General features: G+C 71.4%; 195 protein-coding genes, 1 other RNA gene, 4 pseudogenes and 1 riboswitch (1 of these 201 running past the window's edge). Of the genes and pseudogenes, 114 read left to right on the forward strand and 86 right to left on the reverse strand.

The features are described from left to right. The 5 genes from AB0F04_RS09305 to AB0F04_RS09325 all read right to left on the reverse strand — a co-directional run. A protein-coding gene (locus AB0F04_RS09305; RefSeq protein ID WP_362039438.1) for an efflux RND transporter permease subunit crosses the window boundary here: on the reverse strand, positions 1 to 3,005 show its 5' portion. The gene continues 115 nt to the left of window position 1, outside the view; the window shows 3,005 of its 3,120 coding nt (coding positions 1-3,005); it begins with the start codon at positions 3,003 to 3,005; the stop codon falls past the left edge of the window. A 160-nt stretch (positions 3,006 to 3,165) separates the two neighbouring features. After that, positions 3,166 to 3,849 (reverse strand): response regulator transcription factor, encoded by a 684-nt coding sequence (locus AB0F04_RS09310; protein WP_362039440.1) that lies wholly within the window; start codon positions 3,847 to 3,849, stop codon positions 3,166 to 3,168. Continuing rightward, positions 3,846 to 5,066 carry a sensor histidine kinase gene (locus AB0F04_RS09315; RefSeq protein ID WP_362039442.1) on the reverse strand — a complete coding sequence of 407 codons (1,221 nt, stop codon included), beginning with the start codon at positions 5,064 to 5,066 and terminating at the stop codon, positions 3,846 to 3,848. Before AB0F04_RS09315 ends, AB0F04_RS09310 begins: the two co-directional genes overlap by 4 nt. Positions 5,067 to 5,245: 179 nt before the next feature. Beyond that, on the reverse strand, positions 5,246 to 5,524 hold the full coding sequence (locus tag AB0F04_RS09320) for a hypothetical protein (RefSeq protein WP_175432129.1): 279 nt from the start codon (positions 5,522 to 5,524) through the stop codon (positions 5,246 to 5,248). A 23-nt stretch (positions 5,525 to 5,547) separates the two neighbouring features. After that, entirely contained in the window at positions 5,548 to 6,333 is a 786-nt protein-coding gene (locus tag AB0F04_RS09325) for a PspA/IM30 family protein (RefSeq protein ID WP_362039444.1), read from the reverse strand. A gap of 319 nt (positions 6,334 to 6,652) precedes the next feature. Here AB0F04_RS09325 and AB0F04_RS09330 point away from each other — a divergent pair, with 319 nt between their 5' ends. After that, complete coding sequence (locus tag AB0F04_RS09330; protein WP_362039446.1) at positions 6,653 to 7,252, forward strand: DUF3043 domain-containing protein; 600 nt, start codon at positions 6,653 to 6,655, stop codon at positions 7,250 to 7,252. Positions 7,253 to 7,335: 83 nt separating this feature from the next. Further along, a complete protein-coding gene (locus AB0F04_RS09335) occupies positions 7,336 to 8,037 on the forward strand; it encodes a methyltransferase domain-containing protein (RefSeq protein ID WP_362039448.1) in 702 nt (233 codons plus the stop codon). A 46-nt stretch (positions 8,038 to 8,083) separates the two neighbouring features. On the opposite strand, the gene AB0F04_RS09340 is transcribed toward AB0F04_RS09335, so the two are convergent. Continuing rightward, a complete protein-coding gene (locus tag AB0F04_RS09340) occupies positions 8,084 to 8,296 on the reverse strand; it encodes a hypothetical protein (RefSeq protein ID WP_062926420.1) in 213 nt (70 codons plus the stop codon). A gap of 220 nt (positions 8,297 to 8,516) precedes the next feature. On the opposite strand from AB0F04_RS09340, the gene AB0F04_RS09345 reads away from it, so the two are divergent. Continuing rightward, a complete protein-coding gene (locus tag AB0F04_RS09345; RefSeq protein WP_362039450.1) occupies positions 8,517 to 9,716 on the forward strand; it encodes a bifunctional adenosylcobinamide kinase/adenosylcobinamide-phosphate guanylyltransferase in 1,200 nt (399 codons plus the stop codon). Between the two features lie 27 nt (positions 9,717 to 9,743). Here the strand turns inward: AB0F04_RS09345 and AB0F04_RS09350 are convergent, their stop codons facing one another. Beyond that, positions 9,744 to 10,835, reverse strand: coding sequence for a class I SAM-dependent methyltransferase (locus AB0F04_RS09350; RefSeq protein ID WP_362039452.1), 1,092 nt, complete (start codon positions 10,833 to 10,835; stop codon positions 9,744 to 9,746). A 203-nt stretch (positions 10,836 to 11,038) separates the two neighbouring features. On the opposite strand from AB0F04_RS09350, the gene cobT reads away from it, so the two are divergent. Beyond that, positions 11,039 to 12,175, forward strand: a complete 1,137-nt coding sequence (gene cobT / locus AB0F04_RS09355) for a nicotinate-nucleotide--dimethylbenzimidazole phosphoribosyltransferase (RefSeq protein WP_362039454.1) — start codon at positions 11,039 to 11,041, stop codon at positions 12,173 to 12,175. A gap of 135 nt (positions 12,176 to 12,310) precedes the next feature. After that, a complete protein-coding gene (locus AB0F04_RS09360) occupies positions 12,311 to 13,009 on the forward strand; it encodes a hypothetical protein (RefSeq protein ID WP_362039456.1) in 699 nt (232 codons plus the stop codon). Here AB0F04_RS09360 and AB0F04_RS09365 read toward each other — a convergent pair. Then, the gene (locus AB0F04_RS09365; protein ID WP_362039458.1) at positions 12,949 to 13,710 is read right to left on the reverse strand and encodes a hypothetical protein; all 762 of its coding nucleotides are present in this window, start codon (positions 13,708 to 13,710) and stop codon (positions 12,949 to 12,951) included. The genes AB0F04_RS09360 and AB0F04_RS09365 overlap by 61 nt on opposite strands. Before the next feature lie 60 nt (positions 13,711 to 13,770). Between AB0F04_RS09365 and AB0F04_RS09370 the strand changes: the two genes are divergently transcribed. The 8 genes from AB0F04_RS09370 (at position 13,771) to AB0F04_RS09405 (ending at position 25,535) form a co-directional block, all read left to right on the forward strand. Next, positions 13,771 to 14,553, forward strand: coding sequence for an adenosylcobinamide-GDP ribazoletransferase (locus AB0F04_RS09370; protein ID WP_362039460.1), 783 nt, complete (start codon positions 13,771 to 13,773; stop codon positions 14,551 to 14,553). A gap of 452 nt (positions 14,554 to 15,005) precedes the next feature. Further along, a complete protein-coding gene (locus AB0F04_RS09375) occupies positions 15,006 to 16,532 on the forward strand; it encodes a leucyl aminopeptidase (protein WP_362039462.1) in 1,527 nt (508 codons plus the stop codon). A gap of 281 nt (positions 16,533 to 16,813) precedes the next feature. Then, positions 16,814 to 18,202, forward strand: coding sequence for a dihydrolipoyl dehydrogenase (gene lpdA / locus AB0F04_RS09380; RefSeq protein ID WP_362039465.1), 1,389 nt, complete (start codon positions 16,814 to 16,816; stop codon positions 18,200 to 18,202). 63 nt (positions 18,203 to 18,265) lie between these two features. After that, positions 18,266 to 20,062: a 2-oxoglutarate dehydrogenase, E2 component, dihydrolipoamide succinyltransferase gene (gene sucB, locus AB0F04_RS09385; protein WP_362039467.1), complete on the forward strand. Its 1,797-nt coding sequence runs from the start codon at positions 18,266 to 18,268 to the stop codon at positions 20,060 to 20,062. 259 nt (positions 20,063 to 20,321) lie between these two features. Then, on the forward strand, positions 20,322 to 20,945 hold the full coding sequence (locus AB0F04_RS09390) for a GntR family transcriptional regulator (RefSeq protein WP_352101123.1): 624 nt from the start codon (positions 20,322 to 20,324) through the stop codon (positions 20,943 to 20,945). Positions 20,946 to 21,214: 269 nt separating this feature from the next. Then, entirely contained in the window at positions 21,215 to 23,917 is a 2,703-nt protein-coding gene (gene aceE, locus AB0F04_RS09395; protein ID WP_362039469.1) for a pyruvate dehydrogenase (acetyl-transferring), homodimeric type, read from the forward strand. Between the two features lie 59 nt (positions 23,918 to 23,976). Continuing rightward, positions 23,977 to 24,960, forward strand: a complete 984-nt coding sequence (locus AB0F04_RS09400) for a WYL domain-containing protein (protein WP_362039471.1) — start codon at positions 23,977 to 23,979, stop codon at positions 24,958 to 24,960. Positions 24,961 to 25,016: 56 nt separating this feature from the next. Beyond that, the gene (locus AB0F04_RS09405) at positions 25,017 to 25,535 is read left to right on the forward strand and encodes a DUF4240 domain-containing protein (RefSeq protein ID WP_053671989.1); all 519 of its coding nucleotides are present in this window, start codon (positions 25,017 to 25,019) and stop codon (positions 25,533 to 25,535) included. On the opposite strand, the gene AB0F04_RS09410 is transcribed toward AB0F04_RS09405, so the two are convergent. Continuing rightward, entirely contained in the window at positions 25,536 to 25,763 is a 228-nt protein-coding gene (locus AB0F04_RS09410; RefSeq protein ID WP_362039472.1) for a hypothetical protein, read from the reverse strand. A gap of 53 nt (positions 25,764 to 25,816) precedes the next feature. After that, positions 25,817 to 26,593, reverse strand: coding sequence for a peptidoglycan recognition protein (locus AB0F04_RS09415; protein WP_362039798.1), 777 nt, complete (start codon positions 26,591 to 26,593; stop codon positions 25,817 to 25,819). 277 nt (positions 26,594 to 26,870) lie between these two features. Between AB0F04_RS09415 and AB0F04_RS09420 the strand changes: the two genes are divergently transcribed. Then, on the forward strand, positions 26,871 to 28,055 hold the full coding sequence (locus AB0F04_RS09420; protein WP_362039474.1) for a MarP family serine protease: 1,185 nt from the start codon (positions 26,871 to 26,873) through the stop codon (positions 28,053 to 28,055). Positions 28,056 to 28,080: 25 nt separating this feature from the next. On the opposite strand, the gene AB0F04_RS09425 is transcribed toward AB0F04_RS09420, so the two are convergent. After that, positions 28,081 to 28,578 carry a GNAT family N-acetyltransferase gene (locus AB0F04_RS09425; RefSeq protein ID WP_362039476.1) on the reverse strand — a complete coding sequence of 166 codons (498 nt, stop codon included), beginning with the start codon at positions 28,576 to 28,578 and terminating at the stop codon, positions 28,081 to 28,083. Positions 28,579 to 28,649: 71 nt separating this feature from the next. Between AB0F04_RS09425 and AB0F04_RS09430 the strand changes: the two genes are divergently transcribed. After that, positions 28,650 to 29,552: a TIGR01777 family oxidoreductase gene (locus AB0F04_RS09430; protein ID WP_362039478.1), complete on the forward strand. Its 903-nt coding sequence runs from the start codon at positions 28,650 to 28,652 to the stop codon at positions 29,550 to 29,552. Between the two features lie 719 nt (positions 29,553 to 30,271). Then, positions 30,272 to 31,678: an NAD(P)/FAD-dependent oxidoreductase gene (locus tag AB0F04_RS09435; protein WP_362039480.1), complete on the forward strand. Its 1,407-nt coding sequence runs from the start codon at positions 30,272 to 30,274 to the stop codon at positions 31,676 to 31,678. Between the two features lie 62 nt (positions 31,679 to 31,740). Here the strand turns inward: AB0F04_RS09435 and AB0F04_RS09440 are convergent, their stop codons facing one another. Next, positions 31,741 to 33,219 carry a regulator gene (locus AB0F04_RS09440; RefSeq protein ID WP_362039482.1) on the reverse strand — a complete coding sequence of 493 codons (1,479 nt, stop codon included), beginning with the start codon at positions 33,217 to 33,219 and terminating at the stop codon, positions 31,741 to 31,743. A gap of 238 nt (positions 33,220 to 33,457) precedes the next feature. Here AB0F04_RS09440 and lipB point away from each other — a divergent pair, with 238 nt between their 5' ends. The 4 genes from lipB to AB0F04_RS09460 all read left to right on the forward strand — a co-directional run bounded on the left by lipB (position 33,458) and on the right by AB0F04_RS09460 (position 36,602). Then, positions 33,458 to 34,258: a lipoyl(octanoyl) transferase LipB gene (gene lipB, locus AB0F04_RS09445; protein WP_362039485.1), complete on the forward strand. Its 801-nt coding sequence runs from the start codon at positions 33,458 to 33,460 to the stop codon at positions 34,256 to 34,258. 102 nt (positions 34,259 to 34,360) lie between these two features. Next, positions 34,361 to 35,350, forward strand: a complete 990-nt coding sequence (gene lipA, locus AB0F04_RS09450) for a lipoyl synthase (RefSeq protein ID WP_362039487.1) — start codon at positions 34,361 to 34,363, stop codon at positions 35,348 to 35,350. A gap of 262 nt (positions 35,351 to 35,612) precedes the next feature. Further along, positions 35,613 to 35,825 carry a hypothetical protein gene (locus tag AB0F04_RS09455; RefSeq protein WP_053671998.1) on the forward strand — a complete coding sequence of 71 codons (213 nt, stop codon included), beginning with the start codon at positions 35,613 to 35,615 and terminating at the stop codon, positions 35,823 to 35,825. Positions 35,826 to 35,900: 75 nt separating this feature from the next. Next, the gene (locus AB0F04_RS09460; RefSeq protein WP_053671999.1) at positions 35,901 to 36,602 is read left to right on the forward strand and encodes a DUF4191 domain-containing protein; all 702 of its coding nucleotides are present in this window, start codon (positions 35,901 to 35,903) and stop codon (positions 36,600 to 36,602) included. 113 nt (positions 36,603 to 36,715) lie between these two features. Here the strand turns inward: AB0F04_RS09460 and AB0F04_RS09465 are convergent, their stop codons facing one another. Next, positions 36,716 to 37,183, reverse strand: coding sequence for an RDD family protein (locus AB0F04_RS09465; protein ID WP_362039489.1), 468 nt, complete (start codon positions 37,181 to 37,183; stop codon positions 36,716 to 36,718). A 210-nt stretch (positions 37,184 to 37,393) separates the two neighbouring features. Here AB0F04_RS09465 and glnA (AB0F04_RS09470) point away from each other — a divergent pair, with 210 nt between their 5' ends. Then, on the forward strand, positions 37,394 to 38,803 hold the full coding sequence (gene glnA, locus AB0F04_RS09470) for a type I glutamate--ammonia ligase (RefSeq protein ID WP_362039490.1): 1,410 nt from the start codon (positions 37,394 to 37,396) through the stop codon (positions 38,801 to 38,803). A 162-nt stretch (positions 38,804 to 38,965) separates the two neighbouring features. Here the strand turns inward: glnA (AB0F04_RS09470) and AB0F04_RS09475 are convergent, their stop codons facing one another. Continuing rightward, entirely contained in the window at positions 38,966 to 39,421 is a 456-nt protein-coding gene (locus tag AB0F04_RS09475; RefSeq protein WP_362039492.1) for a hypothetical protein, read from the reverse strand. Positions 39,422 to 39,795: 374 nt separating this feature from the next. Between AB0F04_RS09475 and AB0F04_RS09480 the strand changes: the two genes are divergently transcribed. From AB0F04_RS09480 to AB0F04_RS09510, 7 genes are all read left to right on the forward strand, one after another. Then, entirely contained in the window at positions 39,796 to 40,062 is a 267-nt protein-coding gene (locus tag AB0F04_RS09480) for a hypothetical protein (protein WP_362039494.1), read from the forward strand. A gap of 81 nt (positions 40,063 to 40,143) precedes the next feature. Continuing rightward, the gene (locus tag AB0F04_RS09485; RefSeq protein WP_362039495.1) at positions 40,144 to 41,466 is read left to right on the forward strand and encodes a hypothetical protein; all 1,323 of its coding nucleotides are present in this window, start codon (positions 40,144 to 40,146) and stop codon (positions 41,464 to 41,466) included. Further along, positions 41,459 to 41,830 (forward strand): signal peptidase I, encoded by a 372-nt coding sequence (locus tag AB0F04_RS09490; protein ID WP_362039497.1) that lies wholly within the window; start codon positions 41,459 to 41,461, stop codon positions 41,828 to 41,830. The genes AB0F04_RS09485 and AB0F04_RS09490 overlap by 8 nt, the downstream gene beginning before the upstream one ends. A gap of 96 nt (positions 41,831 to 41,926) precedes the next feature. After that, the gene (gene htpX, locus AB0F04_RS09495; RefSeq protein ID WP_362039499.1) at positions 41,927 to 42,844 is read left to right on the forward strand and encodes a zinc metalloprotease HtpX; all 918 of its coding nucleotides are present in this window, start codon (positions 41,927 to 41,929) and stop codon (positions 42,842 to 42,844) included. A 7-nt stretch (positions 42,845 to 42,851) separates the two neighbouring features. Further along, on the forward strand, positions 42,852 to 43,436 hold the full coding sequence (locus AB0F04_RS09500; RefSeq protein WP_362039502.1) for a hypothetical protein: 585 nt from the start codon (positions 42,852 to 42,854) through the stop codon (positions 43,434 to 43,436). 40 nt (positions 43,437 to 43,476) lie between these two features. After that, entirely contained in the window at positions 43,477 to 45,099 is a 1,623-nt protein-coding gene (locus AB0F04_RS09505) for an alpha/beta fold hydrolase (protein WP_362039504.1), read from the forward strand. Positions 45,100 to 45,175: 76 nt separating this feature from the next. Then, a complete protein-coding gene (locus AB0F04_RS09510) occupies positions 45,176 to 46,360 on the forward strand; it encodes a winged helix DNA-binding domain-containing protein (RefSeq protein ID WP_362039506.1) in 1,185 nt (394 codons plus the stop codon). Between the two features lie 40 nt (positions 46,361 to 46,400). Here AB0F04_RS09510 and AB0F04_RS09515 read toward each other — a convergent pair whose 3' ends face one another. After that, positions 46,401 to 47,027 carry a TetR/AcrR family transcriptional regulator gene (locus AB0F04_RS09515; protein WP_362039507.1) on the reverse strand — a complete coding sequence of 209 codons (627 nt, stop codon included), beginning with the start codon at positions 47,025 to 47,027 and terminating at the stop codon, positions 46,401 to 46,403. Positions 47,028 to 47,130: 103 nt separating this feature from the next. Here AB0F04_RS09515 and AB0F04_RS09520 point away from each other — a divergent pair, with 103 nt between their 5' ends. After that, positions 47,131 to 48,186 carry an aldo/keto reductase gene (locus AB0F04_RS09520; protein ID WP_362039509.1) on the forward strand — a complete coding sequence of 352 codons (1,056 nt, stop codon included), beginning with the start codon at positions 47,131 to 47,133 and terminating at the stop codon, positions 48,184 to 48,186. 55 nt (positions 48,187 to 48,241) lie between these two features. On the opposite strand, the gene AB0F04_RS09525 is transcribed toward AB0F04_RS09520, so the two are convergent. Next, entirely contained in the window at positions 48,242 to 48,556 is a 315-nt protein-coding gene (locus AB0F04_RS09525; protein ID WP_362039511.1) for a hypothetical protein, read from the reverse strand. A gap of 228 nt (positions 48,557 to 48,784) precedes the next feature. Here AB0F04_RS09525 and AB0F04_RS09530 point away from each other — a divergent pair, with 228 nt between their 5' ends. The 8 genes from AB0F04_RS09530 (at position 48,785) to AB0F04_RS09565 (ending at position 57,341) form a co-directional block, all read left to right on the forward strand. Continuing rightward, on the forward strand, positions 48,785 to 49,144 hold the full coding sequence (locus AB0F04_RS09530; protein WP_362039513.1) for an arsenate reductase family protein: 360 nt from the start codon (positions 48,785 to 48,787) through the stop codon (positions 49,142 to 49,144). 119 nt (positions 49,145 to 49,263) lie between these two features. Next, positions 49,264 to 49,953, forward strand: a complete 690-nt coding sequence (locus AB0F04_RS09535; RefSeq protein ID WP_362039515.1) for a hypothetical protein — start codon at positions 49,264 to 49,266, stop codon at positions 49,951 to 49,953. Between the two features lie 352 nt (positions 49,954 to 50,305). Further along, complete coding sequence (gene glnII / locus AB0F04_RS09540) at positions 50,306 to 51,337, forward strand: glutamine synthetase (protein WP_351647011.1); 1,032 nt, start codon at positions 50,306 to 50,308, stop codon at positions 51,335 to 51,337. Positions 51,338 to 51,888: 551 nt separating this feature from the next. Further along, positions 51,889 to 52,479 (forward strand): winged helix-turn-helix domain-containing protein, encoded by a 591-nt coding sequence (locus AB0F04_RS09545; RefSeq protein WP_362039517.1) that lies wholly within the window; start codon positions 51,889 to 51,891, stop codon positions 52,477 to 52,479. A gap of 84 nt (positions 52,480 to 52,563) precedes the next feature. Then, complete coding sequence (locus AB0F04_RS09550; RefSeq protein ID WP_362039519.1) at positions 52,564 to 53,574, forward strand: SDR family oxidoreductase; 1,011 nt, start codon at positions 52,564 to 52,566, stop codon at positions 53,572 to 53,574. A 96-nt stretch (positions 53,575 to 53,670) separates the two neighbouring features. Then, the gene (locus tag AB0F04_RS09555) at positions 53,671 to 54,930 is read left to right on the forward strand and encodes a sensor histidine kinase (protein WP_362039520.1); all 1,260 of its coding nucleotides are present in this window, start codon (positions 53,671 to 53,673) and stop codon (positions 54,928 to 54,930) included. Then, positions 54,921 to 55,574: a response regulator transcription factor gene (locus AB0F04_RS09560; RefSeq protein ID WP_053672018.1), complete on the forward strand. Its 654-nt coding sequence runs from the start codon at positions 54,921 to 54,923 to the stop codon at positions 55,572 to 55,574. The genes AB0F04_RS09555 and AB0F04_RS09560 overlap by 10 nt, the downstream gene beginning before the upstream one ends. A gap of 204 nt (positions 55,575 to 55,778) precedes the next feature. Continuing rightward, positions 55,779 to 57,341, forward strand: coding sequence for a DUF1996 domain-containing protein (locus tag AB0F04_RS09565; protein WP_362039523.1), 1,563 nt, complete (start codon positions 55,779 to 55,781; stop codon positions 57,339 to 57,341). A 74-nt stretch (positions 57,342 to 57,415) separates the two neighbouring features. Here the strand turns inward: AB0F04_RS09565 and AB0F04_RS09570 are convergent, their stop codons facing one another. Beyond that, entirely contained in the window at positions 57,416 to 57,871 is a 456-nt protein-coding gene (locus AB0F04_RS09570) for a hypothetical protein (protein ID WP_362039525.1), read from the reverse strand. 163 nt (positions 57,872 to 58,034) lie between these two features. Between AB0F04_RS09570 and AB0F04_RS09575 the strand changes: the two genes are divergently transcribed. The 3 genes from AB0F04_RS09575 (at position 58,035) to AB0F04_RS09585 (ending at position 61,317) form a co-directional block, all read left to right on the forward strand. Beyond that, positions 58,035 to 58,562 carry a tetratricopeptide repeat protein gene (locus tag AB0F04_RS09575; RefSeq protein ID WP_362039528.1) on the forward strand — a complete coding sequence of 176 codons (528 nt, stop codon included), beginning with the start codon at positions 58,035 to 58,037 and terminating at the stop codon, positions 58,560 to 58,562. Between the two features lie 47 nt (positions 58,563 to 58,609). Next, on the forward strand, positions 58,610 to 60,532 hold the full coding sequence (locus AB0F04_RS09580; RefSeq protein WP_362039530.1) for a hypothetical protein: 1,923 nt from the start codon (positions 58,610 to 58,612) through the stop codon (positions 60,530 to 60,532). 95 nt (positions 60,533 to 60,627) lie between these two features. Next, positions 60,628 to 61,317, forward strand: a complete 690-nt coding sequence (locus tag AB0F04_RS09585; RefSeq protein WP_362039532.1) for a TetR/AcrR family transcriptional regulator — start codon at positions 60,628 to 60,630, stop codon at positions 61,315 to 61,317. 6 nt (positions 61,318 to 61,323) lie between these two features. Here AB0F04_RS09585 and AB0F04_RS09590 read toward each other — a convergent pair whose 3' ends face one another. From AB0F04_RS09590 to AB0F04_RS09620, 7 genes are all read right to left on the reverse strand, one after another. After that, a complete protein-coding gene (locus tag AB0F04_RS09590; protein WP_362039535.1) occupies positions 61,324 to 61,680 on the reverse strand; it encodes a 5-carboxymethyl-2-hydroxymuconate Delta-isomerase in 357 nt (118 codons plus the stop codon). Positions 61,681 to 61,769: 89 nt separating this feature from the next. After that, on the reverse strand, positions 61,770 to 67,166 hold the full coding sequence (gene pulA, locus AB0F04_RS09595; protein ID WP_362039537.1) for a pullulanase-type alpha-1,6-glucosidase: 5,397 nt from the start codon (positions 67,164 to 67,166) through the stop codon (positions 61,770 to 61,772). Positions 67,167 to 67,281: 115 nt separating this feature from the next. Beyond that, the gene (locus tag AB0F04_RS09600) at positions 67,282 to 68,655 is read right to left on the reverse strand and encodes an alpha-amylase family protein (RefSeq protein ID WP_362039539.1); all 1,374 of its coding nucleotides are present in this window, start codon (positions 68,653 to 68,655) and stop codon (positions 67,282 to 67,284) included. A 119-nt stretch (positions 68,656 to 68,774) separates the two neighbouring features. After that, positions 68,775 to 70,484 (reverse strand): glycoside hydrolase family 13 protein, encoded by a 1,710-nt coding sequence (locus tag AB0F04_RS09605; protein WP_362039801.1) that lies wholly within the window; start codon positions 70,482 to 70,484, stop codon positions 68,775 to 68,777. Positions 70,485 to 70,683: 199 nt separating this feature from the next. After that, a complete protein-coding gene (locus AB0F04_RS09610) occupies positions 70,684 to 71,592 on the reverse strand; it encodes a carbohydrate ABC transporter permease (RefSeq protein ID WP_362039541.1) in 909 nt (302 codons plus the stop codon). A gap of 14 nt (positions 71,593 to 71,606) precedes the next feature. After that, a complete protein-coding gene (locus AB0F04_RS09615) occupies positions 71,607 to 72,611 on the reverse strand; it encodes a sugar ABC transporter permease (protein ID WP_362039543.1) in 1,005 nt (334 codons plus the stop codon). Between the two features lie 116 nt (positions 72,612 to 72,727). Continuing rightward, positions 72,728 to 73,996 carry an extracellular solute-binding protein gene (locus AB0F04_RS09620; RefSeq protein ID WP_362039546.1) on the reverse strand — a complete coding sequence of 423 codons (1,269 nt, stop codon included), beginning with the start codon at positions 73,994 to 73,996 and terminating at the stop codon, positions 72,728 to 72,730. Positions 73,997 to 74,396: 400 nt separating this feature from the next. On the opposite strand from AB0F04_RS09620, the gene AB0F04_RS09625 reads away from it, so the two are divergent. After that, positions 74,397 to 75,431, forward strand: coding sequence for a LacI family DNA-binding transcriptional regulator (locus tag AB0F04_RS09625; protein WP_053672030.1), 1,035 nt, complete (start codon positions 74,397 to 74,399; stop codon positions 75,429 to 75,431). A 118-nt stretch (positions 75,432 to 75,549) separates the two neighbouring features. Further along, the gene (locus tag AB0F04_RS09630; protein WP_362039549.1) at positions 75,550 to 76,440 is read left to right on the forward strand and encodes a phosphatase PAP2 family protein; all 891 of its coding nucleotides are present in this window, start codon (positions 75,550 to 75,552) and stop codon (positions 76,438 to 76,440) included. A gap of 176 nt (positions 76,441 to 76,616) precedes the next feature. On the opposite strand, the gene AB0F04_RS09635 is transcribed toward AB0F04_RS09630, so the two are convergent. Then, positions 76,617 to 79,625 carry a bifunctional [glutamine synthetase] adenylyltransferase/[glutamine synthetase]-adenylyl-L-tyrosine phosphorylase gene (locus tag AB0F04_RS09635; RefSeq protein WP_362039551.1) on the reverse strand — a complete coding sequence of 1,003 codons (3,009 nt, stop codon included), beginning with the start codon at positions 79,623 to 79,625 and terminating at the stop codon, positions 76,617 to 76,619. Positions 79,626 to 80,027: 402 nt separating this feature from the next. Between AB0F04_RS09635 and AB0F04_RS09640 the strand changes: the two genes are divergently transcribed. Then, positions 80,028 to 80,474: a VOC family protein gene (locus AB0F04_RS09640; RefSeq protein ID WP_362039553.1), complete on the forward strand. Its 447-nt coding sequence runs from the start codon at positions 80,028 to 80,030 to the stop codon at positions 80,472 to 80,474. Between the two features lie 66 nt (positions 80,475 to 80,540). After that, positions 80,541 to 81,164, forward strand: a complete 624-nt coding sequence (locus tag AB0F04_RS09645; RefSeq protein ID WP_362039555.1) for a glyoxalase — start codon at positions 80,541 to 80,543, stop codon at positions 81,162 to 81,164. Positions 81,165 to 81,370: 206 nt separating this feature from the next. Here the strand turns inward: AB0F04_RS09645 and glnA (AB0F04_RS09650) are convergent, their stop codons facing one another. Further along, positions 81,371 to 82,732, reverse strand: a complete 1,362-nt coding sequence (glnA, locus tag AB0F04_RS09650) for a type I glutamate--ammonia ligase (RefSeq protein ID WP_033312643.1) — start codon at positions 82,730 to 82,732, stop codon at positions 81,371 to 81,373. Between the two features lie 296 nt (positions 82,733 to 83,028). Between glnA (AB0F04_RS09650) and AB0F04_RS09655 the strand changes: the two genes are divergently transcribed. Further along, positions 83,029 to 84,216, forward strand: coding sequence for a globin domain-containing protein (locus tag AB0F04_RS09655; RefSeq protein ID WP_362039557.1), 1,188 nt, complete (start codon positions 83,029 to 83,031; stop codon positions 84,214 to 84,216). Here the strand turns inward: AB0F04_RS09655 and AB0F04_RS09660 are convergent. Then, positions 84,213 to 84,668 carry an Rrf2 family transcriptional regulator gene (locus AB0F04_RS09660; RefSeq protein ID WP_362039559.1) on the reverse strand — a complete coding sequence of 152 codons (456 nt, stop codon included), beginning with the start codon at positions 84,666 to 84,668 and terminating at the stop codon, positions 84,213 to 84,215. The genes AB0F04_RS09655 and AB0F04_RS09660 overlap by 4 nt on opposite strands. A 217-nt stretch (positions 84,669 to 84,885) precedes the next feature. Here AB0F04_RS09660 and AB0F04_RS09665 point away from each other — a divergent pair, with 217 nt between their 5' ends. The 6 genes from AB0F04_RS09665 (at position 84,886) to AB0F04_RS09690 (ending at position 91,333) form a co-directional block, all read left to right on the forward strand. Then, entirely contained in the window at positions 84,886 to 85,554 is a 669-nt protein-coding gene (locus AB0F04_RS09665) for a DUF3105 domain-containing protein (protein ID WP_362039561.1), read from the forward strand. Next, positions 85,551 to 86,171 (forward strand): DUF305 domain-containing protein, encoded by a 621-nt coding sequence (locus AB0F04_RS09670; RefSeq protein ID WP_362039562.1) that lies wholly within the window; start codon positions 85,551 to 85,553, stop codon positions 86,169 to 86,171. The genes AB0F04_RS09665 and AB0F04_RS09670 overlap by 4 nt, the downstream gene beginning before the upstream one ends. Positions 86,172 to 86,337: 166 nt before the next feature. Then, a complete protein-coding gene (locus AB0F04_RS09675) occupies positions 86,338 to 88,278 on the forward strand; it encodes a S53 family peptidase (RefSeq protein ID WP_362039564.1) in 1,941 nt (646 codons plus the stop codon). Positions 88,279 to 88,376: 98 nt separating this feature from the next. Next, complete coding sequence (locus AB0F04_RS09680) at positions 88,377 to 90,131, forward strand: NAD+ synthase (protein WP_362039565.1); 1,755 nt, start codon at positions 88,377 to 88,379, stop codon at positions 90,129 to 90,131. A gap of 136 nt (positions 90,132 to 90,267) precedes the next feature. Then, the gene (locus tag AB0F04_RS09685) at positions 90,268 to 90,663 is read left to right on the forward strand and encodes a VOC family protein (RefSeq protein ID WP_362039567.1); all 396 of its coding nucleotides are present in this window, start codon (positions 90,268 to 90,270) and stop codon (positions 90,661 to 90,663) included. An 88-nt stretch (positions 90,664 to 90,751) separates the two neighbouring features. Further along, positions 90,752 to 91,333 carry a class I SAM-dependent methyltransferase gene (locus tag AB0F04_RS09690; RefSeq protein ID WP_362039569.1) on the forward strand — a complete coding sequence of 194 codons (582 nt, stop codon included), beginning with the start codon at positions 90,752 to 90,754 and terminating at the stop codon, positions 91,331 to 91,333. A 105-nt stretch (positions 91,334 to 91,438) separates the two neighbouring features. On the opposite strand, the gene AB0F04_RS09695 is transcribed toward AB0F04_RS09690, so the two are convergent. From AB0F04_RS09695 to AB0F04_RS09710, 4 genes are all read right to left on the reverse strand, one after another. Beyond that, positions 91,439 to 92,656: an MFS transporter gene (locus AB0F04_RS09695; protein ID WP_362039570.1), complete on the reverse strand. Its 1,218-nt coding sequence runs from the start codon at positions 92,654 to 92,656 to the stop codon at positions 91,439 to 91,441. Between the two features lie 136 nt (positions 92,657 to 92,792). After that, entirely contained in the window at positions 92,793 to 93,845 is a 1,053-nt protein-coding gene (locus tag AB0F04_RS09700) for an endonuclease/exonuclease/phosphatase family protein (RefSeq protein ID WP_362039572.1), read from the reverse strand. 178 nt (positions 93,846 to 94,023) lie between these two features. Continuing rightward, a complete protein-coding gene (locus AB0F04_RS09705; RefSeq protein WP_362039574.1) occupies positions 94,024 to 94,674 on the reverse strand; it encodes a TetR/AcrR family transcriptional regulator in 651 nt (216 codons plus the stop codon). 69 nt (positions 94,675 to 94,743) lie between these two features. Then, positions 94,744 to 96,345 carry an MFS transporter gene (locus tag AB0F04_RS09710; protein WP_362039576.1) on the reverse strand — a complete coding sequence of 534 codons (1,602 nt, stop codon included), beginning with the start codon at positions 96,343 to 96,345 and terminating at the stop codon, positions 94,744 to 94,746. Positions 96,346 to 96,548: 203 nt separating this feature from the next. On the opposite strand from AB0F04_RS09710, the gene panB reads away from it, so the two are divergent. The 3 genes from panB (at position 96,549) to AB0F04_RS09725 (ending at position 99,479) form a co-directional block, all read left to right on the forward strand. Continuing rightward, entirely contained in the window at positions 96,549 to 97,424 is an 876-nt protein-coding gene (panB, locus tag AB0F04_RS09715; RefSeq protein ID WP_362039578.1) for a 3-methyl-2-oxobutanoate hydroxymethyltransferase, read from the forward strand. Positions 97,425 to 97,647: 223 nt separating this feature from the next. Then, a complete protein-coding gene (locus tag AB0F04_RS09720) occupies positions 97,648 to 98,667 on the forward strand; it encodes an ATP-binding cassette domain-containing protein (RefSeq protein ID WP_362039580.1) in 1,020 nt (339 codons plus the stop codon). After that, entirely contained in the window at positions 98,664 to 99,479 is an 816-nt protein-coding gene (locus AB0F04_RS09725; RefSeq protein WP_362039582.1) for an ABC transporter permease, read from the forward strand. Before AB0F04_RS09720 ends, AB0F04_RS09725 begins: the two co-directional genes overlap by 4 nt. 20 nt (positions 99,480 to 99,499) lie before the next feature. Here the strand turns inward: AB0F04_RS09725 and AB0F04_RS09730 are convergent, their stop codons facing one another. Together AB0F04_RS09730 and AB0F04_RS09735 are read right to left on the reverse strand one after the other, a co-directional pair. Next, positions 99,500 to 102,787 (reverse strand): BTAD domain-containing putative transcriptional regulator, encoded by a 3,288-nt coding sequence (locus AB0F04_RS09730; RefSeq protein ID WP_362039804.1) that lies wholly within the window; start codon positions 102,785 to 102,787, stop codon positions 99,500 to 99,502. 195 nt (positions 102,788 to 102,982) lie between these two features. Then, positions 102,983 to 103,690, reverse strand: coding sequence for a DUF6578 domain-containing protein (locus tag AB0F04_RS09735; RefSeq protein ID WP_362039583.1), 708 nt, complete (start codon positions 103,688 to 103,690; stop codon positions 102,983 to 102,985). Between the two features lie 104 nt (positions 103,691 to 103,794). Between AB0F04_RS09735 and AB0F04_RS09740 the strand changes: the two genes are divergently transcribed. Next, positions 103,795 to 104,595 (forward strand): site-2 protease family protein, encoded by an 801-nt coding sequence (locus tag AB0F04_RS09740; RefSeq protein WP_362039585.1) that lies wholly within the window; start codon positions 103,795 to 103,797, stop codon positions 104,593 to 104,595. A 9-nt stretch (positions 104,596 to 104,604) separates the two neighbouring features. Here the strand turns inward: AB0F04_RS09740 and AB0F04_RS09745 are convergent, their stop codons facing one another. Continuing rightward, positions 104,605 to 104,784 (reverse strand): hypothetical protein, encoded by a 180-nt coding sequence (locus AB0F04_RS09745; protein ID WP_104783951.1) that lies wholly within the window; start codon positions 104,782 to 104,784, stop codon positions 104,605 to 104,607. A gap of 72 nt (positions 104,785 to 104,856) precedes the next feature. Beyond that, positions 104,857 to 105,576, reverse strand: coding sequence for an NADPH-dependent F420 reductase (npdG, locus tag AB0F04_RS09750; protein ID WP_362039588.1), 720 nt, complete (start codon positions 105,574 to 105,576; stop codon positions 104,857 to 104,859). Positions 105,577 to 105,883: 307 nt separating this feature from the next. Between npdG and AB0F04_RS09755 the strand changes: the two genes are divergently transcribed. Further along, positions 105,884 to 106,486, forward strand: coding sequence for a hypothetical protein (locus tag AB0F04_RS09755; protein ID WP_053672054.1), 603 nt, complete (start codon positions 105,884 to 105,886; stop codon positions 106,484 to 106,486). 81 nt (positions 106,487 to 106,567) lie between these two features. On the opposite strand, the gene AB0F04_RS09760 is transcribed toward AB0F04_RS09755, so the two are convergent. Next, positions 106,568 to 106,801, reverse strand: coding sequence for a hypothetical protein (locus tag AB0F04_RS09760; RefSeq protein ID WP_031105401.1), 234 nt, complete (start codon positions 106,799 to 106,801; stop codon positions 106,568 to 106,570). Positions 106,802 to 106,859: 58 nt separating this feature from the next. Here AB0F04_RS09760 and map point away from each other — a divergent pair, with 58 nt between their 5' ends. After that, entirely contained in the window at positions 106,860 to 107,717 is an 858-nt protein-coding gene (gene map / locus AB0F04_RS09765; RefSeq protein WP_352100545.1) for a type I methionyl aminopeptidase, read from the forward strand. Positions 107,718 to 107,842: 125 nt separating this feature from the next. Further along, positions 107,843 to 108,490 carry a biliverdin-producing heme oxygenase gene (locus tag AB0F04_RS09770; RefSeq protein ID WP_362039590.1) on the forward strand — a complete coding sequence of 216 codons (648 nt, stop codon included), beginning with the start codon at positions 107,843 to 107,845 and terminating at the stop codon, positions 108,488 to 108,490. Positions 108,491 to 108,552: 62 nt separating this feature from the next. On the opposite strand, the gene AB0F04_RS09775 is transcribed toward AB0F04_RS09770, so the two are convergent. Beyond that, positions 108,553 to 109,230 (reverse strand): PhzF family phenazine biosynthesis protein, encoded by a 678-nt coding sequence (locus AB0F04_RS09775; RefSeq protein ID WP_362039592.1) that lies wholly within the window; start codon positions 109,228 to 109,230, stop codon positions 108,553 to 108,555. A 286-nt stretch (positions 109,231 to 109,516) separates the two neighbouring features. On the opposite strand from AB0F04_RS09775, the gene efeO reads away from it, so the two are divergent. The 4 genes from efeO (at position 109,517) to AB0F04_RS09795 (ending at position 114,086) form a co-directional block, all read left to right on the forward strand. Continuing rightward, the gene (gene efeO / locus AB0F04_RS09780; RefSeq protein ID WP_362039594.1) at positions 109,517 to 110,665 is read left to right on the forward strand and encodes an iron uptake system protein EfeO; all 1,149 of its coding nucleotides are present in this window, start codon (positions 109,517 to 109,519) and stop codon (positions 110,663 to 110,665) included. A 2-nt stretch (positions 110,666 to 110,667) separates the two neighbouring features. Then, positions 110,668 to 111,906, forward strand: a complete 1,239-nt coding sequence (efeB, locus tag AB0F04_RS09785; RefSeq protein WP_362039596.1) for an iron uptake transporter deferrochelatase/peroxidase subunit — start codon at positions 110,668 to 110,670, stop codon at positions 111,904 to 111,906. A 4-nt stretch (positions 111,907 to 111,910) separates the two neighbouring features. Beyond that, complete coding sequence (efeU, locus tag AB0F04_RS09790) at positions 111,911 to 112,744, forward strand: iron uptake transporter permease EfeU (RefSeq protein WP_362039599.1); 834 nt, start codon at positions 111,911 to 111,913, stop codon at positions 112,742 to 112,744. A 349-nt stretch (positions 112,745 to 113,093) separates the two neighbouring features. Further along, positions 113,094 to 114,086, forward strand: coding sequence for a hypothetical protein (locus AB0F04_RS09795; RefSeq protein WP_362039601.1), 993 nt, complete (start codon positions 113,094 to 113,096; stop codon positions 114,084 to 114,086). 46 nt (positions 114,087 to 114,132) lie between these two features. Here AB0F04_RS09795 and AB0F04_RS09800 read toward each other — a convergent pair whose 3' ends face one another. Continuing rightward, positions 114,133 to 114,870, reverse strand: a complete 738-nt coding sequence (locus AB0F04_RS09800) for a bifunctional DNA primase/polymerase (RefSeq protein ID WP_362039604.1) — start codon at positions 114,868 to 114,870, stop codon at positions 114,133 to 114,135. A 281-nt stretch (positions 114,871 to 115,151) separates the two neighbouring features. On the opposite strand from AB0F04_RS09800, the gene AB0F04_RS09805 reads away from it, so the two are divergent. After that, positions 115,152 to 116,009 carry a glycerophosphodiester phosphodiesterase gene (locus tag AB0F04_RS09805; RefSeq protein ID WP_362039606.1) on the forward strand — a complete coding sequence of 286 codons (858 nt, stop codon included), beginning with the start codon at positions 115,152 to 115,154 and terminating at the stop codon, positions 116,007 to 116,009. Here AB0F04_RS09805 and AB0F04_RS09810 read toward each other — a convergent pair. Next, positions 115,988 to 116,629 (reverse strand): TetR/AcrR family transcriptional regulator, encoded by a 642-nt coding sequence (locus AB0F04_RS09810; RefSeq protein ID WP_362039608.1) that lies wholly within the window; start codon positions 116,627 to 116,629, stop codon positions 115,988 to 115,990. The two genes, AB0F04_RS09805 and AB0F04_RS09810, sit on opposite strands and share 22 nt — an antisense overlap. A gap of 111 nt (positions 116,630 to 116,740) precedes the next feature. On the opposite strand from AB0F04_RS09810, the gene AB0F04_RS09815 reads away from it, so the two are divergent. Beyond that, positions 116,741 to 116,950 (forward strand): DUF6243 family protein, encoded by a 210-nt coding sequence (locus tag AB0F04_RS09815; RefSeq protein WP_362039610.1) that lies wholly within the window; start codon positions 116,741 to 116,743, stop codon positions 116,948 to 116,950. Positions 116,951 to 117,081: 131 nt separating this feature from the next. Continuing rightward, entirely contained in the window at positions 117,082 to 118,419 is a 1,338-nt protein-coding gene (locus tag AB0F04_RS09820; RefSeq protein ID WP_362039612.1) for a S28 family serine protease, read from the forward strand. Between the two features lie 23 nt (positions 118,420 to 118,442). Here the strand turns inward: AB0F04_RS09820 and AB0F04_RS09825 are convergent, their stop codons facing one another. From AB0F04_RS09825 to AB0F04_RS09835, 3 genes are all read right to left on the reverse strand, one after another. Then, positions 118,443 to 119,426: a small ribosomal subunit Rsm22 family protein gene (locus AB0F04_RS09825; protein ID WP_362039614.1), complete on the reverse strand. Its 984-nt coding sequence runs from the start codon at positions 119,424 to 119,426 to the stop codon at positions 118,443 to 118,445. 631 nt (positions 119,427 to 120,057) lie between these two features. Further along, positions 120,058 to 121,236, reverse strand: a complete 1,179-nt coding sequence (locus tag AB0F04_RS09830) for a serine hydrolase domain-containing protein (protein ID WP_362039616.1) — start codon at positions 121,234 to 121,236, stop codon at positions 120,058 to 120,060. Then, positions 121,179 to 122,486, reverse strand: a complete 1,308-nt coding sequence (locus AB0F04_RS09835) for a multidrug effflux MFS transporter (protein WP_362039618.1) — start codon at positions 122,484 to 122,486, stop codon at positions 121,179 to 121,181. Before AB0F04_RS09835 ends, AB0F04_RS09830 begins: the two co-directional genes overlap by 58 nt. Positions 122,487 to 122,572: 86 nt before the next feature. Here AB0F04_RS09835 and AB0F04_RS09840 point away from each other — a divergent pair, with 86 nt between their 5' ends. Both AB0F04_RS09840 and AB0F04_RS09845 read left to right on the forward strand, forming a co-directional pair. Then, a complete protein-coding gene (locus tag AB0F04_RS09840; RefSeq protein ID WP_362039620.1) occupies positions 122,573 to 123,595 on the forward strand; it encodes a Gfo/Idh/MocA family oxidoreductase in 1,023 nt (340 codons plus the stop codon). A gap of 49 nt (positions 123,596 to 123,644) precedes the next feature. Next, on the forward strand, positions 123,645 to 124,403 hold the full coding sequence (locus tag AB0F04_RS09845) for an SDR family oxidoreductase (protein WP_362039621.1): 759 nt from the start codon (positions 123,645 to 123,647) through the stop codon (positions 124,401 to 124,403). 286 nt (positions 124,404 to 124,689) lie between these two features. On the opposite strand, the gene AB0F04_RS09850 is transcribed toward AB0F04_RS09845, so the two are convergent. The 3 genes and pseudogenes from AB0F04_RS09850 to AB0F04_RS09860 form a co-directional block, all read right to left on the reverse strand. After that, positions 124,690 to 125,820 (reverse strand): D-alanyl-D-alanine carboxypeptidase, encoded by a 1,131-nt coding sequence (locus AB0F04_RS09850; RefSeq protein WP_362039623.1) that lies wholly within the window; start codon positions 125,818 to 125,820, stop codon positions 124,690 to 124,692. Between the two features lie 218 nt (positions 125,821 to 126,038). Next, positions 126,039 to 126,158: pseudogene (locus AB0F04_RS09855) on the reverse strand (aldo/keto reductase); the annotation flags it as partial. Then, complete coding sequence (locus tag AB0F04_RS09860; protein WP_362039625.1) at positions 126,155 to 126,481, reverse strand: nuclear transport factor 2 family protein; 327 nt, start codon at positions 126,479 to 126,481, stop codon at positions 126,155 to 126,157. The pseudogene AB0F04_RS09855 and the gene AB0F04_RS09860, both read right to left, overlap by 4 nt. 194 nt (positions 126,482 to 126,675) lie before the next feature. Between AB0F04_RS09860 and AB0F04_RS09865 the strand changes: the two genes are divergently transcribed. Both AB0F04_RS09865 and AB0F04_RS09870 read left to right on the forward strand, forming a co-directional pair. Then, positions 126,676 to 127,233 carry a DoxX family protein gene (locus AB0F04_RS09865; protein WP_362039626.1) on the forward strand — a complete coding sequence of 186 codons (558 nt, stop codon included), beginning with the start codon at positions 126,676 to 126,678 and terminating at the stop codon, positions 127,231 to 127,233. 55 nt (positions 127,234 to 127,288) lie between these two features. Further along, positions 127,289 to 127,654, forward strand: coding sequence for a MazG-like family protein (locus tag AB0F04_RS09870; RefSeq protein ID WP_362039628.1), 366 nt, complete (start codon positions 127,289 to 127,291; stop codon positions 127,652 to 127,654). Positions 127,655 to 127,686: 32 nt separating this feature from the next. Here the strand turns inward: AB0F04_RS09870 and AB0F04_RS09875 are convergent, their stop codons facing one another. From AB0F04_RS09875 to AB0F04_RS09935, 13 genes are all read right to left on the reverse strand, one after another. Then, entirely contained in the window at positions 127,687 to 128,469 is a 783-nt protein-coding gene (locus AB0F04_RS09875) for a hypothetical protein (protein WP_362039630.1), read from the reverse strand. A gap of 48 nt (positions 128,470 to 128,517) precedes the next feature. Next, positions 128,518 to 128,982 carry a hypothetical protein gene (locus AB0F04_RS09880; RefSeq protein ID WP_362039632.1) on the reverse strand — a complete coding sequence of 155 codons (465 nt, stop codon included), beginning with the start codon at positions 128,980 to 128,982 and terminating at the stop codon, positions 128,518 to 128,520. Positions 128,983 to 129,002: 20 nt separating this feature from the next. Further along, entirely contained in the window at positions 129,003 to 130,280 is a 1,278-nt protein-coding gene (locus tag AB0F04_RS09885; RefSeq protein WP_362039635.1) for an MlaD family protein, read from the reverse strand. After that, positions 130,277 to 131,581, reverse strand: a complete 1,305-nt coding sequence (locus AB0F04_RS09890; RefSeq protein ID WP_362039637.1) for an MCE family protein — start codon at positions 131,579 to 131,581, stop codon at positions 130,277 to 130,279. The genes AB0F04_RS09885 and AB0F04_RS09890 overlap by 4 nt, the downstream gene beginning before the upstream one ends. Further along, on the reverse strand, positions 131,578 to 132,693 hold the full coding sequence (locus AB0F04_RS09895; protein ID WP_362039639.1) for an MCE family protein: 1,116 nt from the start codon (positions 132,691 to 132,693) through the stop codon (positions 131,578 to 131,580). The genes AB0F04_RS09890 and AB0F04_RS09895 overlap by 4 nt, the downstream gene beginning before the upstream one ends. After that, on the reverse strand, positions 132,690 to 133,850 hold the full coding sequence (locus AB0F04_RS09900) for an MCE family protein (protein ID WP_362039641.1): 1,161 nt from the start codon (positions 133,848 to 133,850) through the stop codon (positions 132,690 to 132,692). The genes AB0F04_RS09895 and AB0F04_RS09900 overlap by 4 nt, the downstream gene beginning before the upstream one ends. Next, positions 133,847 to 134,884 (reverse strand): MlaD family protein, encoded by a 1,038-nt coding sequence (locus AB0F04_RS09905; protein ID WP_362039642.1) that lies wholly within the window; start codon positions 134,882 to 134,884, stop codon positions 133,847 to 133,849. Before AB0F04_RS09905 ends, AB0F04_RS09900 begins: the two co-directional genes overlap by 4 nt. Beyond that, the gene (locus AB0F04_RS09910) at positions 134,881 to 136,122 is read right to left on the reverse strand and encodes an MCE family protein (protein ID WP_362039644.1); all 1,242 of its coding nucleotides are present in this window, start codon (positions 136,120 to 136,122) and stop codon (positions 134,881 to 134,883) included. The genes AB0F04_RS09905 and AB0F04_RS09910 overlap by 4 nt, the downstream gene beginning before the upstream one ends. Positions 136,123 to 136,130: 8 nt before the next feature. After that, positions 136,131 to 136,934: an ABC transporter permease gene (locus AB0F04_RS09915; RefSeq protein WP_362039646.1), complete on the reverse strand. Its 804-nt coding sequence runs from the start codon at positions 136,932 to 136,934 to the stop codon at positions 136,131 to 136,133. Between the two features lie 3 nt (positions 136,935 to 136,937). Continuing rightward, positions 136,938 to 137,708: an ABC transporter permease gene (locus tag AB0F04_RS09920; RefSeq protein WP_033306010.1), complete on the reverse strand. Its 771-nt coding sequence runs from the start codon at positions 137,706 to 137,708 to the stop codon at positions 136,938 to 136,940. Continuing rightward, the gene (locus AB0F04_RS09925; RefSeq protein ID WP_362039648.1) at positions 137,705 to 138,634 is read right to left on the reverse strand and encodes an ABC transporter ATP-binding protein; all 930 of its coding nucleotides are present in this window, start codon (positions 138,632 to 138,634) and stop codon (positions 137,705 to 137,707) included. Before AB0F04_RS09925 ends, AB0F04_RS09920 begins: the two co-directional genes overlap by 4 nt. Before the next feature lie 694 nt (positions 138,635 to 139,328). Continuing rightward, positions 139,329 to 140,441, reverse strand: coding sequence for a sigma-70 family RNA polymerase sigma factor (locus AB0F04_RS09930; RefSeq protein ID WP_362039649.1), 1,113 nt, complete (start codon positions 140,439 to 140,441; stop codon positions 139,329 to 139,331). A gap of 54 nt (positions 140,442 to 140,495) precedes the next feature. Then, positions 140,496 to 141,533: a lytic murein transglycosylase gene (locus AB0F04_RS09935; protein WP_362039807.1), complete on the reverse strand. Its 1,038-nt coding sequence runs from the start codon at positions 141,531 to 141,533 to the stop codon at positions 140,496 to 140,498. Between the two features lie 405 nt (positions 141,534 to 141,938). Between AB0F04_RS09935 and AB0F04_RS09940 the strand changes: the two genes are divergently transcribed. The 11 genes from AB0F04_RS09940 to AB0F04_RS09990 all read left to right on the forward strand — a co-directional run bounded on the left by AB0F04_RS09940 (position 141,939) and on the right by AB0F04_RS09990 (position 166,916). Next, positions 141,939 to 142,361 carry a hypothetical protein gene (locus tag AB0F04_RS09940; protein ID WP_362039652.1) on the forward strand — a complete coding sequence of 141 codons (423 nt, stop codon included), beginning with the start codon at positions 141,939 to 141,941 and terminating at the stop codon, positions 142,359 to 142,361. Continuing rightward, positions 142,358 to 143,746 carry a hypothetical protein gene (locus tag AB0F04_RS09945; RefSeq protein ID WP_362039654.1) on the forward strand — a complete coding sequence of 463 codons (1,389 nt, stop codon included), beginning with the start codon at positions 142,358 to 142,360 and terminating at the stop codon, positions 143,744 to 143,746. The genes AB0F04_RS09940 and AB0F04_RS09945 overlap by 4 nt, the downstream gene beginning before the upstream one ends. After that, positions 143,746 to 144,057 carry a hypothetical protein gene (locus AB0F04_RS09950; protein ID WP_362039656.1) on the forward strand — a complete coding sequence of 104 codons (312 nt, stop codon included), beginning with the start codon at positions 143,746 to 143,748 and terminating at the stop codon, positions 144,055 to 144,057. The genes AB0F04_RS09945 and AB0F04_RS09950 overlap by 1 nt, the downstream gene beginning before the upstream one ends. A 508-nt stretch (positions 144,058 to 144,565) precedes the next feature. Then, positions 144,566 to 150,865, forward strand: coding sequence for a protein kinase (locus AB0F04_RS09955; protein WP_362039659.1), 6,300 nt, complete (start codon positions 144,566 to 144,568; stop codon positions 150,863 to 150,865). 35 nt (positions 150,866 to 150,900) lie between these two features. Beyond that, entirely contained in the window at positions 150,901 to 153,849 is a 2,949-nt protein-coding gene (locus AB0F04_RS09960) for a helicase-related protein (RefSeq protein ID WP_362039661.1), read from the forward strand. Then, positions 153,849 to 157,868 (forward strand): DNA methyltransferase, encoded by a 4,020-nt coding sequence (locus AB0F04_RS09965; protein ID WP_362039663.1) that lies wholly within the window; start codon positions 153,849 to 153,851, stop codon positions 157,866 to 157,868. Before AB0F04_RS09960 ends, AB0F04_RS09965 begins: the two co-directional genes overlap by 1 nt. After that, a complete protein-coding gene (locus AB0F04_RS09970; protein WP_362039665.1) occupies positions 157,865 to 159,553 on the forward strand; it encodes a hypothetical protein in 1,689 nt (562 codons plus the stop codon). The genes AB0F04_RS09965 and AB0F04_RS09970 overlap by 4 nt, the downstream gene beginning before the upstream one ends. Positions 159,554 to 159,558: 5 nt before the next feature. Beyond that, complete coding sequence (locus tag AB0F04_RS09975; RefSeq protein ID WP_362039667.1) at positions 159,559 to 160,161, forward strand: hypothetical protein; 603 nt, start codon at positions 159,559 to 159,561, stop codon at positions 160,159 to 160,161. Further along, positions 160,158 to 162,275 (forward strand): Hsp70 family protein, encoded by a 2,118-nt coding sequence (locus AB0F04_RS09980; RefSeq protein WP_362039669.1) that lies wholly within the window; start codon positions 160,158 to 160,160, stop codon positions 162,273 to 162,275. Before AB0F04_RS09975 ends, AB0F04_RS09980 begins: the two co-directional genes overlap by 4 nt. A 191-nt stretch (positions 162,276 to 162,466) precedes the next feature. Beyond that, positions 162,467 to 165,229 carry a GTPase gene (locus AB0F04_RS09985; protein ID WP_362039671.1) on the forward strand — a complete coding sequence of 921 codons (2,763 nt, stop codon included), beginning with the start codon at positions 162,467 to 162,469 and terminating at the stop codon, positions 165,227 to 165,229. Continuing rightward, on the forward strand, positions 165,222 to 166,916 hold the full coding sequence (locus AB0F04_RS09990) for a GTPase (RefSeq protein WP_362039673.1): 1,695 nt from the start codon (positions 165,222 to 165,224) through the stop codon (positions 166,914 to 166,916). The genes AB0F04_RS09985 and AB0F04_RS09990 overlap by 8 nt, the downstream gene beginning before the upstream one ends. A 62-nt stretch (positions 166,917 to 166,978) precedes the next feature. Here the strand turns inward: AB0F04_RS09990 and AB0F04_RS09995 are convergent, their stop codons facing one another. Further along, complete coding sequence (locus AB0F04_RS09995; RefSeq protein WP_362039675.1) at positions 166,979 to 167,164, reverse strand: DUF397 domain-containing protein; 186 nt, start codon at positions 167,162 to 167,164, stop codon at positions 166,979 to 166,981. Then, positions 167,161 to 168,048: a helix-turn-helix transcriptional regulator gene (locus tag AB0F04_RS10000; RefSeq protein ID WP_362039677.1), complete on the reverse strand. Its 888-nt coding sequence runs from the start codon at positions 168,046 to 168,048 to the stop codon at positions 167,161 to 167,163. The genes AB0F04_RS09995 and AB0F04_RS10000 overlap by 4 nt, the downstream gene beginning before the upstream one ends. 175 nt (positions 168,049 to 168,223) lie before the next feature. Between AB0F04_RS10000 and AB0F04_RS10005 the strand changes: the two genes are divergently transcribed. The 4 genes and pseudogenes from AB0F04_RS10005 to AB0F04_RS10020 all read left to right on the forward strand — a co-directional run bounded on the left by AB0F04_RS10005 (position 168,224) and on the right by AB0F04_RS10020 (position 171,414). Beyond that, on the forward strand, positions 168,224 to 168,682 hold the full coding sequence (locus AB0F04_RS10005) for an ATP-binding protein (RefSeq protein WP_362039679.1): 459 nt from the start codon (positions 168,224 to 168,226) through the stop codon (positions 168,680 to 168,682). Positions 168,683 to 168,876: 194 nt separating this feature from the next. Continuing rightward, positions 168,877 to 169,529, forward strand: a pseudogene (locus AB0F04_RS10010) (class I SAM-dependent methyltransferase). A 264-nt stretch (positions 169,530 to 169,793) separates the two neighbouring features. Next, positions 169,794 to 171,086, forward strand: a complete 1,293-nt coding sequence (locus AB0F04_RS10015; protein ID WP_362039680.1) for a PIN-like domain-containing protein — start codon at positions 169,794 to 169,796, stop codon at positions 171,084 to 171,086. Positions 171,087 to 171,150: 64 nt separating this feature from the next. Continuing rightward, positions 171,151 to 171,414, forward strand: coding sequence for a hypothetical protein (locus tag AB0F04_RS10020; RefSeq protein ID WP_362039681.1), 264 nt, complete (start codon positions 171,151 to 171,153; stop codon positions 171,412 to 171,414). Positions 171,415 to 171,444: 30 nt separating this feature from the next. Here AB0F04_RS10020 and AB0F04_RS10025 read toward each other — a convergent pair whose 3' ends face one another. From AB0F04_RS10025 to AB0F04_RS10035, 3 genes are all read right to left on the reverse strand, one after another. After that, the gene (locus tag AB0F04_RS10025; protein WP_362039683.1) at positions 171,445 to 171,672 is read right to left on the reverse strand and encodes a hypothetical protein; all 228 of its coding nucleotides are present in this window, start codon (positions 171,670 to 171,672) and stop codon (positions 171,445 to 171,447) included. Between the two features lie 167 nt (positions 171,673 to 171,839). Further along, positions 171,840 to 172,385, reverse strand: a complete 546-nt coding sequence (locus tag AB0F04_RS10030; RefSeq protein ID WP_362039684.1) for a hypothetical protein — start codon at positions 172,383 to 172,385, stop codon at positions 171,840 to 171,842. Beyond that, on the reverse strand, positions 172,382 to 173,563 hold the full coding sequence (locus tag AB0F04_RS10035) for an XRE family transcriptional regulator (protein ID WP_362039685.1): 1,182 nt from the start codon (positions 173,561 to 173,563) through the stop codon (positions 172,382 to 172,384). The genes AB0F04_RS10030 and AB0F04_RS10035 overlap by 4 nt, the downstream gene beginning before the upstream one ends. A 211-nt stretch (positions 173,564 to 173,774) precedes the next feature. On the opposite strand from AB0F04_RS10035, the gene AB0F04_RS10040 reads away from it, so the two are divergent. From AB0F04_RS10040 to AB0F04_RS10060, 5 genes are all read left to right on the forward strand, one after another. Next, positions 173,775 to 176,192, forward strand: a complete 2,418-nt coding sequence (locus AB0F04_RS10040) for an AAA family ATPase (RefSeq protein WP_362039688.1) — start codon at positions 173,775 to 173,777, stop codon at positions 176,190 to 176,192. Beyond that, on the forward strand, positions 176,189 to 176,566 hold the full coding sequence (locus AB0F04_RS10045) for a hypothetical protein (protein ID WP_362039690.1): 378 nt from the start codon (positions 176,189 to 176,191) through the stop codon (positions 176,564 to 176,566). The genes AB0F04_RS10040 and AB0F04_RS10045 overlap by 4 nt, the downstream gene beginning before the upstream one ends. Positions 176,567 to 176,654: 88 nt before the next feature. Beyond that, positions 176,655 to 178,472: a DUF4357 domain-containing protein gene (locus AB0F04_RS10050; RefSeq protein WP_362039692.1), complete on the forward strand. Its 1,818-nt coding sequence runs from the start codon at positions 176,655 to 176,657 to the stop codon at positions 178,470 to 178,472. Further along, the gene (locus AB0F04_RS10055; RefSeq protein WP_362039695.1) at positions 178,469 to 179,680 is read left to right on the forward strand and encodes a restriction endonuclease; all 1,212 of its coding nucleotides are present in this window, start codon (positions 178,469 to 178,471) and stop codon (positions 179,678 to 179,680) included. The genes AB0F04_RS10050 and AB0F04_RS10055 overlap by 4 nt, the downstream gene beginning before the upstream one ends. A gap of 40 nt (positions 179,681 to 179,720) precedes the next feature. Next, positions 179,721 to 181,856 carry a UvrD-helicase domain-containing protein gene (locus AB0F04_RS10060; protein ID WP_362039697.1) on the forward strand — a complete coding sequence of 712 codons (2,136 nt, stop codon included), beginning with the start codon at positions 179,721 to 179,723 and terminating at the stop codon, positions 181,854 to 181,856. Between the two features lie 31 nt (positions 181,857 to 181,887). On the opposite strand, the gene AB0F04_RS10065 is transcribed toward AB0F04_RS10060, so the two are convergent. The 5 genes and pseudogenes from AB0F04_RS10065 to AB0F04_RS10085 all read right to left on the reverse strand — a co-directional run bounded on the left by AB0F04_RS10065 (position 181,888) and on the right by AB0F04_RS10085 (position 186,510). Continuing rightward, positions 181,888 to 183,549 carry an N-6 DNA methylase gene (locus tag AB0F04_RS10065; RefSeq protein ID WP_362039699.1) on the reverse strand — a complete coding sequence of 554 codons (1,662 nt, stop codon included), beginning with the start codon at positions 183,547 to 183,549 and terminating at the stop codon, positions 181,888 to 181,890. Positions 183,550 to 183,735: 186 nt separating this feature from the next. Beyond that, positions 183,736 to 184,140: RNase P RNA component class A (gene rnpB, locus AB0F04_RS10070), an RNA gene on the reverse strand. Between the two features lie 115 nt (positions 184,141 to 184,255). After that, positions 184,256 to 185,035 (reverse strand): annotated as a pseudogene (locus AB0F04_RS10075) (EamA family transporter); the annotation flags it as partial. A 19-nt stretch (positions 185,036 to 185,054) separates the two neighbouring features. Continuing rightward, positions 185,055 to 185,903: an AraC family transcriptional regulator gene (locus tag AB0F04_RS10080; protein WP_362039808.1), complete on the reverse strand. Its 849-nt coding sequence runs from the start codon at positions 185,901 to 185,903 to the stop codon at positions 185,055 to 185,057. A gap of 43 nt (positions 185,904 to 185,946) precedes the next feature. Beyond that, on the reverse strand, positions 185,947 to 186,510 hold the full coding sequence (locus AB0F04_RS10085; RefSeq protein ID WP_362039701.1) for a Uma2 family endonuclease: 564 nt from the start codon (positions 186,508 to 186,510) through the stop codon (positions 185,947 to 185,949). A gap of 134 nt (positions 186,511 to 186,644) precedes the next feature. Between AB0F04_RS10085 and AB0F04_RS10090 the strand changes: the two genes are divergently transcribed. The 4 genes from AB0F04_RS10090 (at position 186,645) to eda (ending at position 189,543) form a co-directional block, all read left to right on the forward strand. Further along, positions 186,645 to 187,427 (forward strand): MerR family transcriptional regulator, encoded by a 783-nt coding sequence (locus AB0F04_RS10090; protein ID WP_362039703.1) that lies wholly within the window; start codon positions 186,645 to 186,647, stop codon positions 187,425 to 187,427. After that, positions 187,424 to 188,002: a hypothetical protein gene (locus AB0F04_RS10095; RefSeq protein ID WP_362039705.1), complete on the forward strand. Its 579-nt coding sequence runs from the start codon at positions 187,424 to 187,426 to the stop codon at positions 188,000 to 188,002. The genes AB0F04_RS10090 and AB0F04_RS10095 overlap by 4 nt, the downstream gene beginning before the upstream one ends. A 45-nt stretch (positions 188,003 to 188,047) precedes the next feature. After that, a complete protein-coding gene (yaaA, locus tag AB0F04_RS10100) occupies positions 188,048 to 188,830 on the forward strand; it encodes a peroxide stress protein YaaA (RefSeq protein ID WP_362039706.1) in 783 nt (260 codons plus the stop codon). A 62-nt stretch (positions 188,831 to 188,892) separates the two neighbouring features. Then, entirely contained in the window at positions 188,893 to 189,543 is a 651-nt protein-coding gene (gene eda, locus AB0F04_RS10105) for a bifunctional 4-hydroxy-2-oxoglutarate aldolase/2-dehydro-3-deoxy-phosphogluconate aldolase (RefSeq protein WP_362039707.1), read from the forward strand. Here eda and AB0F04_RS10110 read toward each other — a convergent pair. The 3 genes from AB0F04_RS10110 to AB0F04_RS10120 are packed head-to-tail and all read right to left on the reverse strand — an operon-like array spanning position 189,518 to position 192,545. Continuing rightward, positions 189,518 to 190,930 (reverse strand): bifunctional RNase H/acid phosphatase, encoded by a 1,413-nt coding sequence (locus tag AB0F04_RS10110; protein WP_362039709.1) that lies wholly within the window; start codon positions 190,928 to 190,930, stop codon positions 189,518 to 189,520. The two genes, eda and AB0F04_RS10110, sit on opposite strands and share 26 nt — an antisense overlap. 20 nt (positions 190,931 to 190,950) lie before the next feature. Beyond that, on the reverse strand, positions 190,951 to 191,694 hold the full coding sequence (locus AB0F04_RS10115) for a C4-type zinc ribbon domain-containing protein (RefSeq protein WP_362039810.1): 744 nt from the start codon (positions 191,692 to 191,694) through the stop codon (positions 190,951 to 190,953). Beyond that, a complete protein-coding gene (locus tag AB0F04_RS10120; RefSeq protein ID WP_362039711.1) occupies positions 191,691 to 192,545 on the reverse strand; it encodes a Nif3-like dinuclear metal center hexameric protein in 855 nt (284 codons plus the stop codon). The genes AB0F04_RS10115 and AB0F04_RS10120 overlap by 4 nt, the downstream gene beginning before the upstream one ends. A gap of 197 nt (positions 192,546 to 192,742) precedes the next feature. Between AB0F04_RS10120 and AB0F04_RS10125 the strand changes: the two genes are divergently transcribed. Continuing rightward, positions 192,743 to 194,089: a hypothetical protein gene (locus AB0F04_RS10125; RefSeq protein ID WP_362039712.1), complete on the forward strand. Its 1,347-nt coding sequence runs from the start codon at positions 192,743 to 192,745 to the stop codon at positions 194,087 to 194,089. Between the two features lie 49 nt (positions 194,090 to 194,138). After that, a complete protein-coding gene (locus tag AB0F04_RS10130; RefSeq protein WP_362039715.1) occupies positions 194,139 to 194,306 on the forward strand; it encodes a hypothetical protein in 168 nt (55 codons plus the stop codon). Positions 194,307 to 194,386: 80 nt separating this feature from the next. Here the strand turns inward: AB0F04_RS10130 and AB0F04_RS10135 are convergent, their stop codons facing one another. The 3 genes from AB0F04_RS10135 to AB0F04_RS10145 are packed head-to-tail and all read right to left on the reverse strand — an operon-like array spanning position 194,387 to position 197,305. Continuing rightward, on the reverse strand, positions 194,387 to 195,328 hold the full coding sequence (locus tag AB0F04_RS10135; RefSeq protein WP_362039717.1) for a 3-oxoacyl-ACP reductase: 942 nt from the start codon (positions 195,326 to 195,328) through the stop codon (positions 194,387 to 194,389). Positions 195,329 to 195,339: 11 nt separating this feature from the next. After that, positions 195,340 to 196,416 carry a Zn-dependent alcohol dehydrogenase gene (locus AB0F04_RS10140; protein WP_362039719.1) on the reverse strand — a complete coding sequence of 359 codons (1,077 nt, stop codon included), beginning with the start codon at positions 196,414 to 196,416 and terminating at the stop codon, positions 195,340 to 195,342. A gap of 31 nt (positions 196,417 to 196,447) precedes the next feature. Next, positions 196,448 to 197,305: a MaoC/PaaZ C-terminal domain-containing protein gene (locus AB0F04_RS10145; RefSeq protein ID WP_362039721.1), complete on the reverse strand. Its 858-nt coding sequence runs from the start codon at positions 197,303 to 197,305 to the stop codon at positions 196,448 to 196,450. A gap of 342 nt (positions 197,306 to 197,647) precedes the next feature. Between AB0F04_RS10145 and AB0F04_RS10150 the strand changes: the two genes are divergently transcribed. After that, positions 197,648 to 198,862, forward strand: coding sequence for a hypothetical protein (locus tag AB0F04_RS10150; RefSeq protein ID WP_362039724.1), 1,215 nt, complete (start codon positions 197,648 to 197,650; stop codon positions 198,860 to 198,862). 94 nt (positions 198,863 to 198,956) lie between these two features. On the opposite strand, the gene AB0F04_RS10155 is transcribed toward AB0F04_RS10150, so the two are convergent. Further along, complete coding sequence (locus tag AB0F04_RS10155; protein ID WP_362039726.1) at positions 198,957 to 200,417, reverse strand: MFS transporter; 1,461 nt, start codon at positions 200,415 to 200,417, stop codon at positions 198,957 to 198,959. 229 nt (positions 200,418 to 200,646) lie between these two features. Between AB0F04_RS10155 and AB0F04_RS10160 the strand changes: the two genes are divergently transcribed. The 7 genes from AB0F04_RS10160 (at position 200,647) to AB0F04_RS10190 (ending at position 207,018) form a co-directional block, all read left to right on the forward strand. Further along, positions 200,647 to 202,386 carry an MFS transporter gene (locus AB0F04_RS10160; RefSeq protein ID WP_362039728.1) on the forward strand — a complete coding sequence of 580 codons (1,740 nt, stop codon included), beginning with the start codon at positions 200,647 to 200,649 and terminating at the stop codon, positions 202,384 to 202,386. A 102-nt stretch (positions 202,387 to 202,488) separates the two neighbouring features. Beyond that, on the forward strand, positions 202,489 to 203,139 hold the full coding sequence (locus AB0F04_RS10165; protein ID WP_362039729.1) for a class I SAM-dependent methyltransferase: 651 nt from the start codon (positions 202,489 to 202,491) through the stop codon (positions 203,137 to 203,139). Between the two features lie 117 nt (positions 203,140 to 203,256). Further along, positions 203,257 to 203,544, forward strand: coding sequence for a hypothetical protein (locus AB0F04_RS10170; protein ID WP_362039730.1), 288 nt, complete (start codon positions 203,257 to 203,259; stop codon positions 203,542 to 203,544). Positions 203,545 to 203,637: 93 nt separating this feature from the next. Beyond that, the gene (locus AB0F04_RS10175; protein WP_362039732.1) at positions 203,638 to 204,588 is read left to right on the forward strand and encodes an N-acetylmuramoyl-L-alanine amidase; all 951 of its coding nucleotides are present in this window, start codon (positions 203,638 to 203,640) and stop codon (positions 204,586 to 204,588) included. Between the two features lie 158 nt (positions 204,589 to 204,746). After that, positions 204,747 to 205,571 carry a hypothetical protein gene (locus AB0F04_RS10180; protein ID WP_362039734.1) on the forward strand — a complete coding sequence of 275 codons (825 nt, stop codon included), beginning with the start codon at positions 204,747 to 204,749 and terminating at the stop codon, positions 205,569 to 205,571. Between the two features lie 99 nt (positions 205,572 to 205,670). Further along, a complete protein-coding gene (locus AB0F04_RS10185; protein ID WP_362039735.1) occupies positions 205,671 to 206,681 on the forward strand; it encodes an LLM class F420-dependent oxidoreductase in 1,011 nt (336 codons plus the stop codon). A gap of 46 nt (positions 206,682 to 206,727) precedes the next feature. Further along, positions 206,728 to 207,018, forward strand: a complete 291-nt coding sequence (locus AB0F04_RS10190; protein WP_362039737.1) for a hypothetical protein — start codon at positions 206,728 to 206,730, stop codon at positions 207,016 to 207,018. Positions 207,019 to 207,114: 96 nt separating this feature from the next. Here AB0F04_RS10190 and AB0F04_RS10195 read toward each other — a convergent pair whose 3' ends face one another. The 3 genes from AB0F04_RS10195 to AB0F04_RS10205 are packed head-to-tail and all read right to left on the reverse strand — an operon-like array spanning position 207,115 to position 210,367. Next, positions 207,115 to 208,182, reverse strand: coding sequence for a prenyltransferase/squalene oxidase repeat-containing protein (locus tag AB0F04_RS10195; protein ID WP_362039739.1), 1,068 nt, complete (start codon positions 208,180 to 208,182; stop codon positions 207,115 to 207,117). Continuing rightward, entirely contained in the window at positions 208,179 to 208,928 is a 750-nt protein-coding gene (locus AB0F04_RS10200; protein WP_362039740.1) for a class I SAM-dependent methyltransferase, read from the reverse strand. The genes AB0F04_RS10195 and AB0F04_RS10200 overlap by 4 nt, the downstream gene beginning before the upstream one ends. Further along, positions 208,922 to 210,367: a glycosyltransferase family 4 protein gene (locus AB0F04_RS10205; RefSeq protein WP_362039742.1), complete on the reverse strand. Its 1,446-nt coding sequence runs from the start codon at positions 210,365 to 210,367 to the stop codon at positions 208,922 to 208,924. The genes AB0F04_RS10200 and AB0F04_RS10205 overlap by 7 nt, the downstream gene beginning before the upstream one ends. A gap of 211 nt (positions 210,368 to 210,578) precedes the next feature. Between AB0F04_RS10205 and AB0F04_RS10210 the strand changes: the two genes are divergently transcribed. Beyond that, on the forward strand, positions 210,579 to 211,238 hold the full coding sequence (locus AB0F04_RS10210; RefSeq protein ID WP_362039744.1) for a TetR family transcriptional regulator: 660 nt from the start codon (positions 210,579 to 210,581) through the stop codon (positions 211,236 to 211,238). Between the two features lie 287 nt (positions 211,239 to 211,525). On the opposite strand, the gene AB0F04_RS10215 is transcribed toward AB0F04_RS10210, so the two are convergent. Together AB0F04_RS10215 and AB0F04_RS10220 are read right to left on the reverse strand one after the other, a co-directional pair. Further along, a complete protein-coding gene (locus AB0F04_RS10215) occupies positions 211,526 to 211,759 on the reverse strand; it encodes a ferredoxin (RefSeq protein ID WP_362039745.1) in 234 nt (77 codons plus the stop codon). 2 nt (positions 211,760 to 211,761) lie between these two features. Continuing rightward, positions 211,762 to 213,213 (reverse strand): aldehyde dehydrogenase, encoded by a 1,452-nt coding sequence (locus AB0F04_RS10220; protein WP_362039747.1) that lies wholly within the window; start codon positions 213,211 to 213,213, stop codon positions 211,762 to 211,764. Between the two features lie 159 nt (positions 213,214 to 213,372). On the opposite strand from AB0F04_RS10220, the gene AB0F04_RS10225 reads away from it, so the two are divergent. The 3 genes and pseudogenes from AB0F04_RS10225 (at position 213,373) to AB0F04_RS10235 (ending at position 215,622) form a co-directional block, all read left to right on the forward strand. Next, positions 213,373 to 214,398: an MBL fold metallo-hydrolase gene (locus AB0F04_RS10225; RefSeq protein WP_362039748.1), complete on the forward strand. Its 1,026-nt coding sequence runs from the start codon at positions 213,373 to 213,375 to the stop codon at positions 214,396 to 214,398. A gap of 29 nt (positions 214,399 to 214,427) precedes the next feature. Beyond that, positions 214,428 to 214,658: pseudogene (locus AB0F04_RS10230) on the forward strand (nuclear transport factor 2 family protein); the annotation flags it as partial. Between the two features lie 58 nt (positions 214,659 to 214,716). After that, positions 214,717 to 215,622: a helix-turn-helix transcriptional regulator gene (locus AB0F04_RS10235; protein WP_362039750.1), complete on the forward strand. Its 906-nt coding sequence runs from the start codon at positions 214,717 to 214,719 to the stop codon at positions 215,620 to 215,622. Positions 215,623 to 215,626: 4 nt separating this feature from the next. Here AB0F04_RS10235 and AB0F04_RS10240 read toward each other — a convergent pair whose 3' ends face one another. Together AB0F04_RS10240 and AB0F04_RS10245 are read right to left on the reverse strand one after the other, a co-directional pair. Next, entirely contained in the window at positions 215,627 to 216,442 is an 816-nt protein-coding gene (locus AB0F04_RS10240) for an SAM-dependent methyltransferase (RefSeq protein WP_362039752.1), read from the reverse strand. A gap of 35 nt (positions 216,443 to 216,477) precedes the next feature. Further along, positions 216,478 to 217,158, reverse strand: coding sequence for a phosphotransferase (locus AB0F04_RS10245; protein ID WP_362039754.1), 681 nt, complete (start codon positions 217,156 to 217,158; stop codon positions 216,478 to 216,480). Between the two features lie 45 nt (positions 217,159 to 217,203). Beyond that, a riboswitch (cobalamin riboswitch) is annotated at positions 217,204 to 217,338 on the forward strand. A 112-nt stretch (positions 217,339 to 217,450) separates the two neighbouring features. On the opposite strand from AB0F04_RS10245, the gene AB0F04_RS10250 reads away from it, so the two are divergent. From AB0F04_RS10250 to AB0F04_RS10270, 5 genes are read left to right on the forward strand one after another with little or no spacing between them, the layout of a single operon-like run. Further along, positions 217,451 to 218,662: a prenyltransferase/squalene oxidase repeat-containing protein gene (locus AB0F04_RS10250; protein ID WP_362039756.1), complete on the forward strand. Its 1,212-nt coding sequence runs from the start codon at positions 217,451 to 217,453 to the stop codon at positions 218,660 to 218,662. Continuing rightward, entirely contained in the window at positions 218,659 to 219,294 is a 636-nt protein-coding gene (locus tag AB0F04_RS10255) for an SCO2322 family protein (RefSeq protein WP_362039758.1), read from the forward strand. Before AB0F04_RS10250 ends, AB0F04_RS10255 begins: the two co-directional genes overlap by 4 nt. Further along, positions 219,287 to 220,378, forward strand: a complete 1,092-nt coding sequence (locus tag AB0F04_RS10260; RefSeq protein ID WP_362039760.1) for an energy-coupling factor transporter transmembrane component T — start codon at positions 219,287 to 219,289, stop codon at positions 220,376 to 220,378. Before AB0F04_RS10255 ends, AB0F04_RS10260 begins: the two co-directional genes overlap by 8 nt. Beyond that, positions 220,375 to 222,033, forward strand: a complete 1,659-nt coding sequence (locus AB0F04_RS10265; protein WP_362039763.1) for an ATP-binding cassette domain-containing protein — start codon at positions 220,375 to 220,377, stop codon at positions 222,031 to 222,033. Before AB0F04_RS10260 ends, AB0F04_RS10265 begins: the two co-directional genes overlap by 4 nt. After that, positions 222,030 to 222,896 (forward strand): ECF transporter S component, encoded by an 867-nt coding sequence (locus AB0F04_RS10270; RefSeq protein WP_362039764.1) that lies wholly within the window; start codon positions 222,030 to 222,032, stop codon positions 222,894 to 222,896. Before AB0F04_RS10265 ends, AB0F04_RS10270 begins: the two co-directional genes overlap by 4 nt. 162 nt (positions 222,897 to 223,058) lie before the next feature. Here the strand turns inward: AB0F04_RS10270 and AB0F04_RS10275 are convergent, their stop codons facing one another. Then, positions 223,059 to 223,979: a chlorophyllase gene (locus tag AB0F04_RS10275; RefSeq protein WP_362039766.1), complete on the reverse strand. Its 921-nt coding sequence runs from the start codon at positions 223,977 to 223,979 to the stop codon at positions 223,059 to 223,061. A 124-nt stretch (positions 223,980 to 224,103) separates the two neighbouring features. Between AB0F04_RS10275 and AB0F04_RS10280 the strand changes: the two genes are divergently transcribed. Then, positions 224,104 to 224,694 (forward strand): TetR/AcrR family transcriptional regulator, encoded by a 591-nt coding sequence (locus tag AB0F04_RS10280; protein ID WP_362039769.1) that lies wholly within the window; start codon positions 224,104 to 224,106, stop codon positions 224,692 to 224,694. 3 nt (positions 224,695 to 224,697) lie between these two features. On the opposite strand, the gene AB0F04_RS10285 is transcribed toward AB0F04_RS10280, so the two are convergent. Continuing rightward, the gene (locus tag AB0F04_RS10285; protein WP_362039771.1) at positions 224,698 to 225,933 is read right to left on the reverse strand and encodes a cytochrome P450; all 1,236 of its coding nucleotides are present in this window, start codon (positions 225,931 to 225,933) and stop codon (positions 224,698 to 224,700) included. 218 nt (positions 225,934 to 226,151) lie between these two features. Here AB0F04_RS10285 and AB0F04_RS10290 point away from each other — a divergent pair, with 218 nt between their 5' ends. Beyond that, positions 226,152 to 227,321: a steroid 3-ketoacyl-CoA thiolase gene (locus AB0F04_RS10290; RefSeq protein WP_362039773.1), complete on the forward strand. Its 1,170-nt coding sequence runs from the start codon at positions 226,152 to 226,154 to the stop codon at positions 227,319 to 227,321. On the opposite strand, the gene AB0F04_RS10295 is transcribed toward AB0F04_RS10290, so the two are convergent. Both AB0F04_RS10295 and AB0F04_RS10300 read right to left on the reverse strand, forming a co-directional pair. Beyond that, the gene (locus AB0F04_RS10295) at positions 227,305 to 227,490 is read right to left on the reverse strand and encodes a DUF397 domain-containing protein (RefSeq protein WP_362039775.1); all 186 of its coding nucleotides are present in this window, start codon (positions 227,488 to 227,490) and stop codon (positions 227,305 to 227,307) included. The two genes, AB0F04_RS10290 and AB0F04_RS10295, sit on opposite strands and share 17 nt — an antisense overlap. After that, a partial coding sequence (locus AB0F04_RS10300) for a Scr1 family TA system antitoxin-like transcriptional regulator (protein ID WP_362039776.1) occupies positions 227,471 to 227,765 on the reverse strand: 295 nt, incomplete at its 5' end. The genes AB0F04_RS10295 and AB0F04_RS10300, both read right to left, overlap by 20 nt.

Genomic DNA, 227,765 nt, shown 5'->3' on the forward strand with positions numbered 1-227,765 from the left:
GTCGGGACCAGCAGCAGCGTCAGCAGCGTCGACGTCACCAGACCGCCGATCACGACCACGGCCAGCGGCTGGGCGATGAAGCCGCCCTCGCCGGTGATGCCGAAGGCCATGGGCAGCAGGGCGAAGATCGTCGCCAGGGCGGTCATGAGGATCGGGCGCAGCCGGTGCCGGCCGCCCTCGATCACGGCCTCGACGACGCCGTGACCCTGCTTGCGGTACTGGTTGATCAGGTCGATCAGCACGATCGCGTTCGTCACCACGATGCCGATCAGCATCAGCATGCCGATCATCGCCGGGACGCCCATCGGGGTGCCGGTGGCGATCAGCAGGCCGATCGCGCCGGTGGCGGCGAACGGGATGGAGACGAGCAGGATCAGCGGCTGGATCAGGGACTTGAAGGTGCCGACCAGCAGCATGAAGACGATCGCGATGGCCGCCAGCATCGCCAGGCCCAGGTTGGCGAAGGCCTCGTCCTGGTCCTGGGAGACCCCGCCGATCGACGCCGTGGCGCCGTCCGGGAGCTTCAGCGCGTCGATCTTCGACTGGAGCTCGGCGCTGACCGCGCCGGTGTTGTCACCGGTCGGCTTCGCGGTGATGGTGGCCGCGCGCTGACCGTCGATGCGGGTCATGGAGACCGGCCCGTCGACCTGCTTCACCGTGGCGATGTCGCCGAGCCTCATCGTGCCGCCGAGGCGCAGGTCCTGAAGCTGCTTCAGGGTTTTCGCGGGCTTGGCCGAGCGGATGACGACGTCGCGCTCGGTGTCGTCGAGGACGGCCTTGGCCGCGGTGGTGCCGCGGACGGCCTGGGCGACGGCGGCTCCGAGGGTCTGGTCGTTGAACCCGGCCGCGGCCGCCTTGTCGTCGGCCTTGACCGAGATGCGCGGCACGCTGGTCGCGAGGTCGCTGCTGACGTCGGTGACGTCGTCGAGGGAGGCGACCGTCTTGCGGACCTCCTCGGACGCGGTGCGCAGGACGCCGGCGTCGGCGGCCTTCACGACCACGCTGAGGTCCTGGCTGGCGAATCCGTCACCGGCGGCGACGGTGGTCGTGCCGATGCCCTTCAGTCCGGCCAGGCCTTTCTCGATGCGGTTCTGGACGTCCTCGTTGGACGCCGAGTCGTCGAGCATGACCTGATACGAGGCCTGGTTGGTGTCCGTGCCGCCGCCGAAGGCCGCCATGAAGCCGGACGAGCCGACCGTGACCTGGTAGTCCTTCACGCCCTTGGTGCCGGCGAGCAGCCGCTCGACCTTCCTGGCCTGGGCGTCCGTCGCGGAGAGGCTGGTGCCGGGTTTCAGCTCCTGCTTGACGGTGAGGACTTCCTGCTCGCCCTGGTCGAAGAAGTTCGTCTTCAGCAGCGGCGCCATGCCGAACGTGCCGACCAGGACGACGATCGCGAGGGCCACGCTGGTGAGGCGGCGGCGGGTCGCGAAGCGCAGGACGGGGACGTAGAGGCGCTGGAGGCGGCTCCTGGCCTCCTTCTCCTCGGCGATCCGGCGGGCCTCGGCCGCGTCCTCGGGGGTGCCCTTCGGGGGACGCAGGAACCAGTACGACAGGACCGGCACCACCGTCAGGGAGACGAGGAGGGACGCCAGCAGCGCGGCCGTGACGGTGAGGCTGAACGAGCCGAACAGCTCGCCCACCATGCCGCCGACCAGGCCGATCGGCAGGAACACCGCGACCGTGGTGAGCGTCGAGGACGTCACCGCGCCGGCGACCTCGCGGACCGCGTTCAGGATCGCCGAGTGACGCTCCTCGCCGTAGCCGAGGTGGCGTTTGATGTTCTCCAGCACCACGATCGAGTCGTCGACGACCCGGCCGATGGCGATGGTCAGGGCGCCCAGCGTGAGGACGTTCAGCGACAGGTCGCGCGTCCACAGCACGATCAGGGCGAGGACCACGGACAGCGGGATGGACACCGCGGTCACGAGGGTCGAGCGGATCGAGGCCAGGAAGACCAGGATCACCAGGACGGCGAAGAGCAGACCGAGGGCGCCCTCGGTGGTCAGGCCCTTGATGGACTTGGACACGGCCGGGCCCTGGTCGCTGACGACCGTGAGGCTCGCGCCGGAGCCGAGGTCCTTGCGCAGGTCCGGAAGCTTGTCCCGGACGGCGTCGGAGATGGCGACCGCGCTGCCGTCGCGGTCCATCGTCACGGCGACCGAGAGGCTGGGCTTGCCGTCGGTGCGGGTGATGGAGTCGGCCGTGGCCTCCTGCTGCTTCACGGTGGCGACGTCGCCGAGCCGCACCGGCTTGCCCTTGCCGGGCTCGCCCGTGACCATCAGGTCCTTGATCTGCTCGATCGAGGTGAAGCCGCCGCCGACCTGCACGGTGCGGTTGGCGCCGTCCTCGTCGAAGGAGCCGGCCGGGACGGTCGCGCCGCCCGCCTGGAGCGCCTGGGAGAGCGACTGCGCGGTCAGACCGGCCTTCGCCAGCTTGGCGTCGTCGGGCGTGACGGTGACCTGGAGGTCCCGCACACCGTCGACGGTGACCTGGCCGACGCCGTCGATGCTCTTCAGGTCCGGCACCACGGTCTTGTCGAGCTGGTCGGCCAGGGCCTGCTGGTCGCGGCCGGAGGTGACGGCGAGGACGACGGTCGGGATGTCGTCCGTGGAACCGGCGACCACCTGCGGGTCGACGTCGTCCGGGAGGTGGACGCGGGCCCGGTTGACGGCCTGCTGAACGTCGGCGACCAGCTGCTCGGTGCCGTCGCCGTAGTCGAAGGACGCCATGATCACGGCGTTGCCCTCGCCGGCGGTGGAGGTGACGCCGCTGATGCCGTCGACCGCTTCGAGGGCGTCCTCGATGGGTTCGACGACCTGCTTCTCGACCACGTCCGGGGACGCGCCCTGGTACGGCGCCAGCACCGACACCACGGGCAGTTCGATGGTGGGCAGCAGCTGCTGCTTCAGCTGGGGTATCGCGATCGCCCCGAAGACGAGCGCGATGATCGACATCAGCCCTATCAGGGCCCGTTGCGCGAGGCTGAATCTCGACAGCCAGGACATGGGTGAGGGTCTCTCTTCTGTTTAGCGGCAGAAGCGGCAGCGGGCGCGCAGACGAGCGCCCGCCCCTACACCCTGAGCCATGGGGAAGCCGGGTTTTGTCGGCCTCAGGTCCCCATCCTTATGCGGCGCCTACTCCGGCCGCAGTACGGCCGGGCCGGGCTCACTCCACCCTTGGACGGACCAGGCCGGACTCGTACGCGGTGACGACGAGCTGGGCGCGGTCCCGGGCACCCAGCTTGGCCATGGCCCGGTTGACGTGCGTCTTCACGGTCAGCGGGCTGACTTCGAGGCGCTCGGCGATCTCGTCGTTGGAGTGCCCGCCGGCGACCAGGACGAGCACCTCGCGTTCGCGGACGGTGAGCGAGTCGAGCCGTTCGCCGCGGCCCGGGTCGCGGTCGTCGTCGGCCGGGTCCTCGGTGGCGAGGAACCGGGCGATCAGACCCGTGGTGGCCGCCGGGGAGAGCAGGGCCTGCCCGCCGGCGGCGATGCGGATGGCGTTCAGCAGCTCCTCGGGTTCGGCGCCCTTGCCGAGGAAGCCGGAGGCGCCGGCCCGCAGCGACTGCACGACGTAGTCGTCGACCTCGAAGGTCGTCAGGATGACCACCCGGACGTCGGCGAGGTCGGGGTCGGCGCTGATCATGCGGGTGGCGGCGAAACCGTCGGTGCCGGGCATGCGGATGTCCATGAGCACGACGTCGGCCTGCTGCTCCTTCGCCAGCCGGACCGCTTCCGCGCCGTCGGAGGCCTCTGCGACCACCTCCATGTCGGGCTCGGAGTCGACGAGCACACGAAAGGCGCTGCGCAGCAGCGCCTGGTCGTCGGCGAGCAGGACACGGATGGTCATGCGGGGCCCTCCCCGGTCGGTGTGCGGTTCTTCACCGGCAGGATGGCATGGACGCGAAACCCGCCGCCGTAGCGGGGACCGGTGGTGAGGGTGCCGCGCAGGGCGGTGACGCGTTCGCGCATGCCGAGCAGTCCGTGGCCGCCGCCGCTGTCCCGGGGCCCGGGCTCGCCGCCGCCGTCGTCGAGCACGGTGATCTCGATGTGCGGTCCGACGCGGACGACGCTGACCTCCGCCTTGGCCTGGGGCCCGGCGTGCTTCTGCACGTTGGTGAGGGCCTCCTGGATGATCCGGTAGGCGGCCAGGTCGACGGCCGCGGGCAGGGTGGTGCCCTGGTCGGCGCGGGCGACCTCGATGTGCAGGCCGGCGTTGCGGAAGCTGCCGGTGAGTTCGTCGAGGCGGTCCAGGCCCGGGGCGGGTTCGGTGGGGGCCTCGGGGTCGTCGGAGTGCCGGAGCAGGCCGACGGTGGCGCGGAGTTCGTTGAGGGCGGAGCGGCTGGCCTCGCGGACGTGCCCGAGGGCTTCCTTGGCCTGGTCGGGGCGCTTGTCCATGACGTGGGCGGCGACCCCGGCCTGCACGTTGACCAGGGCGATGTGGTGGGCGACGACGTCGTGCAGGTCCCGGGCGATGCGCAGGCGTTCCTCGGCGACGCGGCGGCGGGCCTCCTCCTCGCGGGTGCGCTCGGCCCGTTCGGCGCGCTCCCGGATGGCCTGGACGAAGGCGCGGCGGCTGCGGACGGCGTCGCCCGCGGTGGCGCCGATGCCGGTCCAGGCGAAGATCGCGAGGTTCTCCTGGGCGTACCAGGGCAGGGAGCCGGCCGACATGGCGGCGCCGGTCAGCACGGTCATGGTGAGCAGGCCGACGCGCCAGGTGGTGGGTCGGTCGGTGGTGGAGGCGACGGTGTACAGCGCGACGACGGCGGACATCGCGACGGGGGTGCGGGGGTCGCCGGTGAGGGACTCGATGACGGAGAGGGTGCCGGTGAGGGCGAGGACCGTCATGGGGGCGCGACGGCGGAAGACCAGGGCGGCGGCGCCGAGGGCCATGAGGACGAGGCTGAGGGGGTCGGGGGTGCGCAGGGCCCAGCTGACGCTGTCACGGTGGCGGGGTTCGACGAACGAGCCGGCGACCATGCAGACCAGGACGGCGAGGGCGAGGACGGCGTCCAGGGCCAGGGGGTGCGCCTTGGCCTGGTGTTTGGCCCGCGCGAGGGTGCTCACGGGTGTTTACGGTAGCTGGGGTCGCTGTGGCTGCGTGAGGTGCTCGGCGTCGGGCTGAGGGCGAGTGGGTCCGCAACCCGGCGGAGCGGGGTAGTGCCCGCGCCCACCCGTGCCGCCCCTGGGGGTACCTCCCAGGCCCCTGAAGCACTGGGGGCACGACTGCCCGCGGTCATGGCATATCAGCCCGGGATCAAGCCGTCGTCGCTCAGCAGCTCCCGGACTTCCTCCAACGTCGCGTCGGGAGACGGCAGGATCAGTTCCGACGGCTCCAGGGAGTCGTCCGGGAGGGGGTCGCCGAGGTCGCGGACCCTGGCCAGGAGGGCCTGGAGGGTGCGGCGGAAGCCGGGGCCGTCGCCGTTCTCCATCTCCGCCAGGAGTTCGTCGTCCAGCTTGTTCAGCTCGGCGAGGTGGCCGTCGGCCAGACTCACCTGGCCCTCCCCCATGATCCGTACGATCATGTCGCCCTCCTAGGCGTGGACCCCTACTGCTTGTCGAACCGCGGGGTGTCCTGCGGCTGCGGCTGGGACTGCTGCTGACCCGTGCCACCTTCGAGGGCCTGCTGCCCGCTGCCGGAGCCTCCGGCCAGCTCGGCCTTCATGCGCTGCAGCTCCAGCTCTACATCCGTACCACCGGAGAGCCGGTCCAGCTCGGCCTGGATGTCGTCCTTGTGCATGCCGGAGGGGTCGTCCAGGGCACCGGAGGCGAGCAGCTCGTCGATGGCGCCCGCGCGGGCCTGGAGCTGGGCCGTCTTGTCCTCGGCGCGCTGGATCGCCAGGCCGACGTCGCCCATCTCCTCGGAGATGCCGGAGAAGGCCTCGCCGATCCGGGTCTGGGCCTGCGCCGCCGTGTACGTGGCCTTGATGGTCTCCTTCTTCGTGCGGAAGGCGTCGACCTTGGCCTGCAGCCGCTGGGCCGCCAGGGTGAGCTTCTCCTCCTCGCCCTGGAGCGTGGCGTGCTGGGTCTCCAGGTCGGTCACCTGCTGCTGGAGCGCGGCGCGGCGGGAGAGCGCCTCGCGTGCCAGGTCCTCACGGCCCAGCGCCAGCGCCTTGCGGCCCTGGTCCTCCAGCTTGCCGGACTGCGACTGCAGCTGGTTCAGCTGCAGCTCCAGGCGCTTGCGGGAGGTCGCCACGTCGGCGACGCCGCGGCGGACCTTCTGCAGCAGCTCCAGCTGCTTCTGGTACGAGTAATCGAGGGTCTCGCGCGGGTCCTCGGCCCGGTCAAGGGCCTTGTTCGCCTTCGCGCGGAAGATCATCCCCATACGCTTCATGACACCGCTCATGGGCTTCGCGCGCCCCCTTCTGACCGACTCCGGCAGCTGCTCCTGCGACAGAACCCACAGTACGGGCCCTGCATCCATTACCGCACTGTTCGGGGACGCATGCGCTCATCCCCAAGGACGACTGCGTGCGCTCCCGCTCCGGCGTAGGGAGTAGGTGGGCCCCCGGGGTCCGCCGGAGGCGTACGCCCCCGGGAACGTCCGGAGGCGTACGCAACGTCCCCTCTGTCCCCTTACTGACGACTGGTGTTGCCGGATCGTTCCCCACCGGGCTGGGGTCCATGCCCGGAAGCCCTTACCCTTGGGTTTTGTGTTCCGTAGCCGTGCGAAGGATGAGAAGGCCCAGGACGCCGACAAGGCGCCGGTGAACTTCTCCAAGCAGCCCCGCGACCCGCAGGCCCCCAAGGGCCGCCCCACGCCGAAGCGCAGCCAGGCCCAGAGCCAGCGCCGCAGCGTGGCCAACACGTCGATGACGCGCAAGGAGGCCGCCAAGCGACAGCGCGAGGAGCGCCGTGCCGCGATGGAGCGGCAGCGGCAGGCGCTCGCGAGCGGCGACGAGCGGTACCTGCCCGCGCGTGACAAGGGGCCGGTCCGCCGGTTCGCGCGCGACTTCGTGGACTCCCGGTTCAACATCGCGGAGTTCTTCCTGCCGATGGCCGTGGTCATCCTCGTGCTGAGCATGGTGCGAGTACCGGCGCTACAGAACATCGCGCTGCTGCTGTGGCTCGTGGTGATCGTGCTGATCGTGCTCGACTCGTTCGTGACGTCGTTCCGTCTGAAGAAGCAGCTGAACGAGCGCTTCGCGGGCGAGAACAAGCGCGGCGCCGTCGCCTACGCCCTGATGCGCTCCCTCCAGATGCGCCGGCTCCGGCTGCCGAAGCCGCAGGTCAAGCGTGGAGAGCGGCCCTGACCACGACGCCGTTCTCCGGGGGTGCGGCGGATGCCTGGCTGGACAAGCTGGGCGGGCTGCGCGATGTCGTCCGGCAGGAGCTGGTGGCCCGCCAGCTGGACGAACAGATAGTCGGCCGGTTCCCGGTCGGCAAGCGCCTGCGGGTGCTCGACGTGGGGATGGGCCAGGGCACGCAGGCGCTGCGGCTGGCCCGGGCCGGGCACCAGGTGACCGGTCTGGAGCAGGACGCGACGATGGTCGCCGTGGCCCGGGAGTCCCTCGCCGGGGAACCGGAGGGCATCCGGGAGCGGATGCGGATCATCGAGGGCGACGGCCGGGACACCGGCGTGCACTTCCTGCCGGGCAGTTTCGACGTGGTGCTGTGCCACGGCGTCCTGATGTACGTCGAGGAGCCCGACCCGCTGCTGGCGGGGCTCGCCCGGATGCTCGCGCCCGGCGGGCTGCTGTCCCTGCTGGTGCGCAACGGGGACGCGCTCGCGATCCGGCCGGGCCTGTCCGGTGACTGGTCCGGGGCGCTGACGGCCTTCGACACCGTCTCCTACCGCAATCGGCTGGGGCTCGACGTGCGGGCCGACCGGCTGAAGGACCTGACGTCGACGCTCGCGGGGATCGGGGCGCCGCTGCACGCCTGGTACGGGGTACGGGTGTTCACCGACACGGCGGCGGACGGCGCGGAGGTGCCGGCCGGCATGGAGACGCTGCTCGCCGTGGAGGAGAAGGCCGGGCGGACGGATCCGTACCGCGGGGTGGCCGCGCTGCTGCACCTGTGCGGCGTGCGCGGCTGACACGACGAGGGGGTGGGCGGGGGCCGCAGGCCCCCGCCCACCGGGCTCACGCCTCGGCCGCGTGCAGGCTCATCGGCCCGTAGATCTCCGTGGCGTCCTCGAACAGCCGCACCTGATCGGCACCGCCCTCCTGCAGGGCCTTCCAGTGCTCTCCGATCCAGGACTCGGCGTCCCCCTGGGTGGGGAACTCCTCCGGCGGCACCGCGGGCTGGACCTCCGTCCCGTCGGTCTTCTCGAACCGCCACGTCCATGCCGCCATGTACGCCTCCCATGTGTGTGAGCACACTGCACAGCGAAAGCCGGATCTTGGTCCGGCTCCCGTCCCGAGCCTAAGCGTTCCCGCCGGGTGGGGTGTTATAGGCCTTGCGGGGGTGCGGGTCACCGGTCGGGTGCGGGTCGTGGGCGTTGCGCGGTTCCCCACGCCCCCCTGGGGGCGTCTCCATCACGCGTGACTCATGGCCACGGGTGAGAATCGTTGCGTGGAACTCACTCTGCTCGGCACCGGCGCCCCCGCGGGTCTCCCCCGCCCCGACTGTCCCTGCGCGGCCTGTGCGGCCGCTCTCGGTCCCGACGTGCGGGCGGCCACCTCGCTGCTCGTGGACGGGGCGCTGCTGCTCGATCTGACGCCGGGCGCGGCGTTCGCGGCGGCGCGGGCGGGGCGTTCGCTGACCGGTGTACGGCAGGTTCTGCTGTCGCATCCGCACGACGGGCCGGCGGTCGAGGTGCCCGCGGGGCTGCCGCAGCCCGGACGGGTGCCGGACTGGCGGGAGTTGACGCTGCTGACGGGGCACCGGGTGCGGGCGGTGGCGCTGGACGCGCCGGGCACGGGGTACGCGGTGACCGGGCCGGAGGGGCAGCGGCTGCTGTATCTGCCGCCGGGCGGGGCGCCGGCGGGCCTGGAGGAGCCGGCCGAGTCGTACGACATGGTCCTCGCGGACGTCGTGGGGCGGCCGGACGCGCTGGCCAGGCTGCGCGCGGTGGGGGCGGTCCGCCCGACGACCGACGTGGTCGCCGTTCACCTGGACCACGACCTGCCGCCCGGCCCCGAGCTCGGGCGGCGGCTCGCGGCGGCCGGGGCTCGGGCCGTGCCGGACGGGGTGACGCTGGTGGTGGGTGCGTACGAGGACGTGCCGGACGTGCCGCGGCGGACGCTGGTGCTGGGCGGGGCGCGCTCGGGCAAGTCGGTGGAGGCCGAGCGCAGACTCGAGGCCTTTCCCGACGTGCTGTACGTGGCGACGGGCGGGTCGCGCAACGGGGACACGGAGTGGGCCTCGCGGGTGGCGGCTCACCGGGACCGGCGGCCGGGGTCGTGGCGGACGGTCGAGACCTGCGATCTGGTGCCGTTGCTGGAGGCCGAGGGGCCGCCCTTGCTGATCGACTGTTTGTCTTTGTGGCTGACCGACGCGATGGACTCCGCCGGGGCGTGGGACGACGCGGTGTGGGCGGAGCGCGGGGAGAAGGTGCTGCGGGAACGGGTGCGGGAGCTCACGGAGGCGGTACGGGTCACCCGCCGGACGGTGGTCGCCGTGTCGAACGAGGTGGGGTCGGGGATCGTGCCGTCGACGGCGTCGGGGCGGCGCTACCGGGATGAACTCGGGCGGCTCAACGCGCGGTTCGCGGACGAGTGCGAGCATGTGCTGCTGGTCGTGGCGGGGCAGGCGATGGTGCTGCGGGGCTGACGGGCTCCCCGAGGAGCGGCCGGTCGTTCACCCCGCGGCTCCCTTTCCCTCGGGCTCGGGCTCGGCTCCGGCCCGGGGAGCGGTGCGGGCGATCACCCGGTAGGTGTTCGCGAAGCGCGTGCGGCGGGCCACCGGGGCGATGAAATGGTCCGCCAGTGCCGCCACGGCCACCAGGGGGACACCGGCGCGGAGCAGGGCCGTGCGGGCGTGGCGCTGCACGGGGGGCGGCGGGACGGCCCGCCAGGGGGTGTCCGGGGTGGGCAGCGCGTGGGAGAGGGCCAGTGACGTGGCGCCCGCGAGGTCGTGGGGGACGTGGACCGGGCGGTGGTCGAGCGTCAGGATCGTGCAGCCTGCCGACTCCAGCTCCGCGCGGATGTTCGGCGGGGGCAGCAGGTGGAGGTGGCGCGGCTGGTCGTAGGGGAGCCACCAGCGGCCCAGCAGGGCGGCGAAGACGCTGCGGGGGCTCAGGGTCTCGATGAGCAGGTGGCCGCCCGGGCGCAGCACGGAGAGGGCGGCCCTCAGTTCCGCTCGCGGATCCGGTGTGCCCTCCAGGTGGTGGAGCATGCTGACCACGTCGTAGCGGGCGCGCAGCGGCACGGCGATCCTGGGGTCCGTCAGCCGGCCGACGTGGGCCTCCTCGACGCGGTCGGCCGTGCGGGCGCGGACCACGCGCGGGGTGGGGTCGAGGCCGTCGAAAGCGGTGTAGGGAAAGAACTGACGGGCCGTGGCGGGGAAGCGGGCGTGACCCGTCCCGACGTCCAGCCAGCTCTCCGGCTCGCCGCAGCACAGCATCGCGCGGGCCGCGGAGCGGTGGCGGCGGGGGCTGGAGCGCAGGGCGAGGAGTCCGTCGCTCGCCGGGTCCCGCGGCGCCCCGCGCGCGGTCCGGTGGTAGAGGGCGAGGCCCTCCGCGGTGAGGCGGGGGTTCTGGAAGGTGTGGCCGCAGTCCCGGCACGCGTCGACGGTGAAGCTGCCCGGCTTGTACTGCCGCAGGTCACCGGTGCGCAGCCGGTTCCGCAGCCGGGCGGAGCCGCACCAGGGGCAGTCCTCCCGGCGCGGTTCGTGCACGCGTGCGGTCGACGGGGAGAGGGCGGGTGCGGACGAGACGGGGTGTGCGGGCATGGGCGGCTCCCGGGCGCGACGGCGTACGGCGGGGACGTACGGCGGGGACGTCGCACGGCCGTGAACAACCGCGCACGACCACATGCGACAATCCGCTGCAAAACGGAACGTATGGGATGCCGATCCCGGGTGCAACGACGTCGCCGTGACGGAGTGGTGATGTGGCGCCGTGCCGTTCGATCCGGGCCGGTACTGTTCGGCGAATGAGCTCGCTTAATCTCGACGACTTCACCGATCTGATCGAGCGTCCGGACGGCGGGATCCGCCGTGACGCCGAGGCGCGCCGGGAGCGACAGATCGTGCCGCCCGGGTCGCTGGGCCGACTCGACGAACTGGGCGAGTGGCTGGCGGCGGCGCAGTCCGCCGTGCCGGTCCGGCCGGTCGAACGGCCGCGGGTGGTGCTCTTCGCCGGTGACCACGGCGTCGCCGGGCTGGGCGTCTCGGCCCGGCCCGCGGGCAGCGCCGGGGAGTTGGTGCGCGAGGTGCTGGAGGGCGGCCGGCCCGTGTCGGTGCTGGCACGGCGGCTGGGTGTGCCGGTGCGGATCGTCGACATGGCCCTGGACTGCGACCCCGAGGGTCTGCCGGCGGACGTCGTACGGCACCGGGTGCGGCGCGGCAGCGGACGGATCGACGTCGAGGACGCGCTGACCCCCGAGGAGGCCGAGGCGGCTTTCCTGGCCGGGGTCGCGGTGGCCGACGAGGAGGCCGACTCGGGCACGGACCTGGTGGTGCTCGGTGATGTGAGCGTCGGCGGGACCACGGTGGCGGGCGTGCTGGTCGCGGCGCTGTGCGGGGTCGACGCGTCGGTCGTGACCGGACGCGGCGGGCAGGCGATCGACGACCTGGCGTGGATGCGCAAGTGCGCGGCGATCCGCGACGCGCTGCGCCGGGCCCGTCCGGTGCTCGGGGACCAGTTGCAGCTGCTGGCGGCGGTCGGCGGGGCCGACGTCGCCGCGATGACCGGTTTCCTGCTGCAGAGCGCGGTGCGCAAGCTCCCGGTGGTGCTCGACGGGGTCGTGGCGGCCGCGTGCGCGCTGGTCGGGCAGCGCATCGCGTTCCGGGCGCCGGACTGGTGGCTGGCCGCGCACGACAGCGGTGAGCCCGGGCAGGCGAAGGCGCTGGACCGGATGGCGCTGGAGCCGCTGCTCACCCATGGCGTGACCGTCGGGGAGGGCGCGGGCGGCCTGCTGGCGCTGCCGCTCGTGCAGGCCGCCGCCGCGCTGGCGGCGGAACTGCCCGAGAAACCGAAGGAGTCCGAGGCACCGGAGGGATCCGGGGAGCCGGAGGCGTCCGAGGAGCCGGGCGTGCCGGGCACCTCGGAGGCGCCCGCCGAGCAGTAAGCGGTCCCGAGATCCAGGTCACGCACGCCTGGCTCAACTTCGTCCCGTTCCGGTCGGTCTTGGAACGTGGTGTCGGTTCGACCGAGTCGCGGACACCCTCAGGCCACGCCGTGCACGGACGAGGACGACCGCCGGATGACCACGCTCGCCCGCTGGGCCCGCGCCGAATGGGGTGCGCTGTACACCGCGATGCGCGGGCCGCTCGCCGAGCGGCGGTGGCGGGCCGCGCCGATGGCGGTCACGGCCGTGTGCCTCACGGCCGTGCTGCACGTCGTGCACCACCAGGCATGGGGCTACCGCCTGGTGCGGGACGCCGGTGGCGTGCGGGCCGAGGACCCGTTGTGGCTCGCGCTGCTGCGCACGCCGCTCTCGCTGTTCGTGCCCGCGCTCGATCTGCCGGTGTGGGGCGCGCTCGCGCAGATCCTGCTGGTGTTCGGCATCGCCGAGCTGTGCCTGGGCCGGTGGCGGACACTGGCCCTCGCCTACGTCGCGACGCTCGCGGGCACGCTCTACGCGCGCCTGGCCATCTGGCTGGGCCCCGGCGCGCCGGTCGGCCTGCCCGCCTCGGACGCCCGGGTCGTGGACAGCGGGCCGTCGGCGGCGGTGGTGGGCCTGGCCGTCTTCCTGGGGTGGCGCCACCGCGCGTACGTCACCACCTCGCTGGTGATCGTGGCGATGGTGGTCGAGGTGGCGCTGAAGGAGAACCTCGCGGGCAAGGAGCACCTGGCGGCGATCGGGGCGGTACTGGTGCTGTGCGCGGCCTGCGAGCCGCGTCACCGGCGTTCGAGGGACCGGGCCGGCTCGGGGTCGGGGGCGCCGCCGATCCAGTCCTGAACAGCGCGCATGGGGGTCGCCCAGCGGCGGTCGTGGTGGTAGGAGCGCAGGGCGGATCTGGCCCGGGCGCGGGGCCGGTTGCGGTAGAAGCGTTTGGCCCACGGGGAGGTGGGCCGCGCCAGCCGCACGGCCGCGACCAGGGCGATGAAGGGGATGACCACGCCCACGACCGCTAGGCGGACCTTGCCCTTGAAGAGGGCGATGAGGGCGAACGCGAAGTTCACGAGGATGTTCCCGAGGACGACGGCGCGGTTCTGCTGCTGGTCGTCGCTGAGGTCGTTGACGCCCAGCGGCGAGAAACCGATCAGGAGGAGGCCGACGAGCGAGGCGGTGAGGACGACCATCTCGACGCTCTTGCGGCCGTCGGGGGTCCAGTAGACGTCGGCGAGGTGCAGGACCAGGGCGAATTCGTCGAGGACGAGGCCCGCGCCGATGCCGAAGAACACCGCGGCCAGGCAGGACCCGAAGCCGTGCTGACCGCCGGCCACCGCGCCGAAGCCGCCGACGATCGTCAGGATGACCCCGGGGACCACGTGGTGGACGTGGACGCCACCGCTGCTGACGTTGCCGAAGGGGCCTTTGCCCGCCCGGATGAGCCGGGTGATGAGCCGGGTGATCAGGAAGGTCAGCACGAAGGCGACGAGAGCGAGAAGCAGTGGCAGCTTGCCGGGTTCGATGATGTTCCGCTCCATCCATCCCATAGAGGAACTTTATCCTCGCCTGCCGTTCGCGCTCCCCTGACCGGCCGGTAGCCTGCGCCGATGCCCACGACCTCGCCCCTCGACGGCCTCCGCTTCGCCTTCGGCACCCTCACGGTGATCCCCGTCCGGGTGACCCGGTGGGACCGGGAGGCGGCACGCGGCGGCATGCTGTGCGCTCCGCTCGTGGGGCTGGCGGTCGGTGCCGCCGCCGCCGGGCTCGGGCTGGCGCTGCTGTTCCTGGGTGCGGGCGCCCCGCTCGCCGCCGTGGCGAGTGCCTCGGTGCCGGCCGTCCTCACCCGGGGCCTGCATCTCGACGGGCTCGCGGACACCGCCGACGGGCTGGGCAGCGGGAAGCCCGCCGCGGACGCGCTGCGGATCATGAAACAGTCCGACATCGGACCGTTCGGGGTCATCACCCTCGTCCTCGTCCTGCTCGCGCAGGTCACCGCGCTCGCCCACGCCTACGACGCCTCCTGGGCCCGGGGCGCGTGCGCCGCCGTGGTCTCCGCGGCACTCGCCCGGCTGGCCCTGACCCTGGCGGCCCGGACGGGGGTTCCGGCGGCTCGGCCGGAGGGGCTGGGCGCGGCGGTCGCGGGTGTGGTGCCCGTGCGGGGGGCGGTGACCGCGGCGGTGGTGTTCACCGTGGCCGCGGCGGCCTCCGGTGCTCTCTTCGGACCGTACGGCGTGATCCGTACGGTGTTCGCGGTCGTCCTCGCCCTGGCCGCCGCCGAGGCGCTGCTGCGTCACTGCACGCGCCGGTTCGGCGGAGTCACGGGGGACGTCTTCGGCGGCCTGGCGGAGACGGCGGCGACCACGGCGCTGGTCGTGCTGTCCCTGGGCTGAAACGACCTCCCCCGGGGGCGTGCCTGTCCCTGGCCGGGCGCGCCGTCGGCAAGGCCCTGGTGGGACTGAGGGTCACGCCGGACCCCCCACGCAAGGGTCGGGGCGGCGCGCCGGGCCGCGGTCACCACACCCCCGGTTCGTACTTCCCGAGCAGCGAGCCCTGTCTCAGCCCGCGCGAGCCGACGCGGGAACGGCCGGCGCCGCCCGGGCCGTGTGACCTGGTTCACCGGTGTGAGGGAGCAGGAAATGGCCACTACGCCACCGACAGGTGAACGCCCGCAGCCATGAGCGGACGAGGCCACGCGCGTAGTCTCGACGTCGAGTGTTCGCCGCACCGGGGAAGGCCCCGTGACACCCGCCCTGGAAGGTCGGCATAGGGTCGGCTGTCGGGCCCGGTCGACCCACACCGTTCGACCCCAGCAACTTCACATCGGAAGCGAGATTTCACCACCGTGACTGCTCTCACTCTCAGCACCGCCGCGGCGTCCGGTCTGCGGGCCGACGCGATCGTGATCGGTGTCGCCAAGGGTGCCAAGGGGCCGGTCGTCGCACCGGGCGCCGAGGCCGTGGACAAGGCGTACGACGGCAGGCTCGCCGGCGTTCTGGAGACGCTCGGCGCCTCCGGCGGCGAGGGCGACGTGACGAAGGTGCCGGCACCGTCCGGCTTCAAGGCACCGCTCGTCCTGGCGGTCGGTCTGGGCGCGGTCCCGGAGAAGGACGCCGACTACGGCACCGAGGCCCTGCGCAAGGCCGCCGGCGTCGCCGCCCGCGCCCTGGCCGGGTCCAAGAAGGCCGCCTTCGCGCTGCCGCTCGGCGACGCCGCCGCCGCGGGCGCGATCGGGGAGGGCGCGCTGCTCGGCGCGTACTCCTTCGACGCCTACAAGGACAACGGCAAGGACCCCAAGGCGAAGAACGGCAAGGCTCCCCTCGCCGAGGTCACCCTGCTCGGCGGCAAGCCCCGCGACAAGGCGTACAAGGCCGCGGTCGAGCGCGCCGTCGCCGTGTCCGAGGAGCTCAACCGCTCCCGCGATCTGGTCAACACCCCGCCGAACGACCTGAACCCGGAGTCGTTCGCCGCGATCGCCCAGGCCGCGGCCAAGGAGCACGGCATCAAGGTGCAGGTGCTCGACGAGAAGGCTCTGGTCAAGGGCGGCTACGGCGGCATCCTCGGCGTCGGCTCCGGTTCCGCGGCCACCCCGCGCCTGGTCAAGCTGTCGTACACCTCCTCCAAGGCGAAGAAGCACCTCGCCTTCGTCGGCAAGGGCATCACCTACGACTCGGGCGGCATCTCGCTCAAGCCCGCCGGTCACAACGAGACGATGAAGTGCGACATGGCCGGTGCGGCCTCGGTGTTCGCCGCGGTCGTCGCCGCCGCGCGGCTCGGCCTGGAGGTCAACGTCACCGGCTGGCTCGCCCTGGCGGAGAACATGCCCTCCGGGTCCGCGACCCGTCCGGGTGACGTGCTGCGCATGTACAGCGGCAAGACGGTGGAGGTGCTCAACACCGACGCCGAGGGCCGGCTGGTGCTCGCCGACGCGCTGTGGGCCGCCTCCCAGGAGAAGCCGGACGCGATCGTGGACGTGGCGACGCTGACCGGGGCGATGGTGCTGGCGCTGGGCAACCGGACGTTCGGGATCATGGGCAACGACGACGCGTTCCGCGCCGCGCTGTGCGAGGCCGCCGAGGAGGTCGGGGAACCGGCGTGGCCGATGCCGCTGCCGGAGCACCTGCGCAAGGGCATGGACTCACCCACGGCCGACATCGCGAACATGGGTGAGCGGATGGGCGGCGGCCTGGTCGCCGGTCTGTTCCTGCGCGAGTTCGTGGGCGAGGGCATCACCTGGGCGCACCTGGACATCGCCGGGCCGGCCTTCAACGAGGGCGGCCCGTTCGGGTACACGCCGAAGGGCGGCACGGGGACGGCCGTGCGGACGCTGGTGCGGCTGGCCGAGCTGACGGCTGCGGGGGATCTGGGCTGACCCGCGCCTGAGAGCTCGGTCTCGTCCGTCGTGTGGCGAGTGCGGGGGGCGTGGGGGCTGTTCGCGCAGTTCCCCGCGCCCCTTCGGGCGCTTCACCGCGTGGCTCATCTGAACGTGGGGCGTCTCACACCGCAGCCCGGCGTCTCCTTGTGTGCCGACAAGTGCGAAGATGGGGCTCGGCAGGACAGGGCCCCACCGAAGGGCCGAAGAACGAGCGGCCGGACACCAGCCGCCTGCCGGTCGAAGACCGGCTCACGGCGCACATGCATGGAGGACGTGACGTGGCGAACGACGCCAGCACCGTTTTCGACCTAGTGATCCTCGGCGGTGGCAGCGGTGGTTACGCCGCGGCCCTGCGCGGGGCGCAGCTGGGCCTGGACGTCGCCCTGATCGAGAAGGACAAGGTCGGCGGCACCTGCCTGCACCGGGGATGCATCCCCACCAAGGCCCTGCTGCACGCGGGCGAGATCGCCGACCAGGCCCGCGAGAGCGAGCAGTTCGGTGTGAAGGCCTCCTTCGAGGGCATCGACATCGCCGGGGTCCACAAGTACAAGGACGGCGTGGTCGCCGGTCTGTACAAGGGCCTGCAGGGGCTCGTCGCCTCCCGGAAGGTGACCTACATCGAGGGTGAGGGCCGCCTGTCCTCCCCGACCTCCGTCGACGTGAACGGCCGTCGCGTCGAGGGCCGTCACATCCTGCTCGCGACCGGCTCCGTGCCGAAGTCGCTGCCCGGCCTGGACATCGACGGCAACCGGATCATCTCCTCCGACCACGCTCTCGTCCTGGACCGCGTGCCGAAGTCCGCGATCATCCTGGGCGGCGGCGTCATCGGCGTCGAGTTCGCCTCCGCGTGGAAGTCCTTCGGCACCGAGGTCACGATCGTCGAGGGCCTGAAGCACCTCGTCCCGGTCGAGGACGAGAACTCCTCCAAGCTGCTGGAGCGCGCGTTCCGCAAGCGCGGCATCAAGTTCAACCTGGGCACCTTCTTCCAGAAGGCCGAGTACACCCAGGACGGCGTCAAGGTCACCCTGGCCGACGGCAAGGAGTTCGAGGCCGAGGTCCTGCTGGTGGCGATCGGCCGCGGTCCGGTCTCCCAGGGCCTGGGCTACGAGGAGCAGGGCGTCGCGATGGACCGCGGCTACGTCCTGGTCGACGAGTACATGCGCACGAACGTGCCGACCATCTCCGCCGTCGGTGACCTCGTCCCGACCCTCCAGCTCGCGCACGTCGGCTTCGCCGAGGGCATCCTGGTGGCGGAGCGTCTGGCCGGTCTGAAGACCGTTCCGATCGACTACGACGGTGTCCCGCGGGTGACGTACTGCCACCCGGAGGTCGCCTCCGTCGGCATCACCGAGGCCAAGGCCAAGGAGATCTACGGTGCGGACAAGGTCGTCGCTCTGAAGTACAACCTCGCGGGCAACGGCAGGAGCAAGATCCTGAACACCGCGGGCGAGATCAAGCTCGTCCAGGTCAAGGACGGTGCCGTCGTCGGCGTCCACATGGTCGGCGACCGCATGGGCGAGCAGGTCGGCGAAGCCCAGCTGATCTACAACTGGGAGGCGCTGCCCGCCGAGGTCGCGCAGCTCATCCACGCCCACCCGACGCAGAACGAGGCGCTCGGCGAGGCCCACCTGGCCCTCGCGGGCAAGCCCCTCCACGCGCACGACTGACCCCTCGGTCGACGAACGCGACGACACAGACTTCCGCACTTTCCGTAAGGAGCAACCGAAACCATGGCGGTTTCCGTAACCCTTCCGGCGCTCGGTGAGAGCGTCACCGAGGGCACTGTCACCCGCTGGCTGAAGGCCGAGGGCGAGCGCGTCGAGGCCGACGAGCCGCTGCTCGAGGTGTCGACCGACAAGGTCGACACCGAGATCCCCTCGCCCGCCGCCGGTGTCCTGGCCTCCATCAAGGTCGCCGAGGACGAGACGGTCGAGGTCGGCGCCGAGCTGGCCCTGATCGACGACGGCAGCGGCGCGCCCGCCGCCGAGCAGGCCCCGCAGGCCGAGCAGGTCGCCGAGCCCGCTCCCGAGCCGGCCCCGGCCGCCCCGTCCACCGAGCAGGCCGCCCCGGCGCCCGCTCCCTCCGCCGACGCCGCCGCCGGCGGCGGCTCCGCCGAGGGCACGGACGTCGTCCTGCCCGCGCTCGGCGAGTCCGTCACCGAGGGCACCGTCACCCGCTGGCTGAAGTCGGTCGGCGACACCGTCGAGGCCGACGAGCCGCTGCTCGAGGTCTCCACCGACAAGGTCGACACCGAGATCCCGGCTCCCACCTCGGGCACGCTGCTGGAGATCGTGGTCGGCGAGGACGAGACCGCCGAGGTCGGCGCCAAGCTCGCCGTCATCGGCGAGGCCGGTGCCGCTCCGGCCGCCGCCCCCGCGCAGGAGGCCCCGGCCGCCCCTGCGGAGCCCGAGCCCGCCCCGGCCCCGGCGCCGCAGCAGGCCGCCCCGGCCCAGCAGGCCCCGGCACCGCAGGCTCCGTCGGCTCCGGCCCCGCAGCAGCAGACCACCCCGGCTCCCGAGCCGGCCCCGTCCGCTCCCGCGCCGGCCCCGGCTCCGGCCCAGGCCCCGGCCGCTCCCGCCGCCAAGCCGGCCGACGACGGCGCCTACGTCACCCCGCTGGTGCGCAAGCTCGCCGCCGAGCAGGGCGTCGACCTGGCCACCGTCAAGGGCACCGGCGTCGGCGGGCGTATCCGCAAGCAGGACGTCGTCGCCGCCGCCGAGGCCGCGAAGAGCGCCGCCGCCACCCCGGCCCCCGCCGCTGCCGCCCCGTCGGCCGCGAAGAAGGCCCCGGTGCTGGAGGCGTCCCCGCTGCGCGGCCAGACCGTGAAGATGCCGCGGATCCGCAAGGTCATCGGCGACAACATGGTCAAGGCCCTGACCGAGCAGGCCCAGCTGTCCTCGGTCGTCGAGGTCGACGTCACCCGCCTGATGAAGCTGCGCGCCCGTGCCAAGGACGCGTTCGCGGCCCGTGAGGGCGTCAAGCTCTCCCCGATGCCGTTCTTCGTCAAGGCCGCGGCCCAGGCGCTGAAGGCGCACGCGCCGATCAACGCCAAGATCAACGAGGCCGAGGGGACCATCACCTACTTCGACACCGAGAACATCGGTATCGCGGTGGACTCCGAGAAGGGCCTGATGACCCCGGTCATCAAGAACGCCGGTGACCTCAACCTCGCCGGCATCGCCAAGGCCACGGCCGACCTGGCGGGCAAGGTCCGCGCGAACAAGATCACCCCGGACGAGCTGTCCGGCGCGACCTTCACCATCTCCAACACCGGCTCGCGCGGCGCGCTCTTCGACACGATCATCGTGCCGCCGGGCCAGGTCGCCATCCTCGGCATCGGCGCGACGGTCAAGCGCCCCGCCGTCATCGAGACGGAGGAGGGCACGGTCATCGGCGTCCGCGACATGACGTACCTGACCCTGTCCTACGACCACCGCCTGGTGGACGGCGCCGACGCCGCCCGTTACCTGACGGCGGTCAAGGCCATCCTGGAGGCGGGCGAGTTCGAGGTCGAGCTCGGCCTCTGACCTCCATCGCCGGTACGGCTGTACGGTGCCCCCGCTCGGATCATCTCCGGGCGGGGGCACTTTGCTTGGGGGCGCGGGGACCTGCGCGATCAGCCACAAGCGGTCGTCAGCCGAACGACACGCACAACCCGACGGCGCCCACACAGCACCGCCCCCCGTGTAAGTCTCGTCTCACCTGCACCAAGACGCCCCCACCCGCCCCACCCGCGGAGCGAACCGGCCGTATTGTCTAAGCGTCAATCCCGACTGAGGAGCCCTCATGACCGCGCCCGTCATCCACTCGCTCCGCGAGCAGATCCGCGAGCACATCCTGGAGGGGATCATCAGCGGACGCTGGCAGCCGGGCGAGCGGATCGTCGAGCGCCGGATCGCCACCGAGCTGGAGGTCAGTCAGACCCCGGTCCGCGAGGCCCTGCGCGAGCTGGAGTCGCTGCGGCTGATCGAGTCCGCTCCGAACAAGGGCGTGCGCGTCCGCAACCTCACGGCCGCCGATCTGGAGGAGAGCTACCCGGTCCGGGCCGGCCTGGAGGCGATCGCCGCGGAGCTGGCCGCTCAGGGCCTGGCGGAGGACTGCACGGCGCTGGAGCCCCACGTCACCGCCCTGTACGAGGCCGACCGCGCCGCCGACGGCACCGCCCAGGTCCGCCACACGGTCGGCTTCCACCGCGAAATGGTCCGCGCCGCCGGCAACTCGGTCCTGCTGCACACCTGGGAAGGCCTCGGCATCGAGGTGTTCACGGCTCTGTCCATCCGCTGGCTGGGCACGCAGCAGCAGTCGTACGCCGAGGAGCACGAGGAGCTCGTCGCCGCGTTCAAGCGCCGCGACCCCCGGATCGCCGAACTCGTGAAGGCACACGTCCTGGGCTGCGCGCCCCGGGCGTGACACTCGAGCACCCCCTCGCTCAAACGCCTCCGACCTGCGGAAACCGCGCGCGAACCAGTCACCGCGTGCCATGGCCGGAGGCACCCCGTGCCTACTTTCTCGTGATCAAGAGGTTTTGCCCCTCAACCCTTTGATCGATCATCGATCAGGGAGTTACAGTCGCCGACGGGCTTGCCACCCAAGCCCTCCGCCCTGTCCTGCCAAAGACAAAGGGCACCCCCGATCCCCCGCATGTGAGGGAACCCCCTTCGACTGAGGAAGGCGGCGACATGACCGACCCCAACGCCATCCAGCCGAGCGAGCTCGACCAGCTCCCCGACCGGGACCCCGAGGAGACCGCCGAATGGCAGGCCTCCCTGGACGCGGTCACCAAGGCTGCCGGGCCGCACCGTGCCGCATACCTGATGCGCCGCACGCTGGAGCGCGCCGAGGGCGCCGGCATCGCGCTGCCGAAGCTCCTCGAGACCGACTACGTCAACTCCATCCCCACCTCCGCAGAGCCGGCCGTGCCCGGTGACGAGGCGATGGAGCAGCGGATCACCGCGTGGAACCGCTGGAACGCGGCGGCGATGGTGACCCGCGGCAGCAAGTACGGCGTCGGCGGCCACATCGCCACCTTCGCCTCCGCCGCCTGGCTGTACGAGACGGGCTTCAACCACTTCTTCAAGGGCAAAGAGGCCGACGGCTCCGGCGACCAGCTCTACATCCAGGGCCACGCCTCCCCCGGCATCTACGCCCGCGCGTTCCTCGACGGCCGGCTGAACGAGGAGCAGCTCGACAACTTCCGCCGGGAGGCGGGCGGCAACGGCCTGCCCTCCTACCCGCACCCGCGCCGGCTGCCCTGGCTGTGGGAGTTCCCGACGGTCTCCATGGGCCTCGGCCCGCTGTCGGCGATCTACCAGGCGCGCTTCAACCGCTACCTGACGAACCGCAACATCAAGGACACCTCCGCCTCGCACGTGTGGGCGTTCCTCGGTGACGGCGAGATGGACGAGCCCGAGTCGACGGCGGCCCTGGCGCTCGCGGCCCGTGAGGAGCTCGACAACCTCACGTTCGTCATCAACTGCAACCTGCAGCGCCTCGACGGCCCGGTCCGCGCCAACTTCAAGATCGTGCAGGAGCTGGAGGCCCAGTTCCGCGGGGCCGGCTGGAACGTCGTCAAGACGCTGTGGGGCACGGCCTGGGACGAGCTGTTCCAGCTCGACACCACCGGCGCGCTCGTACGCCGCCTGCGCCAGGTACCCGACGCGCAGATCCAGACGTACCAGACGCGCGACGCGGCCTACATCCGCCAGGACTTCTTCGGCGCCGACCCGGCGCTCGTGGAGATGGCGAAGCTGCTGAGCGACGACAAGATCCTCGAGTGTTTCCACCTCTCGCGCGGTGGTCACGAGGCCCGCAAGGTGTTCGCTGCGTACAAGGCGGCCGTCGAGCACAAGGGCGCGCCGACCGTGATCCTGGCCCAGACGGTCAAGGGCCACACCCTCGGCGAGGGCTTCGCGTCGAAGAACGCCAACCACCAGATGAAGAAGCTGACGGTGGACGAGTTCAAGAACATGCGCGACCTGCTGGAGCTGCCCATCAAGGACAGCGACTTCGTCGACGGCGTGGTCCCCTACGGCCACCCGGGCGCCGACTCCCCCGAGGTCCGCTACCTCCAGGAGCGGCGTGCCGCCCTGGGCGGTCCGGCCCCGGCCCGGCGCGTCCACCCGGTCGCGCCGCTGCCCGCCCCGGCGGACAAGGCGTTCGCGTCCTTCGACAAGGGTTCCGGCTCGCAGAACGTGGCCACCACCATGGCGTTCGTCCGTCTGGTCAAGGACCTGGTCCGCGACAAGGAGACCGGCAAGCGCTGGGTGCCGATCGTCCCCGACGAGGCGCGCACCTTCGGCATGGAGTCGCTGTTCCCGTCCCTCGGCATCTACTCGCCCAAGGGTCAGACGTACGAGCCGGTCGACCGCGACCAGCTCATGTACTACAAGGAAGCCCAGAACGGCCAGATCCTCAACGAGGGGATCACGGAGGCCGGTTCGATGGCCGACTTCATCGCCGCTTCGACGTCGTACGCGACGCACGGCGAGGCGATGATCCCGTTCTACATCTTCTACTCGATGTTCGGCTGGCAGCGCACGGCCGACCAGATGTGGCAGCTCGGCGACCAGCTCGGCCGCGGCTTCCTCGTCGGCGCCACGGCCGGCCGCACCACCCTGACCGGTGAGGGCCTGCAGCACGCCGACGGCCACTCCCCCGTGATCGCGGCGACCAACCCGGCGGCGCTGACGTACGACCCCGCGTTCGCCTACGAGGTCGCGACGATCGTCAAGGACGGTCTGCGCCGGATGTACGGCGAGGCGGCCCCGGGTGAGGACCAGAACGTCTTCTACTACCTGACGGTCTACAACGAGCCGCTCCCGCAGCCCGCCAAGCCGTCCGTCGAGGGCATCGACGAGGGCATCGTCAAGGGCCTCTACCGCTTCAACACGGCGGAGTCGGCGGGCATCACGCCCCCGGCGAACGCCCCGCGGATCCAGCTGCTCGGCTCGGGCACGGCGATCCACTGGGCGCTGAAGGCGCAGCAGCTGCTCGCCGAGGAGTGGGGCGTGGCGGCCGACGTGTGGTCGGCGACGTCCTGGAGCGAGCTGCGCCGGGACGCCCTGGAGGCGGACGAGGCGCTGCTGCGCGGTGAGGAGCGGGTGCCGTTCGTGCGGCAGGCGCTCCAGGGCGCCGATGGCCCGGTGCTGGCGGTCTCCGACTACATGCGCCAGGTCCCGGACCAGATCGCGCAGTGGGTCGAGCAGGACTGGTCTTCGCTGGGTGCCGACGGCTTCGGCCTCTCGGACACCCGTGAGGCGGCCCGCCGCCACTTCGGTGTGGACGCGGAGTCGATCGTCGTCGCGGCCCTGGCCCAGCTCGCCAAGCGCGGCGAGGTGAAGGCGGCGTCCGTGAAGGAAGCGCGCGAGCAGTACGGTCTGTGATCACAGACCGGTGATCGGCAGGCCCCCACCGCGGTGGGGGCCTGCTGCATGATGTGGCCATGCGTGCTGCCCGGCTGATCAAGATGGTGCTGCTGCTCCAGTCCCGGCCCTCCATGACGGCCGCCGAGCTCGCCCGTGAGCTGGAGGTGTCGGAGCGGACGGTGACGCGTGACGCGCAGGCGCTGTCGGAGGCGGGCGTGCCGGTGTACGCGGACCGGGGCCGGGCCGGCGGCTACCGGCTGGTCGGCGGGTACCGGACGCGGCTGACGGGACTGCACCGCGGTGAGGCCGAGGCGCTGTTCCTGTCCGGGGTGCCGGGGGCACTGCGCGAGATGGGCCTGGAGGACGCCGCCTCGGCCGCCCGGCTGAAGGTGTCGGCCGCGCTGCTGCCCTCCCTGCGGGACGCTTCCCGGTCGGCCGCCCAGCGGTTCCACCTGGACGCGCCGAACTGGTTCAAGGAGCCCGAGACGCCCGCGCTGCTGCCGGCCGTCGCCGACGCGGTGTGGGACGACCGGCGGATCGGCGCGCGCTACCGGCGCGGGAAGGACGAGGTCGTCCGGGAGCTGGAGCCGTACGGGCTCGTGCTGAAGGCGGGCGTCTGGTACCTGTGCGCCCGGGTGGCCGGGCCCGGGTCGTTCCGGGTCTACCGGATCGACCGGTTCACTGCGGTGGACACCGGCGGTGAGCGCTTCGAGCGGGAGCCGGACTTCGACCTGCCCGCGTTCTGGGAGGAGCGGGCGGAGCAGTTCGCGCGGTCCCTCCTGCGGGTGCGGGTCGTGGTGCGGCTGTCCCCCGAGGGGGTGCGCGCACTGCCGTACGCCCTCGACTCGGTGTCCCGGGAGGCTCTGGCGGACGCGGACGCCCCCGACGCGGACGGCTGGGTGACGGTGGCCCTGCCGGTGGAGTCCGAGGAGGTGGCCCACACCCAGCTGTCGGCGCTGGGCCCGGAGGTGGAGGTGCTGGCGCCGGAGGGCCTGCGCCAGCGGTTCGCCGGGGACGCGGCGCGGCTGGCCCGGCTCTACCGGTCCGGGGACGGCGCATAACGATCCCGCCCACTCCGGGTGCGCCCCCGTGCCCCAGGCCCGATGCTTGACCCGTGATGGACGAGACGGAGTTCTGGGAGCTGGTGGACGACGCCCGGGAGGCCGCCGAGGGCGACCCGGAGGAGCAGGCCGACCTGCTCGTGGACCGGCTCGCCCAGCTGGATCCGGACTCGGTCCTGGACTTCGCACGGCACTTCGAGTCCCGCTACAACCGCGCCTACCGCTGGGACCTGTGGGGTGCCGCCTGGGTGCTGCTCGACGGGGCGAGCGACGACGCCTTCGACTTCTTCCGGTGCTGGCTGATCGGCCAGGGGCGCGAGGTGTTCGAGGGTGCCGTGCACGACCCGGACGCGCTCGCCGATCTGCTGGACGATTTCGACGAGGAGATCGACGGCGACGGCGAGGAGCTCGGCTACGCGGCGGACGAGGCCTACGAGCAGCTCACCGGCGTGGTCGCCCCCGACCTGGAGATCGCGCCGGCACCGCCGGAACCGGAGGGCACGCCGCTCGACTTCGAGAACGAGGGGCTGCTGGCCGAACGCTACCCGCGCCTGTGGCAGCGCTTCCGGGGCTGATCAGGCGGCCCGGCGGCGGCCGGTGTCGGACGCGATGTACGCATGTGTCCCCTCGGCCCGCACCGCGTGGTGCAGGGGCGCGGCGTTGGCCTGGTCGAGGGCGGACGCGGTGACCGCGGCCGGGCCGAGGACGACCGTCACGACCGCGCAGAGCACCGCCCAGGGGCCGCACGTGCTCCCCGTCCGCACGTCCGTGTTCCCCGGGGCCTTCGTACCACCGTTGTTCATGGTCCCCACCTTCGGTCGGATGTCCGTGGGCACGACCGTAGGGGGCCGGGATCTCAGGACGCCGCGCGTTCGCTGTGGCCTCGCTGTGGACCGTCCGGCCGGCCCTGGAGACGGGCCGCGAGCTGTCTGATCTCGGGAAGGCGGGCGTGCAGGGCGGCGCCCGGGCAGCTGGTCATGTAGCCGTCGTTGTGGCCCGCGAGGGCGGGCAGGCGGGCCGTGGTGCCGGCCGCGTACCGGCTCAGGCCGTTGCTGGAGACCAGGCGGACGTGCGAGCGCGGGTCCGTGCCGCTCAGGCCGAGTTTCCAGGCGGTCAGCGCGGCGATCGCGCGGATCATGGGCTGGGGGACGGGCACGCCCTCGGTGAAGGTGCCAAGCGCGGCGATCCCCGCGGTGCGGTGGTTGAAGCCCTGGGTGTGGGCGCCGGTGACGGCCCGCTCCACGCCGCCCGCGCGGCCCTCGTAGACGGTGCCGCAGCGGTCGACGACGAAGTTGTAGCCGATGTCGTCCCAGTCGCGGGTGCCGGTCTGGCCGGTGTAGAGGTCCCGGATGATGCGGGGCGCGTCGGCGCAGTCGTAGCCGTTGGGCGAGTCGGTGTGGTGGACGAAGACGGCGGCGACCCGGTCGTCGTAGCGGGGGCGTGGCTGTGCGCGGGCGGCGTCGCCCAGCCAGTGCGCTCGCGGTTCGATGGGCGGGCGCGGGGCGGTGTACGACCTGGCCGGGGAGCGGGGCGGGGCGGCGCGGGAGCCGGTGCCGGCGGCGTTCTCCACGCCGTGGGCGCACAGGAACAGCGCCAGTACGGCGGCGGCGCCCGGCAGGCAGCCGAGCAGCACGCGGGCCGTGCGCGGCGGGCCGGCCAGGCCGGGTGCCCCGCCGGCGGAGCGCCCGCGTGCGCCCCGCCGTCTTCGGAAGACACGCATGGTCCCACTGTCGGCCCGATCCGGTCCGTCCGCGATGTGTGATGTGCCACCCGGTGGAACCATCGTCACGGTCCGCGGCGTTTTTCCATGTGCACGCTCGCGACCGATTCCGATCACCCGTGCGCGTGTGACTGATCACCGGGCCCTCCCCCCGCGTATTAAGGGGTCCCGAGAGAGAAAGGCGGCGTGCGTGGACCTGCTCGACATCCTGCTGTTGCTGGTCGTCCTGGCCTACGCGGCGTCCGGGTACCGGCGCGGGCTGGTGGCCGGCTGTGTGTCGCTGGCGGGCTTCGTGGGCGGTGCGGTCGTCGGCGTGTGGATCCTGCCGTGGGTCATGGGCCTGGTGGAGGCCGGCACGACCCGGGCGACGCTGACGGCGGTGGTCACGGTGCTGCTCCCGGCGGTGGTGGGACACGAGCTGGCGGGCCGCCTCGCGCTGCGGCTGCGGCGGGAGCTGGACCGTGGGCCGCTGCGGGCGGCGGACGGGATCGGCGGGGCGGTGGCCAACGCGGTGGCCGTGCTGATCGTGGCGTGGGTGGCCGCGAGTGTCCTGGGCGCGTCCTCGTCACCGCTGGTCACCTCGGCCATCCGGGACTCACGGCTGCTCGGCGCCGTGCAGCGGACGATGCCGGACACCACCCCGGCCTGGTTCTCGGGGGCCACGTCCGCGCTGACGCAGGCGGGCTTCCCGCAGGTCTTCAACCCCTTCGAGAACGAGTCGACGGCCGAGGTCGCCCGACCGACCGGCGACAGCGTCACGGCGGCCGCCACCGACGCGGCCAAGCGGAGCACGGTGAAGGTCGAGGGCGTCGCGGGCACCCAGGGACGCGAGGGCAGCGGGTTCGTCTACGCGCGCGAGCGCGTGATGACCAACGCCCACGTGGTGGCGGGCATCGACGAGCCGACCGTCCAGATCGGCGGCGTCGGGCGGACCTACGAGGCGCGGGTGGTGCTCTTCGACCCGCAGAAGGACGTGGCGGTGCTGTACGTGCCGGGCCTCAGGGCGCCCGTGCTGCGGTTCGACGACGACGCCGAGCGCGGTGACTCGGCGGTCGTCGCCGGCTATCCGCAGGACGGCGATCTGAATCTCCAGGCCGCGACGGTCGCGAACCGGGTGCGGGCCACGGGCCAGAACATCTACAACGACGGGACGGCCACCCGGGAGATCTACTCGATCCGCTCCACGGTCCGCCCGGGCAACTCCGGCGGCCCGCTGCTCACCACGGACGGCCGGGTGTTCGGCGTGGTCTTCGCCCGCTCCACCTCGGACGCCGAGACGGGCTACGTCCTGACGGCGGACGAGGTCGCCTCCGACGCGCGGAGCGCGGCAGGCGCGACGGCACCGGTGGACACGGGCGACCTGGCCGCCTCGTAGTCCCGGCTCACAGTCGGCGCCGGGCTCAGAGGAAGCGGCCCATCGCCACGTCGTCGACGTAGGTCCCGTCGAGCAGGAACTCCTCGGGCAGGATCCCCTCGACCACGAACCCCTCGGCCGCGTAGAGCGCCCGGGCCGGGGTGTTGTGCCCGAGAACGCGCAGGGTGATGCGGCGGGCGCCGCGCCGGCGGGCCTCGTCGACGGCGGCCCGGACCAGTGCCCGCCCGACCCCGCGGCCGCGCGCCTCCCCGGCGACGGCGAGGCCCTGGATCTGGCGCACGTGCCGGTTGGAGTCGACCGGCGTGGGGAAACCGAGGAGGACGTAGCCCACGAGACGGTCGCCGAGCTCGGCGACCAGGCAGTCCCCGGGGGCGTGCCGCTCGCTGAAGAAGGGAGCGTACGGCGGCTGCGGCTCGGGCGTCACCGCGTGCAGGGGCGACCAGGCGAGCCGGTCGAGCAGGGCCAGTTCGTCGCCGTCCTCGGTGCGGGCGGTGCGGATGCGTGGTTCGGGCAGCTCGGGCACGGGCGTCACCCTACGGCGGGCGGATCGAGGCCTTGCAAGGGATTTACGGGGTCACCCGGCAGGATTGGTTCATGGAACATTCAAGATTCGCGGTGGCAGGTGCGTCCGGGCTCATCGGCAGCGCCCTGGTGCGGTCCCTGACCGCCGACGGGCACGAGGTGCGGCGCCTGGTGCGCGGCACGCCCCGCTCGGCCGGGGAGATCCGCTGGGACCCCGAGGGCGGCCGGGTGGACGCGGCCGGGCTCGCCGGGTGCCATGCGGTGGTGAACCTGGCCGGGGCCGGGGTCGGCAACCGGCGCTGGACGGATGCCTACAAGCAGCGGATCCGCGACAGCCGGGTGAACGGCACGGCGGCCCTCGCCGAGGCGGTCGCGTCGCTGGACGCGCAGGACCGCCCACGGGTCTTCGTGAACGGCAGCGCCATCGGCTACTACGGCGAGACCGGACAGCGCGCGGTCGACGAGAGCGCGCCCGCGGGCGAGGGTTTCCTGCCCGAGCTGTGCGTCGAGTGGGAGGAGGCCACAGCGCCCGCCCAGGAGGCCGGTGTGCGCACGGTGTTCACCCGTACCGGGCTGGTCGTCTCCCGCGAGGGCGGCGCCTGGGGGCGGCTGTTCCCACTGTTCCGGGCGGGGGCCGGCGGGCGGATGGGCGACGGGCGGCAGTACTGGTCGTTCGTCGCGCTGCACGACGAGGTCGCCGCGATCCGGCACCTGATCGAGACCGACGGTCTGTCGGGGCCGTTCAACATCACCGCGCCGAACCCCGTGACGAACCGTGAGATCACGGAGGCGATGGGGCGCGTGCTGCACCGCCCGACCCTGTTCCCGGTGCCCGCGGGTGTCCTGCGGACCGTGCTGGGCGAGATGGCCGGGGACGTCCTGGGCAGTGCCCGGGTGCTGCCCGCCCGTCTGCTGGAATCGGGCTTCCGGTTCGCCTTCCCGGAGATCGAGGGAGCGATCAGGGCGGCCCTGTGAGGCCTTGCCACCGGGTGCGGGACGGGCCCGCCGACGACGCCCACCGGACCGCCCGCCCGGGGCCTGGCCGGCACACGCCGAGCGCCTGTCCGGGGGCCCTACCGGCGCGCACCGGGCCGCCGGTCCCGGGGCGCGACCGGAGGCCCACCGGCCGCCCATCCGGGACCCGGCCGACGCACACCGGGGGGCTCGATCGACGCGCACCGGCCGCCTGTCCTGCCCCGGCCGACGCGGCGATCGGAGGCCACCGGCCGCCCATCCGGGACCCGGCCGACGCACACCGGGGGGCTCGATCGACGCGCACCTGCCGCCTGTCCTGACCCGGCCGACGCCGTCTGTCGGGGATCCGAGCCGAACCCGCCGGCCGCCCTCCGGGGACCGACCGGCACACGGGCGAGGGTGTCGTGGACCCGACCGACGGACACCGGCCCCTGATCGACGCACACCGGCCGCCCGTCCTGACACGGCAGGCGCGCACCGGCCGTCTGTCCGGGATCCGACCGGACGTTCCGAGACACCTCCCCGATCCGCACACCAGCCTCCTGCGACCCCTTGATGCCCACCAGGCGTCCGAATGCGACCACTGTGCGACCGTGCCCTGTCGGTGCGCGACTCCCGCTGACCGATCACGGTCCTACCCTCGACCAGAACTCGCGTATCCCTGCGGCCTGTTGAGGGCATGACGTCTCCAGCGCCCGCGCAACCTCGAGGAGGGGCACGTGCTTGAGCCCGCGTACCAGGCGGACGTGGTCGTCGTGGGGGCCGGGGTCGCCGGACTCTCGGCCGCGCACCGACTGACCAGCGCAGGAGTGACGACCATGGTCCTGGAGGCCGCCCACGGGGTCGGCGGCCGCATGGCGACGGAGAAGGTCGACGGCTTCCGGCTCGACAGGATCGGCCAGTTGCTGTCCACGGCGTATCCGGAACTACGACTGACACCCGGTCTCGACGGGCTGGTGCTGCGGCCCTTCGCGCCCGGTGTCCTGCTGCACGGCGACGGACGCCACCACCGTGCCGGCGTCCAGCCGGGCGCAGGGGGCGCAAGGGGCGCACTGCACGCTGTACGCGCGCTGGCGAGTGCGCCCCTGTCACCGTCCGCGCCCAGGCCGCCCCGGAAGCCGGTGGCCGTGCCCGGCCGGCAGGTCTCGGTCCCCCGCAGCCGGCCCGGCGCTCCGCTGGGCACGGCCGTCGACCAGGCCCGGCTCGGCGCCGCCCTGACCCGGCTGGCGGGCACACCGGCCGAACGGCTGCTGGCCCGACCGGAGTTGCCCGCCGGAGAGGCCCTGGCGGCGCGCGGACTGCCCGCCCGTACGATCGACGGCTTCCTGCGACCGCTGCTCGCCGCCCTGCTGTGCGACCCGGCCCTCACGACGTCCAGCCGGTGCGCCGACCTCGCGCTGCGCGCCTTCGCGCGGGGGGGGCTGTGCCTGCCGGAGGGTGGTGCGGAGGCCCTGCCCGAGCAGCTGGCACGGACACTGCCGCAGGGCACGGTGCGCACCGGTGTGCGCGTCACCTCCGTCTCGACGACCTCGGTGACCACCGCGGAGCACGGTGAGATCCGGTGCCGGGCGGTTCTGGTGGCGACGGGCGCACGCGCCGCCGCCGAACTGCTGCCCGGGCTGCGGGTGCCGGGGTTCCACCCGGTGACGGTGGTGCACCACACGACCGACGAGCCACCGGCGACGGGCGCGTCGCTGTTGCTCGACGCCGACCTCGGCGGGCCGGTCGCACACACGGCGGTCATCAGCCAGGTCGACCCGACCCGGGCGCCGGCGGGGCGGTCGCTGGTGTCGTCGACGGTGCTCGGACGGCCCCCCGGGGACGTCGACACGGCCGTGCGCATGCATCTGGCGCGGTTGTACGGGGTGCCGACGGCCCGGTGGGAGACGCTGGCCGTGCACCGGACGGTGGAGGCGGTGCCGGCCATGCGGCCGCCGCACGATCTGCGGCGGCCGGTGCGGTTGATCGCGGGCCTGTACGTGTGTGGGGATCACCGGGACACCAGTACGGTCCAGGGGGCTTTGCACTCCGGGCACCGGGCGTCGGCGGCGATTCTGGCGGACTTGGGCACCGGGCGCTCCCTGCATGTCGCCGACCCGCTGCCGACTGTGCCGCGGGCCGCATAGGTGGATGTTCGGGTGCGGGCGCGTGGGGGTTGTCCGCGCAGTTCCCCGCGCCCCGCGCGCCCCTAAAGAAGGGCCGCTACCTTGTCGCGGTAACTCCGCACCGGAGCCGCGTCCTTGTACGGCTCCAGCCGTCGCTCGAAGTCCCTCACGTACTCCACCGCCCGCACCGAGCGCATCTCGGCCGCCTGGCCCGCCGCCTCCGCGGCGAGCTGGCACGCCTGGTCGAGTTCGCCGAGGCCCAGGCGGGCGGTGGCGAGGACCACACGGCAGAAGAGGCGGCTGCGGGCGTAGGAGGGGGCCCGCAGCTGGAGTGAGCGCTCGGCGTGCTGGGCGGCGGCTCGGAACTGCTGCAGGTCGCGGTGGCAGTGGCCGAACTCGTCGGCGAGCTGGGCCTCGTCGAAGAACCTCGCCCAGTGCGGCACGTCGTCGCCGGGCCGGGCGGTCTCCAGGGCGCGTTCGGCCCGGACCAGGGCTGCGGTGCAGGCCCGGACCTCGCCGAGGACTCCGTGCCCGCGTGCCTCGGAGGCGTGCAGCAGGGACTGGACGACGGGCGGTCCGGAGGTGCCGACGCCCTGCTGGGCCACCCGGGCGAGCTGGACGGCCTCCCGCCCGTGTCCGAGGTAGACGGCCTGGCGGCTCATGGTGACCAGCACGTAGGCCCCGTACGTGCGGTCCCCGGCCGCCTGGGACAGCCGCAGCGCCTGCACGAAGTAGCGCTGGGCGAGTCCGTGCGCGGCGATGTCGTACGAGGTCCAGCCGGCGAGCCGGGTCAGGTCGGCGGCGGCCGCGAAGAGCCGGCGGCCGGTCTGCTCGCCGTAGGTGCCGCGCAGCATGGGCTCGCACTCGTGCTCCAGGTAGCGCACGAGGGCCTGGCGGGCGTGGCCGCCTCCGTAGGCGTCGTCGAGGGTGCGGAACAGTTCGCCGACCGAGCGCAGGGCGGCGATGTCGCCGGCCGTGACCTTCTGACCGGGTCCCCGTTCGGCCTGGCCGCGCCGGCGGGACAGGGACGGGGCGCTCTGCTCGGCGGTGGCCGTGGGGCGGAGGGCGGGGCGGCCCTGCGCCGGGATGCGGGACGCGGGCGCCTCGCCCCGGGCGACCTTCTCGTCGGCCCGCCCGATCAGCCAGTCCCGGCTGGGCACGACGAGCCCGGCCGGGGTGAAGGCGATCTTGCGGAGCTCGGCGTGGCTGCCGGAGTCCTTGCGCCACAGCCCGCTGACGATGTCGACGGCCTCCTCGGGGGTGGCGGCGAACTCCAGCCCCGCGTAGACGGGGGCGCAGGCGTCCAGACCGAGGTCCTGGGCGGTGAGCCGTCGCCCCAGGCGCCGGGTGAAGACCTCGGCGATCAGGGCCGGGGTGGTGCCCCTGGGCTGCTGGCCGCGCAGCCATCGGGTGACGGATGTCTTGTCGTATCTCAGATCAAGCCCGTGTTCGAGACCGAGCTGGTCCACGCGACGGGCGAGTCCCGCGTTGGAGAACCCCGCTTCTGCGATGAGCGCGGCGAGCTGTCGGTTGGGGGTGCGCTGCGCGGGTCGTTCCGTCATCTGCGGTGCGGTCTCCTGCCTTCCGGCCTTCGTGATGTGCGCGGATTGCCTGTGAGCAGGCCTTATGCCTTGCCGAACGGCGCGAATGTAGCGGAGAGTAAGCGCCCCATCACACACTTTCGCGGACATTCATCCGATCGTGTGAGGATTGCCCCCGGGACTGACGCGTCCGGGCCGGACGTACAGTGGCTTGGGCGCGTTATGTGCCTGACACACCCGTCCGAGGGAGGCGCTTGCCGTGAGTGAGTTGCGGTTCGTCCGCATGGGGTTCGGTGACGAGGCCGTCGAGTACCAGGAGGCGTGGGACGAGCAGCGCCGGGTGCACGCGGCGCGCTTCGCGGACGAGATCCCCGACACCGTGCTGCTCCTGGAGCACCCTCCGGTCTACACGGCCGGCCGGCGCACGGCGGACGACGAGCGACCGCTCGACGGCACGCCCGTCATCGACGTGGACCGCGGCGGCAAGATCACCTGGCACGGCCCGGGCCAGCTGGTGGGCTACCCCATCCAGAAGCTCCCGCGGCCGGTGGACGTCGTGGCGCACGTACGCCGCCTGGAAGAGGCCCTGATCCGCGTCTGCGCGGATTTCGGCCTGGAGACGAGCCGCGTCGAGGGCCGCAGCGGCGTGTGGATCCTGGGCGACCCGGTCGAGCAGCGCCCCGCGCCCGGAGGGCTGTCGCTGGACTTCGACCCCCGGCTGCACGACGAGGAGTTCGACCCGCGCATGAACGGCCCGGAGTACGCGCCGTCCAACGCGGGCCAGCGCCGCGAGGACCGCAAGATCGCGGCGATCGGCATCCGGGTGGCCAAGGGCGTGACCATGCACGGCTTCGCGCTCAACGTGAACCCCGACAACAAGTGGTTCGACCGGATCATCCCGTGCGGCATCCGCGACGCGGGCGTGGCCTCGCTGGCCGGAGAGCTCGGCCGGGACGTGACGATCGAGGAGGTCCTGCCGGTGGCGGAGCGTCACCTGCGGGAGGTCCTGGAGAACGCGGAGCTGAAGCCGCGGGAGATCGAGAAGACCCCGGCGGCATAAAACGGCCCGTGGCGGAGCTAGAGGGGTAGCGCCCACACAGGCATTCAAATCAACGGGCGTACCCTTGAGGACGCCGAAGAATCAATCGCTAGGGAGCCGGTCGTGTCCGCAGTCGCACCCGACGGACGCAAGATGCTGCGCCTGGAGGTCCGCAACAGCCAGACCCCCATCGAGCGCAAGCCCGAGTGGATCAAGACCCGGGCGAAAATGGGTCCCGAGTACACCGCGATGCAGAAGCTCGTGAAGAGCGAGGGCCTGCACACGGTCTGCCAGGAAGCCGGCTGCCCCAACATCTACGAATGCTGGGAGGACCGGGAGGCGACCTTCCTCATCGGCGGCGACCAGTGCACCCGGCGCTGCGACTTCTGCCAGATCGACACCGGCAAGCCCGAGGCGCTCGACCGCGACGAGCCCCGCCGCGTCGGCGAGTCCGTGGTCACGATGGACCTGAACTACGCCACCATCACCGGCGTGGCCCGCGACGACCTGGAGGACGGCGGCGCCTGGCTGTACGCCGAGACCGTGCGCCAGATCCACCGGCAGACCGAGGGGCGCGAGGCCGGACGCACGAAGGTCGAGCTGCTGGCCCCCGACTTCAACGCGGTCCCCGAGCAGCTGGCGGAGGTCTTCTCCTCCCGGCCCGAGGTCTTCGCGCACAACGTCGAGACGGTCCCGCGGATCTTCAAGCGCATCCGCCCCGGCTTCCGCTACGAGCGCTCCCTGAAGGTGATCACCGAGGCGCGCGACTACGGCCTGGTCACCAAGTCGAACCTGATCCTCGGCATGGGCGAGACCCGCGAGGAGGTCAGCGACGCGCTGAAGCAGCTGCACGAGGCGGGCTGCGAGCTGGTCACCATCACGCAGTACCTGCGGCCCTCGGTGCGCCACCACCCGGTGGAGCGCTGGGTCAAGCCGCACGAGTTCGTGGAGCTCAAGGAGGAGGCCGAGCAGATCGGCTTCTCCGGCGTGATGTCCGGGCCGCTGGTGCGCTCCTCGTACCGGGCCGGGCGGCTCTACCAGATGGCCATGGAGCAGCGTGACGCGGCCGCTCCGCGGCCGGGGGACGGGCACATCGCGGCGCAGGCCGTCTGACGAACCGTCACCACCCCTGCCCACCGAGGGGTGGTACAAGCGTGTGAATTCGCGCACAAGAGACTACTCGCCGGTAGCGGCCGATTCGACGCGGTCCTGACCGTCCTCGCAGATGAGGGCACATGTCAGGACCGCGTCGGCGTTCCACCGGCCCCCGTCGGCCCTTCATGGGTGTTTGACCGGCCGGTCACGCGCTGGTAACACCAATCAGTAACGCTGGACTCACAGCACGTACACCCGTACCCGAGGGGGGACCTCACCCATGCAGGCCGCGCCGCCCGTCCGCGCCACCGCGATCCCGTCCTTCACGACCGCCCTGCGCGCCGTCGAGTCGCTGCTGATGAGCAGCGGTCAGCGCACGGCCCGCCGCAACGCCTGGACCTCCGTGCTGGAGGACCGCCGTCGCGCCAAGGACCGGGTCGAGACGCAGCGCGTCATCGAGCAGTCCCTGTCCGTCCGCTCCGTCCGCCCCTGACTCCGGGCCCTCCCCCAGGGGCACCCGCGGGCACTGCCGTCGTAGGGGCTTGTGGGGCCACGTAGACTTCGTGGCATGGCGAGGAAGGAACCCGCAGCGGACGCTGCGAATGCCGGGCGACTGAAGCAGATCGCCCTGACCTACAAGATGACCCGCAGGGCCGACAAGAAGATCGGTCTTGTACTCGCGGCAGTCGGAATCGTCACCTTCGGTGTCTTCCTCGCGATCGGTTTCTTGATCGGTCACCCCATCTATCTCGGCATCCTGGGCCTCCTGCTCGCCTTCCTCGCGTCGGCGATCGTGTTCGGGCGCCGGGCCGAGCGGGCCGCCTTCGGGCAGATGGAGGGACAGCCCGGTGCCGCGGCGGCGGTGCTCGACAACATCGGCCGGGGCTGGACGACGACCCCCGCGGTGGCGATGAACCGCAACCAGGACGTGGTGCACCGGGCGGTCGGCAAGGCCGGCATCGTCCTGGTCGCCGAGGGCAACCCGAACCGGGTGAAGACCCTCCTGGCCGCCGAGAAGCGGAAGATGAACCGCATCGTCGCGGACGTCCCGGTGCACGACCTGGTCGTGGGCACGGGCGAGGGCCAGGTTGAGCTGAAGAAGCTGCGGACGACCATGCTGAAGCTCCCGCGCGTGCTGACCGGCCCGCAGGTCACGGCCACCAACGACCGGCTGCGCGCGCTCGGTGACCTGATGAGCAACATGCCGCTGCCGAAGGGCCCGATGCCCAAGGGCATGCGCCTGCCGAAGGGCGGGCCGAAGGCTCGCTGACACCCCGCACACGACATGAGCGAGGGGCGCCCGGATCACACCGGGCGCCCCTCGCTCATGTCGGCCGTGTCGGCTCGTTCTCGTCGGTCCGTGCCGGCCGGTTCGCGCTTGGGTCAGATGCGGACCTCGACCGTGCCGGCCAGCCGGTCGTGCAGTCCGCGGCCGTCGCGGTCCCAGATCAGCGCGGGAATCGCGAGGAAGAGCAGGACCGTGCGCAGGGCGGCGCGCCAGGGGCTGACCCGGCCGGTGTCCAGGGCGAGCACCCGCAGGCCGAGCAGGCGCTTGCCGGGAGTGAAGCCGACCGTGCCGACCGTGAGGACCATCAGCGCGAACATGATGAGCGGCGCCCAGGTCTGCGCCGCCTCGTTGTAGCTGTGCGTGATGAGACCGTATGCGATCAGGAGACACAGGCCCCAGTCGACGGCGAGGGCGCCGAGCCGGCGGCCCGGGCGGGCGATCGAGCCGGGCCCCTCCTCGGGCAGACCGAGCTGCTCGCCCCGATATCCGAAGTCGACACCGGCCTCTTCCGCGGCCGCGCGGGGCCCGGAGAGCCACGATCCGAGTGCTTGCCTGTTGTCCACCCGTCCACGGTACTGCGCCCGGAAATGACCAGGGCACGGCGGGGTGTGTCCGGGCTACGGTGGAGGGTGAGCCGGTTAACTTGTGCGAAACAAATGAGTCACGCCCGAGAAACCACCCGTCCCTAGGGTCGAGGTCAGCGTGTGCCACCCGCACTGGCAGCACGAACGAACTACCACCCCGGCGGGACGGTCGGGAGTAGGAGGAGCTGGATGTTCCAGAACGCCGACGAGGCCAAGAAGTTCATCGCGGACGAGGACGTCAAGTTCATCGACGTCCGCTTCTGCGACCTGCCGGGCGTGATGCAGCACTTCACGATCCCCGCATCGGCCTTCGACCCGGCCGAGGAGCTGGCCTTCGACGGCTCCTCGATCCGCGGCTTCCAGGCCATCCACGAGTCCGACATGGCGCTGCGCGCGGACCTCTCGACCGCCCGGGTCGACCCGTTCCGCCGCGACAAGACGGTCAACATCAACTTCTTCATCCACGACCCGATCACGGGCGAGCAGTACTCCCGTGACCCCCGCAACGTGGCGAAGAAGGCCGAGGCCTACCTCGCGTCGACCGGCATCGCCGACACGGCGTACTTCGGTCCCGAGGCCGAGTTCTACGTCTTCGACTCCGTCCGCTTCGCGACCGGCGCGAACGAGTCCTTCTACCACATCGACTCCGAGGCCGGCGCCTGGAACACCGGCGCCCTCGAGAACAACCGTGGTTACAAGGTCCGCTACAAGGGCGGCTACTTCCCGGTCCCGCCGGTCGACCACTTCGCCGACCTGCGTGCCCAGATCTCCCTGGAGCTCGACCGCGCCGGCCTGCAGGTCGAGCGCCAGCACCACGAGGTGGGCACCGCCGGCCAGGCCGAGATCAACTACAAGTTCAACACCCTGCTCGCCGCGGCCGACGACCTGCAGCTCTTCAAGTACATCGTGAAGAACGTGGCGTGGCAGAACGGCAAGACCGCGACCTTCATGCCGAAGCCGATCTTCGGTGACAACGGCTCGGGCATGCACGTCCACCAGTCGCTGTGGACCGGCGGCCAGCCGCTGTTCTACGACGAGGCCGGTTACGCGGGCCTGTCGGACACCGCCCGCTACTACATCGGCGGCATCCTCAAGCACGCCCCGTCGCTGCTGGCCTTCACCAACCCGACGGTGAACTCGTACCACCGCCTGGTGCCGGGCTTCGAGGCGCCGGTGAACCTGGTGTACTCGCAGCGCAACCGCTCCGCGGCCATGCGTATCCCGATCACGGGCTCGAACCCGAAGGCCAAGCGCGTCGAGTTCCGTGCGCCCGACTCCTCCGGCAACCCGTACCTGGCGTTCTCGGCGCTGCTGCTGGCCGGCCTGGACGGCATCAAGAACAAGATCGAGCCGGCCGAGCCGATCGACAAGGACCTCTACGAGCTGGCCCCCGAGGAGCACGCGGGCGTCCCGCAGGTCCCGACCTCGCTCCCGGCCGTCCTCGACTCCCTCGAGGCCGACCACGAGTTCCTCCTCCAGGGCGACGTGTTCACGCCGGACCTGATCGAGACGTGGATCGACTACAAGCGCACGAACGAGATCGCGCCGCTGCAGCTGCGTCCGCACCCGCACGAGTTCGAGCTGTACTTCGACGTGTGAGCCGGTCGCTCCGGACGGCCCGATAGCGCCTCCGATCGAGAATACGAAAGCCCGTGGGCAGGTCCTCGACCTGTTCGCGGGCTTTTCTCGCGTGCGCGGACCGCAGCGGGACAGCCAGATGCGCGACGCCGGCAGGAGGCCGGCGTCAGACACCCAGCGACCCTAGAAAGCCTTGGTGCGGTTGAAGTCAGTGACATCAAGCTTCACATCTGCACTCTTCAGCGTTGTGGGGAATTCACCTGTCGCCGTTTGGCCAGGCTGCACGTCATTTTCCAGCTGAGTTCCGTTCGCTACTCGAGTGCCGTTCGCATCAACGGCTTCCCAGTCCCAGGAGTAGTTGGACTTCTCGGAACTGTTGTTCTTGATCGTCCAGGTCAACCAGATATTCGTGATTCCAGCCTCAGAACGATCCTCGACCTCGAAGCTGGTGAGATCCTGGCGTTCACCGGCTTCAGGTTCTTCCCGTCCGCCCTGAGGCTCTTCGCCACCCTCGCTGGTCTGCGCCGTCTGGGTCGGAGTCGGTGCGGACCCATCGTCCTCAGCGGTGCAGCCCCCCAGTGCCAGCCCGCTAGCGGCAGCCAACACTACAAACACTGATGCAGAACTGCGGTGTTTCATGGTGTCCCTCTTTATGGTGCTACCCCTACGTCTACACCTGTTCGGCTTCATGCGCACTCCATCGCGACATCATCTTGGGGCGCCGACCTGTCGAAGGGCTGGTGGGCGATAAGGCGTAACTCCCTTGGCTGACTCGGACTGATCCTGGGAGTTTCTCCATGGAGGCAACGAGGCTGCCCGGCTGTCGCTGTGTCGTCGTAGACCATGGTCTGGAATTCCGTGATGGACCGCAGGAGCCCTGTGGCGTACCCCTCGCCTTGAGCTTGGCTCGACGGCCGTCCCACGTGCGCCGACCGCAACGAGTATGCGGCGCCGTCCGAGGACGCGGGCGTTTGTTCTATTCTTGGCTGAGGACCACACGGGGGTGGATGGGAATGCCCGAGCACGAACAGGACGACCAGGAGCGCGAGTTCGACCTGAGATGGGCGGACGGAGCCGAGCACAAGGAGCCCTCCGCCCGGGCCCGCATGCTCGCCGCGCGCTGGAAGCACGACCCGCCCGGGCCGGTGCCGTTCCGTGCCGACCCGGAGCACGTCGGCTCCCGCCGCCGCTCCTCCTGGGTCTCGACCGCCGTGGTGCTGGGCTGCGTCGCGGCGGTGATCGTGCTGCTGGGGTACGTCAACTTCCGGGCGCCGTATTAGACACCCGCAGGTAATGCGAGCGCCGGCCGCTGTCCGGGGACCTTACGATCCCCCGAACGGCCGGTCGCACGGGGGATGGGCATGGACGAGGACATGCGGAGCGGGGAAGCGGCAGCGGCGCGGCTGGCTCGAGGGGCGTCCCTCGACGAGGTGCTCGACGCCTCCGACCCGGCTGCTTGGACGGCTCTCGACGCAGGCGTGCGGCGATGGGCCTGGTACAGGATCGAGGCCCTGCCGGACAAGGCGTGGGTGGAGGGGCTGGACGGGGTGACCGGGTCGGCGGGCCTGATCGGAACCGTGCGTGGGGTGTTCCGATCGCCCGCGTGGCGTCCCGAGCCCGCCCCCTGTATCGAGTCCGGGCTCGCCATGGCGCTCTGCCACCCGGACGGCCGGACCCGCGAGGCGGCCCTTCACCGGGTCGCTGACCGTCCCGCCTTGCTGCCCCTGGTGGTCGTGCGCGCCGCGGACTGGGCCGCGGCGGTGCGTGACAGGGCCCGGGAACTACTGCGGGCCTCCCTCGACGTACGCACCGGCGTCGCCCTCGCACCGCTGATTCTGCGCGTCGGCCGTCGCGACCGGGGCGCGTTCGGCGTGGAGCTGCTCGGCGGGATGCTCCGCCGGGCGCCGCACGGAGCAATTGCGTCCCTGCTCGTCCACCCGGACCGTGGCGTACGGCGGTTCGCGTACCGGCTGGCCGTCGAGGAGTCGCTGCTTCCTCCGGACCGGCTCGCCCGTACCGCCTCCTGGGACGACGACGTCGTCGTTCAGAGTCTGTGCGCCGAGGCCGCCTTGGCCGCCGTGCGGGAGAGCGGCGATGTCGACGGCGTGCTCGAACCACTGCTCGCCGCCCGCAATCCGCGCGTCAGGTCCGCCGGGGTCACGGCCCTGCGGTGGGCGGGGCGGCCCGGGCGGGCCCGGGAGTTCCTGGCCGACCGCTCGGCCCTGGTGCGGGCGTGCGCGCGGTATGTCGTACGGCAGCACGGGAAGGATCCGCTGCCCTGGTACCGGCAGCGGTGCGCCGAGCCCACGGACCCGGCGTTGCCGCCCGGCGCGGTCATCGGGCTGGCGGAGTGCGGGGAGCGTGGCGACGCCGGGTTGCTGCGGCCGCTGCTCGGGCATCCGATGTCGGCGGTACGGGCCCGGGCGGTGGCGGGTCTGCACACACTGGACGTGACGCACGCCGAGGAGCTACGGCCTCTGCTCGACGACCCCGCGCCCGCTGTCGTACGAGAGGCCACGGCCGCGCTGTTGCCGTGTGCCGCTCTGCTGCCGGAGGCGTGGCTGAGGGAACGTCTCGCGGCGGAGCGGCCCCGGCACGTCCGTACCGCCGCGCACCGGCTGGCGGAGGCGAGAGGCTGGGGAGCGGAGCAGAGGCGGACTGCTAGCGTCCAGCAGCGTGAGTGACAGCGTGTACGTGGGCAACGCCGGCCGGGACGCCGCCCTGGACCGGGGCTGGATTCTCGGGCATTTCAAGGACGCCGGGGATCCTCGGCACAGCGAGGACGTGGAGATCAAGTGGGGTGTGCATCCCCCGGGTGACGAGCGGGCGCGGTGGGTGCGGGGTGAGGCGCGTACCGCGCTGCTCGTGCTGATCAGCGGGCGGTTCCGGGTGGAGCTGCCCGGGCGCAGTGTGCTGCTGGAGCGGCAGGGGGACTACGTCGTGTGGGGGCGCGGCGTCGATCACTCGTGGGTCGCCGAGGAGGAGTCGGTCGTGCTGACGGTGCGGTGGCCGTCCGTGCCGGGCTACGCGGTGGCCGCGGGCGCGTGACGCCTTTGCCCGCTCTGGGGACGTGCACGACCCGTTCATGAGCGGGGCCGGTGCACACTGGCGGTGGGACGAGTGCCTGACTGCGGGGTGAGGCAGATGCACAGCCGCTTCCGGAGCGACCGGCGGTTGACCACCCGGATGGGGATCACGCTGTTCCTGCTCGGACTGTTGTACGTGGGGTTCGTCGCCGCGTTGATCGTGCTGCTGAAGTCGTGGGTGCTCGTCGTGGTGATCGCGGCGGCGCTGCTCGGCTCGCAGTACTGGTTCTCCGATCGGATCGCGCTGTACGCCATGCGCGGGCGGGTCGTGGAGCGGGACGAGTACCCCGAGTTGCACGGCGTCCTGGACCGGCTGTGTGCCGTCGCCGACATGCCCAAACCGGTGGTCGCCGTGTCCGGGATGGACATGCCGAACGCGTTCGCGACCGGGCGGAACCCCGATCACGCGGTGGTGTGTGTGACGACCGGGCTGCTGCGGCGGCTGGAGCCGGCCGAGCTGGAGGGCGTCCTCGCCCACGAGCTGTCGCACGTGGCGCACAAGGACGTCGCCGTGATCACGGTCGCGTCGTTCCTCGGGGTGATCGCCGGGCTGCTCGTGCGGTTCGCCTTCTACTCGCAGCTGTTCGGCGGCGGCAGGAGGGACCAGAACACGGCGGCGGTCTTCGCCGCGGTGATGGGCGTGTCGGCCGCCGTGTACGCGCTGAGCTTCCTGTTGATCCGGGCCCTGTCCCGGTACCGGGAGCTGGCGGCGGACCGGTCCGCCGCCCTGCTCACCGGCCGTCCCTCGGCCCTTGCCTCCGCGCTCACCAAGGTCACCGGCGACATCGCCCGTATCCCGACCAAGGACCTGCGCACGGCCCAGGCCTTCAACGCCTTCTACTTCACCCCGGCGCTGGGCCGTGAGCCCGGTGTCGCACGGCTCTTCTCGACCCACCCGAGCCTGGAGCAGCGGCTCGACCAGCTGGGCCGGATCTCGGCCGAGCTGGGCGAGGCGGCGGCACCGGGAGGGGGGTGATCGGCGGATGGGGCTGCTGGACATCCTGCTCGGCCGGACGAGACCGGTCGTGCCGGATCTCGACCGGCTCTTCGCGCTGCCGTCGGCGGCCGTGACCCTGGAGGCGGCGGCGGGCTTCAGGCCGACCGGGCGGGGCGCGGTGTGCTTCGCCTCGGTCGAGGGCGCGGCCTTCGAGCAGTCCCACCGTGAAGTGCAGGCGCTGCTGGACGCCGACGTCGACCGCGAGGGACCGCCGGTGGAGCTGCGGCAGGACGACTACGGCTACTCCTGGCTGGTCTCGCGCCGGGCCCCCGACCGGCTCCCCGCCCTCGTGAACGACCTGCACGCCGTGAACAGCCAGATGGAGGTCAACGGCTTCGGGCCCCAACTGCTGTGCTCGCTGGCCGGGTTCGAGGATTCCTCCGGCCGGCGGCTCGCGCTGGTCTACCTCTACAAGCGCGGTACCTTCTATCCCTTCGTACCCCTGCCGGACGGGACGCAGCGGCGCGACAACGCACTCGAACTGCAGGTGCGGGCGGCGCTCGCCGGCGATCTGCGCATCGAGCAGGACCTGGGCCGCTGGTTCCCGGTGTGGGGGGCACCGGGATTGTGAAAGCCCTCACGGGCCGTGGGTCGCGTGAGTGAATGGCCGGATGAGCGAGCTGATCCCCTTCACCCACGTCGTCGGCGGCGAACGGCTCGAGGGGCTGTCCACCGGCGACGGTGCGCAGGCCCGGGCGGCGGTCGTCCTGCTGCACGGCGCGGGCAACGGCAGCAAGGAGCGACTGGTGCCGTGGCTGGCGGAGTTCGCCGCCCACGGCTGCCATGCCGTCGCCTTCGACTTCTCGGGGCACGGGGAGAGCACCGGCCTGCTGAGTGAGCTGAGCCTGCGCCGCCGTTTCGAGCAGGCCGTCTCCGTCGTCGACGCCCGCGTGCGGGGGGACGCGCCGCTGGTCCTGGTCGGGTTCAGCATGAGCGGCCAGACGGTGGCGGACCTCGTGCGGCACTACGGTGACCGGGTCGCGGCCCTGGGGCTGTGCGCACCGGCCGTGTACGCGGGCGAGGCGTGGGACGTGCCGTTCGGCGCGGGGGACGGACGGTTCAGCGAGATCATCCGCCGCCCCGGGAGCTGGCGCTCCTCCCCCGCCCTCGACGTGCTGCCGGTGTACGAGGGGCGGGCCGTGCTGGTCGTGCCGGGCACGGACGAGGTCATCCCGCCCGCCGTGACGGAGGCCGTCTCCGAGGCGCTGGCCCGTCGCGCGCAGTTCACCCACCGGGAACTCCCGGACGCCGGGCACCGCTTGGGCCCGTGGTTCCGCGATCACCCCGACGACCGGCGCGAGATCGTCACCGCTCTGCTGACCGGGCTCGGTGAGCAGGGCTGGACGGCGACCCGCGGATGGGTGGCCAAGCAGCTTCCCGAAGGCCGTACCGTCGACAAGTTGTCCTTTCTGACCGGTGGCTGGAGCGCCCAGATGCGGAGGCTCACCCTCGACGACGGCAGCGAACTGGCGTTGCGGACCTTCGTGAAGCCCTTCTTCCGGCGGCACGCGCCCGGACTGCTGGCCCGCGAGGCGGAGATGCTCACGCTGCTGGCGGAGCAGGAGGGCGTACCGGCCCCCGCGCTGATCGGCGTCGACGCGACGGCCGAGCACTGCGACCATCCGTCCCTGCTGATGTCCGTCCTGCCCGGCCGGGTCCGGGTCGACGAGCAGGACCTCGACGTCCGGGTGGACCTGCTCGCGGCTCAGCTGGCGCGGATCCACCGGGTCGTGCCCCGGGAGCGTCCGCGGACGTACCAGGCGTGGACCTCGCCGGCGGCGGTCCCACCGGGGTGGGAACGGGCCGTGGACGTCATCGGCGGCGCTCCCCCGCCCTACGACGGCTGCTTCCTGCACCGGGACTTCCACCCCGGGAACGTGCTGTTCACGGGGTCGGGGGCCGGTCTGCGGATCAGCGGGGTCGTCGACTGGGTGGAGACCTCGTGGGGACCGGCCGACCTGGACGTCGCCCACTGTTCCACGGCACTAGCGCTGCTGCACGGGCCGGAGTGGGGCCTCGTCTTCCGGGAGCGCTACGAGGCACGGGGCGGACGGCGCCTGGCCGACGGCCCGGACCATCTGTACTGGCGGCTGCTCGACGCGCTGGCCTACGTACCCGACGCGGCGAAGCTCGCGGGGCCGTGGCGGGAGCTGGGGCGGTCCGATCTGACGCCGGAGGTGCTGCGCGGGAGGCTGGAGGCGTATGTGGCGGGGCTGCTGGGGCGGTACGCCTGAGGTGTTCGGCGGGGTGGTGTCAGTGTCGTCCGCGATGATGCCGTCGGGCGGAAGGACACGACGAGCGGAGGCCGTCATGGGTGCGCAGCGGTACATCGGCGTGGCGGAGCGGCGGGCCCGGCTCGCGCTGCGGCAGCGGCTGGCCGGGCGGGCGCGGGCGCGGACGCCCGAGGAGGTCGCCGGTTCCCTGGTCGCACTGCACGGCACCGACCCGGCGACGGTGTACCTCGCGGTGGGCGCGCGGCTCGCCGGCCCCGTTAGGACGGTGGAGGAGACGGAGCGGGCGCTGTACGAGGACTGTCGTCTGGTGCGGATGCACGGCATGCGGCACACGGTCTTCGTGTTCCCCCGCGAGCTGACCGCCGTCGTGCACGCCTCGACGGGGCTGGCCGTCGCCGCCCGGGAGAGGGCATCGCTGCTCAAGGACATGGCGGCGGCCGGTGCGCCGGACGCGGCCTGGCTGAAGGAGGTCGAGGAGTCGACGCTGGCGGCGCTCGCCCGGCGCGGGCAGGCGACGGCCGCCGAACTCGCCGAGGACGAGCCGCGCCTGCGGGAGCAGTTCGTGTACGCGGCCGGGAAGAGCTACGAGGGGCTGCACACGGTCTCGACGCGGCTGCTGAGGGTGCTGGGCGTGGAGGGGAAGGTCGTGCGTGGCCGGCCGCTCGGTTCTTGGACGTCGAGCCGATTCCGCTGGGCGGTCGCACCCGAGCATCCCGAGCTGGACACGGCCGGGGCGCAGGCCGAGCTGCTGAGGCGGTGGCTCGCCGCGTGCGGCCCGGCGACCGAGACCGACCTGAAGTGGTGGACGGGGTGGCGTGTGACGGAGGTCCGCAGGGCCCTGGCCGCGATCGGGGCGGAGGCGGTGGCGCTGGACGAGGGCACGGGGTACGTGGCCGCGGGCGACGCCGACCCGGTTCCCGCGCCCGGGGAGCCCTGGGCCGCGCTGCTGCCCGGCCTCGACCCGACGGCGATGGGGTGGCAGCAGCGCGACTGGTACCTCGCCCCTGGGCTGCGGCCCCGGCTGTTCGACGGCAGCGGCAACGTCGGGCCGACGGTGTGGTGGAACGGACGGGTGGTCGGCGGCTGGGCGCAGCGGCCGGACGGGGAGATCGTCTGGCGGATCCTCGACGAGGAGGGCGTCGGCCGGGACGCCCGTGCGGCGATCGGCACCGAGGCCCAGCGGCTGGCCGCCTGGCTGGGCACGGCCCGCATCACCCCCCGTTTCCGCACGCCGCTGGAGAGGGAGCTCACCCAGCGCTGACCACCCGAAGGTGCGCGGGCAGGTCGAGCCGGTCCGTCCGTCAGGGCTTCCTGCCCGCGTCCGGTGCGTACACCCCCGCTCGCGCCGCCGCCGCCGCTGCCTCGGCTGCGCGTACGGCCGTGGCCTCCTCGAGCCGTCCGCCGCTGATGAGCAGGTGGTAGTAGAGCGGGGCGGAGACCGCGCGGACCACCTCGTGCGCGTCGGTGCCCTCGGGCACCTCGCCCCGGTCGACGGCCTGCCGGACGCAGGGAGCCCATTCCCTGACGCGGACGTCGTAGAAGCGGTGCAGTGCCGCGGCCGTCCTCGCGTCGCCGGCCGCGGCGGCGATCAGCGCCTTGAACAGCGGCCCCTGCCGTGGGTCCGTCAGCGTGCGCTGCACGAGCCGGGCGTTGGCCGTCAGGTCGCCGAGCAGCGAGCCGGTCTCGGTGCGCGGTGCGGACTGCTCGGCCATGTCCTGGAGGAGGTCGGCGACCAGCCCGGCCACCGTTCCCCAGCGGCGGTAGACGGTCGTCTTGCCCACACCGGCACGGCGAGCGATGTCTGTCAGGTCCAGGCCGGTGAAGCCCTGCTCGGTCAGGGCGTCCTCGGCCGCTCGCAGCACGGCCTCGCGCACCCGCGCCGTGCGCCCGCCGGGCCGTACGGTCCCCGGCTCGCCCCCGTCAGCCATAACGGTACTCCTGTTCCATTAGCGGTCTCACCCTGTTACCTTAGTGACTACTAACGGAACCACAGACCCATTAAGAACAGGTCACCGACGAAAGGGTCCCGACATGGAGTACAGGCGATTGGGCGCGTCCGGGCTCATGGTCCCGGCGCTGAGCTTCGGGGCAGGAACCTTCGGCGGCCGGGGCCCGCTCTTCGGCGCCTGGGGCACGACCGATGCCCAGGAGGCGCGCCGCCTGGTGGACATCTGCCTGGACGCCGGGATCACGATGTTCGACACCGCCGACGTCTACTCCGCCGGCGCCTCCGAGGAAGTGCTCGGAAAAGCCCTCAAGGGCCGGCGTGACCGGGTGATCGTCTCCACCAAGACGAGTCTGCCGACGGGTGACGGGCCGGGCGACGCGGGCTCCTCCCGCTCCCGGCTGATCCGCGCCTGCGAGGACGCCCTGCGCAGGCTCGGCACGGACCACATCGACCTCTTCCAACTGCACGCCTTCGACGCCGGGACGCCGGTCGAAGAGGTACTGGCCACGCTCGACTTACTGGTCCAGGCGGGCAAGGTGCGCTACACCGGCGTCTCCAACTTCTCCGGCTGGCAGGTGATGAAGTCCCTCGCGGCCGCCGAGCGGCAGGGCCGTCCGCGCTATGTGGCGCACCAGGTGTACTACTCCCTGATCGGGCGCGACTACGAGTGGGAACTGATGCCGCTCGCCCTCGACCAAGGGCTCGGCGCCATCATCTGGAGCCCGCTCGGCTGGGGGCGGCTCACCGGCAAGGTCCGCCGCGGCTCACCACTCCCGTCCGGCAGCCGTCTGCACAGCACCGCCGACTACGGCCCGCCCGTCTCCGACGAGCACCTCTACGGCGTGGTCGACGCCCTGGGTGAGATCGGCGAGGAGACCGGCAGGGCGGTGCCGCAGATCGCCCTCAACTGGCTGCTGCGGAGACCGACCGTGTCCTCCGTCCTCATCGGCGCACGAGACGAGCGGCAGTTGCGCCAGAACCTCGGCGCCGTCGGCTGGAGCCTCACCGCCGAGCAGGTGGCCCGGCTCGACGCGGCGAGCCACCGTCCGGCGCCGTATCCCTACTTCCCCTACGAGCGCCAGGAGGGTTTCGCCCGCCTGAACCCGCCGGTGTTCACAGCCCCCGGCCGCCCGGCATGAACGAGCGCCGGGCGCCCCTCCGTTCGGGGTGCCCGGCGCTCGGAACGGGAGTGGGTCAGCGGGTGTACCGCATGAACGCCCGCACCATGTGGCACGTCGTGTCCGACGGCGGGTGGACGCCGATCAGTTCCGCCGTGTCGCGGATCGTCTCGTTGCGGGCCTGGTTCGGCATGTGGACGCCCGAGTCGAGCAGGGCGATGGCCAGGCGCATCGCCTTGAGACGGCGGTTGTGCGTCACGTACCACTGGCGCGGCCGGCCCGGCGGCAGCGGCCGCTTCTCCACGGGTGCGTACGGCAGGTCGAGCAGGACGGGGCGCTTCACGGTGGACTGGGTGGGCAGCGGCTTCGACTTCAGGGCGGCAGCGGGCACAGGCATCCTCCTGTCGCGATCGGGCGGCTCACCGAAGACGTCGGCATCCCCGGCGCCACCCTCGAACACTGCTTACAGTTTACCGCCCGACACTGACAACGGGGAGTCCGCCGAGACCGGTAAATGCGCTGGTGGGAATGGGAATTGGGACTGTGTCACGGCAGGTCCGCGAGGTGCGCGAGAGGCGTCAGAAATTCGAACAAGCCGGTCGGCGCGTACCGTGTGCACATGGAGATCTGGATCAACCCCGCGTGTTCGAAGTGCCGCAGCGCCCTGACGCTGCTCGACGCCGAGGGCGCCGACTACACCGTCCGCCGTTACCTGGAGGACGTGCCGAGCGAGGACGAGATCCGGGGCGTGCTCGAGCGTCTCGGCCTCGAGCCCTGGGACATCACGCGCACCCAGGAGGCCGATGTCAAGGAGCTCGGACTCAAGGAGTGGCCGCGGGACGCCGCCTCGCGCGAGCGCTGGATCACCGCCCTCGCCGAGCACCCGAAGCTGATCCAGCGCCCGATCATCACCGCGGACGACGGAACGGCGGTGGTCGGCCGCACCGACGAGGCCGTCCGGGACGCGCTGTCACGCTGACCAGCCATCATGCCTTGTGTGGCGCAGGTCACTTGAATGACTCCTGTGACCGCTGAGTAACCTCGTTCGGTATCTCGTACATAGCGGCGTACGCTCCCCTACCTCTTCAGGAGGCGCGCATGTCGCGTAGGAGAACTCTCGGTCCGAAGAAGAAGATCGCACTGCTGGTGAGCGCGGCGACGGTGGCGGGAGGCGGGGCCTTCGTCATGGCCAGCACGTCGAACGCGGCGCCGCCGACCCCCAAGTCGGCGTCGGAGTCGACGGTCTGCCTGGGCCTCGCCACCGCCCTCGGCAACAACCAGAAGTTCATCGCGGACCAGCGGGCCAACCCGGACGCGCAGTCCGAGGCGCGGATCGCCAACCGCGAGGCGGTCGTCGCGGAGATCAAGCGGAAGCAGGAGGCGTCGGGGTGCGCCGTCGGGGAGTCGGCTCAGGACTCCCAGACCGCGCAGCCGTCGCAGCCCGCCGACGCGGCCCAGCCGCCCGCGGCCTCGGCCGAGCCGTCGCAGCCCGCCGAGTCCGCCCCCGCGGGCGACGCCGGGGGCGGTGCCGCCGCCTCCGGGCAGCAGGTGTGCAACGGCTCCACGGTCACGCTCTCCGGCGAGGGCGGTGCGCCCGCCGCGTCCAGCAACCAGTTCCCGGCCGGCACGAAGCTGAAGGTCACCAACCTGGACAACGACAAGTCCACGACGGTGGAGGTCACTTCGGTCTCCGGCAGCTGTGCGCTGCTCAACAACGCGGCCTTCGAACAGGTCCGTGAGCCCGGCAAGTTCCTGATCCGCCGGGCCCTGATCGAGAAGGTGGGGTGAGGCTCTACGGCCGAGTGAGTCGATGAGGCGGCGGCCACCCCCTCGGCCGCCCCCTCGTACGTGTCACCGGTCCTGCCGCTCCCGGCCGGGGGCGGCAGGACCGGCGCGTGCGGGCCGTGCGACACCGGTCACCGGCTTGACGGAGGGGAGCCGGTGACCGGCGCCGCACCCGTGAAACACCCTCACGGCGTGAAGTGCGGCACAGCATGCCCAGGTAACACGGGGTTCACATGAGAGCAATGGACGGGAAATCGCCTGTTGTCAGGCTGCCGGGCAGCAGACGCGGCGCACCGGTGCCGCTGCGCCGCACGCACCCGCGATACGCGCCCAGACACACCCGAGGATGTGGCCCGTGACCTTCAAGGCTGAGTACATCTGGATCGACGGCACCGAGCCGACGGCCAAACTGCGTTCCAAGACCAAGATCATCACGGGTTCTCCCGCCGGTCTCGACGCGCTGCCGATCTGGGGCTTCGACGGGTCGTCGACCAACCAGGCCGAGGGCCACTCCTCGGACTGCGTCCTCAAGCCGGTCTTCTCCTGCCCCGACCCGATCCGCGGCGGCGACGACATCCTGGTGCTGTGCGAGGTCCTGAACATCGACCTCACCCCCCACGCCAGCAACACCCGTGCGGCGCTGGCCGAGGTCGCGGAGAAGTTCGCGGCGCAGGAGCCGATCTTCGGCATCGAGCAGGAGTACACGTTCTTCAAGGACGGCTACCCGCTCGGCTTCCCCAAGGGCGGCTTCCCGGCCCCGCAGGGCGGCTACTACTGCGGTGTCGGCGCGGACGAGATCTTCGGCCGTGACGTCGTCGAGGCGCACCTGGACAACTGCCTGAAGGCCGGTCTGGCGATCTCCGGCATCAACGCCGAGGTCATGCCCGGCCAGTGGGAGTTCCAGGTCGGTCCGGTCTCCCCGCTGGAGGTCTCCGACCACCTGTGGGTGGCCCGCTGGCTGCTCTACCGCACCGCCGAGGACTTCGACGTCGCCGCCACCCTCGACCCCAAGCCGGTCAAGGGCGACTGGAACGGCGCCGGTGCGCACACCAACTTCTCCACCAAGGCGATGCGCGAGAGCTACGACGCGATCATCACCGCCGCCGAGTCGCTCGGCGAGGGCTCCAAGCCGCTCGACCACGTCAAGAACTACGGCGCCGGCATCGACGACCGCCTCACCGGCCTGCACGAGACCGCCCCGTGGAACGAGTACTCCTACGGCGTCTCCAACCGCGGCGCCTCGGTTCGTATCCCCTGGCAGGTCGAGAAGGACGGCAAGGGCTACATCGAGGACCGCCGCCCGAACGCCAACGTCGACCCGTACGTGGTGACGCGTCTGCTCGTCGACACCTGCTGCTCGGCGCTGGAGAAGGCCGGCCAGGTCTGACCCGGCCCGTTGTTCCGCGCAGGGGCGCTCACCGTTCGCGGTGGGCGCCCCCGTTCGTCTGCCGCGCCGTCGTGGCTTGTCGCGCAGTTCCCCGCGCCCCTGACGGTGCGCGGTTGTCCCATTCGTCTGCCGCGACTCCGTGGCTCGTCGCGCAGTTCCCCGCGCCCCTGACGGGGCACCCGGTTGTCCCATTCGTCTGCCGCGACTCCGTGGCTCGTCGCGCAGTCCCTCGCGCCCCCTGACGGTGCGCGGGTGTCCAAGCAGTGAGAGAAGGGTCCCGATGCGGGATCAGCTCTGCTTCAATGGGGTCATGGCCAGCTACCGGAAGTGCGTCGCGACGGGTCGTCATGACCTCGAGCCCTTCTGGCCTTCCCGCCAGGACCACGACTTCGACCGGGTGTGTTGCCGCGCGATGAACGCGCCGGCCCTCTAAAGCCGTACACCCCGGCCTTCGGCCAGCGCGCACCGCGTACGTCCCTCGGCGAGCCCGACCACGCATCGCGGCCGTCGACCTCCCCGACGAACTCCTCGCGCGAAAGAGCTGACCTCTCATGGCGACCACTCGTTCCCTGTCCACCGCCGCCCCTCTCACCACCCCCGCGCCGCACGGCCCCCGGCACCGGCTGCGTGCCGTCGACCGGGACGAGGTGGTCACGGTCGCGGACCTGCTGCCGCCCGGTGCCACCTGGCTCCCGGCCCCGCAGCACACCCTGCCCACCCTGCCGGGGCAGCCGCCGATGATCGGCTACCTGGTGCTCGTCCCGGCCGACCAGCAGCCGCCGTTCCCGGTGGCGGTCCCCGACCTGCCGCAGGCCGACGGCCGGCAGCCCGTCGCCGAGCCGGCCGTCGAGCCGGTGATCCGGGTCGACACCGTGCAGCGCACCGCCCGGGTGGCCGGACAGCCGCTCGACCTCACCTACCTGGAGTTCGAGCTGCTGGCACACCTGGTCGCGCACCCGGGCCGGGTGCACACCCGCGACCAGCTGGTCGGCACGGTGTGGGGCTACGGACATGTCGGCGACGGCCGCACGGTCGACGTCCACATCGCCCGCCTGCGCCGCAAGCTGGGCGTGGAGCACCGCGACACGATCCGCACGGTGCGCCGCGTGGGCTACAAGTACGTGCCGCCGACGGGACACTGACACCCGCGGGCGGCCAGGGGCACTCCGTCTGCTGACAGCAGATCCCCGTTCCGGCCCCTCGCCCGACCGGGCAGAGTCAGCGGCATGAGGCTTCTGATGCTGGGCGGTACGGAGTTCGTGGGGCGGGCCGTCGTGGAGGCGGCGCTGGAGCGGGGCTGGGACGTGACCGTCTTCCACCGGGGGCGGCACGAGGCCCCGCCGGGCGCGCGGTCGCTGCTCGGTGACCGCACCGCGCCCGGCGGCCTGGCCGCCCTGGCCGACGACCCGGGCGAGTGGGACGTCGTCGTGGACACCTGGTCGGCGGCGCCCCGCGCGGTGCTGGACACGGCGCGGCTGCTGCGGGGCCGCGCCGGCCGGTACGTGTACGTGTCGAGCTGCTCGGTGTACGCGTGGGTCCGGCCGGCCAGGTTCGACGAGGACGCGCCGTTGGTGGAGGGGGCGTCGGCCGACGCGGAGCAGACCGACTACCCGCGGGACAAGCGGGGCGGTGAACTGGCCGTGCTGGACGCCTTCGGCGTGGACCGGTCGGTGCTCGTGCGGGCCGGGCTGATCCTCGGCCCGTACGAGAACATCGGCCGGTTGCCCTGGTGGCTGGGCCGCACGGCGCGCGGCGGTCCGGTGCTGGCGCCGGGCCCGCGTGAGCTGCCCCTGCAGTACGTGGACGTCCGTGACCTTGCCGAGTGGATCCTGCTCGCGGCCGAGCAGGAGCTGAGCGGACCGTACAACCTGGTCAGTCCGCAGGGGCACACCACCATGGGCGCGCTGCTCGACGCCTGCGTGCGGGTCACCGGCGGCGTGGCCGAACTGCGTTGGACCGAGCCCGCGGTGATCCTGGAGGCGGGCATCGAGCCGTGGACCGAGCTGCCGGTATGGGTGCCGCCGGGCAGCGACCTGTACGAGGCCCTGCACAGCGCGGAGGTCTCCCGGGCGGTCGGGGCCGGGCTGGTCTGCCGGCCGGTCGAGGAGACGGTGGCGGACACCTGGCGGTGGCTCCAAGGCGTCGGGGGCGTGGCACCCCAGCGCCCGGACCGGCCGCGCTCGGGCCTCGACCCGGAGGTGGAGGCGAAGGTCCTCGCGTCCGGAACCCGCGCGTGAACACCGCGTGTTCGCCGCCGGGGTGTACGTAGCACCACCCCCGGGCCGGGTGCCCGGCCCCGTGACCGGGCACGTCCGCCCGGCGAGACTGACGCCATGACAACGGACACGAAGAACGGCACCGGGCGGACGACAGGGCGGGGCATCGGGCTCGCCGCGGTGCGGGGGCTCGCGCTGGCCCTCGTCTCACTGCCGGGGGCGGTGCTGTGCTTCTGCCTGTCCCTGGTGTCGATCGCACTCATCCCGGTCGGGGTCGGGATCGTCACCACGCCGTACGTGCTGGAGGGGGTACGGGCGTTCGCGAACGCGCGGCGGGTGCTCGCGGCGGAGTGGGGCGGGGTGCGCATCCCCCCGGCGTACCGGCCGCTGCCGCAGGACGCCAACCCCTGGGCGCGCACCTTCGGGATGCTGCGCGACCCGGCGACCTGGCGGGACCTGCGGTGGCTGCCGGTCGACATGACCGCCGGGTTCGTCACCGCGCTGCTGCCGGCGGTGCTGCTGCTCTATCCGCTGGAGGGGTTCGCGCTCGCGCTCGGGCTGTGGCGGGTCTTCCCCGACGGCTACTGGTACGGGTTCGTACCGGTCACCGGGCAGGCGTCCGCGTTCGGTGCGGCGGCCCTGGCCCTGGTGCTGCTGTTCCTCGCGCACTTCTGGACCCCCCGTCTGCTGGGCGTCCACTTCCGGCTCACCCGGGCCGTGCTCGGCGGCAGCCAGAGGGAACTGGCCGAGCGGGTGCGGGTGCTGACCGAGACGCGGCGCGACGCCGTCGACACCTCCGCCGCCGAACTGCGGCGCATCGAGCGGGACCTGCACGACGGGGCGCAGGCCAGGCTGGTCGCCGTCGGCATGGACCTGGGCACCATCGAGGCGCTCCTCGACAAGGACCCGGACCAGGCGAAGAAGCTGATCGCGCGGACTCGCGCCTCCTCGGTGGAGGCCCTGGCCGAGCTGCGCGAGCTGGTGCGCGGCATCCATCCGCCGGTCCTCGCCGAACGCGGCCTGGGCGACGCCGTGCGGGCACTGGCGCTGCGGCTGCCGGTGGCCACCGAGGTGAGCGTGGATCTGCCCGGGCGGGCGGAGGCGCCGGTGGAGTCGGCCGCGTACTTCGCCGTGAGCGAGCTGCTCACCAACGCCGTGAAGCACTCGGGCGGCGACCGGATCTGGGTGGACCTGCACCGGGCGGACGGCATGCTGCGGGCGACCGTCACGGACAACGGCAAGGGCGGTGCGGTGACCGGGGCCGGTTCGGGGCTGGCCGGGGTCGAGCGGCGGCTGGGTACATTCGACGGCGTCCTGGCCGTCAGCAGCCCCGCGGGCGGCCCCACCATGGTCACCGTGGAGATCCCTTGCGCGTAGTCCTGGCCGAAGACCTCTTCCTGCTGCGCGACGGACTCGTCCGGCTGCTGCAGGCGCACGGCTTCGAGATCGCGGCGGCCGTCGGGACCGGGCCCGAACTGGCCGCCGCGCTGGCCGAGCTGGACCCGGACGTCGCCGTCGTCGACGTGCGCCTGCCGCCCACCCAGACCGACGAGGGCCTGCAGTGCGCGCTCGACGCCCGCAGGAAGCGGCCCGGCCTGCCGGTGCTGGTGCTCTCCCAGCACGTGGAGCAGCTGTACGCGCGCGAGCTGCTCGCCGACGGCACCGGCGGGGTCGGTTATCTGCTGAAGGACCGGGTGTTCGACGCCGACCAGTTCGTGGACGCGGTACGGCGGGTCGCCGCCGGGGGTACGGCGATGGATCCGCAGGTCATCCAGCAGCTGCTGGCGCGGCGTTCGGGCGAGGACCGGCCGCTGGCGCGGCTGACGCCCCGGGAGCGGGAGGTGCTGGAGCTGATGGCGCAGGGCCGGTCCAACGCGGCGATCGCCGGGAAGCTGGTCGTGACGGAACGGGCGATCGCCAAGCACACCGCCAACATCTTCGCCAAACTGGGGCTGGAGGTCTCGGACGACGACAACCGCCGCGTGCTGGCGGTTCTGGCGTATCTCGACCACGGCCGGTGAAACCGGACCGGCGTCTTCACCCCCGGTGGGGGATCAACAACTGCCGGTGCGCAAGGGGCTGTTGATGACGCGCGGTCCGCACGAATCTCGCATCAATTTCCGGGACCTCTGAACACCCGTGGGACGCCCTGCGTATGGAAGGGAGCCGCTTCACTCCTGTCGGGCGCCTCGAATGCCCCCGAAAAAGGAAGTCAGAGGAGTTCCATGGGACGCAACACAAGAAAACGCCGTACGCCGCTGGCCACCAAGGCCATTGCCGCATCGGCGGCCCTAGCGCTCGGTGGGGGCGGGCTGATCTGGGCAAACTTCTACGCCTCGGCGCACGAGGAGAACTCGGCGAACCAGACGAAGTCCGCGGGCGCACAGATCGCCACGATCCAGTGCCCGGACGTGGGACAGAAGCTGACCGATGTGCCGGACGGCGCTCGCCAGGGGGTGGACAAGGAGCTGGCCAACCTCGACAAGCAGATCAGCGAGGCCTACACCCGTCTCGCCTCCACGCGTCAGGCCCAGGCCGGTGACGCGAGCTTCGTCGACAACGCCATCCTCGGCCCGCTGAAGTCGAAGCGCGTCGCGGTCATCGACCGGATCGGCATCAACATCCGGCGGGTGGGCGGTCAGGCCCCGGGCAACCTCGAGCAGCTGGCCGCGTGCAAGGGCATGGCCGCCGAGGCCAACACCAACGACGGCCAGGCCGGCGGGGGCCAGAACAACGACGGCCAGAACAATGACGGCCAGAACAACGACGGTGGCCAGGACCAGGGCGGTCAGGACCAGGGCGGTCAGGACCAGGGCCAGGACAACGGCGGGCAGGACCAGGGCGGCAACGGCGGGCAGGCCGGCAACGGCCCGGCGGCGAACGACTTCATCAAGATCGAGGACGTCCAGCCCAACTCCCGCAACCTGCCGAACGGCCTCCCCGCGAACGGCGACGGCGGTTCCACGGGCACGTTCACCACGGAGTGCGGCACCAACGAGAACGAGAACCGCAACTCGGACAACGTGATCGTGGCGCCGGGTGTCTCCAACGGTGCGCAGCACCAGCACGACTACGTCGGCAACCAGAGCAACAACGCCTTCGCGAGCGACGAGGACCTGGCGAACGCCCAGACCACCTGCCAGAACCAGGGCGACAAGTCCTCCTACTTCTGGCCGGTCCTGCGGATCCAGGACGGTTCGGACGACATCGACGCCGGTCAGCCCGGCGGTGGCCAGGACGGCAACGTCGGCAAGATCGTCGAGCCGGCCGAGGCCCAGCTGAAGTTCGTCGGCAACCGCACCAGCGACGTCGTCGCGATGCCGAAGGCCCTGCGCATCATCACCGGTGACGCCAAGTCCACCACCAACGGCCTGAACAACGCCAACACCTCCTGGAGCTGCACCGGCTTCGAGGACCGTCAGGTGACGGACAAGTACCCGCTCTGCCCCGAGGGCAGCTCCGTGGTGCGGACGTCCAACTTCCAGAGCTGCTGGGACGGCCAGAACATCGACAGCGCCAACCACCGCACCCACGTCGACTTCGTCGAGGCGGACGGCAGCTGCTCGAACGGCTTCAAGGCCATCCCCCAGCTCCAGGTCCGCCTGGTCTACGACGTACAGGCGCCGCAGATCAACAACGGGCAGGTGCAGAACGCCTTCGCGGTGGACTCTTTCCCGGAGCAGCTGCACAAGGCGATCACCGACCACAACGACTTCATCAACTTCTTCGACGAGAACCTGATGAACAAGATGGTCCAGTGCATCAACGACGGCCAGGACTGCCAGTAGTCCTGAACCGGTAACGCAGAAGGCCGGCGGTGGGAGTTCCCACCGCCGGCCTTCTGCCGCTCCGCCCCGCGGGCTCAGCCGTGATGGCTGCTGCCGCCGCCGCTATGGCCGTTCTTGTTGTGGCTGCCGCCCGGGTTCATGTGCTCGGAACCCTCCTCCATGGTCCCGCCGAGCGTGCCCTGCAGCGCCGTGACCGTCTTCTGCTGGCCGACGGCCACCCACTTGCGGCCGACGAGGTAGTAACCGCCGTAGTCCTTGGCGCTGTTCAGCCACTCGCGCTGGCCGCGGTCCGTGGAGAAGGTCGCCAGGACGTACTTCTCCTTGCCCTTCTTGCACAGCGCCTGGCGGATGGTGTCCGCGTCGGTCTGCATGTTCGGCTTGCAGTCGGCCTCGGCGGCGATGTGCTCCAGGCTGCCGCTCACCTCCTTCGGAACGGCCGCCGCGTCCTTGCCGCCGGATCCGCCGCAGCCGGCCAGCGCCAGTATCGCCACCGCGCCGCTCAGCGCGAGCATCGGTCGGGTCACCCTCATCTGTTCCTCCGGTCCTTGTCGGCACGGTCCCTGTCACGGCACGATCCGGACGCATGCCGCACCGAGCCCCCGGCAAGAGGCTCTCGCCCTCGATACGGCTGCGGAGCCCGCCGTGCTCAAAATCCCGCTGCCACGGTGTGCACGCGTGTGCGAGGGTGTCCGGGTGGATCAGGACTGGGAAGACCGTGTGGCCGCCCTCTGGGACCGTTTCGACGACTACGCCGAGACGGAGGAGGGCGAGGCCCGCTTCCGCGCCGACGTCGACGCCCTCGTCGCCGAGCTGCCCGGGGGCAGTCCGCTCGGCCCGTTCGAGCAGGCCTGCGCCTGGGACTCGACCGGCCGCTCCGACAAGGCGGTCCCGCTGTACGAGGAGGCACTGGCGAACGGGCTGGGAGACGTCAGCCCCTACAAGGCACGCCGGACGAAGATCCAGCTGGCCAGCTCGCTGCGGAACACCGGCCGGGCCGAAGAGGGCGTCGCACTGCTGACGCCCGAGCTTCTCGCCCCGTCCGACGAGCTGGACGACCCCGTACGCGCGACCCTCGCGCTGTGTCTGTCGAGCCTCGGCCGTGACCGGGAGGCACTCGCGCTGGCCCTGGGCGCCCTGGCCCCGCACCTGCCGCGCTACCAGCGGTCCATGGCGAACTACGCCCGGCTGCTCGTGGAACCCGGGGCACACCCGGGGGCGTGACGCCCGCGGCCAGGTGACCAACCAACGATTCGCTCGTTCTGCTGAACGTGCAGTCACAGGATGTCGCCCAGCGCCCCGCACCCTCCTCCCCCGCCGGCCCGGTCGTCGACGTCGAGCAGGCCGAGGCCGCGCTCGTCGAGCACTACCCGCGGCTCGTCCGGCTGGCCTACCTGGTCCTGCCGCCCGGGCTGGGCCGCAGCCGCCGTGTCCTGACCGCACACGCCCTCACCCAGCGGGCCCTGCCCCGCAACCGCACGCCGTCCCCGGTGATCCCGGCGCAGTCCACAGGGCGGGACGGCGACCCCGGCTACGCCCTGGTCCGTCTCCAGGTCCTGCGCACGGCGCTGGAGGCGGGGCTGCCGCTGAAGGCGAAGGCCTGGCCCAAGCGGGCCCAGCTGCCTCCGCTGCTGCCGCACGTGTGGGGCCTGAAGCTGTTCCCGCGCTCCGGCGGCGCCGACGAACTCGCCCTGGACCAGCGGCTGTCCACCCTGTCCGGCCCGGCCCGGGCCGCCTACGCGCTGCGCGGTCTGGAGCGGCTCACGGACGACGGGGTGTGCGAGGTCCTCGCCGCCGCGGGCGCCGCCGACCCGGAGGGCGCGGTGCTGGAGGCCGACGGCGTCCCCGCCCAGTACGGGCTGCTCGACTCCCCCGAGTTCGACCCCTGCTCACTCCAGGCCCGCCCCACCGACCTGATGCGCCGCCGCCAGCACCTGAAGGCCGCGCTGGCCGCCGGTGCCGCCCTGCTGGTGTGCGGGGCCCTGCTCGGCCTGCCCGGTGAGGGCTGGGGCCCCGACGGCGCCGCGGCACCCCCGTATGCGCGGAACCCGGCCGCGCAGGCCGCCCTGGACCCGGCGAAGCTGACCCGGGTCCCGCCCACGGCCTGGCGCAGCTCGGCGCGCACCGACTTCTCGGTATGGCCGGCCCGCGGCGACCGCACCGGCGACAAGGCCCTGCTGCGCCGTGCCCTGGCCGTGTGGGCCCGCCCCGGCGAGACGGTCCAGGTGTCGGCGACCCCCGGCACCCTCTCCGGGGGCCCCGCCGGCCCGCCCCAGCTGCTGTACGCGGGGACGGTCGACGCGGCGCGCGTGGTGATCCTCTACGACGGTCTGCGCATCGTCCGGTACGCCGAGCCGACGGACGGCACGCAGGGCGCCGCCCTCGACCTCGCCCGGGTGGACGGGGCCGGCCGGGCCGAGGCGGGCGCGGTGGTCCTCGGCCGGTCCGACGGCAACGTCCGCTACCTGACGGCCCCCTGGGTGCGGAAGGCCGGCGAGCGGGACCTGATGAAGCCGCGCTCCGGCGCGATGCCCCTTCCGCTCACCGGCGGTGTGGCCGCGCCGCTGGCCAGCCCGGCCCTGCGGTCCGGCCCCTGCACCTCGTGGAACGTGCTGCAGGTGACCGACGGCGGCGGGACCCGGCTGCTGACCGACCTGGGCGAACTGGTCCCGGCCCGGCTCACCACCGGGCGGCCGGGCTCCCCGGCCGAGGTGTCCGGGGCCGCGGCGCTGCACACCTGGAAGCCGTTCGCCTGCTCGCTGGGCACGATGCGCTCGGCAGGGGTGCGGAGCGTCAACGCCTGGGCGTTCAACGAACAGCCGCTGCCCGACGCGAGCGGCTCGGCGGCGTGGGTGTGCACACGGGCCGAGACCTGGCGCGGCGGCGGGGCGCGGGTGCTGGCGCAGTTCCACACTCCGGGCGGGGCGTACGGCGCGGCGGCGGCGCAGGCCGAGAACGTCCCCGCCTGCGGGGCGCGGGACCCGTATGTGCTGGCCGGGGTGCTGTGGAAGTCGAAGGCCGGCGACTGGTACCTGCTGGCCGCCGGCAGCCGGAAGACGGCGTCGGTCCGGGCGACGGGCGCAGTGAACGGGGAAGCTCGGGGCAGCCTGCTGACCGTCCCGGCCGAGCGGGGGGCCAGGGCTCAGCTCAAGGGGACCCTGAAGGACGGGCGTTCGCTGCGCGGACTGCGCTGACCGGGGGCGTGTCGCCGGCCCGTGCGGAGAGGCCGGTGGAACCCGGCGATCGATCCGGCCCGTTCGAGGCCGGAATCGATCGGTAAGGTGTTCGCATGACTACCGGGGTTCGCCGCAGAATGGGAGTCGAGGAGCGACGGCAGCAGTTGATCGGCGTCGCCCTCGAACTGTTCAGCCGCCGCTCGCCCGACGAGGTCTCCATCGACGAGATAGCGTCGGCCGCGGGTATCTCACGCCCGCTGGTCTACCACTACTTCCCCGGCAAACTCAGCCTGTACGAGGCCGCGTTGCAGCGCGCCTCGGACGATCTGGCGGCCCGTTTCGTGGAGCCGCACGAGGGTCCGCTGGGGGCGCGGCTGCTGCGCGTGATGCACCGCTACTTCGACTTCGTGGACGAGCACGGGCCCGGGTTCTCCGCCCTGATGCGCGGCGGTCCGGCCGTCGGCTCCTCGACGACCAACGCGCTCGTCGACTCCGTACGGCAGGCCGCGTATGTCCAGATCCTTTCGCACCTGGGCGTGACCGATCCGCCCGCGCGCCTCGAACTGGTCGTCCGTTCCTGGATCTCGCTCGCCGAGTCGACGGCGCTGATCTGGCTGGACGGCCGGCGCATCCCGCGCGAGGAGCTGGAGCCGCAGCTCGTCAACGACTTCGCCGCGCTCGCCGCCGTCAGCGCCGCCTACGACGAGGAGATGGCGGAGCTGCTGCGCGGCGCACTCGAGGACGAACCGGCCGACGGCCCGTTCGCGTACCTGGTCGGCCGGCTCATCGCGCTGGCGGGATGATCCGGCTCAGCTCTCGTACTTCGCGTACGACGGATCCAGGTCGCGGACCTCGGCGGAGGCGTGCAGGGCGAGAGGGGCGGCGGGCTTCACGTGGTTCCGCACGAGCTCCAGCGCGGCCTCGGTGAGCCGGGCCTTGGTCTCGTCGGTGCGGCCGGCGAGCAGCGCGATATGGACGTGGACGTGGGCGTGCCCCTCGGTCTCCGGACCGACCACGATGTCCTCGGTCGGGCGGAACCTGGTCTTGCAGGCGGGCGGCTTGGCGGCCGCGATCTCGACCGTCGCCTCGTGCAGCGCCTTGGCGAATCCGGGCCGGTCGAAGCCGTCGGCGAGGTCGGCGGAATAGTCGACGGTGATCTGCGGCATCAGCACTCCTGTTCCCGTTCGGTGTGCTCACCCTAGCCGCGGGCGGGGCGGGCCGCCGGTCGCGGTCCGCCCCGCCCGCACCGGGTGGACTACCCCGCGGTCCGGGTGAAGACCGCGACCGTGCGCGCCGGCACGGCGAAGGTGCCGGAGTCCTGCGCGTAGGCGGCGGACTTCACGGTGGCGTCCGCGCCCGCCGCCTGCACCGGGTGCAGCCGGTAGCCGGTCCCGGCGAGTGCGGACACGCGCTGCTCCTGGCGTTCGGGCGTGGCGTTGAAGACGACGACGAGGTCACCGAGGCGCATGGTGATGACGCCGGGCGTCTCGTCCGTGCCGGACAGCGGGAAGGAGAGCCGGGACTGCACCTGCGCCGCGGTGCCGAGGGAGAAGTCCTTCTCGGTGCTCCGGATCCGCAGCAGGTCGCGGTAGGCGGCCGAGGTGCCCTCGATCTGCTCGCAGCCCACCTTGACGGTGCTCAGCAGGGGCTTGGCGTACGGCCACTTGTCGGTGTTGTCGGCCGCCATGGGCAGGCCGCGGCCGAAGCCGTTGCCGTCCTCGCACCTCCAGTGGACGGCGTTGAACCAGTCGCCGCTGTCGTAGGAGTTGCGGTCCAGGGACTTGGAGCGCAGCAGGTCGGTGCCGGCCTGGGAGAGGGCCGGGCCCTGGGAGAGGGTGGCCGTCGCCATGGCGAGGACCTGCATCCGGGCCCGGTCGGACGCGCCGGTCGTGGCGGGCAGCTTGAAGGCGAGCGCGTCGAACAGGGACTCGTTGTCGTGCGCGTCGGCGTAGGCGAGGGCGTCTCCCGGGGCGTCGGCGTATCCGGCGGGGGCGCCGTTGTAGTCGACGTCGGAGCCCTTGACCTCCTTGCCGCCGGTGTCGGTGAACCGGTAGCCCGCGAGGTTGCCGGAGAGGCCGACCTTGATGAGGTCCTGGTAGTGCAGGAGCCTGGCCTTCTGCTCGGCGGGCGTGCCGTTGCTCTTGGAGGAGTTGGGGTCGGTGTACAGGCCGGAGGCGAAGCCCTGGACGCCGGGGTCCTCGTCGAAGGGGCCGCCGCCGCGGACGGCGTCACGGGCCCGGTCGGAGAAGGTGGCGATGCCGGTGCCGGCCATGTTCTTCTGCGTGGCCTGGACGAACCGGGCGTCGTCGGCGACCTCGCCGAAGTTCCAGCCCTCACCGTAGAGGATGATCTTCTTGCCGTCGACGCCGTCCTTCGCGAGGGTCAGCTCGTCCAGGGCCTTGCGCACGGCCAGGATGTTGGCCTTCGGGTGGTGGCCCATGAGGTCGAAGCGGAAGCCGTCGACCTTGTACTCCTTGGCCCAGGTGACGATCGAGTCGACGACCAGTTTGCCCATCATGGCGTTCTCGGTGGCCGTGTTGGCGCAGCAGGTGCTGTTGGCGACGGAGCCGTTGGCGAGGAGCCGCTGGTAGTAGCCGGGCACGATCCGGTCCAGGACGGAGGTGCCGGCCTGGCCGCTGGCGGCGGTGTGGTTGTAGACGACGTCCATGACGACCCGCAGCCCGTCGTCGTTGAGGGCCTTGACCATCCTGCGGAACTCGACCGTGCGGGCGGTGCCGTCCGGGTCGGTGGCGTAGGAGCCCTCGGGGACGGTGTAGTGGTACGGGTCGTAGCCCCAGTTGTAGGCGTCCTTCGCGGCGGTCTTCCCGACGCACTCCTGTTGCCGCTCGGAGTCGGCCGGGAAGGACGCCAGGTCGCAGTCGGGCTTCGCCTGGTCGGTCTTCCTCTCCGGGATGGTGGCGATGTCGAACGCCGGCAGGAGATGGACGTACGAGGTGCCCGCCTTCGCGAGCTCACGCAGGTGCTTGCTGCCGTCGCTCGCCTTGTCGGTGAAGGCGAGGTAGGTGCCGGGGTTCTTCGCCGTGCGGTCCTCGACGGAGAAGTCCCGGATGTGCAGCTCCTGGATCTGGGCGTCCCGCAGCGGCACGGCCCTGGGCTTGGTGTACGACGACCAGCCGGCCGGCTTGAGGGCCTTGTCGTCCAGGTCGACGACGAGGCCGCGCTCGGAGTCGGCGGTGAGGGCGAGGGCGTAGGGGTCGGTGACCTTGTTGGTGACGACCTGGCGGACGCCGGGCGCCCAGACCTTCACGACGTACCGGTAGGGCTTGCCCTTCCAGGACGCCGGGCCGGTGACGGACCAGACGCCGGTGGCGCTGTCGCGGCGCATGGCGACGGCCTTGCCGTCGAGTTCCAGGGCGACGGACTGCGCGGTCGGCGCCCACACGGACAGGGTGGGGCGGCCCTGGGAGAAGGCGGGCCCCAGGTCGGCCTCGGTGGCGCCGGGGTACAGGTCGTCGAGGACTCCGGCGATCTGGACGCCGGTGGCCGCGAGCACCGCGCCGTTGGCAGCTCGCTGCGTGGCGACGATTTGGCCGCGCAGGGCCTCACGGACCCGGTGGCGGTCACGGGGGTCGACGGTCCAGGCGTCGTACGCCTTCAGGTGCGGGAACTTCGCCTTCTGGGCGTCGGTGAGCTCGCTCTTCGCCAGGCGCAGCCACGTGGCGTCGCCGGTCAGGGCGCCGTCCTCGGCCTTGATCGAACCGTCCCGGGAGGACAGCAGCTGGGTGGACGCGGCGGCTTCGGAGCCGTTCCAGGCGAGGGTGTTCCGGTCGATCCAGACCGCCTTGGAGGTGGTCAGGTCGAGGGCGGCGGCACTGCCCGCGGGCTGCGGGAGCAGGTACTTCTCCTGGCCGCTCACCAGCCACACCTCGTGGCCGTTCGCCTTGAGGTCGAGCGACTGGTCGGTGGGCAGGTCCTTCTCGTCGCCCTTGTGGAGGATGTAGCTGAGACTGGTGGCACCCTCGGTGAGCGGCACCTCGAAGACAGCGCCATAGGAGTCAGTCTTCACCGGCTTCAGGGGGTTCGACCAGTCGGTGGGGTTCGCGGCGCCGGTCCACACGTGCAGACCCCAGCCGTCGTAGGCGCCGTCGGCCCGGTGGTAGTGCAGGACGGCCTTGGACGTGTCGGGCGCCGGGTAGTCGGGCCGTTCGGTGGTGACGGTGTCCTTGCCCTGCTCGATCCAGGTCTCGCCGGTCTTGGTGACGTCGATCGAGCGGTCGGTGGAGACGTCCTTGGTGCCGTCCTTGTCGATGACGAGGAAGCCGACGTTCGAGGCGCCGGGCTTGAGCTTGACCCAGGCGAAGGCGCCGTAGGCGTCCCGGCCGGTGAAGGGATGGCTCGCGGGCCACTCGGTGGCCTCGCCCTCGGCGAGGTCGCCCCAGGCGTACAGGCCCCAGTCGGCGTAGTCGCCGTCGGTGCGCTTGTAGTGGACGATCGCGTAGTCGCGGGAGGAGGCGGTGGGCGGCTCGGGGGCGGGCGGGGTGCCGGTGACGGAGGCGGCCAGGGCGCTCGCGGTGCGGCCGGCCGAGTCGACCACGACGGCCTTGTAGCGCAGGGCCGTGCCGGGGGCGACGTTCTTCCCGATGGTGTGGGTGACCTTGTACGGGGCGTGGTCGGCGGAGCCGAGGACCTGCCACGTGCCGCTGCCGGTCTGCGCGGCGAAGACGACCCGGTTGAGCTGCCCGCCCGCCACGTCGGCGCTGAGTTCGACCGTGCCGGTGGCTCCGGCCTCCGGCGCCTTCAGGGTGAGGGTCGGTGCGGTGGCGGGCTCGGTGAGCTTTCCGGATGCCTTGAGGACGATGGCCGAACCGGCCGGGACGGTGACTGTGAGCTTCTTGTCGCCGTCGCTCGTCCGGGCTGCGTCGGTGCCGTACAGGCCTTCGAAGGTCATGCGGGCCGAGCCCGTCGGGAAGGTCGCGGTCTTCTTCTCTCCCGCGTTGTTGAAGGCGACGACGTACTCGGTGCCGGTCTTGGCGTCGGTGCGGGAGAAGGCGTAGACGCCGGGGCCGTCGGCCGCGTACCGCTCCTGCTGGACGCCGTCGGTGAGGGCCGGGTGGGCCTTGCGGAGCCCCGCGAGGGTGCTGATCTGCCGGTAGAGGGGCGCCTTGGTGTCGTAGGCGTCCTCGGCGTGGGTGCGGCCGGTGCCGATGCGGTCGTCGTCGAGGTAGTCGGCGGTGCGTGAGGCGAACATCGTCTGCCGGGCGTCCTTGTCGCCGCCCGGGCCGGTGAAGCCCTGTTCGTCGCCGTAGTAGACGACGGGGTTGCCGCGGCTGAGGAACATCAGCTCGTTGGCGAGCTCGTCCTTGGCGAGGATCTCGGCGTCGGTGGCCTTGGGGTTGTCCTGCTTGAGGAACGACCCGATGCGGCCCATGTCGTGGTTGCCGAGGAAGGTGACCTGCTCGTAGGCGTTGGCCTTGGCGGTCGTGTACTTGTAGTCGTCGCCGAAGACCCTCGCGAGCGTGCGGGCGCTGCCGCCCTGGGAGGCGTACTGGCGGGCCGCCTCCTGGAAGGGGAAGTCGAGGGTGGCGTCGAGCCGGCCCTGGGTGACGTACGGGGCGGTGATGTCGGTGTCGGCCGAGTAGACCTCGCCGAACATGAAGAAGTCGTCCCGGCCCTGCCGCGCGGCGTAGGCGTCGAGGGCGGTGGCCCACTGCGTCCAGAACTCCATGTTCACGTGCTTCACGGTGTCGATCCGGAAGCCGTCGACGTCGAAGTCCCGCACCCAGCGCTGGTAGATCCGCTCCATGCCCCGCACGACCTCGGGCCGCTCGGTCCACAGGTCGTCGAGCCCGGAGAAGTCGCCGTGGGTGGAGCTCTCACCGGCGAAGGTGGAGTCGCCGCGGTTGTGGTACATCGTCGGGTCGTTGAGCCACGACGGCACCTTGTTCTTCCCGGTGACCACCGGGGTGCGCGGGAAGGAGTCCCGGTCGACCGCGGGGAAGCGGCGCCGCCCGTCGGCGTAGTCGGCGTCGTCGAAGGGCACGCCGTCCTTCGTCAGGTACGGGAAGGCGCCCTTGGAGAGGTAGTCGTAGGACTTCTCCTCGTAGTCGACGACATCGGCGGTGTGGTTGGTGATGACGTCGAAGAAGACCTTCATGCCCTTGGCGTGGGCCTTGTCGATGAGGTTCTCGAGGTCCTCGTTGGTGCCGAAGTGCGGGTCGACCTGGGTGAAGTCGGTGATCCAGTAGCCGTGGTAGCCGGCGGAGGCGTTGGCCCCGGTGCCCTGCACGGGCCGGTTCTTGAAGAGGGGGGCCATCCACAGGGCGGTGGTGCCCAGGCCCTTGATGTAGTCGAGCTTCTTGGTCAGGCCCTTGAGGTCGCCGCCCTGGTAGAAGCCCTTGTCGGTGGGGTCGTAGCCGGTGGCGAGGCGCGAGCCGGTCAGGCCGCCCTTGTCGTTGCGCGGGTCGCCGTTGGCGAAACGATCCGGCAGGACGAAGTAGAACTGTTCGCGGGTGGCGTCGTGCCGGGCGGGCTGGGCCGCCAGCCTGGCGTCGGAGGGGGGCGGAGGCGGTGTGCCGGCCCGCGCCGCGAGGGGCTGGACGAGCGCTGCGGCCAGCGCGGTCACGGTGACCGCAGCGACCCGTCCGGCATGGGTGGTTCGGCGCCTCGACGGCGTCGGCCATCTCGGTATCACAGATGGGCTCCTTGCGATTACGGCTCTTCGGGTCCGACCCCGCGCGACCGTATCGCCGCCGCAACACTTACAGCAAGAGGCTTGAAACCATCGGAAAAAACTTTCAGTCGGCCGCTCAGCAGCTCGACTTGCCCGCGTAGACCGCCAGGGCCGTGTTCGCGCCCAGGGTGGCCGTGAGCTGCCCGCCGGAGTTCACCGTCAGGGTCCTGTTGTTCTGCACATCGCAGTACGTCCCCGCAGGCAACGACGTCTGATACGTACGGCTCAGCGAGCCCGACTCGTGGTTGATGGCCACGAAGCCCTTGTTCCCACGGCCGAAGGCGATGGCGTCGCCGCCGTTGTCCCACCAGTCCGTGACGGCCTGGTCCCGGGTGGCGTTGCGGAAGGCCACCATGGACTTGATCTCGGGCCAGTTGTGCTGGCACTTCCAGCCGTCCTGCCAGCAGGCGTTCACCGCACCGCCGTTGGGCGGACCCGCATCCGTGTCGGAGAACTCGTATCCGGAGTTGACGTCGGGGGCGCCGTAGGGCCAGGCCAGCATGAAGACGTTGGCCAGGGTGTAGTTCGCCCCGTCCTTGTAACTGAGGGTCGAGCCGTTGCGCTCGGTGTCGTGGTTGTCGACGAAGACACCGGAGACGCCGCTGTTCATGTAGCCCCAGCCCTCGCCGTAGTTCTTCAGGTAGGCGAGGTTCTCGTTGTTGAAGACCCTCTTGAGGTCGTAGGCGTAGCGGAACTCCTGGACGTCGCCGTTACTCGTGTACTCGGTGGGCTGGACGGCCTCACCGGCGCCGTATATGACCTCCTGCTTCCAGTACACCGAGGGGTTCGACAGCCGCGACTTGACGTTCGCCAGGTCGGCCGCGTCGATGTGCTTGGCCGCGTCGACGCGGAAGCCGTCGACGCCGAGGGAGAGCAGGTCGTTCAGGTACCCGGCGATCGCGCCGCGGACATGGCTCTCGCCCGTGTCGAGGTCGGCGAGACCGACCAGTTCGCAGTGCTGGACGTTCCAGCGGTCCCGGTAGTCGCCGATCCGGCTGGTGCAGTCGTCGAAGTCGAACGACGAGTACAGGCCGGGGTAGGTGTACTTGCTGTACGACGAGCCGCCGGTGCCGGTGCCGCTGCCCGCCGACATGTGGTTGACGACGGCGTCCACGACGACCTTCACACCGGCCGCGTGGCAGGTGTTCACCATGTTCCGGAACGCCGCGCGGTCGCCGAGCCGGCCGGCGATCTTGTAGCTGACCGGCTGGTACGAGGTCCACCACTGCGGGCCCTGTATGTGCTCGGCGGGTGGGGAGACCTGGACGGAGCCGTAACCGGCGGGCCCGAGGGTGGTGGTGCACTCGCGGGCGACCGAGGCGAAGTTCCACTCGAAGAGGACGGCGGTGACGTCCTTGGTGCCAGGTGGGGAGGCCTGCGCATCAGTCGGGTGCATGACAACCGAAGCGGCTGCGAGCGCGACGGCGGAGGCGAGGTATCTGCGTGCCATGTGGGGCTTCCTTCTTCGTTGAAGGTTCTTGCAGCAAGGTTCAGAAACCTTGCGGTGACGCAGATAGTAGAGGCCCGCCGCCCGAAAGGGCAGCGGGCCGTACGGAATTCAAAGGAAAATCAGGCGCGGGCCTCGGCGGTCGCGGTGGTCGCCGTGGTCCACCACACCGTCGTGTCGGCCGGCACCTTCGCCTCGTCGTCGACCTGCACGATCTCGCCACTCGCGACCAGGACCCGGCCGTACGCCGGCATCGCCACCGACTCGCCCGTGGTGTTGGCGACGCACACGAACTCCCCGCGGCGGAAGGCCAGCACGCCCTCGGGTGCCCGCAGCCATTCCACGGACGTACCGGCGCCGAGGTCGGGCCGCTCGCGGCGCACGGCGAGCGCGGCCCGGTACAGCTCCAGGGTCGAACCGGGCTCGCCGGTCTGCGCCTCGACGCTCAGCTCGCCCCAGCCCTCCGGCTGCGGCAGCCAGCTGCCGCCGTCACCGAAGCCGTACGACGAACCCGTCCGGGTCCACGGGATCGGCACCCGGCAGCCGTCGCGGAAGCCGTCCTGGCCCGCGCCCCGGAAGTACGCCGGGTCCTGCCGCACCTCGTCCGGCAGGTCGACGACGTCCGGAAGGCCGAGCTCCTCGCCCTGGTAGACGTACGCCGAGCCGGGCAGCGCCAGCATGAGCAGGCTCGCGGCCCTGGCCCTGCGCAGCCCCAGGGCCCGGTCGCCGGCCAGGCGGATCTGGGTGCCCAGACCGGGCGGGTTGGCGAAGCGGGTGGCGTGCCGGGTCACGTCGTGGTTGGACAGCACCCAGGTGGCGGGGGCGCCGACCGGGCGCATGGCCTCCAGGGTGCGGTCGATGACCTCGCGCATCTCCTCGGCGTCCCAGTGGGTGCTGAGGTACTGGAAATTGAAGGCCTGGTGCAGCTCGTCGGGACGGACGTAGTTCGCGGTGCGCTCGATGGTCGGGGTCCAGGCCTCGGCGACGAAGATGCGTTCGCCCGCATACTCGTCGAGGATCAGCCGCCACTGCCGGTAGATCTCGTGCACGCCGTCCTGGTCGAAGAACGGCATGACATCGTTGCCCAGCAGTTTCACCTGGTCGTGGGATCCAAGGTCGGGCAATCCTTCCGCCTTCACCAGGCCGTGGGCCACGTCGACCCGGAAGCCGTCGACGCCCATGTCCAGCCAGAAGCGCAGGATGGAGCGGAACTCGTCGCCGACCGCCGGGTGCTCCCAGTTGAAGTCGGGCTGCTCCGGGGCGAAGAGGTGCAGGTACCACTCGCCGGGCGTGCCGTCGGGTTCGGTGACCCGGGTCCAGGCCGGGCCGCCGAAGATCGACTCCCAGTCGTTGGGCGGCAGTTCGCCGTTGTCGCCCTTGCCGGGACGGAAGTGGTAGCGGTCCCGCAGGGAGGAGCCCGGCCCCTCGGCGACGGCCCGCTTGAACCACTCGTGCTGGTCGGAGGAGTGGTTCGGGACGAGGTCGACGATGATCCTCAGGCCCAGCCGGTGGGCGTCGCGGATCAGCGCGTCGGCGTCCAGCAGGTTCCCGAACATGGGGTCGACGGCACGGTAGTCGGCCACGTCGTAGCCGGCGTCGGCCTGCGGCGAGGCGTAGAAGGGGCTGAGCCACACGGCGTCCACGCCGAGGTCGCGCAGGTACGGCAGACGGGTGCGGACACCCTCCAGGTCGCCCATGCCGTCACCGTTGCTGTCGGCGAAGCTGCGCGGGTACACCTGGTAGATCACCGCGTCCCGCCACCAGTCGCGGCGCTTGGCCACGGCGACGGCGGACGCGGGGGTGGGGGCAGGTGCGGCTGAGTGCTGGCTCATGTCGTCCTTGATGCGTAACAGGAGGTCGGTCATGGAAGCGTGGGTGGGGAGATGAGGGCGGCCGCGGTACAGCGGGGTCGGATGGGCACCGCAGCCGCCCACCCCGCGCCCCGTCAGGGGCGCGGGACTCTATCGATCTGCGGCTCCGCCGCGTGGCGCGACCAGCCACGACGAACCCGCGGCCGATCACTCGCGACGGTCACCCCTTCGTGCCGCCGGCCGTCAGTCCGGTCACCAGGTTCTTCTGCACCAGGTAGAAGAACAGGGCAGCCGGTATCGCGATCAGCACGGCCGTCGCAGCCATCAGGTTGCGCTGCGCGTCGTGCTCGCTCACGAACGTCTGCAGACCGACGGCGAAGGTGTAGTTGTCGTCGCTCAGCATGAACGTCGAGGCGAACGCGACCTCACCGAAGGCCGTGAGGAAGCTGTAGAACGCCGCGACCGCGAGGCCCGGCTTGGCGAGCGGCAGGATGAGCCGCGCGAACGTGCCGAAGGGGGTCAGCCCGTCGACGCGCCCCGCCTCGTCGATCTCGAACGGGATGGTGTCGAAATAGCCCTTCATCAGCCAGGCGCAGTACGGCACGATCGTGGTGCAGTTGACAAGGATGAGACCAAGGTAGCTGTCGATGAGCTGCAGATCCGAGAGGATCTGGTACATCGGCACGATCAGTACCGCGATGGGGAACATCTGGGTGACCAGCAGCACCCACATCAGCTTCCGGTAGCCGGGGAACCGCATGCGGGAGACCGCGTAGCCGGTGGACGCGGCGACGACGACGCCGATCAGCGTCGTGCCCAGCACCACGACCAGCGTGCTCTTCAGCCAGTCGAAGAAGCCGGTGTCCTGCAGGACGAACGCGTAGTTGTCGAACGTCATCTTGCCCCAGATGCGCCCGGGGTGGAGGTAGTCGTCCTTGTCCGGGCCGAGGGACAGGAAGAGCAGCCAGGCGATCGGGAAGAGCGCGGCCAGGCTGGCGGCGATCAGCACGGCGTGCGAGGCGAGGGAGGCTCCGAGACCGCGCTCGCCTCGACCGCGGACCTTGCCGGGTGCGTTCGCGGGGCGCCGCTCGCCGGCCGGGGCCGGGCTCTCGACGGTGGTCGTACTCATGGGGAACTCCTGCCTCAGATCGCGAGCTGCTGCTCGTTGCGGTTCAGCCAGCGGCGGTAGAAGGAGGTGAAGACGATCAGGATGGACAGGAGCAGGATTCCGTAGGCGGCGGACTGGGCGTAGTCGCGCGGCTGCTGCCCGAAGCCCAGGTAGTAGGACCAGGTGACGAGGATCTGCGCGTCCGGGGCGGTGTTGCCGAACAGCAGGAAGATGATGGCGAACTGGTTGAACGTCCAGATCACGCCGAGCAGGACGACCGTCGTGCTGACGGACCTCAGACCGGGCAGCGTGACGTAGCGGAACCGCTGCCAGGCGTTGGCGCCGTCCATCTCGGAGGCCTCGTACAGGCTCGCGTCGATCGACTGCAGGCCGCCGAGCAGCGAGACCATCATGAACGGCACACCGCACCAGGTGTTGACCATGATCGCGGCGAACCGCTGCCAGAAGGTGTCCTCCAGCCACAGCGGCGTCGGCAGGTGCAGGAACTCCAGGCCGGAGTTGATGATGCCGCCGTCGGCGAGCATGAACCGCCAGCCGAACACGGTGACGAAGGTCGGCACCGCCCAGGGCAGGACGAGGATCATCCGGTAGAGGGTGCGGCCGCGCAGCTTCTGGTTGAGCAGCAGGGCGAGGCCGAGACCGATGCCGTAGTGCAGGGCGACGCAGGCCGCCGTCCAGAAGACCGTCCACAGGAAGTGCGACCAGAACCGGTCGTACGCCGTCGGGCCCCACAGGATGTCGGCGTAGTTGTCCAGGCCGATGAACTTGTACGTGGCGTCGATGTGGTTGACGCCGATCGTGCGGGCGGTGTTGAGGCTGGTGGCGTCGGTGAGGGTGAGGTACAGGCCGTACACCAGCGGGTACACCACGAGGACGCCCAGGACGACCGCCACGGGGGCGATCATCGCGTAGGCGTACCAGTGCTTGTGGAAGCCGTTCTTCAGCCGCTGGGCCGGGCCGGGTCGCGGTTCCCGCTCACCGCGCCGCTTGCCGGTCGCTCGGTCGATGGCGACTGTCATGGTTCGACACCTTCTGGAGGTTCAAGGAGGTCAAGGAGACTGCCGGGCGGCAGGCGCGGGCCGGTGGCCGCGGGTTCCCCTCCCCCGTGGCAGGGGGACCCGCGGCCACCCGGCGGTCACTTGGAGAAGTCCGGCACCAGCTTGGCGATGGCCGTCTCGGCGTTGCCGAGGCCCTTGTCCAGGGACACCTTGCCGCCCGCGATCTTGAGCAGCTCGTCGTCGAGCGGGCCCCACAGGGAGCTGTACTCCGGCAGCGCCGGGCGCGGCTGGGCGGCGGAGAGCACGCTCTGGTAGCCGGCGATGCCCGGGTCGGCCTTGACCTTCGCGGTGTAGGCGTCCTCGCGCGTGGGGAGCGTGTTGTTCTTCAGCGCGATGGTCTCCTGGGCCTTGGCCGAGGTCATGAACTTCACGAACTTCAGCGAGGCCTCCTGGTGGGCCTTGTCGGAGCCCGCGTACACGGAGAGGTTGTGGCCGCCGGTCGGGGCGCCCGCCTTGCCGGTGGAGCCGGCCGGGACGGTGGCGATGCCGAGGTTGTTCTTGACCTTGAAGGCCGAGCCCTTGTAGAAGTTCGTGATCTCCCACGGGCCCTGGACGATCGCGGCGACCTTGCCGCTGACGAACGCCTCCTGGATGTGGGCGTAGGCGTCGGCGGTGGTGTCGGCCTTGTGCAGGCCCTTGCCCTTGAACAGGCCCTGCCAGGTGCCGTAGGCCTTCTTGGCCTCGGGCGAGGTGACGGTGATCTTCTTGGCGTCGGCGTCGACGGTGTCGGTGCCCTCGCCGTAGAGGAAGGACTGGGCGTAGTAGGCCTGGGTGGAGCCCCAGTAGCCGTCGACGCCGGTCTTGCTCTTGATCGTGGCGGCGGCCTTCTTCAGCTCGTCCCAGGTCTTGGGCGCCTCGACGCCGGCCTTCTCGAACAGGGCCTTGTTGTAGACCAGGGCGAGGGTGTCCGTGGTGAAGGGGACGCCGTAGGTCTTGCCCTCGTACGTGGCCTGCTCGATCAGGCTGGGCTGGAACTTGTCCTGCTCGGCGAGGGCCTCGGTGCCGTCCAGCGGCGCGAAGAAGCCCTTCTTGGCGAAGGCGGGGGTCCAGCCGACCTCGGAGCGCAGCACGTCGGGGGCGCCCTTGGAACCGGCGGCGGTGTCGAACTTGTTCTGCGCCTGGTCGAAGGGGACGTTGACGTACTTGACCTTGATGTCCTTGTTGGCGGCCTCGAACTCCTTGACCAGGGCCTGGTACGTCGGCGCCTCGTTGGTGGCGTTGGAGGTGTCCCACCAGGTGATGGTGACCGGGCCGCCGGCCTCGTCGCCGCTGTCGCTTCCGCCGCAGGCCGTCGCCGCCAGGGCGAGGGACGCCACCAGCGCGGTGGCCGCTATGCCACGCCGCATGAGTTCTCCTTGAGGGTGAAGCCCGTTCGTGCTGCCGACTGCGCCGTTGGCGGCCGGGCGTCGGTGAGATTAGCCGCGCTGCAACGACTTGCGAAAGACCTTGCAGCAAAAAGTTGCAAGGGGTGCGGATGGTTATCCCGCCGTGACCTCGCCTCGACCGCCCCGAAGTCTTCATTCCGCCTGCCCGGCGGGCGATGGGGCGGCTGTGCAAGACTCTGCAAGCACTTGCCATCCGTGCCCGCCGGGGGGAATCATCCGTTGCGGATCGGACGGATCGGACGCCGACCAGGAATCTCGAGGGACCGCGATGACCAAGCCACCCGCAGCGGGCCGTGCGACGGCGCGCACCAGGCGTCCCGTCGGTGTGCAAGGGGAACACCGGCCGCTACAGTCCGGTGCTGTGACCACACGGCTCGCCGACATCGCGTTGCAGGCGGGGGTGAGCGAAGCGACCGTCAGCCGCGTCCTCAACGGGAAGCCGGGCGTCGCCGACACCACCCGCCAGTCCGTGCTGGCCGCTCTCGACGTGCTGGGCTACGAACGCCCGGTGCGGCTGCGCCAGCGCAGCGAGGGGCTGGTCGGGCTGATCACCCCGGAGCTGGAGAACCCGATCTTCCCGGCCCTGGCGCAGGTCATCGGCCAGGCGCTGACGCGGCAGGGCTACACGCCGGTGCTGGCCACCCAGACCCCGGGCGGCTCGACCGAGGACGAGCTGACCGAGATGCTCGTGGACCGCGGCGTCGCCGGCATCATCTACGTCTCCGGACTGCACGCCGACACCACCGCCGACATGCAGCGCTACGACCGGCTGCGCGCCCAGGGCGTGCCCTACGTACTGGTCGACGGCTTCTCGCCGAAGGTGCAGGCGCCGTTCATCTCCCCCGACGACCGGGCGGCGATGAGCCTCGCGGTCACGCACCTGGTGTCCCTGGGGCACACCCGGATCGGACTGGCCCTCGGGCCCAAGCGGTTCGTACCGGTGCAGCGCAAGATCGAGGGGTTCGTGCGCACGATGCAGGACCAGTTGGGTCTGCGCGCCGAGACGGTCGAGTCGGAGCTCGTGCAGCACTCCCTGTACACCCTCGAGGGTGGTCAGGCGGCGGCCACGGCGTTGATCGACCGGAACTGCACGGCCGTGGTGTGCGCCAGCGACATGATGGCGCTGGGTGCGATCCGGGCGGCCCGGCAGCTCGGCCTGGACGTGCCGAAGGACGTCTCCGTGGTGGGCTTCGACGACTCCCCGCTGATCGCCTTCACCGACCCGCCCCTCACCACGATCCGCAAGCCGGTCCCGGCCATGGGGCAGGCGGCCGTGCGCACGCTGCTGGAGGAGATCGGCGGGACGCCCGCGCCGCACAGCGAGTTCGTGTTCATGCCGGAACTGGTGGTGCGCGGTTCGACCGCTTCCGCCCCCGGCGAACGCGTCCGTCCCTGAGGGGTCCCTCCACTGCGCCCGCCCGGGTCGCGCGGCCGGATTCCGCGTAGGACATGCGGCCCGGGTGGGGCCGCGGGATGATCGGTGGAGAAGTCCTCTTCTGGCACACTTTGCGCCTATGGGTGAAACGACCGTAACGAAACCGGAGGGCCTGGAAGCGGCCCTCCCGGACCCCGTTGCGGCCGATCCGGGGCGCGGCCCGCTGCGCCGGCTGCGCACCCCGCGCCGGCCACGGTTCTGGTTCGAGATCCTGCTGATCGCGGTGAGTTACTGGACGTACTCACTCGTCCGCAACGCCGTGCCCGAGCAGAAGGCGGAGGCGCTGTACAACGCCGACTGGATCTGGCGGGTCGAGCACCATCTGGGCATCGCCGTCGAGGAGTCGGTCAACCAGGCGGTGAACTCGGTGCATTGGCTCATCGTCGGGATGAACTACTACTACGCGACGCTGCACTTCATCGTCACGCTGGGTGTGCTGGTGTGGCTGTACCGTCGCCACCCCGGACGGTACGCGGCGACCCGTCTGGTGCTGTTCGCGACCACGGCCGTGGCCCTGGTCGGCTACTACCTGTATCCACTGGCGCCCCCGCGGCTGATGAACGGCGGCGACTTCATCGACACGGTCATGGTCCACCAGACCTGGGGTTCGATGGCGTCGGGCGATCTGAAGCACATGTCCAACCAGTACGCCGCGATGCCGTCGATGCACATCGGCTGGTCCGTGTGGTGCGGCCTGACGATCTTCGCCCTGGCGTCGGTCCCCTGGGTGCGGGTGCTGGGCCTGATGTACCCGGCGCTGACGCTGGTGGTCATCGTCGCGACGGCCAACCACTTCTGGCTGGACGCGGTCGGCGGCCTGCTGTGCCTGGCCTTCGGGTTCACGGTCGCGCGGCTCTGGTACGGCAGGCTGCCGTACGCGCTTCCGAGGGTGGCGCACGAGCGCAGGCGCGGTGAGTCCCGGTTCTCGGCCGCAATCCGGCACCCGGGCGCTCGGAGTGGGCGTCCCTAGGCCGGCACCACCTAGTGCCGTGGCAGGCGACGTTCGCCCCGTCGCGACGCCCGGCACGCACTCTCGCCGCACCGGCCGAAAGCCCAAGTACATCCAGTACGAGGGCTCCCGGCCGGCACGCCGAGAGCACGCACCGGACGCCGCTCCCTACCGGGCGAACGTTGCCTGCCGCGGCACTAGCGCTCGGCGGTGCCGTAGAACAGTTCCTCCACGACACCGCGCGCCCGGCGTGCCGTGCGGCGGTAGGCGTCCAGCATGTCGCCCGCGTGGCCCGGGCCGTAGCCGAGGTACCTGCCCACGGCGGCCAGTTCCCGGGGTTCGGTCGGGAACGTGTCGCCGGCCCGGCCGCGGACCAGCATCACCGCGTTGCGGACCCGGGTCGCGAGGACCCAGGCCTCGTCCAGGGTCGCCGCGTCCTCGTCCGTGATGAGCCCGGCGGAGCGGGCGGCGGCCAGGGCCTCGCGGGTGCGGGTGGTGCGCAGACCCGGCTCCGTCGAGCCGTGCCGCAGCTGCATGAGCTGCACGGTCCACTCCACGTCGGACAGGCCGCCCGGCCCGAGCTTGGCGTGCAGCTTGGGGTCGGCGCCGCGCGGCAGGCGCTCGGACTCCATGCGGGCCTTCAGCCGGCGGATCTCGCGCACGGCCTCGTCGGAGAGTCCGTCCGCCGGGTAGCGCAGCGGGTCGATCAGCTCGATGAAGCGGCGGCCCAGCTCCTCGTCGCCGGCGACGGGCTCGGCCCGCAGCAGCGCGTGCGACTCCCAGGTCAGGGCCCACCGGCGGTAGTACGCCTCGTACGAGGTGAGGGTGCGGACCAGCGGGCCGGACTTGCCCTCCGGGCGCAGGTCGGCGTCGATGAGCAGGGGCGGGTCGGCACTGGGGAGCTGCAGCAGGCGGCGCATCTCGGAGACGACCTTGTTCGCCGCCCGGGAGGCCTCCCGCTCGTCGACGCCCTCGCGCGGTTCGTGCACGAACAGCACGTCCGCGTCGGAGCCGTAGCCCAGCTCATGGCCGCCGAACCGGCCCATGCCGATGATCGCGAAGCGGGTGGGCAGCTCGTCGCCCCAGCCGTCGCGCACGACCGCGCGGAGCGTGCCGGCCAGGGTCGCGGCGGTCAGGTCCGACACCGCGGCGCCGACCCGGTCCACCAGGGCACCCTGGTCGGCCTCGGCGGGCTGCTCCTCGGTGCCGTAGGAGCCGACGATGTCGGCGGCGGCCGTGCGGAACAGCTCGCGGCGGCGCACTCCGCGGGCCGCCGTGACGGCCTGTTCGGCGCCGTCGGCCCGGCGCACGGCGGCGAGTATCTCCTGCTCCAGATGGGCGCGTGAGCGGGGTTCCAGGCCGCCGCCGTCCCCGTCGCCGAGCAGGGCGACCGCCTCCGGGGCGCGCATCAGCAGGTCGGGTGCGAGCCGGCCGGCGGACAGCACCCGGGCGAGGTTCTGCGCGGCGGCGCCCTCGTCCCGCAGCAGCCGCAGGTACCAGGGGGTCTTGCCGAGCGCGTCGGAGACCTTGCGGAAACCCAGCAGGCCCGCGTCCGGGTCGGCGGAGTCTGCGAACCAGCCGAGCAGCACGGGAAGCAGGGTGCGCTGGATGGCGGCCTTGCGGGTGACGCCGGAGGCCAGCGCCTCCAGGTGGCGCAGGGCGGAGGCGGGATCGGCGTAGCCGAGGGCGACCATGCGTTCCCGGGCCGCCTCGGTGCTCAGCCGGGCCTCGCCGGTCGCGAGCTGGGCGACCGCGTCGAGCAGCGGCCGGTAGAAGAGCTTCTCGTGCAGGCGGCGTACGACACCCGCGTGCCGCCGCCACTCGCGGTGCAGGTCGGCGACCGGGTCCGCGCGCAGGCCCAGGGAGCGGCCGATGCGGCGCAGCTCGGCCTCGTCCTCGGGGACGAGGTGGGTGCGGCGCATCCGGAACAGCTGGATGCGGTGCTCCATGGAGCGCAGGAAGCGGTAGGCCTCGTCGAGCTGGGCCGCGTCGGACCGGCCGACGTAGCCGCCGGCCGCGAGGGCCTCCAGCGCGTCCAGGGTCGTCCCGCTGCGCAGGGAGGTGTCGGCCCGGCCGTGCACCAGCTGGAGCAGCTGGACGGCGAACTCGACGTCCCTGAGGCCACCCGGGCCCAGTTTGAGCTGGCGGTCGACCTCGCCCGCGGGGATGTTCTCCACGACCCGGCGGCGCATCTTCTGCACGTCGGGCACGAAGTTCTCGCGCTCGGCGGCCTTCCACACCAGGGGCTGGACGGCGGCGACGTACTCCGCGCCGAGGTCGAGGTCGCCGGCCACCGGGCGGGCCTTGAGCAGCGCCTGGAACTCCCAGGTCTTGGCCCAGCGCTGGTAGTAGGCGAGGTGGCTGGAGAGGGTCCGCACGAGGGGGCCGTTGCGGCCCTCGGGGCGGAGATTGGCGTCGACGGGCCAGATGGAGCCCTCGACGGTGGTCTCGGAGCAGATCCGCATCATGTGCGAGGCGAGCCGGGTCGCGGCGCGTACGGCCTTGGTCTCGTCGGCTCCTTCGGTGGCCTCCCCGACGAAGATGACGTCCACGTCGGAGACGTAGTTCAGTTCGTGGCCGCCGCACTTGCCCATGGCGATCACCGCGAGGCGGCACAGCGCCGCGTCCTCGGGCGCGGCCGCCTCGGCGATCCCGAGGGCGGCACGCAGCGTGGCGGTGGCGAGGTCGGCCAGCTCGGCGGCGGACTCGGCGACGCCGGTGGTGCCGCAGACGTCCCGGGCGGCGATGGACAGCAGGCAGCGCCGGTAGGCGACGCGCAGGGAGACCGGGTCGGTGGCCTCCGCGAGGCCGGCCTCGAATTCCTCCACCCCGGGGTGCAGGTCGTACGCCTCGTACATGACGAGCGCCTGCCAGTCGTCCGGGTGCCGGGCGAGGTGGTCGGCGAGGGCGGTGGACGCGCCGAGGACGCCGAGGAGGCGGTCGCGCAGCGGCTTGGAGGAGATCAGCGTGTCGAGCAGTTCCCGGCGGGCGCCGGGGCCGCGCTGGGCCTCCAGCAGCCGGACGAGTCCGAGCAGCGCGAGATCGGGGTCGGCGGTGGCGCCCAGCGCCTCCAGCAGGACCGGATCGTCGCGCAGGGGCGCGAGCTCGGGGCTGTCCAGGAGCCGCTCGGCGGCGGACGCGTCGGTGAAGCCGTGCCGCAGCAGCCGTGTGAAGGTGCTGCTCCTGCGCCCCGGCACCGCCGTCATCCGGGCCTCCCTCGCACTGTTCCTGGGACATGGGTCGGATCAAGGTCGTACGGCTTTGAGCCTAACCGCACGGGCCGGGGGAAGCGCCGGGGAGTTCGGCGGGCGGACGGGGACGTGCGGGCAGCCGGGTCGATGTCCCGCACCTGCGCACGGGCCGGGACGCCACACGCCTGCCCGCCGGGGCACGCGGCTACGCGGACTGGCCGCGTGGGGGACGCCCGGTACGGCCGTTGGCGGCGTTCCGGGGGACGGGAGGGCCATTTCCGCCACGGCGCGGGTCCGGTGGCCGTCCACTCGGTGGCGCCGCCCGGCGTTTTCGGCTTCGGTGAGGGAGAGCCGTTCAGCCGGTTTCAGCCCGATCCGGTGAGCGGTTCTCATGAGGCCGGACGAAGGAGTCACGCCGTGGACATCACCCTCGAAGTCATCCCGCTGCCCGTGTCCGACATCGACCGCGCCCGGGACTTCTACCGGGACAAGGTCGGCTTCCACGTGGACATCGACCAGGAGGTCATGCCCGGGATGCGGATCGTCCAGCTGACCCCTCCGGGTTCCGGCTGTTCGATCGCCCTGGGCGAGTCGATCTGGGAGATGACGCCCGGCCCCACCCCGGCTCCGGGCTCCTACCAGGGCCTGCAGCTGTGCGTCGCCGACATCAAGGCGGCCCACGCGGAGCTGGTCGGCCGAGGGCTCGACGTCTCGGAGCCGGTCCAGTACTCCCCGGACGACGGCGCCACGTTCATGCACTTCCGGGACCCGGACGGCAACGGCTGGGCGGTGCAGGAGTACCGGCGCAGGGCCACGGAGCCGCTGCACCAACTGCTGGCGGACCTGAAGCGGCAGCAGGCCTGAGGCCCCCGCGCAACCCGGTCAGGAATCGAGAAGCACCTCTCGCGGGGCGCGATTAGCGTCGTTGCCATGACCTCCATCGCATCCGTCACCCTCGAGGTGGACGACCCCGCCGCCGCCGACCGCTTCTACTCCGCCGCCTTCGGACTGGGCGGGCGGCTGCGCCTGCGGGCGTCGGAGGCACCGACCTCCGGCTTCCGCGGGTTCACGCTGTCGCTCGTGGTCTCCCAGCCGGCCGATGTGGACGCGCTCTTCGAAGCGGCCGTGCGGGCCGGGGCGACGCCGCTGAAGCCCGCCGCCAAGTCGCTGTGGGGCTACGGGGGCGTCGTACAGGCCCCGGACGGCACGATCTGGCAGCTCGCGTCGTCGTCGAAGAAGAACACCGGCCCGGCGACGGGGCGGGTCGACGAGGTGGTGCTGCTGCTCGGTGTCGAGGACGTGAGGGCCACCAAGCAGTTCTACGTCGACCACGGCCTGGCCGTGGGCAAGAGCTTCGGCTCCAAGTACGTGGAGTTCGCGGCCGGGGGCCCCGTCAAGCTGGCCCTGTACAAGCGCCGCGGCCTCGCCAAGGTCGCCGGCGTCTCCCCCGACGGCACCGGCTCCCACCGCCTCACCATCACCGGCGACACCGAGCCGTTCACCGACCCGGACGGGTTCGCCTGGACCACGGCTTCGGAGAGCGCGGCGGTGTGAGCGGGACCGGGGGTCATCCGGCTGGGCCGGCGAACCTGGCAGGTGAACAGGGCCGGGGAAAGCCGTGGACGGCCCGCACGGGGGCGCCGGCCCGGGGCGCCGGAGGTCCCAGCACGGCCCAGGGCCAGTGAGACGCCATGGGGCCGACGGTCCGCGACCGTCGGCCCCATCCGCTGAATCAGCGGGAGACCCGCTCCAGCCTGCCCTTACAACGCCGGCAGGTTCTTCCGAAGCTCGAACGCCGTGACCTCCGAGCGGTACTCCTCCCACTCCTGCCGCTTGTTGCGCAGGAAGAAGTCGAAGACGTGCTCGCCGAGGGTCTCGGCGACGAGGTCGCTGCGTTCCATCAGGGTCAGGGCCTCGCCGAGGTTCTGCGGGAGCGGCTCGATGCCCATGGCGCGGCGCTCGGCGTCGGAGAGGGCCCAGACGTCGTCCTCGGCGCCCGGCGGGAGTTCGTAGCCCTCCTCGATGCCCTTGAGGCCGGCGGCCAGCAGCAGGGCGTAGGCGAGGTAGGGGTTGGCGCCGGAGTCGAGGGAGCGGACCTCGACCCGGGCCGAGCCCGTCTTGCCGGGCTTGTACATGGGGACGCGGACCAGCGCCGAGCGGTTGTTGTGGCCCCAGCAGATGTACGAGGGGGCCTCGCCGCCCGCGCCCGCCGTGCGCTCCGCGCCGCCCCAGATGCGCTTGTAGGAGTTGACCCACTGGTTGGTGACCGCGGAGATCTCCGCCGCGTGCCGCAGCAGGCCCGCGATGAAGGAGCGGCCCACCTTGGAGAGCTGGTACTCCGAGCCCGACTCGTAGAACGCGTTGCGGTCGCCCTCGAACAGGGAGAGGTGGGTGTGCATGCCGCTGCCCGGGTGCTCCGAGAACGGCTTCGGCATGAACGTGGCGTGCACGCCCTGCTCCAGGGCCACCTGCTTCATGACGAGGCGGAACGTCATGACGTTGTCGGCCGTGGACAGCGCGTCGGCGTAGCGCAGGTCGATCTCCTGCTGGCCCGGCGCGCCCTCGTGGTGGGAGAACTCCACCGAGATGCCCATCGACTCCAGCATGGTGATCGCCTGGCGGCGGAAGTCCATGCCGACGTTGGTCGGGGTGTGGTCGAAGTAGCCGGAGTTGTCGGCCGGGGTGGGCCGGGAGCCGTCCAGCGGGCGGTCCTTCAGCAGGAAGAACTCGATCTCCGGGTGGGTGTAGAAGGTGAAACCCAGGTCGGAGGTGCGGGCGAGGGCGCGCTTGAGCACGTAGCGCGGGTCGGCGAAGGACGGGGAGCCGTCCGGCATGAGGATGTCGCAGAACATCCGGGCCGTGCCCGGGGCCTCCGCGCGCCACGGCAGGATCTGGAAGGTCGACGGGTCCGGCTTGGCGATCATGTCGGACTCGTAGACCCGGGCGAAGCCCTCGATCGCGGAGCCGTCGAAGCCGATGCCCTCGTCGAAGGCCTGCTCCAGTTCGGCCGGGGCCACGGCGACGGACTTGAGGAAGCCCAGCACGTCCGTGAACCACAGGCGTACGAACCGGATGTCGCGCTCCTCCAACGTCCGGAGCACGAACTCCTGCTGCTTGTCCATCTTCCGCTTCCCCATCCTTGCTGGTCAGGCCGCCTTCTCTTCCGTACCACGGGAGGCGGTTCGGGCACCTGAGCATCCCACCACACCACCGTTTCGAACGCGTTGCGGACCATGATCGCCCGGCTGATCCGGGGTCGAACGCGCCACGTACGGCAGGTGAACTGCTCTTCCGCCCATAGTGCCTGCTCGCACCGGCATCCGTAACGGCCGGTTCCTTTCGTCGCTCCACCCGCTTAATTTGCATCTCATATGCAACTTTAAATAGCGTGCGCTCAGCCGAGCCCCGAGGAGCCAACATGCTGTCCGAGCAGTCCGCCGCCACCGTCCGTGCCACGCTCCCCGCCGTCGGGGCCGCCCTCGGCACGATCACCGAGCGCTTCTACGCCGGACTGTTCGCGGCCCACCCCGAGCTGCTGCGGGACCTGTTCAACCGGGGCAACCAGGCCTCCGGCACCCAGCGCCAGGCGCTCGCCGGGTCCATCGCCGCGTTCGCGACCCACCTGCTGGACCACCCCGGGCAGCGGCCGGACGCGATGCTGCAGCGCATCGCCCACAAGCACACCTCGCTCGGTGTCACGCCGGAGCAGTACGGCATCGTCCACGAGCACCTCTTCGCCGCCATCGCCGACGTACTCGGCGACGCCGTCACCCCCGAGGTCGCCGCCGCCTGGGACGAGGTCTACTGGCTGATGGCGAACGCCCTGATCGCCGTGGAACAGCGGCTGCGCGAGGAGCGCGGCGGGCACACCTGGCGGCCCTGGGAGGTCGTCGAACGGGTCACCGAGACCGACGACGTCGCCACGTTCCGGCTGCGGCCCGCCGACGGCGGGCCGGTACGGGACTTCCTCGCGGGCCAGTACGTCTCCGTCCGCGTCCTCCTCGCGGACGGCGCCCGGCAGATACGGCAGTACAGCCTGTCGGGGGCGCCCGGCCCCGGCCTGCGGCAGATCAGCGTGAAGCGCGTACGCGAGGCCGGCGCCCCCGACGGCGAGGTCTCGAACCACCTGCACGCGCGCGTGCGGGTGGGCGACGTCCTGGAGCTGTCCGAGCCGTACGGCGACCTGGTCCTGGACGGCGGCGCCGACACGCCGCTGCTGCTGGCCTCGGCGGGCATCGGCGTGACTCCGATGGCGGCGATGCTGGCGCACCTCGCCGACTCCGGCCACCGCGCCCCGGTCACCGTCGTGCACGCCGACCGCTCCCCCGCCACCCACGCCCTGCGCGCCGAGCACGAGGCCTGGGCGGCCAAGCTGCCCGACGTGGCCGTCCACCTCTGGTACGAGCAGGACGCTCCCGCGGGAACGCATCCCGGACGGGTCGACCTCACCGGTGTCGCGCTCGCCCCGGGCACGCGCGCGTACCTGTGCGGCCCGCTCCCGTTCATGCGGGCGGTGCGGACCCAGCTGATCGCCCAGGGCATGGCCCCGGCCGACATCCACTACGAGGTGTTCGGCCCGGATCTTTGGCTGGCCGGGGAGGCCTAGACGTCACCGGGGTTGGGGCCGGGGGCTTGCGAGATTCCCAGCAGCAGCGCGCCCGTCGGCTCCGCCACGATGTCCTCCACCGTGACCGGGTCCAGGGAGGTGAAGAACGCCTCCTGGGCCCGGCGCAGGGCGCCGCGCAGGCGGCAGGCGGAGTTGAGGGGGCACGGGGTGGGGCCCTCGCAGTCGACGACGTCGCCCCCGCCCTCGAAGGCGCGGACCACGGCACCGACCGAGGCCGTGCGGCCCCGCTCGGTGAGGGTGAGGCCGCCGCCCCGGCCGCGGCGGGCCTGCAGCAGACCCATGTGCCGAAGCTCGGCGACGACCTTCGCCAGGTGGGTGTACGGCACGTCCATGCCGTCCGCGACGTCCCGGGTCGTCGGACTCGACCCGCCCGCGACGGCGAGCCGCATCAGCACCCGCAGGGCGAGGTCGGTGGAGCGCAGCAGCCGCATGCGGGCAGCCTAGGTAATGGGAATCCGCGGCTCAAATTATCGGAGGCTCCGCCGGCCGGTCGTCGGGCGGGACACCGGCGCACGGTCCGGTGAAGCTGTCGGGCGGCTGTCGGTGCCGTATCGATTCGGCCCATTCCCCGGCTGCTCTACGAGGCGCCCCGCCTCCCCCACTACGATCACTCCACCCGACCGTCACTTTTCCCACGAAGGACACCTCATGGGCTCCGCCAACAAGAGCAGCACGGACCGCAGGGCGCGAATAGAGGAGATGCGGCGCGCCGAGCAGGCCCGTGAGCGCCGCAACCGGATCCTCACCATCGCGGCCAGCCTCGTGATCGTGACCGGACTGGTCGTCGGCGGCGTCGTGCTCGTGCGGTCCCAGGACGACGGGGCCAGTGACACCGCGGCGGCGAGCGACTCGTCCGGCAAGGGCAAGTTCGTGACGGGCAAGGACGGCGTGAAGACGTGGGAGGGGAAGCTGGCCCGCAACCACGTCACCAAGACCGTGAAGTACGCCTCCGAACCGCCGGTCGGCGGCGATCACAACCCGGTCTGGATGAACTGCAACGGCGACGTCTACACCGAGCCGGTGAAGAACACCAACGCCGTGCACTCGCTGGAGCACGGCGCGGTGTGGGTGACGTACAACGCCGCCGCGAAGAAGTCCGACGTCGACGCGCTCGCGGCGAAGGTGAAGAAGACGCCGTACACGCTGATGAGCCCGATGGACGACCAGAAGGACCCGATCATGCTGTCGGCGTGGGGTCACCAGCGCACGGTGACGGGCGCGAGCGACCCGAACGTGGACAAGTTCTTCGAGAAGTTCGTCCAGGGCGAGCAGACCCCCGAGCCGGGTGCCGCCTGCACGAACGGGCTGTCCAAGTGAGGCATGCCGGTCTGATCGCCGGGGCCGCGGCGACGGCGCTCGTCGCGGCCGGTGCGATCACCTACGCCGTCGCCGGGGACGACGGCAGCGGCAGGACGCCCTCGGCCGACTCCGCGGACGCCGGGTTCGCGCGGGACATGGCGGTGCACCACCAGCAGGCCGTGGAGATGTCGTACATCGTGCGCGACCGCACCAAGGACGAGGAGGTCCGGCGGCTGGCCTACGACATCGCGCAGACGCAGGCCAACCAGCGCGGCATGCTGCTCGGCTGGCTCGACCTGTGGGGGCTGCCCAAGGTGTCCTCCGAACCGCCTATGACCTGGATGGACATGGGCGGCATGGCCTCCGGCAAGGACGGCGCGCTGATGCCGGGCATGGCGACCAACACCGAGATGAAGAAGCTCGGCGAGCTCAGCGGGAAGCAGGCGGAGGTCTTCTACCTCCAGCTGATGACGGACCATCACAAGGGCGGCGTCCACATGGCCGAGGGCTGTGTGGAGCGGTGCGCGGTCGGTGTGGAGAAGCGGCTCGCCCAGGGCATGGTGGACGCGCAGCAGTCGGAGATCGCGCTGATGGCGGACATGCTCAAGGAGCGGGGCGCGGCTGCGCGGCCGTAGGGACACGGGGGGCATGAGCCTCACATCGCCCCGCACTGCGGCCTCTTGGGCTCTTCTTGGCCTCCGTGGAGCGGTTCTTGGGCTGCGCCATTCCCTGGCATGAACGGTTCATCGCGAGAGTGACGACGCTCGAGTGAGCCACTCACGACGAACCGCAGGGGGTTCCATGAGATCCAATCGCGCCACGTTGCGCGCCGGGGTGAGTCTGGCAGCGACACTGCCGATGCTCGCCGGTGCGCTGGCGCTCGGCATACCCACGGCCCACGCCGCCGACCACCCGCTCCGCCACCTGCTGGCCGGGACCCGGCCCGCGTGGGCCACCGCCAGAGCGGACAAGGGCGCCACCTCCGACGGCGCCCGGGTCTCGGCCCGGGTCTACCTCGCCGGCCGGGACGCCGCGGGCCTCGCCGCCTACGCCAAGGCCGTCTCCGACCCGCACTCGGCCTCGTACGGCAAGTATCTGACGGCCGGGCAGGCGCAGGCCCGCTTCGGTGCGACCCCGGCCCAGGTGGCGGCCGTGAAGTCGTGGCTGACGGCCGCGGGCCTGAAGGTCACCGGCGTCACGCGGCACTACGTCTCCGTCAGCGGTGACGTGGCCGCCGCCGAGAAGGCGTTCGGCACCGAGCTGCACAACTTCGCCAAGGGCTCCAGGACCTACCGCGCCCCGGCGAGCACCGCCTCCGTGCCGCAGGACCTGGCCGATGCCGTCCTGACGGTGACCGGGCTGGACAACGCGCCGCACATGGCCACGCACGACGATCAGCTGCCGCCGCCGGACACCGTGTTCCGCAACGCCGGGCCGTTCTCCTCGTACTACGGCTCGAACACCGCGAGCACCCTCCCGGACGCCTACGGCAAGAAGATCCCCTACGTCGTCAAGGGCTACACGGGCAAGCAGCTGCGGGCCGCCTACGGTGCGGGCACGCGCACCGGCAAGGGTGTCCGGGTCGCGATCACGGACGCGTACGCCTCCCCGACGATCGCCCACGACGCCGGCACCTACGCCCAGCGCAACGGCGACGCGGCGTGGAAGACGGACCAGCTCCAGCAGGTCCTGCCCGAGAAGTACACGGACACCAAGGACTGCTCGGCCTCCGGCTGGTACGGCGAGGAGACCCTGGACGTCGAGGCCGTGCACGCGGTCGCGCCCGCCGCGGACGTCACGTACGTCGGCGCCGCCTCCTGCAACGACGACGATCTGATCGACGCGCTCGGCAAGGTCGTCGACAAGCACCTGGCCGACATCGTCTCCAACTCGTGGGGCGAGGTCGAGGCCGCGCAGACGCCCGACGTCGCGGCCGCCTACGACCAGGTCTTCCAGCTGGGCGCGGTCGAGGGCATCGGCTTCTACTTCTCCTCCGGCGACGACGGCGACGAGGTCGCGAACTCCGGGACGAAGCAGGTCGACTCCCCGGCGAACTCGGCGTGGGTGACCGCCGTCGGCGGCACCTCGCTGGCCGTCGGCAAGGACGACACCTACCTCTGGGAAACCGGCTGGGGCACCGAGAAGGCGACCCTGTCGGCCGACGGCAAGAGCTGGACCGACTTCCCCGGCGCGTTCACCTCCGGCGCGGGCGGCGGCACGAGCAAGACGGTCGCCGAGCCCACCTACCAGCAGGGTGTCGTGCCCGAGGCGCTGGCGAAGGCCAACAGCGCGGCCGGCAACCGGGTCGTCCCGGACATCGCGGCGATCGCCGACCCGAACACCGGCTTCCTGGTGGGCCAGACGCAGACACTCCCCGACGGCAAGACGCAGGCCTACAGCGAGTACCGCATCGGCGGCACCTCGCTCGCCGCGCCGACCATCGTGGCCGTCCAGGCCCTCGCCCAGGAGGCCCGCGGCAAGGCGATCGGCTTCGCCGACCCGGTGATCTACGCGAAGTACGGCTCGAAGGTCTACCACGACGTCACCGACAACCCGACGGGCTCCGGCCTCGCCGTGGCCCGGGTCGACTTCGTGAACGGCTACGACGCCACCGGCGGCCTGACCACGTCCGTGCGCAGCCTCGGCAAGGACAGCTCGCTCGCGGCCGTGAAGGGCTACGACGACGTCACCGGCGTGGGCTCGCCCGCGAACGGCTACGTGGAGTCGTACCGGCGCCGCTGACTTCGCCGGCTTCCGCTGACCTCCGCAAGGGGACATGGGGTGGTGTGGGGTGACTCACACCACCCCATTGTGTCGCACTGACGATTACACTGGGCGGCGTGCCTCAACTACGTCTCGCCCTGAACCAGATCGACGCCGGCGTGGGCGACCTCGCCGGTAACACCGAGTCGATCGTCCGCTGGACCCGGCACTCGGCCGAACAGGGAGCGCATCTGGTCGCGTTCCCGGAGATGGTGCTGACCGGGTATCCCGTCGAGGACCTGGCGCTCAGGTCGTCCTTCGTCGAGGCCTCCCGCGCGGCGCTGCGCGCTCTCGCCGTGCGCCTGGCCGAGGAGGGCTTCGGAGAGCTGCCGGTGATCGTCGGCTATCTCGACCGCAGCGCGACCGCCCAGCCGAAGTACGGCCAGCCGGCCGGTGCGCCGCAGAACGCCGGGGCGGTGCTCCACCGCGGCGAGGTGGTCCTGAACTTCGCCAAGCACCACCTGCCGAACTACGGCGTCTTCGACGAGTTCCGCTACTTCGTGCCCGGCGACAGCATGCCGGTGCTGCGGGTGCACGGCGTGGACGTCGCCCTGGCCATCTGCGAGGACCTCTGGCAGGACGGCGGCCGCGTGCCCGCCGCCCGTTCGGCGCAGGCGGGCCTGCTGGTGTCCATCAACGCCTCCCCCTATGAGCGCAACAAGGACGACACGCGCCTGGAGCTGGTGCGCAAGCGGGCCCAGGAGGCCGGCTGCACCACGGCGTACCTGGCCATGATCGGCGGCCAGGACGAGCTGGTGTTCGACGGCGACTCGATCGTGGTCGACAGGGACGGCGAGGTCGTGGCCCGTGCCCCGCAGTTCGCCGAGGGCTGCGTGGTCCTGGACCTGGACCTGCCGGCGGCGTCGCCGGACGCGCCCACGGGCGTGGTCGACGACGGTCTGCGCATCGACCGCGTGGTGCTCTCCGAGGAGCCGCTGCCCACGTACGAGCCCGAGCTCACGGGCGGTTACGCGGACCGGCTGGACGACGACGAGGAGGTCTACTCGGCGCTGGTCGTGGGCCTGCGGGCGTACGTCGCGAAGAACGGTTTCACCTCGGTCCTGATCGGCCTGTCCGGCGGCATCGACTCGGCGCTGGTCGCGGCGATCGCGTGCGACGCGGTGGGCGCGCAGAACGTGTACGGCGTGTCGATGCCGTCGAAGTACTCCTCGGACCACTCCAAGGACGACGCGGCCGAACTGGCCCGTCGCACGGGCCTGAACTACCGGACCGTGGCCATCGAGCCGATGTTCGACGCGTACATGGGCTCGCTGGGCCTGACCGGCCTGGCCGAGGAGAACCTCCAGTCCCGCCTGCGCGGCACGCTGCTCATGGCGATCTCCAACCAGGAGGGCCACATCGTCCTGGCCCCGGGCAACAAGTCGGAACTGGCCGTCGGCTACTCGACGCTCTACGGCGACTCCGTCGGGGCGTACGGGCCGATCAAGGACGTGTACAAGACGTCGGTCTTCCGCCTCGCCGAGTGGCGCAACCGGGCCGCCCGGGAGCGTGGCCAGACCCCGCCGATCCCGGAGAACTCGATCTCCAAGCCTCCGAGCGCGGAACTGCGCCCGGGCCAGGTCGACACGGACTCGCTGCCCGACTATCCCGTCCTGGACGCGCTCCTGGAGCTGTACGTCGACCGGGACCGGGGCGCGGACGAGATCGTGGCGGCCGGCTTCGACGCGGAGCTGGTCGCGAAGACGCTGCGCATGGTCGACACGGCCGAGTACAAGCGGCGCCAGTACCCGCCGGGCACGAAGATCTCCCCGAAGGGCTTCGGCAAGGACCGCCGGCTGCCGATCACGAACGGGTGGCGGGAGTCGCTCTGACGGGCGAGGGTCGTCAGGGACGGCCACGGCCACCGGCCCGGCATCCCGGACCCGGCGGTCTCCCGCGCCTCACGGTGCGGGAGACCGCCGGGCCCGCCGAGTCCCGCGTTCCACGACCCGACCACGGGAGCCCGCAATGAAGATCCATCTCACCAGCGTCTTCGTCGACGACCAGGCCGAAGCCCTCCGCTTCTACACCGAGGTCCTCGGCTTCGTGAAGAAGTACGACGTCCCGGTGGGCGAGACGGACCGGTGGCTGACCGTCGTCTCCCCCGAGGATCCCGGCGGCACCGAACTGCTCCTGGAACCGGCCGGCCACCCCGCCGTCAAGCCCTACCGCGACGCGCTCGCCGCCGACGGCATCCCCGTCGCCCAGTTCGCCGTGGACGACGTCCGCGCCGAGTACGAGCGTCTGCGCGCCCTCGGAGTCCGCTTCACCCAGGAGCCCGTGGACATGGGCCCCGTCACCACGGCCGTCCTCGACGACACCTGCGGCAACCTGATCCAGATCGCGACGCAGCCTCGGGAGTGAGGCGGCCGCGCGCCCGGCGGCTTCACCCGATCGATCCTCCTGCGTACTGACGGGCGGTCAGGTAGCGTCGGACCCACCGTGGAGGGGGTTGATCGTGAGCGAGCGGGTTGTTCCGGCGCGTGTGCTGGCCGCGGAACGCCTCGCCGTCGAGGCGGGGTTCGCCAAGAGCTGCATCCGGGAGGTCGGCAGGCTGCTGAGGACGGCCGCCGCGGCCAAGCCCGGCGGGGTCGTCGCCGAGAGCGGCACCGGGTCGGGCGTGGGGACCGCCTGGCTGCACAGCGGCCTCGGGGACGGTGCGCGGCTCATCACCGTGGAACGGGACGAGGAGCTGGCCCGTCGCGCGGCCGGGGTGTTCGCCGACGACAGCCGCGTCAGCGTGCTGACCGGTGACTGGCGGCTGCTCGAACGGCACGCCCCGTTCGACGTGTTCTTCTGCGACGGCGGCGGCAAGCGGGACGACCCGCGCAGGGTCGTGGAGCTGCTCGCCCCCGGCGGGATCCTCGTGCTGGACGACTTCACCCCGTCGGACCGGTGGCCGCCCCGGTTCGAGGGCGAGGTGGACGAGCTGCGCCTGTTCTACCTCACCCATCCGGACCTGGACGCGGCCGAAATTCTCACCACTCCCACCAGCTCGGCGGTCGTCGCGGCACGGCGGCAGGCGTCCCGGTAGACGACGGGCGGCGGCAGCCCGTGGGTCCGGTCCCGTGGCCGCCGCCTGACGGACGAAAGCAGCCCGTGGGAGCAGGTCCCACGGGCTGCCGTACGCCGGAAGCCGTCAGTGGTGCACCGGTTCCGCCTCCTGCGGGACGTGGCTCGCCACGATCCGCTCGCGCGAGGTGGCCGGAGCCCGGCGGCGGTCCACCGCGTAGGCGAAGGACGCCACGGCCAGCCCGAGAACGGCCAGGACCACACCGGCCAGGGCCGGGGAGGTGACGCCGAAGCCCGCGGCCAGGGCGAGGCCGCCGATCCAGGCGCCGCCGGCGTTGGCCAGGTTGAAGGCGGCCTGGTTGGCCGAGGAGGCCAGGGACGGGGCCGAGGAGGCCTTCTCCATGACCATGAGCTGGAGCGGGGAGCCGGTGGCGAAGGCGGTCAGACCGAGCAGGATGACGGCGACGGCGGCCGTGACCTCCGTGCGCATCAGCAGCGGGAACAGCGACAGGACCACCACCAGCGAGGCGAGGCAGCCGAACAGCGTGCCGCGCAGGGAGTGGTCGGCCAGGCGGCCGCCCAGCAGGTTGCCCGCGGTCGCGCCGACGCCGAACAGCGCCAGCAGCAGGGTGACACTGGCGTCGGCGTAGCCGGCGGCCTCCGTGAGCATCGGCGTGATGTAGCTGTAGGCCGAGAACAGGGCACCGAAGCCCGCGACGGTCGTGCCGAGCGACAGCCAGACCGGCAGGGAGCTCAGGGCGGCGAGTTCGCCGCGCAGGCCCTGGGCGGTGACGTGCTCGTGGTCCCGCGGGATGAGGAGCGCCAGCGCGGCGATGGCCACCAGGCCGATGGCGCTGACGCCGAGGAAGGTCGCCCTCCAGCCGAGGTGCTGACCCACCAGGGTCGCCACCGGCACGCCCGCGACGTTCGCGATCGTCAGGCCGAGGAACATCAGCGAGACGGAGCGCGCCTTGCGTTCGGGAGCGACCATGTTCGTCGCGACGACGGCGCCGACGCCGAAGAAGGCGCCGTGCGGCAGGCCGCTCAGGAAGCGGGCGGCCAGCAGCCAGCCGTTGTCGGGCGCGAGGGCCGACAGGGCGTTGCCCACGACGAACAGTCCCATCAGGCCGGTCAGAACCGTACGTCGGGACATCTTCGCGGTGACCGCGGCCAGCAGCGGGGCGCCGATGACGACGCCCAGCGCGTACGCCGACACCAGATGGCCGGCGCTGGGTATCGAGATGTTCAGGTCGTCCGCGACGTCGGGCAGCAGCCCCATCATCACGAACTCGGTCGTACCGATGCCGAAGGCGCCCACGGCAAGGGCTAGCAGGGCCAGGGGCATGAGTGAGCCTTTCGAGACTTGCTTGGAGATCCGTACGCGTATGTTCAAGTACGGAACAAAGTCTCGCAGGCGCGCTATTCCACGCCCTGCCGCCTTCGGCGCGGATTTCCGGCGGCAGGGCTGTGACCAGGGAGTTTCAGGAACCGCTTGTGGTGACACTCACACGCGCCGCGACCGGGAGATGGTCGCTGCCCGTCTGCGGGAGGGTCCACGAGCTTTCCGGCTTCAGGCCCCGGACCATGATCTGGTCGATGCGCGCCATCGGGAACGACGCGGGCCAGCTGAAGCCGAAGCCGTTGCCCGCCGCACCCTGCGTGGAACGCATCTGCGAGGTCACGGCGTTGAGCGCGCGGTCGTTCATCGTGCCGTTCAGGTCGCCGAGCAGGACCACGTTCTTCAGCGGTTCGTGGGCGATGGCCTCGCCGAGGTAGTCGGCGCTCCGGTCGCGCTGCCGGGCCGTGAAGCCGGCCTCCATCTTCACGCGCACCGACGGCAGATGGGCGACGTAGACGGCGACCTGCCCGGCCGGGGCGGTCACGGTGGCGCGCATCGCGCGGGTCCAGCCCATGTCGGTGTCGACGGCCCGCACCCCGGTCAGCGGGTACTTGCTCCACACCCCGACCGTGCCCTGCACCGAGTGGTAGCGGTACGCCGACGCCAGCGCCTTCTCGTACGTGGGGACAGCGGCCGGCGTCAGCTCCTCCAGGGCCAGCACGTCCGCTCCGGAGGCGGCCACGTCACGGGCCGTGCCGGCCGGGTCCGGGTTCTCGGCGTTGACGTTGTGCGTGACCACCGTGAGGTCGCCGCCGGCCGCGGTCTTGTCACTGAGCTGACCGCCGAAGAGGTTCAGCCAGACCACGGAGGGCAGCAAGACCGCGATCAGCGCGGTGGCGGACCTGCGGACCAGGGCGAGGACGAGCAGCACCGGGACCAGGAGGCCCAGCCAGGGCAGGAACGTCTCGGTGAGGCTGCCCAGGTTGCCGATCGTGTTCGGGATGCGCGAGTGCAGCCCCATGACCAGGGCCAGCAGCACCGCGGCCGCGGCGACGAACAGTCCGCGCCGCCAGATCCGCGGGTCTCCCCGCCAGGAGCCCGCGAGCCGCTGGAACAGGCGCCGAAGCCGGGTTCCCCGGTGCTCGGGCCCCGAGCCGCCGTTGTCCGTCTCCGTCATGTACGCCTGCTGCGCCATACCGTCGCCTCACTGCCTGCCGTGCACACCATCGCCCCCGTGTCCTTACGACCCTAGGGGATGATCCGTTCCGTTCCCGCCGTCCCTCGACGGCCGTACGGGGGCGATGACGTTCGGCTTCCCGCGACGAGTTCCGATCAGACCCCCTGAAAGCGTCCTCTGTGACGAAACACGCACACTAGGAGCCCTGGGAGGCGGAACTGACTGAGGGTGAGCTGCCGGGCCGCAGCCCTTCGAGCAGGGTGTCGACGACCTGCTCGGCGAGGTCGTCGGGGAGGTCGGCGTCGGTGTGCAGCACGGCGCGCAACAGCATCGGTCCGACGAACAGGTCGTTCAGCAGCTCCAGGTCGAGGTCGGTGCGCAGTTCGCCGTTCCGCTGTCCGCGGCTGAGGACTTCCAGGCCGAGCCGGCGGCGCGGGGCGACGACGGTGGCGTGGTAGGCCGCCCACAGCTTCGGGCTGCTCTTCATCTGGGCGTGGACGCTGTGCAGGATCGCCGAGGAACGGTGGGCCAGGCCGCGCCGGCGCACCTGCTCCAGCAGGACCACGAGGTCGTCGCGCATGGAGGTGCCCGGGAGCGGCGGGTCCGGGAGCTCGGCGGCGCGCACGACGTCGACGAAGAGCTCCTCCTTGCCGCTCCAGCGGCGGTAGATGGTGGCCTTGCCGACACCCGCGGTGCGGGCGATGCGCTCGATGGACAGGTCCGCGAGGGGCACGCCTTCCTCCAGGAGCGTCATCACGCCCTCGATGATGGCGCGCTCGACGGCCTCGCTTCTGGGACGTCCCCTCGCGGGACCGTCGTGCGGGGGGTGCCGTTCGGCGGGGCTCACGTCGCTGCTTCCTTTCCTGACCCGGCGACGGCCGTTCCGTGCCGGCCGGGAGGTGCATTCTCCCCGTGCCTACGAGCTGGTGTGCGACAACTTCTGCTCATCCTGGGTCCCCCGGTCCGCTGGCGGCCTGCCCGGCAGGAACAGCGCCACGACGACCGCGCCGAGGACCGCGACGCCCGCGCCCCACAGGGCGGTGACGTGCATCGCGTGCAGGAAGGCGTCGTGGGCCGGGGCGACCAGCGACTCGCCCCGCGGGCCCAGCTGGTCCGCGATGCCGAGCGTGGCCTCGATGGACTCCCCCGCGGTGTGCCGAAGCGCCGGGGGCAGGGCGGTGAGCTTGTCCTCGATGCCCGTGCGGTACGCCGTGGACAGCACCGAGCCGAGGACGGCGATGCCGAGGGCGCCACCGACCTGCCGGAAGGTGTTGCTGAGCGCGGAGGCGGAGCCGGCTTTCTCCCGGGGCAGGGCCTGCATGATGACGACGCTGACCGGCGTCATGATGTGCGCCATGCCGGTGCCCATCAGGAAGAAGATCACTTCCAGGATCCAGATGGGCGTGTCGGCGTCCAGCGCGGCGAACGCGGCCAGCGTGGCGGCGATGACGAGCAGGCCCGCCGTGGTCGTGGCCCTGTTGCCGATGCGGTCGACGACCAGCCGGGCGCGTGGCGCGAAGATCATCTGGGCGGCGGCCAGCGGCAGCATGAGCAGGCCGGTCTGCAGGGGCGAGTAGCCGCGCACGCTCTGGGTGTAGAAGACGGAGAAGAAGGTCACGCCCATCAGGGCGAAGAAGACCAGCGCGATGGCGGCGATGGCGGCCGAGAAGACCTTGTTCTTGAAGTACGTGACGTCTATCGACGGATGGTCGCTGCGCTTTTCGAACACGACGAACGCGACGAGTACGGCGAGACCGGCGCCCATGGTGGACAGCACCGTGGCGTCGGTGAAGTCGGCGAGCTGGCCGCCCTTGATGATGCCGTAGACGAGCAGGACCAGGCCGACGACGGACAGCACCACGCCGACGGGGTCGACCCGGCCGGGGTTCGGGTCACGCGAGTCGGGCACCAGCCAGAGCATCAGCGCGAGCGCGAGCAGCACGATGGGCACGTTGATGAGGAAGACCGAGCCCCACCAGAAGTGGTCGAGCAGCACGCCGCCGGTGACCGGGCCGATGGCGATGGCGAGTCCGACGCCGCCGGCCCAGATGCCGATGGCCTTCGGCTGCTCCTCGCGCTCGAAGACGTTCATGAGGACGGCGAGGGTGGCGGGCATGACGAACGCGGCGCCCAGACCCATCACGGCGCGGAAGGTGATCAGCTCGCCCGGCGAGCCGGAGAAGGCGGCGAGCGCCGAGCCGATGCCGAACACGGCGAGGCCGCCGAGGAGCACCTTCTTGCGGCCCAGCCGGTCGCCGAGCAGTCCGGCGGTGAACAGCAGGCCGGCGAAGACGAGGGTGTAGGCGTTGATCGCCCATTCCAGCTCGCTCTGCGTGGCGCCCAGGCCGGTGGGGGCCGGGGTGGAGATCGTCTTGATGGCGACGTTCAGGATCGAGTTGTCGAGGACGACGATCAGCAGGCTCAGCATCAGCACGCCGAGGATCGCCCAGCGGCGCCGGTGCACCGCTTCCGGTACGCGCGGGCCGGTGGGGGCGGCCGGATCGGCAGGAGTAGTCATGGGGGCGAGCCTAGAACCCTTTCGATACGAGACCGTCTCGTATCGGAATTCTCTTACCAGGATCTTACGCGGCTTCGCCCGTCCGGGCCCGGGGGCGGAACTCACAGGGGCAGCCCTAGCCGTCGATGGCACGAGGTGCCACCATGGACGTGGTCCGGGGACGCCGTCAGGGCGCCTCGAGATGACGTGTTAGGAGCCGTGCAATGACGCAGCTTCCGGCTGCCCAGACTGCTCAGAAGAAGCCCTCCGACGGCGGCAGGGCGCTGTACGGGGGCAAGGGCACCCGCCGCATCACCGTGCGCGACATCGCCGCCGCCAAGGAACGCGGCGAGAAGTGGCCGATGCTCACCGCGTACGACGCGATGACCGCGTCCGTGTTCGACGAGGCCGGCATCCCGGTGATGCTCGTCGGCGACTCGGCGGGCAACTGCCACCTCGGGTACGAAACGACCGTGCCCGTCACCCTCGACGAGATGACGATGCTGTCGGCGGCGGTCGTACGGGGCACCTCCCGTGCCCTGATCGTCGGCGACCTGCCCTTCGGCTCCTACCAGGAGGGTCCGGTGCAGGCGCTGCGCTCGGCGACCCGCCTGGTGAAGGAGGCGGGCGTGCAGGCCGTGAAGCTGGAGGGGGGCGAGCGGTCGCACGAGCAGATCCGGCTGCTGGTCGAGTCCGGCATCCCGGTCATGGCCCACATCGGGCTGACCCCGCAGTCGGTCAACGCGATGGGCTACCGCGTGCAGGGGCGGGGCGAGGAGGCGGCCCAGCAGCTGCTGCGGGACGCCAAGGCCGTGCAGGACGCCGGTGCGTTCGCCGTGGTGCTGGAGCTGGTTCCCGCGGAGCTGGCCGCCGAGGTGACGCGGGTGCTGCACATCCCGACCGTCGGCATCGGGGCGGGCCCCGAGACCGACGCGCAGGTGCTGGTGTGGACCGACATGCTGGGTCTGACCGGCGGGCGGGTGCCGAAGTTCGTGAAGCAGTACGCCAACCTGCGTGAGGTCATGGGCGACGCGGTGAAGGCGTTCGCCGACGAGGTCGTCGGCGGGACGTTCCCGCAGGAGGAGAACTCCGTCCACTAGGACCACTGCCGCACCACCACGACGGCCCGCCGATCTTCCCCCGTCGGCGGGCCGTCCCCTTTTTGCGCCTAAGCCGGCGCCGCTCTCGCGGGGGTGGTTGCTCGCCGTCGGGGTTGCTCAATTGACGGTTGCCGTGTGCTTCGTCGGACGGTCGCGGGGTACGTCGGCGCGGTGTCGGTGGCTTGTCGGTGGTTTGTCGGTGGGCCCTGAGAGCGTCTGTCCCATGACGCGAATCGACACACAGACCAGCGGCGCCGCTGTCACCGTGCGGGGGCTGGTGAAGCACTACGGGGAGACCAAGGCACTGGACGGGGTCGACCTGGAGGTGCGGGAGGGGACCGTGATGGGGGTGCTCGGGCCGAACGGGGCCGGGAAGACGACCCTCGTGCGGATCCTGTCCACCCTGCTGGCGCCCGACTCCGGGCAGGCCACGGTGGCCGGGTACGACGTCGTACGGCAGCCGCGGCAGCTACGGCGGGCGATAGGGCTCACGGGCCAGTACGCCTCCGTGGACGAGAAGCTCTCGGGCTGGGAGAACCTGTACATGATCGGGCGGCTGCTCGATCTGCCCCGCAAGGAGGCCCGCGCCCGTGCAGACGGGCTGCTGGAGCGCTTCTCCCTGACCGAGGCGGCCAAGCGGCCGGCGGCGACCTACTCCGGGGGCATGCGGCGGCGGCTGGACCTGGCCGCGTCGATGATCGGCCGGCCCGCCGTGCTCTTCCTCGACGAGCCGACCACCGGACTCGACCCCCGCACCCGCAACGAGGTGTGGGACGAGGTGAAGCGCATGGTCGGCGACGGGGTCACCGTGCTGCTCACCACCCAGTACATGGAGGAGGCCGAGCAGCTCGCCTCCGAGCTGACGGTCGTCGACCGCGGCCAGGTCATCGCGGGCGGCGCGATCGAGGCGCTGAAGGCGAAGGTCGGCGGCCGGACGCTTCGGGTCCGCCCCGCCGATCCCACCCGGCTGCGGCCCCTCGCCGGCGCGCTGGACGAACTGGGGATCACCGGGCTCGCCACCACGACCGTCGACACCGACCGGGGTGAGGTCCTCGTGCCGATCCTCAGCGACGAGCAGCTGACGGCCGTGGTCGGCGCGGTCACCGCGCGCGGCATCACGCTCTCCTCCATCACCACCGAACTGCCCAGCCTGGACGAGGTGTTCCTGTCCCTCACCGGCCACCGTGCCAGTGCCCCGCAGGACGCCGTGCCCGCCGAAGACCTTCAGGAGGCCGCCGTATGAGCGCCGTCACCGTCAACGACGCCGCCACGGACGCCCGTATCCCGCTGCGCGGCCATCTGCGCCACACCGGTGCCCTGATCCGCCGCAATCTGCTGTGGATCCGCAAGGACCCGGAGTCGATGGCCGACGCACTGCTGATGCCGGTCATCTTCACCCTGCTGTTCGTGTTCGTCTTCGGCGGCTCGATCGGGCAGGCGCTGGGCGGCGGCCAGGACCGGTACGTGCAGTACGTCATCCCCGGCATGATCGCCATGATGAGCATGACGCTGTCCCAGGGCGTCGGCACCGGCTTCAGCCAGGACTTCAACTCCGGTGTCATGGACCGCTTCCGGTCCCTGCCCATCGGGCGCGGCTCGGTCCTGTTCGCGAAGATCTCCGTGGAGCTGCTGCGGATGCTGTTCGCGACCACCGTGCTGATGATCGTCTCCGTGGCGGTCGGGTTCGAGATCACCAACTGGCCCGGGCTGTTCGCGGCCGTGGCCCTGTCCACCGCGTTCGCCTCGTCGATCATGTGGGTGTTCCTCACCCTGGGCGTGATGCTGAAGAACGCGCAGTCCGTCCAGGCGATGGGCTTCCTGGTGCTGTTCCCGCTGCAGTTCGGCTCGTCGATCTTCGCGCCGACGACATCGATGCCGGGCTGGCTGCAGGCCTTCACCGACTACAACCCGCTGTCCACGCTCGCGGACGCCGCACGCGGGTTGATGGTGGGCGGACCGGTCGCCCACGACCTGTGGGTGACGCTCGGCTGGTCGGTGGCCATCACGGCCGTGATGGCGCCGATCGCGATCCACAAGTTCCGCACGAAGAACTGACCGGACGGCTCGGATCCGCGTCAGAGCAGGGCGGTGGCCTCGTCGAGGGAGAGGCCGCCGCCCTGCGCGTACGCGGTCTCGTACGCCGCGTCGCCCAGCAGCGCCCGGGCCTGCCGCTCCGCCCGCCGTCGGGTCTCGCGCTCCTGCCGATGGGCGCTGTGACCGGGCGGCAGCAGCGCGTCGAAGGCGCCCAGACAGCGGGCCGCGTCCTCGGCGCGCCCTCCGCCGTCGAGGCCGGACAGGGCCCAGGCGCCGACGAGCAGGTAGCCCGAGCGCATGTAGGGCGCGATGGCCGTGGACAGCGGGTCGGCAGCCCGCTCCAGTGCCTTGCGGATCAGGTGCAGACACTCCTCGTACCGGCTCTCGGCGGCGTCCAGCCAGGCCTCCGCGCCGAGGATGAACGCGTCGAAGACGATGAAGTGGGCGATCCGGAAATCCCGGCGCAGCCGCTTCAGCTGCTCGCGTGCCTCCGCGGTGCGGCCCGTCATGCCGAGCAGACCCGCGAGGAACAGCCGGGCGGCGGGCATGGCCTCACTGTGCGTGTCCTCGCCCCGGGCGATCACCTCGCGCAGCAGCCGCTCACCGCGTTCGCCGTCACCCGCCTCCAGCAGCGCGCTGCCCAGCCGGGCGCTGAGCACCGCCGCCTGGGCGCGGGCGCCGAGGTGTTCGGCGTGGGCGATGGCCGCCTCGTAGTCGGCCGCGGCCAGGACGTAGCGACCCTTGCGTTCGAGGGCCTCGGCGCGTGCGGAGAGGGCCTCGGCGGTGCCCCAGGCGTCGCCGAGGCGCCGGTAGATCTCCAGCGACTCGTCGGCGTCCTGGGCGGCGTCGCCGGCCCAGTCCGTGCGGTTGGCGAGGAAGTTGGCCCGCATCTGCAGCCCGGAGGCGAGCTCCCAGTCGAAGCCCGGGGTCTGCCGGCAGGTGCGGATGGACGCTTCGATGATGACGCGCAGCCGGTCCATGTCTCCGGTGAGCATCACGGCGAAGAACCAGAGCAGGCCGGGGAGCCGGCAGTTCTGCGGCAGACCGGGTTCGTACGTCCCGGCGATGGCGCGCAGCTTCCGCTGAGAGTCGGGGTTCTGCCAGGCGTCCAGCTCGGTGTCCATGCAGGCGAGGTGGGCGAGGTGGATGCCACGCCGGGCCTCCCACAGGATCTCGCCGGTCATCGGGGGCGGGGCGTCGGTGCAGCGCTCCCACACCGCGGCGGCGGGGCGTACGGGCTCGGTGAACGGGTCGGGGCCGAGCGCCATGACCTCGCGGCACCAGTTGCGGGCCTCGATGCGCAGGTCCCGCATCTGCCAGTACCAGACGAGGGACAGCGCCAGGCACAGCGCCTCCTGTTCGTCGCGCAGGGCCACGGCGTGGCGCAGGGCGACACGCAGATTCTCGTACTCGCGCTCCAGCCGGCGGATCGCGGCGAGCTGGCCGGAACCGCGCAGCAACGGGTCGGTGGTGCGGGCGAGTTCGCGGAAGTACGTCAGGTGGGCGCGCTCGGCGTCGCCGCGCTGCCCCGATTCGTCCAGCCGTTCGGCGGCGTACTCGGCGACGGTCTCCAGGAGCCGGTAGCGCATCTCCCCCTCGGCGGACTCGCCGGGCGGCGCGGCCACGACCAGGGAGCGGTCGACGAGGGAGCCGAGCGCCTGAAGGGCGGCCGGCCCGCACACGGCCTCGGCGGCGGGCAGGTCGCAGCCGCCGGCGAACACCGACAGTTTCCGCAGGACGTCCCGTTCGTCCTCGTCGAGCAGGTCCCAGGACCAGTCGACGACCGCCCTGAGGGTCTGCTGGCGGGGCAGGACGGTGCGACTGCCGGAGGTGAGGAGACGAAAGCGGTCGTCGAGCCGGTCGGCGATCTGGCGGGGGGTGAGCATCCGCAGGCGGGCGGCGGCGAGTTCGATGGCCAGGGGCAGGCCGTCGAGGCGCCGGCAGATCTCGGCGCACGCCTTCGGGTCGTCCTCGATCCGGAAGCCGGGCCGGGCCGCCGCGCCCCGGTCGGCGAGCAGCCGCAGCGCGACCGGCTCGGGCAGCGGCTCCACCGGGCGCAGCAACTCCCCCGGGACGCCGAGTGGTTCGCGGCTGGTGGCCAGGACGGTGAGGTCGGGGCAGCGGGCCAGCAGCTCCTCGGTGAGGCGGGCGGCGGCGGCGGCGACGTGCTCGCAGTTGTCGAGGATCAGCAGCATGCGGGGCCTGGAGCAGTGCTCGGCGAGCCGCTCGACGGGGTTGTCGAGCCGGTCGCCGACGGCGGCGCGGATGCCCTCGGCGCTCGCGCCGTACAGCACGGTCTCGCGGGCGCCGAGGGCGGTGAGCACGGCCTCGGGGACGGCGTCGGGGTCGTCGACCGGGGCGAGTTCGGCCAGCCACACGCCACCGCGCATGGCCTCGCGCACGGACTCGGCGGCCTCCTGCGACAGACGGGTTTTCCCGGCGCCGCCGGGCCCGAGCAGGGTGACCAGCCGGGCCGCCGCGAGATCCCCGCGGATGGTCTCGATGTCGGTTTCCCGGCCGATGAAGGAGGTGAGGCGGGCCCGGAGGTTCCCGGCGGACCTGCCCGTCCCCCCGGTTGCGGGCAACGGGGCGGGAGCATCGCCGAGGCGGAGCAACTCCGCGTGCAGCACTCGCAGTTCCGGTCCCGGGTCGGCGCCGAGACGGTCGGCGAGGAGGCGCCGCACGTCCTCGTAGGCGTCCAGGGCCTCCGCCGTACGGCCGGCGTCCCGCAGGGCGCGCAGCCGCAAGGCCTGGAGGGGTTCGTCCAGGGGGTGGCCGTCGCACAGGGCGGTCAGTTCGGGCAGGGACTGTTCGGCCTCGCCCAGAGCGAGGGCGGCGGTGTGGCGGGCGCGCAGCACGTCCAGGCGGCGGGCGTCGCGGCGGGTCGCTTCGGCGGTGCGGTCGGGCAGGTCGGCGAGGGCCGGGCCGCGCCACAGGGCGAGGGCGTCGTCGAGGACCGCGGCGGCCTTGGCGGGGTCGCCGTCGGACAGCGCCCGCAGCCCCTCGCCGGCCAGCCGCTCGAAGCGGTGCAGGTCGACGTCGTCGGGCGGGGCGGTGAGCCGGTACCCGCCCTCGACGGAGGCGATCGCGTCCGCGCCGAGCGTCCTGCGCAGCCGTCCGACCAGCGCCTGCAGTGCTCCCGGCGCGTCGGCGGGCGGCTGCCCGCCCCACACCTCGTCGACGAGCAGCCCGGCGGGCACAGTCCGGCCCGCGCGCAGTGCGAGCACGGTCAGCAGCGCACGCAACCGCGCCCCGCCGACCGGAAGAACCGTCCCGTCGTCGCGGAGCGCCTGCGTGGTGCCGAGGATGCGGTAGCGCACGGGGTCCATTGTCTCCGGTGACATGTGAGCGGTCACGACGGCCCGACGGCGCGGCGACGGCCGGTGGGGGTGTGTGACGGGCGTCCGCTGACCGCCCCGCGGGGGCGGGCGGCTTGTGAGGGACGGTCCGGCAGCGCGCCGAGGGGCGCGGGAAACCACAGGTGAGGGCCGACGGTGGCGAAGTGAGGAGGGGCGGCACCGTGTTCACCCATGTCGGCGCCTCGGCCGGTCGCGGTGGTTCGGCGGGGTCGCCGTCGTGCTCAGTTTCTCCAGCAGGACCGCCAGCTCCGCCGCGGGCAGGCCCTCCGTCTCCGTGCCGGGCACGGCGTCCCGGTGGGGGATTCCCCGGGCCTCGCGGAGGGCGTGCGAGAGCAAGGAATCCGTACCCGGCACCTCCAGGGTCACCACCACGCCCGACTCCCGCCACTGCCTCCCCTGTTCCACCCGCTTCTCGCTGAACCACTCCGGGCACCGCTCCACCAGCCGCAGCCGCCGCTCCCCCCGCACCGGCTCCCACGTGCGCGAGCCGGGCGCGGTCTCCGCGTAGGCCTGCGTGAGCACCTGCACGGCCCGCACCCGCCCACCGGCCTCGGGCCACCGCGCACCGTGCCGCTCGACGGACAGCACCCCCACCGACCGGATCCGGTCCCCCGGCTTCGGCCGCCGGTCCTCCTCGTCGTCGGGGCCCCCGCCCAGGGCGGCCGTGAGACCGGTCCCCTCCCGCACGACCCGGACGCCGCCGACATCCTCCACCGGCCCGCACACCGTGCTGCGCTGGTCGTGCCAGCCGCCGCCGAACACGTGGCCGGCGTCCTCCAGGAGCAGCGGCCAGCTCACCTCGTCCCCCACCGAGAACGGCGTGCCGCAGCACTCCATCTGCCAGTCTTCGTAGATCACGTGCCACAGCCCCATTCCCCCACCCTCTCCGGAACCGACCGCCCCGCGCGAGACGTTTTTCCTCTGCGCCCGGTACCGTCGGGCCGTCCCACCCCGTGTCGATGAGTGCAGGGAGCCCCATGACCACCGCCACCACCCGCCACAGCGAGCGGCGGATCAGTCCCGTGTTCGTCGGGATCCTCGCCGTGACGGCGGTCACGGGATGGGTGACCTGGACCGGGTTCGCCGAGCAGCCCGGCGTCGCCGTGTTCCTGTTCGTGACGGCGGCGTGGATCGTCTCGCTGTGCCTGCACGAGTACGCGCACGCGCGCACCGCCCTGCACAGCGGCGACATCTCGGTCGGCGCGAAGGGCTATCTGACCCTGAACCCGCTGAAGTACACGCACGCGCTGCTCAGCATCGTGCTGCCGGTGATCTTCGTGATCATGGGCGGTATCGGGCTGCCCGGCGGTGCCGTGTTCATCGAGCGGGGGCGGATCCAGGGGCGCTGGAAGCACAGCCTGATCTCGGCGGCGGGCCCGCTGACGAACGTGCTGTTCGCGATCGTCTGCACCGCCCCGTTCTGGCTGGGCGCGCTGGACGGCGTACCGAACGACTTCCGGTTCGCCCTCGCCTTCCTCGCGCTGCTCCAGGTGACGGCCGCGCTGCTGAACTTCCTGCCCGTGCCCGGGCTGGACGGCTACGGCGTGATCGAGCCCTGGCTGTCGTACAACATCCGCCGCCAGGTGGAGCCGTTCGCGCCGTTCGGCCTGCTGTTCGTGTTCGCGCTCCTGTGGCTGCCCGCCGTGAACGGCGTCTTCTTCGACGTGATCGACACGATCCTGAAGTCCCTCGGGATCAGTGACGTCGAGACGTACTGCGGTCAGGAGCTGTACCGCTTCTGGCAGGGCTCCAACGAGTTCTGCCAGGCGGCCCCGTGACGCAGGCGGTCAGTGCGTGACCGACTTCTGGGCCCTGGCGCGCTTCAGGTAGTACCAGGCCATGTTGGACGACAGCCCGGCGAGCAGCACCCAGACGATTCCCAGCCAGCTGCCCTCCACGAAGGAGACCACGGCCGCGGCCACGGACAGGACGCAGACGATCAGGGCGTAGAGGGCGAGGCGGGGCATGGGGTCGACTCCTGTCGGGGGACACTGCGGCACTGCTGGTGCCGTCCAGTGTCCCCCATGCTCCTCACCGGCTCACACGTCGGTGACGCGGAGCCCCGCGTGCGCCTTGTAGCGGCGGTTGACGGAGATCAGGTTGGCCACGAGCGACTCCACCTGGTGGGCGTTGCGCAGCCGCCCGGCGAAGACACCGCGCATCCCGGCGATGCGGCCGGCGAGGGCCTGGACGATCTCCACGTCCGCCCGCACCTCGCCGAGCACCATCACATCGGTGTCGATCTCGTCGATCTCCGGGTCCTGGAGCAGTACGGCCGACAGGTGGTGGAAGGCGGCCGTGACCCGGGAGTCCGGCAGCAGGGCGGCTGCCTGCTCGGCGGCGCTGCCCTCCTCCGGCTTGAGGGCGTAGGCGCCCTTCTTGTCGAACCCGAGCGGGTTGACGCAGTCGACGACGAGCTTGCCCGCCAGTTCCTCGCGCAGGGACTCGAGCGTCTTGCCGTGGCCGTCCCACGGCACGGCGACGATCACGACGTCGCTGCGGCGCGCGGTCTCGGCGTTGTCGGCGCCCTCGATGCCGTGGCCGAGTTCCTCGGCGGCGGCCCGGGCACGGTCGGCCGCCCGTGAGCCGATGATCACCTTCTGGCCGGCCTTGGCGAGCCGGTAGGCCAGGCCCTTGCCCTGCGGTCCGGTCCCGCCGAGCACCCCCACCACGAGTCCGGAGACGTCGGGCAGGTCCCAGGGGTCCTTGGCGGGCGCCTTCTGGGCGTTGTCGGTGGCAGCACTGTCGGTAGAGGTCATGGCCCCGACTCTACGACCGCGCCGTCGCGCCGGGCGGCTCAGGTCGGCCCGGTCACGGGCACCCGCCGGAAGGTGCTCGCCGCGTGGCTGCGTGGTCACCGGTCTCGTACAACGGGCCGATCCGCGTCGCCCGCACGAGCTGCGGGGGCCCTCTTGTCCGGCGCGCGGGGGACGGCGGTGTCGGGCATCGGCGGACTGCCCCGGTCGTTCGACGGTGGTACAGGTGACCGGTCGGCCTCCCCAGCCCGGGCGAACGCGCAGCGAACTCGACGTCACGGGTGACCGCTCGGGGGCAGGATGCGGCCCCATGGATGCGGTACGGGTCGCGCTGCTGCGGGAAGTGCTCGCCGGGACGGAGTGGCTCGGGGCCACCCGGCGGTTCGCCGGGGCGCTGCGCGGCTCGGTGGTGTCGCACGGGGGCGGGCTGCTGCTGGTCGGCACGCGGGACTACGAGCCGTGGCATCTGGCCGCGCACCTGGTGGACGAGGCCGCCTGGTCGGGCACGCCGGAGCTGGCCCCGACTTTGGTACGGCACGACGCGCGCCCCTGCGATCCCACGCATCTGGCGGTCGGTCTGGGCCGGCTCGAGGCGGCCCGGCGGGGCGAGACGCTGCTGGTGGTCGCCCCCGAGGGGCCCGCCGCACCACTCCTGGAACGGGTGTCCGACGCCCGTCGCGCCGGGGCGACGGTCCTGGCCCTGGGCCCCGGCCCGGGCGAGCTGCCGTCCCTGGCGCACGAGACCCTGGCGGTCCCCGACGGCTCGGAGCTGGACCTCGACACGGTGCAGCACCTGGTCAGTGCGGCGGCCGGGGAGAACGCCCTGCCCACCCCGCGGGGGCGGCGCCGGCTGCGGGACCGGGTGGCGCGACTGGCGGAGCACCTGACGGCACCGCCACCGGCCCGCTGGTGACGGCCGGGCATCCCGCTGCCGGCCTCTGCACACCCGGGGCATCACGAACGCCCGGGGCCGCGGCCCCGGGCGTGGACGGGATCAGCTCTCGTCGTCCCGGCTGCCGGCCGGTGCGTCGTGCCACTTGGGGTCGTTCTCCCACTGGAGGTTGCGCTCGCGGGCGGTCGCCATCGCGTGTTCGGCCTCCGTGCGGGAGGCGTACGGCCCGAACCGGTCCTTGTTGGGGCACTCCGGCCCCTCTTCGACCTTCTTGTGCTCCAGGCAGTAGTACCACTCACCCGGCTTGCCGACCGTGCGCTTCTTGAACAGGGCCATGACCAGCTCCTCTCGCCATCGTCATGTTCCCCCATGGCCGCTGGTTAGACTCGCTGGCATGTCTGGCCAGTCGCTGCTCGTCCCGGGGGAGCTGTCCCCCATCCGTTCCGTGCCCGGAAACATCCGTCGCCCCGAGTACGTCGGCAAGCCCGCGCCGACGCCGTACACCGGACCGGAGGTGCAGACGCCCGAGACGATCGAGGCGATGCGCGTGGCCGGCCGGATCGCGGCCCGGGCGATGGCGGAGGCCGCGAAGCTCATCGCCCCCGGGGTGACCACGGACGAGCTGGACAAGGCGGCGCACGAGTACATGTGCGACCACGGCGCCTACCCCTCGACGCTGGGCTACCGCGGCTTCCCCAAGTCGCTGTGCACGAGCGTCAACGAGGTCATCTGCCACGGCATCCCGGACTCGACGGTCCTGCGCGACGGCGACATCGTCAACCTCGACGTGACGGCGTACATCGGCGGTGTGCACGGCGACAACAACGCCACCTACCTGGTGGGTGACGTCGACGAGGAGTCGCGGCTGCTGGTCGAGCGGACCCGGGAGTCGCTGGAGCGGGCGATCAAGGCGGTCAAGCCGGGCCGGCAGATCAACATCATCGGCCGGGTCATCGAGTCGTACGCCAAGCGCTTCGGCTACGGGGTGGTCCGGGACTTCACCGGGCACGGCATCAACTCGTCGTTCCACTCGGGCCTGATCATCCCGCACTACGACAGCCCGCACGCCACGACCGTCATCCAGCCCGGCATGACGTTCACGATCGAGCCGATGCTGACGCTCGGCACCCACGAGTACGACATGTGGGACGACGGCTGGACGGTCGTGACGAAGGACCGCAAGCGGACGGCCCAGTTCGAGCACACGCTGGTGGTGACGGACTCGGGCGCGGAGATCCTCACGCTGCCGTAGCCCCGCACCCGCACATCCCCGCACGGCCCGCTCTCCCGCAGAGGGCGGGCCGTTCTGCATGGGCGTACGGGCGGGGGTTCACGGGCGGGGGTTTTTACCGACACCCCGTCGGGAAAAGTGTGCGCATGGAATCCTTCTCGACGCTCCTTCGGACGGCTTCCCGCGAGCAGCACGAGGAGGTCAGGGGCTCGACCTTCATCGGTGACCTGCTGGGGCGGAAGCTGGGGCTCGACGCGTTCGCGCGCTACACGGAGCAGCTGTGGTTCGTGTACGGGGCACTGGAGTCCGGCGCCCGGCGGCTGGCCGCGGATCCGGTGGCCGGCCCCTTCGTCCGGCCGGAACTGTTCCGCGTGACGGCACTGGAGCAGGACCTGCGGCATCTGCGCGGCCCCGGCTGGCGCACGACGGTCAGCGCGCTGCCGGCCACCCTGGAGTACGCGGAGCGGATCAGTGCCTGCGCCCGCGCCTGGCCGGCCGGTTACGTCGCCCATCACTACACCCGCTACCTGGGCGACCTCTCCGGCGGGCAGATCATCCGCGACACGGCCGAGAAGACCTGGGGTTTCCCGAGGAAGGGCGACGGGGTGCGCTTCTACGTCTTCGAGGAGATCCCCAACCCGGCCGCCTTCAAGCGGACTTACTGCGAGCTGCTGGACGCGCTGCCCGGTGACGAGCTGGAGCGGCAGCGGGTCGTGGCCGAGTGCAAGCGGGCGTACGGGCTGAACAACGAGGTGTTCGAGGCGCTGGGAGCGGAGTTCCCGCTCACGGCGTGAACGGGCGGGGCCCTTCCGCACGGCAAGTCGCCGCCTCCCCGTACGGACGCGCTCCGCCCGGGTCAGCGTTCGAGGCGGACTCGCCCGCCGACCTCGGTCCATCCCCCCGGCTGGGGGGCGGTGAGGATCTGGGAGCCCGCGCCCTGGGTGATGTTGAGGGCCCGGCCCAGCCGGTCGGTGAGCAGCAGGGCCGCGGCCCCGGTGGCCTCGTCCTCGTCGATGCCGTCGCCCCGGCCGGGGAACGCCCGGGCCCGGATCCGCCCGGCCGGCTCGTCCTCCCACGCCCAGGCGTACACCCTCCCCCACTGCCCGAAAGGCGTGGGTGGTGCCCCCACCCCCGGCGGCGGCACGGCCAGGTCGTCGACCTCGGCGGCGCTGCCGTACTGCCGCAGCGTCCGCGGCGGCGCCCACTCCGCCCGGGCCTCGATCCAGCAGAACTCACCGTCCTGCCGGGCCCCGACGACCCCGGCGGGTGTCACCAGTTCGGGCACGTCGAGCAGCCATGCCGTCCCGACACAGGGGTGCCCGGCGAAGGGCAGCCGCAGGGTGGGCGTGTAGATGTCGATCACCCCGCGCTCGGGGTCGTCGACGAACACGGTCTCGCTGAACCCGACTTTCGCCGCGAACGCCTGCCGCTCGTCCCGCTCCGGCATCACGGAACCCTCGCGCACGACACCGAGCTCGTTGCCGTACCCACCGTTCGGCCCGCAGAAGACGCGGAGCACGTCGTAGTCAGTCACGAGGGGAATTCAAACATCGCCCGAGCGCAGGGGTCGCTCCGGGCAAGGGCGCACGCCGGTGGCGTGGTGGCCGGGCGGGGCACGACACCGGTCTCTTCGTGGCGCGCGTGCGCCAGGTCACGCTCCCTTACGCCGGGCATGTCGACGCAGACAAGGGCCGCCGCGGCAGCGGAAGACGACCTTTGACCTTCCCTTGACCCGAGCATGAGAGCGATTTTGAGCCACTTAGGTAATTCTTATGTGCTGCCCTTAGGTGAGCCTCACCTTCCTCTCTCCTGGAGCCCACATGCGACCCGCCCGTCCCGCTTCCGTAGTCATCGCCGCCGCGGCGGCCCTGGCCGCCGTCACCGGCTGCACCGAGAAGAGCGACGCGAAGGACGGCGACCACGTGATCAACGTGACGGCGACCGACGACGAGTGCCAGGTGTCGAAGAAGGAGTTCCCGGCCGGGCACGTCGAGCTGGCCGTCGAGAACAAGGGCTCCAAGGTCACCGAGGTCTACGTCCTCTTCCCCGACGACCGTGTGGTCACCGAGCGGGAGAACATAGGCCCCGGCACCAGGCAGCGGGTCACCGCCGAGGTGAAGGCGGGCGAGTACCAGATCGCCTGCAAGCCCGGCATGAAGGGCGACGGCATCCGCCAGGCCGTCAAGGCCACCGGCGGCAAGGCCGTCCAGCGCGACCCGCGCCTGGACAAGGCCGTCGCCGCCTACCGCGCCTACGCGCAGGCGCAGGCCGACGAGACGCTGCCGAAGGCCGAGGCGTTCGCCAAGGCCGTCAAGGACGGTGACCTGGAGGCGGCGAAGAAGGCGTACGCCCCCTCCCGCATCGGCTGGGAGCGCACTGAGCCGGTCGCCGAGTCGTTCGGTGACATCGACCCCAAGGTCGATGTCCGCGAGGACGGCCTGGAGGACGGCCAGGACCCGGCCACCAACTGGACCGGCTGGCACCGCCTGGAGAAGGCCCTCTGGCAGGACAAGAAGATCGGCGACCGTGAGAAGGACCTCGCCGACCTGCTGATCAAGGACCTGAAGGACTGGCAGAACCGCGTCGGCAAGGCCGAGATCACCCCCACCTCCATGGCCAACGGCGCCAAGGAACTCCTCGACGAGGTCGCCACCGGCAAGGTCACCGGCGAGGAGGAGCGCTACTCGCACACCGACCTGGTCGACTTCAAGGCCAACGTCGAGGGCGCGCAGAAGTCCTACGACCTGCTGAAGCCGGTCGCCAAGGAGAACGACGCCGCCCTCGTCACCGAACTCGACGAGCAGTTCGCGGCCCTGGACAAGCTGCTGGACCGGTACCGCCCGAACAGCACGTCGTACGACTTCACCTCCTACGACAAGGTCGGCAAGGCCGACCGCAAGGAGCTCTCGGACGCGGTCAACGCCCTGGCGGAGCCGCTGTCGAAGCTCGCCGCGGCGGTGGTGAGGTAACGATGACGGACACCGGCTCCCCCTCCCCCAGCCGCCGTTCCCTGCTCGGCTGGGGCGGCGCCGGCCTGGCGCTCGGCGCGGCCGCGGCGGGCGGCGCGGTGGCCATGGCCCGCACCGAGGACGACACCGCACCGGCGGCCGGCTCGGCGATCGCCTTCCACGGCCCGCACCAGGCGGGCATCGCCACCCCGGTCCAGGACCGCCTGCACTTCGCCGCGTTCGACGTGACGACCGACGACCGTGAGGCCTTCGTCCAACTGCTGAAGGACTGGACCGAGGCGGCCCGGCGCATGACGGCCGGACACGCGGTCGGCGAGGGCGCCTACGGCGGTCTGGCCGAGGCGCCCCCGGACGACACGGGTGAGGCACTGGGCCTCAAGCCCTCCCGCCTGACCCTCACGATCGGCTTCGGCCCGTCCCTCTTCGGGAAGTTCGGCCTCGCGGACCGCCGTCCGGAGGCCCTGGTCGACCTGCCGAGGTTCGCGGGCGACAACCTGGACAAGAACCGCAGCGGCGGCGACCTGTGCATCCAGGCCTGCGCCGACGACCCCCAGGTCGCGGTCCACGCCGTCCGCAACCTCGCCCGCATCGGCTTCGGCAAGGTCGTCATCCGCTGGTCGCAGCTCGGCTTCGGCAAGACCTCCTCCACCACGCCCGAGGCGCAGACACCGCGCAACCTGATGGGCTTCAAGGACGGCACCCGCAACATCGCGGGCACGGAGACGGACCGCCTGAAGAAGTTCGTCTGGGTGGACGGCAAGGACAGCCCGGCCTGGATGGAGGGCGGCAGCTACCTGGTCGCCCGCCGCATCCGCATGCACATCGAGACCTGGGACCGCACCTCGCTGCAGGAGCAGGAGGACATCTTCGGCCGCGACAAGGGCGAGGGCGCCCCGGTCGGCAAGGCCAAGGAGCGCGACGAGCCGTTCCTGAAGGCGATGAAGCCCGACGCGCACGTCCGGCTCGCGCACCCCGACAGCAACCACGGGGCGACGATCCTGCGCCGCGGCTACTCCTTCACCGACGGCACGGACGGTCTCGGCCGCCTCGACGCGGGCCTGTTCTTCCTCGCCTACCAGCGCGACGTCCGCAAGGGCTTCATCCCCATCCAGCGCAGCCTGGCCGCGGACGCGCTCAACGAGTACATCCAGCACGTGGGTTCGGCTCTCTTCGCCGTCCCCCCGGGTGTCCGCGACAAGGACGACTGGTGGGGCCGCACACTGTTCTCCAAGGAGGCCTGAGCCGGTGTTCTCCAACTACCTGATCGGTCTGCGCGAGGGCCTGGAAGCCAGCCTCGTCGTCTGCATCCTCATCGCCTACCTGGTCAAGACGGACCGCAGGGACGCCCTGAAGCCGGTCTGGGCCGGCATCGCCGTCGCGATCGCCCTCGCGTTCGGCTTCGGCTGCGCCCTCGAATTCGGCTCACAGGAACTGACGTTCCAGGCCCAGGAGGCCCTGGGCGGGTCCCTTTCCCTCCTCGCGGTCGGCCTGGTGACGTGGATGGTGTTCTGGATGCGCCGCACGGCCCGCCACCTCAAGTCCGAGCTGCACGGCAGGCTGGACGCGGCACTGGCCATGGGCACGGGCGCGCTGGTCGCCACCGCCTTCCTCGCAGTGGGCCGCGAGGGCCTGGAAACGGCCCTGTTCGTCTGGGCGTCGGTCCACGCGGCGAGCGACGGCACACCGCGTCCGCTGCTGGGCGTCGCCCTGGGCCTCCTCACGGCGGTCCTCCTGGGCTGGCTGTTCTACCGGGGCGCTCTGCGCATCAACCTGGCGAAGTTCTTCACGTGGACCGGCGGCATGCTGGTGGTCGTCGCGGCGGGCGTCCTGGCCTACGGCTTCCACGACCTCCAGGAGGCCGACTTCCTGCCCGGCCTCACCGACAAGGCCTTCGACGTCTCCGGCACGATCCCCCCGGACAGCTGGTACGGCACGCTCCTCAAGGGCGTCTTCAACTTCCAGCCCGACCCCACCACACTCCAAGTCACGGTGTGGCTCCTGTACTTGATCCCCACCCTGGCCTTGTTCCTGGCCCCGGCCCGGACGCCGTCCCCGACTCCGGTACGCGACAAGGCGTGACAGCGCACAGCCGCTGACACTGGGCCGGGTGAGTGCGCAGCCCGGCGGAGCGGGGTGCCTCCCCAGCGGCACGACTGCCCGCAGGCTGAGCGGAGACGCGCCCGCACCCGCGTACGGCGAGAAGGGGACGTGTCGGGGGGTGTCCGCCCGCAGCGGTTGTCGCGTCAACGCCAGTCAGTCGGTATGGGGGCCCATCGCGACGTTCCGAGGACGGACACCCCCCGGCGCGGCCCCGACCCACCACCCACCGCCAGGCGAAGCGGACGCACACCCCCACCCCACCCCCGGCCCGACCGCCGGAGGCACCCGGTAGGGTTCGCCTCCGGAAAGGGGAAGGTGAAGGTACCCGATGAGCAGGGATCGCGACCCTCGAACGCTCCGCAGGCCCGCCCGGAGCGCCCTCATAGCAACCTCGGCGACCGCTTTGTCGCTGACGGCCAGTGGATGCGTCGTCGTGCACGGCGAACGGGAGATCCTCCCGTCCACGACCCGCGCCGAAGCCGCCCGGGCCCTCCAGGAGTTCACGACCGCGTACAACGAGGCCGACAAGGCCTACGACGGCACCCTGGACGCCGACCGCACCACGGGCGCCCTCGCCGACATCGACTCGGCCCGCCTCAAGGCCGGGAAGGCGAACAACCCGGACGGCAACCCGCGCCACACCCCCCTGAAGCTGACGGACGCGAAGTTCACGATCCCGAAGAAGGCCGGCTGGCCCCGCTGGTTCGTGGCCGACGCGGCCGGCAACAAGGGCGGTACCGCCCGCTGGCTCCTGGTCTTCACCCGCAGCAGCCTGGACGACCCCTTCCAGGTGGCGTACCTGACGCTCGTCGCCCCGGACAAGGTCCCGCAGTTCAAGACGGACGCCGACGGCTGGGCCGAGTCCGTCCCCCCCAACTCCACCGACCTGGCCGCCGACCCCGGCGGCCTGAGCCGGACGTACGCGACGTACCTGAAGAGCGGCGGCGACACCTTCGCGGACGGCGCGCACACCAGCCGGTGGCGTGCCCTGCGCGAGAAGAACGGCAAGAAGCCCGGCATGGTCACCCAGTACATCGACGAGCCGCTGACGAACGGCGACTACGCACCGCTCGCGCTGCGCACGGCGGACGGCGGGGCACTGGTGTTCTTCACCACCCGCCACTACGAGAAGCAGACCGCCCACGCGGGAACCTCCGTCCCCACCCCCAACAAGGACGTCCTGGCCCTGACGAAGGGCGAGATCAAGCAGTCCCTCACGATGGAGTTCGTCTCCAACGAGGTGGCACTGGACCCCAAGGGCCCGGGCAAGGTGACGATCCTGGGCCGGATCCAGGGACTGACCTCGGCGGAGGGCTCGTAGCCCGGGCCGTACGCCCAGGCTCGCACGGCCCGGTCGCCGACAGGCCTCAGTGCCGCAGGGGCCAGGCCGCCTCGCCGGAACGGCCGGTGTCCTCACCCACGTACCGCCCGCAGACCTCGGTGAGCACCTCCAGCAGGCTCAGGGGATCCGGCAGCGCGTGCTCGGGCCCGCGCACCCACCGCACCGCCTGCTCCTCACCGGGCAGCTGCGCCGGCGGCACGAGGACGTAGGAGCCCCGGCAGTGCCAGCGCAGCCCGGGGTGTTCGTCCATCGTCTCGGGGTGGCAGTCCAGTTCGCACGGCCACCACTCGTCCTCGTCCTCGGGCGTACCGCGGGTGAGCGTGAAGAAGAGGAGGCGGCCGTCGTCGCTCTCGGCGACCGGCCCGACCTCGACACCGGCGGCGAGCAGCCGCTCCAACGCGTCGCGACCGGCATCGAGGGGCACGTCGAGGACGTCGTGCACCATGCCGGTCGCGGTGATGAAGTTGGCCTGCGGCTGATGTCGCGCCCAGCGCTCGATCTGGGCGCGGTCGGTGGTCGACTGCGTCTGCCAGGCGAAGGACACCGGGTGCCGGGCGGGGGTGGGACAGCCGACCCGGTCGCAGGAGCAGCGGTAGCCGGCCGGGTGCGCGGCGGGCGCGAGGGGCAGTCCCGCGCCGGCGGCGGCGAGCAGCAGGGCCTCACGGCCGCCGTCCCCGGCGGTCTCCTTCGGCCGGCGCCCGGCGCGCAGCCACTGGGTGAGTTTGCCCTGCAGGCCGCTCCGGCCGCCGAACTCCGCGCTCATCTATCCCCTCGCCTCGCCGTCGTGCCGAACAGCATGCCTCATCGTCCCATCTTCCCGCGCACCGGGGGGCCAGTGCCCACATCCAGGACAGGCAGGACGCACCACCCACAGGGCACCGGACCGGACAGGCAGGACACACCCCCCACCGCACACCGCACCGGACCTGCAGGACGCACCCCCCACCGCGCGCCGGACGGGAGGAGAACGGTGAGCCCCGCACTCCACCGCGATCGGGTGTCATTGCCCGCTCTGCCACGACATGGCGCCCTACCGTGATCACCATGGTCACAAGGATCGCGTTGTCGGGCCTGGCCTCCGTGGCGTCCGTGGTCTCGCTGGCCCTGTCGGGACCCGGCGGCCGCGCCCCGGCCCCGCTGGAGTGGGGCGCGGGTCCGCTGACCGTGGCGGCCCTGCCCCGGATCACGTACGTCGCGCACCGCGGCGGCGCCCGCGAGGTCCCCGAGAACAGCATGACGGGGCTGGCGACCGCTTACGAGCGCGGGACGGCGCAGGTGCTGGACTTCGACACGCGGCTGCTGCGTGACGGCACGCCGGTGGTGTTCCACGACGAGACCCTGAACCGCACCACCTATCAGGGCGGGGCGGTGCGCGGCCTCGACGCCCGGGAGTGGCGGGGCGTCCGGCTGCGGCCGAAGGACAGGCTCCCGGGCAGCTGGCGGTCGGAGCGGCCGCCGACGGTCGCCGAGGTGCTCGATCGTTTCGGCGGGCGGATCGTGCTGATGCTGGAGGCGAAGGATCCGCGCAGCCTCGACCGGCTGGCCGAGCTGATCCGGGCCCGTGGCCTGACCCGCTCGGTGTTCGTGAACTCCAACGACCCCGAGGTGGCCCGGCGCGTCCACCGTCTCGGCCTGCTCTCGCAGTTGTGGCGCTCGGCGCGGCAGTTGCGCACGGACCGTCCGGAGCGCTGGCGGTCGTACGTGGACCTGCTGGACGTGGACCACCGGGCGCGCGACGCGGATCTGGCCCGGGCGGTGCACTCGGGCATCGCCCGGGTGTGGGCGCACACCGTGGTGACGGACGCCCAGCGGGACCGGGTGCTGGCGCTGGGCTGCGACGGTGTGATCACGGACGCGCCGGGGCGCCTCGCCCGGGCCGCTCAGCGCGGGGCCAGGCCGTGAAGGGCGTAGTCGACGAGGGTGTCGGTGTACTCGTGGGAGATCGGGCCGGTGTGCTGGAGCCAGCGCTGGGCGAGCGGGGAGATGAAGAACTCCAGCGCGATGCGCGGGTCGATCTCGGGCCGCACCTGGCCGGCCTCCTGCGCGGCGCGCAGCCGGCCGATGTAGAGGTCGAGTGAGGGCTGCATCAGCTTGGAGACGAGCTCGCGCCCGAGCTGCTCGTTGACGACGCCCTCGGCGGCGAGCGCGCGGGACGGCACATCGAATTTCGGGTCACGCATCTGGTCGACGGTGGCACGCAGGACGCTCTTGACGTCGGCGGCGAGGTCGCCGGTGTCGGGGAAGACGTACGGCTGCGGCCCGGCCTCCGGCACGGCCTGCTCGGCCAGGTCGAGGAACGCCTCCATCAGCACGTCGGCCTTGGACGACCACCAGCGGTAGATCGTCTGCTTGCCGACGCCGGCGCGGGCGGCGATGCCCTCGATGGTGGTCTTCGGATAGCCGACCTCGACGACGAGCGCGAGAGCGGCGTCATAGATGGCGCGCCGGGACCTTTCGCTGCGCCGGGTGGAATCGGGGGCGGTCTTGCCGGGGGCGGGCTGGGTGGATTTCTGGACGGCCATGGGCCGAATTTATCAGGTTGACAAGACGGAGCGTCTCGCGGACAGTTGAGCGAAGCGTGCGAGACGAACCGTCTCGCCACTCGAAGAGGACGGCTACGGAAGGAGCCCGAGATGACCCGAGGCGGAGCCGGAAACATGCTGGGTGTCGGCGGATCGCGGCAGAACCTCGGCCGCAGGGAGCTGCGCGGTGGCGGCCGGGGCGGCCGGATCGGCGGCGGTCTCGACCCGCAGGCCCACAAGCGCGAGCTGCTGCGCAAGCTCCAGGAGAAACGGCAGCAGCAGGACGCACCGGAGGGGGGCACGTCGGGCACGGCGTCGTGAGCCTCCCCCGCGCGGGGGAGAGCGTCCCCCCGCGTGCGGGATCCTCCCGGGCGGTCCGGCGGATGTACTGAGGCGGTCGCGGCCCGCGACCGGCGGACACCCGCCCCAGGACACCCGGGAGGACTCGGCTCATGACCGCATGGACCAGACGACGGCTGCTCACCACGGCGGCCACGGCCCTCCCGGCCGCGGGCCTCGCCACCACGACGGCCCCCCTCGCGCGGGCGGCGGCACCGACCCGCCCCGGGGACGCCGACGTGGCCGACGCGCTGCGGGGCCTGCCCGGACTGCGCCTGGTCGAGGAGCGGCACGACGCCGGACCGGGATACCGGCACTTCGTCCTGGGTCTGCGCCAGCCGGTCGACCACACGAACCCGGCCGCCGGCACCTTCGAGCAGCGCCTCACCCTGCTGCACACCGCCGCCGACCGCCCGACCGTGCTGTTCAGCACGGGCTACCAGGCGGTCCTCACCCCACGGCGAACCGAACCGGCGGTCCTGCTCGGCGCCAACCAGCTCCAGGTCGAGCACCGCTACTTCGGCACCTCACGCCCAGCGGACCCGGGCTACGCCCACCTCACCGTCCGGCAGGCCGCCGCCGACCACCACCGCGTGGTCCGGCTCTTCCGCCGCCTCTACCCCGGCGCGTGGATCTCCACGGGCGGCAGCAAGGGCGGCATGACGAGCGTCTACCACCGCCGCTTCCACCCGCACGACGTGAACGGCACGCTGGTCTACTCGGCCCCGAACAACGTCGACGACCAGGACGATTCCGCCTACCTCCGCTTCCTGGAGACGGTCGGCACCCCGGCCGCGCGGGAGGCCCTCGCGGCGGTCCAGCGGGCGATCCTGCTGCGGCGGACCGAGATGGTCGCCCGCTACGAGGCCTGGGCCGCCGCCACCGGCGACACCTTCCGGCTCGTCGGCAACGCCGACAAGGCACTCGAGATCGCCGTCCTGCGCGTGCCGTTCATGTTCTGGCAGCGCGGCACACCGGCCGACATCCCCGCGATCCCCCGCCCCGGCGCTACGGCCGACGAGCTGTACGCCTGGCTCGACGACACGACGGGCCTGGGGCTGTACGCCGACACGACGGCCCGGAACTACATCCCGTACTGGTACCAGATCGGCACGCAGCTGGGGTACGGCAGCCTCCCCACCGCCCACCTCACCGACCTGCTCCGCCACCCGGGCGCCGCCGAGCCGCGCAGTTTCGTCCCCCGGGACGTCCCGCTGTGCTTCGACCGGGCCGCCATGCCCGACATCGACCGCTGGGTCCGGCGGCGCGGCAGCCGGCTGCTCTTCGTCAACGGCACCCAGGACCCCGCGGTCGCCGAGCACTTCCGTCCCGGGGGGCCGGACTCACGGCTGCTGTGGGCGCGGGGCGGAAACCACGGCGCCGACCTCGCGGACCTGTCCCCCGCCGACCGGGCGTGGGCACAGGACGCGCTGGTCCGCTGGGCGAGTTGAGCACGGGCGTATCCGGCACAGGCTCAGGAGGGCGGCCAGGCGTCTCCCCAGTCGGCGTCCCGGGCGGCCTTGTAGAGGTCGCCGTGGCGCTTGGTGACGGTGGCGCGACGGAGGGACGGTTCGCTCTCGCACAGGTCGAGGAGGACCTGGCCCTTGCGGATCTGGGGGCGCCGGACGATGCGGCTGGCAGCCGGTTCGGCGGGGAAACGGGCGGCGGCGACGTACGCGAACTTCTCGTCCTCGTAGGCGAGGGAGCCGCCCTTGACCTGGCGGTGCAGGGAGGAGCGGCTGACCCGGGCGGAGAAGTGGCACCAGTCCGTGCCGGGGGCGATGGGGCAGGCGGCGCTGTGCGGGCAGGGGGCGGCGATCCGGAATCCTGCGGTGATCAGCCGGTCCCGGGCCTCGATGAGGCGGGCGTAACCGCCGGGGGTGCCGGGCTCGACGATCACGACGGCCTGGGCGGCGGCCGCGGCGGCGTCGACGAGGGCGGTGCGGTCAGCGGCGGTCAGCTCGTTCAGGACGTAGGAGACGGTGACGAGGTCCGTGCTCTCCAGGGTCAGCGCCGCCCCGATCCGGGAGCGCTGCCAGCGCACGTCCTTCAGCTCCGGGTTGGCCGCGGCGATCTCGCGCCCCAGGGCGAGCGCGGGTTCCGCCCAGTCGAGCACGGTGACGGGCCGCTCCCCGCCCCACACCGCACTCACGGCCCAGGCGGCGGCCCCGGTGCCGCCGCCGAGATCGGTGTGCCCGCCGGGCACCCACGCGGGCGCGGCCTCGGCGAACGCCTCCAGCGCCGAGCGCACGGCCTCGAAGGTCGCGGGCATCCGGTAGGCGGCGTAGGCGGCGACGTCGGCCCGGTCCCGCAGGATGGGGGCGTCGGTCGGGGTCTCCCCCCGGTAGCTGGCGATCAGCCGCTCGACCGCCTGCGAGGCCTGCCGGGGCGGCAGCCCGTCGAGCAGACCGGCAAGGGCGGCACGGAGGTTTTCGGCCGGGGGTGCGGGGGCGTTCACCCGGCGATTCTACGAGGCGGGCGGATGAGTGACGCGTGTGCGGGAGGGACGGGCCGTGCGGGAGGCACACGCGGGCGGCGCACGGCGGGCAGTGCGGCGGCAGCGCCCGCACACCAGGGGGGACAGCAGGCAGGCAGACACAGCAAGCCGAGCGGGGAGGCACACGCGGGCGGCGCAGGGCGGGCAGTGCGGCGGCAGCGCCCGGACGCCAGGGGGGACGGCAGGCAGGCAGACACAGCAGGCCGAGCGGGCACGGGACGGCCATGCGGGGAGGCACACGCGGGCGGCGTACGGCGGGCAACGCCAGAGGGACGGCAGGCAGGCAGACACAGCAGGCCGAGCGGGCACGGGACGGCCATGCGGGGAGGCACACGCGGGCGGCGCACGGCGGGCAGTGCGGCGGCAGCGCCCGCACGCCAGGGGGGACGGCAGGCAGACACAGCAGGCCGAGCGGGGACGGGACGGCCATGCGTGGGGCGGGCGCCGGGGCAGCCCGCCCGCGGGCGAACGGCGCGCGCGGCCCCGGAGCCTCGTTCCTCACGCGACCACCACCCGCACAGCAGGGCGGCGCCCCTCACTCACCGAGGGCGCTGCTCACTCCCCGGGCCCGTCCCCCTCCTCGGCGCTGAAATCACCGCAGCGCCCGCGCCACCCGCGACGCCGCTGCCGCTCTCGGGGCGCTGTCCGGGCGGCGGCGGCGCGGGTGGACCGCGTTGGTGAGCAGGATCAGGAACGTGTCCGTGGCCGGGTCCAGGACGAGGGACGTGCCCGTGAAGCCGGTGTGGCCCGCCGCCCCGCGGCCCGCGAGGTCGCCCATGAACCACGGCTGGTCGAGGGAGAAGCCGAGGCCCGGCGGGGTGAAGAGGAGCTCGACGAAGTCGGGGCCGAGGATGCGGGCCGGGCCGTGCGAGCCGCCGGCGAGGAGGGTGCGGCAGAACACCGCGAGGTCCCGCCCGGTGGAGAACAGCCCCGCGTGCCCGGCCACGCCCCCGAGCGCCCAGGCGTTCTCGTCGTGGACCTCGCCCCGCAGCATCCCCCGGTCCGCCTTGGCCCAGGGCCGCCGCTGGTCCTCCGTCGCCGCCGCGCCCGGGCAGGGCCCGAAGTCGGTCGCCGTCATGCCCAGCGGCCGGGTGATGCCGTCGCGGATCAGGACGTCGAGCGTGCGGCCGGTGATGCGCTCCAGGACGTACTGCAGGAGCAGCATGTTGAGGTCGGAGTAGCCGTACGTGCCCGGCACCCCGACGGGCGGCTCCGCCCGGAGCGCGGCCAGCCGCTGGGCGTCGTCGGCGCAGTCGTACAGCGGGAGTTCGGGCCGCAGCCCGGAGGTGTGGGTGAGCAGCTGCCGTACGGTGATGCCGTGCCGGGCGGCCGCCGTGAAGTCCGGCAGGTACGCCCCGACCCTGGCGTCGATGCCGAGCGTGCCCCGCTCGATCTGCTGGACGGCGGCCACGGACGTGAACAGTTTGGTGAGGGACGCCAGGTCGAAGGGTGTGCCGACAGTCATCGGGACCCGTTGGCCGGGGGGCAGTTCCACCCCGGCGTCGGATTCGGGGTCGTAGGCCGCGTAGCGGACGGCCCAGCCCGCCGCCTCCTCGACCGCGATCACCGGGCCGCGTCCGACGACGAGGACCGCGCCCGGTGCCCAGGGACGCCGCCCGGTGGTGAGGACGTGGACCTCCCGGACGAGGTGACGCAGTTCCCCCGGGTCGAGTCCGGCCCGCTCCGGCGTGCCGTCGCGCAGTCTGGGTGCGCTCAGCTGACTGCTCCCTCCACGCTCGCGCGGCTGCTCTCCTGCTTCCAGGGTCGGCACATTCCCATGAAGCAGGCAAGTGCCACCAGTGCGGCGGCCAGTTGGACGACGGCCATCGGGAGGGCGGTGTCCTCCCCGGCGACGCCGACGAGCGGGGAGGCGACCGCGCCGATGAGGAAGGACGACGTGCCGAGCAGGGCCGACGCGGAGCCCGCCGCGTGCTTGGTGCGCATCAGGGCGAGGGCCTGGGTGTTGGGCAGGGTGATGCCCATCGCGGACATCAGCACGAACAGCGCGGCGGCGACGGGCACCAGGCCGACCTCGCCGAAGACGCCGAGGGACATCAGCAGCAGCGCGGTCGCCGCGGTGATGACGATCGTGAGGCCGATGCCCAGCACCCGGTCGAGGCTGACCCGGCCGACCAGGATCTTGCCGTTGATCTGGCCGACGACGACCAGCCCGACCGAGTTGACGCCGAACAGCAGGCTGAACGTCTGCGGGGAGGCGCCGTAGATCTCCTGGATGACGAACGGGGACGCGGAGATGTAGGCGAAGAGGGCGGCGAAGGCGAAGCCGCCGGTGAGCATGTAGCCGGCGAAGGCGCGGTCGGCGAGCAGGCCGCGCATCGCGCGCAGTGCCTCGCCGACTCCGCCGCCGTGCCGCTCGGCGGGCTCCAGCGTCTCGGGCAGTTTCGTCCAGACCAGGACCCCGATGAGCACGCCGATGGCGGTGAGGACGACGAACACGCCCCGCCAGTCCGTCACGCGCAGGACCTGCCCGCCGATGAGCGGCGCCACGATCGGGGCGACGCCGGAGATCAGCATGAGGGTGGAGAAGAAGCGGGCCATGGCCATGCCGTCGTAGAGGTCGCGGACGACGGCCCGGGCGATGACGATGGCGGCGGCGCCCGCGAGGCCCTGGGCCAGCCGGAAGGCCACCAGCGTCTCCACGGTGGGCGCGAGCGCGCACAGGACGGTCGCGGCGACGAAGACGGCGAGACCGGCGAGCAGCGGACGGCGGCGCCCCCAGCGGTCGCTCATCGGCCCGACGACGAGCTGCCCGAGCGCCATGCCGGCCAGGCAGGCGGTGAGGGTGAGCTGGACGGTCGCGGCCGGGGCGTGCAGGGAGCGGGTGACCTCCGGCAGCGACGGGAGGTACATGTCCATCGCCAGCGGAGGCACGGCGGTCAGGCTGCCGAGGAGGAAGGTGACCAGGAGCCCGGTACGGCGGTGCGAGGTGCGGTCGGGCCGCTCCGTCCCCGCTGCGGGCCCCTGCGCGGTCTTCGATATGGACGCCCCGCCCTCGGGCATGAGTCCCTCCCTCTCCGAGTCGATCGCCACCTATGCTCTCAGCTCGTACGCAGTGCTCGGGGTCACAAGGTGAAGGCGGGGCGGGAATGACGGCGGACACGGTGCGGTGGGGAATCCTGGCGACCGGGGGTATCGCGGGTGCGTTCACCGCGGACCTGATCGACCTGCCGGACGCGGAGGTCGTGGCGGTCGCGTCCCGGTCCGAGGAGTCGGCGAAGGCGTTCGCGGAGCGGTTCGGGATACCCCGGGCCTACGGCGACTGGAACGCGCTCGCCCAGGACGAGGACATCGATGTCGTCTACGTCGCCACACCGCACACGGCCCACCGGACCGCCGCCGGCCTGTGCCTCGCGGCCGGACGGAACGTGCTGTGCGAGAAGCCGTTCACGCTGAACGTGCGCGAGGCGGAGGAACTCGTCGCGCTGGCGCGGGAGCACGGGCGCTTCCTGATGGAGGCGATGTGGATGTACTGCAACCCGCTGGTACGGCGGCTCAAGGCCCTGGTCGACGACGGGGCGATCGGCGAGGTGCGCAGCGTCCAGGCCGACTTCGGTCTTGCCGGGCCCTTCCCGCCCTCGCACCGGCTGCGCAACCCGGAGCTGGGCGGCGGCGCGCTGCTCGATCTCGGCGTGTACCCGGTGTCGTTCGCGCAGTTGCTGCTCGGGGAGCCGTCGGACGTCGTGGCGCGGGCGGTGCTCTCCGAGGAGGGCGTCGACCTCCAGACGGCGGCGGTGCTCTCCTTCGACGGCGGCGCCCTCGGTTCGGTGCACTGCTCCATCGTGGGCGGCACGGCGACCTCCGCCTCGGTCACCGGCTCCAAGGGCCGGATCGACATTCCGCACGGCTTCTTCTTCCCGGACCGTTTCGTCCTGCACCGGGACGGCCGCGACGCCGAGGAGTTCACGGCCGACCCGGCGGACGGGCCGCGCAACAGCCTGCGTCACGAGGCGGCCGAGGTGATGCGGGCCCTGCGCGCCGGGGAGACGGAGTCCCCGCTGGTCCCGCTCGACGGCACGCTCGCCGTGATGCGCACGCTGGACGCGATCAGGGACCGCGTCGGCGTCCGCTACCCCGACGAGACGGGCGAGCCGGAACTCACGCCCGCCTGAGTCCCTCGTCCCGCGAGGCCACCGGGGAGCTCCCGTACGCTGCGGGCCCATGAATGCCAAGGACAATGCAATCGCGGTGGTGACCGGGGCGGGGTCCGGCATCGGCCGGGCGGTCGCCGTGGAACTGCTGCGGGCGGGCTGGTCGGTGGCGCTGGCGGGGCGGCGCGAGGAGACGCTGGAGGAGACGGCGGCGCTGGCTCGCGGGGCCGCGTCTCTCACCGTACGGACGGACGTCTCCCGCCCCGAGGACGTGACCGCCCTGTTCGCCGCCACCGTCGGGCGCTTCGGCCGGGTCGACCTGCTGTTCAACAACGCGGGCACGTTCGGGCCCGGCGGCGTGCCGGTCGAGGAACTGCCCTACGAGGCCTGGCGGCACGTGGTGGACACCAACCTCAACGGGGCGTTCCTGTGCGCGCAGGCGGCGTACCGGCAGATGAAGGAGCAAAACCCGCAGGGCGGCCGGATCATCAACAACGGCTCGGTCTCCGCACACACGCCCCGACCGATGTCGGTGGCCTACACGGCGACGAAGCACGCGCTGACCGGCCTGACGAAGTCCCTCTCCCTGGACGGACGGCCGTACCGGATCGCGGTGGGGCAGATCGACATCGGCAACGCGGCCACCGACATGACGTCCCGTATGCAGACGGGAGCGCTGCAGGCGAACGGGGAAGTAGCCCCGGAACCGGTCATGGACGTGGCGGACGTGGCCCGCACGGTACGGCACATGGCCGAACTGCCGCTGGAGGCGAACGTGCAGTTCGCGACCGTGCTGGCGACGGCGATGCCGTACGTCGGACGCGGCTGAGCGCGCGAGGATGCCCGGCAGAAATCGTCAACTCGTCAACCTGCACAAACGGAATAGGAACCTCCGGCCCATTGCGGCCGGTAGGGGACATATGCTCAACTCTCCTACACGAAAGCTTCACAGTTGGAGTGGAGCACTTCCGTTGGCCAATCCCAGGGGGGAGGCGGCAGTCGTTCCACGGCACCGGGTGGGGGTGGATTCCGCGAGGGACCGCGGAGTACGCACCGGTGCGCGTGGAACGACTGCCGCTCGGTCCACGGACCCGGCGCCGCCCGGCCGGTGACCGTCATTCCCGGTGCCGTCCCCTCGCCCGCCCGGACTCCAGGCGCCGGCGCAGCGCCCAGGCCCCGCCCGCCAGCAACGCCGCCGCCGTCCCGGCGCCTTCCACCAGCCGCCCGGTCGAGGGCCCGTGGGTGACTGCGGTCGAAGCGGCAGGTCCGCTCCTCGGCGAAGTCTCCGCCCCCCGGCCCTCGCTCACCGGCTCGACCAGCACACCCACCGGCCTTGCCGAAACACCGTGCGCGAAGCCCCAGTCGAGCAGTGCGGCGGCCTCCTCGTAGACGGCCTCGGCACGGTCGGCGGGGTGCATGACGGTGACGAGCAGAGTGCGCCCGGCGCGCGTCGCGGCACCCGTGAAGGTGTTGCCGGCGTCGCTGGTGTAGCCGTTCTTGACACCGATCAGGCCCGGGTACGCCCGCAGGCCCCACGTTCCGCTCAGCAGCCGGTCGGTGTTCTGGATCTGGAACGACTTGCCTCCCCCGGCGGGGAAGTCCGCCGTGCGCGTCCGGCAGTAGGCGCGGAAACGGGGGTCGCGCAGCCCGTGCCGCGCGAAGAGTGTCAGGTCGTACGCCGAGGACAGCTGCCCGGGGTGGTCGAAGCCGTCCGGGCTGACCACGTGCGTGTCCAGCGCCCGCAGTTCCCGCGCCTTGGCCCGCATGTCGGCGACGGTTCTCGCCACACCGCCGTTCATGTGGGCGAGGACGTGCACGGCGTCGTTCCCCGAGCGCAGGAAGACGCCCTGCCAGAGCTGGTCGACGGTGTACGTGGTCCCGGCCCGGATGCCGACGAGGCTGGAGCCCGCCGGGATGCCGGCGAGGTCGGCGGCGGTGACGGTGTGCCGGACGCCGCGCGGGAACCGGTCGAGCACGGTGTCGGCGAACAGCATCTTCAGCGTGGACGCGGGCGGCAGCCGCCGGTGCGCCCGGCAGGCGGCCAGCACCTCGCCGGTGTCGCCGTCGGCGACGAGCCAGGACCGGGCGGTGAGCCCGCGGGGCAGTCCGGTGGCGCTGCCCACCTGCACGGTGTCGCGGCCGAGGCGGTCGCCACCGAGCACGGGGGCGGGTGCGGTGGCCGCAACCGGGAGGCTCACGCCGAGGGCGAGCAGAGAGCGTCTGGACAACCGGGCCGAGTCACACATCCCGCGACGGTACGAAGCGGAATCCCGCGGGCGTGCACGGAACGTTCAAAGACTGGCCCAAGGTCCCGCAATGTCACCGACCAAGGTCACCGCCCAAGGTCACCGCCCGAGCAACCGGTCGACTTCTGCGAGCTGGGCGGCGGTCAGTGCTCCCTTCTCCAGCGCTCCCGCGTTCTCCTCCGCCTGGGCGACGGACCGGGAAGCCGGGGATGGGCACCGACCTTGCCCCAGCCGAGCGGCTGCCCGTCGGCCGCCTGCCACTCTCCGCCGATCGCCCAGCGGCCGAAGCCGAGGGCGCTCACCTGGATGCCGCTGCGTCCCAGCGGTGGGAGTCTCAGGCCTGCCCGGTCTCGAAACGCGTGATCCGGCCGTCCTCGTCCACCTGGAAACTCCACCGAGTGCGCATCTCGCCCCACGTGTCGTTGCTGTAGCGGGCGAGGAGGGAGCGGCCGCCGTTGGACTCGTTGTCGACCTCCATGTGGCCGTGGGAGGAGAAGATCTCCCGGTCCACCCAGTCGGCGAGGTCGCGGTCGGAGCCGTCGTCGGTCATGGTCGCGCCCGGCGCGAGGAGCTCCATGAAGCTCTCGCGGTCGTGGTTGTTCACGGCGGTCACGAAGGCCCGGACGGCCGGATCGCTGAGGCGCGTGGTCTGAATCGTCATACGAGCAGCCTCGTACCGGCCAAGGCCCCCCGCCACCGGTGCCACCCGAACGGCGGCCGGGGAAGGGCCCGCCGGGTGCCGTGGGCGGTGAGGGGGTGCGACGGTGAGAACGCGAAGGGGAGCGTTCCTCTGCTCCTGCTGCCTGCAACCCGCTACCTGCTACCTGCTACCTGCTACCTGCTACGGGAGACGACGTGAGGCGTGACGACCGACGTGATCTGGGTCTGCTGCTGCTCCGGCTGGGGGCGGGCGGTGTGCTGGTGGCGCACGGCACGCAGAAACTGTTCGGCTGGTTCGGCGGGCACGGCATCGAGGGCACCGGCCAGTTTATGGAGTCCGTCGGGTACGCCCCCGGCAAGGCGAGCGCGACGGCGGCGGGCCTGGCGGAGACGGGCGGTGGCACGCTGCTGGCCCTGGGCCTGGCGACCCCGGCCGCGGGAGCGGCGGCGGCCGGCGCGATGGCCGGAGCGGCGGCGGTGCACACCCCGAACGGCTTCTTCAACCAGGCCGGCGGCTACGAGCACGCGGCGACGCTCGGCCTCACCGCAGCGAGCCTGGCCGTCACCGGCCCGGGCCGCCTGTCCCTTGACCACCTGCTCGGCCACGCGGTGAACCGCGGCTGGATGATCCCGGCGGCCTTCGCGGCGACGGCGGCGGGCACGGCGGTGGTGGTGGGGGCCCGGGCGAGGCGGCTGCGGAAGGCGAAGGAGGGGGAGCAGGACCCGCTCTTCGATGAGGAGTTCATGGAGTAGGAGGCCGGGGGCCAGGACCCGGCGTTGTCAGTCCCCCATGGCAGGCTGCGCCCCCATGAACGAACAGTCCCCCGCCCCTGAACTCTGGTCCACCATCGACGCCTTGTACGAGTGGCTCGACACCAACCGCCCGGTGGAGGGCCGCGAGGGCCTCCTCCTGCGCATCCTGAAACTCTCCGAGGAGGTCGGCGAGGTCTCGGAGGCGGTGATCGGGGTGACGGGGCAGAATCCGCGCAAGGGCGTCACGCACACGTGGGAGGACGTGCAGGCGGAGCTGTGCGACGTCGTCATCACGGCACTGATCGCCCTGCGGACGCTGACGCCGGAGGCGCGAGAGGTCCTGGCACGGCACCTGGAGCGGGTGAGACGACGGTCCACGGCACACGCGGCCCAGGCGGACGTTCCGCGTCAGTCGCTCTGATCACCGGGTGACGCACAAAAGCCCGTTCACCTTCACAGCGCGTCCACCGCGCTCACCTTCCACTCGTCACCCGTACGGTTCATCGTCATCCGCACCCGGTTCTGGTCCACGCGGGACCCCGAGACCTGAGTGCTCTGGGTGACCTGGTTGACGAAGAGCAGGACGACGACCTTGTCGGGGGTGGCCGAGACGACGGAGGCGGCCGGGGCGCCGCCGGAGCCGGGGGCGGCGACCCTCGCCTTCACGACACCGTGGTACTTCTCGGCCGTCGGGGCGACCACGGTCTTGGTGGTCTTGCCGTACTCGTCGCGGAAGTCACCGGTCAGGTGGGTGCGGGCCCTCGAGAAGTCCTTTTCCAGGTGGCGGTAGTCGTACGACAGGACGACCGGTGCCGCTGTGCGTGCGGCGGTGAGCGCCTCGGTCCGGGCGGTCTCCGTCAGGCGGCCGTCGCGGTACTGCCGTCCCAGGGCGGCCAGTGCGACCAGGCCGGCGACGAGCAGGACGGCCAGGAGCAAGGTGAGCGGCTTCCGCCGGCCGCCGGAGCCGACCGCGCTGCGCTCCCGCGGCCTGTCCTCTTCGAACGCCTCCGGCGACGGCTCCGGCGGGTCGTCCCAGCCGTGCTTCGGGGCCTCGGTGAGGACGGTGCGTCCGGCGAGTGGCCGTTCGGCCCGGCGCGGGGACTCCTCGTGGGCGGCCGTCACCGCGCCCGCTTCGCGGTGGCCGCGCTCCGCGCGCTTCGCCGCCGCGCGGGCGGCCGCCGTCATGCTGCGGCGGGTGCCGGGACCGGGGGCGCGGCCGGTGGTCGTCTTCGGCATGGTGCTACTCCTCGTCGGTGCTTGTCGGTCGGCGGGTCGGCCCGTGGATCAGCCGACGAACTCGACGTCGGACGTCAGCCAGCGGCCGTCCTTGTGTACGAGGTCGAGCTGGAGCCGGTACGTGCGCGCCTCTCCCCCGGGCACGGCGGTGTTGGTCACCTTGCTGTCGGCGACCACCAGCACACGCGCCGAGTTCTCGTCGGAGCGGACGATGCCCGCCTCCAGGACCTGGCCTTCCGACACGGACCTGTTCCGGGCCACCAGCTTCGTCAACTGCTCCGTCTGGGCGGTGAACTGCTTCTTGAAATCGCCCGTCGCGCCCGCCAGGACGTTCGCGCTGTCGCGGTCGTAGTGCCGGTAGTCGAGGGAGGTGAAGTTCAGTGCCGACTGGCGGGCCGCGGCCAGGATGCCCTGGCGTCGGTGGTCCGCCTCGTTCTGTGCGTGGATCCCGAAGGCCAGCCAGAGCGCCAGTGCCGTGGTGACGACGGTCGCCGCGACGAGTCCCGCCGTCATCACTCGGGGTGGTACCTGCCTCATGCCATGGGGCCGACGAGCAGCCATTGCCACGACTCCTTTCCGAACACGGCCTGCTGGCCGCCCGTCGAGCCGATCTCGACGTTGTTTCCGTCCGGGCCGGTGGTGGTGCCGGTCTCCGGGTCGTACGGGGTGACGTACGCCGCCTGGTTCGCTCCCCCGCCGGAGGCCGACGCGCCCGGGGCGTTCTGCGCGCCCCGCACCGACGACTGGCTGCCGCGCGGGAGAGTGCAGCGGGCGCCGGTGTTCGCCTCGCGGGTGCTGGTGTCCGCGGGGTCGCGGCGTGCCGTGCCGTACCCCTGGGTGCAGGCCGGCGGGTCGTCGGCGTTCAGCACCAGGCCGAAGTGGGTGGTGCCGTCGCCGGGGACGACCGTGTAGCTGCCCGCGACCATCAGCGGGAAGGTGACCAGGGCCTGCTCCACGCCGGGGAGGCGGGCCAGCGTGACCTGGCCGCCGCTGATCAGGTTGGCCAGCAGAACCGACAGCTGCGGCCCGGCCGACTTCAGCAGCGAGTTCAGCTCCTGCGCCGCCGGCCGCGCGTTGCCGATCAGCTTGCGCAGGTCCCCGTCACTGGACTTCAACTGGGCCGACAGCAACGCCAGATCGCGCGCGAACGACTTGATCGAAGAGCCCTGGTCGGCCTGCGTCTTGAGGACCTTCCGCGAGTCCTCGATCAGGGCGATCGTCTCCGGCAGCGCCTCGGACGCCGACTCGACCAGGGTGTTGCCCGAGTCCACCAGGCGGCCCAGGTTCGGGCCGGTACCGGCGAACGCCTTGCCCAGTTCGTCGACGGTGACCCGCAGGTCGTCCTTGCCGACCGAGTTCACCAGGCGGTCCAGGCTGAGGACCATGTCCGTCGTCGACAGCGGCACCCGGGTGCTCTCGCGCGGGATCGTGCTGCCGTTCAGCAGGTACGGGCCGCGGGAGGTGCGGGGCTGGAGGTCGACGTACTGCTCGCCCACCGCCGAACGGTTCGCCACCACGGCCAGCGTGTCCGCCGGGATGCGCGGCGCCCCGTCCTCGATGTCGAGCGTGACCGAGACGCCGTCCGAACCGGCCAGGCGCAGGGCGCCGACCCTGCCCACCGGTACCCCGCGATAGGTGACCTCGGCGCCGGGGAAGACGCCCCCGGAGTCGGCGAAGTCGGCCCGCACGGTGTAGCCGCGGTCCAGGACCTCGTCCACCAGGCCCGTGTACTCGGCGCCGACGTACGACACGCCTACGGCGGTGAGGGCGGCGAAGGCGATCAGTTGTGCCTTGACCGTACGGGTGATCACGGCTGGACCCCCTTCAGCATCAGCTCGGCGAGTTCGAGGTCGATCCCCTCGGGCCAGTCGCCCCGGGTGCGGTGGCCGCCGGAGCCGTAGCCGGCGGTGCACACCGGCGGGCACAGCGGACCGTCACCGCCCGAGGGTGCCGACGGGGCCGATGGCACGCCCGGACCGCTCGGCAGCGCGGTGGGCTTCGGCACGTCCGGCAGATCCGGTGCCTGCGGGAGATCCGGTACGTCCGGCAGGTCCGGGGCCTCGGGAAGCTCGGGCACCTGCGTGTCCCCGCCGTTCCGGCCGCCCGGCTCGTCCGTCAGGTTGCCGTAGATCCCGGGCAGATCGAGGTCCGCCGTGATGTGCAGGTTGACGTAGTCGCCCTTGATGGCGTCCACCACGTTGCGCGGGAACGGGTATGTCGTCAGCAGTTCCAGGGAGTTGGGCAGGTCGCTGCCCGCCGTATTGAGCTGTCGCAGGATCGGCCGGAGCCGCTTGAGGTTGGCGACCGTGTCGTCGTGCGAGGCGTTGACCACCTTGGTGCCGGTCCTGCCCAGCTTGGACAGGGCGGTGAGCATCCTCGTCAGGTCGCGGCGCTGGTCGGCCAGGACCTTCAGGGCGGGCGGCATCGTGTCGACGGCCTCGGCGATCGTCCTCTTCTCCTTGCCCAGCCGTTTGGCCAGCCGGTCCACGGCCTTCAGCGCGCGGACGATGTCCTTGCGCTGGTCGTCCAGGCCGCCGATGAAGGTGTCGAGTTCCTTGAGCAGGGACTTGACGCGGTTCTCCCGGCCTTCCAGGGCCTTGTTCAGCTCCGTGGTGATCGTCTTGAGCTGGGCGACGCCGCCGCCGTTCAGGAGGGCGGACAGCGCGGACAGCACCTCCTCGACCTCAGGGTTGCGGCCGCTGCGGGACAGGGGGATCACGTCGCCGTCGCGGAGCCGGCCGACCGGCGTGCCGTCCGGCGGCGCGGCCAGCGCCACGTACTTCTCGCCGAGCATGCTGGTCTGCCGCAGCCCGGCCACGGCGTTGGCGGGCAGCTTCACCGAGTCGGCGACCCGGAGGCGGACCCTCGCGTGCCAGCCCTCCAGCTCCACCTTCTCCACCGCGCCCACGGTGACGTTGTCGACCTTGACCGACGACTGCGGAACCAGGTCCAGGACGTCCCGGAACTCGACGGTGACGTGGTAGGCACGGCCGTCGGCGGCGGCTCCGCCGGGGAGCGGGACGTCGTACCAGCCGTTGAACTCGCAGCCGGACAGCAGCAGTGTCCCGACGGCCGCCCACGCGACGGCACCGCCCTTGCGCAGGGGCCTCATGCGCGCGCCCCCAGGATGCCGCCGAGGGTGCGGTCGACCGTGCCGGTGGCCGCGGTGCCGTCGGGCACTTCGGGCAGGGAGTCGAAGAGGTCCCTCAGCTCCCGGCAGTCGGTCTTCTCCCCCGTCGTCTTCAGGATCGAGCACAGCAGGGAGGCGGGGTCCTGCGGGTGGTCGGGGTTGTTGCGGGTGTCGAGGGTGCCGGCGGAAGGGTTGTAGGCGTTGTTCAGGTTCGACATGCCCGTCGGCGCGACCTCCAGCAGTTCCTCCAGCGCCGCTCGTTGGGTGACGAGCACCTTGGTCACCTTGCTCAGGCCCTCCACGTTCGACGTCAGGGACTTCTTGTTCTTCTTCACGAAGGCCGACACGTCACCGAGGGCCGTGCCGAGGTGTTTCAGCGCGGCCGCCAGGTCCTTGCGCTCGCCCGCGAGTTGCCGGGCGACCTTGGCGAGGCTGCTGTTGAACGACCGCACGCTCTTGTCGTCCGCCGCCAGCGCCGCCGTGAACACCTGTAGGTTGCGGACCGTGCCGAACAGGTCCGTGCGGCCGTCGGACAGGGTCGTGACCGCCTCCGAGAGGTCCTCCACCGTCCGGTGCAGGTTCTCGCCCTGGCCGTCGAGGTTGTCGGCGCTGACGCCGAGCAGCCGTGACAGGGCGCCGTCCTTGTTGGCGCCCTCGGGGCCCAGCGCCTCGGCCGTGGTGTGCAGGCTGTCGAAGACGCGGTCCAGTTCGACGGGCACGGCCGTGCGCGACTCGGGGATCTCGTCCCCGTCCCGGAGGACCGGGCCGCTGCGGTACACCGGCAGCAGCTGCACGTAACGGTCGCTGACCACGGAGGAGTTGATGATCGCGGCCTGTGCGTCCGCCGGGACCTTGCGGTCCGCGTCGTATTCCAGCTCCACCCGCACCCGGCCGCCCTCCGGCGTGATCTTCCTGACCTGGCCGATCCGCACGCCCAGCACGCGGACGTCCGAGCCGGGGTAGATGCCGACGGTCCGGGGGAAGTACGCCGTGACGCGGGCCGGCTCGGTCCGCGGCCACAGGACGTGGGTGAGCGCGGCGACCAGCGCCAGGACGGTCAGCAGGGCCAGGGGCTTCTTCCAGCGCTTGCTCACCGCGCACCTCCCGTTCGCGTCCGCGGCACCACCGGGGCGGCGACCAGGTTCTGGACGTAGGAGTCGAACCAGCGGCCGTTGCCGAGGGTGTTGGTGAAGACCCGTACGTAGGGAGCCAGGAGCTTGATGCTCCGCTCCAGGCCGGCTTGGTTGCGTTCGAGCATCTTCACCACGGTGTCGAGGCCCTTGAGCGCGGGCCCGATCTCCTTGTCGTTGTCCTGGACCAGGCCGGAGAGCTGGATGCCGAGCGCGGCGGAGGTCTTCAGCAGCTTGTGGATCGCCGCCCGCCGCTTGCTGATCTCCTTGAACAGCTTGTCGCCGTCCTCGACCAGGGCGGTGAAGTCGCCCGACCGGTCGGCGAGTACGCCCGTCACGCCGTTCGCGTGGTCGAGGAGCTCCCCGAGGGCCTTGTCGCGCGAGGCCACCGTCCGGGAGATCTTCGACAGGCCTTTGATGGACGCCCGTACCTCCTGCGGTGAGTCCTCGAAGGTGGTGGAGATGGTGTCCAGCGCCTTCGCCAGCCGGTCGGTGTCGACCTTCTCCGTCGTGGTGGTGAGATCGCTGAACGCCTGCACGACGTCGTACGCGGGGACGGTCCGCTTCAGCGGGATCTCGCTGCCGGGCTCCAACTGGCCCCGCCCCCTGGGGTGCAGGGCGAGGTACTTGGCGCCGAGGATCGTCTTGACCCGGATCGACGCGCCGGTGTCGGTGCCGAACCCCGGCTCGTCCTTGATCTTGAAGGTGACCTTCACGTGGTCGCCGTCCAGGTCGACCTCCTCGACCTTGCCGACCTTGACCCCGGCGATCCGCACCTCGTCGCCCGGCTTGAGACCTCCCGCCTCCGCGAAGGCGGCGCTGTACGTATCGCCGTCGCCGATCACGGGCAGGCGGTCGGCGTTGAACGCGGCCACGGTCAGCAGCGCGAGGACGGTGAGTCCGACGGCGCCGATGACGAGGGGACTGCGTTCGCGGAAGGGCCCGAGGTGCGGACGGCGGAGCCGTATCCCCGGCAGCTTCGGCGGGTCCACGCGGACCTTGAACAGCGGCTGAGGACGCGGCCTGCGGCGGGCCCGGACACGCGGGAGCCTCGGGCGCGGCAGCTTCGGCGGTTCCACGCGCACCTTGAACAGCGGCTCCGGGCGGCGCTTGCGGCTCATGCCCCGCACCTCGCCCTCGCCACGTGCATCTCGGGCGTGAACACCTGCTTCGTCTTCGGCAGCACGATCCGGCCGTCGAAGTCGCACAGGTAGAAGTTGAACCACGAGCCGTAGGACGCCGTCCCCGTCAGCTCGCCCAGCTTGTTCGGCAGCCTCTTCAGCACGCCCTCCACGGTCTTCTCGTTGTCGTTCAGCGTCCCGGTGAGGTCGGTCAGTTCCGCGATGTCGTCCTTCAGCGGCGGGCGCGCGTCCTTCAGCAGGCCCGAGGTGGCCTCCGTCAGGTCGCCGATGCTCACCAGCGACTTCCCGATGGGCTTGCGGTCGGCGGACAGGCCGGAGATGACCCGGCGCAGCTGCTTGAGCAGTCCGGAGAAGCGGGCGCCGCGCTTGTCGAGCGTCTTCAGCACGGTGTTGAGGTTGTCGATCACCGAGCCGATCAGCTTGTCGCGGCCGGCCAGCGTCGTGGTGAGCGACGCCGTGTGCGTCAGCAGGCTGTTGACGGTGCCGCCCTCTCCCTGGAGGGTCTTGATGATCTCGGTGGCCAGCTGGTTGACGTCCTTCGGGCTGAGCGCGGCGAACAGCGGCTTGAAGCCGTTCAGCAGCGCGTTCAGATCGAGGGCGGGCTGGGTGCGCGCGAGCGGGATCGTGCCGCCGGGACGCAGCCGGGTGCCGTCGCCGGCGCCTTCGGTCAGCGCGAGGTAGCGCTGCCCTACCAGGTTGCGGTAGCGGATGACGGCTCCGGTGCTGGTGAGCAGCGGCCGGTCCCGGCTGACCGTGAAGGTGACCTCAGCCAGCGTCCGGTCCGTGATCCGGATGCCCGCGACCTCACCGACCCGCACTCCGGCCACCCGGATGTCGTCACCCTCCTCCAGGCCGGTGACGTCGCTGAAGACCGCGCGGTACTCGTGCTCGGGAGTGAGGGAGATGTTCACGATGGTCGCGGCGAGCAGGGCCGTCGCCACCACCGTCACCAGCGCGAACAGACCGAACTTGATCAGCGGAGCGGCGGTCTGCCGGGCACCTGTGGTGCTCATGCGACGCTCACCGCCGTCCCGCGCGCCATCGGCCCGAACAGCAGGGTCGCGACCGGCGGCACCTCGTCCGCGGGCACGCCCAGCACCGGCGCCACCAGCGAGCCGACGGCCCGCTGCTCGGCCCGGGTGGCGGAGACGCCGAGGGGGCCGCCCGAGGCCGTACCCGGCTTCTCGGAACCGTCATCGAGGTGGGCGCCGGGTGCCGGCACCGGAGGATGCGGCAGATCACGGCAGTCCGGGCCCGACCGCTCGCCGTAGCGCGGTTCCTCACCCGGTTCGTACGCACCCCGCGGCCGTACGACCTCCAGCGTGATGTGCATCTTGCCGCCCCGGAACGCCTCCTCGGACGCCTTGTCCTGGCGGACCAGACCGGCCAGCAGGCAGGGGTACTGGGGGGAGTAGCGGGCGAACAGCTCCAGCGTGGGGCGGGAGACCCGGCCGAGGGTGATCAGCCGGTCGCCGTTGGCGTCGAGGAAGTCCTCGCCGGTGCCCGCGACGGTCGCCGTGGACTTCAGGGCCGCCGCCAGCCGGTCCTTCTCCTCGACGATCGTGCGGCTGGTGGTGACGGTGTTGCGCAGGATCTCCATCAGGTCGGGCGCCGCGTCGCCGTAGACCTCGGCGACGTCGGTGAAGCGTGCGATGTCCTCTTTCAGGGACGGCAGGTGCGGATTGAGGCGGCGCAGGTAGGCCTCCACGCGTGTGAGGTTGTCGCCGATCCGGTCGCCGCGGCCGTCGAGGGCGGTGGCGAACGCGGAGAGCGTGGCGTTGAGCTTGCCGGGCTGCACGGTCCGCAGCAGCGGCAGCAGGTCGTTCAGCAGTTGCTGGACCTCGATGCCGACGCGGGTGCGGTCCTGGGTGATGACGTCCCCGGCGCGGATGGGCCGGGCCGATGAGCCGCGCGGTGCGATCAGGTCGACGTACTTCTCGCCGAACAGCGTCTTGGGCAGCAGGCGCGCGTGCACGTCGGACGGGATCTCGGCGACGTGCTCCGGCTTCAGCGCGATGTCGAGCGTCGCCTTCGTCCCGTCGGCCCGCACCTCGCGCACCTCGCCGACCAGCAGCCCGCGCAGCTTGACGTCGGCGCGCGGATCGAGCTGGTTGCCGAGGCTGTCGGCCTCCAGCGTGATCCGCACGACCGGCGTGAACACCTGGCGGTAGACGGCGACGGACAGGGACAGCAGCAGGGCGAGTACGGCGATGAAGACGACGCCGTACAACCGCAGTCTCAGCACTCTCACTCGGCGGCTCACCCCGCGATCCGTACGGTCGTGCTGGCGCCCCAGATGGCCAGCGACAGGAAGAAGTCCAGGACGTTGATCGCCACGATCGAGGTCCGCACCGCACGGCCCACCGCGACGCCGACCCCCGCCGGGCCGCCGCTCGCGTAGTAGCCGTAGAAGCAGTGCACCAGGATGATCAGGACGGCGAAGACCAGCACCTTCCCGAAGGACCACAGCACGTCCACCGGGGGCAGGTACTGCTGGAAGTAGTGGTCGTACGTGCCCGTGGACTGCCCGTAGTAGCCGGTGGTGATGGTGCGGGCGGCCAGGTACGAGGAGAGCAGGCCGATCACGTACAGCGGGACGACGGCCACGAACCCGGCGATCATCCGGGTCGTCACGAGGAACGGCAGCGAGGGCACGCCCATGACCTCCAGCGCGTCGGTCTCCTCGCTGATCCGCATCGCGCCGAGCTGGGCGGTGAACCCGGCGCCGACGGTCGCGGAGAGGGCGAGCCCGGCCACCAGTGGGGCGATCTCACGGGTGTTGAAGTACGCCGAGAGGAACGCCACGAAGTTGGAGGTGCCGAGCTGGTTGAGCGCGGCGTACCCCTGCAAGCCCACTTCCGTGCCGGTGAAGAACGACAGGAAGGCGATCACGCCGACCGTGCCGCCCACGACGGCGAGCGCGCCCCGGCCGAAGCTCACCTCGGCGAGCAGCCGCAGGATCTCCTTCTTGTAGCGGCGCAGGGTGCGGCCGGTCCAGGCCAGCGACCGCCCGTAGAAGGACAGCTGGGCACCCAGCTCCTCCAGGCCTCTCAACAGCGCCATGCCTCAGCCCCTCTGGGGAACGACTTGGAAGTACACGGCGGTCATCACGAAGTTCGTCACGAACAGCAACATGAAGGTGATCACCACCGACTGGTTCACCGCGTCGCCCACACCCTTGGGCCCGCCCTTCGCGGTCAGCCCCTTGTAGGAGGCGACGATCCCGGCGATCGCACCGAACACCAGCGCCTTGACCTCGGCCGCCCACAGGTCGGAGAGCTGGGCGAGCGTGGTGAAGGAGGCCAGGTAGGCGCCCGGAGTGCCGTTCTGGAGGACGACGTTGAAGAAATAGCCGCCCGCCACGCCGACCACCGACACCAGGCCGTTGAGCAGCACCGCCACCAGCATCGACGCCAGCACGCGGGGAACGACCAGCCGGTGGATCGGGTCGATGCCCAGCACCTGCATCGCGTCGATCTCGTCGCGGATCTTCCGCGCCCCGAGGTCGGCGCAGATCGCCGTGCCGCCGGCGCCCGCGATCAGCAGCGCGGTGACGATCGGCGAGGCCTCGCGCAGCACGGCGAGCACGGAGGCGGCCCCGGCGAAGGACTGGGCGCCCAGCTGCCGGGTCAGGCTGCCGATCTGGAGCGCGATGACCGCCCCGAACGGGATGGAGACCAGGGCCGTCGGCAGGATCGTCACGCTCGCGACGAACCACGCCTGCTGGATGAACTCCCGCGCCTGGAAGGGCCGCCGGGGGATCGTCCGGACGACGTCCAGCGCCATCGCGAAGAGGCTGCCGGAGTGCCGCAGCGCTCCGGCCGGTGACAGGCTCATGCGCCGGCCACCTCCTTGTGGTGGAGCTCGGCCTCGCGCCGTGCGATCGCCTGCCAGCGGGGCGGGCGGGTGATGCCCGGTCCCGGCAGCAGGCGGGGAGTCAGCTCCTGCACGCGCGCGCTGTCGTCGACCTGCGCGAGCTCCTGCTCGACCTGCGCCGCGTCCTTCTCCTCCGCCATGCCGATCGGGCCCTGCATACGGCCGTTCAGGAACTGCCGCACGACGGGCTCGTCGCTGTTCAGCAGCTCTGCGCGCGGCCCGAACATCACCAGCTCCCGGCGGAAGAGCAGCCCGATGTTGTCCGGCACCTGGCGGGCCGAGGCGATGTCGTGCGTGACGATCAGGAAGGTCGCGTCGATCTGGGCGTTGAGGTCGACGATGAGCTGGTTGAGGTAGGCGACGCGGACCGGGTCCAGGCCCGAGTCGGGCTCGTCGAAGAGGATGATCTCCGGGTCGAGCACGAGCGCCCGGGCGAGCCCCGCCCGCTTGCGCATCCCGCCGGAGATCTCACCGGGCAGCTTCCCCTCCGCGCCGATCAGCCCGACCATGTCCATCTTCTCCAGCACGATGCGCCGGATCTCGCTCTCGGACTTACGGGTGTGCTCGCGCAGCGGGAAGGCGATGTTGTCGTACAGGTTCATCGAGCCGAACAGCGCGCCGTCCTGGAAGAGCACGCCGAAGAGCTTGCGCACCTCGTACAGGTCGCGCTCGCGGAGCTTGGTGATGTCCCGGCCCTGGATCGTGATCGAGCCGCGCTCCGGCTTCAGCAGTCCGACGAGCGTCTTGAGGAACACCGACTTGCCCGTGCCCGAGGGGCCGAGCATGACCGAGACCTCCCCGGCGGGCAGCGTCAGCGAGACGTCCTGCCAGATGACCTGGTGACCGAAGGACTTGGTCAGCCCTTCCACACAGATCTCGACACCCATCCGGTCCACCCTTCAGCCCGCGCCTTCGTCGGTGAGCAGCTCTGACATCTGCTCTACGGGGAGGGGCGGGGCGTCCGTCGCTCGTGTGGCGGAATTTTTTCGGGTGGGTTACCGGGAGCGCTTCAGGGTCGGGTTCCGGGCAGCGCTCTAGCGCTTCAGGGCCGGGTTCCGGGCGGCGCTCTCGGGCCGGTTTCGGGACGCGCTCTCGGGTCGGGTTCCGGGCGGCGCTCCCGGGTCGGGTTCCGGGCGGCGCTCCCGGGGCGGATTCCGGGCGGCGCTCTCGGGCCGGTTTCGGGGCGCGCTCTCGGGTCGGGTTCCGGGCGGCGCTCCCGGGTCGGTTTCGGGCGGCGCTCTCGGGCCGGTTTCGGGCGGCGCTCTCGGGCCGGTTTCCGGGCGCGCTCTCGGGTCGGATTCCGGGCGGCGCTCCCGGGCCGGTTTCCGGGCGGCGCTCCCGGGCCGGTTTCCGGGCGGCGCTCCCGGGCCGGTTTCCGGGCGCGCTACCGGGCCGGGTTCCGGGCGGCGCTCCCGGGCCGGGTTCCGGGCGGCGCTCCCGGGCCGGGTTCCGGGCGGCGCTCCCGGGCCGGGTTCCGGGCGGCGCTCCCGGGCCGGATTCGGGGCGGCGCTCCCGGGTCGGATTCCGGGCAATGCCTTCGGACGGTCGCCGGGCAGCGCTACCGAGCAGGTTCCGGCAGCGCTACGGAAGCGGGCTCGCCGTGAGCTCGGGGAACGGGGAGGCAGACGGCGCGTCGGATGTCCCGGGAGCTTGCGGGACGGCCGTGGCCGCCGTGTCCGCCCCGTCCGTCGGCACGGCGGGGAGCTCCAGCGGCAGGTCGGGGACGTCGGGCGCCTGCGGGATCTCCGGCGCGGACAGCCCGGGCAGCGGGGCCGCCGGGACCTCCGGAACATCCGGCAGGCCCGGGACCTCCGGAACGTCCGGGACCTGCGCCACGACCGGCACCTCCGGCAGCGACGGCACGGACAGCGGGAGGAACGATTCGCCGGCAGGCACCCCGGCCGCTCCGCGCTCGGCTGCGGCAGCCGCGGGCTCGGTCCCCCGAGGCGTACGGCCCTCGCCACCGCCGTCCGGCCGCAACGTCTCCGCGCCCGGCGTGGCGACCGCGGGCCGAGGCGCCGCGCCGCCCCCGCCTCCGCCGCCGTCGAGCGCGTACGGCAGCACGAACCCCGCCACCGCCAGGGACGCCGCCGTCGAGGCGACCGCCACGGCCTGTGCCCTGCCGACCCCGCGCGGCCGCCCCCACCCGATGAGGAACAGCGCGCACCCGAGCGTGGCGGCCAGCGACTGCCGCAGCGTCCGCCGGGCCCGGGCCAGCAGCGACTCGACGGTCCGGTAGCTCAGCCCCATCCGGACGGCGACCTGGCCGACGTCCAGGTCCTCCGACTTCAGCCGCAGCGCCTCGGCCTGCCGCGCGGGCAGTTCACCGCTGCGCACCGCCAGCCACTTCGCCTCGGCCCGGTCGCACACCGCCTCCTCGACGGGCACCGGACCCGGGGCGATGAGCGTTGGGCTGGTTCGCACCTCGGCCTCGCGGTGCATCTGCCGGTAGCGGTCGACGCACAGGCGCATCGTCACCGTCGTCAGCCAGGCCGCGAGCCGTTCCTCGTCCAGGTCGGGCCGCTCGGCGGCGCGCAGCATCGCCTCATGCACCGCGTCCTCGGCGTCCTCCGCACTCATCGACCTGCGCCGGGCCACCTTGAGCAAATGCTCGCGGTGGCTCCACATGCGGCGCCACCGCTCGTCGGCCGCGTGCATCTCCACAGGTGTCTCTGCGGGCATGTCCGTCGCCATGAGGACCCCTTCGCGCTCACCCACCGGAATCGTGCCGTCCGGCGGGGGGCGACATTACCGCCGAGTATCGGCGGTTGTGGAGGGGGAGACGGTCATCGAGTCCGCGCTGTTACTGGTGAGTGGGGCGCCGCTGGGCAGCAGGTTCTCGCCGGGGAGCTCCATGTCCGGGCCCGAGGCGGGGAGTTGCGGCTCGTCCGGCTTCCCGGGTTCGGTGGCCGGGCCGGTTCCGGCCGGGGGCGGGGCCGGAGAGGCGGGGGCCGACGGGGTACGGGACGGCGGGGCAGTCGGCCGGGCCGAAGGTGTCCGCGACGGCTTCGGTGTGGCGGCCGGCCGCGACGGCTCCGGGCGCGCGGAGGAGGACCCGGCGGAGGAGGACCCTGCGTATCCGTCCGGCACCACCCGGTGCCCTTCCAGGAAGTACGCGTACCAGGCCCTGACCGTGCGCAGATAGGCCGCCGAGTGGTTGTAGCCGAGGATCGCCCGGTCCAGCTGGGCGGGGACGGACAGGTCCCGGCCGCCGGCACACAGGTACCGTCCGGCGGCGAGGGCCGCGTCGAAGACGTTGTCCGGATCCGTACGCCCGTCGCCGTTGCCGTCCGCGCCCCAGCGGGCCCAGGTCGACGGGATGAACTGCATCGGCCCGACCGCGCGGTCGTACGCCGTGTCCCCGTCGTGAACACCGCCGTCGGTGTCCCGGATCAGCGCGAAGGCCACGCCGTCCAGCCGCGGCCCGAGGATCGGCGCCACCGTCGTACCGTCCGACGTCACCCTCCCGCCCCGCGCCTGCCCCGACTCCACCTGCCCGATCGCCGCCAGCAGCTGCCAGCGCAGCCGGCAGCCGGGCGCCTCACGGGCGAGCCGGTCTTCGGCCCTCCGGTAGGCGGCGAACACACTCGCCGGCAGCGCGCCGCCCACCTTCACGGCCGCCCCGCCACCCGCGCGCTTCCCGGTCCGCAGCGGCGGAAGCTCCGTGCGGTAGGGGGCGTCGCCGGACACGCTCGGTCCGTGCTCGGCCGGTGCCTGAGCGGGCGCCGGTACGGAGGCCCGCGCGGGGATCACCCCCGGCGCCTGCGACGCGGTGAGCGCCGCCATCGCCGCCACTGCGGCCGCCGTACCCCTGACACGTCTGCCCCTGTGCCCTGCCACGTCCTGTTCCCCTCCCGGTGAGCTTCCTGTCGTCTGCTCTACGGGGGAGGGTGGGGGGTCCGTCGCGGGGATTTGCGCACGTTGCGGCTACGGCGGTTTCCGCACGCCGCTCAGCGCCTTCTCCGCTCGCCGGCCGACGAGGCGGGTGACGAGGTGCTGGCAATCGTCCGCGAGCACGCAAGGAATGCCCTGCTAAGGGATGCTCGACTGGCCAAGGCAGTGTGTGAACCAGCCCCCACGCGAAGCTGCGAGCTATCGATCCGCACTCCCCCAGTGGCATGATCGATTGACACTTCGACTTGACGGGCTTGGAGGGGGAACAGGTTGTCTTTCGAAGAGGAGTGGGCCCAGTTGAAGGCCGACGCCTTGGCGCGTCAGCAGACCGGCACGCAGATCAATCAGTTGCCGGCGGACAGCGGCGGCGGGGCCGTCGCCCCGGCTACCGGTTCCCTGGTCGCCAAGGCCCAGTCGATCAACGGCAACGCGAATCTCCTGATCGAGATCGCGGGCTTTCTCCATGAGGGCCGGCCCGACGACGAACTGACCACCATGACCCGCGCCCCTCGGGCGCCCGCGGACGTGTGCAAGCAGGTGGCACGGTTCGCGGGGTTCGCCGATGACCAGTACCTGGACGCCGTCGCCCTGTTCGCCGCCCTGTCCACGCGCCTCAGGACAACCGGCAGCGACTTCGTGAAAATCGACGACGACACAGCTCAACGCTTCCTGGACAACGTCCTGGAGTACGGCCAGTACGTCGCCCCGGAGTCGCGATGAGCAGCGGCATCAGTCACCGCAAGGACGTCGAGTTCTTGGAAGACTGCAACCCGCCCCTCGTCGAACGGAACGCGGACGAGTTCAAGCGCCTGCACGACATGCTCGTCGCGGTCGACCCTTCCGCCGAACGCGCCGAGAAGCACACGCAGTGGAAGAGCGAGGGCAGCCGGCACTACGAAGCCCGGCTCTCAGAGGGGCGCAAGCTGGTCGCGCAGCTCGCGGAAGGCTACGACAAGGCGTCCAGCGCCCTGCGCAGCTACGCGTTCGCGCTGGAGGTGGCCAAGGCCCACTACTCCAACGGCAAGGCGAACGAGCAGTTGCTCGCGGACCTGATCCACACCAAGGGCACGGCGATCACCCGTGAGGCGCAGGAGGCGGAGCCGATGCGCCAGTGGGAGGACATGCGTGACACCACCGGGGTCATGGACTTCTTCGCCGAGCTGACCATGGATGTCGAGGACATCCGCGAGGACGCGAACCGGCTGCACGACGCCGCCGGTGGGGATTTCCAGCTCGCGAAGACCACGGAACACGAGGCCCGGGAGATCTGCGTCCACGAGCTCAAGCAGGCCTATGACCTGCTACCTGATTTCCGCATGGGTTTCATCCAGCGGGTCGACATCGTTTCGGCGATCCCGGAGCTGCGGCGTGAGGCAGCCGAGGCGAGCACGAGCCCGCTGACGCGGCTGTCCGGCAGCGGCCCCAAGCAGGACTACTCCCCCGTCGCCGGCGACGACATCGTCTCCCCGGCCCTGCGGGACATCCGCCTCCAGATCGCCAACCTCCCCGGAGCGCAGGACAGTTACTGGAGTCCGCCGTCCACGGCGCAGGACCGCGCCGACTGGATAGCGGCGAACAAGGAGATCATCAAGGCCGCGGCACGGAATTCGGGGCTGCCGCCGGACATGGTCGCCGGTATCGCGTGGCAGGAGGTCGGCGGACAGCCCGGCATCCTGGACGACATGACCGACACCATCCGCGAACAGGCGGACTCTCCCTTGAGCCCGATCGCTCCTGAGAGCCTGCCGTGGCGGCTCGGCGGTGACCCGGACAACACGTCCATGGGTCCCATCGCCATCCAGGTGCGACGTGGCGCCGAGGTTCTCGGTTACGACCCCGAGCACCTCACCGACCAGCAGCGCGGCACGGTGGAAACAGCCCTGCAGGACCCCGCGCAGAACATCTTCATCGCTTCGGAGTACCTGGCCCAGCTCAAGGCGGAGAGCGAGTTCGCCGATGTGCCGGCCGAGGAGATGACACCGGCCCAGTACCAGGAACTCGCCGCGCGTTACAACGGCGGGCCGTACTGGGAGACCGACGACGCCCAGGGCTACGGTCGTGGGTTCGCGAACAATCTGGACGAGGCAAGGAACGCACTGCGCTGATGACCAGCCCTTCCCACGTGGACGACGACCGCGGCTGCCTCCGTCTGGTCCTCGCTGTACCCCTCACCCTGCTCACCCTCATCGCCGCGTACTTCTGCTGGACGGCACTGACCATCACGCCGTCCGGCACCTGGGACGACGACGCGTACGCCGGAATCGTGCTGTCGTGCGTCGTCACCATCGCCGTCGCCGGGGCTGCGGCAGCGCTGTGGCTGGTGCCGTCGGCGCGGAGGGTAGTGCCGTGGTGGTGGATGCTTCCAACTCTGCTGCTGGGAGTGGTTGCGGGAGCGCGATGGGCCGTGGGCGCTTAGCCCACCGCACCGTCGTCCGCTCCAACTGCCTGCCGTCTGGCTCCGTTGGCCCCCAAGAACAGGAGCCTGCCACGGCCCACGCCCTCCCACAAATCTGCTGCAGATCGCGCCAGCGCCGAGCGAGCCCGTCCAGAAGGACGGGCAGCGCACCCCACGTAGCGCGGCACAGCGCTTGCACCACGCCAACACCAAGGAACACACTTTCCTCACGAGGTCGACAACCTTTTCCACATCCGGAGGGCCTGCGTCTGCATGCATACGCACATCCTGGTCATGCAGCCCCTTCAGGCCGTTCAGGGCGACCCGCCTCACCCACCCACTCACGACGAGGCCAGAACATAACGTTGACAATGTCAACGCGTACGGCCCTGTAAGATCTGGGTGTATCCGTGTACAGTAACGGCTGCCTCACTGTCCGTTCTGACACCATGGACCGTGCGGCAACGCATGAGGGGGCGCGTTCCGGTTCGGAACCGCGAGAACGCGAGCAGTAGGCAGAGGAGCGGCAGTGAGCCACGAGCTCGTCGACGGCAGATTCCGCATCGGGCGCGTCATCGGCAGGGGCAACATGGGGGAGGTCCACCAGGCCGAGGATTTGCGCGCTGCCGAGGGCTCGCCGGAGCGCACCGTCGCAGTGAAGACGATCCTGCGCCGCCGCACCGGGGGCCGGATCGACACCGGCGGCGACACCAGGGCCGTGGAGCGCTTCGCCCGCGAAGTCGGCATCATGCGGCACCTGGACCACCATCCCAACCTCGCCCGGCTCATCGAGGGCGGTATCGCCGCGGACCGCGACGGTCTGCCCTACCTCGCGATGGAGTTGCTGGACGGTGAGTCACTGCGCGATCTCATCGAGGAGGAGCCGCAGCTCCCGATCACGTGGGTCGCCGCCATCGGCGCCCAGATCGCCGCCGGCCTCGCCGCCGCGCACGCGCAGGGCGTGGTCCACCGGGACCTGAAGCCCGCCAACGTCATGCTCACGCGGGGTGGCACCGTCAAGGTGCTCGACTTCGGCATGGGCAGCATCGTCGACGACCCGGACCAGACCCGCCTGACCAGCACCGGCGTCAGCGTGGGCACGGCCCGCTACATGGCGCCGGAGCAGTGCCAGGCCAAGCAGGTGACCCAAGCCGCCGACCTGTACGCCCTGGGTTGCGTGCTGTACGAGATGCTGGTCGGCGTCCCCCCGTTCACGAGCGAGTCGGCGTACGAACTCGCCGAGCGGCATGTCCACCGGGAGCCCAGCCCGGTCCGCGCGATCCGCAGCGACACCCCCGCCGAGCTCGCACGTCTCGTCGACCGCCTGCTGGCCAAGGACCCGGCGAACCGCCCGCCCGACGCCGTGACCGTACGGGACGCCCTGCTCCCCCTCGCCGTACCGTCGGACGACACCAGCCTCGTCCCCACGTGGAGCGGGCAGGACCCGACGCTCCCCTTGCGCGAGGCCGCCCCGGCCCCGGCGCCCGTCGCCCCGCAGCAGCCCGACCTGGTGACCGGCTCCGGCGCCGGCATGGACGTCTTCGGCGTCCATCAGGCGCTGATCCGGGACTACCGCTCCTTCACGGAGGGCGGCACCGTCATCCGCGACGAACGCGTCAAGGCGTACGTCGAGAAAGACCTCGACGACAAGTCCCAGTGGCCGAACCCCTGGTTGTCGCTCAACCCGTTCTTCCAGGGCGGCGGCACCGTGGTCGAGCTCGCCCAGCAGAAGGTGCTGCACGCCGAGTGCGCCCGCATCTTCCAGGCGAAGAAGACCGAGGGGGGCACCGTCTGCGACGGCCGGCCGCTGCTCCTGCACCGGCACCAGCGCGACGCCATCGACGCCGCCGCCTCCGGGGCGTCGTACGTACTGACGACCGGCACCGGCTCCGGCAAGTCGCTCTCCTACATCGTCCCGATCGTCGACAAGGTGCTGCGCCAACGCGACGAGGAGGGCCCGGACGCCTCGAAGCGTGTGCGGGCGATCATCGTGTATCCGATGAACGCGCTCGCCAACAGCCAGCTGCGCGAACTGGAGAAGTACCTGCGGGACGGCTACGGCGCGGGCCGCGAGCCGGTCACCTTCGCCCGCTACACGGGCCAGGAGGACGACGCGAAGCGCAAGGAGATCCGAGATAACCCGCCGGACATCCTGCTCACCAACTACGTGATGCTGGAGCTGATGCTGACCCGCCCGGCCGACCGGGCGAGCCTCATCAAGATGGCGCGGGGCCTGGAGTTCCTCGTCTTCGACGAGCTGCACACCTACCGCGGCCGTCAGGGCGCCGATGTCGCTCTCCTGATCCGCCGGGTTCGCGAGGCCTGCCAGGCGGAGGACCTCCAGTGCGTCGGCACCTCGGCCACCATGTCGACGGAGGGCACGCTGGAGGACCAGCGGCAGGTGGTTGCCGGTGTGGCGAGCACCCTGTTCGGTACGACGGTCCGGCCCGAGCACGTCATCGGCGAGACCCTGGTCCGGGCCACCGGCGAGGCGCCCGCCACCGTACCCGCCGAGCGCCTGACCGCACCCGCCCCGCGCGCCTACGACGACCTGGCACAGGACCCCCTGGCCCGCTGGATCGAGGACCGCTTCGGCCTCGTCGAGGATGCCGCCACGGGCCGTCTGGTCCGCCGGCCGCCGACCCAGATCGAGGTCGCGGCGCGCGAGTTGCACGAGACGTCGGGCGTCGCGGAGGAGCTGTGCGCGGAGGCGATCCGCGCCACCCTGGAAGCCGGCTCCCAGGCACTCAACCCGCGCAACGAACGGCCGCTGTTCGCGTTCCGCCTGCACCAGTTCCTCTCCAAGGGCGACACGGTCTACGTCACCCTGGAGAACAAGTCCTCCCGCCACCTCACTCGTTCCTACCAGCTCGAACAGCCGGGCAGCGGCGGCAAGTTGCTGATGCCGCTCGCCTTCTGCCGGGAGTGCGGCCAGGAGTACCTGACGGTGTGGCGCACCGAGAAGGACGGCGAGGTGCGCTACGAGGCCCGCCGCGACACCTCGGCGACCGGCGGCAGGCAGGGCGACGGCTATCTGTACGTGGACCATGAGCGCGAGTGGCCCTCCAACGTGCAGTACGCCGTCGACGACCGTCGACTGCCCGAGTCCTGGCTGGAGTTGGACGACAAGGGGCAGGAGGTCGTCAAGCGCGCGTACCGCGACCGCGTCCCGAAGTCCGTCCTGGTCGATCCGTTCGGCCACGAGGGGCGGGGCGGCGAGCTGAAGGCCGCGTTCATCCCCTCCCCCTTCCTCTTCTGTCTGCACTGCGGTGTGGCGTACGAGCAGACGCGCGGCCGGGACTTCGCCAAGCTGGCCACGCTGGACCAGGAGGGGCGTTCGTCGGCGACCTCCCTGGTCTCGGCGTCGATCGTGCGCTCACTGAAGTCGGTGCCCGAGGAGGCCCTGGACAAGGAGGCGCGTAAGCTCCTCACGTTCGTCGACAACCGGCAGGACGCCTCCCTCCAGGCGGGCCACTTCAACGACTTCGTACAGATCACCCAGTTGCGCGGCGCCCTGTACCGGGCGGCCCTCGACGTCGGTGAGGACGGCCTGCACCACGAGGAGCTGGCCTCCGCGGTGACCAACGCGCTCGCCGTCTCCCCCGTCGACTACACCGGCGAGTCCGACCTGCCCCCGTCGCTGGCCCGCAACGCGGCCCGCACCCTGCGGGACGTGGTGGCCTTCCGGCTCTACCTCGACCTGGAGCGCGGCTGGCGCATCACGATGCCCAACCTGGAGCAGACCGGCCTGCTGGAGATCGACTACGAGGACCTGGACTGGATCGCCGCCAAGCAGGACCGCTGGGAGGGCACCCACCAGGCGCTGCGGGACGCCGACCCGGCACTGCGGGCCGAGGTGATGAGGGCACTGCTGGACGAGATGCGCCGCTCGCTGGCCATCGACGTGTCGTACTTCCGCGACGACACTTTCGAGTCCCTGCAGCGGGCGAGCGAGGAACGGCTCGTGGACCCGTGGATCCTGTCCGCCGCCGACAAGCCCCGCGTCGGCACCGCGTACCCGCACCCCTCCCGGCCGGGCATGGACCGCGCCAGCCTGTTCCTGTCCGCACGCGGCAAGTACGGCAAGTACCTCAGGCGCGCCGACCGCACCTTCCGAGACCTCGACCAGGACGACCTCCAGCTGATCATCACGGAGCTGCTGAAGGTGCTGACCAAGGCAGGCCTGGTGAAGGAGGTAGAGGCGGCGCCGCAGCGGGCCGGCCGTTTCCGCCGGACGTCGTCCGTCACCACGACCGGGTACCGGGTGGCCGCCCAGTCGCTGGTGTGGCGCGCAGGTAAGGGCGAGTCGGGCGCGCACGACCCGCTGACCCGCACCTACCAGAGCGGCGACGGCCCGCGCATCAACACGTTCTTCCTCAAGCTGTACCGGGAGACCGCCGACGCCCTGTCCGGCCTGTACGCCCGCGAGCACACCGCGCAGGTGTCCCCTGAGGACCGGGAAGCCCGCGAAGAGGCCTTCCGCAAGGCGGAGTTGAAGCTGCTGTACTGCTCCCCCACCATGGAGCTCGGCGTCGACATCTCCTCGCTCAACGCGGTGATGATGCGCAACGTGCCGCCCACACCCGCCAATTACGCCCAGCGTTCGGGCCGCGCGGGCCGCAGCGGCCAGCCCGCCCTGGTGACAACGTACTGCGCGACCGGCAACAGCCACGACCAGTACTACTTCCGCCGTTCCGAGCGCATGGTGGCGGGCGCGGTCGCCCCGCCCCGCCTGGACCTCGCCAACGAGGACCTGGTCCTGTCCCACCTCCAGGGAATCTGGATCGCCGAGGCGGGCCTGCGCCTGGGCCGCTCCCTGCCCGAGGTGCTCGACGTGTCGTACCCGGACACGGGCGACCGCCCGAACCCCGCCCTGCACCTGCTGCCCGACATCCGGGACGCGGCCCACGACGACGGCGCCCAGCGGCGCACGGTTTCCGCGGCCCTGCGGGTCCTCGGCCCGCTGTTCAGGGACTTCACCGAGACCACGTGGTGGCACGACGACTGGATCGACGACAAGGTCCGTACCGTCGCCGAGCGCTTCGACCGCGCTTTCGACCGCTGGCGCAGCCTGTTCCGGGCCGCGCTCGACGACCAGTACGTGCAGAACAAGCGGCGCCTCGACTACAGCCTCACCGAGGGCGACCGCAACCGCGCCAACGCCCGCCGCCGCGAGGCCGAGACGCAGCTCAACCTGCTGATGAACGAGAGCGTCGACAGCAAGTCGGTCCTCTCCGACTTCAACCCGTACCGCTATCTGGCCTCCGAGGGCTTCCTGCCCGGCTACAGCTTCCCGCGCCTGCCGCTGGCCGCGTACATCCCGACGATCGGCCGCCGCCGCGGCGACGGCGACTACCTCCAGCGCCCCCGCTTCCTCGCCATCCGCGAGTTCGGCCCCGGTTCGCTGATCTACCACGAGGGCGCCCGCTACCAGGTGACCCGCATCCAGCTGCCCCCGGACTCCTCCGGCGAGCTGACCACGGGCGAGGCGCGCCGCTGCGCGCACTGCGGCTACCACCACGAGCCCAAGGAGCGCGAGGACCGCTGCGGTTTCTGCAACGAGACGCTGGGCGCGGCGACGTACGGCCTCCTCCACCTGCACACCGTGTACACCACGCGCCGGGAGCGGATCTCCTCGGACGAGGAGGAGCGGCGCCGGGCCGGTTTCCGCCTGGAGACGTCGTACCGCTTCCACGACCACGGCGTCCGCAAGGGCCGCCTGAACGCCACGGTCGCCGACGCGACGGGACAGCTCGCGCAGATCGCGTACGGTGACTCCGCGACCGTCCGCATCACCAACACCGGCCGGGTACGCGCCCGTACGGACGAGCCGCCGGGCTACTGGCTGGACCTGGCCGACGGCCGCTGGATGAACGACAAGGACGCATCCGAGGCGTCCGGCGACTCCAGCGAGCTGCCCCTGGTCGACGCCGACGGCAACGAGCGGCGCCGCAAGAAGCGGGTCATCCCGTTCGTGGAGGACCGCCGCAACATCCTCGTCGTCACCCTCGACGAGGCGCTGCCCGAGCCGGTCGCGCTCACGCTCATGTACGCCCTGGAACGGGGTATCGAGGCGGAGTTCGAGCTGGAGGACGCCGAGCTCTCCAGCGAGCTGCTGCCGCCGGACGACGGCCCGAGGCGCCGCATCCTGTTCATGGAGGCCGCGGAGGGCGGCGCCGGCGTACTGCGCCGCCTCCAGGCGGAGGACGACGCCCTCGCCAAGGCGGCCCGCCGCGCCCTGGAGATCTGCCACTTCTCTGCGGACGGCAAGGACGAGGGCGGCGAGGAACACCGACCGGGACGCGCCTGCGCGCTCGGCTGCTACGACTGCCTCCTCACGTACGGCAACCAGCTCGACCACGCCCAGATCAACCGGCACACGGTGGCGGCCCTGCTGGTGCGGTTCGCGTCGGCGGCGGCGAGCCGTGAGGCGCGGGGCGAGTCCCGCTCGGAGCAGTTCCGGCGCCTGGTGGCCGAAACCCCTGCCGATCCCACGCCGGTCGAGGCATCGGCATCCGAACTCGCCGCGCAGGGCGACTTCTTGGGCTGGGCGAAGTCGTGCGGGCTGCGCCTCCCCGACGAGAAGGACGTCTTCCTGACAGACGCGAACGCGGCACCGGACTTCGTCTACCGACTCCCGGGCGCCAACGTCGCCGTGTTCGTCGACGGCCCCTCCGGCGCGGAGGAGAGCGCGCTGCGTGACGCCGACGCGGAGGAGCGCCTCTTCGACGCCACCTGGGACGTCGTCCGCTTCCCCCACGGCGCCGACTGGACCGCCATCGCCGCCGCCCATTCCCGCTACTTCGGCTCTCCCGCCAAGACCAACTGACGCACCGGCCGGACCAAGAGGATTTGACGATCGATATGGCATTCACGTTCTCCGCCGGATCCCTGGTGAAGGCCCGTGGCCGCGAGTGGGTGGTGCTCCCCGAGAGCGAGCCCGACCTGCTCGTCCTGCGCCCGCTGGGCGGTTCGGACGACGACATCGCGGCGGTGTTCCCGTTCGAGCCGGTGGAGGAGGCCCGTTTCGCGCCGCCGGAGCCGACCGACCTCGGCGACCAGCGGGCTGCCGGGCTGTTGCGTACGGCGCTGCGGGTCGGCTTCCGCTCCGGGGCGGGCCCGTTCCGCTCCCTTGCCGGGATCGCGGTGGAGCCGCGCGCGTACCAGCTCGTACCGCTCCTGATGGCCCTGCGCCAGAGGACGGTCCGCATGCTGATCTCGGACGACGTCGGTATCGGCAAGACGATCGAGGCGGGCCTGATCGCGAGCGAGATGCTGGCGCAGGGCGAGGCGAGTGGCCTGGCGGTGCTCTGCTCCCCGGCCCTGGCCGAACAGTGGCAGCAGGAGCTGCGCGGCAAGTTCGGCATCGACGCGGAGCTGGTGCTGGCGTCGACGGTGTCACGGCTGGAGCGCGGCCTGGACCTCGGCCAGTCCCTCTTCGACAAGTACCCGAACGTGATCGTCTCGACGGACTTCATCAAGTCCCCTCGCCACCGCGACGACTTCGTACGCCACTGCCCCGACCTGGTGATAGTCGACGAGGCACACACGTGCGTGGCGGCCGACGACACGTCGACGAGCGCGCAGAGCCAGCTGCGGTACGAGCTGCTGCGCCGGGTGGCGGAGGACGCGGAACGGCACCTGCTGCTGGTCACGGCGACCCCGCACAGCGGCAAGGAGTCGGCGTTCCGGAACCTGCTCGGGCTGGTCAAGCCGGAGTTGGCGCACGTGAACCTGGAGTCGGACGCGGGCAGGAAGCTCCTCGCCCAACACTTCGTGGCCCGCAAGCGGGCGGACGTACGCCAGTACCTGACGAAGGAGGACGGCCTGGCGGACGACTCCCTCGCCGAGCGCACCGCGTTCCCCTCGGACCGCTTCTTCAAGGACGAGACGTACAAGCTGTCCCCCGAGTACCGGGCCCTGCTGGACGACGCGATCGCGTACGCGAGTGAGCGGGTCGAGGAGGCCGGCGGCCAGGGCAGGCGGGAGGCCCGTATCGCCTGGTGGTCGGCGATCGCGCTGCTGCGCTCGCTGGTGTCGTCGCCGAGGGCGGCGGCCCAGACCCTGACGACGCGCTCGGCGGCGGCGATCGCGGCTTCGGCGGAGGAGGCCGACAAGCTGGGCGCCCCCCTGAACAGCGACGCGGCGGACAGCGACGCCATGGAGGGCATGGACGTGGCGCCGGGCGCGGAGACGACGGCGGGCTCCCCGCTGGCCGAACTCGCGGAGCTGGCCTCGCAGTTGGAGGGCCCGGAGAAGGACCTCAAGCTGAAGGCGCTGATCAAGCATCTCAAGGCGCTGCTGGCGGACGGCTACAACCCGATCGTCTTCTGCCGCTACATCCCGACGGCGAAGTACCTGGCCGAGCATCTGGCGAACGACCCGGAGACGAAGAAGCGCGGCCCGCTGGGCGCGAAGACGGTGGTCAAGGCGGTGACGGGTGAACTGTCCCCGCAGCAACGCATCGAGCGGATCGAGGAGCTGGCCACGGAGGCCGGTGAGGACGCGGCGGCCCGCCGGGTCCTGATCGCGACGGACTGCCTGTCGGAGGGCGTCAACCTCCAGCACTACTTCGACGCGGTCGTCCACTACGACCTCGCCTGGAACCCCACCCGCCACGACCAGCGCGAGGGCCGCGTCGACCGCTACGGCCAGCGCCGCGACGAGGTGCGCGTCATCACCCTCTACGGCGACGACAACGGCATCGACGGCAAGGTCCTGGAGGTGCTCATCAAGAAGCACCGCCAGATCAAGAAGGACCTCGGCATCTCGGTCTCCGTCCCCGACGAACTGTCGACGGGCGTGACTGACGCCATCGTGGAGTGGCTGCTGATGCGCGGCCGGGAGAACGAGGACGCCCTCTTCAGCGCGGACGCGTTCAAGGTGAGCACCGAGAAGTTGGACAGCGACTGGAACTCGGCGGCGGAGCGCGAGCGGGCGTCCCGTTCCCGTTTCGCGCAGCGCTCGATCCACCCGGAGGAGGTGGCCCGGGAGGTCGCCTCGATCCGGGCGGCGCTGGGCGGGGCTGGCGAGATCCGGACGTTCGTACGGGAGTCGCTGGGCGCTCTGAACGCGGTGCTGCGCGGCGCCGACGGCGAGTCCGGGGACTTCACGGCCCAGGTGGGCGGCACACCGGCGGGTCTGCGGGACGCGCTGGCGCCGGTGGTGGGCTCGGAGGTCGTCGAGAAGGACCGGGAGATCCCGTTCCGCAGCGATCCGGCGGTGGCGCGGGGCGAGGCAGCCCTGGTCCGTACGGACCCGGTCGTGGGCGCGCTGGCGTCCCATGTCCTCAACGCCGCGCTGGACACCCAGGCTGAGGGCGCACGCCCGGCGCGTCGCTGCGGTGTGATCACGACGGATGCGGTGAGCACGAGGACGACGTTGCTGCTGGTGCGGTACCGCTTCCACCTCACGCTGCCGTCGCGAAGTGGTGAGCGGCAGTTGGTGGCGGAGGACGCGAGGTTGGTTGCCTTCGAGGGAGCGCCGAGGAGTGCGGTGTGGCTGCCGCCGGAGCGGGCGGTGGGCCTGCTGGACGCGACGGCGTCGGGCAACACGGACCCGCACTTCGGGCAGCGGACGATGACCCGAATCCTGGACCAGCTTCCGGATGTGAACGTGCACTTGGAGACGTACGGCGATGAGCTGGCGGCAGAGCTGGACGCGGCCCACCGCCGGGTGCGGGCCGCGTCCGGCGAGATCGTCCGCGGCCTGTCGGTGACGGCCCAGAAGCCGGCCGACATCCTCGGCGCCTACGTCTACCTGCCCGCCGCCGCTTCCGTCCCCGCTTCCGTTCCCGCTGGAGTGTCCGCCTGATGTCCGCCACCACTCGCAACCAGGTGTTCACGGCCGTCCACACGATGGGCGGTCTACTGCCGGCCGACATGCTGGTACGGGTCTCCGAGGGCAAGGACGTCCCCGGCTCTAAGCCCGCCGACTACGGCCTGCCGTCGTCGCGTTCGGTACGGGACGAGGCCGAGCGCAGCTGGGAGTACCTGAAGCCGCTCTGGCGCGACCTGCGCATGCACCTCCCCGAAGACCGCGAAACCGGCGTACCCGCCGCCGACCCGATGGGCCGCGCCGACGCGGACTGGCTCGCACCGCTCTGGCGCGAACTGGGCTTCGGCCGACTCACAGCGGTCGGCGCGGCGGGCATCACCGCCGACTCCGACGCAGAAAAGAAGTTCCCGGTCTCCCACCGCTGGCACCACGCCCTGATCCACCAGACGGCGTGGAACGCGGAGTTGGACAAGCGCCCTGGCGGCGCGGGCACGGTCCCGCCCCAGTCGATGCTCCAGGAGTGCCTGAACCGCACGGAGGCCCACCTGTGGGGCGTCCTGACGAACGGCCGCCAGGTGCGCCTGCTCCGCGACTCCAGCGCGCTCGCGACAGCGTCGTACGTCGAGTTCGACCTCGAAGCCATCTTCGACGGCGAGCTGTTCAGCGAGTTCGTCCTGCTGTACCGGCTGCTGCACGCCTCGCGGTTCGAGGGGGCGGCGCCTTCCGCCTGCTGGCTGGAGAAGTGGCGCACAGAAGCTATCAAAAGCGGCATGCGCGCTCTCAAGCAGACGCGTTCCGCGGTCCAGGAGGCCATTGCTGTACTGGCGACGGGTTTCCTCAAGCACCCTGCGAACCGCGATCTGCGCGAGAACCTCGACGCGGACGAGTTCCAACACGCACTGCTCCGTCTCGTCTACCGGATGCTCTTCGTCTTCGTCGCCGAAGACCGCAATGTCCTCCATACTCCGACAGCCACCCCAGAAGCGTGTGAACGCTACCAGCGATACTTCTCGACCTCGCGACTTCGTCAGGTGTCGCGCCGCCGTCGTGGCACCGCACACACAGATCTGTATGAAGCGCTCAGACTCGTCATGGACAGCCTGGGAAGGGACGAAGGACGCCCCGAATTGGGTCTTCCCGGACTAGGCGGAATCTTCGAGGAATCAGAGACCGACCGACTGCTACAAGGTCTCACCCTCTCGAACGAATCACTGCTCACCGCTGTCCGGCACCTTTCCCAGGTCAAGGACCCGGCGTCAAACCGGTACCGCACCATCGACTACCGGCATTTGGGGGCCGAAGAGCTCGGTTCCGTGTACGAGTTTCTTCTCGAGCTCCGTCTTATGCCAGCCGACGACAAACGTTCCGCGCGGATGGTGGAGGTCGGTGGCAACGCGCGCAAGACGACTGGATCCTTCTACACGCACTCTGCAATCATCGATTGCCTGCTGGATTCGGCGCTTGATCCGCTCTTGGACGATGCTGTCGAGCGAGGCGTCGCCCGTGCAGCGGGATCCACAAGCCCGAATGACACGGCTCCGATCGTGGACGAACTCTTGAAGGTCACGGTATGCGACCCGGCCTGCGGATCCGGACACTTCCTCGTCGCCGCTGCACGACGCATCGCCAAGCGCATCGCTGCCGTGCGTGAGGGCAACCCCGAGCCGACGCCTTCCTCGGTTCGAACGGCGATGTGGGAAGTGGTCACCCACTGCATCTACGGTGTCGACGTCAACCCGATGGCAGTAGAACTGGCCAAGGTGTCGTTGTGGTTGGAAGCGCTCGAACCGGGCAAGCCATTGGGATTCCTCGACGCCCACATCAAACAGGGCAACGCCCTTGTCGGAGCTACTCCGACCATGCTCGCGCAAGGAATCCCCAACGACGCCTTCACCTCGCTTGAGGGCGACGACGATTCCGTGGTGAACGACCTGCGGACCATCAATCGCAACGAGCATGAGGGACAGGTCGGCCTGTTCGTCTCCGACGCAGAGCGCGAGATCCCAATGGCCAATGCGGCCTTTGCGGACGAGCTGCACCGGATCACAACCCGCCAGGCCGATACACTCACCGACGTACGGCAGCAGTCAGCGGAGTTCCGGAAGTGGCAGAACAGTCCGGCATACTTGCACGCCGTGCATGTCGCGGACGCCTGGTGCTCGGCCTTCTACTGGTCGAAGACCGATGACTCCCCTCGTGCCGTCACTCAAGAGGTTTTCCGCGCGCTGGCCGATCAGGAAGGCGAGGGCGCGTCCGCGGAGACCAACCGCGAGGTCGTGCGGCTCTCCCGGAATTACGGCTTCTTCCATTGGCATCTCGAGTTCCCGGAGATCTTCCAGGTGCCTGAGACCATCAACAGGCATGACACCTCCCAGCCTGGCTGGAAGGGCGGATTCTCCTGCATGCTCGGCAACCCTCCGTGGGACACACTGAGTCCGGACGAGAAGGAATTCTTCTCCACTTACGATCCGGCGATCCGCGCGATGAAGAAGGACGAGCGCCAGGCTGCCGTGGCGGAAATTCTGGAGAGCCCAGTGGTCCGGGAGAGGTGGGCTCAGCACCGGCGGGACCTTTACGCCCTGGTTCACTTCCTCAAGCGCAGTGGCCGTTACCGCCTCTTCGCCAAGGGCAATCTCGGCAAGGGCGACTTCAACGTGTACCGGATGTTCGTGGAATCGGCCCTAACTCTGACACGCCCCTCAGGCACAGCCGCACAAGTCACACCGTCTGGCATCTACAATGGCGCCAACGCTCAGGCGATCAGGGCCGAGCTGTTCGACCACTGGGACCTGGACCTGATGCTGGGGTTCATCAACACGGGCGAAGTGTGGTTCGACGGCGCTGATCAGACGATGCGCTTCGGCGCCTACTCGGCTCGGCATTCGGGCTGTACAACCGACTTCTCTGTTGGGTTCCAGATCAGAAATCCCACAGACCTCGGCGCCGCGCTCGAGAAGCCGTACCAGTTGTCCGTGGATACCGTCCGCAGCCAGTCACCGGAGGCGTTGGCCATCAGTGAGACAATCGGAGGCATCGACTCCGAAATCACCGATCACCTCTATGAACAATGGCCTCCGTTCGGAACTGCTTCGGCAGACTTCCCACACCGGATCTACCAGACAGAAATTCACATGGGGAACGATCGTGACCGCTTCACCGATGACGAACCGGGCCTACCCCTATACGAGGGCCGGATGGTGGGGCAGTACGACCACAGAGCCAAGATCTATGTCTCGGGCCGCGGGCGGTCAGCCATCTGGGATGAGCTTGAGTTCGGTACGACCAAGAAAGCCATCGTTCCACAATGGGTAGTGCCTCGACGAAACATTCCGAATAAAGTCAAGGATCGCTTCATTCGATACCGCATCGGGTTCTGCGATGTAGCTGCACCACGCAACGAGCGCTCACTCGTGGCTGCGCTGATCCCGCCAGGCGTGCTTTGCGGCGACAAAGTCCCAACGATTCTTTATCCACTTGAATGTCAGTGGGCGTACCTAATCTGGCTCGCCTCCGCCAATTCGGTATGTTTGGACTTCCTGGCACGTAAAAAGATTGCCCTCAAAATGGCACTAAACGTCGTGGACAGCCTTCCTTTCCCACGTATCTCCCCTGGCGACCCTCTACTGGATCGACTAGCCCCTCTCGTATTGCGCCTCACCTGCACCAGCCCTGATATGACACAGTTCTGGAACTCCATGGCGCAGTACGGCTGGACGTCTCCCGTCCCGGAGGACAAGGTCCCAGAAGAAGCGCTGCTCGATGGTCAAGCTCGCGCCGAAGCCAGGGCTGAGATCGATTCCGTCGTCGCGCGCCACCTCTTCCAGCTCGATCGCAAGCACATGGAGCACATCCTCACCACGTTCCCAGCCCTGGAGCGCAACGAGATCCGCAGGTACGGCACATACCGCACAAGGGACCTGGTCCTCGCCAAGTACGACCGCCTAGCCGCTGCTGGCCTCACCCAGGACACCCCCCTCGTGGACGGTGAGAACTACACCTCCACTCTCACCCCATCCCTCGGCCACGGCCCCCGCCGCGAGGGAGCCGGAGAGTGACGAGTCCGCCGCCGACCGGCGGGCCGGGGCAGCCGGTGTCGGGGGCGCGGGCCGAGGCGGTCGCACGGGAGCGGGAGCGGCTGAGGGCGCTCAGAGAGCGCCGGGAGGCGCAGAGCCCGGACGCGGGGGTCGACGGGTTCACCGTACGCAGGTGGCGGAAGGTGGGAGTGTTCGGAGCACAGGCGGTACTGCAGGCCCTCGCTCTGCTCCAACAGCTCGCCACACTCGCACAGGACGCGACGCACGACGCCCTGGCCGACGCCCTGCGCAACGAACCGGACGACCGGCTACTGCCCGCTGTGCGGACCGTCCTCGAACGGGCAGACCCGGCCACAATCGCCGCGACGCTCACGGCGGTCCACGCGGGCGGCTTCCTGTGGCTGTCCGAGGTCGGGGAGCAACGGCTCACCGCCCTTGCCGAGGGCGACGACACGCTCTCCGTCTCTGGGAGCGAGGACCCCTACGGGGTCGTCTCTGGGAGCGAGGACCCCTACGGGGCTTTCGCCCTCCTCAGTGCGTTCGCGACGGATGGTACAGCCGCCTTCCCCCCTCGGATGCTGCCGCGTGTGCTTCCCTGGATACCGCTGAGCGTCCTCGACGACCTCATCGACGCTGGGGGGGTCGGCCCCGAGCACCAGCCCTGGCAGTACCGGGCCGAGGAGACGGAGCACGCGTACCTCATAGCCCGGCTGGTACCCGAGCAGGTAACCACCGAGCAGGCAGCTGCACTGGAGTGGCCGGCCCTCCAGCGGCGACGCACGTTCCTCGCCGGGGGCGAGCCCGTGCCCCCCGTCGGCGACGTCTACGACCTCCTGGAGCGTGTTGCCGACGGTGACGCCTCGGTGGTGAAGGAGCTCGAAGGGATGCTGCCCCGCGATCTGGTGCTCCGGCTGCGCCGGCTCCTGGACGGGGTCGGTGTCGGCAACTGGGACCGTGACCTTTGGGAAGACAGGGGGTTGTGGCGACTCATTTTCTCTCTGTGGGAGCCCAAGGCAGCCGTCAACCCGTCGCGTTCGCCCCTGCATGCGCTCATGGCCCTGCGTCAGGCCTACGACCTGCTGTGCCTGAACGACCTCACCCGTGCGTCGTCCCAGATAGACAAGCTGGTGTCGTTCGAGACCGCTGCCCCGGCCTACCGAGCCGAGGCCCTCAACTTCCATGCGTACACGCTGTTGCTCCGGGAGGAACTGAACGCGGCGGCCGTCGTCCTCAAGGGGATCAATGGATCGCATGAGCTGGCCGAGTCCAACCTCCGCATGATCGAGCAGCGTCGGGCGGTTCCCCGCAACGACAGACCGGCGGCGTCCAACCCCTATCTGGATCTCGGACTGCCGCACGGCGCGCCGAGCTGGGAGAGCCGGTACCGGGACCTCCGCAGGGAGCATGTGCACGACGTGGACATGAGCGCGCGGCTCAACAGCGCGATGAAACGCATCAGAGACGCCGAGCGCGACGAGGACTGGTCCGGCTTCTTCGTGCTGCCACTCGACCTGGACCTGTTCGAGCTTCCGGACGAGGTGCCCGTCACGCTGGTCCCGCCTTTGGCCCCGCTGACCAGGCGAACGACGCCTCGCTCCCCCGACAGTCTGGCGCTCGTCCGGCAGCGGGCGGTGGCGGATCTGCTGCCGCACCTGCTCAACGCGCCTCGGCGCCCCGATCGCAACGCAAGGATGCACAGACAGTGAAAAAGGTGCCCCGCAGCCAGCGGAAGACCACGGCGGCCCCCAAGCGGGTCACCCCCAAGGGGAACAACGGTCTCAAACATCGTCGGGAGAAGCGGCGGGCGGCGGCCGACGTCCCCACGGACTCCCCGCGCACCTACCGCCCCGAGGAACTGCTCAGCCCTCCCATGCTCCTCTCCCGTTTCACCGAGCGGGCGACCGACCTTCTGACCACTCTCCCGGCAGAGGAGCGCCCCACACAGGCCGCTGTGACGGCTGCCTTGCGTCAGGCCGTTCTGGAGGCCTTTCGCTCGCGGGAGGAGTACGTGGCCCGGATGGTCGAGATCGACCTGCTCGCCGGCGCACCCAACCAGAGTGCCAGTTCACTTCGGAAGGGCATCCGCACCGCCTTGCTGGACCAAGGCGTACGGTGCGTGGACACGCCCGACGGCGAACGTGAGCTCTTCGTGGTGGTGGAAGGCGACGGTGAGGCGTTCGAGGTGTTGCGTCCGGCCTATGTCGACGGGGCCACAGGCAAGCTGGTGCTCTCCGGACAGCTGCGTCGCCTGCCCGGGTCAGACGGAGGAAACCACTCTGCCGGGGACGAGGCGACGAACGGGGAGGGCATGTGACCGCCACCGGGATCGACTTCGGAACCACCAACTCCGTGGTGGCCCAGTGGCTGGGCAATGAGGCTGACGTACTGCTGCTGGACGCCCACCACATCGACGCCGACTGGCGCCATCCGGGCTTCGAATACCTCTTCCCGTCGGTGGTGGGCATGAGTTCGCTGCGCCGGGGAGCGTTGTTCGGATGGGAGGCCAAGCTCCGCTCCGAAGAGGCGGCCGAGGCCTGCAAGCGACTCCTCAAGAGCGACGAGTACGTCACGATCCAGCACCGCAGATTCGCGGCCACGACGGTGGCCGCCGGTGTTTTCCAGGCCATGCGGAAGGGCGCGGAGCACAACCTCACCGCCATCGACCAGGCCGTGATCACCGTCCCCGCGAACGCCACGGGAGCAGCGCGCTATCGCACCCGCGCCGCCGCGCAGTTCGCGGGCATCAATGTCCTGGCGCTGCTCAACGAGCCGACGGCAGCAGCGATCTCGTACGCGCAAGATCTACGAAATGACCTACATGAGCTGAAGAAGGACCCCACCATCCTGGTCTTCGACTGGGGCGGCGGAACGATCGACGTCACCGTGCTCGACTACCAGGACGGGTTCTTCGAGGAGCTTGCGTCACGGGGTGTGACCGAGCTGGGCGGTCTGGAGATCGACCGTCGTCTGCGTGACCTCATCCTTGAACGGGCTCCGGCGCGATCGTTGTGGACGCCCGCGCAGGAGCGGCAGTTCGGGCTGGACGTGGAGCGGAGCAAGATCCGCCTGTCCTCCGAAGACTCCGTCACGGTCAGGACTCCGGACGGTGACACCGTCGAGGTCTGGCAGGAGGAGCTGGAGGACGCCATCTCCGACCTTGTGGACCGCGCTCTCGCGCCGATCGAGCAGTGCCTCGCCGACCTGCACATGGCGCCTCTGGACGTGGACGCGGTGCTGATGATCGGCGGTACGAGCCAGATCCCGAGCGTCCGGGCGGCGGTCGCCGAGGTCATGCAGCAGCAGCCCGTAGAGGTCGATCTCTGCGATCCCATGACGGCGGTCGCCCGCGGCGCCTCCATCGCGGCAGCCGTGCTGTCGGGGGCGGAGGATGGCGTTATCCAGGTGGCGACGAGCCATGCCCTGGGCACGGTCGTCAAGGACGCCGCCGGACAGAAGAAGTTCAGTCAGATCATTCCGCGCAACTCGCCGCTGCCGTGGAAGGAGCGCAAGAGCTACACGCCACGCCAGGACAACGCACGCAGTCTCATCGTGGAGATCTGGGAGGGTGACCCGGATCGGCCCCTGGACCACCCCGACAACGTGAAGCTGACAGACCTCCCGTTCACATATCAGGACCCCCGTGCTCGTGAGGACTCCCGCTTCCTGCTGGAGTACACGTACGACACGAACGGGCTCCTGCATGTCAAGGCGACCCTTGAACGCACCGGCGAAGAGGTGCTGAACGAGGAGATCAAGAGCTTCAGTTCCGGTGGTCCGACGCCGGCCGTGCGCAAGGAACTCGATGATCTGCTCGCGGGCAACACCGTCACCAGGCCGCTGGCGGCGCAGCCCCGGAAGCAAGCCACGGGTTCAGCACCCGCAGTGCTCGTGGTGGACGGCTCCAACCTGGCGTGGATCGGCAGGTCACCGCGGCGACCTGGTGTGTACGACAGCGGCGACCGGCCGTCCTTCGCCCAACTGCTGTCCGCCCGCGATGCCCTGTCATCGCGGTATCCCGACGCCGTACTCCACGTTGTCGTCGATGCCACGTTCAGACACAAGGTCGTGGAGGGAGAACGCGCGGCAGTGGACTCGGCGCTCAGCAAAGGGGACCTCATCCAGCCTCCGGCCGGAACCGAGGGCAAGGGCGACGCTCTTGTCACAGCAATCGCGGAGGACACCGGCGGGACCGTCGTCACCAACGACAACTATGTCGAGTTGCAGAACAGATATCCCTGGCTGCGGGACAAGGAACGGGTGCTCGGGGTCACCTTGTCGAAAGGCATGTGGGTTTTCACACCGCGCACCTGCGTGCCGCCTCGCCACCAGATCGTACGAGCGGAGGTGCCTCCGCAGTCGAGGGCCCTGATTCCCCCGAGCTCCGGCCGCCTCCCCGAGTTCAGATACCACCGCCCTCACGAGGAGTAGTGGTGAATGACACGGCATTGAATGACACGGAGAGTCTCAGAGCTGAGGTGCTTGCCCTCCTGCTCGAACCATTGGGCGTCGACGCCACGGGCGGGCCAGCACCACTCCAGCGGCTGGCCAAGGGCGTGGAGGCGGTTGCCCAAGCATGCGGGTGTGCCGGTCTGCCACCGTCCGGGAGCACTCTCCGGTGGGTGTCCGAAGCCGTGGCGTCGTGCGTCGAAGAAGGGGAACTGGTCCGTCTGGCAACGGCTCGGGGTCGGACTCTGACACCGAGCGAGGCCAGAGCCCTCCGAGAGTTGATGCGGCTCGAAGGACTGCGTTCTCATCTCCAGGCGCTCGAGGGCGTGACGGCTGAGGCGCTCAGGGCAGACCTTGCGGCTGTGGCGCTCGCGGAACGGACACTGCCTGGAGTCCTGGAGCGGTGTCATCGTGCGGATCAGGGGTGGCCCGAGGAGATCTGGCGTTCGATCTTTGAGGTCGACGTCGATCGCGCGGTGACCGACTTGAGTCGCCGCCGGCGTAGTCGGCAGGCGTCAGGTGCACGTGAGCTCGTGCTCAAACACAGTGTCTCCACAGCGCGGGATCTGCGGAACCAGGATCTGGTGACGCGGCTTGGGAAGGTGCAGGACTTCATCGCCGCGAATGAGTCGTACGAGGCGGTTTTGTCCGTGCAACCGGAATGGTGGCGCTGGCTCGGGACGAACGTGCCGTTCACGTTCAGGGCGGATCGGCGTGATGCCCTGGTCTGGGCGATCGGGGCTCGCGACACCGGCGTCGTTTCGGGAGGCACTCTGGAAATGCTCGCGGACGACCGCGCGTGGGCAGTGATCGAGCATGGGCTCTCGACGGCGCTCGTGAGCCCGACCGCTTCCCTCGAAGCGCCGGCCACGAGTTCTGCCGCGCGGCTCGCGACGGGGCTACTGGCGGTCGCCTCCCAGACCGACATCGACAAGCTGCGTGCTCTTGAGTCCTGGTACACGGAGAACGTCGAGTCGTTCGACCGCGTGGCCGCCGCGATGGACGCGCGACGAACCGAACCGGGTCTCGGCGAGGCCCTGGAGTCCCTGGTCGGCGAGCTCGCGCTTCCGCCCGGGGCGGTGGACGTGAGTCGCTCGGCCTACCGCAATGTCCACTCCATCCTCCGGGCCAAGGCCGAAGCCGGCCTTCAGCGGACGTCGTACTCCCCGTACGCGATCGAGAGCGAGGATCTCGTCCGGTCCATCAGCCGTATCGGCTCGCTCGAACGCGAACTGCACGATGCCGTGCGGACCGTGCCCGCGGTGGGTGGCAGACTGCTTGTGGCCATCGCCGGAAGAACCAAGTCCGGGAAGACCACGCTCCGCAAGGCCCTCATGGGCGATGCGGACCGAACCGGGATCGGGCGAGGCGCACACCGCACCACACGGAAGACCTCCGCGTTCGATGTCGGCTCCGTGACCTACCTCGACACACCCGGCGTCGCCGCGAAGGACGACGACTTCGACGCCCAGCTTGCCCGAGACGCATGCGATAGTGCCGACGCCGTCATCTGGAACTACGCCGACACGCTGCGCGACGAGGAGTCCGCCGAACTTCAGCGACTTCTCCTGTCGGGGAAACCTCTGCTGACTGTCGTCAATGTGAAGGGGCTGGTCAACACACCTGTCCGTCTTGAGCTCTTCGCCGATCACCCGAACAGAGAGTTCAAGTCAGCGCCGGAGCACGCCGTCCGGATCGAACAGGTGGCCAGAGCGGTCGAGGTCGCGCCGCCCGTCATCCTCGCGGTCCACTCCGGCGCCGCGCACGAGGCGCTGTCCACGGAGGATCGCGAGCTGGGAGACAAGGCCCTTCGGGCGAGCAGGCTGCCCGAGCTGGAGCGGTCCCTCGAACAGCTCCTGGCCGAGCGCGCGATTCCCCTTCGCGCCGTCCGGCTGGCCGAAGGCGTACGGGCGCCGCTCGCCGCGATCCACGATCGGCTGACCGTGGAACTCCCCGTGATCGACGTCGCGCTTGGCGAACTAGAACGCTCGGCGCCGGATGAACGGGCCGCGTTGCTCGAAGCTTTCCGGACCGCGGGCCGGAACACGTGTGGCCGGCTCGAAACCGAGCGGCACCGTGCCAAAGAGCGGTTGCCGGATGTGGTTCGGGAGCTGGGCGGCGCGGCTCACGCGCAGCGGTGGAGCGACTTCGTCACCGGTCTGGATTTGGAGGCACTGGTCTCAAGTCTCGGAAGTGACCTCGATCAGGAGGCGCGGAAACGGGGGAAGGTTCTGCGCACGCGGGCACGCGGCCCAGAGTCTCAGGACGACGAGCAGTTGGAAGTGCGGCCGCGTCCCGACGTGAAGCCCGGCAGCGTGAGCACGGCTGCTGCCAAAGGGGCGGTGACAGCCCTCTTGGGCTCCGTCGCCGCCAAGGGAATCCCCAAGAAGCTCGCTCCCCCTCCCGTGGTGGTGGCGGACTACGTACTGACGCCCCTGACCGGAGCGGCGAAAGCAGTGAGCGGCGAGGTTGATCGCCTGCGACAGGCGCGGGACGAGTGGACCTGCGAGACCACGGCCGCAGCCGAGGCCAGGCTCGATGAGCTGTTCGACGGGCGCGAAGCGCAGGTGGCTCGTGTCGTCGACGACACAACGGCTCAAGTCAATGCTCAGTTCGAAGCTCAGTCCGCAGACATCGGTCGCACGCGGGAGCGTTTCGAGCAGCTCCGCCGACTGAGGTCGGCCGTGCGCTCTGCCCTTGACGCGATCGACCTCGTACTAGTGCGCCGGCTCCTGGTCCTTGTGGGCGGTGACCCGGCGACCGTCCGCTCCGCACGCCGAACGCCAGGAGTCGAACTTCGCGTCTGGACCGACGCGTCCAGCGTCGCGGACGTGCGGGCGTGCTTGCAGGAGCGAATCATAGACGTCCTCACCGAGCGGATCGAGATTTGCTCTGAATTTATAAGCGGAGATGGAGATGGGACCGCGCATGACTGACGGGAGGCTGGACGCCCGCGTACTCGCGCTGAGTGCACAGGCGAAGGAGATCCTGAACGCTCACCCTCGTACCCGGGGCCTGACAGCGAGTCTGCCGGAGGCGGACACAAGCCCGCTGCGGATCGCGCTCCTGGGGCCGTACAGCGCCGGGAAGTCGATGCTCATCGCGGCACTGCGTCGACTTCCGGCGGCCGAGGTCGAAAAGCTCGTCGACGCGGCACCCAAGACACAGGAGGCGACGCCGTATCCCTGGAACGGGCTGACGCTGGTCGACCTGCCCGGAACACTGTCCGGCAACGACGAACACTCCGCGGCAGCCCGGCGTGGAGTGCGCGACGCGGACGCGCTGATGATCGTGACAACGAGCGAACTGCCGGGCGAGGCGGAGACCGAGGCGATCTTGCAGGCGCTCGATGCCGACGGGTTCGCTGACCGCAGTGTCGTCGTCGTCAACAAGATGAGCGCCGAGAACAGCGACCGCGAGGTCATCCTCGACGAGATCCGCAAACGGCTCGGACCCTTCGCCGATCGTGTCCCGGTCATCCCGACCGACGCGCGCGACTATGTCGACGCGGGCAACGAACCCCGGTTCACTGATGAACACCGTGAGTTGCTCGTGGCGGAGAGTGGCATCGACGCCCTCACCGCCGAGCTGCGGACCATCACGGCACCTGGTGTCGAGGGAATGCGGCCCAAGGCGCAGGCGCACGAACTCATCCGGGTTCTGGCGGACGCCGAGCAACGGTGGGAACTGGACGGAGAGGAACTCGACGCAGCGCGGACCACGAAGAAGGCCGAGGAGTCGATCTCCCGAGCGAGGACGGCGGTGCTGGACACCCTGGAGCGGGAGAGCGAGATCGCCGCCTCCAGGATCAGAACGGCGGGAGGCAGAGCCGCCGACAGCGTCTCCGAGAAGAACGGTGCCGTCCCCGTCGACATCGCCACCGACGTCACCGAAGAACTGATCGATGCCCGCACCGACTTCGACATCAGGTTCTCCTCATCGATGAAGGCGGTGTTCGATGCGCTGGTCGCCGAGTACGGCGACGCCGTACCCGAGCCGGAAGCCTGGGTGAACGACGTCGACGCCCCCGAGGCGACACTCGCCGCGCCCACGGAGACACCGTACGAACGGGCCATCAGGGAAGCCGCCGAAAAGGCCGCGAAGGTGGGCGCCAAGAGACTGCACGCGTGGATCGAGAAGGTCGCCGGAGAGCCGGAAGCGGCAGCCAAGATCGTGAACTGGCTCAACAAGACCCGCGCGGGCCAGAAGGTGTTCGACGCCAGCGGGAAAATCACCGACGGCGTCGGCAAATTCAAGCCGTGGGGCAGGATCAAAGCGACCCAGAAGTTCGCCGGTGCGGCCGGAAAGGCGCAGTGGGCGTTGGCGGCCATGGGCCCGTTGATGGACGGGAAGAGCATCGTGCAGGACCAGAGCAAGTGGAAGGCGATCAAGAAGCGCCGACAGGCGCTCCGGGATCACTTCGCCGACGTGGCGCTCAGACAGCGGACCGACCTCAATGACACCGGTGAGCAGCATCTCAGCGAGTGGATCGCCGAGGTGGAGCAGTCGCTCAGCGGTCTCACGAAGCAGGGTGCGGAGATCAGCGCTGCGCGTGAAACAGCGCTGGAAGGAATCAGGAGCCTCCGCGACGAGGCAGAGAAGCTTGTCAGGCCGGGCGACTGAGACTGCGGCGGGCCGATGTCCCGGCGGTGGATGTCATCACACGACCGCCGGGACGAACGTACTCAGGCCCCTGCCGCGAACTCCACGAACCGCGACCAACCATCCCGGCCGACGGCGAAGTGGGGGCGTGTCACGTCCTTGGAGTCCCGTACGCAGACGGCCTGTTCGGTGACGGCGACCTCGACGCAGCTGTCACCCTGGCTGCCGCTGTAGCTGGACTTGAACCACGCCAGTCCCGTCGTGCTCATAGTTCTCCTTGGAGTCGCTCCAACAGACCCCGCGAGTCCTTGGCGTTCAGGGCCTGCGAGCGCAGTGTGTCATAGCGCTGGCAGAGCAGGCTCACCTCTTCCGGGTCGGAGATCAGGCGGCCGTTCTGCTGTCCTTCGGAGTACGCCAGCCGCTGCCCCTTCGGAGTCTCCAGAAGCTGCAATGGACCATCGAGGCAGGCGTGCAACCCAGCCTCCAACGGCACGATCTGCAGCGTCACATTGCGCGGCGCGCTCAGCTCCAGTACATGGTCGAACAGCTCCTGCATCAGCTCCGTGTCCGCGAACCGCCGCCGAAAGACGTGCTCTTCGACGATGAAGCTGAACGGCGTCGTCGGCCGCTCGAACAGCATCCGTTGCCTCTCCATCCGCCGGGCCATGAAGTCTTCCATCTGGTCGTCCGGTGCCACCGGAACGGTCCCCTCGAACACCGCCCGCGCATACCCCTCCGACTGCAACAGCCCCGGCACCAACCTGCACTCATACGTACACAGGCTCTCCGCCACCCGCTCCAACCGAGCCCACTGCCGAAACCAAGCCGCGAGCCCCACATCCCCTCGCCCCCGCGTCACGTACTTCGACGACTTCCGCAACGCCCCGGTGTTCCCGAGAAGTTCCTCCGACCGCACCACATACGACTCGTCGGGCATCCGCCGCCCCAGCTCCACCGACTCCACGGTGTGCTTGGAGAAGCGCACCAGGCCCGCGAACTCGGCCCTGCTGTACCCGGCGTGCTCGCGCAGCGCCTGCTGGACGGCTCCCCAGGTCCGCAGACTGTCGGAGGGGTCGGGCTCACGATCCGGCTCACCGCCGACCGCCTCCCCGTCGCCGCAGCCCTCGGCCATGATGTCGATGCCGCCCGTCATACGCGGCCACCTCCCGTTCCGTACACCTGACACGCACTGTCCGTCGCTCCACACCCGACAGCACCCAGCGTGACGGAGGACCCCGCGTACAGTCCACAGAATGTGTCCGTACACTGACGCACCGTACGGGCGTCCCTCCTGGAACGCACCCCCGCACGCCCGCCACATTGGCCCCATGAGCGCAACCCTCCCCCAACCGCCCAGCACCGTGGCCACGTTCGCCCAGTTCCTGTCCTCCACCCGCCGAGGAGCCCGCCTCGCACGCCTTCTCGCCACCACCCAGCTCCGCGCCTGGGGCCTGTCACCCGAAGTGACCGAGCGAGCCGAGCACATCGTCGCCGAACTCGCCGCCAACGCCACCTTGCACGGCCGCGTCCAGGGCCGAGACTTCCGGCTCGCCCTCACTCTCGACACCACAGCCGCCCTCCTCCGCATCGCGGTCACCGATGCCAAGGGCGACCAACTCCCCGTCGCACCCACCGACTCGACGACGTACGGCGAGTCCGGCCGAGGTCTACTCCTCGTCGGTGCACTGGCCGACCGCTGGGGCACCGAACCGCACCCGCCGGGCGGCAAGACCATTCGGGCCGAGGTGAGCCCCGTTGCCAGACCTACCAGTGGCTTGTACGAGTGACGCCCAGCCCGCCCGTGACGGGCGCGCTCCCAGGGCTCGGCGATCAACGTGGAGCTCTGGGCCATCAACGGAGCGGACTGCTCACCGTGCGACGACAAGGTCCCCGACAGCCATTGAGCCCCGCTACAGTCGCCCCCGTCCTCACGGCTCCCCGAGGGCGGGTGCTCCCGCTGCCGACTACACGAGGAACCGCTGTGCCCGTACCACACGACAGCGCCGCCGAGATCGAACTGTGGGACGCCTACGCCGAATCCGCGTTCAAGGACGACGCCGAGCCGTCGTTCTGCTGGACCCAGTACGCCGGCCACGGCCCCGGACCCGAACTCCTCGGCAGCCCGGAGACCGTGCTGGAGATCGGATGCGGCACCGGCCGCGCCCTCGCCCACCTCGCACAACCAGGGGTCAAGGTCACGGGGGTCGATTTGTCGCCGCGCATGGTGGCGCTCGCGAGCGCGAAGTGGGCCCCACTCGGGGTGCGGATCGAGCGGGCGGAGGTCCTCGACTGGCTGGCCGCCGACGGGGGCCGGTACGACGCCGTGTACTCCGTCTTCGGAGCGGTCTGGTTCACCGACCCGTCCCGCCTCTTCCCCCTCGTCCGCGAGCGCCTCGTCCCGGGCGGCGTCTTCGTGTTCTCCCAGCCGCCGGCCATTCCGGGCGCCTACGGGCCGCAGGGCATGTACACGGGCGGGTTCGCGGGGAAGGCCATGTTCACGTACTGATACAGCACAAGCCCGCAGTGTGGGAGCGGCACCTGCTCCGAACTGGTTTCACGTCCACTGAGGCGACGGTGGTGGATGCCCCGAGAGCCGGGCACATCGGCACGCTCATCGTCCAAGCCCGCGCCTGACAGAAGCGTCACGGCCCCCGGTCGGCATCCTTCGTAGCCGACCGGGCCACTCCTGGAGCAGCACTCGCACTGGCGCCAGACCGAGGTGGGTCCCCGGCCCAGTTGACGGGGAGCCTCCCGACCAACTGATCGGCGTAAGTTGCCCGTTCACTGCCCGTCGTCACCTTCGACGCGCTACGTTCCCAGCAGGCGAGCGTGAGGGGGCGGGGGGCGGGCCGGTATGCCTACCCCTCGGACGCGGCGTATGGCAATGAAGGGGGCGCAATGGCGGAGGACACGACGGCCGGGGCGGACAACCGAGGCCTCTTCGACGACTTCGGCGCCTTCCGGACGCCGACCACCGACGACTTCACCTCTGTGCTGACCCACGGCCTGGTCGCCCCCGACGCCAACGTCCTGCTGAACCTCTACCGCTACACCGAGCAGGCGCGCGGTGACCTGCTGCGTGCGCTCGGCGCCGTGGAGGACCGGTTGTGGGTGCCCCACCAGGCACTCGTGGAATTCTGGCGGAACCGTGAGAGCACCCTCAGCGACGCCCGGTCGTCCGGTGCGCAGGCCGCCGAGGACATGGCCGGTCATGCGGCCCAGGCGGAACGCACCCTGCGCACCTGGGCCAATCGCGTGGCCCTGCCGGAGGAGGAGACCGACCGTCTGCGCAGTCAGCTGAACGAGGTCTTCGACGACGTGCAGGAGGCGATCGTCAAGGTCGGCGAGGGCGAATGGCAGAACATCACCCATGACACGAGCACCGATCCGGTCATCGCGGAACTGGAGCCCGCGCTCGACGGCCGGGTCGGCGCTCCACTGAGTCCGCAGGACCACGACAAGGCGATCGCGGAGGGCATGCGCCGCGTCGAGAAGCGGCTGCCTCCGGGATACATGGACAAGACGAAGGACGGTGTGGGAGCCGCCGCCGACTATCTCGTGTGGGAGCAGATCCTCCGGGAGGCCGGCCGCCGCCGGTGCGACGTGCTGTTCGTGACGGCGGACGTCAAGGAGGACTGGTGGCGCAAGGAGCAGGGCTTCAACCGTGGCCCGCGGCCGGAACTGACCGAGGAGCTCAGGACCCGGGGTGGCGGGCGCCTCTTCATGCTTACGCCGAAACGGTTCCTGGAGGTCGCCGCGCCGATCCTGGAGTTCGGCCTCCGGGAGGGGTCCGTCGAGGACATCGAACGCGTCGAACGGATCGGGACCGACGACGGAACCTACGGCGGCTGGACGACCGACGCGCTCCAGGAACTCTTCGACCGGTTGACGTACGAGAACTACGAAGACAGGGTCGCCGTCATCAAGTACGCCGCCGAGAAGGACGGCGTCGCCGACGCCAAGAGCGTCTACGACATCTGCCACTACCCCGAGGACCGCTCCCTCAGAGGCTTCACGAAGCCGGTCACCCGCATCACCGGCCTGCTGCGAAGCCTGGGCAAGATCCCGGAGGCGGCCGTCCAGGTACTGAAGGCCGAATACAACGCGGGCCCCGGCCCCGCGTCCGGCTTCTCCGTCCACCCACTCCTCGTACCGCTCGTCAACGAGCTGGGAGACGAGGACGAGTCGTGACCGCCCTCCGGGCATCGCACGGTGTGTAAGCGGCCGGCGGAGCCACATTGTTACTCTCCCCGTCATGCCTCATGCAGCAGCACGGGAGATGCGCTCTCCGATCCTGTCGCTCCACCCGTACGTACCGGCTGTTGAGCAACAGGGCGACGTGATCTGCTCGATGGCGTCGCGCGGCGAGTGCGACCACAAGCTCGTCGCGGAAGTACGGCCCGAGTTCAGCGACGGCACCTCTCCCCGCTGGCGGGTGTGCGGCGCGTGGCTGACCAGCCACCCATCAGCCATCGCCCACATCACCACGAACGGCTTCCAGGAGCCCGTCGTCCCCTGACTGGCCGGTGCCGCACCGCTGCCACGGCGACTACGCCGGCCGATACACGGCCTGATCCGGGTCCGGCCGCACGATCAGACCGTCCTTGGCAAGCTCGCGCAGGTTGTGGCGGGCTTCCTTACCCGCGGCTTCGTCGCTCACCGGCTGATACCCGGCAACTCGTAGAGCCAGTACGGCACGTCCCGTGTCCCAGGTGCCACCCAGCGCCTGGATCATCGTGGCGAGCGCCTGCTTGTGCGTCAGCGGCTTCTCGGTCATCTCACCCTCCCCTTCAAAGACCGCCACAGCATGACACGCAACGGCAGGGCTCCTGCCGGACGGTCCGACTCTGAGAACGAACCGGGTTTCACCGGCGATCTGACCTGCTGAACGTCACTGCGCGCCAGTCGCCGTGCGGGGCCTCGGGGTCACGCGCGTACTCCCGCTCAGCACAGCAGATCCCCCGCTCGGCGTGGAATACCCCGTAAGTGGCGCCCTGCTTGCTCCATGCGCAGGAGGAGACGATGGCCGTCCTCGGCCGTGACCAGACCGCCTACGGCGGCCTCACGCATCATGTCGACGCTGTCCTTCACGCAGATGCCCTTGCGGTGCGCGTACCGGCCCGCTTCGCCGTCGTCCGTGATCCACACCGAGTCGGCGAAATCGCTGCGATGCTCGATGACAACCAGGGTCTCGGCCTCGCCCAGGTGTTGCAGCGGACGGGTCGGGGAGCCCGCGAAGACGACTCGGCGGACGCGGTCGACCAAGGCGGTTTCGGCGGGATCGTCGATCTCGATGGGATCACCGAGCCAGCCATCGACCCGCACCCGGTGCAGCTTCGGCCAGAACCGCGCAGACTGCTCGGCCTCGGCGGCCACGGCCTGTGTCCAACGGCCCCGACCGTCAAGCACCTTCTCCAGGAGACTCAGCCGGTCGACCGAGGCGAAGTTGCACAGCACGGTGTTGTCGGGGAACCAGCAGTGGCGCGTCATGGCTGGAAGACCAGGTCCCCTTCGTCCATGTCGCTGCCGGACGGCACATCCTCCGGCGGAGCCGGTTCGGGTTCCAGCAGTTCGCGCATTTTGTCCACATCCTGGCCCGTGTAGGCGGCCAGCGGGCGCAGTGTCGTGTCCCCCGCGAGGTAGGCCTCGTAGAGCAACTGAGCGGGACGGAAGGGCAGTCGTCTTGCCAACGACCACGTCTTGCGGGCCTCGAACAGATCGCTCTGTCCGGTCAGCCAATGACAGTCCTGCGTCGTGAGTCCGCGCAGCCTGTCCGCTGCCTCCGAGGTGATCAGGCCCAACTGCGTGAGCCGTGCCGCGAGAGCGCTTGGGGACACCTGGAAGTGCACGACCAATGAGGCGAGTTGCTCATCGGTGATGTCCTTTCCCCCCGTCCACGAACTGATCTCACTGTGCGGCATCAGGAAGTGAGCGGCGAACACATTGGCCCGCACCTCGGTCAGGTCCTTCTGACGTCCGGGCGACAGATACGTCTCCGTCAGCAGGTCCTGGGCGTCCCTGGCCAGGATGTGACCGAGTTCGTGGGCGAGGGTGAAGCGCTGCCGGGTCGGCACCTTCGTCCGGGCGATCATGATGAGCCGGAACTCGTCCGCCTGCCAGGCCGCGCCGTCGATTCCGTCCGGCAGCCCGAGCTTCGCGACGTCGATGCCGAAGGCACGCTCCAAAGCCTGAACCAGATCGGCCGTGCCCAGATCGCTGACGGTCGGTGAGCCTGCGGCGGCGAGTACGGCAAGGGCGTCCTCCGCGAGAACCGCACCCTGGTCGACGTAACGTCTCATGTCCGCGCGGACGCCGGGCAGTTCGGGCAGTCGCGGCGAAAGACCCAGTAGGTCGATCACCTCATGTGCCGTGGTGAACCTCTCGACGAGATCCTTGAGCTGACCGCGCCCCGGGTCGTCCACCGGCGGGGCGCTGGTGCGGGCCGCGACGTCGGGGCGCAACGGTTCGCGACCGGTCAGCAGCCAGTCGACCGTGGTGCCGCCGAAATCCGCGATCCGGGCGAAGTCGTACGAGGTGAATCTGCGGACGCCACTGAGGGATTTCGACAGCTTGTCAGGCGACAACCCGACGACCTCGGCGAACGCCGCTTGGCTGATCGAGGCCGCTGCCATGACCTTGCGTACACGATCGATCACGGACTCACTCATAGGTTCACCGTAGGGATGGGTTGCGAAAATCGCAACACGACCTCTAAGGCGATCCACCCCCGTGCGTACACAAATTCGAGCCTGTCGAAATCTGCAAATGCGTTGACAGTGCTCACAGGATGTCGTCATGCTCAAATCGCCAACACCGCGTGACTCCAGTCCGCGTGACCCGCGTGGCCCCTCCTGCCGCGCCCGACAACGGGAACCGACCATGACCGATCAGCCCCCTGCCTCCCTCCGCGCTCTCCTCCTCGACCGCCTGCGCCACTCGGACCTCGCGCCTCAGGTGCAGGAGCTGCTGCGCGAGCTGGTCCCCGACGAGCCGGCCGGGAACAGCGGAGGTCGCGCCGGCCCCGTGCAGCTGCGGTCCATCACCGCGGCCGGCTGGCGCGGTGTCGGTCCGCGGACCACTATCGAACTGCCGCCCGGCCCCGGGCTGGTCGTCGTCGCGGGTCCCAACGGCTCCGGGAAGTCGAGCTTCGCCGAGGCCGCCGAGACCGCGCTGACGGGACGCAACTCCCGGTGGGCCGGACGGCGGGCCACCGACTGGCAGAAGGGCTGGCGCAACCTGCACAGTCCCGACGTCACCCCCGAGGTCTGCGTCGAGCTGGCCGTCGGCGAGCGGGGCGAGGCGGTGACCGTGCGGCGGACCTGGCACGGGCTCAAGGTCGACGAAGCGCGCACCGAGGTCGAGGGGCCGGACGGCTCGGAGCGGAAGCTGGAGGAGGTCGTCGACGCCGAGGCGCTCGACCTCGCCCGGCCCTTCCTGCCGTACAGCGAACTCGGTTCGATGATCAACGGCACGCTCGGGGGTCTGCACGACGCCTTCTTCAAGCTTCTCGGGCTCGAACTGCTCGCCGACTTCGACGGCCGGGTCAAGGACACGGCGAGCGAGTGCGAGCAGGCGATCAAGCACGCGGACGCCCTCACCGCGCAGCTAGTCGACGCGCTGAGCACGCTCGACGACCCCAGGTCCCGCGAGGCCACCCAGGCGCTGTCGGGGGCCAAGCGCGACCTCGGCCGGGTGCGTGCAGTACTGGGGAGCCGTACCCCGGCCGCCCAGGCCGAGCTGGCCCGGCTGCGACAGCTCGCGAGCCTCGCCGGGCCGGATCTGGCGGAGGTCGGAGGGGCCGTCGGCCGGCTGCGGGAGGCCGCCGCCGCTGCCGAGGAGGCCCGGTACGGCAGTGCCGAGGAGGCGCGCCGCCTGGCCAAGCTGCTGGAGGCGGCGATCGAGCACCAGCGGCGCTCGGGAAGCCCGGACTGCCCGGTCTGCGGGGCCGAGAGCCGGCTGGACCATGCTTGGGCCGAGCAGGCGCGGACGGAGGTGGAGCGACTCCAGGCGGAGGCCGCCGGCGCCGAGGCCGCGCGACAGGAGGTGGCGGTGGCCGTGCGGGCCGTGCACGGGCTCGTGCAGCCTGTTCCGGTGTGGCTGCGCGGCGAGAACTCCCCGCTCACGGTGGTCTGGCAGGAGTGGGTCCAGTGCCGGGACGTCACCCACCCCCGCGAGCTGGCGGACCGCGTCGAGCGCGCCGCGGCGACCCTGGACGACGCCTGCCGGCAGGTGCGGGAGGAAGCCGTTCAGCGGCTCTCCGCTCATGACGTCGCCTGGCAGCCGTTCGCCGTACGGCTGGCCGAGTGGCTCGGAGCCGAGGAAGCGGCGGAAGCTGCGCGCGAGCGGCGCAAGCACGCGCGAAAGGCGCGGGCCTGGCTGCGGCCGATCATCGACGAGCTGCGCGACGAGCGACTGCGGCCGTTCGCCCAGCGGTCGCAGGAGGTGTGGCAGAAGCTGTGCGAGCACAGCAGCGTCACGCTCGGTTCCGTCACCCTCGCCGGCACGCCTGGTCGCGGGAAGGTCGAGCTCGACGTCTCCGTGGACGACATGTCCGCCCCCGCCTACAGCGTGATGAGCCAGGGCGAGCTGCACTCGCTCGCGCTCTCGCTCTTCCTGCCTCGTGCCACGCACGCGGACAGTCCGTTCGGGTTCCTCGTCATCGACGACCCCGTGCAGTCCATGGACCCCGAGAAGGTCGAGGGTCTGGCCCGGGTGCTCGACGCGCGCGCCCAGGACCGGCAGGTGATCGTCTTCACCCATGACACCCGGCTCCAGCAGGCCATCGCCCACCTCGGCATCAAGGCGACCGTCCTGCGCGTGAGCCGCCAGACGGACTCCGTGGTGGGTGTGGAGACGCTCACCGATCCGGTGGAGCAGGCTCTCGCGGAGGCGCGGGCCGTCTCCCTGGACCGCAGCCTGCCGCAGGACGTGGCCGACCACGTGCTGCCCGCCATGTGCAGGGTGGCGGTGGAGGCCGCCTGCCTGGAGACGGCACGGCGCAGGCTCCGCGACGAGGAGGGGCTCGGACTTCGGGCCGTGGAGGGGCGCGTGGAGTCCCTCGATCGCACCAAGACGTACGTGTCGCTCGCCCTGCTCGGCGACGAGCATCAGCATGCCCGTGCAGCCGTCGAGCGGATCTGTCCCGGTGGCTGGGCGCTGATCGAGGCCTTCAATTCGGGTGCTCACACGCCCCTGCCGACCGTCGAAGACCGTAAGGACCTCGTCCGCCGGACCAAGGCGCTCGCGGCGGCGATCCGGAGCAGCGCCGGGGCCCAGGGCACTGGGGGCAACCGATGAGCGCGTCTCCTGAGGTCCTGGTGGCCGCCGCCGCCCGACTCCTCCTGCCCGCCCCCGGCACCGTGACCACCCTGCCCCCCGGACTGCGCGCCCGTGCCGCCGCGGTCCTGCTGCGCATGGCACTCGACCAGGCCCTGGACGCCTACTGGCAGCAGGTCACTCCGTCGATGACGCGGGTCGGCAAGCACCGGATGCTGTGCCTGGAGTGGTACGCGGGCCGCGACACCGCCCGCCGATGCCGCACCACCTGGTCGGCGCTCAGCGCGGCATGCCACTACCGAACGCACGAGCTGCCGCCACGTCCGGAGGAGATCCACGGGCGGCTGCGGGAGGTCACCGGCCTCCTGACCGTCCTCCGCGCCATGGGCAGCTGAGCCGGCCTCTTCTGGATCTCTTGCAGGCCTGTCAGTGCCGACCCGTACGCTGCAATCAAGATCGCACCAGCTGTGCAAGGGGGAACCCATGGCCGACGACGACCCGCAGTACCCGGAGTTCCGGCTCCGGCTGCCCAACGGCGGCCCCGAGGCCCGGGGACGGCTGCTGACCGAGAAGGGGACGAACGGGAGCCAGAAGTTCATCGTCCTGGCCGGTTCTCCCGGCCGGTCCGAGGTGGTGCCGTCGTTCCCCGTGCGCATGCCGTCGTCGTACCGGCTGAGGCAACGGTTGATCGCTGACGACATCTTCGTGGACTCGGAAACCTGGCCCGGCTGGATGGAGCTCATTGAAGACGTCGAGTGCAACTCGCCGTCTGCCGCCGCCGAGATCCTGGTCGGTCGCAGTGCCAACGGCTGGCTGGAGTGGAAGACGGACGACGGCCATCCGCTCTCCGACTATCTCGACCAGGTGTGGTGGGGGCCCAACCGGGCCTGGTTGGTGCGCGGGTCCAATGTCTCCGGCCTCGACCTCGTCCGGCGTCTGTGGCTGCCCGAGGGGTTGGTGACCCTGCAAGCACGTCACCTGCGCCAAGGTGTCGAGCAGGGCGTCAGCAAAGACCGTCTGCGCACGGCCGTCGAGGAGGACTACGCCTCCACCGCGACGTACAACCAGAAGGTGCAGCTGGTCGAGGAACTGCACATGTTCCTCTCCCGGATGAGGCCCGGCGACACCATGTGCACCATCTCGGGCGGTCGTCTGTACGTCGGCAAGATCACGGGCGACGCCGAGCAGCTCGCCTCCGAGGACGGCCGGTCGGATCTACGCCGACCGGTGGACTGGGCGGACGACGGGCACGCGTACGAGGGCCTGCCCGAGGCGCTCCAGCAGAAGCTCTCCGCGCAGCATGACGTCGTCGACCTGACCGCGGTGAAGGATCTTATCGACGGCCTGGGGATAAGCGACGAGGATCTGATCGAGGAAGCCGAGGCCGCCGACCGGGACCCCAGCGTGGAGATCCCCGCGCTCACCGCCCGGCGTGAGCTGGAGCTGCCCGAGCCTACGGTCGAGTTGGCCGCGGAGCTCCTCGTGCACGACACCGACTGGTTGCGTGAGGTGCGTGACCTACTGTGGGACGAACGGCAGTTGGTGCTGTACGGCCCGCCCGGTACCGGCAAGACGTATCTCGCCCTGAAGCTCGCCGAGTTCCTCGGCGGCGGGCCCGAACAGGTCAAGCTCGTGCAGTTCCATCCGTCGTACGCGTACGAGGACTTCTTCGAGGGCTTCCGGCCGCAGGAGGATCCGCAGACCCGCGAGGTCGCCTTCCGACTCACCGCCGGTCCGCTGCGCGAACTCGCCGATCTGGCCTCCCGCGAGGGCAACCGGCACATCCCGCACTTCCTGATCATCGACGAGATCAACCGAGCCAACCTGGCCAAGGTCTTCGGCGAGTTGTACTTCCTGCTGGAGTACCGCAACAAGTCGGTCCGGCTGACGTACTCCGGCGACGACTTCGCCCTGCCGCCCAATCTCTTCGTGATCGGCACGATGAACACCGCCGACCGGTCGATCGCCCTCGTCGACGCGGCGATGCGCCGCCGCTTCGCCTTCGTCGAACTGTCCCCGCGCACCGAGCCGACCAGCGGACTGCTGCGCCGCTGGCTCACCCGCGAGGGCCACGACCCCGAGCCGGCCGACCTGCTCGACGCGCTCAACTCCCGTATCGATGACGCCGACTTCCGCATCGGGCCCTCGTATCTGATGAAGCGGGGCGTCTATCGGGAGGGCGGCCTCGAACGAACCTGGCGGACCAAGATCCTGCCGCTGCTGGAGGAGTACCACTACGGGGAAGGTGTGGACGTCGAGAAGCGGTACGGGCTCGCCACCCTGCGGGAGTCGTCGAGGTGACCCGTGCCGTCGAACTCGTCGAGCACGCGGCGGCCGTGGGCGTCGCCCTGCCGGACGCGGTCGGACGAGCACTGGCGGCCGGGGACATCGTGGACGCGGCTCCTGATCCGTATGTCCCGGGGCACTGGTCCCTGCGGGCCGGCAGCAAGGTCGGGGCGGTAGCGGTCGCGGTGCCGGGGAACGACGAGCCGATCACTGTCCGCGTCACTCCCAAGGTCCCCATCGCCCGCCTGTTCTTCCTCCTTGGATACAGCCTCGACCCGAAGGGCGGCCGGCGGGACGGGGACGTCGATGTCACCGGGCACCGCGATCTGCTGCCCGCGCTCGCCCACGCCGTGGAGCGGCAGATCGACCGCGCCCTGCGGCAGGGCCTCCTCCAGGGGTATCGGGCGACCGAGGAGACGTCCCTGGTCGTCCGGGGCCGCATCCGGGAAGCAGAGCAGATTCGGCGTCGGTTCGGTGCGACGCTGCCGGTGGAGGTGGAGTACGACGAGTTCACCACCGACATCGCGGAGAACCGCCTGCTGCGGGCCGCCGTGGAGCGCCTCCTGCGGCTGCCCGGCGTGCCCCACGACGTGCGTCGCGGGCTGCTCCACCAGCGTGCCCGCCTGGCCGAGGTCACGGTGATCGTGCGCGGTCAGCCGCTGCCCGCCTGGCAGCCGAGTCGGCTCAACTCGCGCTACCAGCACGCCTTGCGTCTCGCCCGGATCGTCCTGGAGAACGCCTCCGTCGAGCACGCCCCCGGTGAACTTCGCGTCGAGGGCTTTCTGTTCGACATGAACAAGCTCTTCGAGGACTTCGTGACGGTGGCACTGCGCGAGGCGTGCCGGGCCCTCGGGCACTCGGCGCGGCTCCAGGATCCGCATCACCTCGACGAGGCGTCCGCGATCCGCATGAAGCCCGACTTCGTGCTCTACGGGCCGCACGGCACCCCGTGCGCCGTCGTGGACGCCAAGTACAAGGCCGAGAAGCGGGACGGTTTCCCGGACGCCGACCTCTACCAGATGCTCGCCTACTGCACCGCCCTGGGCCTGCCCGAAGGCCACCTGGTGTACGCCAAGGGCAACGCGCCACACGCGGCCCACGTGGTCCGGCACACGGGCATCGTCATCCACCAGCACGCCCTCGACCTCGACCAGGAGCCCTCCGGGCTGCTCTCGGACGTGGTGAAGGTGGCCGGCCGGCTGGTGAACACCCCACGCGTATGATCGACTGCGGAGTGTCCGTTCAGGGTGGGGAGTGCGCCTCGTGCCGCAGCTCGCGTTCGCCAACAGCTTCTGGGAGAGCTACGACGTCCTGGAGCGGCCCGTCAAAGCCGGTGTGCGCAAGGCGATGCAGAAATTCCAGCAGCTCACCGTGCCCGAACTGCACGCGGACAAGGGGCTGCACCTGGAGTCCGTGGACAAGGCGCGCGACCCGCGCATGCGGACCATCCGCATCAACGACTTCTGGCGCGGCGTCGTCCTCGCCCCCGACGACGGCAGTGACGTCTTCCTGCTCGTCAACGTCGTCCCGCACGACGACGCCTACACCTGGGCCGCGAAGCGGCTGTACACCACGAACTCCGCGACCCGGGCGCTGGAGGTCCGCAACGTCACGGCGATCGAGCAGCTGACCCCGGCCCTGGAGAAGGCCGCCGCGGCCGCCGACACGCTGCTCTTCGCGACGTACTCGGACACGGTCCTGCGCGAACTCGGCATCGACGAGCAGGTGCTCAGGGCCGTGCGGACCATCGTCGACAAGGCGCAGCTGCGGGCCTTCGAGACGCTGCTGCCGGAGGACCAGTGCGAGGTGCTGCAGTACCTCGCCGAGGGCTTCAGTCCCGAAGACGTCTACCGGGACGTGGTCGCCGTCCGGCGGCCCGTCGACGCGGGGCCCGACCCGGACGAGAGCCTCGCTGTCGTCATCGCCAACACCACGAGCCGCATCACCCTGGTCACCGGCCCGGAGGAACTCGCCGACATCCTGGAGAAGCCGTTCACGGCCTGGCGGGTGTTCCTGCACCCCTCCCAGCGTCGCGTCGCCTACCGGACGTCGTACGGCGGCCCCGTGCAGGTCACCGGCGGCCCGGGCACCGGCAAGACGGTCGCGGCGCTGCACCGGGTCAAGCACCTGCTCACCCGCTCCCCGGACACCCGTGTGCTGCTCACCACGTTCACCAACGCGCTGGCCGCGTCGCTGCGGGAGAACCTGGCCGTCCTCCTGGACGACGACGAGTCGCTGCTCACCCGCGTCGAGGTGACCACGGTCAACGCCTACGCACATGGCATCGTGACCCGCTTCGATGGCCGGGTGCCCTCCCCGATCGGCGACCGGGAGGAGAGGCAGGTGTGGCAGCGGGTCGTCAAAAAGCTCGGCCTGCCCTGGACGGAGCAGTTCCTGGCGCAGGAGTACCGTCACGTCGTCCTCGCCCAGGATCTGCGCACCCTGGACGACTACCGGGCGACCTCCCGGCGCGGTCGCGGCAGCGCACTGTCAGCGACCAGACGGGAGCAGCTGTGGCCCGCCGTCGAGCTGTTCGAGTCCATGCTGCGCGACCAGAAAGCCACCACCCACCTCAAGGTGTGCGCCCGCGCGGCCGAGCTCCTGGCCGCTTCCGCACCCACGCACGACCATGTCGTCGTCGACGAGGCGCAGGATCTGCATCCGGCCCAGTGGCGCGTCCTGCGCGGCGCGGTGCCGGCCCGCAGCGACGACCTGTTCATCACCGGCGACCCGCACCAACGGATCTACGACTCGAAGGTCTCCCTCGGTTCGCTCGGCATCTCGGTGACCGGGCGCACCCACCGCCTGCGCGTCAACTACCGCAGCACGGAGGAGATCCTCGTCTGGTCGACGGGCCTCCTCAGCCCGGTGTCGGTCGACGACTTGGGCGGCGAGGGCAGCGACACCCTGGCGGGTTACCGGTCGCTCCTGCACGGCCGTAGACCGCACGTGGACGGGTACGGCTCGGAGCAGGCCGAGGTCGCGGCGCTGGTCGAGCGCGTCGAAGGCTGGATCGCTCAGGGCATACGTCCGTCGGAGATCGGCGTCTGCGCCCGCTTCAACGTCCTGCTCGACAAGGCGTACGACAAGCTGGCCGCGGCCCGGGTGCCGGTGGTGCGGGTCAGGGACAATCCGGGGCCGGGAACAGGCGGCGTACGGCTGGCCACGATGCACGCCATGAAGGGGCTGGAGTTCCGCTGTGTCGCCGTCCTCGGAGTCACGGCTAGCGCGCTGCCGTTCGCCCGCGAAGTGACACCGGCGTCCGTGGACGCGTTGCAGCACGCCTCCGACCTGCTCCGGGAGCGGTGTCTGCTGTTCGTGGCGTGCACGCGGGCGCGGGAGGCGTTGGCAGTGTCGTGGAGCGGATCGGCCAGTCCGTTCATTCCGCAGGCGAGGTGACTTACAGCTCCTCCTCGTAGTGTGGCTGCCGTCAATCTCTCGGCGCGAGAGCCCCGTTGCCGAGGCCGTCCCTTGCCAGCGCCGATGCCTGCTTGCCGAGTTCGGTCACCCTCCGCACCCGCTCCTCGAACTCCTGCAGTGCGCGGAACGCGGCTCCGTATCGACGCTGCTCAGCGATGTCCATCTGCGGAATGCGAGCGCCCTTGCCGTCGAGTCGGTAGGTGCCGCTGGTGCTGGTGGATCTACGGGTGTTCGCCGCGCTGCGCAGAAAACCCTGGAGGTAGTCGGTGTCGAGTTGTTCGCTCACCGATACCGGCTCCGGATCGCCGTACTCGACCAGCCCTGCACGCGCGAGGTCGGCGACACTGACGGACGGCCCTTCCAGAGCGCTGGCGCCGTCAACTCCCATCAAGGACGGCAGCAGGTCAGCCAGCAGACTCACCTGTTCGGCCAACTCCTGCCGCAGCGCCCGGTACTCGGTCGCGTAGTCGCGGTGGGACTCCCCGACGTGACGGCCGGGAGTCAGATCCACATCCTCGTCGAGGAGTCCGATCAGCGGCACGTGCACCGTCTGGTCGGGCGATGGCTCCAACGGGCCGTCGGGATCGTTCGCCGTCAGGTCGACCATGCGCACCCCGGCGACGGCATCTTCCGGGGATTGCGGGCGACGCACCTGCCAGAGGTGCACGGGGAGCGCGTGCGACACAGCGCTTCCCGGTGGGAGGGCGATGACGTCCGTGAGGATGCCGCGCCGCACGAGATCCGCCCTGATACGGCGACCGGCCTTGCGGTAGGCGACCGAGGCAGGCATGACCATGAGGACGCGCCCACCCGGCGCGGTGTGTGCGTAAGCGTGCTGCAGCCAGGCGAGTTCACCTTCGGCACGGGACGGTGTGCCGAGTTCCCACCGAGGGTCGAGAAGCAGGTCCTCCCGGCCCCAGTCCGTGGCACCGACAGGCGGATCACAAACGACGAGATCCGCCTTGAGATCGGGCCAGTGGTCGTCGCGCATGGAATCCCCGGTGCGGATGTCGATACCGGTGCGCCCTGTGAGCTCCGCTCGCAGCTGTGCAAATCGAGCACTGCGGGTGTCGACCTCCTGACCACACCGCTGAGGGCCGGCCTCGGGTCCGACAGCCAACAGCAGCGTTCCGATTCCACAAGCCGGATCGAACAGGGTCGTATCGCTGGGTACCTCTCCGGCGAAGTGCCTCACCGCCCGGACAATGCGCGGTGAGGTGACCTGGTCGGACCCGGCCCGGCGCACCGAGTCGGTGAAGCGCTCGGTAAGCGCGCTCACCACGTCGCCGGGTGATTCACCGTCGCCGAGCTGCCGCGCCAGTCGAACGGCGTCGGTCGGCAGACCTTCCGGAGACTCGCCCTCGGCACCGGCGAACAGCTGGGCCACATCGGCGAGCCCGCCGATCATGTCGTCACCGTAGGCCGCTCGCAGGGCCTGCCACAGCTGGACCTCGACCGAGACGTCCTGGCCCTTGCGCTGCTTGTCCAGCCACACCTGTACGGCGGCCAGGTCGAACAACGGACTGTTCGCACCGCCACCCGCGGGAGCGGGGAAATCCTCGTACCTACGCCTCCAGTTCGAGACCGCGGCACGCGTGACGCCTGCGAGCCGAGCGATCTCAGAGCCGGTGACAAGAGGTCCGCCGACTTGCGGGGCGGGATGGTCTACCATGTGCGTCACCGTACACGGGCGCCATTACTCCATCAATGACCGAGTATGTTGACGTCGTACACGCACCTCGCTGACGGCAAGCATCCGGGCACGAGATTCGCGCCACCCAGCGGCCCGAGCCGCTACCCCTCAACAAAAGGAAAGAGGGGGTTCCGAGGAGCACCCGATGGCCAAAACCCTCAGCGGCAGACGAGCCGAGCTGTACGCCGGGTTCTGTACCCCGGGACCTCGCGGTCGTCGGGGCGACGGCCATCCATCTAGGACCGGCGTTGCCACCGGCCTCGTGCGGTCTACCCGCGAACTCGGGCGGGCAGCCCTCGATCGTCCGCGCAGAGACACCGAGGTGTCTCCTCTTGACCTTGCTCCGGGTGGGGTTTACCTAGCTGCCTGAGTCACCTCAGGCACTGGTGGTCTCTTACACCACCGTTTCACCCTTACCGAGGACCGAGGTCCCCGGCGGTCTGCTTTCTGTGGCACTGTCCCGCGGGTCACCCCGGGTGGCCGTTAGCCACCACCCTGCCCTGTGGAGCCCGGACGTTCCTCGGGAAGCTCCCCGTCAGGGGGACTCCACGCGGCCGTCCGCCCGGCTCGTCTGCCGTGTCGACCATGGTACCCGGCGGACGACGCGCTTCGGCGCCGCGGCCGTGGCCAGGACCGAGCCCGTCAGGATCAGGGTGAAGGCGACACCGATGCCGAGGGTCAGCTCCTCGTCCAGAAGCAGGGCGCCCGCGGCGACCGCCACCGCCGGGTTGACGTACGTGATCACCCCGGCCCGGGTCGGGCCGACCTCCTTGATCAGCTCCAGGAACGCCACGAACGCGATCGCGGTGCAGACCACGCCCAGGCCGGCGAGGGCTGCCAGGACCTCACCCGAGGGCATCGTCGCGGGCCTGGTCAGGAAGGCCGCGGGGGCGTAGACGACGGCGGCCAGCGTGAGGCACGGGGTGATCAGCTGGAGCGTCGGGACGTCCTTGAGGTAGCGGGCCGCTATCAGCGGGGCCGTGGCGTAGCCGACGACCGTCACCAGCACCTCGGCCATCGAAAGGGCGTCGCCCCCGGTGAGGTGCGGCAGGGTCAGGACGGTGACACCCGCGAGGCCGAGGGCCAGGCCCGCGACGCGGCGGGTGCCCACCCGCTCCGCCGCGCCGAAGAAGCGGGCCAGCACGAGGGCGACGATCGGCACGCCCGCGATGAGGAGCCCGGCGGTGGAGCTGGACAGGTGGCGTTCCGCGTCGGTCAGCGTCCACCAGGGGCCGACGATCTCGATGACGGCGAAGGCCAGCATCGGCTTCCAGTGGACCCGCACGGTACGGCCGAAGCCGCCCTGGCGCAGGGCGAAGGGGAGCAGGAGTGCGGCGCCGAGGGCGCAGCGCGCGAACACCACCATGGAGGGGGACAGCTCGTCCACCGCCACCTTGATCATCAGGTAGGGGACGCCCCAGACGACTCCCATCAGGGAGAACAGGAACCAGCCGCGTGCAGTCATGCGACGAGTGTCGGGCCTGTCACCCCACGGTGTCTTGAACGCTGTTGCGGTACGCCGCGACGTGAACGCTGCTGCGGTACGCCGCCGGGGTCACCCCCAGCACCCTGCGGAACCAGCGGGTGAGGTGCGCCTGGTCGGCGAAGCCGACGAGGCCGGCGACCTCGGCGGGGCGCAGTCCGGCTTCCAGGAGGCCGCGGGCCCTGGCCACCCGGTGCTGGGCGAGCCAGGCGTACGGCGGTACCCCCATCGTCGTGCGGAAGGCGCGGAGCAGTTGGTAGCGGGACAGACCCAGGTCCGTGGCGAGGGCAGCCAGGGACGGGGGGTCCAGCAGTTCGTCCGCGAGGCGGTCGCGTACGGTCCTGGCGATGCCCACCGCCCCGGGCACGGTGTCGTCGGTCGCCCGGGCCGTGGAGTGGCGGCGGGCCAGGGCCGTGAGCAGCCAGGGCAGCCGGGACTCCGCTTCCAGCGGGTCCGGGCAGGCGCTGATGTCGGTGTGGGCGGCGCGCAGGGCCACCGCCAGTTCCGGATCGTGGAGGACGGCGTCGCGGAAGTGCGGGAGGCCGCCGAGGGTGCCGTCGGTGAGGAGGCCCGGTTCGGCGTAAAGGGCCTGGTAGGCATAGCCGTCGCAGGCGGCCGGTCCTCCGGTGTGCATCTCGCCCGGCTCCAGGACGACGATCGAGCCGGGGTAGGAGTGGATGTGCCCGCCCCTGTACGCGATGACCTCGGAGCCGCCGACGGTGACGCCGATGGTGAACTCGTCGTGGGCGTGGGGCGCGTAGACGTGCTGGTCGAAGTGGGCGGTGAGGAGGTCCAGGGGCGGGCCGGCGCGGCCGAGTCGCGCCCTGGTCCAGCTGGCCTGTTCTCGGATCTGCGCTTGTGTGCTCACCTCGTACCCCCCGGCTCACAGGGGATCAGAGGAAGTCCGTGGTGTCCAGGTCGAAGGCGAAGGGGTCCGGGAGAGTGAGAGATCTGCCGAAGGCCGCGGTGCGGGACCGGAGGTAGTCGCCGTCCGGCTCGGTGAACAGCGTCGTCGAGGAAGTGCCGCGGTCGACGAGCAGGTAGAAGGGGATGCCGCCGCGGGCGTAACAACGCCGCTTGGCAACTCTGTCGATCTTCGGCCTGGTGAACGTCACCTCCAGCACCATGGTGACCCCCTCGCAGGGCATCCAAGGGGGAGCACCCCGAAAGGCCCTTGCCTCCTGGGCGACGATCGTGCCGTCGGGGATCACGTGATCCACGGGATGACCGTGCGCAGCGCCCAGTCGCAGGCCCTTGTTTCCCGAACACAGGACGTCGAGCTGCGAGCGCCGGTGGAGCTGTCTGACGATCCGGCTGATGCAGTGCTCGTGGTGACCGTCCGGCTGTGGAGTGAGGACGAACTCGCCCTCGATCAACTCGGCGCGGAAGCCCTCCGGAGTGTCCAGGTCGAGGAACCAGTCCAGAAGTAGCTTCTGCGTGTACGGGTCCAGGTCCATGAGGTTGACGCTCCTTTGCCGCGGTCACCGGCAAGACTGAGACCTGACCCGGATGACCTGGGCGGGAACAGGGAGCAGTTCCACCGATCGTGGTCACTTGACCCTGCCGCGACGTCAACGTCTTCACTGGTCGCATGCGGATCGGAGAACTCGCCGGCGTCGTCGGCGTCACCACTCGGGCCGTGCGGCACTACCACCATCTGGGGCTGCTGCCGGAGCCCGAGCGGCGGGCCAACGGGTATCGGGAGTACGGGTTGCGGCACGCCGTCGTGCTGGCGCGGATCCGGCGGCTGACCGAGCTGGGTCTTGGGCTCGCGGAGGTGCGGGACGTGCTCGCGGACGAGGCCGGCAAGGACCTCGTCGAGGTGCTGACCGAGCTGGACGAGGATCTGGCGCGGCAGGAGGAGGCCCTGCGGGAGCGGCGGGCGCGGTTGCGGGTGCTGCTGGAGGCGGAGGGCGGGGTGCCGGCGGAGGGGCCGGTGTCGCCGGAGCTGGCCGCGCTGTTCGCCCGGGCCGCGCATCTGTCCGACTCGCCCATGGCCGTCAAGGACCGCGAGATCATCGCGTTCCTGGAGACCGCCGTGCCGGAGGGGGAACGGGAGCGGCTGGTGTCGTCGGTGGGTGAGGCGCTGGGCGGTCCGGAGGCCATGGCGCGGGCCGGTGAGGCCTACGCGCTGCTCGACGCGCTCGCCTCTGCCGAGCCCGCCGACCCGCGCGTCGACGAGGCGGCCCGGGCCCTCGCCGACTGCATTCCGCCGACGCTGTTCCCGGGGATCGGTGAGACCGGTGAGATCGGTGAGATCGGTGAGATCGACCAGCACGACAGCGTGCTGCGCGCGTTCTACGACGACCTCGCCCCGGCCCAGGCGGAGGCCGTCCGCCGTGCGCTGCGGTTCCTCTCCGAGGAGCGGCGATGAGGGTGGGGTGGTTGCTGATCCGGCACGAGGCGCGGCTGCTGGCGAGTCTCGCCCTGTGGGTGGCGCGGCGTACGCACGGGACGGGCCGCGGAACGGCCTTCGGGTACTCGCGGGGGCAGGGCGCGATGACGGCCGGGCTCGCGTTCGTGTGCGTCGTCGAGACGGTCGCGTTGTCCGTGCTGCTGAGGGACCGGCCCGTCGTGCACGCCGTGTTCCTCTTCCTGGACGTGTACTCGATCGTGTTCGTCGTCGCGCTGCACGCCTCGTCCGTCGTCCGTCCGCATGTACTGAACGGGGCCGCCGGCACCCTGCGGATACGGCGGTACGTCCACGTCGATCTGTGCGTTCCGCTGGAGCGGATCACCTCGGTGCGGCGGGAACTGCGGATGACGCACGAGCGGGCCGAGGGTGAGCTGGCCGTGGAGGTCGGCTCGCAGACCACCGTCACGCTCGAACTGGCGGAACCGGTCACGCACGTCGGCTTCCTCGGGCGGCGCCGGGAGGTGCGGGTCGTCCGTTTCCACGCCGACGACCCCGAGGGGCTCGTGCGCGCCCTCGGCCGGGCCCGCGTCTGAGCTCCCCGTACGCTGGCGGGCGGAGTTCGATCGAAGGAGTACCCCGTGCTTGTCCTGCTGCCGCCGTCCGAAGGCAAGGCCTCTTCCGGCCGCGGTGCCCCGCTGAAGCCGGAGTCCCTGGCGCTGCCGGGGCTGACCGCCGCCCGGGAGGCCGTTCTCACCGAGCTGGTCGAGCTGTGCGCCGGCGACGAGGACAAGGCACGCGAGGTGCTGGGGCTGAGCGAGGGGCTGCGGGGCGAGGTCGCCAAGAACGCGGAGCTGCGGACCGCGGGCACCCGGCCGGCCGGGGAGATCTACACCGGCGTGCTCTACGACGCCCTCGGCCTGGCGTCGCTGGACACGGCCGCCAAGCGGCGGGCCGCGCGGTCGCTGCTCGTGTTCTCCGGGCTGTGGGGTGCCGTGCGGGTGACGGACCGGATCCCGTCCTACCGCTGCTCGATGGGTGTGAAGCTGCCGGGACTCGGGGCGCTGGGCGCGCACTGGCGTACGCCGATGGCGTCGGTGCTGCCCGAGGTGGCCGGGGGCGGGCTGGTGCTGGATCTGCGGTCCGCCGCGTACGCCGCCGCGTGGAAGCCGAAGGGTGAGGTCGCCGGGCGTACGGCGTCCGTGCGGGTGCTGCACGCTCCCACCCGGAAGGTGGTCAGTCACTTCAACAAGGCGACCAAGGGGCGGATCGTGCGCGGTCTGCTGACCTCCGGGGCCGATCCGAAGGGCCCGGCCGAGTTGGTGGAGGCGCTCCGGGATCTCGGCTACGTCGTGGAGGCGCAGGCGCCCAAGAAGTCGGGGCAGGCTTGGTCGCTGGATGTGCTGGTGGACGAGGTGCACTAGCTCGCGTTGCACTGAATGCAATGACCTTTGCGCAGTCTGCACTCCGAATGCAGGATGACGCCATGGTCTCCTCTCCCCTGCCCGCTTCCGTGCTGGGCCTCGCCCCCGTCGTCCCCGTTGTCGTCATCGAGGACGTCGGCGACGCCGTGCCGATGGCACGGGCGCTGGTGGCGGGCGGGCTGCCCGCGATCGAGGTGACGTTGCGGACGCCCGCGGCCCTGGAGGCGATCGGGCGGATCGCCCGGGAGGTTCCCGGGGCGGTGGTCGGGGCGGGGACGGTGATCCGGCCGGGGCAGGTCGCGGAGGCGGTGGCCGCGGGTTCCCGGTTCCTGGTCAGCCCGGGCTGGACGGACGTGCTGCTGGAGGCGATGCGGGCGTCGGGGGTGCCGTTCCTGCCGGGGGTGTCGACCGCGTCCGAGGTGGTGGCGCTGCTGGAGCGCGGGGTGCGGGAGATGAAGTTCTTCCCGGCACAGGCCGCGGGCGGTACGGCGTATCTCAGGTCGTTGTCGGGGCCGCTGCCGCAGGCGCGGTTCTGCCCGACGGGCGGGATCGGCCCGGACTCCGCGCCGGACTATCTGGCCCTGCCCAACGTCGGGTGCGTGGGCGGCAGCTGGATGCTGCCGGCGGACGCGGTCGCCGCCCGCGACTGGGGGCGCGTCGAGGCGCTGGCCCGGGAGGCGGCGGCGCTCAGCGCAGGTGGGACGTGTCGTTGAGGAGGCGGACGCTGGCGTTGCCGTCCGCGTAGTAGGCGACCACCGACAGGGAGGCGGCCGACAGTTCCATGCGGAACAGGGACTCCGGCGGGGCGCCCAGGGCGAGCCGGACGAGCGTCTTGATCGGGGTCACGTGCGTGACGAGCAGGACCGTGCGGCCCGCGTGGGCGGCGACCAGCTTGTCGCGGGTGGCGGCGAGCCGGGTGGCCGTCGCCGCGAAGCTCTCGCCGCCGCCGGTGGGTTCGGCGTCCGGGGAGGCCAGCCAGGCGTTCAGGTCCTCGGGGTGGCGCTCGCGCACCTCGGCGAAGGTGAGGCCTTCCCAGGCGCCGAAGTCGGTCTCGCGCAGTCCCTCGTCGATGCTCACGTCGAGCCCGAGCCGGGCCGCGACGATCCCGGCGGTCTCCCGGGTGCGGGCGAGCGGCGACGACACGACGGCCTGGATGGTGCCCCGCCGCGCCAGCATCGCGGCGGCCCGCTCGGCCTGTTCCCGGCCGGTGTCGGAGAGGGAGGGGTCCGTGCCGCCGCTGCCGGAGAACCTCTTCTGGGGCGTCAGCGGGGTCTCGCCGTGGCGCAGCAGCACGAAGGTGGCGGGGGCGCCCATGTCGGCGGGCGCCCAGCCGGGTGCGGCCACGGCCTTTGCGGCTCGGGTGTCGGTTTCGGCCTTTGCGGCTCGGGTGTCGGTTTCGGCCTTTGCGGCTCGGGCGTCGGCATCGGCTTCGGCACGCGCATCGGCGTCCCCCGTCGCCGAGCCGGCAGAAGCTCCGGCCGGGGCGCCCCGGCCGGGTCCCGTCGACGCCCTCATGGCATCACGGTCCACGTCGGCCCCTGCGGCCGACGCGCGGCCCTGCGCCAAAGCTCCACGCACCCGCGCCGCACCCGCCGCCGCGTCACCGGGCGGCTCCGGCGGGACAACACCCCCGGCACCCCCGGCAGCCGCGTCCAGCTCCGCCGTCGAGTCGCCCTCCGACCACCGCTCGCCCCTGGCTCCCGCGTCCATCGCCTCGTTGGCCAGCCGGTCGGCGTGCTTGTTCTGCTCCCTCGGCATCCACTCGTAGGTGACCCGCCCGGGCGGGAAGACCCGGGCCGCCTGCGCGGCCAGGGGCTTCATGTCGGGGTGCTTGATCTTCCAGCGGCCCGACATCTGCTCGATGACGAGCTTGGAGTCCATCCGGACGTGGACCGTCGCCTCGGGGTCCAGCGCGTGGGCGGCGCGCAGGCCGGCGAGGAGGCCGCGGTACTCGGCGACGTTGTTCGTGGCGACGCCGATGTACTCGGCGGTCTCGCGCAGGGTCTGCCCGCTCGCCGCGTCGCTGACCACGGCCCCGTAGCCGGCCGGCCCCGGATTGCCCCGCGACCCGCCGTCGGCCTCGACGATGAACTCCCGCACCGGATGGGCTCCCTGAAGGCCTAGAGGCCGGACTCGGACGTGCGCACCAGGATGCGGCGGCAGTTCTCGCAGCGGACCACCGTGTCGGGCGCCGCCTTGCGGATCTCGGCCAGCTCGGTGATGGCGAGCTCCTGCCGGCAGCCCTGGCAGCTGCGCGCGTACAGCTTCGCCGCGCCGATGCCGCCCTGCTGCCCGCGCAGCTTGTCGTAGAGCTTCAGCAGGTCGGCCGGGATCGAGCCGGCGACGACCTCGCGCTCCTTGGTGATCGTGGCGACCTCGCCGTCGATCTCCTCGAAGGCGGCGTCGCGGCGCGCGGTCGCGTCGTCGATCTTCGACTGGACGGAGGTGACGCGCTCGGTCAGCTCGGCGACGCGCTCCTGCGCGGACTCCCGGCGCTCCATGACCTCCAGCACCACGTCCTCCAGATCGCCCTGCCGCTTGGCGAGGGAGGCGATCTCGCGCTGGAGGTTCTCCAGGTCCTTGGGGGAGGTGACGGCGCCCGAGTCGAGGCGCTGCTGGTCGCGGGTGGCGCGCTGGCGCACCTGGTCCACGTCCTGCTCGGCCTTGGTCTGCTCGCGGGCGGTGTCGCTCTCCTCGGTCTGCGCGGCCACGAGCAGGTCGCGCAGCTGGGTGTGGTCCTTGGTCAGCGACTCGATCTCGGCGTGCTCGGGCAGCGACTTGCGCTTGTGCGCGAGCTGCTGGAGGCGGACGTCGAGGTCCTGGACGTCGAGGAGACGGATCTGGTCGGCGGGCGCGGCGTTCAGTTCGGGGCTCCAAGGGGATCAGAAGGGGGCGAGGCCGCGTGCGCGGTCCAGGGGTCGGTGACCGTCTTGGAGACGTGGACGCGCAGGTCCCATCCGTGCCGGTCGGAGATCTCGTCGAGCTGGCTCGCGGCCAGCTCGCACCAGGGCCACTCGGTGGCCCAGTGCGCGGCGTCGAGCAGCGCGAGGGGGCTTTGGGCGACGGCTTCGGACGCCGGATGGTGGCGCAGGTCTGCCGTGAGGAAGGCGTCGACCCCGGCCGCGCGGACGTGGTCGAAGAGGCTGTCGCCGGAGCCGCCGCTGACGGCGACCGTGCGCACGAGCGCCTCGGGGTCGCCGGCGACGCGGATGCCCTGCGCGGTGGCGGGCAGCCGCTCGGCGGCGCGGGCGGCGAACTCGCGGACGGTCACCGGGTGGTCCAGCGCGCAGAGGCGGCCGAGGCCCCGGCGGCCCTCGGGGTCGGTGGGGTCGGGCACGAGCGGCCCGGTGATCCGCAGGTCCAGCGCGCCGGCGAGGGCGTCGGAGACGCCCGGGTCGGCGGTGTCGGCGTTGGTGTGGGCGACGTGCAGCGCGATGTCGTTCTTGATGAGGGTGTGGACGACACGGCCCTTGAAGTGCGTCGCCGCGACCGTCGTCGTGCCGCGCAGGTAGAGCGGGTGGTGGGTGACGAGCAGGTCGGCGCCCAGCTTCACCGCCTCGTCGACGATCTCCTGGACCGGGTCGACGGCGAACAGGACGCGGGTGACCTCCTGGTCGGGGTCGCCCGCGACGGTGCCGACCGCGTCCCAGGACTCGGCCCGCTCGGCGGGCCACAGGGTCTCCAGCGCGGCGATGACTTCTGACAGACGGGGCACGGGAGCAAGGCTACCCGCCTGATCTGTGGCGTTGCACCGCCACCGCCCGCTCCCGGTACCCGTCGCCCCGCTCAGCACAATCGCCCCCTTTCCCTCAGGCGAATCGTTCCTGGAACACCCTTATGTGTGAAGCCCGCTGGAGCGGAATTCCACGTTCGTGCGGGCGAACTACCTTCGTCACTGGAGGTGACCGAGCGATGACGGTCTGTGCGATCGAGCCTTCGGCGGGATACGAGGACGGTGACGAGGACGGAGGCGGGGGCGGCCGCGGGCACGGGTCCGTACCGGCCGGCTGCACATTCACCGCGGACGGCGCCTACGGTGCGCGTCTCGCGTCGGCCGGCGGCTCCTGGTTCCCGGAGCGCTGGACCCTGGACGGCCCGGAGCCGTACGCGGTGCCTCTGCCGCGCAACCAGCCGGAGGAGCCCGGCACCGAGGTGCAGCCGATGGCCGACGGGCGGGTGCTGATCCACCGGGTGGTGGCGGGGCGGCACGCCTTCTCACTGCTGTACCCGACCGGCCCGGGCACCGGTGAGCTGCCCCTGGGCGCGGTCGGCTGCCCGGACCCGGCCGCCCGGCTGCGGCTGCTGCCGCCCGCCCCGGGCGGTGAACGGGCCTACGCCCTCGCCGTCGGGCCGCGTACGACGTCGGTGTGGCTGGTGGCGGGCGGTGCCTTCGGGCCCGAGCGGCTGGCGGAGCTGCCCGGCCGTTGCTCGGGCGGGGTCTGGCTGGACCGGTCGGCACGGCTGCTGGCGCTGGACCGGGAGACCGAGGGCCGCACCAAGGCCGTCGTGGTGGACCTGGAGTGCGGCGGTGAGGTGTCGCCGCTGCTGCAGATCGCCGACGACAGCGACGACCGGGTGCTGCTCGCCGACCACGACAGCGGGCTGCTGATCGTCCGCTCGGACGCGCCCTCGCCGGGGCAGGACCGGCTGGGCTGGGGTGTCCTCGGCAGCACGCTGCCGGTGCGCTTCCCGGAGTGCCTGCGTGTACGGGACTGCTCCGTCACACCGTTCGCGATCCAGCCGGGGCAGGTGCTGACGCCGGAGAGCTGTGCGGTGGCGTTGCGGGTGGACGGGCCGGCGGGCAGCTGGGTCGGGGTCTGGCGTCCGGCCGAGCGGCGGCTGCACCATCTCCGGGCGCCCGAGGGGTGGTTGACGGGTGCGGGCCTGTGGACGCCGGAAGGGGTGCTGCGGCTGCCGTACGCGACGGCGGCCGTGCCGTGCGGGGTCGCGCAGGTGAGTCCGCCGCCCGTCGCCGAGCCGGAGCCGGGGGCCGCGCCGGCGCCGCGGCCGGAACAGTCGCCGCCGTCGCCGCCGCAGCCGACGGCCGTGCCTCCGGGACACCCGGGCCGGCTCGCGGCACCGGGCGAGCCCCGCCCCCAGCCCGAGCCCCAGGGCCCGGCCGCAGCCGGGGCCGCCCCGCCTCCGGCGCCCTCGGCCGCCCGTCCTGTGCCCCTTCGGGAAGCGCCGTTGGGACGCCTTGTAACGAACCAGTGCCGGTTGGCGTGCCCGCCTGGATCCGAGGTCAGGGGTGCCGGTTAGACTCACCCGGCTGTAAAAAAGATCATGTTGACGGGGTGAATTCCATCCGATGAGCGACGCCAGCACGAACCAGACGAGTGATGCCGACGTCCAGCAGCCTTCCTCCGGCCCCGGCCGGCACCGTGGTGAAGTCTCCACGCAGGACGGCCGGACGGCTCCGCGCGGACGTCACCGCAAGCCGGTGACGGAGACCGAGCAGGCCGTGACCGCGGTCTGACGGCGCGCCGGTCACCCAACGGCGAACGGCCCTTCCCGCCACAAGCGGGGAGGGCCGTTCCGTGTCCGTCACACCTGCCTTCACCCGCGTTTCAGACCCAGTACCTCCGTCGCGGCGAACGTCTCCCCCGCCGGCCGGTCCGCGTAGTACGGGCCGAGGACGGCCTCCAGTTCCTCGTACGTGAAGGTGTCCTGCTTGCTGTCGAACCGGGCGGCGACCCGCGGCCGTTCGACGACGGCGACCATCCCGCCGTGCACCACGAGGAGCTGCCCGTTGACGTGGGCGGCGGCGGGCGAGGCCAGATAGCCGACGAGCGGGGCGACGTGCTCGGGGGCGAGCGGGTCGAGGCCGGTGCCGGACGGCTGCTCGATGCCCGCGAAGACGTCCTCGGTCATCCGGGTGCGGGCGCGCGGGCAGATGGCGTTGGCCGTGACGCCGTACTTGCCGAGGGCGAGGGCGGTGGAGGTGGTGAGGCCGACGATCCCGCCCTTGGCGGCGGCGTAGTTGGGCTGGCCGGCGGAACCGGCGAGGAACGCCTCCGAGGAAGTGTTGACGATCCGCCCGAACACCGGCCCCCGGGCCCGCTTGGACCGCTCCCGCCAGTGCGCGGCGGCGAACCGGGTGGTGTTGAAGTGGCCCTTGAGGTGGACGCCGAGGACGGAGTCCCACTCCTCCTCGGTCATCGAGAAGACCATGCGGTCGCGCAGGATGCCCGCGTTGTTGACGAGGACGTCCAGCTTGCCGTAGGCGGTGACGGCCGCCTCGACGAGCGCGCGGGCCTGTGCGAAGTCGGAGACGTCGCCGGTGTGCGCGAGGGCGCTCCCGCCCGCCGCGCGGATCTCGGCGGCCACCTCCTCGGCAGGGCCCGCGGACGCCTCGCCCGAACCGTCGCGGCCCGGCTGCCCGTAGTCGTTGACGACCACGGCGGCACCGAGCCGGGCGAGTTCCAGCGCCTCGGCCCGGCCGAGCCCGCGGCCGGCGCCCGTGACGACCGCGGACAGCCCTTCCAGTGGCAGTGACATGGGTGGGGTCCTCAGATCTCTATGCACGTACGCAGGGCGGTCCCGGTGCGCATCTGGTCCAGTGCCTCGTTGATGTCGGCGAGCGGCACCCGGTGGGTGATCAGGCCCGCCAGGTCGATGCGGCCCGCGCGCCACAGGGCGATGGTGCGTTCGTAGGAGGCCAGTACGTCACCGCCGCCGTACATGGACGGCAGGATCCGCTTCTCGTCGAAGAACAGCTCGAACATGCTGAGCTGGAGGAAGTCGTCCATGGCTCCCGCGCCGACGATGACGAGGGTGCCGCCGCGCCGGGTGTTCTCGTAGGCGGTGCGGGCGGTGGCGGACCTGCCGACGACCTCGAAGACGTAGTCGAAGCCCTCGCCGCCGGTCACCTGCTGTTTGGCGTCGGGCAGTTCCTCCGGGGAGACGGCCCGCGTCGCGCCGAACTTCAGGGCCGACTCGCGGCGCGCGGCCACCGGGTCGACGGCGACGATCTCGGCGGCGCCCTTCAGCCGGGCCCCCTGGATCGCGGAGATGCCGACGCCCCCGCAGCCGATGACGGCGACCGACGAACCGGCCGCCACGTCGGCGGTGTTGAGCGCGGCGCCGAGGCCGGTGGTCACGCCGCAGCCGATGAGGGCGGCGATGTCGAAGGGCACGTCGTCGGGTACGGGCACGGCGCAGCCGGCGTCGACGACGACCTCCTCGGTGAAGGTTCCGGTTCCTGCGAAGCCGAAGACGTCCCCGCCGGGGCGCTTGAAGTTGGGGGTGCCCGCGTTCACGAAACCGGCCAGGCACAGCTGTGTCTGGCCGCGCTTGCAGGCGGGGCAGGCGCCACAGGCGGGCAGCCAGCACACGACGACCCGGTCGCCGGCCTTCAGCCGGCTGACGCCCTCGCCCACTTCGACGATCTCCCCGGCCCCTTCGTGGCCGGGGACGAAGGGGCCGGGCTGCGGAAGCACGCCGCTCATCGCGGACAGGTCCGAGTGGCACAGCCCCGTGGCGCGCACCCGGATCCTCACCTTGCCCGGCCCGAACCCCACCGCCTCGACGTCGTCGAGGACCTCCAGCTTGTCCTGGCCGATCTCGTGCAGTACGGCTGCGCGCATGGTGCGGGCTCCCCTCGTACGGCGTGCTGGGTCAGGTGTGTTCGACGACGGTGTCGGCGAGGACGGGCGCGTCCCCACGCTCGACGGCGCTGACGGCGACCCGGGTGGAGCCGGGTGTGTGCCACATGCGGATCCGCAGGGTCTCCCCCGGGTACACGACGCCGGCGAACCGGGTGGCGTAGGACCGCACCCGGGTCACGTCCCCGCCGAGCAGGGTGTCGACGACCGCCTTGAGCGTGACGCCGTAGGTGCACAGGCCGTGCAGGATGGGCCGTTCGAATCCGGCATGCTTGGCGAACTCCGGGTCGGCGTGCAGCGGGTTCCAGTCGCCGGAGAGGCGGTAGAGCAGGGCCTGGTCGTCGCGGATCGGCCGTTCGACGGTCCGGTCGGGTTCCCCGGCGGGGGGTTCGAGGCGGGCGGAGGGGCCGCGGTCGCCGCCCCAGCCGCCCTCGCCGCGGATGAAGATCTGGGCGTCGTTGGTCCACAACGGGCCGTCGTCGTCCGTGACGTCGGTGCGCAGCACGAGGACGGCCGCGGTGCCCTTGTCGTACAGGGCGGCGATCCGGTGGGTGGCGGTGGCGGTGCCCGTCGGCGGGATGGGCCGGTGGATGACGAGGTTCTGGCCGCCGTGCAGGACGCGGGCGAGGTCGACCTCGATGCCGGGCATGGACAGCCCGCTGGTCACGCCGGGCTTTCCGCCGCCGGCGACGGTGGCGAAGCTCGGCAGGACGTGCAGCCGGGTCTCCAGGGTGTAGCGCAGTTCGTCGGGGTCGGTGGCGGGGCTGCCCGCGCCGATGCCCAGGTGGTAGAGCTGCACGTCCTTGTGGTCCCAGGAGAGTTCACCGGTCCGGGGTGCGGCGGCGAGCGCCTTGGCTGCGTCGATGGGCATGGGGCTCCTGATCGCCGGAGGAAGGACCTCGGTACGGCCGTCCGCACCGTCGGCCGCACCGAGGCCGTCTGGGGCCGGACCAGGACGCGAACTGAAACGCGTTCCAGTCCCGCGCCCTCTGTATAGCCGAGGCCTCCTCAGTTGTGAAGGCTCCTGACGCCGTGTCAGATCGCTGTGGCGGTGACGTGTGTCCTGCCGCGGTCCGTACAGCGCATCCGGCCCGGCGGGTCCGTACCCGGGAGGTTTCCGCAGCGACCCGGGCGTGTACGTTGGCCGGTGGTCCGCGCGCCCGCACGTCGAGGCCGCCGGCACCGGATGAGGACCCCAGGGGAACGGGAGCACATGGGACGCGTCGCCGTCATCACCGCGCCGAACATCGGGTACCGCAACACGGGCATGCTGACCGTGGACTTGGCGTTCGAGTCCCTGCGGCGGCGGATGGACACCGCGTTCGACGCCAGCTGGTACACGCTGCACACGCCGGAGACCGTGCCGCTGCGCGAGGGTGCGCGCGGCACCGCCTTCCCGTTCCGCTTCCAGCCGCTCGCCGAGCACCTCGGCACGCTCCGCGACCATGACGCCGTCGTCTTCTGGGGCGACTTCCTGCACACCCGGCACTATCTGGCGCAGGACGCGACGAACCGTCTGCTCGACTTCGGCTTCGCCACGGACCGGGACGACGCCCGGGCGCAGCTGAACCGGGCCCTGCTCCTCGCCGACCAGCCGGACGAGGTCCTCGCGCGGACCCTCAGCTACGGCGGGACGATCCTGCACAACACGCAGTCCGACTACGAGGACAAGGAGTACGGGCCGCTGTTCTCGCGCCTGGTGACGGGCAGTCACCGGATGTGGGTGCGGGACCCGCTCTCGGCGGCGAAGCTCGCGCATCTGCGCGGAGACCGTACGACCGACCACTTCGGTTCGGACGCGGCGCTGCTGTCCCGCCCCGGGGACCTCGACCACCTCCCGGCCTCGCAGTGGTCCCGGTCGGTGCCCGAGGGCGGGGCCGTCGGCGTCTTCCTCGGCGCCCGTACGCCGATCCCCGACTGGCTGCCCGCCTTCTGCCAGGGCCTGTCCGACCGTCTGGGCGCCCCGCTGGAGTGGCTGCCCTGGTTCGACCGGGACGTCCCCGCCGCGGTGAGCCACATCGCGGCCCGCCCGGGCAGTCCCACGGTCGGCGATCTGGTCGGGGTCCTCCCCCGCTACCGGCTCGTCATCACGGACACGTACCACCTGGCCGTCAACGCGTGGGGCGCCGGCACCCCCGCGGTGTGCGTCGGCGCGCCCGAGCCGACCCCCAAGACGCACGACGACTACCTGACGCTGAGCGATGTGAAGAAGCACGTCTTCCACATGGCGTACGACGCGACGGACTTCTACCTGACCACCCAGGAGGGGCACGGGCAGGACCTGGACCGGATCGTGGGCCTCCTGGAGGGCGGCGGCGCGGACACGGTCGCGGCACGCATCCGCGACCACGCGGACCACTCGGCGGCGTCCTTCACGCGGACGCTGGCCACACTGCTGGACACCGCCCGCCCCACCCCGCTCCCCTGACCGCCCGGCGCAGCCGTGTGCTGCTCGCGGACCGCAACCGTATGGAAGCCCTCCGCGAGGCCCGCGCCCGGACCGGCTGCTGCCCGGCTCGCGCTTACGGCGCCCGGTCCGCCCGCCGCGGCAGCCACACCCACATCAGCACGACCCCGGCCGTCAGCACCGCCGCCCCCACGCGGAACGCGAGGGCGTAGCCCGCCGTCAGGGAAGCGGGGGTCGTGCTGCCCGCCGACTCCGCTGCCGCCAGGGTGGACAGGACCGCCAGGCCCAGGGAACCGCCCATCGTGCGGGAGGTGTTGACGAGGCCGGAGACCAGGCCCGCCTCCTCGGGGGCGGCGCCGGACGTGGCCAGGGAGGCGAGGGGGGTCGCCGCCAGGCCCGCGCCGAGCATCATGAGGACGCCGGGGACGAGGATCGCCGTGGCGTAGGAGCCGTCGGGGGTCATCGTGGACTGCCAGGCGAACCCGGCCACGGCGACGAGGGTTCCCAGCGCGGCGACGTTGCGCGGGCCGACCGGCCGCATCAGGCGCGGGGCGAGCTTGGAGCCGAGGATGACGGCGAGGGAGCTCGGGACCAGGGCGAGGCCGGCCTCGATCGGGGTGTAGCCGAGGACGTTCTGGGCGTAGAGGGTCATGAAGAACCACATGCAGAACATCGCGGAGCCGCACAGGAACATCGAGACGTTCGCCGAGGACACCGAGCGCACGCGCAGGAGGCCGAGCGGCATCAGCGGGCTCGCCGTGCGGGCCTCGACCGCGAGGAACGCCCCGAGCAGGACAAGACCGGCGAGCAGCGGCAGCAGGGTGGCCGGTGCCGTCCAGCCCGCCGCCTCCGTCTGGGAGATGCCGTAGGCCAGCGTGCCGAGACCGGCCGTGACGAGCAGCGCGCCGGGCAGGTCGAGGCGGCGGCCGTCCCCGGCGCGGCCCTCGGTGAGGAACCAGGCGGCGGCGCACAGCACCACGGCCCCGACGGGCACGTTGATCAGCAGCACCCAGCGCCAGGAGAGCGTCTCCACCAGCAGCCCGCCGACCAGACCGCCCGCCGCGCCGCCGCCCGCGCCGACGGCCGTCCAAGTCCCGATGGCCCGGGCCCGCGCGGCACCCTCCGGCACCGACGACGTGAGGATCGTCAGCGTCGAGGGCGCCAGCACCGCCGCGCCGAGCCCCTGCACGGCCCGCGCCACCAGCAGCTGCCAGTCGTCCTGGGCCAGCCCGCCGGCCGCGGAGGCCAGGGTGAACAGGCCGAGCCCGACGAGGAACATGCGCTTGCGGCCGTAGAGGTCCCCGGCGCGTCCGCCGAGCAGCATGAACCCGGCGAAGGCGATGGCGTAGGCGTTCACGACCCACTGCAGGCCCTGCTCGCCGAGCCCGAGGCCGGTCCGCATGGACGGCAGGGCCACGTTGACGACGGACACGTCCAACACGACGAGGAACTGCCCGGCGCAGGTGAGCGCCACCACGAGCCACATCGGCGGCGCTCCGCGCGGACGCAGCCGGGACAGCCGGGGTATGCGGGGGCGGCGGGCGGCGGCATCGGCGGATTCGAGCATGGGTGTCATGCTCTCAACCGCCTTGCGCCCCTTGCATCGGGATTTCGCCGGGCCGGGGTCCAGGTCCCGGGACCTGGGCCTCCGGGCGAACCGGGATGGATCCGTCTGTACTCCCCCGCCAGGATCAAGGGAAGGTCAAGTTTTCGTTAGGGTGCCGAAGCAACGGAATAGTTGCCTGGACATACAAGGTTCAGACTCCACGTAACCCGACGCTCCCCGGCCCGGAGGCCCTCCTCAAATGACGCAGACGACGACAGACCGCCCCGCCGGCAGAGCGAGCGGGGCCGTGGTCCCGGTGCTCGCCTTCGCGGGCATCGTTGTCGCGGTGATGCAGACCCTGCTGGTTCCGGTGATCAAGGATCTGCCGCAGCTGCTGGACACCGCCCCCAGCAACGCCACCTGGGTCCTCACCTCGACCCTCCTCTCGGGCGCGGTGGCCACCCCGATCATGGGCCGCCTCGGCGACCTCTACGGCAAGCGCCGCATGCTGATCCTGAGCCTGGCCGTGATGGTCGTCGGTGCCCTGGTCAGCGCGCTCACCAGCGATCTGCTGCTCATGATCACCGGCCGTACGCTGCAGGGCTTCGCGATGGGCGCCATCCCGCTCGGCATCGGTCTGATGCGCGACATGCTGCCCCGCGAGAAGCTCGGCTCGGCGATGGCCCTGATGAGCTCCTCCATCGGCGTCGGCGGCGGCCTCGCCCTGCCCGCCGCCGCCCTGGTCGCCCAGCACAGCGACTGGCACACCCTCTACTACGGGGCCGCCGGCCTCGGCGTCGTGGCCATCGCCCTCACCCTCCTCGTCGTACCGGAGTCCCCGATGCGCGCCGAGGGCTCCTTCGACCTGCCGGGCGCGCTCGGCCTGTCCGCCGGGCTCGTCCTGTTCCTGCTGCCGATCACCAAGGGCAGCGACTGGGGCTGGTCCTCCGGCACCACGCTCGGCCTGTTCGCCGCCTCGGCGGTCGTGCTCGTGCTGTGGGGCGTGATGGAGCTGCGCCTGGCGGCCCCGCTGGTGGACCTGCGCACCACGGCCCGCCCGGCCGTCCTCTTCACCAACCTCGCCTCGATCATGGTCGGCGTCTCCTTCTACGTCGTCTCCCTGGTCCTGCCCCAGCTGCTCCAGCTGCCGACGTCCACGGGCTACGGCCTCGGCCAGTCGATGGTCGTCGCGGGTCTGCTCGTCGCGCCGCTCGGTCTGACGATGATGTTCACGGCGCCCGTCTACGCCCGGCTGTCCGCGAAGTACGGCCCGAAGTTCACCCTGATCCTCGGCCTGCTGATCATCGCGGTCGGCTACGGCGCCGGCCTCGGCCTGATGAGCGCCGCCTGGCAGAGCCTGGTCATCTCGGTCCTCCTGGGCGCGGGCATCGGCCTCGCCTACTCCTCGCTGCCCGCGCTGATCGTGGGCGCGGTCCCGGCGTCGGAGACGGGCGCGGCGAACGGCCTCAACACCCTGATGCGCTCCATCGGCACGTCGGTGTCGAGCGCCGTGATCGGCATGGTGCTGGCGAACACCGCGAACGACGTCGGCGGCGTCGAGATCCCGACCATGCACGGCTTCCGGGTCTCCTTTCTGATCGCGACGGGCGCGGTGGCCGTGGGCCTGCTGCTGGCGCTGTTCCTGCCGGGCCGCCGGCCGTCGAACAAGCCGCAGCTGCGCGCGAGCAGCGAGGAGGACGCGGCACTGGAGCGTGCCGAGCAGGTGCTGCGCGGCTTCCGCGGCCGGGTGCTGGGCGCCGACGGCTCCCCCGTCGCCCGGGCCAGGGTGACGCTGATCGACCGCCGCGGCCGCCAGGCCGGGGCGACGCTCTCCGCCGAGGACGGCAGCTACGCGCTCACCGTCCCCGCCCAGGGCTCCTACGTCGTGGCCGCCCGCGCCACGGGTCACGGCCCGCTCGCCTCGTCCGCGACCCACGCGGGCGACGAGCGCCCGGTCGACCTGGACCTGTCGTTGCCGGGCGGGACGGTCCCGGCCTGACCCGCCGCCCCCTCCCCCTACTCACCGGTACCCCCTGTCGTGCTCGCGGCAGGGGGTGCGGCACGATGGCGCCCTGACCGTCGTACGACCGAGAGGAACCCCATGCCCGCGGCGCCGAAGCCCGAGATCCTGGCCGCGTTCGAGGCGGCGAAGGGGTTCATGCCCGCCGGGGAGGGCCTGGCGCTGTACGCGGCGGCCGTGGAGGCCGGGCGGCTCGGGCTGCCGCTGCTGGAGGTCGGCACCTACTGCGGCCGGTCCACGATCCTGCTCGCCGACGCGGCCCGCGAGGCCGGGGTCAGCGCGCTCACCGTCGACCACCACCGCGGCAGCGAGGAGCAGCAGCCGGGCTGGGACTACCACGACCCGGAGACGGTCGACCCCGAGATCGGCCTGATGGACACCCTGCCCACGTTCCGCCGCACGCTCCACCGGGCGGGCCTGGAGGAACACGTGGTGGCGCTGGTCGGGCGTTCCCCGCAGATCGCCGCGTTCTGGGGGACGCCGCTGGGCTTCGTCTTCATCGACGGCGGCCACACCGACGAGCACGCCACGGCCGACTACGAGGGCTGGGCCCCGCACGTCGCCGAGGGCGGGCTGCTGCTCATCCACGACGTCTTCCCCGACCCTGAGGACGAGTTCACCGGCCAGGCCCCCTACCGCGTCTACCTCCGCGCCCTGGCCTCCGGCGCGTTCACCGAGGTCTCGGCGACGGACTCGCTGCGGGTGCTGCGGCGCACGGGGCCGGGGATCTGAGGCCGCGGCAGCAGACGCCCGGGCGGGTGAACTGCGCCGGACGCACCCCCGCCCGGTCGGCCCACGGGCGGCGTGGCGCTTCGGTGGGCGACCGTCACTGCCCAAGGATCCGGGCGCGTGGCACACACCTTCGAAGAGCTCGTGGAGAAGCAGCGCGCGGCGGACGAGGCGTACGCCCTGGTGCGTCAGCTGCAGGACGCGTACGGGCCGCCCACCCAGACCAAGTGGAGCGAGCAGCAGACCAGCACCTGGGAGACGGCCTGGCGCGCCTGGCGCGATCTCGCCCGGGACGTCCAGGCGGCGGTGACCGGGTACGCGAAGCAGGAGGGCACGCCGCGTCAGGAGGTGGAGGCGCGGGTGAAGGAGGCGGTACGGCACGGGGGCGACGGCGGGAACGGGGCGTAGCCCGGGTCCGCGAGGTCCGGACACGGCCCTGCCGCCACCCGTCGGGTCGTCCTCGGCCCGCCGCCCCCGCCGACGGCCGCTAGGGTGGCAGACGTGTCGTACGCAGGCCCGGACTTCGAACCTTCCCAGCCCCGCCGCCCCCGCCGCGGCCCCCTGACCGTGGCGCTCGCCGCGCTGGTGCCGGGGGCTCTGCTCGGCTGGCTCGTGTACGAGACGGTGGGCGGCTCGGGAGACGACGGGGGTTCAGGGCGGGCGACCGTGCGGTCCTCCTCGCCCGCCGTGTCGAACGAGCCCTCAGACGACGCCAAGGAGCCGAGCACCTCCCCGGAGCCCACGGACACCCCGTCGGCCTCCGCGCCCGCCGCCACCGGCCCGCTCAAGGGCAAGGTCGTCGTCATCGACCCGGGGCACAACCCGGGCAACTTCCAGCACCCGTCCGAGATCAACCGCACGGTGGACATCGGGACGAACCGCAAGGAGTGCGACACCACCGGCACGTCCACCAACGACGGTTACACCGAGGCGAAGTTCACGCTGGACGTGGCGCACCGGATGCGCACGCTGCTGGAGCAGCAGGGCGCCACGGTGAAGCTGACGCAGGACGGCGACCGGCCCTTCGGCCCGTGCGTGGACGAGCGGGCCCGGATCGGCAACCAGGCGAAGGCGGACGCAGTGGTCTCGATCCACGCGGACGGCTCGGGCACCGGCAACCGCGGCTTCCACGTGATCCTGCCCGGCGCGGTGCACGCGGGCGCCGCGGACACCCGGGCGATCGTCGGCCCCTCCCGCGATCTCGGCGAGCGCGTCGTGGGCCGCTTCGTGGCGGTCACCGGCAGCGCGCCCTCCAACTACATCGGCGACGGCAGCGGTCTCGTCACGCGGAAGGACCTGGGCGGTCTCAATCTGTCAACGGTTCCCAAGGTGTTCATCGAGTGCGGCAACATGCGCGATAGCAAGGACGCGGCGTTGCTCACCAGCGGCGCGTGGCGACAGAAGGCGGCGCAAGGGATCTCCGAGGGAATCGTGAGTTTTCTGCGCGGGTAGTGGCGGACCGGCAGATCCCGGCGGACACCCTGACCTGGCGGACGATAGGGTCCTCCTTACGATGAGGGGCCACCCCCGCGCTTCACACCGAGTCCGGACGGCGGCATGGTGACAGCGACGCCTCTACCGACGATGAGACGACCTACGAAGGACCTGAAGTGAATATCCGCTCCCTCACTCGGGGCGACGGCGTGGTGATCGGAGCAGCGGTATTGCTGTTGATCGCGTCGTTCCTCGACCTCTACTCGTTCGACAATGTCCCCGACAGCGTCGACCTCCCCAGCTTGTGGGGCAGCGGCCCGGTCGTGTTCAGCGTCGTGCTGGCCGGGATCATCGGCGCAGCGCTCGTCGTCGTCGGGCGTGGCCTGCCGCAGGCCCCGAAGATCGCGGGGCTGGAACTCGTCCCGTTCGGCGTCGCCTTCACGGTGTTCGCCGCCTGGAGCGCGCTCGGCAACATCTTCGACGTGCCCGGTGGCTACGACAACATCGGTGAGAACGGCGGCGAGGGCGCCCCGAGCCCGGGCATCGGCATCATCCTCGCTCTCGTCGCCACCTTGCTGATGGCCGCCGCCGCCCTCGCCACCCCCCTCGTCCCGGTCCTCAAGGGCGCCCTCATCCCGGCCCCCCGCCCGGCCGCCCCGCAGCCCTACGGCGCCCAGCCCCCCGGTGGTTACGGCTACCCGGGCGCGCAGCAGCCCGGCGGCTACGGCCAGCCGCAGCCGGGGCAGCCGTACGGCGGTCAGCCTCAGCCCCAGCAGGCCCAGGCTCCGCAGCCGCCGGCCGGGGACTTCTCCCCGTTCTGGTTCGCGGTGCCGGTGCCGCGGCCGCTGTTCGCGGAGGACGGCTCGCCCACGCCCATCGCCGAACTCGCCCCGGGTACCTGGTACCTGGCCGTCGAGCAGCGCGGAGCGGCCCTGGTCGCCCAGACGCAGGACGGCCGCCGCGGCGTCCTGCAGGACACGTCGGGCATCCAGCGCGGCTGATCCCGCACTCCTCTCGCACGGCCCCTCGCCCTTCCGGGTGGGGGGCCGTTGCCGTACAGTCGTCGCCTCCGTCAGCTGACACATCGTCAGGAGGCAGGCATGCGGCTCGGTCTCGCGCTCGGCTACTGGGGCCGCGGCCCCTCCCCCGGCCACCTGCCCCTCGCCCAGGAGGCCGAGCGGCTCGGCTACGACTCGGTCTGGACGGCGGAGTCCTGGGGCTCGGACGCGTTCACCCCGCTCACCTGGATCGCCGCGCACACCTCCCGTATCCGGCTCGGCACGGCGGTCGCGCAGATGGCGGCCCGGTCACCCACCACGACCGCGATGCACGCCCTCACCCTGGACCACCTCTCCGGCGGCCGCATGATGCTGGGCCTCGGCCTGTCCGGCCCGCAGGTCGTCGAGGGCTGGTACGGCCGCCCGTTCCCCGCCTCGCCGCTCACCGCCACCCGCGAGTACGTCGACGTCCTGCGGCAGGTGCTGCGCCGCGAGGCCCCCGTCGAAGTGGCGGGCCGTTTCCACACCCACCCCTACCGGGGCCCGGACGCCACGGGCCTCGGCAAACCCCTCAAGCCGATCACCCACCCGCTCCGCGCCGGTCTGCCGATCCTGCTGGGCGCGGAGGGACCGAAGAACGTCGCGCAGACGACCCGGATCGCCGACGGGTGGCTGCCGCTGTACTGGGCGCCGACCCGGCCGGAGGTCTACGGCCCGGCCCTGACGGAGTTGCCGGAAGGGTTCCTGGTCGCGCCGATGGCCCGGGCCCGGGTCTGCGACGACGTCACCGAAGGCCTGCTGCCCGTCAAGGCCATGCTCGGCTTCTACATCGGCGGGATGGGGCACGCGGCCCGCAACTTCCACGCCGACCTGATGGCCCGCATGGGCTACGAGGCCGCGGCCCGCCGCATCCAGGAGCTGTTCCTCTCCGGCCGCCGGGAGGAGGCCGTCCTGGCGGTCCCCGACGCCTTCGCCGACGAGATCTCCCTGGTCGGCCCCCGCCAACGGATCGCCGAGCGACTGGAACTGTGGCGCAAGGGCCCGGTGACGGACCTCCTCGTGCTCAGCCCCGACCCGCACACCCTGCGGGTTCTGGCGGAGTTGAACTCCTGAGCGATTCCCCGGGTTTCATCCAGAGTTCAAGGGCAATCCGGAGACTATGTCCCCTCGGTATCGCAACGGCGCGAGTCAGGCCGGCACGATCGTCGCGGTCGTGGCCGACATCATGGCCCTCATCCTGGGTCTCTGGATCCTGATGTACCTGCTGGACGCCAACCCCGGCAACTCGTTCGTCCAGTTCATCCACGACGCGGCCCGCTGGCTCGCCGGCTGGTCGCACGACCTGTTCACGTTCGACGAAGCATGGGCCCGAGTGGTCTGCGGCTACGGACTGGCAGCGGTGGTGTACCTGTTCGTGGGCCACGCCATCGCCAACAGGACCCGCCACTGACAACGCCAGAGGGAGCACGTCCCTCAGGGGCGCGGGGAACTGCGCGATCGACCGCACACCACCCGCGCCCGCACTGCATGCGCACTCGCCGAGCTCTCAGGCGCAACAGTCCGACTCAAGCCCCATGGGCAGGTCCCCACCGAACACCTGGCACGTAGCCTCATGCCCCCCCAGCGCGGCGACGGCCAGCAGCAACGACCCCGCGGTCCACGTCGTCAACTCCCGCGGCCAGATCGCCTGGTCGTCGAAGACGTACCCGGTCCAGTACAGGCCGCTCCGCGGATCGCGCAGGTGCTGGATCGACTGAAGGATCTCCAGCGCCCGGTCGGACTCCCCCATCGCCCACAACGCCAGGGCGAGTTCGGCCGACTCACCCCCCGTCACCCACGGGTTGGGAACGACACAGCGCACCCCCAGCCCCGGGACGACGAACCGGTCCCAGTCCTCCTCGATCCGGGCCTTGGCCTCCGCGCCGGTCAGCGCGCCGCCGAGCACCGGGTAGTACCAGTCCATCGAGTACCGGTTCTTGTCGAGGAACCGCTCGGGGTGATGGCGTATGGCGTGCCGCAGCGCGCCGGCCGCCAACTCCCAGTCCGGCTGTGCCTCTTCGCGCTGCTCGGCGATGGCCAGCGCGCACCGCAGCGCGTGGTGGATGGAGGAGCTTCCGGTCAGCAGGGCGTCCGCCGTGGCCGTGCCGTCGTCGTCGCGCCGCCAGCCGATCTGCCCGCCGGGCTGCTGCAGGCGCAGCACGAACTCCACGGCCGCGTACACCGCCGGCCACATCCGGTCCAGGAAGGCGTCGTCGCCGGTGGAGAGGTAGTGGTGCCAGACGCCGACGGCTATGTAGGCGACGAAGTTGGTCTCCCGGCCGCGGTCGGTGACCGCGTCGAACTCGCCGTCGGTGTAGGCGGCGTACCAGGAGCCGTCCTCGTTCTGGTGCCGGGCCAGCCACAGGTAGGCCCGCTCGGCGGCCTCGTGCTCGCCGGCCGTGTCGAGGGCCATGGCCGCCTCGACGTGGTCCCACGGGTCGAGGTGGTGCCCCCGGAACCAGGGGATCGCACCGTCCTCGCGCTGCACGGCGAGGATGCCGGCGACGGTCGCGGCGGCCTGCCCCGCGGTGAGGACCCCGGGCAGGACCAGATGTTCCGTCCGGGGAGTCGTCACTGTGCGTCCGCCCCGGTGTCGGCCAGACGCGGCAGGTGCGGCTTGGTCGCGTACGCCACGAAGCTCTTGCCGATCAGCGGGTTCAGCGCCTGCTCGGCGACCCGGGTGGCCAGCGGCTTCTTCATGATGTCCCAGACGAGCAGCTTGTGGTACGCCCGCACCGGCAGCGCCTTGTCGTTGTCGACGCCGAACGCGCACTTGAGCCACCAGTAGGGCGAGTGCAGGGCGTGGGCGTGGTGCGTGCCGTAGGGCTCCAGACCGGCCTCGCGGATCTTCTCCAGCAGTTCGTCCGCCTTGTAGATGCGGATGTGGCCGCCCTCGACCTCGTGGTAGGCGTCGGACAGGCTCCAGCAGACCTTCTCGGGGCCGTAGCGCGGGACGGTGACGGCGATGCGCCCGCCGGGCCTGAGCACCCGCACCATCTCGGCGAGCACGCCCTTGTCGTCCGGGATGTGCTCCATGACCTCGGAGATGATCACGACGTCGAAGGACTCGTCGGGGAAGGGCAGCGCGAGGGCGTCGCCCTCCATGGCGGTGGCGGTGGCGCCCTCGGGCGCCTCACCGGCCTCCTTCATCGCCGCGAACCACTTCGCGACCTCGCGGATCTCCTCGGCGTTCTGGTCCAGCGCCACGACCTGCGCGCCGCGCCGGTAACACTCGAACGCGTGCCGTCCGGCCCCGCAGCCGAGGTCCAGGACCCGGTCCCCCGGGGCGAGCGGGAACCGGGAGAAGTCGACGGTCAGCACGTGGCCCTGCTTTCGGAGTTGACGCCTTCTACATCTGCCGGGGCTGCCGGGACAGCACCTGCCGGGACTGCGGGGGCTGCGGCTGCAGCACCTGTCGTGGGGGCCGAACGGCCGGAGACCCGCGGCACGGCACCGACCCCGGCCCGCTCGATCGCCTCGCGGTAGCGGGCCACCGTGCCCTCCGCGGCCCTGGCCCAGGTGAAGTGCCGGAGCACGCGCTCCCGTCCGGCCGCGCCGAGGCGGGCGCGCAGGTCCGCGTCGGACAGCAGGCGGCCGAGGCCTGCGGCGAGGGCGTCCGCGTCGCCGGGCGGCACCGCGAGGCACGTCTCCCCGTCGCGGCCGGCGACCTCGGGTATGGCACCGCCGGTCGTGGCGAGCAGGGGCGTGCCCGTGGCCATGGCCTCGGCGGCTGGCAGCGAGAACCCCTCGTAGAGCGAGGGCACGCAGGCGACCTGCGCCGAGCGCACCAGGTCGACGAGTTCCGCGTCGGAGATGCCCTTGACGAACTCGACGGCGCCTTCGAGGCCGTACCGCTCCATCGCCTGGGCGACGGGTCCTTCGGTGGGCCGTTTGCCGACGACGACGAGATGGGCGCCGGGGTGCTCGGTCCGTGTCTTGGCGAGTGCCTCGACGAGATGCACCAGGCCCTTCAGCGGCACGTCCGCGCTGGACGTCGTGACGATCCGGCCCGGTACGACGGGCACGGAGGGATCCGGCGAGAAGAGGTCGGTGTCGGCGCCGATGTGGACCACGTGGATGCGGTCCCGCCGGACTCCGAGGTGGTCGACGATCTCCTGCTGTGACGTGCCGGACACGGTCAGCACGGACGGCAGCCGGCGTGCGACGCGCTTCTGCATGCGGGTGAAGGCGTACCAGCGCCGCACCGACAGGCGCCGCTTCCGTCCGTCCGCCGCGTCCAGCTCCAGCTGCCGGTCGACGGTGATGGGGTGGTGGATGGTCGTCACCAGGGGCGCGCCGACATCGCCCAGCAGGCCGTAGCCGAGGGTCTGGTTGTCGTGCACGACGTCGAACTCGCCGCGGCGGGCGCGCAGATGACGGCGGGCGCGCAGCGAGAACGTCAGGGGTTCCGGGAAACCGCCCGTCCACATCGTCGCGACTTCCAGCGCGTCGATCCAGTCGCGGTACTCGCCGCGCCCGGGTGTGCGGAAGGGATCCGGCTGGCGGTACAGGTCGAGGCTGGGCAGCTCGGTGAGGCTCAGCCCGTCGTGACCCTCGTCGAGGACGGGGTACGGCTGGGCGCCGATGACCTCGACCCGGTGTCCGAGCCGGGCCAGTTCGCGCGAGAGGTGCCGGACGTAGACGCCCTGGCCGCCGCAGAACGGGTTCCCTTTATAGGTGAGGAGCGCGATGTTGAGCGGTCGCAAGCCGTCGGCAGCGGGGGCCTGTGGAGCCCCGGCCTCCCTGGCCTCAGCGGTCACTCTGGGCCCCCTTCTCCCTGCTCTGTCCCGCGAGATTACGCCGGGACGCTAATCTAGAACAAGTTTCAGACTTGATCGTTCGGAGGCTCTGAATCTACCGGCAGGTAAGGGTGCTGTGAGCAGTGGATCAGGTGATTCACGCCACGACCGGGCCCGTGCCATGCTGTGTGATCACTCGTCCTCACGGACGGTCACGGAACGGGACCGACACATGCCCGCGGAAGCCAAGGTGAGCGCCAAGGTGAACAAGCCGGCCAAGGTGGAAGCCAGAGCGGCAGCCCCCGCCTCCCCGCCCCTCACGGAACGGCAGGAGGCCCGCCGTCGCCGCATCCTGCACGCGAGTGCGCAGCTGGCCAGCCGGGGCGGCTTCGACGCCGTGCAGATGCGGGAGGTCGCGGAGTCCTCCCAGGTTGCGCTCGGCACGCTGTACCGCTACTTCCCGTCCAAGATCCACCTGCTGGTCGCCACGATGCAGGACCAGTTGGAGCACATGCACGGCACCCTGCGGAAGAAGCCGCCGCAGGGCGAGACGGCGGCCGAGCGGGTCGCGGAGACGCTGATGCGGGCCTTTCGGGCGTTGCAGCGCGAGCCGCATCTGGCCGATGCGATGGTCCGCGCGCTGACGTTCGCCGACCGCAGCGTGAGCCCGGAGGTCGACCAGGTCTCCCGCCAGACGACGGCGATCATCCTGGACGCGATGGGCCAGGAGAACCCGACTCCGGAGCAGCTCTCGGCGGTCCGGGTCATCGAGCACACCTGGCACTCGGCGCTGGTCACCTGGCTGTCGGGCCGGGCCTCGATCGCCCAGGTGAAGATCGACATCGAGACGGTGTGCCGGCTGATCGACCTGACAGCGCCGACCGCGCCGTGAGCGCCGCGGACCCCTGGGCACGCGAAGGACCTACGAGACGGGTTCCCTTCGCCGGCATGGTCCGGATCAGGTGATGGGGGTCGCCTTCCGGTCGCCCGGCCTTTCGGCCCTGCGCCTTCCGGCCTCTCAGCCCTACCGTCGCAGTCGGCACCAGCGGAAGCCGGAACTGAAGCTTCCCGCCGACGTCGGCTACTCCGGTCGGACTCCCTCACTCGCCTCGTAGGCCGATTTCCAGAATAAAACGCCTGAAAGGGAATGGAACCCCTCAATCCATGATTTTTCTGGCGTTACTCGTCCGGCGGGAACACGGCCTCCCCGCTGTCCCTCAAGGTGATGACGATCGCCTCCGCCGGGCAGCACTCGGCCGCCTCCAGCACCCGCTCGTTCGCGTCCATGTCCGGGGACGCCGGACGGGACTGGCGGGCCGCGTCCAGGCGGAATCCGTCCGGCGCGCGGTGGAGGCACTGCGCGGAGCCGATGCACAGCGAGCGGTCGACCTCGATGTGCCAGCGGTCGCCCATCGCTAGGCCTGCGCCGGGAGGTGGATCATCTTGTGCTCCAGGTACTCGCCGTACCCCTCGGGCCCGAACTCCCGCCCCAGCCCCGAGTTCTTGTAGCCGCCGAAGGGGCCGAGCATGTCCAGGCTGAAGGTGTTGACGGAGTACGTGCCCGTGCGGACCTGCCGGGCGATGTCGATGCCGTGCTCGACGTCCGCCGTCCAGACGCTGCCGCTCAGCCCGTAGTCGGAGTCGTTGGCGATCTTCACGGCGTCGGACTCGTCGTCGTAGGGCAGCAGGCAGATGACCGGGCCGAAGATCTCCTCGCGGGCGATGCGCATGGAGTTGTCGACGTCGCCGAAGAGGGTCGGTTCGACGTACCAGCCGCGGTCCAGGCCGGCCGGGCGTCCGCCGCCGGTGAGGATCTTTGCGCCCTCCTCCTGGCCGATGCGGATGTAGTCGAGGTTGCGCTGCTGCTGGCGCCGGGCCACCAGCGGGCCCACCTGGGTGGCCGGGTCCAGCGGGTCGCCGACCGTCAGGGCGCCGGCCGCGGCGGCGAGGGCGCCGGCGAACTCGTCGTAGCGGGAGCGCGGCAGGAGGATGCGGGTCTGGGCGACGCAGGCCTGGCCGTTGTTCATCCAGGCCGCGGGGGCGATGCCCGCCACGGCCGTCTCGACGTCCGCGTCGGGCAGGACGACGGCCGCGGACTTTCCGCCGAGTTCGAGCGTGACGCGGGTGAGGTTGCGGGCGGCGACCTCCATCACGCGCTTGCCGGCCGCGACCGACCCGGTGAAGGACACCTTGTCGATGCCGGGGTGCCCGACCAGGTACTCGCTGACCTCCCGGTCGGCGGGCAGGATCGACAGCACGCCCTCCGGCAGCCCGGCCTCGCGGGCGATCTCGCCGAGCAGATAGGCGTCGAGCGGTGACTCGGGCGAGGGCTTGAGCACGACCGTGCAGCCGGTGAGCAGCGCGGGGGCGAGCTTGGCGGCGGCGATGAACTGCGGGACGTTCCAGGGGACCACGGCGGCCACGACCCCGACGGGTTCGCGCCGTACGAGGATCTTGCCGAGCACCCCGTCGCGCCGCTCCTCGTGAGTGAAGTTCCGGGCGACGGTGATCGCCGAGTCCCACACCATCACGGCGCCGAGGGCCTGGGCGAGGACGCTCCAGGAGTAGGGCGAGCCGTTCTGGGCGGAGATCACGCGGGCGATCTCGTCGTGCCTCGCGGTGACGGCGTCCTTGATCCGGCCGACGACCTCGATGCGCTCGGCGAGGCTCATGCGCGGCCATGGCCCCTCGTCGAACGCCCGCCGGGCCGCCGCCACGGCCCGGTCCACATCCGCCGCCGAGGCGTGCGGGACGCGTCCGATGACCTCCTCGGTGTGCGGCGAGACCACCTCGATGACGTCCTGGCCCAGGGGGTCGGTCAACTCCCCGCCGATGAACAGCTGTCCGTGTTCCACGAGCTCGGTCATGGCCGACTGCCTCCCCGGGAGCGTTCTCTGACGGTTCATCAGATACGCCCACTGATACCAGCCCCGCCCCGAGGAGTCCACGGACCGCGCACCACACGGAGACTCCTCGCTGGAACCCGTTCTAGTTATAGTGACGGGGAGCCGGCGACGGGGGACCCCATGACACAGGTGACCGACCACGGCGGAGGCGTCCGGTCGCTCCGGGTCCCGATCCCGGACAACCCGCTCGGTCACACGCTGGTGTACGTCGTCGACACCGACCGCGGCCCGGTGCTGATCGACACCGGCTGGGACGACCCGGAGTCCTGGGACACCCTCGCGCGGGGCCTCACGGCCTGCGGCACCTCGGCCGCCGAGATCCACGGCGTGGTCGTCACCCACCACCACCCCGACCACCACGGCCTTTCCGGCCGGGTCCGGCGGGCGTCGGGCGCCTGGATCGCGATGCACGCGGCGGACACCGCGGTCGTACGGCGGACCCGGGAGGCGCGTCCCGAGCGCTGGTACGCGTACATGGCGGCCAAACTCGCCGCGGCCGGTGCGCCCGAGGAGCACCTCGCGCCCCTGCGCCGGGCCCGCCCCCGTGCCCTGCCCGGCCTCTCCCCCGCCCTGCCCGACCGCGACATCGTCCCCGGCGAACTCCTCGACCTCCCCGGCCGCCGGCTGCGCGCGATCTGGACCCCGGGGCACACGCCCGGCCATGTCTGCCTCCACCTGGAGGAGACCCACCCGGGGCAACTCCCCGGCCGCGGACGCCTGTTCTCCGGAGACCACCTGCTGCCCGGGATCACCCCGCACATCGGCCTCTACGAGGACCCGGACGACGCCACCATCACCGACCCCCTGGGCGACTACCTCGACTCCCTGGAACGCGTCGGCCGCCTCACCCCCGCCGAGATCCTCCCGGCCCACCAGCACCCGTTCTCCGACGCCACCGGGCGCGTACGAGAGTTGCTCACCCACCACGAGTCCCGCCTGACGGACCTGCTGGCGCTGCTCGCCGAGCCCCTCACCCCCTGGCAGCTCGCCGAGCGCATGGAGTGGAACCGCCCCTGGGACCAGATCCCCTACGGCTCCCGCACCATCGCCGTCTCGGAAGCAGAGGCGCATCTGCGGCGGCTGGTGAAGCTGGGGCGGGCGGAGGCGGTACCCGGGAGCGAGCCGGTGACGTACGTGGCGGTGTGAAGGCCGCGCAAGCAGGGGGCGGGGCGAGCACGGTGACATCGCCGGACACCGCCGGGGCGGTCTCCTGCTTCACGACGTACCGCGTCGACGGCTGCGGGGGCGGTGTCGTCCCGGCCGGGCCGCCGGTCCGGATCGGGCACTACGAGGACACGTTCCGCCGGGTCGGCGACGGGTCCCGGCTGCTCGCCTCACGCCCCCTCCACCTTCCCTTCGGCGGACCCGCGCCGCACCCGAACCCGCCTGCCCCACAAGGCCCTTGATGCCGCCGGACGCCCCCTAGGATGGTCGGAAGCAACGCTCGCACCGGGAGAGACGCCCATGGGCACCGACGAAGCCGCACGCACGACGACCGGCAGCGGGTCCCTGGACAGCGGGTGCGCCGGGCCCATGGTGCCGCGGCTGGCCCTGGGGGCCCGGCTGCGCGGGCTGCGGGAGGAGCGGGGCATCGGGCGGGCGGACGCGGGGCATGTCATCCGCGCCTCCTCGTCCAAGATCAGCCGGATGGAGGCGGGCCGCCACGGCTTCAAACTGCGCGACGTGGCTGACCTGCTGACGCTCTACGGCGTCACGGACGAGGCCGAGCGCGCCACCCTGCTGGCGCTGGCCGAGCAGGCCAACACCCCCGCCTGGTGGCGGTCCTACAGCGATGTCGTGCCCGCCTGGACGCAGACCTACCTCGGGGCCGAGCAGGCGGCGAGCGTCATCCGCTGCTACCGGGTCCAGCGTGTTCCCGGTCTGCTGCAGACCGCCGACTACGCGCGGGCCGCCGTCCGGCTCGCGCACCCGGACGCCGGCGCGGCGGAGACCGACCGCCGGGTGGCGCTGCGGATGGCACGCCGGCGGATCCTGCACCGGCAGCCGGCGACCCGGCTGTGGGCCGTGATCGACGAGGCGGCGCTGCGCCGCCCCGTGGGCGGCGTCCGTGTGATGCGCGAGCAGCTGAGGCACCTCATCGACAGCTGCCGGCTGCCGAACGTCACGGTGCAGATCCTGCCGTTCAGCGCCGGCGCGCACGCCGCGGAGTGCGGTTCGGTCACCATTTTGCGGCTGCCCGGTGGGCAGTTGCCCGACGTGGTCCACCTGGAGCAGCTCACCGGGGCCCTCTATCCGGACCGGCCGGCCGAGATCGAGTGCTACTGGGACGCGATGAACCGGCTGGTGGTCGAAGCCGAGTCGCCCGACGAGACTCCGACCCTCCTGCACCGCATCCTTCAGGAGACCTGACGGCTCAGTTCTTGCGGGCGACGCCGCCGTACTGGTGGACTTCGGCCGGGAGGCCCAGGGCCGCCGCGTCGGGACGCCAGCGCGAGCAGGACGCCACACCCGGATCGAGCAGCTCCAGGCCGTCGAAGTAGCGCGCGATCTGCTCGGGGCTGCGCAGGATGTACGGGATCGAACCGCCGTCGTTGTACGTCTGGATGGCCCGGACGTAGTCCTCGCTGGTGTCGGTGGAGTCGTACTGCACGAGGTAGCTGCCTGGGGGCAGCGCGTCCACCAGCCGCCGGACGATCGAGCGGGCCTCGTCGTGGTCCTCGATGTGGCCCAGGATGCCCATCAGCATGAGGGCGACGGGCCGGTCGAAGTCGAGTGTCCTCGCGGCTTCCCGGACGATCGTGCCGGGCTCGCGCAGGTCGGCGTCCACGTAGTTGGTGACGCCTTCCGGTGTGCTGGTGAGCAGGGCACGGGCGTGGGCCAGCACCAGCGGGTCGTTGTCCACGTAGACGATCCGGCTCTCCGGCGCCACCCGCTGGGCGATCTGGTGGGTGTTGTCCACGTTGGGCAGGCCGGTGCCGATGTCCAGGAACTGGCGGATGCCCTCTTCGGCGGCGAGGTGGCGCACGGCACGGGCGAGGAAGTAGCGGGCGGCGCGGGCCCCGGTCTCGATCCCGGGGAACACCTCGCGGAACGCGTCACCGGCGACCCGGTCGACTTCGTAGTTGTCCTTGCCGCCCAGCCAGTAGTTCCAGATCCGGGCCGAGTGCGGCACCGAGGTGTCGATCTTGGGGAACGGCTCCTGCTCGGGGGTCTCCGCCTGGTCGGTCATGGACGCTCCTGCGTGTGTGGTCGGGGAGCCCCACGTTAGCCCCTCCACCCCCGAGAGAGGATCAACTCCTCGGCGCATCCCAGCAGTTCGACCTCCCGCCGACTCATCACCGGACTCGCGCCCCGGCGGCACAGGGCCTTGGTCAGGAAGGGGCGGGTGAGCGGGGACGGACCGGCGAGGAGGGCGGTCAGCATGACGTCGGCGGGTGCGGAAAGGAGGTCTCCGGCGACGGCGGCCTGCGCGAGGATCACCGCGGTCGTCGCCCAGTCCAGCCCAGGGTCCCCCTCCGCCGCATCAGACCAGTCGATGACCCGGGGGCCGTCGGCGGTGAGGATCACGTTCTCCGGGTGCAGGTCCAGGTGGAGGACGCTGACGGCCGGGTCGGTGGAGCACGGGGCGGGGACGGCGTGGAGGTCGCGCAGCAGCCGGGCGAGGAGGGAGCCCGCCTCGGTCAGGTCGAAGGTGCCCGCCAGGCAGGCCTGGAGCATCGTCGGGCCGGAGAGCCGCTCCATCATCAGGTCGGAGCGCGAACCGGCCGGGCGCACACGCGGCACCGGATACCCGTGGGCGCGCACATGCTCCATCACCGCGCCCTCGGTGGCCGCGTCACCCCCGCCGTCGCGCTCATGGCGCAGCACCCACGCCTCGTCGATCTCGTACACATCGGCACGACGCCCCGAGCCGAGCAGCTTTCCCGGTGGAGGTGTGGTCGGCATGGGGCGAAGCTTTCCGGCCCACCCGGCACCCCCTCAACCCGTTTCCTACGTGCGGGTACAGTAAGCGGGTCGTCATCACACCGTACGGGGGGAAGCCGGTGCAATTCCGGCGCTGACTCGCAACCGTGACCGCCGCGCACAGGCGGGAGCCGGATCGCCGCGTACGGTTCGTGACCGGCTCGCGTGCCCGGCAGCCCGCCGGTGCGCGGCACCGTCGAGGTATACGGAGCCGAGCCGCCCGGGGGTGTCCCGCGCTGCCCGGCTCCCCAGCAGGGAGAGGCACCCGCCGATCATGAACGTCCGCCGCAGCGCCGCGGTCCTGGCCGCCGTCGCCGTGATCGGCGCCGCCACCCCGGCCGCCGCCGACCCGTCCCCGTCGTCCTCCCAGGCGTTCCCCTCCGCCCTGTACGGCTCGACCGACCCGAAGTACGACGGTGTGTGGCGGCAGTCGCTCGCCCTGCTCGCTCAGGACACGGTGGGCGTGAAGCCGGCGGAGAAGTCCGTGCGGTGGCTGGTGCGCCAGCAGTGCGCCGACGGCGGCTTCGCCTCCTACCGGCCCGACCCCACCACCGCGTGCGACGCCAAGACGATGCTCGACACCAACGCCACGTCCGCCGCCGTGCAGGCCCTGGCCGCGCTCGGCGGGCACGACGGCACCACCCGCAAGGCCGTCGGCTGGCTGAAGTCCGTGCAGAACGAGGACGGCGGCTGGGGCTACTCGCCCGGCGGGGCCAGCGACACCAACTCGACGTCGGTCGTCATCGGCGCGCTCGCCGCCGCGGGCGAGAAGCCCGGCCGGGTCGAGAAGGACGGCAAGTCGCCCTACGACGCGCTGCTGAAGCTCGCCCTGCCCTGCGGCGGGGACGGCGGCGGGGCCTTCGCGTTCCAGCCGGACAAGAAGGGCGGGCTCGCCGCCAACGCGGACGCCACGGCCGCCGGTGTGCTCGGCGCCCTGGGCAAGGGCATGGTCGTCGAGCCCGGCAGGAAGTCCGAGGCGACCTGCGAGAAGGCCACGACGCCGCAGCAGGCGGCGGCGAACGGCGCGGGCTACCTCACCGCCGCTCTCGCCGAGGACGGCAACCACCTCATGTCCGCCCTGGCCGGTGCCGAGCCCCAGCCCGACTACGGCAACACCGCCGACGCGGTCGTCGCGCTCGCCGCGCAGGGGAACGCCTCCCAGGCGGAGAAGTCCGTGCGCTGGCTGGAGAAGAACTCCGCGTCCTGGGCCGCCCGGAGCGGTCCGGCCGCCTACGCCCAGCTGATCCTCGCCGCCCACGCCACGGGCACGAACCCGCGCGACTTCGGCGGCGCCGACCTCGTCAAGCAGCTGGGCGCGACGGGCCCGGCCCCGCAGACCGCCGGGAAGACCGGAACCAAGGCCTCGGACGAGAAGGAGGACTCCGGCTCCGGCTTCTTCGGGGTCTGGTGGTACGTCGGCGTCTGCCTGGTCGCCGGCATCGGCATCGGCTTCCTGTTCACCGGCCGCAAGAAGCAGCAGCTGTGACGCGCCGGGTCCTTCTGCTTCTCCTGGCCTCGCTCCTGCTGTGCGCGGGGGCGGGCCAGGCCCAGGCCGCCGGTTACCGGTACTGGTCGTTCTGGGAGCGCGACGCCGGCCACTGGGTCTACGCCACCCAGGGCCCGTCCCAGGCCCGCCCCTCGGACGGTGACGTCCAGGGCTTCCGCTTCGCGGTGAGCGAGGACTCCGCGGACGCGGCCCGGCCACGAGGCGCGGCCCGCTTCGCGGCGATCTGCGCGAAGACGCCCGCGCAGGACGGCAGGAAACGGGTGGCCCTGGTCATCGACTTCGGCACACCGTCGGACGCACCGGGGGGCGAATCCCCGCCCGCCGCCCGCACGGCCTGCGCCCGCGTCTCCCCCGACGCGACGACGGCCGAGGCCCTTGCCACGGTGGCCGAGCCGCTGCGCTACGACACCAACGCCCTGCTGTGCGCGATCTCGGGCTATCCGCGGAAGGGCTGCGGCGAACAGGTCTCCCAGCAGCAGCGAGAGCGCAAGCCGGCTGTGGAGCAGAACTCCCCCTCGGACGACGGGCCGTCCCTGGGCCTGATCGGCGGCATCGCCGTGGTGGTGGTCCTGGGCGGCGCGGCGATCTGGCAGGTACGCCGGCGTGGGTAGCAGCCCTCGGTGTCGAGGCCGAGCCCAACTGCACCCCGGAGCCTGGTGGCTCTGGGCGCTCGCCCTCGGTACCGCGGCCACCCGCACCACCAACCCCCTGCTCCTCGCCCTCCTCGTCATGGTCTCCGCCTACGTCGTGGCCACCCGCCGCCCGGACACCCCCTGGTCCCGCTCCTACGGCGCCTTCGTCAAACTCGCCCTCGCCGTGATCCTCGTCCGCCTGCTCTTCGCGACCGTCCTCGGCTCCCCCATCCCGGGCACGCACCCCCTCCTCACCCTCCCCGAGCTTCCGCTCCCCGCCTGGGCCCAGGGCATCCGCCTCGGCGGCGAGGTGACCGCGGAGGCCCTCACCTTCGCCCTGTACGACGGACTGAGACTGGCCACGCTCCTCATCTGCGTCGGCGCCGCGAACGCCCTCGCCAATCCCTCCCGCCTCCTGAAGTCTTTGCCGGGCGCCCTGTACGAGCTGGGTGTCGCGGTCGTCGTCGCCCTCACCTTCGCCCCGAACCTCATCGCCGACGTCCGGCGCCTGCGCGCCGCCCGCCGCCTGCGCGGCCGCCCGGACAGGGGCATCAGGGGCCTGCTGCAGGTGGGGCTCCCGGTCCTGGAGGGCGCGCTGGAGCGTTCGGTCTCCCTGGCCGCCGCGATGGACGCCCGCGGCTACGGCCGTACCGCCGACGTCCCGCCCGCCGTACGCCGTACCACCGCCGCCCTCACCCTCGGCGGCCTGCTGGGCGTCTGCGCGGGAACGTACGGCCTGCTCACGGCCGAAGGCGGCGCGTACGGCCTGCCCGTGCTGCTCGCCGGTCTCACCGCTGCCCTCGCGGGCCTCAAGCTAGGCGGCCGCCGGTCCCTGCGCACCCGCTACCGCCCGGACCGCTGGGACGTGCGCGCCTGGCTGGTCGTCGCCTCCGGCGTCGCGGCCGCGGCCCTGCTCGCCCTCGCCGCGGCCCGCGACCCGGCGGCCCTGCACCCGGGCGTGGTCCCCCTGGTGGCCCCGACCCTCCCCCTCGGGCCGGCTGCGGCCGTACTCCTCGGCCTGCTTCCGGCGTTCGTCGCCCCCGACCCCAAGGAGCCGTCGTGATTCGCTTCGCGGATGTCTCCGTGATCTACGACGGGGCCGACGGACCCACCGTGCGGGGCGTCGACTTCGAGGTCCCGGAAGGCGAACTCGTCCTGCTGGCGGGCCCGTCCGGCGTGGGCAAGTCCACGGTGCTGGGCGCGGTCAGCGGTCTCGTGCCGCACTTCACCGGCGGCACCCTGCGCGGCCGGGTCACGGTCGCCGGCCGCGACACCCGCACCCACAAGCCGCGCGAACTGGCCGACGTCGTGGGCACGGTCGGTCAGGACCCGCTCGCCCACTTCGTCACCGACACCGTCGAGGACGAACTCGCCTACGGCATGGAGTCGCTGGGCCTCGCCCCGGACGTGATGCGCCGCCGCGTCGAGGAGACGCTCGACCTGCTCGGCCTGGCCGGTCTGCGGGACCGGCCGATCGCCACCCTCTCCGGCGGCCAGCAGCAGCGCGTCGCGATCGGCTCGGTCCTCACCCCGCACCCGAGCGTCCTCGTCCTGGACGAGCCGACCTCCGCGCTGGACCCGGCGGCCGCCGAGGAGGTGCTGGCCGTCCTGCAGCGGCTCGTCCACGACCTCGGCACGACGGTCCTCATGGCCGAACACCGACTGGAACGCGTCATCCAGTACGCCGACCAGGTCGTCCTCCTGCCCGCCCCGGGCGCCTCCCCGGTCCTGGGCGATCCGGCCGAGGTGATGGCCGTGTCCCCGGTGTACCCGCCGGTGGTGGCCCTGGGCCGCCTCGCGGGCTGGACCCCCCTTCCCCTGACGGTCCGCGACGCCCGTCGCAGGGCGGGAGATCTCAAGCAAGAGCTGGAAGACGCCGCTCCCGAGGGGCGCGGGGAACTGCGCGACAAGCCACGGACATCCCGCACCCGCAAGCGATCCGCACACACCACCCCCCTGGGTGACGTACGGGCCCTCTCGGTCACCCGCGGCCGCGTCCAAGCGCTGCGCCACATCGACCTCACCGTCACCCCCGGCGAGACCATCGCCCTCATGGGCCGCAACGGCGCCGGCAAATCCACGCTCCTCAACGCCCTGGTCGGCCTCGTCAAGCCCAGCTCCGGATCCGTCCGCCTCGGCGACGCCACCCCCCACCGCACCGCACCGAAGGACCTCGTCCGCAAGGTCGGCCTGGTCCCGCAGGAGCCGCGGGATCTGCTCTACGCCGACACCGTCGCCGCCGAGTGCGCGGCGGCCGACGAGGACGCGGGCGCGGCCCCTGGCACCTGCCGGGCCCTGGTCACCGAGCTGCTGCCCGGCGTCACCGACGAAACCCACCCCCGTGACCTCTCCGAGGGGCAGCGGCTCGCGCTCGCCCTGGCCGTCGTGCTGACCGCCCGGCCCCCGCTGCTCCTGCTGGACGAGCCGACCCGGGGCCTGGACTACGCGGCGAAGGCCCGGCTGGTGGCGGTGCTGCGCGCGCTGGCCGCCGAGGGGCACGCCATCGTCCTGGCCACGCACGACGTGGAGCTCGCGGCGGAGATCGCCCACCGGGTGGTGCTGCTGGCCGAGGGCGAGGTGATCGCGGACGGCCCGACGGCCGATGTCGTGGTCTCCTCGCCGTCGTTCGCACCGCAGGTCACCAAGATCCTGGCCCCGCAGCACTGGCTCACGGTCGCCGAGGTCCGCGCGGCGCTTCCGTCCGGAGCCCGCTCGTGAACACCCAGAAGCAAGCCCGGGCCGTCCGCCTCGGCCCCCGCTCGGTCGCCGCCCTGATCCTCGTCAGCGCCGTGGGCGTCGTGGCCATCGGCTGGCCGTTCCTGACCCCGCCCACCTCGCGGCTCAGCGCCCACGCGCAGGACGCACCGTGGCTCTTCGCGGGCCTGCTGGTACTGCTCGTGGCGGTGGTGGCGGCGGCGATCTCGGAGTCCGGTCTCGGCCCGAAGGCGGTCGCGATGCTCGGCGTGCTGGCCGCCACGGGAGCGGCCCTGCGGCCGATCGGCGCCGGTACCGCCGGTGTCGAGCCGATGTTCTTCCTGATGGTGCTGAGCGGCCGGGTGCTCGGCCCGGGCTTCGGGTTCGTGCTCGGCTCGGTGACGATGTTCGCGTCGGCGCTGCTCACGGGCGGGGTCGGGCCGTGGCTGCCGTTCCAGATGCTGGCGATGGGCTGGTTCGCGATGGGCGCGGGCCTGCTGCCCGGCCCGGACCGGCTGCGCGGCCGGGCCGAGCTCGCGCTGCTCGCCGGTTACGGCTTCCTCGCCGCGTTCGCCTACGGGACGGTGATGAACATGGCGGGCTGGCCCTTCATGGGCGCTCTCGCCTCGAACGTGGCCTTCGACCCGCAGGCGCCGGTCGCCGAGAACCTGGCCCGTTTCGTCGCGTACTGCGTCGCCACATCGCTCGGCTGGGATCTGGGCCGGGCCCTCGTCACGGTCGTGCTGACCCTCGTCGTGGGGCCCGCGGTCCTCAGGGCGCTGCGCCGGGCCACGCGACGGGCGGCCTTCGAGGCTCCGGTCACGTTCGAGGCGTCCGGCAGTGAAGCGCCCCACATGACCCGCGTCACGTACGAAGCGAGGCCGTAGACACAAGCCGCAGGTCACACCGGCTCACCCATCCCCCACATGCGGCCGAACCTAGTACGAGGGGTCTTTGCGGGCGCGGCTCGAGCCCTGTTTCTCTGGACGATCAGGCGACGGCCCCTCGATCCCCGGGGCCGTCGCCTTCACTTTCGTCTACGCCGTCGCCTACTTGCTCCGGAGCTTCCCCAGCGGCTCGGGATCCTCCTCCAGCGCGGCGGCCGCCGCCTTCCAGCCGGTGTCCCCGGGGTACAGGGCGCTGCGCAGGTAGGCGGTGGTGAGGCCCTGGAGCAGTGCGACGCGTGCGGGACTCTCGTCGGTCGTCTCCGCCACCTCGTAGCCGGGGATGCCCCCGAGCGAGTGCTCCGCCCCGAACAGCGTGAGCAGGCTCTTGTTCCCCGGACTGTAGGTGTAGGGGTCGGTGAACCAGTCCGGTCCGCGCGTGGTCAGCGCGGAGTCGTCGTTGTCCCCGGCGACGACGAGCGCAGGTGTGGTCATGGTGTCGAAGGACGGCCTCATGAAGGGCAGGTGCTCGACGGCGAACGGGGTCAGGTCGTCGCCCAGGCCGGCCATGGCGAGCAGCACACCCGCCTTCACACGGGGGTCGGACATGTCCTCGCCGGGAACGCCGTCGGAGTCGAGTACGCGCGCGCCGAGGAGCGTACTCGCCGTCTGGGCTCCCCAGGAGTGGCCGGCCACGGCGACACGGTCGCGGTCGAGGCGTCCGGCGAGGCCCGGTACGGAGGCTTCGAGAACGTCGAGTCCGTCGAGCACGCGGGTGAGGTCCTCGATGCGGACGCGCCAGATCCGCGGCGTGCGGGGGTCTTCGGGAGGCAGGCCCAGCGTCCTGGAGTCCAGGTGGGTGGGCTGCACCACCACGAAGCCCTGGGCGGCCCAGTGGTCCGCCAGCGGGGCGTAGCCGTTCATCGACCAGCCGAAGCCGTGCGAGAAGACGACGACGGGCAGATCACCGCCGGTCGCGGGGGCGGACACGCGGACCTGGAGGTCCTCACCGCGGCCCGGGGCGGGCAGGACCACCGGTTTCGCGGAGATCACCATGGTCGAGTCGGACAGGAAAGTGCCGGGCATGGGGGTGCCTTCCGGTCAGGTCTGTCATCATGAAAGAAACGGAACGCCGTTCCGATTACAGGGCTCACGATACGGAACACCGTTCCGCTTCACAACCGCACGCAACCTCGGGGAAGGACACTCGGTGAACGACAGCGGCCAGAGCGCCGGAAGCTCAGCCCGGTCCAAGCGCAAGGACGCCCGGCGCAACCAGCAGGCCCTGCTGGACGCGGCCGCCGAGGTCTTCGTCAGCTCGGGCGTGGACGCGCCGGTGCGCGACATCGCGGCCAGGGCCGGCGTCGGGGTGGGCACGATCTACCGCCACTTCCCCACCCGGGCAGATCTCGTCATCGCCGTCTACCGCCACCAGGTCGATGCCTGCGCCGAAGCCGGCCCGGCCCTGCTGGCGGCCGGCCCGACGCCCCATGCCGCCCTGGTGCGCTGGGTCGATCTCTTCGTCGACTTCCTGGTCACCAAGCACGGTCTGGCCACCGCGATGCAGGGGGACAGCACCTGCTTCGGGCCGCTGCACACCTACTTCCTCGAACGCCTCCTACCGGTGTGCACGCAACTGCTCGAAGCCGCCGCCGCGTCCGGCGAGATCCGCTCCGACCTGGACGCCTACCCGTTCATGCGCGGCATCGGAAACCTGTGCGTCGGCGCTGACAGCGACCCCCGCTACGACGCACGCCGACTGGTCGCGCTCCTCGTCGCGGGACTGCGCCGACCGCACTGACCGCTACTGAGCCCGAACCCGGAGTTCCTTCACCCCGTTGATCCACGCCGACCTCAATCGACGCGGTTCCTCGGCCAGCCGGAGACCCGGCATGGCGTCGGCGATCGCGTTGAAGATGAGGTCGATCTCCAGCACGGCGAGGGATTTGCCCAGGCAGTAGTGCGGGCCGCCGCCGCCGAAGCCGAGGTGCGGGTTGGGGTCGCGGGTGACGTCGAAGGTGTCCGGGTCGTCGAAGACCTCGGGGTCGTGGTTGGCGGAGGCGTAGAACAGGCCCAGCCGGTCGCCCTTGCGGATGCGCTTGCCGCCGAGTTCGGTGTCCTGGGTGGCCGTGCGCTGGAAGGCGGCCACCGGGGTCGCCCAGCGCACGATCTCCTCCGCCGCCGTCTCCGGCCGGTCGCTCTTGTACAGCTCCCACTGGTCGGGGTGGGTGAGGAAGGCGTGCATGCCGTGGGTGATGGCGTTGCGGGTGGTCTCGTTGCCCGCGACGGCCAGCATCAGCACGAAGAAGCCGAACTCGTCGGAACTGAGGTTGCCCTCGCCCTCCGCCGCGACGAGCTGGGTGACGATGTCGTGGGCCGGGCACTGCTTGCGGTCGGCGGCCATGTTCATCGCGTAGGCGATGATCTCCGTGGCCGACTCGGCGCCGACCTCCTCGGTGATGGCGTACTCGGGATCGTCGTAGGCGATCATCTTGTTGGACCAGTCGAAGATCTTGTCCCGGTCCTCCTGCGGGACGCCCATCAGCTCGGCGATCGCCTGCAGGGGCAGTTCACAGGCGACCTGGGTGACGAAGTCGAACGGCCCGGTGTGCGCGCGGGCGGACGCGACGATGGCCCGGGCCCGTGCCCGGAGCCTGTCCTCCAGCGCCCGGATCGCCCGGGGCGTGAACCCGCGCTGCACGATCTGCCGGACCCGGGTGTGCTCCGGGGGGTCCATGTTCAGCAGGATGAGCCGCTGTGCGTCGATGGAGTCGCGCTCGATGTGCTCGTTGAAGCGGATGATCGCCGTGTTGAGGGACGACGAGAACAGCTCCGGGTGCGTGGAGACGTACTTGACGTCGGCGTGCCGGGTGACGGCCCAGTAGCCCTCGTCCTGGAAGCCGGCGAGACCGGCCCGCTGCGGCACCCAGCAGACGGGTTCGGCCCGGCGCAGCTCGGCGAACTCCGGCAGGGGCACGCGGTGGTGCAGCAGGTCGGGGTCGGTGAAGTCGAACCCGTCGGGCAGCGCGGGACAGGGCATGGGCGGCTCCCACCACTCGTACCGGCTCATCGGACTGACGGCCCATCAGCTGTGCGGAGTTGCGGTGAAGGTAGTAACGGGTTCTACAAGTAGCAAGAGGCACGGGCCCGCCAATTGCCCGCACGACTATTGCGGTCACCGAGCGGCCCTCAGCACACTGCTTGCAGAACTAGAACGCGTACTAGTTCCGCTGAGCCTCCCGGAGAGGACCCGCACCCATGGCTGCCGAACCCGTGATCGTCGAAGCCGTACGCACCCCCGTCGGCAAGCGCGGCGGCGCGCTCGCCCATCTGCACCCCGCCTACCTCCTGGGCGAGACCTACCGCGAACTCCTCGGCCGCACCGGCATTCCCGCGGACTGCGTCGAGCAGATCGTGGGCGGGACGGTCACCCACGCCGGCGAGCAGTCCATGAACCCCGCGCGCACGGCATGGCTGACCATGGGGCTCCCGTACGAGACGGCCGCGACGACCGTGGACGCGCAGTGCGGGTCCTCCCAGCAGGCCTCGCACATGGTGGCCAACATGGTCGCCGCGGGCGTGATCGACGTCGGCATCTCGTGCGGGGTGGAGTCGATGTCGCGGGTGCCGCTGGGGTCGGGCTCCAAGCACGGGCCGGGCAAGCCGTTCCCCGACGAGTGGAACGTCGACCTGCCCAACCAGTTCGAGGCGGCCGAGCGGATCGCCCGCCACCGGGGGCTGACCCGCGAGGACGTCGACACGCTCGGTCTCGCCTCGCAGCAACGGGCCGCGCACGCCTGGGCGGAGGAACGCTTCAAACGGGAGACGTTCGCGGTCCAGGTCCCCACGACCGAGGAGGAGCAGCACGCCGGGCAGGGCATGTGGCGCCTGGTCGACAAGGACGAGGGACTGCGCGACACGACGGCGGAGGGCCTGGCCGCGCTGAAGCCGATCATGCCGACGGCGGTCCACACGGCCGGGAACTCGTCGCAGATCTCCGACGGGGCGGCGGCGGTCATGTGGGCGTCCAAGCGGATGACGCGGGCGCTGAAGCTGCGGCCCCGGGCCCGGATCGTGGCCCAGGCGCTGGTCGGTTCCGACCCGCACTTCCACCTCGACGGCCCGATCGACGCGACGAACGCCGTGCTGGGCAAGGCCGGGATGTCGTTGAAGGACATCGACCTCGTGGAGATCAACGAGGCGTTCGCGTCGGTGGTGCTGAGCTGGGCGCGGGTCTTCGACCAGGACCTGTCGAAGGTGAACGTCAACGGCGGCGCGATCGCGCTCGGGCACCCGGTGGGAGCGACCGGGGCCCGGCTCATCACGACGGCACTTCACGAACTGGAGCGCGCGGACAAGGAGTTCGCGCTGATCACCATGTGTGCGGGGGGCGGTTTGGCCACCGGCACGATCATTCAGCGGTTGTAGACGTCCAGTTGATGAAGGTGGTGAAGCTGGCGGGATCGAGGGTGAGGACCGGTCCCGCCGGGGTCTTGCTGTCGCGTATAGCGACGGTGGTGTCCGGGGCTTCGGCGACTTCGAGGCACTGGCCGCCTTGGTCGCCGCTGTACGTCGACTTACGCCACTGCATCTCCATACCGTTCCTCCATCACGCGCCGGATGAGCTCCGCCGAGTCGTTGAGGGAAAGTGCGGCGGCCCGGAGGTGATCGTAACGGAGCGAACACTCCGTGACCGTGTGCGGGTTGGCGGTCGGATGCCCGCTGTCGTACCCCTCCGTGTAGACGATGGTGGGGTCACTGGAGAAGCGGTAGACGCCGAACGAGCCTTGCAGTCCCGCGTGCGCACCAGCTGAGAAAGGCAGCACCTGAATGTTGATCCGAGGGTTGCTCTCGAAGGACAACAAGTGCGCG

This window comes from Streptomyces sp. NPDC029041 (assembly GCF_040637515.1).
Taxonomy (GTDB): domain Bacteria; phylum Actinomycetota; class Actinomycetes; order Streptomycetales; family Streptomycetaceae; genus Streptomyces.

Excerpts from the sequence above, each read along its gene's own strand:
- AB0F04_RS09935 (WP_362039807.1), bottom strand. The coding sequence starts at position 141,533 with ATGGCGGCGCTCACCGCGTCGCAGGCGCCGGGGGTGATCCCCGCGCGG.
- AB0F04_RS10025 (WP_362039683.1), bottom strand. The coding sequence starts at position 171,672 with ATGACCGAGAAGCCGCTGACGCACAAGCAGGCGCTCGCCACGATGATC.
- AB0F04_RS10250 (WP_362039756.1), top strand. The coding sequence starts at position 217,451 with ATGAACGTCCGCCGCAGCGCCGCGGTCCTGGCCGCCGTCGCCGTGATC.
- AB0F04_RS09725 (WP_362039582.1), top strand. The coding sequence starts at position 98,664 with ATGAGCGCCGTCACCGTCAACGACGCCGCCACGGACGCCCGTATCCCG.
- AB0F04_RS09440 (WP_362039482.1), bottom strand. The coding sequence starts at position 33,219 with ATGACGGAACGACCCGCGCAGCGCACCCCCAACCGACAGCTCGCCGCG.
- AB0F04_RS09555 (WP_362039520.1), top strand. The coding sequence starts at position 53,671 with ATGACAACGGACACGAAGAACGGCACCGGGCGGACGACAGGGCGGGGC.
- AB0F04_RS09610 (WP_362039541.1), bottom strand. The coding sequence starts at position 71,592 with ATGAGTACGACCACCGTCGAGAGCCCGGCCCCGGCCGGCGAGCGGCGC.
- AB0F04_RS09875 (WP_362039630.1), bottom strand. The coding sequence starts at position 128,469 with ATGCCGAAGACGACCACCGGCCGCGCCCCCGGTCCCGGCACCCGCCGC.
- AB0F04_RS09695 (WP_362039570.1), bottom strand. The coding sequence starts at position 92,656 with ATGCCCCTGGCCCTGCTAGCCCTTGCCGTGGGCGCCTTCGGCATCGGT.
- AB0F04_RS10190 (WP_362039737.1), top strand. The coding sequence starts at position 206,728 with ATGTCCCCTCGGTATCGCAACGGCGCGAGTCAGGCCGGCACGATCGTC.
- AB0F04_RS09675 (WP_362039564.1), top strand. The coding sequence starts at position 86,338 with ATGAGATCCAATCGCGCCACGTTGCGCGCCGGGGTGAGTCTGGCAGCG.
- AB0F04_RS09930 (WP_362039649.1), bottom strand. The coding sequence starts at position 140,441 with ATGGCGACGGACATGCCCGCAGAGACACCTGTGGAGATGCACGCGGCC.
- AB0F04_RS10285 (WP_362039771.1), bottom strand. The coding sequence starts at position 225,933 with ATGCCCTGTCCCGCGCTGCCCGACGGGTTCGACTTCACCGACCCCGAC.
- AB0F04_RS09840 (WP_362039620.1), top strand. The coding sequence starts at position 122,573 with ATGACGGCGGACACGGTGCGGTGGGGAATCCTGGCGACCGGGGGTATC.
- glnA (WP_033312643.1), bottom strand. The coding sequence starts at position 82,732 with ATGGACAAGCAGCAGGAGTTCGTGCTCCGGACGTTGGAGGAGCGCGAC.
- AB0F04_RS10150 (WP_362039724.1), top strand. The coding sequence starts at position 197,648 with ATGGGACGCGTCGCCGTCATCACCGCGCCGAACATCGGGTACCGCAAC.
- AB0F04_RS10225 (WP_362039748.1), top strand. The coding sequence starts at position 213,373 with ATGACACAGGTGACCGACCACGGCGGAGGCGTCCGGTCGCTCCGGGTC.
- AB0F04_RS09535 (WP_362039515.1), top strand. The coding sequence starts at position 49,264 with ATGTCGCGTAGGAGAACTCTCGGTCCGAAGAAGAAGATCGCACTGCTG.
- AB0F04_RS09565 (WP_362039523.1), top strand. The coding sequence starts at position 55,779 with ATGGGACGCAACACAAGAAAACGCCGTACGCCGCTGGCCACCAAGGCC.
- npdG (WP_362039588.1), bottom strand. The coding sequence starts at position 105,576 with ATGACCTCTACCGACAGTGCTGCCACCGACAACGCCCAGAAGGCGCCC.
- AB0F04_RS09755 (WP_053672054.1), top strand. The coding sequence starts at position 105,884 with ATGGATGCGGTACGGGTCGCGCTGCTGCGGGAAGTGCTCGCCGGGACG.
- AB0F04_RS09635 (WP_362039551.1), bottom strand. The coding sequence starts at position 79,625 with ATGACGGCGGTGCCGGGGCGCAGGAGCAGCACCTTCACACGGCTGCTG.
- AB0F04_RS09370 (WP_362039460.1), top strand. The coding sequence starts at position 13,771 with ATGCCCACGACCTCGCCCCTCGACGGCCTCCGCTTCGCCTTCGGCACC.
- AB0F04_RS09325 (WP_362039444.1), bottom strand. The coding sequence starts at position 6,333 with ATGAAGCGTATGGGGATGATCTTCCGCGCGAAGGCGAACAAGGCCCTT.
- AB0F04_RS09810 (WP_362039608.1), bottom strand. The coding sequence starts at position 116,629 with ATGGCCGTCCAGAAATCCACCCAGCCCGCCCCCGGCAAGACCGCCCCC.
- AB0F04_RS09665 (WP_362039561.1), top strand. The coding sequence starts at position 84,886 with ATGGGCTCCGCCAACAAGAGCAGCACGGACCGCAGGGCGCGAATAGAG.
- AB0F04_RS09925 (WP_362039648.1), bottom strand. The coding sequence starts at position 138,634 with ATGGGTGTCGAGATCTGTGTGGAAGGGCTGACCAAGTCCTTCGGTCAC.
- AB0F04_RS09500 (WP_362039502.1), top strand. The coding sequence starts at position 42,852 with ATGGGGCTGCTGGACATCCTGCTCGGCCGGACGAGACCGGTCGTGCCG.
- AB0F04_RS09995 (WP_362039675.1), bottom strand. The coding sequence starts at position 167,164 with ATGAGCACGACGGGACTGGCGTGGTTCAAGTCCAGCTACAGCGGCAGC.
- AB0F04_RS09630 (WP_362039549.1), top strand. The coding sequence starts at position 75,550 with ATGGGTGAAACGACCGTAACGAAACCGGAGGGCCTGGAAGCGGCCCTC.
- AB0F04_RS09950 (WP_362039656.1), top strand. The coding sequence starts at position 143,746 with ATGACCAGCCCTTCCCACGTGGACGACGACCGCGGCTGCCTCCGTCTG.
- cobT (WP_362039454.1), top strand. The coding sequence starts at position 11,039 with ATGAGCTCGCTTAATCTCGACGACTTCACCGATCTGATCGAGCGTCCG.
- AB0F04_RS10125 (WP_362039712.1), top strand. The coding sequence starts at position 192,743 with ATGACGGTCTGTGCGATCGAGCCTTCGGCGGGATACGAGGACGGTGAC.
- AB0F04_RS09850 (WP_362039623.1), bottom strand. The coding sequence starts at position 125,820 with ATGTGTGACTCGGCCCGGTTGTCCAGACGCTCTCTGCTCGCCCTCGGC.
- AB0F04_RS10165 (WP_362039729.1), top strand. The coding sequence starts at position 202,489 with ATGCCCGCGGCGCCGAAGCCCGAGATCCTGGCCGCGTTCGAGGCGGCG.
- AB0F04_RS09915 (WP_362039646.1), bottom strand. The coding sequence starts at position 136,934 with ATGGCGCTGTTGAGAGGCCTGGAGGAGCTGGGTGCCCAGCTGTCCTTC.
- htpX (WP_362039499.1), top strand. The coding sequence starts at position 41,927 with ATGCACAGCCGCTTCCGGAGCGACCGGCGGTTGACCACCCGGATGGGG.
- AB0F04_RS09460 (WP_053671999.1), top strand. The coding sequence starts at position 35,901 with ATGGCGAGGAAGGAACCCGCAGCGGACGCTGCGAATGCCGGGCGACTG.
- AB0F04_RS10295 (WP_362039775.1), bottom strand. The coding sequence starts at position 227,490 with ATGGAGATGCAGTGGCGTAAGTCGACGTACAGCGGCGACCAAGGCGGC.
- glnA (WP_362039490.1), top strand. The coding sequence starts at position 37,394 with ATGTTCCAGAACGCCGACGAGGCCAAGAAGTTCATCGCGGACGAGGAC.
- AB0F04_RS09960 (WP_362039661.1), top strand. The coding sequence starts at position 150,901 with ATGGCATTCACGTTCTCCGCCGGATCCCTGGTGAAGGCCCGTGGCCGC.
- AB0F04_RS10275 (WP_362039766.1), bottom strand. The coding sequence starts at position 223,979 with ATGCCCGGCACTTTCCTGTCCGACTCGACCATGGTGATCTCCGCGAAA.
- AB0F04_RS09485 (WP_362039495.1), top strand. The coding sequence starts at position 40,144 with ATGGACGAGGACATGCGGAGCGGGGAAGCGGCAGCGGCGCGGCTGGCT.
- AB0F04_RS10050 (WP_362039692.1), top strand. The coding sequence starts at position 176,655 with ATGGCCGACGACGACCCGCAGTACCCGGAGTTCCGGCTCCGGCTGCCC.
- AB0F04_RS09920 (WP_033306010.1), bottom strand. The coding sequence starts at position 137,708 with ATGAGCCTGTCACCGGCCGGAGCGCTGCGGCACTCCGGCAGCCTCTTC.
- AB0F04_RS09530 (WP_362039513.1), top strand. The coding sequence starts at position 48,785 with ATGGAGATCTGGATCAACCCCGCGTGTTCGAAGTGCCGCAGCGCCCTG.
- AB0F04_RS09835 (WP_362039618.1), bottom strand. The coding sequence starts at position 122,486 with ATGCCCGAGGGCGGGGCGTCCATATCGAAGACCGCGCAGGGGCCCGCA.
- AB0F04_RS09515 (WP_362039507.1), bottom strand. The coding sequence starts at position 47,027 with ATGGCTGACGGGGGCGAGCCGGGGACCGTACGGCCCGGCGGGCGCACG.
- AB0F04_RS09905 (WP_362039642.1), bottom strand. The coding sequence starts at position 134,884 with ATGAGCACCACAGGTGCCCGGCAGACCGCCGCTCCGCTGATCAAGTTC.
- AB0F04_RS09545 (WP_362039517.1), top strand. The coding sequence starts at position 51,889 with ATGGCGACCACTCGTTCCCTGTCCACCGCCGCCCCTCTCACCACCCCC.
- AB0F04_RS09890 (WP_362039637.1), bottom strand. The coding sequence starts at position 131,581 with ATGAGGCCCCTGCGCAAGGGCGGTGCCGTCGCGTGGGCGGCCGTCGGG.
- sucB (WP_362039467.1), top strand. The coding sequence starts at position 18,266 with ATGGCGGTTTCCGTAACCCTTCCGGCGCTCGGTGAGAGCGTCACCGAG.
- AB0F04_RS09400 (WP_362039471.1), top strand. The coding sequence starts at position 23,977 with ATGCGTGCTGCCCGGCTGATCAAGATGGTGCTGCTGCTCCAGTCCCGG.
- AB0F04_RS09720 (WP_362039580.1), top strand. The coding sequence starts at position 97,648 with ATGACGCGAATCGACACACAGACCAGCGGCGCCGCTGTCACCGTGCGG.
- AB0F04_RS10095 (WP_362039705.1), top strand. The coding sequence starts at position 187,424 with ATGAGGGTGGGGTGGTTGCTGATCCGGCACGAGGCGCGGCTGCTGGCG.
- AB0F04_RS09455 (WP_053671998.1), top strand. The coding sequence starts at position 35,613 with ATGCAGGCCGCGCCGCCCGTCCGCGCCACCGCGATCCCGTCCTTCACG.
- AB0F04_RS09700 (WP_362039572.1), bottom strand. The coding sequence starts at position 93,845 with ATGGCGCAGCAGGCGTACATGACGGAGACGGACAACGGCGGCTCGGGG.
- AB0F04_RS09590 (WP_362039535.1), bottom strand. The coding sequence starts at position 61,680 with ATGCCGCAGATCACCGTCGACTATTCCGCCGACCTCGCCGACGGCTTC.
- AB0F04_RS10160 (WP_362039728.1), top strand. The coding sequence starts at position 200,647 with ATGACGCAGACGACGACAGACCGCCCCGCCGGCAGAGCGAGCGGGGCC.
- AB0F04_RS09320 (WP_175432129.1), bottom strand. The coding sequence starts at position 5,524 with ATGATCGTACGGATCATGGGGGAGGGCCAGGTGAGTCTGGCCGACGGC.
- eda (WP_362039707.1), top strand. The coding sequence starts at position 188,893 with ATGGTCTCCTCTCCCCTGCCCGCTTCCGTGCTGGGCCTCGCCCCCGTC.
- AB0F04_RS09655 (WP_362039557.1), top strand. The coding sequence starts at position 83,029 with ATGCTGTCCGAGCAGTCCGCCGCCACCGTCCGTGCCACGCTCCCCGCC.
- AB0F04_RS09880 (WP_362039632.1), bottom strand. The coding sequence starts at position 128,982 with ATGACGGCGGGACTCGTCGCGGCGACCGTCGTCACCACGGCACTGGCG.
- AB0F04_RS09740 (WP_362039585.1), top strand. The coding sequence starts at position 103,795 with ATGACCACCGCCACCACCCGCCACAGCGAGCGGCGGATCAGTCCCGTG.
- efeO (WP_362039594.1), top strand. The coding sequence starts at position 109,517 with ATGCGACCCGCCCGTCCCGCTTCCGTAGTCATCGCCGCCGCGGCGGCC.
- AB0F04_RS10090 (WP_362039703.1), top strand. The coding sequence starts at position 186,645 with ATGCGGATCGGAGAACTCGCCGGCGTCGTCGGCGTCACCACTCGGGCC.
- AB0F04_RS09900 (WP_362039641.1), bottom strand. The coding sequence starts at position 133,850 with ATGAGCCGCAAGCGCCGCCCGGAGCCGCTGTTCAAGGTGCGCGTGGAA.
- AB0F04_RS10235 (WP_362039750.1), top strand. The coding sequence starts at position 214,717 with ATGGGCACCGACGAAGCCGCACGCACGACGACCGGCAGCGGGTCCCTG.
- AB0F04_RS09795 (WP_362039601.1), top strand. The coding sequence starts at position 113,094 with ATGAGCAGGGATCGCGACCCTCGAACGCTCCGCAGGCCCGCCCGGAGC.
- AB0F04_RS10005 (WP_362039679.1), top strand. The coding sequence starts at position 168,224 with ATGAGCGCAACCCTCCCCCAACCGCCCAGCACCGTGGCCACGTTCGCC.
- AB0F04_RS09815 (WP_362039610.1), top strand. The coding sequence starts at position 116,741 with ATGACCCGAGGCGGAGCCGGAAACATGCTGGGTGTCGGCGGATCGCGG.
- AB0F04_RS09730 (WP_362039804.1), bottom strand. The coding sequence starts at position 102,787 with ATGGACCCCGTGCGCTACCGCATCCTCGGCACCACGCAGGCGCTCCGC.
- AB0F04_RS10085 (WP_362039701.1), bottom strand. The coding sequence starts at position 186,510 with ATGGACCTGGACCCGTACACGCAGAAGCTACTTCTGGACTGGTTCCTC.
- AB0F04_RS10210 (WP_362039744.1), top strand. The coding sequence starts at position 210,579 with ATGCCCGCGGAAGCCAAGGTGAGCGCCAAGGTGAACAAGCCGGCCAAG.
- AB0F04_RS10135 (WP_362039717.1), bottom strand. The coding sequence starts at position 195,328 with ATGTCACTGCCACTGGAAGGGCTGTCCGCGGTCGTCACGGGCGCCGGC.
- efeB (WP_362039596.1), top strand. The coding sequence starts at position 110,668 with ATGACGGACACCGGCTCCCCCTCCCCCAGCCGCCGTTCCCTGCTCGGC.
- AB0F04_RS09620 (WP_362039546.1), bottom strand. The coding sequence starts at position 73,996 with ATGCGGCGTGGCATAGCGGCCACCGCGCTGGTGGCGTCCCTCGCCCTG.
- AB0F04_RS09820 (WP_362039612.1), top strand. The coding sequence starts at position 117,082 with ATGACCGCATGGACCAGACGACGGCTGCTCACCACGGCGGCCACGGCC.
- AB0F04_RS10015 (WP_362039680.1), top strand. The coding sequence starts at position 169,794 with ATGGCGGAGGACACGACGGCCGGGGCGGACAACCGAGGCCTCTTCGAC.
- AB0F04_RS10130 (WP_362039715.1), top strand. The coding sequence starts at position 194,139 with ATGAGCGACGCCAGCACGAACCAGACGAGTGATGCCGACGTCCAGCAG.
- AB0F04_RS09845 (WP_362039621.1), top strand. The coding sequence starts at position 123,645 with ATGAATGCCAAGGACAATGCAATCGCGGTGGTGACCGGGGCGGGGTCC.
- AB0F04_RS09405 (WP_053671989.1), top strand. The coding sequence starts at position 25,017 with ATGGACGAGACGGAGTTCTGGGAGCTGGTGGACGACGCCCGGGAGGCC.
- AB0F04_RS10040 (WP_362039688.1), top strand. The coding sequence starts at position 173,775 with ATGACCGATCAGCCCCCTGCCTCCCTCCGCGCTCTCCTCCTCGACCGC.
- AB0F04_RS10155 (WP_362039726.1), bottom strand. The coding sequence starts at position 200,417 with ATGACACCCATGCTCGAATCCGCCGATGCCGCCGCCCGCCGCCCCCGC.
- AB0F04_RS09430 (WP_362039478.1), top strand. The coding sequence starts at position 28,650 with ATGGAACATTCAAGATTCGCGGTGGCAGGTGCGTCCGGGCTCATCGGC.
- AB0F04_RS09365 (WP_362039458.1), bottom strand. The coding sequence starts at position 13,710 with ATGGGATGGATGGAGCGGAACATCATCGAACCCGGCAAGCTGCCACTG.
- AB0F04_RS09745 (WP_104783951.1), bottom strand. The coding sequence starts at position 104,784 with ATGCCCCGCCTCGCCCTCTACGCCCTGATCGTCTGCGTCCTGTCCGTG.
- AB0F04_RS09660 (WP_362039559.1), bottom strand. The coding sequence starts at position 84,668 with ATGCGGCTGCTGCGCTCCACCGACCTCGCCCTGCGGGTGCTGATGCGG.
- AB0F04_RS09615 (WP_362039543.1), bottom strand. The coding sequence starts at position 72,611 with ATGACAGTCGCCATCGACCGAGCGACCGGCAAGCGGCGCGGTGAGCGG.
- AB0F04_RS09340 (WP_062926420.1), bottom strand. The coding sequence starts at position 8,296 with ATGGCGGCATGGACGTGGCGGTTCGAGAAGACCGACGGGACGGAGGTC.
- AB0F04_RS10000 (WP_362039677.1), bottom strand. The coding sequence starts at position 168,048 with ATGACGGGCGGCATCGACATCATGGCCGAGGGCTGCGGCGACGGGGAG.
- AB0F04_RS09735 (WP_362039583.1), bottom strand. The coding sequence starts at position 103,690 with ATGGGGCTGTGGCACGTGATCTACGAAGACTGGCAGATGGAGTGCTGC.
- AB0F04_RS10220 (WP_362039747.1), bottom strand. The coding sequence starts at position 213,213 with ATGACCGAGCTCGTGGAACACGGACAGCTGTTCATCGGCGGGGAGTTG.
- AB0F04_RS10140 (WP_362039719.1), bottom strand. The coding sequence starts at position 196,416 with ATGCGCGCAGCCGTACTGCACGAGATCGGCCAGGACAAGCTGGAGGTC.
- AB0F04_RS09390 (WP_352101123.1), top strand. The coding sequence starts at position 20,322 with ATGACCGCGCCCGTCATCCACTCGCTCCGCGAGCAGATCCGCGAGCAC.
- AB0F04_RS09710 (WP_362039576.1), bottom strand. The coding sequence starts at position 96,345 with ATGACTACTCCTGCCGATCCGGCCGCCCCCACCGGCCCGCGCGTACCG.
- AB0F04_RS09760 (WP_031105401.1), bottom strand. The coding sequence starts at position 106,801 with ATGGCCCTGTTCAAGAAGCGCACGGTCGGCAAGCCGGGTGAGTGGTAC.
- AB0F04_RS10240 (WP_362039752.1), bottom strand. The coding sequence starts at position 216,442 with ATGACCGACCAGGCGGAGACCCCCGAGCAGGAGCCGTTCCCCAAGATC.
- AB0F04_RS09510 (WP_362039506.1), top strand. The coding sequence starts at position 45,176 with ATGGGTGCGCAGCGGTACATCGGCGTGGCGGAGCGGCGGGCCCGGCTC.
- AB0F04_RS09965 (WP_362039663.1), top strand. The coding sequence starts at position 153,849 with ATGTCCGCCACCACTCGCAACCAGGTGTTCACGGCCGTCCACACGATG.
- panB (WP_362039578.1), top strand. The coding sequence starts at position 96,549 with ATGACGCAGCTTCCGGCTGCCCAGACTGCTCAGAAGAAGCCCTCCGAC.
- AB0F04_RS09990 (WP_362039673.1), top strand. The coding sequence starts at position 165,222 with ATGACTGACGGGAGGCTGGACGCCCGCGTACTCGCGCTGAGTGCACAG.
- AB0F04_RS10185 (WP_362039735.1), top strand. The coding sequence starts at position 205,671 with ATGCGGCTCGGTCTCGCGCTCGGCTACTGGGGCCGCGGCCCCTCCCCC.
- AB0F04_RS10290 (WP_362039773.1), top strand. The coding sequence starts at position 226,152 with ATGGCTGCCGAACCCGTGATCGTCGAAGCCGTACGCACCCCCGTCGGC.
- AB0F04_RS09685 (WP_362039567.1), top strand. The coding sequence starts at position 90,268 with ATGAAGATCCATCTCACCAGCGTCTTCGTCGACGACCAGGCCGAAGCC.
- AB0F04_RS09860 (WP_362039625.1), bottom strand. The coding sequence starts at position 126,481 with ATGACGATTCAGACCACGCGCCTCAGCGATCCGGCCGTCCGGGCCTTC.
- AB0F04_RS09350 (WP_362039452.1), bottom strand. The coding sequence starts at position 10,835 with ATGCCCGCACACCCCGTCTCGTCCGCACCCGCCCTCTCCCCGTCGACC.
- AB0F04_RS09360 (WP_362039456.1), top strand. The coding sequence starts at position 12,311 with ATGACCACGCTCGCCCGCTGGGCCCGCGCCGAATGGGGTGCGCTGTAC.
- map (WP_352100545.1), top strand. The coding sequence starts at position 106,860 with ATGTCTGGCCAGTCGCTGCTCGTCCCGGGGGAGCTGTCCCCCATCCGT.
- AB0F04_RS09805 (WP_362039606.1), top strand. The coding sequence starts at position 115,152 with ATGGTCACAAGGATCGCGTTGTCGGGCCTGGCCTCCGTGGCGTCCGTG.
- AB0F04_RS09600 (WP_362039539.1), bottom strand. The coding sequence starts at position 68,655 with ATGGCACGCAGATACCTCGCCTCCGCCGTCGCGCTCGCAGCCGCTTCG.
- AB0F04_RS10065 (WP_362039699.1), bottom strand. The coding sequence starts at position 183,549 with ATGGTAGACCATCCCGCCCCGCAAGTCGGCGGACCTCTTGTCACCGGC.
- AB0F04_RS10145 (WP_362039721.1), bottom strand. The coding sequence starts at position 197,305 with ATGCCCATCGACGCAGCCAAGGCGCTCGCCGCCGCACCCCGGACCGGT.
- AB0F04_RS10045 (WP_362039690.1), top strand. The coding sequence starts at position 176,189 with ATGAGCGCGTCTCCTGAGGTCCTGGTGGCCGCCGCCGCCCGACTCCTC.
- AB0F04_RS10215 (WP_362039745.1), bottom strand. The coding sequence starts at position 211,759 with ATGGGCGACCGCTGGCACATCGAGGTCGACCGCTCGCTGTGCATCGGC.
- AB0F04_RS09475 (WP_362039492.1), bottom strand. The coding sequence starts at position 39,421 with ATGAAACACCGCAGTTCTGCATCAGTGTTTGTAGTGTTGGCTGCCGCT.
- AB0F04_RS09645 (WP_362039555.1), top strand. The coding sequence starts at position 80,541 with ATGACCTCCATCGCATCCGTCACCCTCGAGGTGGACGACCCCGCCGCC.
- AB0F04_RS09770 (WP_362039590.1), top strand. The coding sequence starts at position 107,843 with ATGGAATCCTTCTCGACGCTCCTTCGGACGGCTTCCCGCGAGCAGCAC.
- AB0F04_RS09410 (WP_362039472.1), bottom strand. The coding sequence starts at position 25,763 with ATGAACAACGGTGGTACGAAGGCCCCGGGGAACACGGACGTGCGGACG.
- AB0F04_RS09480 (WP_362039494.1), top strand. The coding sequence starts at position 39,796 with ATGCCCGAGCACGAACAGGACGACCAGGAGCGCGAGTTCGACCTGAGA.
- AB0F04_RS09585 (WP_362039532.1), top strand. The coding sequence starts at position 60,628 with ATGACTACCGGGGTTCGCCGCAGAATGGGAGTCGAGGAGCGACGGCAG.
- aceE (WP_362039469.1), top strand. The coding sequence starts at position 21,215 with ATGACCGACCCCAACGCCATCCAGCCGAGCGAGCTCGACCAGCTCCCC.
- AB0F04_RS09800 (WP_362039604.1), bottom strand. The coding sequence starts at position 114,870 with ATGAGCGCGGAGTTCGGCGGCCGGAGCGGCCTGCAGGGCAAACTCACC.
- AB0F04_RS09310 (WP_362039440.1), bottom strand. The coding sequence starts at position 3,849 with ATGACCATCCGTGTCCTGCTCGCCGACGACCAGGCGCTGCTGCGCAGC.
- AB0F04_RS09550 (WP_362039519.1), top strand. The coding sequence starts at position 52,564 with ATGAGGCTTCTGATGCTGGGCGGTACGGAGTTCGTGGGGCGGGCCGTC.
- AB0F04_RS09870 (WP_362039628.1), top strand. The coding sequence starts at position 127,289 with ATGAACGAACAGTCCCCCGCCCCTGAACTCTGGTCCACCATCGACGCC.
- AB0F04_RS10020 (WP_362039681.1), top strand. The coding sequence starts at position 171,151 with ATGCCTCATGCAGCAGCACGGGAGATGCGCTCTCCGATCCTGTCGCTC.
- AB0F04_RS09605 (WP_362039801.1), bottom strand. The coding sequence starts at position 70,484 with ATGAGCCAGCACTCAGCCGCACCTGCCCCCACCCCCGCGTCCGCCGTC.
- AB0F04_RS09945 (WP_362039654.1), top strand. The coding sequence starts at position 142,358 with ATGAGCAGCGGCATCAGTCACCGCAAGGACGTCGAGTTCTTGGAAGAC.
- AB0F04_RS10245 (WP_362039754.1), bottom strand. The coding sequence starts at position 217,158 with ATGCCGACCACACCTCCACCGGGAAAGCTGCTCGGCTCGGGGCGTCGT.
- AB0F04_RS09520 (WP_362039509.1), top strand. The coding sequence starts at position 47,131 with ATGGAGTACAGGCGATTGGGCGCGTCCGGGCTCATGGTCCCGGCGCTG.
- AB0F04_RS09505 (WP_362039504.1), top strand. The coding sequence starts at position 43,477 with ATGAGCGAGCTGATCCCCTTCACCCACGTCGTCGGCGGCGAACGGCTC.
- AB0F04_RS09570 (WP_362039525.1), bottom strand. The coding sequence starts at position 57,871 with ATGAGGGTGACCCGACCGATGCTCGCGCTGAGCGGCGCGGTGGCGATA.
- AB0F04_RS10035 (WP_362039685.1), bottom strand. The coding sequence starts at position 173,563 with ATGAGTGAGTCCGTGATCGATCGTGTACGCAAGGTCATGGCAGCGGCC.
- AB0F04_RS10030 (WP_362039684.1), bottom strand. The coding sequence starts at position 172,385 with ATGACGCGCCACTGCTGGTTCCCCGACAACACCGTGCTGTGCAACTTC.